The organism is Candidatus Poriferisodalis sp. (genome assembly GCF_965208925.1).
In the GTDB taxonomy this organism is placed as follows: Bacteria; Actinomycetota; Acidimicrobiia; order Acidimicrobiales; family Poriferisodalaceae; genus Poriferisodalis.
The window spans coordinates 2986503-3214897 of record NZ_OZ242364.1 but is presented as its reverse complement, the minus strand read 5'-3'; the positions used below and the strand labels follow the sequence as shown (position 1 = coordinate 3214897).

Below are 228395 nucleotides of genomic sequence, written 5' to 3'. Positions count from 1 at the left end.
GTGCTGGCTCGCTCGCTGGAGGCGTCGAGCACCGTGGGAGAGGCGCTGGACATCTACCAGAACGTGCGCTGCGAGCGCGGCAACAACGTCGCCCTGTGGTCGGTGGAGGAGGGACGCGCCCTGCAGAACCCCGACCTGCCCACCCAAGGCCCCTTCCGGCCGGGGCTGCTCGACTACAACCCCGCTACCGTGCCGCTCAACTAAGCCGAGCCCGGAACTGGTTGACCAGGTCCATGTTGAGCTCGAGGCCCAGCCCGGGTGCGGTCGGCGGCGCCACCCATCCGTCGACGATCTCAGGCATCGCCGGGTGGACCAGGTCGCGGCGCAGAATCGAGGTGACCGGCTCGATGGTGCGGAACTCGACCATCGGAATCTGCATGCTCGCGATCTGCATGTGGAGGTTGGAGTAGTCGGAGACGGCCGTGGCGTAGCTGTGGGGCATCAGCAGGGCCCCGGCGAGTTCACACATCTCCGAGATGCGGGCGATCTCGGTGAAGCCGCCGGCCCGGCTGATACCGCAGTGCAGCAACGGCACCTTGGCGTGGTCGAGCCACTCCTTGGCCTCCCAGCGGCCGGTCGAGAACTCGCCTGCGCCGATGAGCAGCGGGCAGCGGGCCGCGAGCTGGCGGTACCCCTCCATGTCGTCGTGACGCAGCGGTACCTCGGCGAAGTACACCCGGTGGTCGTCGAGGCGGTTGAGCACCCACAGCGCTTCCTGCCAGTGGGTCCAGCGATATCCGGGATCGGTGCCCAGCACCACGTCGTCGCCGATCATCGCCCGGAGCTGGCCCACCAGATCGACCACCTGGTGATCGGGCAGTTCGGTGAGCCCGACGAAGGGCAGCTTCATGGCGGTGAAGCCCGACTGCCGGGCAAGGTCGACGATCCCTTCCATCTTGTCCAGGATCACGCCGGTCGGCTCGCCCCTGGTGTCGCCCGGATACAGGGTCACATAGGGGCGCGCCCCCGGCTGGCGGGCACCTCCCAGCAGTTGCCAGACCGGCTTGCCGAGCTGCTTGCCAGCCAGGTCATAGAGGGCGATGTCGACGGCCGACAGGGCGTTGATGAGCAGCCCTCGGCGGCCGTGGTAGAAGCTCGAGTGGTAGATGCCGTCGTAGATGGCCAGCGCCTCGATCGGGTCCTTGCCGATGACGTGCTCGGTGATGCCGTTGGCCCAGAAGTGCTCGCTCGGGAACTCGATCAGCTCCTTGAGCACGCCGGGAGCGCAGGCGCATTCCCCGAAGCCCATCCGGCCGTCCTCGTCGGTGACGAGCACGAGCAATATGTCCTCGGTGTCGGTCTCGGTGAAGGCGTTCCCTTCCGCGGGCACTGACACGACGATGGCTTCGAGGTCAACGACGGCTGGCATGTGATTCCTCGCTGAGTCGATGGGTGATGCTGGTTGACTGACTGTACGACCGCACACGGCGGGCGGGCTGCCACAGGTGGCTCGCCACTGGCGACCGGTTCTGAGGGAGGAAGCCCATGATTTCTGCCGATCTCGGCCAACGGCGGACCATTGTCACCGGCGGTGCCAGTGGCCTGGGCCTGGCCACTGCTCGCAAGTTCGCCGAGATGGGATCGACCGTGGCCTTGGCCGACCTCGACGGCGACCGGCTCGGTGAAGCAGCCGCGTCGCTGGCTGGGGAGGGGCTCGAGGTGTTCGCTGCGCCCACCGATCTGCGTGACCCAGACGCGGCGCGCCAGATGGTGCGGGCAGCCGCTGCACAGATGGGGGGCCTGGATTACTTGGTGAACATCGCCGGCCACCCGGTGACGCTCACGCGCATCGGGCCCGAGGACCTCGACAGCCAGACCGAAGAGCTCTGGTCCGAAGCGCTGTCGATCAACCTGCTGTCGGCCTTCCGCACCTCGCACGCTGCGGCGCCGTTCCTGAAGGAGTCGAAGGGCGCGATCGTCAACACGGCCTCGATGGCCGGCTGGCGCGGCGGCGGGTCGAGCTCGCCGTACAGCGTGGCCAAGGGCGGCGTCATCACGCTGACCAAGGAGCTCGCCCGCGGCCTCGCTCCCGACGTTCGGGTGAACGCGATCTCGCCGAGCTATGTCCATCCCGACTCCACGAACTTCCCGCTCAAGTGGCCGTCGGTCTTCGAGGACGCGGCAGCGCTGCCCCTGGGGCGTCCCGGCACCGGCGAGGAGTACGCCGACGTGTGCCTGTTCCTGTGCGCCGGGGCCAGCTACATCACCGGCCAGACCATCCACGTCGACGGCGGCTGGAGCGCCTGATCGCGGCGGGTCAGCCTTTGATGCCTCACTCGTGGTTGACGGCACGCACTAGGTCCATGAGTCGTGCGAGCGAGTCCAGCCGGATGGTCGGGTCGTCCGTATCGACCCGAACCCGCAGGGTGCGGATCCCCGACGCGCGGTAGGCGCGGAGTCGCTCGCTCACCTCGGCGTCGCTGCCCAGCAGGTTCGTGCGGAACCCGATCTCGATGGGCACTGCTGCCGCGGCCGCCTCCCGGTCACCGGACTGCCAAAGTCGCTGCACCTCCTCGACTGCGTCGCCGAAGCCTTGCCGGGTGAACGCCTGGTTGTAGAAGTTCGTCGAGGACGACCCCATGGCACCGATGGTGAATGCGTAGCCGTCGGCATGGCGCCGTGCCGCTGCCTCGGGCTCGTCGGAGAAGTCGAGGGTCACCGCAACCGTCAGCTCGATGTCGTCGAGGGATCGCCCCGATGACTCGGCGCCTTCACGAATGTGGTCGGTGAACACGTTGGCCGACTCGGGCAGAAACGCAGTGCCGATCCATCCGTCGGCCTTGGCGCCCGTGAGTCGGAGGTTGGCTGGCCCCATGGACGCGATGTAGATCGGGATGGAAGCGCCGGCCACCGGCGAGCGGAGGGACCGGCCCTGGCTGTCAGGCAGGGGAAGCTCGTACACCTTGCCCTCGTAGGTGAGCCGTTCGCCCGAGCAGACCCTGTGGACGATGTCGATGGTCTCGCTGGTGCGGGTGACCGGCCGATCGAAGCGGACACCGTGCCAGCCCTCCATGACCTGGGGTCCGCTGGTGCCCAGACCCAGCACGAAGCGGCCCTGCGACATCTTCTGCAGCGCGAGGGCGGACATCGCCAGCATCGCCGGGGAGCGGGCGCCGAGCTGGACAACGCCGGTGGCAAGCCGGACGCGGTCGGTGATCGCGGCGAGATAGCCGAGCGGGGTCAGCGCGTCGTACATCCATGCTTCGGGCATCCACACCGAATCGATGCCGAGTTGCTCAGCGCTGCGGATGTAATCGAAGCCGGTGGCATCCAAGCCAGCCGGTAGTACGCCGATTTGAAGATCGGTCATGAGTTGCCCGCTTGGCGGGCTTCGGCGAGTTGCTTGTAGCCCTCGACGGTGCGACGCATGTTGGCGCTGTGTTCGCCCATGCGCTTGGCGACGATGTCCTCCTCGCGGTCGGGCATGCGCTCGATGGCCGGGCTGAGACCTGACGGCGCCGGCCCGATCTCGGCGGTGAACCTCAGCGTGCTTCCGTCGCCGTCTGGTTCGAGGTCGAAGCGCCAGCGAGCGGCCCGGTAGTCGACATCACCGACTATCCACTCGAATGAGCGCTCGTGGTCCATCGCCGTCACGGTGCAGGTCGATCTCCACCCGCCGACGACCTTGTGCTCGTTCCGGCCCCGGAACGTCGCCCCGAGAGACGGGCCGTCGTCGACCCAGTCGGCGCCTTGGAACTCCTGGGAGAACTCAGCGGGAGCGTTGATGTCGCAGAGCAGGGGCCACACCACTGACGGCGGTGCATCGATGCGGACCTCGACATTGGCCGTCGGGCCATCCGCGTACTTCACCATTCCCAACGCCCTTCTCTCGCCTGTCAGATGACAAGCTACGCAACGTGGCGGTTCGGGCATCGGGCTTCGGAACGCACGGCGGTGGACCGGAGGAGTGATTGGTGAAGAAGAGAGCCGGTGCGCCGGCACCGAACGACATCTTCAGCGACAACCACCGTTGGGGTGATCTTGACGACTGGAACCGGACAGCGCTCGCGCTTCATGCCGAAGGAGGGATCCATCGCATCGAGCGCGAAGGATTCCGACCGTTCTGGGCAGTGATCGATCACGCTGCGGTCCTGGAGGTGGAGCGCGATCCCGGCCTGTTCACCAACGGCCCAGAGCCCGTGCTGGCGACGAACGCTCAGATCGAAGGGCGCCAGGCGGTGATCAAGTCGCTGATCCACATGGATGCCCCCGACCACGGCAAGTACCGCAAGGTCATCGCCGACTGGTTCAAGCCCCGGACGGTGGGCCGGCTCGAGCCGCGCCTCGATGAGCTCAGCGCGAAGGCCATCGCCAAGCTCGAATCCGCACGAGGGGAGATTGACTTCGCGGTGGAGGTCGCGCTGCCGTACCCGCTCGAGGTCATCCTCGCGATCCTGGGACTGCCCGAATCGGATTACCCGAGGATGCTGATGCTGACGCAACAGCTCTTCGGCCAGGAGGATCCCGACCTCCAGCGCGGCGAGGTCAGCCCCGAGGTGCAGGCACAGGTCATCGGCGACTTCAACGCGTACTTCTCGCAGCTCACTGCGTCCCGGCGGGCTGAGAGTACCGACGACCTGGCAAGCGCCATCGCCAACGGCGAGATCGACGGCCGGACACTTCCTGATCTCGAAACGATGGGTCTCTACATCATTGCGGCGACCGCTGGACACGACACCACCTCGAGCGCCATGGCCGGCGGCATGCAGGCACTGATCGAACACCCCGATCAACTCGCGAAGCTGCAGTCGGCTCCCGACGAGCTGATGGTCAACGCAGTCGAGGAGATGCTCCGCTGGACTGCACCGGTGCGTCACTTCATGCGCACCGCCCAAGCCGACACGGAGATCCTCGGGCAGGAGATCGCCGAGGGGGAGTGGGTGTATCTGTCGTACAAGGCGGCGAACCTCGACCCGAATGTTTTTGACGATCCACTGCGCTTCGACATCGAGCGCGACAACGCCGCCCGCCAGATCTCATTCGGCTACGGCGTCCATTTCTGCCTGGGCGCGCAACTCGCTCGGCTTGAGCTGCGGAACCTGTTCGCCCACGTGCTTCCTCGACTCGCCACGGTCGAGCTGGCTGGAGATCCTGCCACCATGAAGACCACCTTCGTGGGCGGGCACAAGAGCCTGCCGATCCGCTACTCGCTGACCTGATCGCCTCTGTTGGCCGACGAGGGATTGTCCAGCCCGACGAGGTCGTAACTCAACGCGACAAGCTGCCTCGCGGTGTCCATGTTCCTGGCGTTCGGGTTCGGCGTGTCCATGGGCCAGCCACCGTTCCGGCACTCCTTGTCGCGGTAGAGAACGCTGCTCTGGCTGAAGTAGGCGCCGGAGTGCCGGGGCGCATCGTCGGACAACAGACAATGGAGTGTCGTCTGGGCCGACTCCGTGTTGCTGTCGGACACGAGCCGGCTGAGAGGCCGCATGATCGCCATTGCGATACGCATCGGCAGGGGGCCGCCTGATCCGAAGTTCGATCGGGCCCATCCGGGGTGGACAGAAAAGGTCGAGACGTCCGCGCCCTCCAGCCGCTGGGCGAGCTCTGCGGCGTAGAGCACCGTCGCCACCTTCGCCTCGCAGTAGGCGCGCATGCCGCTGAAGTCGCGCCGCTCGTAGTTGAGGTCGTCGAGTACCAGCTGCGGCCGGTTCTTGGGGCTTCCCGCGTGCACGACCGAGGACAGGATCGCCATTCGTGACGGTGCGGTCGCCTTGAGCGTGTCGAGGAGGAGTTCGGTCAGCAGGAAGTGGCCGAAGTAGCTCACGGCGATGGTCGACTCGAATCCGTCCGTCGTTCGTTCCAGGTCACGACGCATGTTCACCATGCCGGCATTGCACACGAGCCCGTCGAGACGATCGTGCTCGGCGGTGAATGCAGCCGCGAACTCGCGAACCGAATGGAGATCGGCGAGGTCGAGCCGCATGACCTCATGCGTTCCGGCAAGACCGCTAAAGCTACGAGACGCCTCCTCGCCGGCCTCGACCCGCCGGCAGGCCATGACCACATGAGCACCCTGGGTCACCAGCTGACGGGTGGTCTCGAGACCCACTCCGGAGTTGGCACCAGTGACGATGTACGTCGCGCCGGTGAGATCCTTCGAGCGGGTCGCCTCGTCGATCGCGAATCGCTTCCGGGGCATGGCAGCCTCCCTGTGGTTGATTGTCCGGTGCCGAACCCGTGAATTATGCGTTCACGTCGCCGGAGCGGGGTGCGGGGACTGAGCGTTCAGGCCCATGAGAACCTCTCGACTGGCAATCGACCTCGCAGCCGAGTGAGCTCAGTTTCCGCGTCAGTTCCCGATACGTCACACCGCAACGACGAGTTCACCCGCAGCAGCAATGGACTCAGGCAGCTCGTCGCCGTGTTCGTTGTACGACGCGATGAAGTCCGCTGCGACACCGTCGAGGTTGTGCAGCGCCTCTTCAGCGGTTTCGCCCCACGCTCGGCACCCCGGCAGCACCGGCACCTCAGCCAGATACATGTGCTCGGTTTCCTCCGAAGGCGCCTTCAGCGTGTATGGCAACGTGTACGTCTTCGGCACTGGCGATCCCCAAGTCAGCCGTTCGCGTATCGGCAAGGGTAATTCGCCCGCTGGTGCTATTCCCATCGCAGCATTTGATCGACCTAAACCATTGCATTCTAAGTTTAGATAATTGGTGATAACCTTACATTGAATGGATCGTGTTGAGGTATGGAGGCAGCCAGTGCCCCGATGGCCGGAAGCCCAGTTGCACAGCGCAACGGTGGAGAACGAGCTGTGGCGATCGTGGGATGACGAGAGCCCGCGCACCATAACGGTCACGCAGACTGTGCCTCCGCACATCGGGGAGCTCGCGATTCCCGCGCTTCAGCGGGCCACGGGCGAGGCGCTGGCTGAAGCGGCGCGGGCAATCAGTGATCTGCGCGACCGCGCCGCGGAGACGACTGGCGTACTCGGTCATCTCAGCGCCGTGCTCATCCGTGCCGACGCAGTCGCCTCCTCGCAGATCGAGCACATCACGACCTCCAGCGAATCGCTGGCCGTAGCACTCGCCGATCTCGACGACGATCCTGATCGGGGCCGTTATCCGGTCCCGACGGAGCTGGTCGCTGCGAACGTCACGGTCGCGCTGAACACTCAACGCGGTACCGATGATCTGAGCGAGGACTGGTTCCACAGTCGCCACCGCAGCCTGCTCGCGGCGGATCCGGAAATGGAGCGGCAGCATCTCGGCGCGTGGCGGGACTGTGCGGTGTGGATCGGTCAGAGTCGCCAGAGCGCAGACTTCGAAGGCCCGCCGTGGGACCAGGTTCCCGGGCTGATGGACGACTTAGTGCGCTTCGCTGCCCGACGCGATGTGCACCCGATCGTGCACGCCGCGATCGCGCACGCACAGTTCGAGACGATCCATCCCTACGTCGATGGCAACGGCCGCATCGGACGGCTGCTGATCCACCGACTGCTCGACCCCGGATCTGCGACGGCGACAACGCCGGTGCCCGTCGCGCACGGACTTCTGCATAACCCGAACGGCTACGTCGGCGGCCTCACCGCATACCGCCGGGGTGACCTCGACGACTGGATCACCGTGTTTGCCTCCGCGGTCAATGACGGTGCACACGCTGCGGTCCGCCTCGTGGCACGCATCGCTGATATCGCTGACACCTATCGCCAGCGCGTCCGCACCCGTCAGGGATCTGCTGTCTCGCAGATTCTCGACGGTCTGCTCGGAACGCCTGCCATCACCGCTGGCGAAGTCCAATCCGCGTACAAACTGACACCGGGTCGCGCCTCGCAGATCCTGCACCAGCTCGCCGACGCTGGCATCTTGCGGCTGAGCGAACACCGTGCCGGCCGATCTCGTGTCTGGGTGGCCCACGAGGTCATCGATGCGATCGATACCATCAACGCCACCATCCCCCGGCGCCATATCCAATGAGCAGCAGCTATGACTACCTCATCGTCGGAGGCGGCACTGCGGGCTGCGTGCTCGCGGCCCGGCTCAGCGAGAACCCCGACGTCTCGGTCCTGCTCATTGAGGCCGGCAAGCGGGATCGTCACCCGCTGATCCACATCCCGGCCGGCTTCGCCAAGCTGACCGCAGGACCCTACGAATGGGGGTTCTCCACCGCTCCCCAGCAGCACTGCGAAGACCGCACCATCCCTTACGCGCAGGGCAAGGTGCTCGGCGGCGGCGGTTCGATCAATGCCCAGGTCTTCACCCGCGGCGCCCCGCAGGACTACGACCGCTGGAGCCAGCAGCACGGCTGCAGCGGCTGGAGCTTCGCCGAAGTTCAGCAGTACTTCGTGCGGTCCGAGGGCAATGCCCGGCTCGGCGGGCCGTGGCATGGGACCGACGGCCCGCTGGGCGTGTCGGACTTCCCCGATCTCCACGCGCTGACCGTCGCGTTCATCGAAGCAGGCAAACAAGCCGGGATACCTGAGACTGACGACTTCAACGGCGAGTCACAGCACGGCGTCGGCGCCTACCAGATCACCAATCGCGATCGGAAGCGCTGCAGCGCCGCTACCGGCTACCTGAAGCCCGTCCAGAACCGTCCGAATCTCACCGTGGAGCTGCACAGCCACGTCCGGCGCGTCATTCTCGACGGCAGCCGCGTCGTCGGCGTCGAGACGGAGGCCGGCGGACGGACCTCGACTCGCCGGGCCGACCGCGAAGTCCTCATGACTGCCGGTGCCATCAACACGCCGAAGATCCTGCTGCTCTCGGGCATCGGCGACCCCTCCGCCCTCGGCGATCTGGGAATCGACACCGTGGTCGAGTCGCCGTACGTGGGCAGGAACCTCCAGGACCACTGCGACCTCGATGTCGTCTACTCACTCAGGGACAAGATCTCCGTTGACCGCCTGCTCCGCTTCGGGCCAGAGAGCGTCCTTGCATTCGTTCGTTATGCCGCCGGCAGGCGCGGCCCGCTGACCTCGACGGTTGTCGAGGGCGGCGCCTTCACCTACGGCGATCCCTCTGCGCCGACGCCCGATCTGCAGTTCCACTTCCTCCCCGCTGCAGGGGCCGAAGCCGGCGTCACGGCCACGAGGCCCGGCTACGGCTGCACTCTCAATACCTACTTCGTGCGGCCGCACAGCCGCGGCTCGGTTCGACTGGCGTCGGCCGACCCGGCAGCACCGCCCCTAATCGATCCGAACTATCTCGCAGAGGACTACGACGTCGACGTCAGCATCGAGGGTGTCCGCCAGATGCGCGAGATCATGACTCAGCCGGCGTTCTCGCGCTACATCGAGGGCGAGCACCATCCGGGTGCGACCTACGGCAGCACCAAGGACGAGCTGATCCGCTACGCACGCGACTTCGGTCGCACTGCCTATCACCCAGTCGGAACCTGCGCGATGGGCTCGGGTGACCTCTCGGTGTGTTCGGCGGATCTCAAGGTCCGCGGCGTGGAGGGACTCCGGGTCTGCGATGCGTCGGTGATGCCCGACCTGGTCAGCTCCAACACCCAAGCAGCAACCGTCATGATTGCTGAGAAGGCGTCAGACCTGATCCGCGCCGACGCCTAGCAGACGCTCAGCAACCCCGCATGCGCTCGCGGCCACCGTGCGCATGGGAATGGGACTCATTACCATTTCCGGCATGGTTGATGAGCGAGTTCCTGTGACGGTGCTGACGGGATTTCTCGGTGCGGGCAAGACAACGTTGCTGAATCACATCCTCACCGAGCAGCACGGCAAGCGAATTGCCGTGATCGAGAACGAGTTCGGCGAGGTCGGCATCGACGACGCCATCGTCCTCGATGCCGAAGAAGAGATCTTCGAGATGAACAACGGCTGCATCTGCTGCACCGTTCGAGGCGATCTGATCCGCATTCTCGGCAATCTGATGCGGCGCAAGGACCGGTTCGACCAGATCCTCATCGAGACGACGGGGCTGGCCGACCCGGCACCGGTGGCTCAGACGTTCTTCGTCGACGATGAGATGTCAGCCCAGTTGCGGCTCGATGCCATCGTCACGGTGGTCGACGCCAAGCATCTGGTTCCGCACCTGGACGAAGAGAAGCCCGAAGGGGTCGAGAACGAAGCCGTCGAGCAGCTGGCGTTCGCTGATCGGGTCGTGCTCAACAAGATCGACCTCGCCGACAACAACGAGTTGGACGAAGTGGAAACCCGCATCCGGCAGATCAACCCACTGCCGCCGATTATCCGGACTCAGCACGGAAAGGTCGACCTTGATGCCATCCTCGAGGTCGGCGCGTTCTCGCTCGATCGTGTGTTGGCCGACGATCCCGAGTTCCTCGACCCCGATGCCGAACACCAGCACGACCTCAGCGTGACATCGGTGGGGATCGAAGCCGATGGCGACCTCGATATCGACCGGCTGAATGAATGGCTGGGCGATCTCCTGCGCACGAAGGGAACCGACATCTTCCGCTCAAAGGGCATCCTGTCGATTGCTGGCTGGGACGAGCGGTATGTGTTCCAGGGCGTCCACATGTTGCTTGACGGCCAGCCTCAAGGAGTGTGGGCAGACGGCGAGGAACGACGCAACCGTCTCGTGTTCATCGGACGCAACCTCGACCGAGAGTCACTGGAGGCCAGCTTCAGGTCCTGCCTGGTATGACCGACGCTGCGACATCACCGATTGCACAGTGGCGGGTGGACGTCGACGACTACGTGCAGGTCCTCGAGGTTTACCGGGACCAAGGCCAGGCGGTGGTGGGATCCCTAGGCGGTGATGCTGCCCTTATCGACATCGACGACGGTGCGGCCACAGCGCTGGAACGCCACGAGATGGGAGTGCTGAGCGCTGCCTGGTCATCCGATGGCAGGCGCCTGGCGGTCGGGGGCCAGGACGGTTGCGTGCGGATCTACGACTGCACCGGAGCTACTCAGGGCGTTGTCGACACATCGGCCTGGGTGACGGCACTGGCCTGGTCGCCGAACGCGCTTGTGCTTGCGATCGGCGCGGGCCGGCACTTGCTCATCACCGACCTCGACGGCGCGCTTCTCCACGACTTCGACGACCAGCCCTCGACGGTGACAGCAGTCGCCTGGTCAGCCGACGGCAGCCGCGTCGGCGCAACCGCATACGGCGGCATCGGTTGGCACGACGTAGTCGGGCCACGGACCGGCCGCCGACGTCGCTTCGACTGGAAGGGATCGCTGCTGTCGCTGGCGATGTCTCCCGACGGGGCATGGGCCTGCGCAGGAGCCCAAGACGCGACCGTGCACCTGTGGCGGCTCTGGAGCGGCAAGGACCTCTCGATGTCGGGCTATCCGTCCAAAATCGAGCGAATCGGATTCCGCCACGACAGCCGATGGCTAGCGGTTGCGTGCCTCGGTGAGCTCACCGTTTGGGACTTCGGCGGCAAGGGACCTGCGGGTACCGCGCCGGCCGCTGCCTCCGGCCATGACAACCACATTGAGGACCTGGATTGGGATCCCTCCGGCAAGTCTGTCGCCACGGGGGGAGGAGATGGCCGCACCATTGTGTGGGCGGCCCCAACCCGCGCCGGTCAGGACCTGTCGCCGTTGACTGCGCTGGAGTCTGATGAGGCGACCAGTCGTCTCCGGTGGGTGAGCGAGGACTGCCTCCTGGTCGGTCGGGCCGACGGAGGCCTGGTCAAACTCGCTCTCTAGAAGGACAGCTCAGAGAACGCCGGCGAGCCACTCGCGGGCGTCGATCATCATCTCGATGGTCTGGCTGTGGGCCATGTCGTAGGCGTGGTGGCGCAGATCCCACCCGCCGTCGCCAAGGGCCGCGATCACCTCTTTGGGTTGCTCCTGGCCGATGAAGATGTCGCGGGTGCCCCACTGGAACAGTGCAGGCCGGCCGTCGCCGCCCGACAGATCGACGTCGAGACCCAGTGCGCTCGGAAGACCGCAGCAGATGGCCCACACGCCGGCGTAGCGCGGCGCACCAGGCCTCCCAACGAGCGCCAGCGACAGGTAACCGCCTTGGCTGAATCCGCCCACGATGCACCGCTCGAGTGGAACGCCTGCCTTGTCGGCCTCCTCGGCGATCAATGACTCGATCATCTCCAGTGACGGCATGAACTGTGAGAGATCCATTTCGAAGGTCTCAAGGTCGATCGACCACCAGCCCGCGCCATCGCCATCGGGCATGTCGATCGGGCCGCGCGGTGCGATCGCTGTGAAGCGCTCGTCTGGATCCACCAACGGCACGTACGACGCGAGGTGGTGCTGCTCGGCGGTATAGCCGTGCATGAGGAAGAGGAGACGGTCGGCGCCGTCGCGATCGATGCGGTACTGGGTCAATGGCATTGCCAGGCTCGCTCCTGTGGTGCTCGTTCGATGAACCTATGCGGCAGCCGTGAACGCGGCACGGATCTCTTCGCGAGTTTCCGCGCTGGCTAGGCAGTCGACCATGGTGAGTGCCAGGGTGAGCGCACCGTCGATAACCGCCCGGTCGCCTTCCTCGCGACCCGTGTACACCTCGAATTCCGGCGTGTGTATCGGGGTGCCCTCGGGGGCGACCTTGATCATCGGGTGGATGGACGGGACGGCGTAGCTGACGTTGCCCATGTCCGTCGATCCGACCACCATCGACCCTTCCTCTGAGGGCAACGGGTGACGCCCGACGTCCATGGCGTTGCGCACGTAGACGTCAAGCAGGGGGTGGTTGTCGATCATGTCGTAGAAGGGCGGATCGATCCACTCGGCCTGCATCTCGCACCCAGAAGCGTCGGCGCCTCCCTGCAGGCAACGCTGCACCCGCTCCTTGAGCGTCTCGAGGCTCGCCATCTTGTGGCTGCGCACGTACCACTCGGCGGCGGCGCGTGACGGCACGATGTTGGGCTTGTCGCCCGCGTCGGTGAAGATGCCGTGGATCCGCTCGTCGGGCCGAATGTGCTGGCGCAGCGCGGCGACCGCGTTGTAGCCGAGTACCGCCGCATCGAGAGCGTTGCGGCCCCGGTGCGGTGAGGCAGCAGCGTGGGCCGCCTGGCCGTCATAGGTCACGTGCAGCTGCTGGATGGCGATCGCATGGAACGTGCGGAGGTCGCGATCGGCGGGATGCACCATCATCGCCAGATCGACATCGTCGAAGGCGCCGCGGCGGACCATGAACTCCTTGCCGCCGCCGCCCTCTTCGGCGGGCGTGCCGAGGATGGCCACCCGTCCGCCGAGAGCCTTGGCAACCTTCGCCACCGCGATGCCGGCGCCGAGCCCTGCCGAGCCGATGATGTTGTGACCGCACGCATGGCCGATCCCCGGGAGTGCGTCGTACTCGCACAGCACAGCGACCGTCGGGCCGTCAGCTGTGCCGACGCGAGCATCGAACGCAGTCGGCATGTCGTACGCACCACGGGTCACGTCGATCCCGTTGTCTTCTAACACGCCGGTCAGGGCTTCGTGGGCGTGGTGCTCTTCGAAGTTGAGTTCGGGGTTGGCGTGGATCGTGTGCGAGAGATCCAGCAGCGCCGGCGTGAGGCGCTCGATCTCGGCACGAACGATGTTCTTGGCATCCGCGACGTCCATGCCGCCGAGATTACTTAGCCCCTCCGAAGCGGGCCGATCGTGCTGGCTCACCTACATCGCCTGTTCGTACAGCGCATGGACTTCTTCCCGGCTCGGGTAGCGCGGCGTGTTCAAGATGATGAGGTCGCGTAACGCATCGGTGGTGAGCCCGTCGATGTCCTGCGTCTTGGCGCCGAGATCGCTGAGACTGCGGTCCGTTCCGACGGTCGCGGACAGCGTCTCGACCGCCTCGACGGCGGCCAGCGGGTCGCGGGCGACGCCGAGCGCCTGGCCCACGTCGGCGTAGCGATCGGAGACCGATTCGAGGTTGAAGCGCATGATGTGGGGGAGCATGGTGGCGAGCGTCTGCCCGTGGGCCGCGCCGAACGTGCCCGAGACGGGGTGACCGGTTGCGTGGACGAGCCCGAGCAGCGGGCCCGACGAGAATGCACGGCCCGCGAGGTGGGACGCGATCTGCATCGACGCCCGGGCTTGCACATCGCTGCCGACGGCGACGGCCTGGGGGAGCCACTGCCCGGTGAGCCGGATGGCCTGCAGCGCGAGGCCGTCGGCATAGGGGTTCGACGCGGTGGACGTGTAGGCCTCGATGGCGTGCGTCAGCACATCCATGCCGCACACCGCGGTTGCACCCGACGGCAGCCCGACGGTCAAGAGGGGATCCAGCACGACAGTGCGCGGCCGAACGTCGGGGTGGCTGAAGGTCAGTTTGCGATGGTCCTCTGTCCGGGTGATCAGGCCGCCGCCGTTGGTTTCCGATGCCGTGCCGGAGGTGGTGGGCACTGCGATCGTGGGCACGCACGGCGCACTGGCCCGAGCCGGGGGCGCCAGGGTTGCGAAGTCGATCCGGTCTGCGTCGTCGAGTTCGGGCGAGAAGGCAAGCGACGAGTCCTCGATGCCTGACGGGGCTGCCATAGCGATGTACTTGCCGCAGTCCATGACGGACCCGCCGCCGACGAGCACTATCACGACGTCCTCGGTGCCGAATCCTCGAAGCGACTCCACCCCGGCGGCGACGTTGGCATCGGTCGGATTGGGGTCGATGTCGTCGAAGACCGTCCACTCGAGGCCATCGGTTGTGAGCGCGTCGATCACCGTGTTGACGATGCCCGCGGCGCGCACGCCCGGGTCGCTCACCACGAGGGCACGGCTGCCGTGCGCCCGTACGTGCTGGGCGAGCTCGGCGACGCTGCCCTCACCCACGTGGGTGGACGGCATGGGTTCAAGCGTGTAGGTGCTCATCTGTCGGGAAACTCCTCTGCTGCTGTGACCACGCCGGGTCATGCCCGTTCGTGGTGGGAAGTTGATGGCCCAGTCGGCGGGCCTTGGTCTCGAGGTAGCGCTGGTTGTAGGGGTTCGGCACGACAGCGAGCGGCACGCGCTTCACGGTGATCCCGTGCTCGCGAAGGCTCTCCGCCTTGTGGGGGTTGTTGGTGAGCAACTCGACGTCAGTGATGCCGAGGTCACGAAGGATCCAGGCCGCGGGCGCATAGTCACGCTGGTCGGCCTCGAAACCCAGCGTCGTGTTGGCATCCACGGTGTCGAAGCCGGTGTCCTGGCACTGGTAGGCCCTGATCTTGTTGGCGAGCCCGATCCCGCGGCCCTCCTGATCGAGATAGAGGATCGCGCCGGCGCCGGCGGTGGTCACTTGGCGGATCGCCAGCTCGAGTTGTTGCCCGCAATCGCACCGCAACGAGCCGAACACGTCGCCGGTGACGCACGAGGAGTGAAGGCGAACCGGCACCGCTCGACGCGAGTGCGGTTCGCCGAAGACCAAGGCCACGTGCTCGCCTGCGCCCGCTCCGGTGTAGGCGAAGATCGTGAACAGGCCGTGCTTCGTCGGGAGCTGGGCCTCGCCAACCCGTTCCAGGGTGTGCGGGGTTTCGTCGGGTGCCGTGCTCATGTGGGTGTGTTTCGACGATGGAAACCGGACCGGGACTCTAACCGGAATGAGAACGGTTCCTACGAGATTCAGCACGAAGGGCGCCGGTGTGCGGGGGTGCTAGAACCGCGCCCGTGCCGATGTTCGCTGGGTCAGAGGGATCGATTCACTACGAGCGATGGGTGCCCGAAGGCCCCGCGCGCCGCATCGCGGTGGTGGTGCACGGCTACGCCGAGTACGCGGCACGCTATGGCCACCTGGCCGAGCGGCTGATGGCCGATGGCGCGGTGGTTTACGGCGAGGACCATATGGGGCACGGTCGCAGCGACGGCGAGCGGGCGCTCATCACCGACTTCGAGCACGTGGTCGACGACCTGCGGACGCTCGTCGACATCGCGCAGGCCGAGCATCCTGGGCTGCCGGTGGTGATGATCGGGCACTCGATGGGCGGGCTGCTCACATCGAGGTTTGCCCAGGAGTACCCCGACGATGTCGCCGGCATCGTCCTGCTCGGCGCGGTGATCGGCGACTGGAACTGGGCCCGGGAAGTTCTGGCGCAGCCAGAGCTGCCTCCCGCCACGACCGACTTCTCGGGCATGTCCCGCGACACCGCCGCAGTCGAGGCCTACGCCAGCGATCCGCTCATCTACCGGGGCCGGTACAAGCGGCCCTTGCTTGAAGCCGAGGTCGTCGCCCTGGACCGATTCCAGGCCCAGGTCAGCACTCTCACCATGGGGGTGCTGTTCTGCCACGGCACTGATGACCCCTTCGTCGACTACCGCACGTCGCTGGAGGCGGTGCAGTCGATGCCCAGCGAGGACAAAACCATCCGCCTCTACGAAGGCGCTCGCCATGAACTGGTGAATGAGACGAACCGAGACGAGGTGATCGATGAAATCGCCGCATTCGTTGGCCGGATCACCGCATAGAGACGGCGTAGTGCCTTCAAGCCGGCGCAACCGGCCTCGGTAGAATGTGCTGATGGGCGAGCGACTCGCCGAGACTCACGAATTGGTGTCGGCCCGCCTGAATGACGCTGGGCAGCTCTACACCAAGGGTCGGCGAGAACTCGTGGAGCTTCTCGTGCGCGCCGCTCGACCGGCGACTATCCCCGAGATGCTCGAGCTCCGGCCTCGCCTTACTCAGAGCTCGCTGTACCGCAACATGGCCGACCTCGAAAGCGTGGGCATCGTCCGGCGTGTTGTCGGGATCGATGACCCGACTCGTTACGAGTTCTCCGAGGACATCATCGGCCGTCATCACCACACCATCTGCACCGTGTGCGGCATGGTTGACGACTTCTTCATGCCCGCTGCGGACGAACGCAGCCTCGAGACATCACTCGGCAAGGCGCTGGACACCAGCGGGTTCCAGCCGAGCACCCACCGGCTCGACGTCTTCGGAATCTGCCCCGACTGCACTTGACTTGCGGATGAAGACCTTCGACTGAAGGACCGGAGGCGGCGGTTGCGAGGCGCCGTCGACAAGCCACTTGCACAGTGCATCAGTGAGCAGGGCGTCGTTGATGCCACCGAGCCACACCGATGACCCGTCGCCGCGGCGGACAACCACGACGTTGGAGTAGGCGCACTCGTCCACGCAGTCCACCACGCGAGTTCGAGCGACGGCCGAGACAGCGGCGGTCTGCCGATCGTGGTCGGTCTCGGGGTGCTTCCGCTCGGTGCCGCAGCAGCAACCGCGGCAGATCTGGACACGTATGGAGGCAGGGGAAGCCCAGCCGTTCGGCGCGGTGTTCATCGCTTGCTGCCGATCACAGCATGCGGGCCGAACGCGAGGTAGGAGTGCTGCCCGTCCGCAAGTCGTCGCACCTCGATGCCGTAGACGGGTTCGAGCACCTCGCTTCGCAGGACATCCTCGGGACGGCCCTGATGCACGACCCTGCCGTGATCGAGGAGGGCGAGGTGATCGCAGTAGCGGCTGGCGAGGTTGAGGTCGTGGAGCACCACGATGGTGTCGTTCTGGAGCTGCCGTACCAGCGTGAGCACCTCGTGCTGGTAGCGGACATCGAGATGGTTGGTGGGTTCGTCGAGCAGGATCACCGGGCTCTGCTGCGCGATGCACCGGGCGATCATCACCCGCTGGCGCTCCCCGCCCGACAGCTCGTGGAGCTTTCGCTCGGCGAAGCCCGACATGTCCACCAGCTCCAGTCCTTCGAGAGCGATTTTGCGATCGTCGTCGGTGAAGCCCTGATGGTCGCCGCGATGAACGTGGCGGCCGAGCAGCACGAATTCGCCGACCGTGATGTCGATGCCGTCGGCAGCGGCGTCTTGGGTCACGACTGCGATGGCGCGTGCGACTGCGCGTTGCGGCAGCGACTCGATCGCCTTGTCGTCGATGAGAATGGCGCCTCGGTGTGGGCGGAGCATCCCGTACAGGCACCGCAGCAACGATGACTTGCCGCTGCCGTTGGGCCCGATGAGGCCGACCACCTGTCCGGGACGCGTACTGAGCTGCGCCCCGGACAGGACATCGTTCGCGCCGAGACGCAGGTCGATGCCGGTGGCCGCAATCATGGAGTCGTCACTCGGTGATCTGGTCGCTGAGCACTGACAGGCCCTCGACTACGAGCGGCGTCGGAGGTTCGGCCCAGTTGAACAGCAGCGGGTAGACCGCACCGTCCGCCACAGCGGTGATGCTGCTGGCGCCCCGCAGCTCGGTGACGAGCGCGCTGATCTCGTCGGGAGTGAGCCCGAAGTCGTCATAGAGCAGGATCAAGATCTCGGGGTCGCGGCCGATGACCTCTTCGATCGAGACCTCGGGCACTCGCTCGCTGAGCTCGGCGAAGACATTGGTCATGCCGAGCGCCTCCATCAGCGGGTGCACCATGCCGAGCGAGGAGTAGGCGTAGATGGCGCTGCCGTCGGACGTGACGTAGAGCGCGGCAGCGGTCTTCCCTTCGGCGACCGGCGCATCTGCCGCCGCGGCCACCGCAGCCTCCAACGCAGCGGCGTTCGCGTTGGCCACCTCGGTCGTGCCGAAGAGCTGCCCGTACAGGCGGACCTCGTCCAGGATGCTCTCGAACGATGGAAGCGGCGGATTGTCACAGAACGGAGGCATCACATAGAGCTGGATGCCGACATCGCCCAGCGTGTCGTGGGTGAGCGTGGCGGTGTCGTAACCGATGACGATGTCGGGGTCGTGAGCAATGATCTCCTCGACCGAAATCTCGACCCCGCCGGTCGAAGTGGCCTCGGCCACCAATGCTGGGATGGCTTCGAGGACGTCCAGCTCCTCGGCGGTGTAGTACTCCTCGGGGAAGTCCTCGATGCGGGCGATCACTCGGTCCATGGCACCTGCGGCGAACAGCAGCGACGGCGCAGCGGCCTCCATCAACATCACCCGCTCGGGCGCGGCGTCGAGGGTGAACTCCCTGTCGCAGTTGGTGAAGGTCAGCGGGAAGCTGTCGCCCTGGGCGGCTGCGGTGGGGGAGTCATCGCCTCCTCCACACGCTGATGCCACAAGGGCAACGACGAGCACCAATGCGACCGTTCGAAGCCTGAATGCCGACAGGTTCGTGTTCATGAAATTCCCTTTCTGGCGAGCACAGTTGCGCTCAGTTGTTGTGATTGAGCTTGCGGACGAGCGCGACGAGCACCGGCGCGCCGAGCACGCCGGTGACCACGCCGATGGGCAGCTCGCGGGGCTGCAACGCCAGGCGAGCAACAACGTCGGCCCAGACGAGCATGAGGGCACCGAGCGCCGCGGATGCGGGGATCAGGTGGCGGTGGATCGGGCCGATGATCCGCCGCGCGATATGCGGTGCTGCGAGGCCGACGAAGCCGATGCCGCCCGACAGCGACACCGCGAAACCGACGCACAGCGCGACCACGACCACAAGCAGCAGCCGGGTGCGCCCAGGGTCGACCCCGCTCGCCATCGCCGTCTCGTCACCGAGTGCCAGCAGATCGAGTCGCCGGCGCCACCAGAACACCAGGACCATGCCGGTGCCCATGCCGAGGTAGCCGATGGGCAGCGTCGACCAGTCGGCATTCGCCAGCGACCCGAGCAGCCAGAACATCACTGCCCGAGCACCTTCGGCACTTTCGGCGAAGAGGATCATCAGGCTGGTCATGGCGCTCAGCAGGTAGCTGACGGCGACTCCTGCCACGAGCATCCGTGACGGGGTGATCTGCCCTGTGGAGCGGGCGAGCGCCAAAACGAGCGCAAGTGCGCCGAGAGCGCCGAAGAACGCCATCAGCGACACCGATTGGGTGCCCAGCCAGGCGCCGACACCGAACAGGATCGCCGCGGCGGCACCAGTGGATGCCCCCGAGCTCACGCCGAGGATGTACGGCTCTGCGAGCGGATTGCGGACCAGGGCCTGGAGCGTCACGCCCACGACCCCGAGCGTCGAACCCACGATCGCGCCGAGCAGCACTCGGGGCAGGCGCACTTCCCAGATGATCGCGTCGTCAGTTCTCGCCCAGCTCTCTGCATCGAGCAGGCCGAGCGTGTGGTGGGCGATGATCCGCAGGACCGTCGTGGGTGCCACACCGACCGGACCGAGCCCGATGGCGATGACCACCGACGCGAGCGTTATCAGCGCAAGGCCGACAAGGGCGGACCGGCGACTCGGGTCCCACGCGGCGCGAGACGGAGTCTGGGTACGTTCGCCGGCTTCCACAAGCAGCACGGCGGCAATATAACAGGAATGAGTCTCATTCCTATCTCACTCGGAAATGGTCTCGTCCTCGGTTCGGCCGTCCTTTGGGAATGGCACTCATTCCCAACCGAGCGGTACCGTTTCGGCGTGACCAGCACCTCCGATGGAACGCAGAACCTCTCGACGCACGCGCTGATCGGCATCGTGACGGTTTCGGACAGGGCCAGTCGCGGCGACTACGAAGACCGGGGAGGACCGGCGATTCGTGCTTATCTCGAGCGGGTGCTGGCCTCGGAATGGTCTGCGCAAGCTGCGCTCGTTCCCGACGAGCGGGACCAGGTGGCCCAAGCGATCCGGGAGCTGGCCGCAGCAGGGTGCTGTCTCATCCTCACCACTGGCGGCACGGGCCCGGCACTACGCGACGTCACCCCGGAGGCGACCGAGGCAGCCTGCTCCAAGATGTTGCACGGCTTCGGGGAAGCGATGCGCACCGCATCGCTGAAGGCAGTGCCGACTGCGATCCTGTCGCGTCAGACTGCCGGCATCTGCGACGGCGCCCTCGTGATCAACCTCCCGGGACAGCCCAAGGCAATTGCGGAGTGTCTCGATGCGGTCTTCGCTGCAGTGCCGTACTGCATCGATCTCATCGAAGGCCCCTATCTCGTGACCGATGCCGAGCACGTCGACGCGTTCCGGCCCGCCTCGGCCATTCGAACAGCCGCGGAGACCACGGCGGACGTCCAGTAACGAGTTCGACGCGGAAGCAGACAAGAACAGTTCCTATTCCGATAGCGTGCGATCGCATCTTGACGAAGGAGATCGGTCGCATGGCGCATCGAGCATCACCCCGTTTCCGTCACATGAGGCTGGCCCAAGGTGTCGGTCTTGTCGCCGTACTCGTACTGGCCGCTTGCGGAGGCGACGCCGACACCGAGACCGACGGGGCGACAGCAACCACGATCGCGGCGCCTGCGGCTACTGCCGCTGCGCCCGCGACCACAGCGGCCGCTGTGGTCACCGAGGCCGAGGCGACAGCAACCACCGCGGCTGCGCCCGAAACGACCAGTACAACAGCGGCACCCACGCTGACGGTCACCGACGGCAGCGGGCGAGAGATCACGCTCGACCAGCGGGCTGAGCGGATCGTGTGCCTCGAGGACAACTGCACCGACCTGACGTCCGACCTCGGGATCGTGCCCGTCGCCCACCACCGAGGTGGCACTTGGGGCACCGCCGCCGCCTACTACGGCGCCGCTGCCGCCGACATTCCGATCATCGGAGATCGCACCTCCGTCGAGGAGATAGCCGCATTCGAGCCCGATCTCATCATCGCCCGCGTCGGCCAGGAAGAGGTGCGTGACGCCGTGGAGATAGTCGCCCCGGTGTACCTGGTCGACATCGGCAACATCCAGACGCTCAAGGAGGGATGGACGGACGTCGGTCTCCTGACTGGCAGGCAGGCCGAAGCAGAAGAGGCCATCCATCGGTTCGAGCACAACATCGAGCACTTCGCCGACGAACTCCCCGCAGGTGCCGCCGACACGCGAGTCGCCGTCGGATTCGGCGACACCAACTGGATGATCTGGGATTCCTCGTCGTTCTGCGAGTTCCTCCATGACCAGGGTGCCGGCACGTGCGTCTTCCCGGCACAGCCCGAGTCCGAGTACGGCTCCCCTGACAGCGAGTTCGCATGGGAGTTCATCGTGGAGGCCGACCCCGAGGTCTGGGTGATGATCACCTGGGAGGGCAGCGCCCGCGCCGACTCGGTCACCGAGGCGGCATGGCTCGAGACCACCGCCCACCGCGAGGGCCGGATCTGCAACGAGGACTCCGCCGGATCCTTCGGCCATGGGCTGCTCATGCTCCAGTGGGCATACCAGTGCTACTTGAACGCCGGTTGGCCGAGCATCTACGACCATCCTGGCGACTTGGACGTGTGGCTTCCGGAGGACCACTAGCGACCCGGGCCCCGCGGGTCTGCGCGGGCCCCTCATGACTTGAGAGGGCACGCCGCTGTACCGGAGCCGACGCTGGAAGAAGGTGATCACCGCGGTGATCGTCCTCACCTGCGTGTCCGCGGGCGTGGTGCTCTGTTCCCTGGCCTGGGGAACGCCCACGCTCTCGGTGGCCACGGTCGCAGACGTCCTGCTGGGCTCTGCGGGTGTCGAGGACAGCCACCGCTTCATCGTGCGCGATCTGCGCCTTCCCCGTGTGATCGGCGGGGCACTGGCCGGGGCAATGCTGGGCGTCTCCGGTGCCGTCATGCAGGGCACGCTTCGCAACCCGCTGGCCGGTCCTGAATTGATCGGGGTGTCCGCTGGCGCCTCGCTGGCCGTGGCCACGATCGTGGCATTCCGGATTCCGTTCCCCGGGATCGCGCTGCCCATGGCGGCCTTGGTCGCCGGCCTCATCACCGGCGCGCTCATCCTCACGCTCGTCAGTCTCAAGGCCAACCCGATGCACATGCTGCTGGTGGGTGCGGCACTCACCGCCCTGATCAATGCGCTGGTGATCGCGGTGATCACGCTGGCGCCCAACTTCGGCGGGGTCTCGATCATCTACCGATTCCTGGTGGGCAGCCTCTCCAATGTCCAATGGGACGAGATACGTCTTGCGGCACCGTGGTGCCTTGCCTTGCCGCCGGTGCTGCTGCTGGCCGGGCGTCCTCTGAACCTCCTGCAGCTCGGAGACGAAACTGCCGAAGGCCTCGGCCTCGGCGTCAGGCGTACCAGGGCGATGCTGTTCGCCGCATCAGTCATCCTGGTGGCGCCGGTCGTCGCCATCGCCGGCCCGATCGGCTTCATCGCCCTCGTGTCGCCGCACCTCGTGCGTCGCCTGTTGCGAACCTCCGACGCCCGCGTGGTCATGCCGGTCGCTGCGGTCACCGGAGCCGTGCTGGTGCTGGCAGCCGACACGGCCGCTCGACTCGCGCTGCATCCTCACGAGGTGGCGGTGGGACTGTGGACCGCCCTGTTCGGCGCGCCAGCGCTGCTGGTGCTCATGCAGCAGGGCATCTTCCGTCCGAGACCGTCGTCATGACCACCGCCCAGGTCCGGTGCGCCCCGACGACGGAGGCGACACCTCACGCCAGTCGTCATCGCTGGACGGTTGCTGGGCTGGCCCTCGTCCTCGCAGTGCTCATGCTGCTGTATGTGATGTTGGGGCCAGTGTCGTTTGCCCCCGGCTCGGTCGTGCGGGCTCTCGTCGGTCGACCCGACGAAACGCTGCATCGCATCGCCGTCTGGGATGTGCGCCTGCCGAGAGTCCTGATGGCGGCGCTGTCCGGGGCAATGCTGGCGTCATCGGGTGCATTCCTGCAGTCGGTGCTCCGCAACCCGCTGGCGGCGCCGGCCACGGTCGGCGTCACGCCAGGGGCTGTTCTGGGAGCTGTCGGGGTGCTGGTGCTGACCTCCGGCTCCGAGGGCACCCTCAGCCACCTCAATGTCCTCGCTCCGCTGGGGGCTGTCGCGGGGGGCCTGTGCGCCGGGGGCGTGGTGTACGGGCTCAGCTACCGGCGAGCGGGCGCCGACCCTCTGCGGCTCATTCTGACCGGGGTGATCGTGGCAGCGTTCTTGTCGGCCATCACCTCGTTTGCGGTGTTGACCTCTGGCAGCCACACCGATGCGATCATCCGGTGGCTGGTGGGCTCGCTCAGCACCAGAACCTGGGAGCACTTGGTCTTTCAATTGCCGGTGGCTGCCGTGGCCGTGCCGCTGGCGGCGGCTGTCATCCCGGCAGCCAACGCGCTGCAGTTGGGAGACGCCGCCGCAGTGAATCTGGGACTGCGTCCTGAGCTCGCCCGCGCGGGCGTCCTTGCGGTTGCGGTCGTGCTGGCTTCCGGCGCCGTCTCGGTGGTCGGGGGCATCGCCTTCCTCGGCATGATGGGGCCCCATCTGGCTCGGACACTGGTCGGCTCGGATCTGCGTCGACTGGTGATTGCTGCGGCACTGGTCGGCGCGATCATTTTGGTGGCCGCTGATCTCTTGGCTCGGACGTTCTCGCTCGACTGGCTTCCGCTGCTGGACATTGCGACTGCGGCGGGGAGTCGGGTGCCGGTTGGCGCATTCACTGCCTTGGTGGGTGCGCCGTTCTTCATCTATCTCATGAAGGCGCGCTCGTGACCGACAATGAACAGCCCATCGGGCATCCGACGCTCGCGGCGGCGCACGTATCGGCTGGATACCGCGATCACGTGGTATCGCGGGGCCTCGATCTGAGCATCGAGCAGGGAAGCCGCACGGCGCTGGTGGGCCCCAACGGATCGGGCAAGAGCACCATGCTCAAGACCTTGGCCCGGCTCATCAAGCCGCTGTCGGGCTCGGTCTGTCTCGACGGCCGCGACATTGCGAGCCTCCCCTCACGGGAAGTCGCCCGCCGCATGGCTGTCCTTCCCCAGCTTCACGAAGTGCCACCCGATCTCACGGTGCGAGCACTGGTATCGCAGGGCCGTTTTCCCCACGTCGGTCCGCTCAGGATGCTCCGTCGCCAGGATGACGAAGCCGTCCAGTGGGCCATCCGACTCACCCGCCTCGAACACCTTGCGGACCGCTCCGTGGACACCCTCTCCGGTGGGGAGCATCAGCGGGCGTGGATCGCGCTGGCCCTCGCCCAGCAAACCGACCTGCTGCTCCTCGACGAGCCGACAACGTTTCTCGACGTCGGGCATCAGCTCGAGGTGCTCGAGCTGATCTGTCATCTCAACAGAGAGCATGGGGTCACCGTCGTGATGGTGCTGCACGATCTCAACCATGCCGCCCGGTTCGCAGATCGGCTGATTGCCGTTTCGGGCGGCACGGTGATCGCCGACGGATCGCCCGTCGAGGTGGTGACGCCGGGATTGCTGCGGGAGTGCTTCGGGATCGAGGCTTCGGTACTGCCAGATCCTCGAACCGGAGCACCGATGTGCATACCGCATGCCACGATCACATCTGCGAACGACGAGCGTGGGTAAGTCGCCCCCTTCGGAGAAATAGGGTCGGGTGATGAGCGACGGGAGCGTGATGCACCTCGGCGTGAGTGCCGCCGATCTGGGCGGGGCCACGCTGGCGATCGTGCCGGGGGATCCGGCCCGGGTGGCGAGGATCGCCGAGACGATGGCTGAGCCGGCCCACTTGGCCTCGGTCCGGGAGTTCACGACGTATCGGGCGTCGATCGACGGAGAGCCGGTAGTGGTGTGCTCGACCGGTGTCGGCGGGCCGTCGACATCGGTTGCTGTGGAGGAGCTGGGCCAGCTCGGCGTGCGGACGTTCCTGCGGGTCGGCACCACCGGATCGATCCAGCCTGATCTGCTGGTCGGCCACCTGGTCATCACCCAGGCAGCGGTTCGCCTCGACGGGGCGAGCCGGCACTTCGCGCCCCTGGAGTACCCGGCCGCCTCGTCGTTCGAGTGCACGCGGGCGCTGGTAGATGCCGCGGTCGCCCTCGACGCCCCCCATCAGGTCGGCATCACGGCGTCGTGCGACACCTTCTATCCCGGCCAGGAGCGCTACGACACGGTGGCCGGCGACGTCGTGCCGTGGCTGCGGGGCAGCCTGGCCGAGTGGCGTCGCATCGGGGTGCTCAACTACGAGATGGAGTCGGCCACGCTGTTCACCATGTGCGCGGCCAACGGCTGGCGGGCCGGGTGCGTTGCCGGGGTGATCGCCCAGCGCACTACCTCAGAGGCCATCGTCGACGAGACCCGCATCGCTGCCACCGAGGAGCAGGCGGTCGCCGTGGTCGTCGAAGCTGCCCGCCGCCTGAATCAGTGACAGCTCAGGCTGACCTCGCCGAGGCCTTCGATCGTGAACACCAGCTCGTCGCCCGCTGATGGGAACTGGGTGACGATGCTGCTGCCGGTCATCACGAACTGGCCAGCGCGCAGGCTCTGGCCCCGGGAGTTGAGGTTGTTGGCCAGAAAAGCCACGGCCTCGAGCGGATGACCGAGCGCATCTCCCGTACGGCCTTCACCCGCCGGCTCGCCGTTGAGCGTCAGGCGGGTGGCTCCGTCGATCAGGTCGACCGAGCGCCATTCGGTGACAGCATCAGCGAGGACGACTGCGGCGTTCCAGGCGTTCTCAGCGACCAGATCGAACACGTTCAGACTGCTGTAGTCGGCGTTGCGGTCCTCGACCAGCTCGAACGAGGCGTGGCAGGCACCGACCGCGTCCGCAACGCTCTCGCGGGTATGGGGGCCCGCATCAGCGGTGAGATCGGCTCCCATTCGCACCGCGACCTCGAACTCGACACCTAGGTGACGGTGATCGTTGAGCCGCACAGCGGCGGGCGAGGAGAGCACCACGTGGTCGAACACCGCGCCGGCCAGCGGCTCATCGACGCCGACGAACTCCTGCATCGCCCGAGAAGTGAGGGCAACCTTGTATCCGGCGATCTTGTGGCCCCGCTCGCCCAGCAGCCGGTGCAAGGCGTCCTGGACCGCGTAGGCCGCGTCGAGCGACTGGTCGGTGGCGCGGTCGGCGAGTGAACGATGCTGTGCCCGAGCGTCGTGTTCGGCGAGGTATCGGCTTGCCAGTTCGTTCGCCTCTGTGTGTTCCAGCATCGTGACTTGCTCCTCGGTCTTGAGGTCGTCTCAGTGGCTCGGCGGTAAAGGGTGGGTCTGCGGAGGCTCGGTGCCGAGGCTTCGCCCGCCGGGCTCGGGCGTGCCGCCGGCGGGAATGTGCTGGAACTCGCGGTTCATTCTGCGGACGGCAGGTGTGATCGCCGCGGCGTAGCTGATCAGAGCGAGGAGGACTCGGCGAGCTGGCAGGAGCACAAAGCAGATGGCCCAGGCAGCGGCGAACCCGATGAGCCGTGGTTTCATCGCGGACACACGCGCAGACGGCTTGTCGTCTGGTCGGCCGAGTGGGAAACGCTTCGGCTTGATGAACCAGCCGTGGGCAAACAGCTGAGCGACGAAGTAGGGCCAGAAGGCCTCCGGGGCGTCCAGCGGGGGATCGGTATCCCATGGCGCGTCCGTGTCGCTGGCGAGTCCGTCTTGGATGCGAGACCACATATGCGAGGCGGTGACTCGGCCGGAGGCGCCACCGCGGTTCTGATGAGTGGGGCGACAGTGCCACCGGTACAGCACTCGTCGGTCTTCGGCGAGGGCAAGGATCCCGGCCTGGAAGATGCCGTTCGGGTGCGACGACCAGTGCCGCTCCGGTAGTGCGCCGTCGCCGATGTAGAGATCGAACCGGTCAGCCTCGCGGCAGTCGCCGAGTATCTCGTGGTGGGGGTCGCCGACCGCCTGAAAACTCAGTTCCCATGCATCCTGGGCTTCGCTTGCAAGACTCTGGGGCTCGCTGGAGACGGCGAAGATCTCGCCTCCTGCAGCCCGGATCTTCTCGACGACCCCCGACTTTGCCATGCCGCGTAACTCGCGACGGCAGGGAGGTCACCACAGGCCGCGGTAGAACACCAAAACGACAAACTTGTGCTTGTCGAGCTGGGCGTTGAGCCATCCGGCTCGTACGCCGATCGGCGGGTCGAGCAGCGGCGGGATCAGTGGATCGTCAACGGCGGCGGCCGACACTCGAAAGCCCTCGGCTGATCGTTCGACTACCACCTGCTCACGGGCACAGACGTCGCCGTCGCACAGCACCAAGCCCAGTTCGAAGGAACTTTCTCGCGCCTGTGCCACGGTGTCTTCGGCGTCGATGACTCCGGTGATCTCGTAATGCGACTCTTGCGTTGCGTTGATCCACTCGAGAGCGGCCTCCGAAGCGGCCTGCAGCTCCTTGGGGGGTGCTTCGCTCACCTTCATGGGTTGCAGTGCCTCACTCGTCAACGGAGGGCCCACACTGTGGCCGATCTCCCGGTGACCCTAGATCGGCGTGGCCTGCAGCGGACTAGAAGACGGGAAAGACAGCACTGTCGCCTGAGCGTTCTGCTCGGGTGAGGGCGTAGAGGACGCCCCAGTCGCCGTTGCGGTCTCGGGCGATGTTCATGCAGATCTCGATGATGATGGCCGCACCCTCGGGGTCGGTTGCTGGGCGGGGTTGGCCGATGCTGACGGCGAGGTCGTCGAGATGCAGGAGCACCTCGATCAGCCGGGTGCGGCAGAAGTCGTCAAGGGTGAGCAACCGGCCGCCCAATGCGGCGACGAGGCGGTCGGCGGGTTCGGCGGCCAGCCGTGTTTCGAGGTCGGCAGCCAGTTGTCGGCATTTGTGCACGGTGGCTTCGTGGCCGATGGCCGATTCGGCAGCCGAGACGTCCTTGATCTGGTCGTGGATGGGGGAGTCGACTGCTGCATGAAAGTAGGTGACCGAGGTGAGCAGGTCGCCGTCGGGACGCCGGTCGGGCGGGGTGCGGTCGAGGTAGGCGATGGTGGCGCCGGCCGCACGCACGAGATGGGCGGCGAGCGCGCCGACCGCCATGCCTTCGAGGGCGGAGGGCTGGTCCCATCGCTCGGCCGTGGCGGGCGTGGCGATGAGTTCGGCTGCTTGGCTGACGGCTTCGACAACCAGGGCCCGCACGCGGGCCGAATCGGTCGGCAGGTCGGTGGCAGTCGTCATGGGCCGATCTCGATTCTTCTCATGGATGGCTGGTCGGCGCCGCCGTCGCCCAGGTCAGCGGGGGCGGGGATAGGTGGGGTGCAGGTGGCGCTGGCCGGCGCCGAAGAAGTTCTCCCGGAACGTCGTGCCTTCATAACCGGTGCGGAAGCGGCCTCGCCGCTGAAGCTCGGGTACCAGCCAGTCGACAACCTGGGTGAGACCCCACGGGACCGGCGCCGTCGTCACGTTGAACCCGTCGACGCCGGTGGTCTCCATGAAGGCCTCCATCTGGTCGGCAACCGTGGCCGGCGAACCCACGAATCCCAACCCGCCGGCGGTGTCGGATAGCCGCCGGGCAACATCGCCGACGGTCCAGACCCTGTCGGGGTCTTCCAGCTTCCAGCGCTCTACCTGAGTTCGGATCGCATTCGCCTCGATGTCGTCGATCGGCGTATCGGGCGGGTGGCCGCCCAAGTCGATGCCCGTCCAGCCGCCGTACAGCGCCAGGTAACCGTCGACGGAGAACAGCCGCGACCACTCGTCGCGCATCGCCCGGGCCTCGGCATCGGTTTCCGCCACCACCACCCTCGCTACTTGCAGGGCTCTGATCTGGGTGGGATCTCGCCCAGCCGCCGCGGCGCGCTCGCGCAGTGAGGTCACCACAGCCGCACCCCGCTCGTTGCCCGGCACCTGCATGAAGACGACCTCGCCGGTGTTGGCTGCGAACTCGACACCGCGGGCCGAGTTGCCCGCCTGATACAGCACCGGCGTGCGCTGAGGGGAAGGTTCGACCATGTGCGGGCCTTCGACCGTGAACCACTCGCCGGAATGATTGATCTCGTGCACTCTCGCCGGATCGGTATGAGTGTCGGCCTCGGTATCGAGGACAATGGCGCCCTCTTCCCAGCTCTGCTCCCACAGCTTCACGCAGACATCGACGTACTCGTCGGCCCGGTCGTAGCGAGCGTCGTGCGCCAGGATCTCGCCGAGCCCTTGACGCTCGGCATCGGACAGGTACGAGGTGACGATGTTCCAGCCGACGCGGCCTCCGGTGAGGTGGTCGAGCGTCGAGAACAGCCGGGCTGTGTGGTACGGGGCGTGGTGGCTGGTCGAGAAGGTCACTGCGAAGCCGAGGTGTTCGGTGCACGCTGCCAGTGCCGGGATCAGCAGGGTGGGGTCGATGCCGGGAATCTGAACCGCGCCACGCAGCGCAGCCTCGCGGCTCGCCCCGTACACGTCATAGGTGCCCAGCACGTCGGCGAAGAAGATCCCGTCGAAGCAGCCCCGTTCGAGGGTGCGCACGAGGTCCTGCCACCAGCTCAGCGTCCGGTAGCCCCACGACGTCTCATCGGCGGGGTGCTTCCACATCCCCTTGATCTGATGATTCGGGGAAGCCTGGATGAAGGCGCTCAGGTGCATCTCATCGCCGTTCATCGGCCGAGATGCGCCGGCCGGGCGCAACGTTCTGTGCGGTGGGGGAGCGGGGTCAAAAACCGAGCACCTTGTCGGCGACAACGTAACGAAGCGGTTCGTTGGCGAGCAGGCGACGGCAGTTCTCGGCGATGAGCTCGAAGCGGCGCTGCTCAATGTCGGGGCCGACCATTGCCACGTGTGGCGTGATGAGCACGTTGGGCAGCGCCCAGACACGGTGGTCGGGCGGCAGCGGTTCTTGGTCAAACACGTCGAGACCGGCGCCGGCGAGCTCACCGGCTTCCAGAGCGTCGGCGAGATCGTCGAGCACGACGGTCCGGCCGCGGCCGATGTTGATGAACACTGCCGTGGGCTTCATGAGCTCGAAGCGGCTTCGCCCGAGCATCCGCTCGGACTCGGAGGTGTGGGGAACAGTCATGACGACTGCATCGGCCAGCGGGAGCTGAGCCTCGAGTTCTTCGGCCCCGAACACGGCGTCGATGGCCCCGCCGGAAGTGGTCTCGGGGCGCACGTCGACGGCGACGACCCTCGGGCCCCACGGCTGCAGGTAGCGGGCCGCCTGGTGGGCGACGCCGCCGGCGCCGATGAACAGCACCGTTGCGTCTGCGAGGTGCAGAACCGGGGCGACCCCGCCTCGGTATTTCCGGTCGCGCTGGTCGTGCGCGTAGTGAGGCAGCCCGCGAGCGAAGGCGAGCAGGAACGCCATCACGTGGGTGGCGATGTGGTCGTTGTACACGCCGCGCATGTTGGTGACCACGACGGGATGCGCAGCGAGTTCGGGGGTGAAGTAGCCAAGCGGCGGATTCGCCATCGGCGCCTGCAGCCAGCGCAGCCGCGGCGCATGCCAACCTCGCGGCAGCACGCCGTACGCGGCGTCGGCACTGCCGAGTTCGCCGAGCACCGCTTCGTCGGTCACTGAGATGACGACATCGAGGTCGTCATGCTCGGCACGAAGCGCGGCCGCCCACCGCTCGAGCACATCCACATTCGGCACGGCCGGCGCTCCAGGCGGGGCCATCAACACGAATTTGGCGGTCGTACTCATGTCATCTGATGCATCGGTCAGGTGGCAGCGACGGTCGGTCGTGTGGTCAGCAGGTCCCGACAGAGCAGGCCGGCCGCACGGAAGGCGTCGACGTAACGCTGGTAGGCGACGGTGCCGGGCTCATCGTTGGCGTGCTCGGGCTCGCCGGGCCCGTCGGCGGCCTTGACCCGGAACTTCAACAGATTGACCTGCGCGATGGGTCCATCGTGAGGGTCATCGCGGAAGGAGCGGAACTGGTCGGCAGTCGGCTGCATCGCAGGCATGACACCTCACTGTCACCTCAGAGCAGTCGCACGGATCGAGCGATGCGGGTCCCTTCAGTGAAGCGCAATGTGCCCGTCGCCGCTGGCCGATGCGAGTTCGGTTGACCGCGGCGGCGTCTTGCCGCTGGAAGGATGGCGTCCATGAACCACTGGGCCGAGTTCGGGGTGCGCCACATGCCCCCGATGAGCGCACGCACACGCGTCACCGACATCGCTTCGCCGCTCGTGCCATTCGTCGATGAGCGGATAGCACACAGAGACGAGCCGTTCACAGGCCTGACCGTCGACGGCGCCGTTCGCCAGGGTCTGTTCGGTCTCGCGCCGACAGGCGTGCCGACAGCGCCGCTGGTCGAGGCCGCTCAGGCATTTCTCGGCGCATTGACGGGCGAGCAGCGGCAGCGAGCCCACCAACCGCTCGACAGCGACGACTGGCGCACCTGGATCAACGTGCACATGAATTTCTTCCGCCACGGGGTGATGCTCGAAGAGCTCGACACTGCGGGCCGCCAGCTCGGCCTCGACCTGTTGCGTCAGACCCTGTCGGCCCGGGGCTACGGACAGGCTCGCGACATCATGCGGCTGAACGAGTTGATCGCCGACATCTCGGGCAGCCCCGACGAGTACGGCGAGTGGCCCTACTTCGTGACCGTCTTCGGCGAGCCCGGACCCGACGTGCCCTGGGGCTGGCAGCTCGACGGCCATCACCTGGTCGTCAACTGCGTCGTGGTCGGTGATCAGATGGTCATGACGCCCACGTTCATGGGAGCTGAGCCGTGCCATGTGCACGAAGGCCCCTACGCCGGCACGCAGGTCTTCACCGCCGAGGAACGATCAGGGCTCGACCTGATCCGCTCGCTGGACAGCATCCAGCAGGGTCGAGCGATCATCCGCCCCTCGATCCATCCCGACGACCTGCCCCCAGAACTCCAGCATCCCTTTGACGGGCGGATGCAAGGCGGCGCCTTCCTCGACAATGCGGTCATCCCCAACGAAGGCGTGGCGGCCGCGGACCTGTCGGATGCCCAGCGGCGCATCCTGCTCAATCTGATGGCGACTTACGTGGGCTGGACCCGCGACGGCCACGCACAGATCAGGATGGACGAGGTCGCCCACCACCTCGACGAGACGTGGTTCTCGTGGATGGGCTCAACCGGCGACGACGGGCCCTTCTACTACCGGGTGCAGAACCCCGTCGTGCTGATCGAATTCGACCACCACCCGGGCGTGGTGTTCGACAACCTGGTCCCCTCACGCAACCACATCCACACGTTGGTCCGCACTCCCAACGGCGGCGACTACGGAGCCGATCTGCTGCGTCAACACCACGACCGCTACGACCACTCACATGGCGACCATCGCCACCGCCACTGAGTTTCGGTGGGAGTCGATTCCCGGATACTCAGGCCCAGCCGAGCTGCTGCAGAGCGACGCCGGAGTGCCAGATCTTGGTCATGTGGGAGATCTTGTCGCCCTCGAAACGCATGTCGTACACGTAGTCCGAGCTGACTGACTTGCCGGTCGGCGGCACCGGGCCGCCCTCGCCGGTGTGGGTTGCGTTGAACACGGCATAGGCCAGGACGCTGTTGCGCTCGGTGTCGACGGCCCACGACTTCAGGTCATAGGAGCCGTCGGGCATGATCATCAGGGTGCCCTTCATCCAGTCCGCGTAGTCGCTGAGCTCGGTGATGTCGCCGATCGCCTCGGACTGCGCCGAGAATGTCGCATCTGGTGTGCAGTATTCGGCGCAGCCGTCCCAGCCCTGCCCGGTCTCGCACGCGTCGAAGAACGCTGCGGCTACGTCATTGATGTTCGACATGGAATGCCCCCTCGGTCGCCCGTGCTCCCGTCGGCGCAAGCCTGACAGACCGCTCCGCGCATGTCCATGCGTGGCCGGAGGGTCAGCAGGTGCGTCAGTTGCTTTGGGCAGCAGGCCTGCGGTTCACACCAGGAACCTGCTGGTGGGCTGGTCGAGCAGGAGGCGTCCGTAGTCGGCGTATCGGATCTCTCGATCGAAGATCAGGTGATTGGCACCGGTCGTGATGTCGCGCAGCGCTCGCTGGATGGGGTTGTCCAGCCGGGAGCCGCTGGCACCGGTGACCGAGCAGATGTCCCGCACGGCATCACGGCACATGTACACCGCGTGGGTCAGGCGCGACAACCAGATGCTGCGAGTCTCGAAGGATGCGCTGTTGCGCTGTGCCATCACATCGGCGAGCACGTCGCGGAAGATGAGTTCGGCTGCGTCGATGGACAGTGCGGCGCGTGCGGCGATCGCCGGCTTGCCCTGATCCCGTTCGGGGCCGCCGACGCCGGTCTCGTTTGCCGCGATCTTGGCTTTGGTCTGCGAGCGGTATTCGTCCAAGGCCATCTGTGCCGCGCCGAGCATGGGCAGCCCGGCAGCGAAACCGAGCACGGGAATCAGCGGCGTGCGATACAGCTCTCCTGGGTGAACCCGGGTGGACTCGCCGGCTGCGTTCATCAGCCCGACCATCGAGACGACCCGATCGGCGGGCACGAACACGTCCTCGACGCGGATGTCCCACGAGCCGGTGCCGCACAGGCCCATCACGTACCAGGTGTCGACCGGCTCGACATCGTCGGGCGGCACGGCGAAGAAGTTCGGCAGGATCCGCCCGTCGCCCTCGTCGACCATCGCTCCCACCAGCACCCAGTCGGCATGGATGATGCCTGTTCCCCATTGCCACTGACCGTCGAGTCGATAGCCGCCTTCGGTGGCCGTCGCCCTGCCTCCCCCGGCATTCAGCGTGGCCGGGGCCAGGATGAACTGGCGCTCGGCGAAGACTTCCTTCTGGAAGCTCTCCGGGTAGCCGCACATCCAGAAGTTGTGCTCGATGTAGAACGAGATCAGCCAGCCCATCGAGGCGTCAGCGCGAGACAGCGTCAGCGTCACCTCGAAGAACGTGTCGAGGTCGGCTTCATGGCCGCCGTAGGCCCTCGGAACCATGAGTGCGAACAGCCCGCTGTCTCGGACGGCGTCGATCACCCTGTCGAGAGGGCGGCGGGCCAGCTCAGCCTCGCGGGCGGTCTCTCGCAGCAGCGGAGCGAGATCGTTCGCGGCGCTGATCAGTTCCCCTGAGCTCATCGGGGAGTTGGTCATATCGCGCTCCGGCGGCTCGGCTCAACCCTGCGAGTTCGAGCGGGACGCGTCGTCGTCGCTCGCCGGGTCGACGCCGGTCACCGTAGCTGGGTTCGCTTGCCGGCAACGTGTGCGGACGCTAAGAACGAGCGATGCTTGATCACTCCGAGCGGGTCGCTGCAGCGCGGTCAGCCATCGACTACATCTGCGGCCGCAGCGACGCCGAGCAGGCAGTGCCGGTGCCGAACTGCCCGGGCTGGACGGTCTACAACGCGGCGTCGCACATCGGCCGGGTGTCCATCGCGTGGGAAGAGATGATGACCTCGGTGCCGGAGGATCCCGAGTCTCGGGCACGCGGTTACGAGCGCGCCGGCCGCAAGCCGACCGGAACCTCTACGGCAGAACTCGCAGCGTGGGCCCATTCAGCCATCGATCAGCTCATCTATGACCTCGATCGACGCTGCTACTTCTCGATGACCGGAGGCGAAGGCAATCCGCGGCTGTGGGCCTGGCACGCAGCCTCCGAGCTCGGCATGCACCGGCTCGACGTCGAGGCGGCGCTGGGTCACGAGCACTCCATGACGCCGTCGCAAGCACTCGATGCCGCCCACTACACATGCCAGTTCTTCCTGCAAGCGATGCGCCGCATCCTCGAACGAGACCCCGGCGGGCTCACTGCACGGCTCGTCGATGCCCAGAGCGATACGGGCGATGCAGCCGGCGAACTGGTCGGCAGCCTGAACATTGAGCCGTTGCCCGAGTCGACATCACCGGCAGCCGCCGTCATCGAGGGGCCGTCGGTGCAGGTGCTGCTCGCGCTGTGGGGACGACCCCACGACCGCGTTGAGGTCACCGACGGCGACCCTGCGGTGTGGCACCAGTGGCAGGCCCTGCCCAGCGAGGCCTTCCAGTTCGGCACCTGGGACTGAAGACGCCGACGGGCTCCAGCTATTCGTGGAAGATGGCGCCCGTCGGGGTGATGCGGATGACGGTGCGCTGCTGCTCATTCAGCATCGGCACAATGCCCGCAGGATCGGGCCGATCCTTGCCCATGAGCCGAGCGAACACGTCGGCCGTGAGTTCCGCCCGCACGGGATCCTCCGAGATCGTCTCGGCGGTGCCGTAGATCACGAGATGAACGCGTCCGTCAGGCACGCACAGGCTCACCGCAGGCTGGCGAACGGCGTTGTGCCACTTGGCGGTGTAGCTCTTGGCTGAGATCACGATGCGGCCGTCGTCATCCACCACGTAGCCGATCATCGACTGCTGCGGCGAGCCATCGCCCCGTCCGGTCGCCAATACGGCCCAGACGTGCTCCGCTAGGAAGCTGCTCTGCTGTTCATCAAGCACGGTCATGCAAGAATCCTCCCTGAGTCGTTTGACATGAAGCGTGCAATCTCAACGAGGCGGGAAGTTCGGCGTGGGGTGGCAGTGGTCAGACACACGCACACAGCGGTTGGTCATGGTGCCGACACCTTCCACCGTGGTGGTGATGACATCGCCGTCGGTGAGGAACAGCCCCTGAACGGCACCGATGCCTTCCGGCGTACCCGAGAAGATCACGTCGCCGGTACGCAGCGTGGTGATGCGCGACAAGTACGAGACCAGCGTTGGGATGGAGAACATCAGGCTGGCCGTTGTGTCGTTCTGACGTTCTTCGCCGTTGATGCGGGTGGTCACACGTACGGCTTCGAGGTCGGCGAATGAGTCGGTGGACACAAGCAACGGCCCGATCGGCCCGAATGTGTCGAATGACTTGCCGAGATCGAAGTGCGGCGGCTTCGACGCCATCTGCATCCCACGGTCGGAAACATCCTGGCCGGCGGTGAGCCCCAGGACATGGCTCCAGGCGTCGGCCTCGTGTATGTCCTTGCCGCCGGGGCCGATGACTACGACGATCTCTCCCTCGTAGTCGACCCGCTCGCTGCGCAGCTCGACGTCGTCGTACGGCCCGACGATGCACGACGGAAACTTGGTGAACACGAGCGGCGCTTCGGGGACGTTCATGTTGGCTTCGGCCGCGTGCGATCGGTAGTTGAGCCCGATCCCGTAGGAGTTGCGCGGTGCCGGTACGGGCGCGTGCAGCTGGGCATCGGCGAGTGAACCGGTGGGTTGATGCGCGTCGAGCCTGTCCGACAGCGCGGCGAGCTGACCGGCGGACTCGAGTGCTGCCATCGGATCACTTCCGACGGATCCCTGCGAAACGGTCTCGAGGTCGTAGTAGCTGTCGCTTGCCACCAGGGCGGCGCGACCGTCGACGTTGGCGAGTGCAAATGGCATCGTCAGTCTCTCAAGCGTGCCGGCCGACTTGCCAGCCGACCGCGGTGAGATTCTCGTTGCCGAACTCCTTGGGCTCCGATTCGAGCTGCGTCGCCATGGTGTCGTTCCAGCGGTTCAGGTAGCCGAACAGCGCGCACACGGCCACGATCGCGACGATCTGTTCCTCGCTGTAGTGCTTGCGACACTCCTCAAAATCCCCGGCGGTGGCGGCGTTCGGGCTCGAACCGGAATGGAAGGCCAGCCGCAGCGCGGCGCGCTCGGCGTCGGTGAAGAGATCCGACGTCTCGAATTCCCAGACGGCGGCGACCTTCGCCGTATCAGTCCCCTGACTCGCGGCCGTCGCGCCAGTGTGTGCTTGGCAATAGCGACAGCCATTCGCTGCACTCGCAGCGTGGGAGACGAGGTTCTTTAGCTCGCCGTCGATCACGGGGTTCTGGAGCACAGCGCCGCCGAGCGCCAAGAACCCACCGAGAACTTCGGGGACGCGTCCCATCGTGAGCAGCGATGTCGGAAGAAACCCCATGTTCGCGTCGACGTTTGAAAAGACCTCTTCGAATTGAGGTAGGTCCTCGCGAGCGAGTGGCTTGACGTTCGGCATGTTGGCTCCTTTCGGCCACAGCATGTGGCAGCAATTTCGAAAAGTCAAACAAATAGCGAGATCGGCGGCTATCCGATTATCCGTCGCTATCGTTGCGGTCATGGCGCCGAGCAGTTCGACCCGCGGCGAGGACGTGTACCAGCGCATCAAGGTTGATCTTGTGAGCGGCGAGTTCTGGCCAGGTTCCAAGCTCCCGTTCGCGATGCTGACGGAGCGATACGGGTCGAGTGCCAGCGTGATTCGCGAGGGCTTGTCCCGCCTTGTCGAGCAGGGGCTGGTTCGCTCCGAGCCACAGCTGGGCTACCGGGTTGCACCTGTGTCCATTCGCGATCTCAAGGACCTCACGATGGCGAGATGTGCTGTCGAGACCCAAGCACTCCGACTCTCGCTTCAACATGGCGATCTGGCTTGGGAATCATCGGTCGTTGCTGCGATCCATGCGTTGGAACGAACGCCGGTCGGTACGCAGCCCGCTTCGGCTGATCCATGGCCTCTTGTCCATCGCCGTTTTCATGAGGCGCTGTTGGAGGGTTGTCCCTCGCAGCGCCTGATCAACACCGCCCTCGGGCTGCGTGATGCGGCAGAGCTCTACCGACGCTGGTCAGTCCCGGCCGACGACAACGGGAACCGGGACCTCAACCATGAGCATCGGGCGATCGCGGACGCAGCGATCAATCGGGATGCCGAGGCGGCGTGCCGACTCCTGGAGGAACATCTCAACCTCACCGCACGCCTGCTGGTTGAGCGAGGCTTGCAAGAGGGCTTCCTCGACGAGTCGGAATTGGTCGAGACCGCCTGAGGGGTCCGGGCGGTAGGTCAACTCGGCGTGGCCGGCATTGCGGCCCCTGGGTCGGCGCAGGCGACGAGTGGAGCTAGCGGCGTCGCTTGAGCCGTCCAGCCAGCGCCAACATCGCGCCGCCGATTCGGCCGAGATAGGCCGTTGGCGGGGGCGTCGTGCGCGGCTTCATGATCTCGGGCCACCTGGTCAGATCCTCGTCGGGAACGCCCGCGCGGTGTCGTTCAAGCCACTCATCCGGATCGATGTCGATCCCTACGGGATTGATGGCAAAGCGGCCGTCCTGCAGGAATTCGTTGGTTTCAGCACGAGTCGGAAAGTTGTCGACTTGCAATTCGATGACATTGGAGTCGGGATCGCGGTAGTAGAGCGACGTCGTGCCGCCGTGATTGATGGGCCACACCGGCTCGATGCCGTGCTGCTTGAGTCGCTCGTACGTCGAGAGCAGGTCACCGAGCGTTGCATAGGTAAACGCGAAATGATCGACACCGGCCGCCCCTCGCAGATTGGGAAGCAGCCCCTTGCCATTGATGACCGCAAGGCGGTGGTGCTCGTCGTCGTAGTAGAGAAACGTCACCATCGGGTTCTGGTGGGCGATCTCTGCGCCCAGAACGAACCGGTACCAATCGATGAGCTCGCTGTAGCGCGTGGTCTTGATCACGACGTGCGCGAGCTTCGCCGGGCGGATGATGTCGGTCTTCGAGATGTTGGGGGCTGTGTCAGTGCTCATGGTGTGTCTCCACGTCTTCGGTGCAGTTGCAGTCAACCGGCGGCGACGATGTCGGTTCTCAATGTGCCAACGCCCTCGATCGTCATCTCGATGACGTCACCGGGCCGCAGGAATTTGCCCATGAAGACGCCGACGCCGGCCGGTGAGCCAGTGCAGATGACATCGCCTGGATCGAGGCGCATGAATTCGGTGATGCGGGCGATGCAGCGAGCGACGGAGTGGATGAGCTCGGTGGTGCGCGCGTCCTGGCGAACCTCGCCGTTCACCTTCGTCTCGAGGTGGAGGTCCAGCGGCTCGGTGAATTCGTCGATGGTGACCAGCGCGGGGCCGAGGGGCTTGAACGAGTCCATGCCCTTCGCGTGGCTGAGCTCGAAGAGCGGGGTCGACATCGCCTGACGCTGCAGGTCACGCGCCGAGACGTCATTGGAGACGGTGTAACCGGCAACGTGATCCATGGCGTCGGATTCGGCGATGTGCGACCCGCCGCGCCCGATGACCACAGCGAGCTCGATCTCGTAGTCGACGCTGTCAGGAGCGACGCGTGGCAAGACAATCGGATCTGCCGGGCCGACGACCGACGACCCGGGGGCGATGAAGAACACCGGCACGTCAGGCACCTTGGTACCCGAGCGTTCGAGCATCTCGCGGGTCTCATCGACGTGGCTGGTGTAGTTGATGCCGATGCCAATGACCTTGCCCGGCTGGAGCACCGGCGCGAGCAGGCGTACCGCGTCTGACGGCAGGGTTGCGGTCACCCTCGCCGACCGCGCTGATTCGAGGGTCGGGTCTGCGGCGAGGAGCGCGCCCAAGTCTGCAGCGTCGATACTCAGCAGCTCGAGTTGACCATCTGCGGCTTCGCGGGCAATGCCCCGGTCTGTGGTGTAGAGCTTCATCGCAGGTCGTCCTTGCCTATTGCACTTGTTGCGGCTGTTCGGCATTCATGAGGGGATTCTTCACGCGGTGCTGAGCATCGACCCCAGAGCCGTTGCGAGTGCATCGGTCGGGCGGCCGGGGAGGTTCCTGGTGCGCCAGCCGATGTGGCCGTCGGGTCGCACCAGCACAGCCCCGTCATCGACGCCATAGAGCGATGCGAAGACTTTTCCGGGGTCGGCGACGTCCACGCCGACGGCCACAGTCTGAACTGCGGCGGACTGGGCAGACGCCGCCTGCTTCCAGCTGCCGGCCGCGTCGGAACTGCACAGCAGAGTCCATTGTCCGTCGAACAGGTCGAGGCTGGAACCGGGGTTCCCGTCGGTGACGATTCCGAAGTGGGGAGCGCGCGCACCTGGGCGGGCGTTGGGGATGTACTCCCGATCGGGATCGGCGCGATGGGGTGGAGCGGTCCCGTCGGGGACGATCGCGCCGTCGTCGTAGTGGAAGCCGAGATCGCGGCCGAAGGCGCCGAAGTGCGCCCGCTCGCGGTCGGCGATTGCCTGAATGTCGGCCGCCACCTCCTCGAAGGTGGCTTCGCCGGACTCGAGCCGACGGGCCTGCGCCTGCGCGCCTGGTCCCATGATGTCGGCGACGCCGAGCAGGTTCCGGAAGCTGAAGTCGCTGTTGCCCTGGGCCACCTCGAGGCGCTCTTGCTCGTAGGTGTCGAGCAGTGCCTCGCCTGCCTGCCCGCCGATGACCGCCGCAAGCTTCCATGCCAGGTTGTGCGAATCTTGGACTCCGGTGTTCATACCGAAGCCACCTGTCGGCGGGAACCTGTGCGCTGCGTCTCCTGCAAGCAGCACACGGCCCTCCCGGTAGCGGGCGGCTACTTGGGCCGTCATCACCCACGGGCGGACTGAGCGCACTTCAGGGTTGACCTCGGCGCCGATGGCGCGTCGGAGAATCTGCTGGCAGCGGTCGTCGCTATAGACACTCGGATCGAATTCCTCGGTGTCGGTCGGGGCGTGAAACACCCACCGGTAACGGCCATCCATGGCGATGAATGTGCCGGGACTCTCGGCGTCAATCGTCCAGTACAGGACCGAGGGGCGCTCGACGAGCAGTTCGGACAGGTCTGCGTGGAAGTAGATCCCCACGATGCGAGCGAGGGCATCGGGGCCGACCATGGGAATGCCGACGAGTCGTCGCGTGGTGCTGGCGGCGCCATCGGAGCCGATGAGCCAATCGGCGCTGATCCGGCGGGTTGTCCCGCCTTCGGTGACGCTCGCAATGACACCGGCACCGTCTTGGTCAATGTCGGTGAGGGTGGTTGAGAACCGCAACCGACCTGGGCCTCGCTGAGCTATCTCTGCCAGAATCGGCTCGATCAGGTCTTGCGCGCACGAGCACGGCACGGCTGGCGTTGCCGCCATGAGCATCGGGATCATTTCTGGGGGTGGAGCAAGGCTGAGAGAGGCGAATTCGCGGCCGGCAAGCGACTTCACCCACCTCACGTGCCCGCCGGACTCTCCCGACAGGGCACCCCCGTACACCGCCTCGGCGATACCCAGCGAGCGAAAGATCTCCATCGTTCGTGTGTTGACGACGTGAGCCTGGGGATGATCCGTGGTCGCCGGGTCGCGGTCGATCAGGAGGGACTCGACGCCGAACCGCGAGAGCAGTGCCGAGAGCACGAGCCCGGTCGGGCCTGCTCCGATGATCAGCACCGGAACGTGCTCGTCAGCGTTGGCCATGTTGCTTCATCGAATCAGGCGTCGCACATGCGAACGACGTAGTCATCAACGAGATGGTGTTGCCACGACCTGCTCGCTGTGGCCGTACTCGTCGTTGACCCAGTCGACGACCCTGCGGCGGAACAGCAGTCCCGCCTTGTCGCCTTGGACGCTCAACTCGGAGTACGGGGTTTCGTCAGTCTCAAGCAGCCGCTGCATGTGGGCCACTGCCCAGCGGTCTTCCTCGAATCCCTTCTCGAGGTGGGCTTGCATGAACCTGTAGTAAGCGTCGTCGTCGAGGGCGAAGTCGTTGGAGGCCGACCACCAGTAGTGGGTGGACGACGCTGTCTCGGGTGTGAGGTAGTGCATGATGTGGGTCTTGTGCACCTCGCGGTCGTCCGACTGCGGATCGCCGACGAAGATCGGCGCGTACCCCTGGAACACGCCTGGTGACACCGCCATCCCGCCGTCCCATCGCTCTGCAGGCTTGCCTCTGGCACGTTCACGAATCTGTTGCGGCAGCGCCGCCGTCGCCCGCAGAGGATCATCGTCAACCCGATTGCAGTAAATGCCGTCTGGCCGCTGTTCGACCGTGGTCGGCAGATCAAAGAACGAGTCGTCGAATCTGAACGTCTCACGGTGGAGGTAGGCAAAGTGGGTGAGGTCATTCAGGTTTTCGTGCATGAGCAGATAGCTGCCCGCGAGATCGGTGGCTCCGAGCATGGTGCGGTATCCAGGATCTGACAGGAATGGGAGGTCCGGCAGCTTGTCCGTGTCAGGAGCGTCCTGATCGCCCATCCAGATGAATACGAACGGTCCGAGTTCGCGCACGGGATAGGTGCGAAGGGACCGGTTCGGGACACTCAGCTGGCACGGGACCCGGGCAATTGCACCGTCGGGCCGGTAGCGGACTCCGTGGTAGCCGCAGACGATGTCGTCGCCGTCAACCGTGCTCTGCGCGAGCGGAAAGGAGCGGTGCAGGCAACGATTCTGCAGCGCGACCAACGCGCCCGACTCGGTTCGGTAGAAAACGATCGACCGCTCGAGCAGGGTCTTGGCGCTCGGTTGTCGCGTGAACTCCTCGACCATTCCTGCGACGTACCAGTGGTTGTAGAGCAGGGGGAGACCGATGTACTCGCGTACGTCCTTGACTCGATCTGTGTTGTTCACCATCAGAGCTTCCTTATGTCTATGTGATGTCTACGTGGTTAGTTCAGTCGGGCAGGCATCGTCGCAAATCCTTGCAGGATGTTGTTGACGATCGGAATGGGTGGACCTTTGAGCTCGAGCCGCTGGGCGTGGCGACACAGGGCGTACAGGAGCTGTTCCATCTCCAGCCGGGCCAAATGGGCGCCGGCGCAGAAATGCGAACCGAATCCCCAGCCGAGATGATCACGGGGATTGCGTTCGACCGTGAACGTCTCGGGGTCCTCGTAGTGGCGTTCGTCGTGGTTGGCGCTTGACCACAGCACAAACAGCCGTGCGTCAACGGGCAGGATCGACCCTTCGATGTTCCAGCCGGTCTCGGCAGACCGGGTGAATCCGCGTATCGGCGATGACATGCGCACTGCTTCGTTGACAGCGCTCGGCACAAGATCCGGATCGGCTCGCAGAGCTTCGTAAGCTTCGGGATTGCGGGCCAGCTCCCAGAACATGTGGGCTGCAGCGAGGATCGTCGTATCGAGGCTGGGCGCGATGAAGTCGATCAGCATGGCGCGTCCCTCATCGGCAGAGATCCGTCCTTCGCTGACGGCGTCTTGAGTGCGTGCAGCCCAGCCACCGGGTGTCATGTGGGCATAGGCAACGGTTTGGATGTACTTCTGCATCCCCTGGATTCTCGGAATCGACTTGGCCGCCCGGGCATTCATGGGACCGATCATCTGGAAGGTGGCGGCGGCCCAGTCGAGCATCTGTTCACGGCCTTCCGGCGGCAGGCCGACGAGATCGGTGACGACCTTCACCGGCAGATGGCTCGCAAAGTCTTTCACGGCGCAGAATCCGTCGCGATTGAGCAGATCAATGACGAGGTCGTCTGCGGCTTGCTCCACGCGGTCGCGCAGTTCGTTGATTTGGGGTCGGCCCAGACTCTCCATGAGCACGGCGCGGCGCCGCTTGTGAACCTCGCCGTCGCTGACCAGCACGGTGTAAGAGGGCCGCGTATTCAAGAAGTTGTTGACGCTGATGCCGTGCCCGTTGACAAGCGTCTCATCGGCCCGCAAGGCCTCTCGAACATCGTCGTAACGAGCGACCGCGAAAACCTCCTGCTTGGACAGGTAGACGAGCGGCCCGAGATCACGTAACTGGCGGTTGACCGCATTGGTCGACAGCAGTGATTTCTTCGAGAAGTAGTTGCCGTCGTACGTCGGGATGTCCATGATCGGCAACCCCTAGGTCGAGACGGGTTCGAGTCGGACGGACGGCGTGACCTCGATGATCTCGTCGGTCAGACGCTCGAGCAACGCCGCCCGGCGTGCCGGGTCGCGGCCGTCGACGGCCAAGTTGACAAGCTCGTCGGGGTCGTTCGTCAAGTCGTAGAGCGTCTCGAAGCCGTGGGAGTCGCGGGTGTAGCGACCTTCTGCGCTGATCACAGTCCTGGTTCTGGCGGGCACCGGACCGCGGAAGATCTCGCTCGGGAAGTCTTCTTCGATCAATGCGCTCTCACGCACGCTCGCCAGCGGGTCTTCGAGGATTGGCACGAGGCTGCGGCCCTGCATTCCCTGATACTCAGAGACTCCGCAGATGTCGAGCACGGTGTGGGGGAGGTCGATGCTGGCCGCCAGCGACGAGGTACGGGCCGACGACCGGCCGGGCGCCTTGATCGTGAGCGGGGCGCGGATCATCCCCTGAAAGTGCATCGCGCCCTTCAGGATCAATCCGTGGTCGCCCATCATGTCGCCGTGGTCGCTCGTGAAGATCACAATCGTGTTGTCGTCGGCACCGAGGTCCGAGACGGTGTCGAGAACTTGACCCACGCCGTTGTCGATCGCTTCGATCATCCCGTAGGTAACCGCCAAGGCGTCAATGAGCTGCTCATGTGTCGGACCGAACGGGCGTGGGCTCTGGTTCCACAGCGGCGATGGTTCCCGTCCCCGCGTGGCGTGCAGGTGCGGTGCCCAGTCGTTGCCAGGATCGTCGAAGGTCGAAGGGACTTGCATGTCATGAGGCGAATGGCGGCTGAACCAGGGCTCGGGGATCGCCATCGGATGGTGCGGATCGGGATATGAGCACCACACCATCCATGGTGTGTCCCCGGTTTCGGCCGCCTTGATGAACTCAATGGTCCGCTCGGTGACGTACGTGGTGGAGTGAATCTCGTCCGGGTAGGGAGCGGGGTGGACTTGCCACCAATGCTCGGAGCGTCCCGGAATGGGCGACTCGGGGTCGGTGCCGGTGGCCAGGAGTTCGGGAGTTGCCCCCCGTTCAAGCGCCCACTGGTAGTGATGTCCAGCGACAAGAGCGCCATGGCCGATCGTCAGCTCGATGTGGCCGAAGCCGTAGAAGTCATCCGGTGCGATGACCTCCCCGGCTGCGTACCGCTCTTGGTGCTCGAGGGTGTCCCAGCCCTCCTCGTAGGGCGCATATCGGCCTGGCGCCGGCCCGAGCTCTTGCACCGTCTCGCGGCTCATTCCGTGCTGGAGGTGCGACTTGCCGATGAGTGCCGTGTTCCATCCGCTGGTGCGCAGTCGGCGGACAAATGTGTTGTAGGCGGGATCCAGGGACCGGTCGTTGAATATGACACCGTGGCCCGACGGCATCAATCCGGTCATGATCGTGGACCGGTTGGGCATGCAGATCGGGTTCGACACGAAGGCCTGATCGAAGATCACACTCTGCGACGCGAGCCGATCGACGTTCGGCGTGCGAACGGCCCTATTGCCGGCGTAGCCGAGATGATCGGCTCGGAGCTGGTCGCAGATGATGAACAGCACGTTCGGTCGTTTGGCCCCCGTCGTCATGTCGTGCCAGCCCCTTGTGGCATTCGGGCGCTTGATCGCAGTTCGATGCGTCGAGTCAGCTCGCCTCAACCGGTGGAGTGGTTTCGCTGAATCGGTCCCATGCCACTTCGTCGGGGATCCGCATGACGGCGTCGTGGTACTTCACCGGAAGCAGGGTGGCGTTCTGCCACTTCTCCCTTGGGGGCTGGGACACGGCGCCGCCCTCGGCCTCATACGGCTCGGGGTGCTTCAGTGCCTCGATTTCGGCGTCGGAGATGCCGCACAGATCCACAACCTCCGGGTCGATCCACTGGTCAGCAGGGATGTCCGATCCGGTAGTGACCTCGAGGCTGAGCCCTTCTGGACCGCCGAAGTAGATCGACTGCAGCATCCCGTGGTCGATGGGCCCCATGACTTGGACACCCTTGGCACGAATGCGGTCTCGCAGCGCGAGCAAGCTCGCGAACGATTCGGTGTGGAGGGCGACGTGCTGCATGGTGCCTGCGGTCACGGGCCCGGTAGCGCTGCCGGGGTGGGTGACCCCAAGCTCGACCTCTTCTGGGTTGTCGGGATGCTGCACGAATGCGACGTAGCTCTCGGGCGACAGTTCGACGAAGCCGTGGAAGGTGCCTTCCACACCGTGCATCCAATACAGCGCCTTGACAGCACAACCCATGACGTCGGACCAGAACATGAGCTGGGTCTTCATGTCGCGGGTGGACAGCGCCAGGTGATTGACGCCGGTCGGATGGAGAACAGTCATGAGCTTGCTCCGTTGATGAGATGTCGGCACCAATCGGTGACGACGTCGGTGTATTGGTGAGTGTGGAAGAGCATGAGCTGGTGCTTGCCCTGCGGCTCCATGTAGAGCTCGACGGGGCCGGCCGTAGCGTCGGTCACTCGGCGAGCGACCTCGGGCGGAAAGGTGGGGTCGTTTTCGCCGACCGTGAACAGAATGGGCTTGGTGTTCTCCGCAAGAGGGACTGCCGGGTCGTAGCGGAAGAGCGATCCCCACGAGGACATGTCGTAAAACCAGGTGTTGTACGGGTCAGCCTTCTTCTGCTCCGCTGCACCGACGTAGCCATAGTCGGTGTCGAAGTCGAAGAAGCGCTCAATGTGGAGCACGAACTTGTCGCCCATGATGGCGCTGAGCTTCTCGAACGCTTCAGTCCGGAACACGTTGGTCGGCTTCATCATCGGACTCGAGGGAATCATGAAGCCCATGAGCACCGATCCTGGGAATGTCTCCGACGCAGCCATCGCGCAATAGGCCGCGGCGGCCCCGAGCGACGATCCCTTGATGATCACTGGGAGGCCGGTCGTATCGGTGATGTGATCGCCATAGGCAACGGCAGCGTCGACCCACTGCTCAAAGGTCCACTGGCCGGGCCGCTGGGAAATGCACGACCGGCCGTGTCCTGGCGCGTCCATGCACCACACTTCCGCGCCCTGCGCGGCGTAGTGGGCGCCGAAGTTGTCGTAGATGCCCCCGTGCGAGGCGATGCCATGCATGACCAGCAGCGCGTGGTCGGGGTCGGGGCCAGCGAATCGGTAGGAGAAGACCTCTCCAAGCATGTGTTCTTCTCGCTGCATTAGACGGACGGCCTTTCTCTTGATTCCTTGAGGGAGGGTTGGGGGCTTGCGGTTCGTGGGTGCATTTCAGCGGGCTCCGAATCGTCGCGCTAGATGGTCACCGTGTCGGGTTCGAGACCGAGCAGGACCCGTCCGTAGAGGGCTCTCGCAGGCTCGAGAGCGAGGCCGCCGTGCATGCACATCGCCTGGAGGTCTGCCAAGGCCAGCCCGATCGGGTTCGAGGCGCGCAGGCCGGATCCGCCGGTCGCTTGGAAGAGGGATTTCACGGACTCCATGCACATGGCGACTGCTTCGGCGGCGTCGGCCCGCACCCGTACCCGTTCGACGATGTCCAGCAGAGCACCTGAACGAGCTGCGTCGTCCATCCGGTCCGCGGCGCGATAGAGGTGGAACTGGGCCTGATCGACCTGCGCGGTCGCTTGAGCCACCATCAGGTGCGTGGACGGGTACTCGCGCTGGATGTAGTCGGTATAGGTGATGGTCTTGCCGCCGATCACCTCGGGAAAGCTGCCGAGGGCGGAGCGGGCGAGGCCAAGTGCACCTCCGGCAAGGGCCAGTATGAGCACCGGAAACGCAGCGAGACCGGGCTGCCATCCGTCGTGGAGGCCGCGTCCAGGCGTCTGGCCTGCGATCAGTGCGGGCAGCGATAGGAAGCGGTGGGCGGGAACCGGATGGTCCTCCAGCGTCACCGAGCATGAGCCCGTGCCCGCGAGCCCGGTCACGAACCAGTCGTCCAGGTAGGTGATCTCGCCGCTGGGCACGAGAAAGTCACCGGCGTCGACCATCTCGCTGCCATCAAAGACCTCAGCACCTATGAAGAGCCACTGTGCATGCTCGCTTCCGGACGCGAATGGCCAGAATCCGCTCAACCGGAAGCTGCCGTCTGCTTGGCGCTCTGCCCTGCCTCGGGGTGCAATCACCGCGGAGATCAGCGTGTCAGGATCCACGCCGTAGGTCTCGTCCTGAGCCGCTTGAGGAAAGTGCGACATCATCCACGAATGCGCGTGGGTTACGCCAGCGACCCACGCAGTCGACCCGCACCCTTCGGCGAGCGTGGAGATCACGTCGAGGTGTGTGCGCATCGGCATCTCGAAGCCGCCGTTTCGCCTAGCTTGCAACACCTTGAGCAGACCGTGTTCCCGCAGGTCGGCGACGGTCTCGTCGAGAAGCCGCCTGTGCTGAGTAGTCGCTGCCGCTCGTTCTCGGAGCAGAGGAACCAGGGAGCGGGCTCGGTCGACGATCTCCGCGGGTGCCGATACTCCCTCAGACGCTCTCGATTCGGTCACACTCGTCATCAGCGTCTCCAGCTTGACCAGACTCACAAGGCCTGATTTCGAAAATAGATGTCTTATGCGAGTTTATGTTAGAGAATTGAAAACAAACTAGATTGAGATCGGCAACAGTGCCACGTCGCATCCGGCGTCGTCGAGGAGGGTGACAGATGAGTCTTCATGGGATGATGGCCATCACGCTGGGGGTACCCGACATAGCAGCGGTGACGCCCTTCTACCGTGAGTTCGGCCTCGGCGGCGACGGCAACGCGTTCTGCTCCACTGCCGGCGGCCAGCAGCTCACGTTGGTGCAGCGACCCTGGCGCCAGCTTGTCGACGTCACCCTCGGCGCCGACTCACCTGACGATTTCGAGCGCATCAAGGCCGCTGCAGCGAAGCAAGACATCGAGGTTGCAGAGAACCACGGCGCGATCACCGTCGTCGAACCGACGCTGCGCCTGCCTATCCACGTGGCCGTGATGCCACGCGTTGCGCCGGTACCGGTGCAACCCGCACCGATCAATGTTCCGGGCAACACCGGACGACCCAATGAGCGGCCAGCGACGCTGTTCGAAGGCGGGCCGGCCCAACCTCGCCGACTGGGACACGTGGCGGTGGGGACACCCGATATCGAGGCCACCAGCCAGTTCCTGCAGACGGTTCTCGGCTTCCGGCTCAGCGACCGGGTGGACGGGGTCGTTGAATTCGTGCGGTGTTCCACGGATCACCACAATTTCGCTCTGGCTGCGGCACCGGTGCCGTTCCTGCACCACTCGTCGTGGCAGCTCGACTCCATGGACGCCATCGGTCACGGCGCCACCCACTTGCTCAAGGGTGACCCGGATCGACATGCATGGGGTCTCGGGCGCCACTTCTTGGGTTCGAACCTCTTCTGGTACTTCCGGGATCCCGCTGGGAACTTCGCCGAGTATTTCTCCGACATCGACCAGATCGTCGATGATGCGGAGTGGATGGCACGCACGTGGGAGCCGGACAAGGCGCTGTACATCTGGGGTCATCCCACTCCCGATGCCCTCGCTCCCACAGATATCGGCGAGATCATCGAGGCCATGGCAGCAGCCCCGTAGCAGGAATCGAGACGTGGGGTCGGCGCGAGATGTGGTGAACGCAGTCGGCCGATTGTCGTAGTGTCTGGCAGATATCGAAAATTGGATCAATTACCGAATCCTGATCAGAGGGGAATTCGCATGCGTAAGTTGCTCGTATTGGTGTTGTCGCTCAGCCTGATTGCCGCGGCGTGCGGTACTGACGATGATGCCGACGACGGTCCTGCCGATGAAGTCGACGACGCGTCGCAGGTCAGCGAAGATGCGCCCGCCGATGCGGCTGACGACGGTGCCGTTGACGACGGCGCGGCAGACGACGGCGCGGCAGACAGCAGCGCCGGTGACGACGGCGCCGCTGGCGACGACGATGCGGCAATGGCAGCTCCGACCGGGGAGCTTCGCTACGGCACGCCGCTCGGTCCGCTCACGATGGACCCGCATCTGGAATCACGCGCCTTCGTGATGCTCTACTACCACGTGATCTACGACGGCCTCGTCAACGAGATGCCCGACAACTCACTCGTTCCGGGCCTCGCCACGCACTGGGAGATCAGCGACACCGAAGCCCGGTTCTTCCTGCGGGAAGGCGTGACCTTCCACGACGGAACCCCCTTTGACGCGGAGGCCGTGAAGTACAACATCGAGAAGGTCAAGGCCACCCCTGGCCGAAATGCCGGTGTGCTCCTGCAGATCACCGAGGTCGAAGTGGTCTCTCCGACCGAAGTTGTCTTCCACATGGCCGGCACCGATCGCGATCTGCTGAACGTGCTGGCGACGTTTGCTGGCCTCATGGTGAGCCCGGGCGTCGCGCCGCAAGACGTAGCTGCCGGCGTGCCGGCTGGTACCGGACCATTCATGATCACCGAGCGGACCGAGTCGTCGTTGATTCTGGACTACAACCCCGACTACTGGAATCCTGCCGACCAGGGTGTTGCACGGATCACGTGGACCCAGCTCACTGACGATGAAGCCAGATTCAACGCCCTGCTCACCGGCGAGGTCGACGTCGCTCCGCTGCGTGCATTCCAGCTCGGTGACGCCGAGGCTGCCGGTCTGGAGGTCGCCCAAGCGCACAACAGCTACTCGATGCTCATCTTCTTCGACATCGGCGGCAATCTCATACCCGAATTCGCCGACATCAGAGTGCGGCAAGCGCTCGCGCACGCGATGAGCCGCGACGGCTGGGGCGCCTCGGTCGTGCGAGGAGTAGGCGAACCTGCCAATCAGGTGTTCGACGAGGGTTCTCCGTGGTACATCGAGGGGTACGAGGGCTATCCGTACGACCCGGATAGAGCGAGGGAGCTGCTCGCTGAGGCCGGGGTGACCGATCTCACGTTCGAGACGCCGAGCTGGGGCATATTCAATGTCATGAATCAGACGACGTCTGCCATGCTGAGTGAAGTGGGCGTGAACATGACCATTCGCGACACGCAACCCGGCCAGCATGTTGCGCACATCGCCGCCCAAGAAGTCGGAACCGGGGCGTACTTCTTGGACTCGGGCCATCCAGATCAGGTGTTTCAGACCTACTTTGCGCCTCCGTCCATCTTCAATCCGTGGAACGTGCCAGTCCCGTCGGTGCTCGCCCATGTTGAGGCCGCCGCGGCGGCGCCGGATGAAGATGGAGCAAACGCCGCCTACCGGGCAATGCTCCGAGAGGCGTACGACCTGGCCTGGATCGTGCCGGTCTGGCGCAACTCAAACATCATCGGCTACAACCCCGACAGGTTCGACATCCAGGCGTGGGAGGGCGTCACGATTGGCATCGGCATACGCGGCCTCACGCCGAAGTCATAGGCCAACAGGCGGGTGGGCCGCACCTTCGCCTATCGGCTGGCGACAGCCGTCCCTCTGGTATTTCTTGTCTCACTGCTGGCGTTCGCGCTGGTGCACCTGATGCCGGGTTCGGCATCAGAGACCATCCTGGGTGAAGGGGCTTCGCCTGAGGCCGTGGCCGCGCTGGACCAACAGCTCGGCTTCGACCGCCCGCTGCACGAGCAGTACTGGAACTGGGCCACCGATGCGGTTCGTGGCGACTTCGGCAAGTCTGCTATCACATCGCGCAACGTCAGCGACACGTTGATCGAGCGATTCCCGGTGACGCTGTCGGTCGCTGCCGGCGGACTGCTCGTTGCGGTGATCATCGGAGTGCTCGGAGGCACGATCGCGGCGCTACGCCAAGGTCGGCTCACCGATCGTGTCATCTCGCTGGCAACGGCGACTGGCCTCGCGGTCCCCAATTTCTGGGTGGCGATCTTGCTCGCGTTCTACATCGGGGTTCAGCGCGGGTGGCTTCCCGCGGTCGGATATACAGGGCCAACCGAGAGCGTCATCGAGTGGGTCAAGCACTTGATCATGCCTTCGATTGCACTTGGGCTCGGCTCGGCGGCTGTCATCGCACGGCAGATGCGAGGGGGCTTGCTCGATGTGCTGGAACGACCCTACATCCGGGCCGCTCGAGCCAAGGGGCTGCGCTTCGGGCGGGTTGTCGTAATCCACGGCATGAAGAACGCCCTCATCCCGGTGGCCACTGTGATCGGTTTTCAGGCGTCGGTGATGTTGGGCGGAGCGGTGCTGGTGGAGCAGATCTTCGGCATGCCGGGCATCGGCGTGCAGGCAGTCGGCGCCGTGCTGTCCCAGGACCTTCCTGTCGTCCAGGGAATCGTCATGGTGAGCTCGCTCATCGTGATCCTCATGAACGTGATGATCGACATGTCCTATGCCTACTTCGATCCACGAGTTCGGCTGGCATGAGTTCGCCGCTCCGACGCCTTGTCACCCGTCCCGGCGGCTATGTCCCGTTGCTGTGGCTGCTGCTCGTGGCGTTCTGCGCAGTGTTCCCGACTCTCGCGGCGACGCACGAACCCAATACGGCAGAGTTCACGGCGGTATTGGACGGACCAAGCGCCGATCACTGGTTGGGAACTGACGATCTCGGCCGCGACAACTACTCCCGCCTGGTGCATTCCTCCCGGACCGCGGTCGTGGCCATGCTCCAGGCTGTCGGTACCGCGCTCATTCTCGGCGTGCCGATCGGGCTCTTCGTGGGCTATGCCGGCGGATGGTGGGACCGCATCGTCATGCGGATCGTCGACGCGATCTTCTCGCTACCCGGTCTCATCCTGGCGTTCGCCATCATCGCGATCCTCGGACCGGGGCTCACCAACGCCATGATCGCTGTCGGCGTGCTCTTTGCCCTCCGCTTCATCAGATTGACGCGAGCGATGGTGCTATCGGTACGTGAGGAGCCGTTTATCGAGGCGGCGCAATTGAGCGGGGCGCCGACACGCACGATTTTGGGGCGCTACCTGTTGCCCAACATGTACGGGCCGCTGATTGTCCAGACCACGATCAGCCTCGCCGCGGTGCTGCTGATCGAGGCGGCCCTGAGCTTCCTCGGACTCGGCGTGCAGCAGCCGGATGCCACATGGGGATCGATGCTGCGCGCCGCCCGATCGCTGCAGCGAGACAATCCCATTACGCCGTGGCCTCCGGGTCTCGCCATCACATTCACCGTCCTGGCGTTCAACGCTCTCGGCGACGCTCTTCGGGACGTGCTGGCCGAGGGGTCCGGCGGACGAATAAAGGCTGCTCGTCGGGGCGTGGCAGTCGGTCTTGCGGACGATGGCGCGCCTGCTCGCCGCGAGGAAGCCCCGGCGGAACCGACCCGACCCGATGCGGTGCTGGCCGTGCGCAATTTGTACGTCACGGTTCCCACGGACACGGGGCGTGCCCCGGCCGTTCGGGATCTGTCGTTTGACGTGGCGCCCGGTGAGATTGTCGGGCTCGTCGGCGAGAGCGGATCCGGCAAGACCGTCACGGCGCTGGCGATCGCCGGACTGCTGCCACGGGGGCTCGCCGTCGATCCGGGTTCGAGCATCAACTTCGAGGGCCAGCAGCTCGTCGGCAAGACCGAGTCGCAGATGGCCGGCGTCCGAGGCACTGGGATCGGCATGATCTTCCAAGACCCCACTGCGTCGCTGAATCCGGCCCTGACAGTCGGCTTCCAGCTCGCTGAGCCGCTTCGCATACACGGCGATCTGAGCAGGAAGGCGGCGGTCGAGCGAGCTGCCGATCTGCTTGACCGGGTGGGCGTGGCCAGCCCGCGCCAGCGGCTGCGGGATTATCCCCACCAGTTCTCGGGCGGGATGGCGCAACGGGTGATGACAGCGATGGCCTTGGCCAGCGAGCCTTCGCTCATCATCGCGGACGAACCCACGACCGCCCTCGACGTGACGACGCAACAGCAGGTCCTCGAGCTCCTCGTCGGACTGTGCGAAGACTTCTCGATGGCGATGCTGTTCATCACCCACGACCTCGGAGTCGTCGCCGAGGTGTGCGATCGGGCAGTCGTGATGTACGCGGGAGAGGCGGTCGAGACTGGCAGAGTGTACGACCTCTTCGCCCAGCCCGGCCATCCGTATTCCCAGGCGTTGCTGGCCAGCGTGCCGCTCTTGGACGGTGGCGAGGATCAGCTCGTCACCATCACAGGGCGCGTACCGGCGCCCAACGAGGAGTATCCCGGCTGCCGCTTCGCGGATCGCTGCGAGCACATGACCTCGTACTGCACCGAACGGCCCGTGAGCTTGGTGCCGCTCGAAGGCGATGGCCGGTCCAGCCGGTGTGTTCTCGCCGACGATCTCCAGAGGCAGGGTGCGGCGAAATGATCGACACTGCATCGCCGAACGGTGCCGCGCTGCTCCGCGTCGAGGAACTGACCGTCGAGTTCCGCGGCGGAGGGCTCTTCTCGCTCGGACGCTCGATGGTGCACGCCGTCCGCAACGTCTCCTTCAGCGTGGGCCGTGGCGAGGCCTATGGGCTGGTAGGGGAGTCAGGTTCAGGCAAGACGACCACCGGCCGGTGCGTGCTCGGGCTGCAATCGCCGACCAAAGGCAGCATCCGCTTGGCCGACGATGATGTCGGCGAGCTGCGGCGCCGTGACCCTGAGGTGCTTCACCGGCGCATCCAAGCGGTCTTTCAGAATCCGATCGCCTCGCTGAACCCGGCCATGACGGTGGAGATGATCCTCGCCGAGCCGCTACGTCGGCTCGCAGACGTACGGGACCGCGATGATGCTCGACGCCGGAGCATCGAGCTGCTGGACGAGGTGCGCCTGCCGAGGGAGATTCTCAATCGCAGACCCACCGAGCTGTCGGGAGGCCAGGCCCAGCGGGTGTCCATTGCCCGCGCTCTGGCGTCACATCCAATGCTCATCGTGCTGGATGAGGCCGTCAGCGCTCTCGACGTTGCCACCCAAGCCCAGGTCATCAACTTGCTCGCCGAACTGCGTGACGAGACCGGCGTGTCGTACCTGTTCATCGCTCACGACTTGGCGGTGGTGCGCCACCTTTCCGACCGCATCGGGGTGATGTCGAACGGCGAGATTGTCGAGGAAGGGCCGGCGTCAGACATCTGCCGCACGCCTTCCCACGAGTACACCCAGCGTCTGCTCGCGGCGGTGCCGGTGCCGGATCCGACGGTGAAGCGCGTGCGGCGTGATCCCAATCGTGACGAGTCCGTCGAAACCCAAGACTGAACGAACAAGGAAAGGGAACCAGATGCGAAACCACGATGGCGAGGTCGAGACACTGTGGAACGGAGACGTGATTGGGCATCGCATCTTCGAGGCCGCCGGCTTGAGCTGGCATGCCATCACCGCCGGCGATCCGGAGAACTCCGAAATCATCGTGTTCCTGCACGGGTTCCCAGAGTCCTGCTTCGCATGGCACCACCAGGTCGCCGGACTCGCGGACGACTTCTTCACTGTGGCCATCGATCTCAAGGGGCACGGCCAATCCGACACGCGCCTCGACAGCGGCTACGACTACGCAGCTCAGGCTGCCGAGCTGCCGGCCGTGTTCGACGCGCTCGGTCTCAGTCGGTTCTTTCTCACCGCACATGATCGAGGGACTGTGATCGCTGACCACCTCTGCTCAGTTCCTGGAATGGCGCAGCGCATCCGGCGATATGTCCGCATGCAGCAGTCGGGCAACCGGCCCCATTCCGAGCCGGTGCCGCCGCACGACCTGTTTCGCAGCCCATTGGGGACCCAACTGCTCTCTCAAGGCGTCATCCAGCGCGGTGCGTTCGGGCTCGAACCGCTGCCGCACGGGCTCGCCATGACCGCCAAGCCGATCGCCCGGCAGGACATCGACCGCATCATCGAAGAAACGACACAGCCAGGTGTGCCCGAGGGCATGTCCGCCAGCTTTGTGTCAGCCGGATTCGACCGGGAGCTCGAGGACCGGATGAACGGTCTGTTCGCCGGGATGACGATGCCCGTGCTCTTCCTCCAAGGTGCCAAGGATCCCGGCCAGCAGCCCGACGAGTACGAGACGGTCACTGACGAGGTAACGAATGGACACCTTCAGTTCTTGGAATTAGGCCACTTTCTCCACTTGGAGGACCCGCCGGTCGTAAACGCCGCCATCCGCGAGTTCTTCACTCGGGACGACCTTCCGAGCTGAGTTGCAGCGGCTCTGCCCGTGAGCTCAGTTCCCGGATGAGCCTGACAGACTGCCTTCCCAATGGAAGCAACGCGCTGCACCACCCAGGGGGTCGACGCACGGTGACGCTGTTCCCGAACCACGGCGATGCAGCCGCTCGTCTCCGGGAGCTGCTGCGTTCAGCATCGGAGTCGAAATCGATTGTCCAGGCACCAGGCTGCTTCGACGGGTTGTCGGCCCGGCTGCTGGAGCAAGCCGGGTTCGAGGCCGGATTCCTCGGCGGGTTCTCGGTGGCAGCGGCGAGGCTCGGCCTGCCTGATGTCGGCCTGCTCAGCTACGGCGAGATGGTCGACCAGGCCCGCAGCGTGTGCGCGGCAACCTCGCTGCCGATCATCGGCGACGGCGACACCGGCTACGGCAACCCGATCAACGCCGAGCGGACGTTGCTGGGTTATGCGCAAGCAGGCCTGGCGTGCGTGATGATCGAGGACCAGGTATGGCCGAAGCGCTGCGGCCACACAGCGGGAAAAGAAGTGGTGGACCGCAGCGAGGCGGTGCAACGGATCCGGGCGTGTGTGCGCACCCGCACCGAGCATGGTCTCGACATTCTCGTCATGGCGCGCACCGATGCGGTCGCGACCCACGGATTGGACGAAGCGCTGTGGCGTGCAGCGGCCTTCGCGGAGGCTGGTGCCGACATCACCTTCGTGGAGGCACTGGAGACCCCCGAACAGATGGAGCGCTACTGCGCTGAAGTGGCCGGCCATAAGACCGTCAACCTCGTCGAGGACGGCAGAACGCCGTGGCTGAGCCCGACCGCGCTCGCCGAGATCGGCTATTCGCTCGTGATCTACCCGGTGTCGCTGCTGCTGGCCGGCATCACGGCAATGGGTGGTGCTGCAGAGAGACTCGCATCCAGCGGCGACGCCGGCGGCATACGTGCAACGTTCGACGAAGCCCGGAATCTCATCGGCTGGGCCGACTACGAGCAACGGATGCAAACGTTGAGCATCGAGGACGACCAGTCACGTTGATCGGTCGGCGACGGCGGAACTCTCGTCGCTGATCATCAGGCGACCTGCCTCGACAGTTCTCCGCATCCATCAGACAGGTCGAGTGCGTCAATCAAGAGCCGGACATCGTCCAGCTCGGTCCAGCGTTCGAGCAGCCTCAACACCCAGCTGTCGGCGCCAGTAAGCGCTGCCGCCTTGACGACGACATCGGCCTTCGCCAGGGGACGCTGAGGGCTGCCGAGCGGGAAGGCAACGCTTGCATTGAGCCGCCGGCCGGCGCTGGTGGTGACCGTGACGGAATCAGGCTCGTCCGGGTCGTAGTTCAACTCGGGTCGCCTGGGGGTAAACGGTTCGACGCGGCAGCGCTCGATGAGCATCGACACAACGGGATCGTCCCAGCGGGCGGAGCTGAAGTCGCTCAAGGTGATCTGGCCATCGACCAGCGCCAGAGCTGCGACGAACGGGAGCGAGAAGCGGGCCTCGTCGGCTGATGCCGGATGCTGGTACGGGAGGATGCTGGCGTGCATCTCAGGCAGGGCGATCTCGATGACCTCGATGTCGTCGAAGGCGATCCCCGCGCCCCCCAACTGTGAGCGCAGCTCGATCGCCGCATCGATAACCCGGTGGGTGTAGCCGCACGTGGGGTGCGCCTTGATGCCGAGGCCGTGCTCTCCGATGGCCCAGGGCGCCGCCAGCTTCGTGAGCGGCGTCTCGAACCGATCCGGTGGTACCCCCGCAGTGACGACGCCGTAGCCGTTCGGTGATTCGAGCACGTCGAGCCGGCCTGTCAAGCCCTGGGCCGCCAACATGGCTGCGCTCACTCCGGCCTCGGCCGCGAATCCGGCCTGGAGCGCTTTGGCATCGGAGCCGAACTGCGCGGTGATGCCACCCGACCGTGAGCAGGCCAGCGAGATGGCGTGCGCAGTAGTCGTCCGATCAAGGCCCATCACCGCTGCGGCAGCTGCGGCCGATCCCATCGCGCCGAGCGTTCCGGTGGCGTGCCAGCCCCGTCGGTAGTGCTCGAAATTGATCGCCTCGCCGACACGAGCAATCACTTCGAAGCCTCGTGCATACGCCGCCGTCAAGCTCGCTCCGCAGAGGTGCCCACGGGAAGTAGCGAGAATCGCGGGCACCAGCACGATGCTGGGATGCGAGTTCCCCGCGATCTCCCAGTCGTCGAACTCCAGCGCGTGACCCGCGGTCGCATTCAGAAACCCGGCACTCGAAGGTGCGGCGTAGCGCCCGGTGCCGACCACCTTGCGGCCGACAGGAGGCGAGCAGTCCGCCACGGCGAGCCCGGCGCGTTCGGCCACCTCGCTGCGACTCCCCGCCGTGATGCAGCCGAGCGCATCGATGACACCAATGTCGATGATGGCCCTCGACCGCGGATCCAGCGGCAGCGAAGCGTCGCTCACGACGTCGGCGAGCAGCTCGGTGGCAGTGCCGCCCTGAGTCACTCACTCCATTATCCGACGTGCCGGGCCCTCACCAGCGGTTCTTCGGTCCCAGTTCTTTCCCCGGGGGGCGTTCAGCTAGTCGCTCGGAACCCATGGCCGGCGAGCTGGCCGGCGTTCAGCGGTCGTAGCCGGGGCACTCGCGGTTCAGTTTGCGGATGAGGCCGGGCCACTCGGTGGCGCCGTCGTAGTTGTAGTGCGGCGACGCGTACATCTGCTGCTGGAAGCGCTGTGCTTCGGCGTCGGGGATGAGGTGCAGCTCGCTCCCTGTGGCCATCGCCTTGAGCTGGATCTCGCAGGCCTGGCGCAGGAAGTAGGAACGGAAGAATGCTTCGCCGGGCACCCGGCCGAACGAATAGTGGCCATGGTTCCGGCTGATGAGCAGGTTGTGGTCTGCGGCGAGGCGGCTGAAGCGCTCGCCGAACTCGGAGGTCTCGTCGAACTCGTAGTCGAGATAGCCGAGCATGTGACCCAGGTACACCGCCGGCTGGTTCACCCACAGCAGACCGCACCGCAGCGAACCGACCGCGGCGATCGCCTCCTCATGGCCGTGGATGAAGAAGTTGATGTCGGATCGGCTGCCGAAGATCCAGTGGCACAGGTTGACCGCGCCATCGTTGGTCCAGCGCTTGTCGTCGTGCACGGGCTCACCGTCAGGCGTGACGGTGACGAAGCTCGACGCCGTCGCCTCCTCCCAGTACATGCCGTAGGGATGGGTGAGGTAGTGGTTGGGCTGGTCGGGCACACGTGCACCGATCGCCCCGTTCACCAAGTCGCTCATGCCGTAGAGATGGATCGCCCGGTACAGCGCTGCAAGCTCGGTGCGTGCGGTCCACTCGGCCCCGGAATAGATCGATCGATCCGGGGTGTCCATCGCATCGACGGTCTTGTCGAGATCCACAGGCGGGAGTTGCTCTGTCACCGTCACCTCGCCGTGGGTCGGGGCACTGCCGATTCCTGAGTGTCTCACCGTCGCAACCGTCGGAGTGTCCATCGAGGTCCGGGCCGAGTTCCCCATTTCGGGCGGGTGCCCCACAGTTCGGCCTCCGGCGTCGACTGACTCGTCTGCTCTGTCCAACTGTTCTCGACTCAAAATGACTGGATAGTGCTGAGACTGATCAGGTAGACCTCGTGCCGCTACGGCGCAGCGACTCGGGCGAATCCCTGGACACCTCGAACCGGCAACTCAGGGAAACGATTTGTCTAGTCAGCAGACTAGTCTGCTACTGCACAATTCGGACGGGGAGGATGTCATGGCGGATACCTGGCAGGTGCAGGAGGCCAAGTCTCGCTTCAGCGAGTTTCTCCAGCGCAGCCTGAGCGACGGGCCCCAGACGGTGACGCTGCGCGGCGTGCCGACTGCTGTGCTGGTGCCGATCGAGGAGTGGGAACGACTCCAGCGCAACGCACGCCCGGACCTCAAGGACTGGCTGCTGGCACCCGATGTCCGCACCGACCATCTGACTCCGCCTCGGCGGGGCTTCCAACGCCGGCGCCCACCGGACCTCGGCTGACTCCCGTGTACCTGCTGGACACCAACATCGTTTCCGAATTGCGCCGGACGCGTCCGCACCCGTCAGTCGTCGAATGGGTCCGGGGGACTCGCTCTGGGGACATGTTCCTCTCAGCGGTGACCATCGGCGAGATCCAGGCCGGGATCGAGTTCACCCGCGAGCAGGATCCCGCCAAGGCGGATGAACTGGAGGCGTGGCTCGCACAGCAGCTGCTCGGCGGCTTCGACATCCTGGCGATGGACGCAGCCTCCTGGCGCGAGTGGGCCCGGCTTATGCATCGCCGGTCAGACACACTGATGCTGGACGCAATGATCGCGGCCATCGCAAAGGTGCATCGGCTGATCGTCGTGACAAGAAACGTCCGAGACTTCGAGCCGTTCGACGTGCCCCTGCTCGACCCGTTCGGCTCGCACTAGCCAGCACGGCGCGCAAGAATCTGCGCGGATTCGAGCCTGCCCTGAGGTAACCGCCGCTCAGCGGCCGGTTGTCAGGGGGAGGGCGGCGAGGAGCTGGGCGGTGCAGGCGTCGAGGGGCTGGGAGGTGTCGATAGTGAACTCGGGGGAGGGCGGCGGCTCGTAGGGGGCGGAGATGCCGCTGAAATCGGGGATCTCGCCGGCGCGGGCCTTCACGTACAGGCCCTTGGGGTCGCGGGCTTCGCAGACGTCGAGCGGTGTGTCGACGTACACCTCCACAAACGCGCCGTCGGGATGGATCGCACGCACCTGGTCGCGGTCGGCGACGTAGGGTGAGATGAACGCTGTCAGCACGACGATGCCGGCGTCGGTGAACAGGCGGCACACCTCGCCGATGCGGCGGATGTTCTCGGTGCGGTCCTCCGGCGAGAAGCCCAGGTCACGGTTGAGCCCGAAGCGGATGTTGTCGCCGTCGAGCACGTAGGCGGCGACACCTCGTTCCAGCAGTGCTTCTTCCAAGGCGAACGCCAGGGTCGACTTGCCGCTGCCCGACAGGCCGGTGAACCACACCGTCATGGCGCGATGGCCGAAGTGCGCCTCGCGGTCGGCGCCGGTCACCCGCCCTTCAGCCCGCACGATGTTGCGCGACACCGGCTCGCCCCCGCCATTCGGGCTGGCGGCGTTCACGGCGTGCTCGGTCCTCGCAGAAAGCCGCGTTCGGTGAGCATGCGCAGGATCGCCTCGACACACTCGTCCACGCTCTGGGCGGACGTGTCGACGCGCAGATCGGCATCGGTCGGCCGGTCATAGCGGGCCGACACGCCGGGGAAGCGTGGAATCTCGCCCTGATCGGCCATCGCGTACAGGCCATGGGGGTCGCGCTCGCGGCAGACCTCGATGGGCGTGTCCACGAATACCTCCACGTAACGCTCCGCACCGACAAGATCGCGGGCACGTTGTCGAACCACGTGATCGGGTGCCACCAGCGCGGCGATGGCGATCAGCCCCTGGCCGTTCGCGAGCCGTGCAACCTCGGACACCCTGCGCAGGTTCTCCGAGCGTTCCTGGGTGCTGAACCCCAGGTCACGGGAGATGCCCATGCGCACGTTCTCGCCGTCGAGGCGGATCGACACCTTGCCCCGATCGAACAGCTCTCGCTCCAGCGCCGTGGCCAGGGTGGACTTGCCGGCCGCAGTGAGCCCGGTGAGCAGGATGGTGCACGGCTGCTGGCCGAAGCGGATGGCCCGCTCGGCATCGCTGATCTCCGACCGTTGGCGCACGAGCGCCGCATCGGGCGTGCGGTCCCACGCCGAGGCCGCCCCGATGATCATGCCCGCGGCCAGCGTCGCGTTGGTGAGCCGGTCGACGAGCACGAATGAACCCGTCGCCCGGTTGGCGCTGTACGGATCGAACGCGAGCTCCCGGTCAGACGTGATGACGCAGTGCCCGATGTCATTGAGCCCGAGGCCCGGTGCCTGTTCATGTGCGCCGGAATCGATGTCGATCCGATGCCGGATGCTGCGAATCGTGCAGTTCGACACAGCGTTGGCGGCCTGGAGCAGGTAGGAGCTGCCGGGTTCGGCGCCGGCGTCGGCCATCCACACCACCATGGCGTCGAGGTCGTGTGCTCGCTGCGGTTCGCCTCCCGGCGTCACCAGCAGATCGCCCCGGCTGATGTCGATGTCGTCGGCGAGCGTCACCGTCACCGCCCGCCCCGGCCCGGCGAGATCGAGGTCGCCGTCGAAGGTTGCGATCCGTTCCACGGCCGAGCTGAGTCCCGATGGCAGCGCCACCACCTCATCACCCGGCCGGAGCGTTCCCGAGGCGATGGTCCCGGCGTACCCGCGGAATTCCGCATCGGGGCGAGACACCAACTGCACCGGCATGCGGAAGTGCACGGTGTCCGTCTCGGTGTCGATGTCGACCGTTTCGAGGTGCTCCAGCAGCGGCGGCCCGTCGAACCAACCCAGGTTGTCGCTGGCGTTGACGACGTTGTCGCCCAGCAGCGCCGATATCGGCAGGAAGTGCGGCTCGCCGAACCCGAGCGCTTTGGCGAACGAGCGGTAGTTCTCGCAGATCTCGGTGAACCGATCCTGCGACCAGCCGATGAGGTCCATCTTGTTGACCGCGACCACGACCCGGCGGATGCCCAACAGGCTGGCGATGTGGCTGTGGCGTTTGGTCTGGGGCAGCACACCGTGGCGGGCGTCGATCAGGATGACCGCGAGGTCGCAGGTCGAGGCGCCCGTCGCCATGTTGCGCGTGTACTGGGGGTGCCCCGGGGTGTCGGCGATGATGAACGTGCGCTTCGCTGTGGAGAAGTAGCGGTACGCCACATCGATGGTGATGCCCTGCTCCCGCTCGGCCCGCAAGCCGTCCATCAGCAACGCCAGATCGACCTGATCGCCTGCTGAGCCGTGGGCCGCCGAGTCTGCTTCCAAGCCGGCCAGCACGTCCTCGTAGATCAGCTGGGAGTCATGCAGCAGGCGGCCGATCAGCGTCGACTTGCCGTCGTCCACGCTGCCGCACGTCAACAAGCGCAGCAGATCCATCAGAAGTAGCCCTCGCGCTTCTTCTGCTCCATGGAGCCCGACTGGTCGAAGTCGATCACCCGGCCTTCCCGCTCCGAACGGGTGGCCGCCCGCATCTCGCCGATGATCTCCGGCAGCGTCGTGGCTGTCGATTCGATCGCCCCCGACAGCGGGTAGCAGCCCAGCGTGCGGAACCGGACCAACCGCTGCTCGACCGTCTCGCCCTCCTCGAACACGAACCGATCGTCGTCCACCATGATCAGCACGCCCTCGCGCTCCACCACGGGCCGCTCGGCGGCGAAGTACAGCGGCACGATGGGGATGTCCTCGAGGTGGATGTACTGCCACACGTCGAGCTCGGTCCAGTTGCTCATGGGGAACACCCGGATGGACTCGCCCTTGTTGACCCGCCCGTTGTAGAGGTTCCACAGCTCGGGACGCTGGTTCTTCGGGTCCCAGCGGTGGTGGGCGTCACGGAAGCTGAAGACCCGCTCCTTGGCCCGTGATTTCTCCTCGTCGCGCCGGGCGCCTCCGAACGCCGCGTCGAACCCGCCGGCGTCCAGCGCCTGCCGCAAGGCTTGGGTCTTCATGATGTCGGTGTAGTTCTTCGAGCCGTGGTCGAACGGGTTGATGCCCTGGGCGACACCGTCGGCATTGGTGTGGACGATCAGCTCGAACCCGATCTCGGCGGCCATGCGCTGGCGGAACGAGATCATCTCCCGGAACTTCCAGGTCGTGTCCACATGCAGGAGCGGGAATGGGATATTTCCGGGGAAGAACGCCTTGCGGGCCAGATGCAGCAGCACCGAGGAGTCCTTGCCGATCGAGTACAGCATGACGGGCCGCTCGCACTGGGCGACCACCTCGCGCATGATGTGGACGGCCTCTGCCTCGAGTTGCTCGAGATGAGTCAGCCGCAGCTCGGCTGGCAGGGTTGCGCTCATCGGATACCTCGCGACTCCTCGACGAGGACTTGGCTCGCGTCCCACAGCTTGGTGCCATTCGCCGGGTCAGATGCGCGTTCGGACACCTGCTTGCGATGCATCAGGTGCAGGTAGAGACCGGTGGAGCCGCCGGCCTCGGGAGCACAGCAGAGGTAGATGACCGGGTCGATGGCATCCGCAGGCGAACGGAACAGCCGTCGCAGCACCGGATCGACGATCGGCTTCAGCATCGGCGGGGCCTCGCGGGCGATGTTCGTTGCGACGCCGCCCGGGCACAGCGAGTGCACGGCAACGTCGACGCCGTCGCCGGGGTTGAGGCGGCGTGACAGTTCGGTGGCATAGGTGCAGAGCGCCAGCTTGCTCAGGCCGTAGTGCCGCATGGCGTCCCTCATGCCATAGGGCGTGAAGGCGTCGAGACGCTCGATGTCGAGGTCGGCGCTGGACCGATGCGCTTCTGAGGAGACGAACACGATCCTTGGGGTGTCGCCGCCGGCCTGCGACGGGTCGATCACGCCGTCGGCCAACCAGCGGTCGATCATGACGCGGTTCGCCAGGAAATGGACGGCGAGCATGGTGTCGTAGCCCTGCGGGGACCGTCTCGCTGTAGGCGTCATGAGACCGGCGTTCATGAGTGCGATGTCGATGCGAGTGCCCCGGTCACGCAGCTCATCGCAGCAGCGATGGACCCAGCGGAGATCGGCGAGGTTCACCTCGACCAGCTCTACGCTCTCCGAGCCGGACTCCCGCTTGATCTCGTCGCAGATCGTGTCGTGGCCCGGGCGGCACGCCAGGATCATCCTGCCGCCGCGCCGGGCGAGCCCGACGGCGGCAGCTCGGCCCAGTCCGCTGTTGGCGCCGGTCACCAGGCAGGTCTTGCCGTCGATCCGCACGTCATCGGGGATCGGGTCGACATCGGGAGTTTTCGGGTTGCGGAGGTCGCGGACCGCCGTCACCAGGGCTCCGACGAAGTTGCTGTCGCCGAGCCCACGTCCCGGCTGCCCCGCATCGGCGGGCTGCTCGGCGGAGCGGCCCTGGTCGCTCTCAATGGGGATTGCGTAGGCCTTCCGGTAGGCCGCGAACGCCTCGTCGACCATGTCGTCGGTCAAGCCGAAGTCCTCGAGCCGGTAGTCGTGCCTGCCGAAGCGGTTCTTCGGGTTCGCCTCCAGGTACTGCGTGGCCGCCCCCGATGCGCGTTCGTCGAAGGGGATCCCTGCGTGCTCACAGATGCGCTGTACCTCGGCGATGGGATCGGCCATGAGGTTGTAGTACGAGACGTCGACGAACTGTTCGGCCGGTGAATCGGCCCGAACTGCCATCGCCCGCTCCACCATCCGGTGCGTCTTGGCGCTCCAGTGACGGCCGATCTCGACCGGATCGACCTGATCGCTGAACATCCCGCGGCCGTGGGCGACCATGCTGCAGAACGAGGCGAGCGCGATGCGCGGATCTCGATGGGTCTGCACGACGGTGGCGCCCTCGAACACGCGTAGGAGTACGTCGAGATGCTCTAGGTGGTGCGGAGTCTTCAGCACCCAGGTACCGCCGGGCCGCTGCCACGACAGCACCTGCAGCACCCGGCGGAGGTACTCGTACGCCGGGGTGTGGTCCTGGGATTCCAGCCAGCGGGCGTAGGTCGGCACATGCATCGTCGCCTCGGGCGACTGGCTCATGAAGCACAGGTCCAGCAGCAGGACGTCTTCCTCTGGCTCGTCGTGGCTGATCGGGTGGATGGCCATGAACTCGGGCGACAGGTAGGAGATCGACTTCTGGGCGAGCACCGCCTGCCGCTTGCGCGCCCGCTCGGCACGGTCGCGGTCTGGGGTGCCCGGCACCGGCACCAAGGCCTCGGCGCCGGAGAGGCTGCGTATGTCCGGATGGGAGCTCATTAGGCGATGCAGCAGGGTGGTGCCGGTGCGCTGCAGGCCGCTGATCACGATGACCGTGCCAAGGTCGATGTCAGCTATCTCGGGATGCCGTCGCAGCAAGTCTTCGATCCGCAGCCGCTGCACCAGCGCCGCCGTGAGGCGCGACCGCTGGATCAGTCGGCCGGTCGCGTTCAGGCGGGCTTCGGCGTTGATCGAGGTGACCAGCACCTCCAGGGCCTCGGCGTGACCGTCGTCGCCGAAGTCGCTGAGGCCGGACTTGCGCCGCGCAGCCTCTCGCAGCGCCTCAGCGTCCAAGCGGTCAGACAGACCGAGATTCGAGCCGGCCCGGCCGAGCCGATTGAGAAGCCTGACCGGGGCGGGGCGGAAGGGGTGCTCGTAGTCGGTGGAGGTCACCGTGCCCCTCCAGTGCCCGAGGGATCAGCCACGGTGCAGTTCCGCAAGGCTGGCGAACTTGACCACCCGGCAGCCCGGCTGGGGGTGTTCGGTGGCTCGAACCCAGCGAAAGCACATCGTCCCCGACGTGTGGCCCGCCGTGTCGATCCAGTTCGGCAGTTCGGGATCGGTGTGGGCCACCACGATCCGCACCGAACCGTCCGCTTGGTAGCTGGCGAGGTGATTGTTGGTGTGGATGGTGTAGTGGCGATAGTCCAGCGACTCCATCCAGTAGTTGTTGAGCTGGAAGTTCCAGAGCTCGCAGTCGGGCGGCGTGGCCTCGATCACCAGCGCTTCGTCAGGCTCGAGCGCCCAGTGGCTGTGGTAGTAGGCGATGTTGGGGTCGCCGCCGGCCGCGAGCGACACATCCGGGTCGAACCGGGGCAGCTCGTTGGTGTGTTTCTGGAAGTCCCGCGCCCACTTCGCGAACAGCAACGGAGCTCCCATCACCAGCGAGCCGGCATTGCGGAGCCCGTCATCGAGCGCCTTCGCCGTCAGATGGGACGCACGAGCCTCGGGGGGAGCGCAGTTGATGCGCTCGATGGTGAGGTCAGCGGGAGTCTCGGCGTTGCGGTCGCCGTAGGTCTGGCGCACCACGAGCACGCCTGTCTCAGCGGCCATCGGCAGCCAGTTGCCCTCGTGCGGGGTGCTGCTGAGCACCAATTCGAAGTGCCCGTCCGCGTCCATGTCGATGTCGTCGGACTCGAGGTAGCCGGTGGGGGGCAGGCCGCCGCCTTGGCCGTAGTGGCCGGCTTGGGTGCCGAAGCTCAGGTAGGCGATGTCGTTGCGGCGGCCGGTGATCCTGTACTCGTAGTTCCCGTCCAGCCTGGCCGTCAGGTAGAAGTTGTCGGGGTTGTCTGCGCCCATCTTGGTGGTCTCGCCGACTACACGGTGCAGCACCGGCGCCTTCGGGTCGGCGTGCTCGACGAAGGCCATCAGGCCTGCTCGGGCGATGCGGCTCAGGTACCGGTAACCCTCGGCTTGGTCGAACGCATTCCGCGGCGTTCCGGGAAATTGCAGTGCAGCCCCCGCCGCCTTGAGCGAATCGCAGAACTCGTCCCACGACTGCCCGCTGGTGATCCGCTGGTCAGCCACGTCGTCGGGTGACTTGTCCCGGAGCTTCCACACCCACCCAGAGATGCCCCGAATCCCCGCGAGCAGACCGATGACGAACCTTCGCATGGCGTACATCTACTGACTGGAACGGCCCCGCGGCAACGAGCAGCGCCTGGTCACGCCGCCGGCTGGAGCTTGTGGGCCGCCATGGCGTCGTAGAGCGGCAGGCTGCGTTCGTACATCTCCAGCAGGCGCGGTGTCTCGGCGAGCGGCGGGTACTCGGTGCGGGGCGGCGCGATGCCGGTGCTCTGGCGCAGGTTGTCGTGCCACGGGCCGGTGCCCTCGCCGTACCAGCTCACCTCGGTGCGTTCGCCCGATTCCCACGACAGCGCCTCGGCAATGAACTCGATACCCACTGCTGCGCAGAATGCCCGGATAGTTCCGTCGGGATCGCCGGTCAGGTCGGCGGCGTCGATGACCGGCGGGGGAGCACCGTCACGGTTTGCAATCCGGCCGAACAGCCGGTGCAGCGACTCGAACCCGACCTCTTCCCACGTGCAGTCAGGCCAGTGATGACCTAGGCCTTGGATCACCCGTCTCGGCTCGCGGATCAGGAACGTGTTGGTCATCGCTGCGAGCTTGGCCTCGTCGAGATCGTGCTCGACCGAGTAGGCGAAGTCCTTCACGAATACGTTGCGGCGCTCGGCAAGCGCAGTGATCTCGGTCCAGAACGCTGCGTAGGTGTGGCCCGGTCGCGCTTCGACATGCGCGTCGCGCTCCGAGTGGCGGTCTGCTCCGTAGTAATAGAGCTCGTTCCACGGTTCGTGGAAGCACTCGAAGTCGCCTCGCTGGCGCATCATCCACTCGAATGCGGTCGAGATCGAACGCGGCGTCGCCCAGAGCGTCAGGAACATCAGGCAGCCCTTCGGTGGCGCACGTTCGGACTCACGCCGGTCTGCCATCGCACGAAGTCTCGACTCATGAAGTGCGGCTCATGATGTCGCGGCCCGCTTGCGAGACCGGTGTGCCAGTACGGCAGCGCCTTCGGGCGTCCCGTCGTGCCAGGCGCCGAGCATCTCGTCCAGCGGTGATTCGTACCCGCCGTAGTTGCATTCGATGAACCGGTGGTGGATCTGATGGTGGAAGTCGCCCAGCTCGAACCTGGCTCGGCGACCGTTGCGTGGGCCGAGCAGGAGTGCGTCGTAGCCGGTGTGCGACAGGGGCGCCCCCAGACCGTGGTGCATCATCATGAAGTACAGGTGCAGCGGGTGCGACGGCAGCAGGAACAGCAGCACCACGTCGGAGAACAGCACGAGATGCTCGGCGGGGTGCATCGACAGCCCTGACCATGGGCCGACGTTGGTATTGCGGTGGTGCCACGAGTGGATACGGCGGTAGGCGGGGCCGACGTGCAGCAGCCGATGATGGGCCGAGAAGTACAAAATCGACCACCACGGGATGACCACCAGAAACACCACGAACCACACGGGACTGCTGTCGAGCGAGATGAGGCGTGCGTGCCCGTTGGCGTAGGCCCACAAGATCAACGACTCGAAGGCGGTCAAGATCACCACGGCGGAGGTCAGCGTGAGCACGACGTTCTCGCGCACCTGGTTTCCGAACAGGAACACCCGCTTGTTGCGACCGAACGGCCGTGCGTCGTAACGCAGTGAATCGCCCTGGCGGCCGACGACGTAGAACCAGACATGCAGCCCGCCGGCGACGAGCGTCACCAAGACCAGGTTCCGAAGCCAGATCTCGAAAATCCAGCCGAATTCGAGGCTCTTCGTGCGCTCGAGCGATGGCATGAACCATGCCCAGATCCCGAACGCCACCGCCAGCATGAAGAAGCGCGAACGCAGCGGCAGCCACGTACGCCCGAGATGTCTCGCTATGGCGACGGGCCGCGGCGGCCAATGCAGGAACGGCGCCGAGCGCAGCGGCAATTCCGGCGCATAGTTCCACATTGCCCGCCCGCCTTCGGGCGACGATGACGTCAAGGGCATCGCATCACCCCCGAGCAACCCCACGCTGCTGCCGTCAGACCTCTCAGCCTGCTACCTACACCAGTGTATGTTCGGAATCCAGGGCACGGACCGCCATGTCACAACCCGAAACGGGCAGCATGAACGAGCCGCAGTTCAACGAGCATGGCGCCGAGATGACGGGACGGCGCATCTTCAGCTGGGACGAGCTCGGCACCACCCGCTGGGACGCGGATCAGGTCGAAGCGCAGATCCTGACCGGCGAGCACATGCACATGATCCGGGCCACCTACGACCCGGGTGCAACCTACGAGATGCACAGCCACCCCCACGAGCAGTTCAGCCTGCTGCTGTCCGGCCGCATGCGACTGACGGTGGGCGAGGAGACCCGCGAGATCGGGCCGGGCGATGGGTGGTACGCGCCGGGTGGCGTGCCCCACGGCGGCGAGGTCCTCGGCGACGAGCCGGCCGTTTTCATCGACGTCTATTCGCCGGCAACCACTTGGATCCTGGACGTATTCGCGCAAGGCCGCCCAGTGGAGAGAGATTCTGCGAAGCTGGGGTGATGGGCGAGCCCACAGCGCCGCAGGCCCAGCCGGTGGAGGGACGGAGCTTCCCGACCACGGCGCGCGGTGCGAGGCCGACGTTCTTCGACGACGACGGTGCGACCGATGCCGTTCTGGCCATCGTGACGGCGCTCGCGGCTGAGGTTTGGGCGCTGCGTGAGCGGCAGTCCACGCTGGAAGCGGTGCTGGCACAGGCCGGCATCGATGCCGCTGCTGCGATCGAGTCGTACCGGCCCGATGCCGACGAGACGGCCGCCCGTGCTGCGGACGCAGCAGCATTTGCCGGGCGCGTGTACCGCGTGTTCGAGGAGATGCGCGAGGAGGCGCTGGCCGGCGACACCGAGGACCGCTATCTCGGGGTCGTCGATCGGGCCTTCGCAGAGCTCTAGAGGGGAAACAGCCAGATGAGCCAGCAAACACATCCGCTTCTGCCCGCCGAGACGCACGACGAGACCGCCCGGGAGAGCTTCGTCCAGGCGCTGAAGTCGCACATCGCAACCCGGGTGAGCCCTGGCGTGCGAGAGATCTACGACCGGCGGGTCCGCGGACAGTGGGTTGACGAGCACGGCGCAGAGCCCGCCGACCGTCACGAAGTCCGCGAAGCGCTCAGCTCCGACACCTACTACCGGCTGTGGAGCTCGGTGCGCCGATCCAGCCAGCATCTGCTGTGGAGCTCGGTCAGCGATGCCATCAGCCGCCAAGCCCCCGAGCTTGCCGAGCGTGCCCGCGCAGCCGAAGCGGGGCTCGGGTCGTTGCGCCTCGACCCCGATCTGGAGATCCCCTGGTACAACGCTGAGGTCGACATCCATGCGATGCCAGGCGGCTACCGGGGTGAGTACATGGACGACGACGTGTCGGTGGGGGCGCTGTTCGACCGGGGGGTCTACGTGTACGCCATGGGCCAGATGGGCGCCCTCAACGACGACTACGGGCAGTCCGTCTGCAAGAACTTCCTGGCGGTCTCGTACCCCGAGTTCTCGCCCCGCCGGATTCTCGACATGGGCTGCACCTCCGGCAATTCGACGCTGCCCTATGTGGACGCGTTTCCCGACGCGGAGGTCCACGCCATTGACTTGGGCGCGCCGGTGCTGCGGTACGCCCACGCGAGGGCCGAGTCGCTCGGACGGGCCGTGCACTTCTCCCAGCAGAATGCTGAGTGCACCGATTTTCCCGATGGCCATTTCGATCTGATCGTGTCGCACATTGTGATCCACGAGATGTCGCCGGCAGCGCTGCGCAGGGCCCTGGCCGAGTGCCGCCGGCTGCTGGCCCCCGGCGGGCTCATGGTGCACGCCGACTTCGCCGGGTACGCCGGGGTCGACCCCGTCACCCAGGCGATGATCGACTGGGACACCTACTACAACCACGAGCCGTTCTGGGGCCCGATGCGCGACATGGACCTCGTGGCAGAGTCGGTCAGTGCCGGCTTCGACGACGGCGCCGTCGAGCTCACATCAGTGCCGACGGGGCGGGTGCTGCAGACAGGCAAGCAGCAGAAGACTGGGCAGCTCACGCTGCTCGTCGGTCGGGCCTGATCTGCTCGTTCCGAGGCCGTGCGGTCCGTCCGCTCGGTCTGTGCAGCGTGACGTAGTTGACTGATGGAGCCGACGACAGGAGGGTGACCTGATGGAGGTCGTCAACGAAGTGATGCCCACGAGCCCCGAGCGCATCGACGAGATGATGCAGCCCGGTCCCGACGGGCCGATCTACATGGTCAACCTGCTGAAGTTCAAGGACAAGGCGGAGTACGAAGACGGCCGCGAGACCGATCTGAGCGGGTACGAGGCATACCAGCTCTATGGCCGGGCGGTGTCGCGGATCATCCAGGACTACGGCGGCGAGATCCAGTTCGCAGCGGACGTGACGTTCCTGTCGCTCGGCCAGGTCGAGGAGCTCTGGGACGAGATCGCCATCGCCAAGTACCCCAACCGGGGGGCGCTGCTGGCGATGTCGTCGTCGCAGGAGTGGCAGGAGGCGGCTGTGCACCGCACGGCAGGGCTCGCCGGTCAGCTCAACATCGAGACGGTCGCCCAGTTCGTCCGGCAGTGACGGACGGCTCAGCCGCATTGAGCATGTGGCTCAGTCGTAGGCGATGACCGTGCGGCCCTCGGTGCCGCTGAGCATGGCGTCGAGGGCCTGCTGCACGTCGTCGATGCGAACCCGCTTGGAGACGAGGCGGTCGACGGGCAACCGGCCGGCGAGGTAGGCAGCGCACAGGTCCTCGATGGCCTGTCCGGCGTCGGTTGCGGCGAAGTAGCTGCCCTTGACCGACTTGTGGCCCCGTGTCAGCTCGGCGCAGTTGAACGGCGTCGTCTCCGTGGTGCCTCCGATGCCCACCAGGACGAGGACACCGCCGGGTCTCACCCCGTCGATCCAGAATTGCTGGAGGCCGGGGTTGCCGATGGCTTCGAACACGACATCGGCGCCACGACCGCCGGTCAGCTCTCGCACCGCTTCGATGGCGCTGCCGTCGCTCACGACGAAGTCCGTCGCGCCGAGAGCGAGCGCCAAGCCGCGCTTTGCGGGCTCCCGGTCCACAGCGATGATGCGCTCGGCGCCTGCCAGTGCCGCTCCCATGATCACGCTGAGGCCGACGCCGCCTGCTCCCACTACTGCGACCCGGTCGCCGGGGCCGACGTTGCCTTGGTGAAGGGCCGCACCCACGCCGGTGGAGACCGCACAGCCGATCAGCGCAGCCACCTCGAAGGGCACAGCAGGATCGAGCACCGAGCAGCACGCCTGCGGGACGACCATGTGGTCGGCCCAGGTCGAGATGCCCGAGTAGTGATGGATCATCTGGTCGCCGCGTGACAGCCGGCTCGTGCCGTCCATCAAGAACCCGGCCCACAGCGGTCCGACGATCTCGCGGCACAGGTGGTGCTGGCCGCGTTCGCAGTAGAAGCAGGCCTTGCAGCTCGGGATCCAGTTGAGCGCCACCCTGTCGCCGACCTGCACCTGGTTGACGTCGGGACCGAGCGCTACGACCTCGCCCGCGCCTTCGTGCCCCAGCACGCACGGCAGGTCCCCGGGGTGACGGCCGGTGACGACGTGCTGGTCGCTGTGGCAGACACCTGATGCCGCCATCTTCACCAGCACCTCGCCGGCTCGGGGCTCGTCGAGGTCCAGCGTGTCGACGCTCACAGGCCCGCCGACCCGGTCGAGCACGACTGCGGTGATCTTCATTGCCGGTCCTTCGTGGGGATTCCCTCCGGCTGGAAGGTTCAATCGGGAAGGTCAGGTACGGTCGTGCAGGTGAGGATCGGAGAGCTGGGAGATCGCTGCGGGGTGAGCACGAAGACGATCCGATATTACGAGTCGATCGGATTGCTCGATGAACCCGAGCGGACTGCGAGCGGCTATCGCGCCTATGCCGCCGACGCGGTCGAGCGGCTGCGATTCATCCGGGACGCGCAGGCCACGGGCTTGACTCTGGCCGAGATCTCGTCGGTGCTCGAGCTCAAGAGCGCTGGCGAGCGGTCATGCGCGCACACCACGGCGCTGATCGAGGCCCATGTGGATGCCATCGACACCCAGATTTCCCAGCTTCGTTCAGCCCGCAAGGAGCTGGCTGCGCTGCTGAAGCGGGCGCGGGGTCTCGACCCGGCATCGTGCACCGACGCCAACCGCTGCCAGGTGATCAGCCGAGCCCGCTAAACCACTTGACTTTCCAGTTGGCTGGAATCTTTAGAGTGCGTATGTGACCACGGGCACCGCCCGAGCCGAGCTGGCGATCGACGGGATGACCTGTGCTGCCTGCGCCAGCCGGATCCAGAACCGGCTCGATGGGTTGGATGCTGTGGCGGCGGCGCAGGTGAACTTCGCCACGGGGCGGGCCACGATCACGCACGACGGATCGCTCGACGAGTCGTTGGTCGCGACCGAGATCGCAGCGCTGGGCTACTCGGTCATCGCTGCCGGCGACAGCGAGGCGGCCGAGAAGCGGCGCCGATCGGACCTGCTGGCCCGGTTGGTCATCGGTGCGGTGCTGACGGTGCCGTCGCTGCTGATCTCGATGATGCCGGCGCTGCAGTTCGACGGATGGGAATGGTTGGTCGCGGTGTTGGCGGCCGTCGTGATCGTGGGATCTGGATGGCCGTTTCATCGAGCGGCGGCGTTGAACCTGAGCCATGGCGCCACCACGATGGACACGCTCGTGTCGATGGGATCGCTGTCGGCGCTGGCGTGGTCGCTGGCGGTGTCCGTCGCCGACATCGGCGACGGCCATGTGTACTTCGAAACCGGCGCGGTGATCGTCACGCTGATCTTGCTGGGCAAATGGCTGGAGCTTCGGGCTAAGCGCCGTTCCGGTGACGCCATCCGGGCGCTCGCCGACTTGGGCGTGCGGACGGCCCGACTGGTCGATGGCCGCGAAATTGCGCTTGCCGACCTGGCGGTTGGCATGCGGTTCGTTGTCCGGCCGGGCGAGAGGATCGCCACCGACGGCGTGGTTGTGGAGGGACGGTCTGCGGTCGATGCGTCGATGGTGACCGGCGAGCCCGTGCCGGTGGAGGTGGGGCCCGGCGACGAGGTGATCGGCGCCACGATCAACGCAAATGGAGCGCTCGTCGTCGAGGCGACGAAGATCGGCGCCGAAACGGCGCTGGCTCAGATCATCCGCCTGGTGAACGAAGCGCAGGGCAGTGGTGCAGAAGTGCAACGGCTGGCCGATCGGGTGTCGGCGGTGTTCGTGCCCATCGCCATTGCCACGGCCGTCGTCACGCTGGTTGCGTGGCTGCTCCTGGGCAACGACGCCGGAGCAGCGTTCAGCGCCGCGGTGGCGGTGCTGATCATCGCTTGCCCCTGCGCCCTCGGGCTGGCGACGCCGCTGGGAATCCTCGTCGGAACTGGTCGGGGCGCTCAGCTCGGCGTCATCATCAAGGGCGGCGAGATCCTCGAGGACACGCGCTCCGTGGATGTCGTGCTGATGGACAAGACCGGCACGCTCACTGAAGGTGCGATGACCCTCACCGGCGTTCATGCAGGAGAGCTTCCGAGCGCCGAGCGTGATGAAGTGCATCGACTGGCTGCATCGGCCGAGTCGTTGTCGTCACATCCGATCGCTCAGGCGATCGCCGGATCTGTCGGGGGCGCTGTCGATGAGCCTGTCGACGGTTCGATAAGCGCGTTGGCAGATGTGGAGGCGTTCGAGATCACGCCGGGTGCGGGTGTGATGGCGACGATTCGCGGCGTCGAGATTCGGGTGGGTCGCCGCAGCCTGTTCGACGCCGTGCCGCCAGACGTGGCGGCTCTGGCCGCCGATGCCGAGGCCACAGGTGCAACGGCCGTGCTTGCTGGCCGCGGCGGTATCGCGGAGATCGTCCTGGAGGTGGCCGACCGAATCAAGCCGACCTCGGCCGAGGCAGTCGTGGCGCTCCGCCGTCAGGGTCTGGCGGTCACGCTGCTCACCGGCGACAACGAGCGCACCGCACGCACCATCGCTGCCCAGGCGGGCATCGAATCGGTGATCGCCGAGGTGTATCCCGACGACAAGGCCGCCGCCGTGCAGCGGCTCCAGGCCGGCGGCAAGCGGGTGGCCATGGTGGGGGACGGCATCAATGACGCCCCGGCGCTTGCGCAGGCCGATCTCGGCATCGCTGTCGGCACCGGCACCGACGTGGCCATTGAGGCGTCGGATCTCACCGTGGTCAGCGGTGACCTGCGAGCCGTCGCCGATGCGATAGCGCTGTCACGCCGGACACTGTCGACGATCAAGGGCAACCTGTTCTGGGCCTTCGCCTATAACGCTGCCGCCATACCGCTGGCAGCGCTTGGCGTTCTCAATCCGATGATCGCCGCCGGGGCCATGGGCGTCTCGTCGCTGTTCGTGGTGACCAACAGTCTGCGTCTCCGGCGCTTTCGGGGATACCGCCAGACTGTCTGATTGAGTGACCGTCAACAAGTGGACAGAGGAATACATCCCCGACCAGTCCGGGCGCGTGGCGATCGTGACCGGCGCCAATTCGGGGAACGGGCTGGAAACGGCCCGGGCGTTGGCCGGTCGGGGTGCTCACGTGGTGCTCGCAGTGCGGGATCTCGCCAAGGGCGAAGCAGCGGTTGCCGACATCGAGGCAAACCACCCAGCTGCTCACCTGGAGCTGGTGGAGCTCGACTTGGCATTGCTGAACTCGGTGCGCAGCGCCGCCGCCGACCTCCGGGAGCGATACGGGCGCATCGACCTGCTCGTGAACAATGCAGGGGTCTTTCACACACCCCGCCGGCAGACAACGGACGGGTTTGAGATCCGGTTCGGCACGAATCACCTTGGGCACTTTGCGCTGACGGGCTTGCTGCTGGATCGGCTTGTCGGCACTCCGGGATCACGGATCGTCACGGTCAGCAGCAACGCGCACCGCTATCGCGCCTACATCGACTTCGACCGCTTCGGGCTAGAGCAAGGTCGCAGCCAGTCGGCTGCCTACGGACGCTCGAAGCTGGCGAATCTGCTGTTCACCTACGAGCTGCAGCGTCGGCTGGAGGCTGCTGGCTCGCCGGCCGTGGCGCTGGCGGCTCATCCTGGCTGGGCCGAGACAGAAATCCTGCGCCACTTCCGGGGCATCCGATTCATTGAGCCGTTGATTGGCCCCTTGCGCAACAGTGCTGCAACGGGTGCTCTCGCCACGCTGCGGGCCGCCACCGATCCAGCCGCTGCCGGAGGAGAGTTCTACGGCTCGGACGGCTGGTTCGAGATGCGCGGGCACCCGGTGCTCGTGGGCTCCAGTGACCGTTCACGCGACGCCGAGCTGCAACGGCAGGTGTGGGCTGCCTCTGAAGACGTCACCGGAGTGACCTTCCCCATCTGACTCCAGCCGACGAATGAAGCGAGCGTGACGATTGGCTCGCTGGCAACGGCGAGCCGACATGCGTGTTTGAATCGCGTTGGAAGCTATTCGCCGCGATCGTCGTTGAAGCAGGCTTGGGCGATGTCGTCGGGGATGGTGAAGTTGTCCGCCGTGATGTCGATGCCGTGTTCGGTGAGACAGTCGATCTGCTCGTCGCTGACGTCGAATGAGCCCATGGGGGTCTCGGTGCCGAAGCCGGAGCTGTCCTCCTGCAACGCCCGTTCTGCCAGAATCGCCGCCACCGCACGCAGACGGCCCTCAGAGTCGTGCTCGGCCCAGGCGGCATCCACTTCGTCGCCGATCTCGCCTACGGGCTCGACGAGTTGTTCCAGCATCTGGGCGGGAGTCGTGCTGTCGCTCAGCCGGGAGGCGATGTCGTCGATCGGTGCGCCGAGACGGTGGGCCAGGGACAGCAGGGTGGCACCGCTGCTGTAGAAGCGACCGAACCCGAAGAACGAAGTGATGCCGTCGAGTTGTGCGGCGGCATCGGCGTCCATGTCGTCGTAGAACATGAGCTCGCCGGCATGATTCGTCGAGGTGTAGGTGCCGTCGAGCGCATCGCCGATCAGATGCTCGAGGTAGCGCGCCGAGCCTTCGATTCGTTCCTGCTGCTCGTCGAGGCCGACGCTCGGGCTGGCCGCGTGGCGGGCTGCGCGCACGGCGGTGAACTGGCGGGCGAGGCGTTCGGCTTCTGCTGCACTGGCTGCTTCGTACGCGCTGATCAGGATGCGGTCCTCCAGCAGCACAAGTTCGATACCTGCTGGGGAGAGGTCGTATCCCTCGAGGCTGTGGACGGCTGCATCTTCGGACCAATTGTCAAACTGGAAGCGATGGAATGTCTCGTGTGCGAGCAGCGCTGAGAACGCTGGCGAGTCCGGCTCAGTGCCCAGGTCGCCTTGCTGGCCGATCAGCACGAAGGTGGCGGTGCCGCCGATGTCGGCGTAGAAGTCGAATGGCGCCATTGCGAACAGCGCATCGGGATCGGTCGGTTCCGCGATGACAGCAACCTCGTGGCCACCGACGTCAAGTCTCAGGATGGGGCTGCCCAGCGGAACCGGGTTCGGGTGGTTGAACGCCACCACCGCCGAGACAGCACCTGCGCGGTCGATGGAGACCAGCACTGCTGGTATGGCTGCGAGTTCATAGCCAGGCCATACACCGGTCGATGCCGAGACAGCGGCGTGCCATCTGTCGATCAGCAACTGCGCAGATGCCGAGGGCGACTCGGGCGCTTCGGCCGCAGCTGTGTCGTTCACGGCAACCGCCGAGTCGGTTGGCGCCGCTGCTGCCGCTGCATCGCTCTGCGACGGCGGCGAAGTCACTGGGCCGGAACTTTCCTCGGGGCTGCTGCACGCGGCGACGAGTGCGAGCGTGAGCGACGCAAGCGCGGCACCCGCGCGTGCAGCATTGCCATATGCCACGTGCGCAAGTATCACAGGCGCTCATGCAGCTTCGATGCCTGAGCGGCCGATCCGCGACGCTGAGTTGCCCGCTCGTTGGCTGAGGGGCTCAGCTGGTGACGAGGTCGAAGCCTTCTTCGAGCCAGCCGGACTTGCCGCCGATCATTTTCTTGACCGGTCGGCCGAGCCGAGCGAGCCGCGCGCCGGCCTTGTCCGCAGCGTTGCAGTGGGGTCCCGCGCAGTAGACGACGAACAGCGTCTCGGGCGGGTAGGCCGCCAGGGACTCCTCGGTGATCGTTGCGTGGTACATGTGGGTTGCACCGGCGATGTGACCTGCGTCGAATCCCGATTGATCGTCGTTGACGTGGAGCAGAACGAAGTCCTGCGAACCGTTCTTCATCGACTCATGCACATCCCAGCAATCGGTTTCGAATGCGAGCAGACGCTCGAAGTGCTCCGCAGCGGCCTGCGGAGGCCCGGCAGGAATCTCAGTCACGTGGCTCAGCGTCGACATGCTCATGGGTGTGTTGGGTCCTCTCGTACGATCCGGCCGCACAGGCTATTGACTGACTTGCCCGTCGATATGAGTCATGAATGCGAACGCGAAACGCGCACCACCCCTAGCCGAGACCGTTTGCGTCAGGAGGTGATTGGCGAAGAGTTGCGAGGGCAGCTGCGATGCCAGAGTCGCGAGACACGCCGGTGACCAATGCGACGCGGCCTGAAAGTGGTTCGGATGTGCTCATGGCGGGACATCCTCTCGATGCTCTCGGGTTGAGATTGTGCGCGCCTGAGAGGCTAGAGAGCCTGGGTCGGCGGTTTTCGACACGCGCGCCTAGGGTTGCTCACCGGGCGTTGGCCGCGGAACACGAGGTAGCCCGACATTCCGACGGCCGTCGCAGCCGTCCGAATCATGAGCGACAACACCGTGATCTACGAGACCGATGTGCTCGTCGTCGGCACAGGACCCGCGGGATCCACTACGGCGCTTGCACTGGCCCGTTCCGGCGTTCGCTGCGTCGTGGTCAATCGCTACGGCTGGACCTGCCGCACACCCCGGGCGCACATCACGAATCCCCGCACGATGGAGGTGCTCACCGATCTCGGTGTGGTCGACCAGGCCAAGCTGTACGCCGTGCCCAGCGAATTCATGGGCGAGAACGTGGTCTGCCGCAGTCTCGCCAGGGCCGAGCTTGGGCGTACACGGACGTATGGCTCCCACCCGGACAGAGGGCAGAACTACGCGTGGGGCACGCCCGAAGAGAACGTCGACCTGCCTCAGAATTTCCTCGAGAACATCCTGCTGGGATCGGCCGCCCATCACGGCGCGGAGGTCTTCTTCAACACCGAGTTTCTCGGCTTCGCCCAGGACGACGAGGGCGTGACGTCGCAGCTCGTCAATCGCCTGACCGGCCAGGAGCTGACGGTGCGATCGCGGTTCCTGGTGGGTGCCGACGGCGCGAACTCCCTGGTCGCCGAGCAAGCCGGTCTCCCCTTCGAGGGCGAGAAGAACAAGGTCGGAATGTTCAACATCGTCTTCAACGCCGATCTGGAGCATTTCGTAGCCCACCGGCCGAGTTCGCTCTACTGGATGGTCCAGACCAACGGGACGACCGGCTTTCCCGAGATCGGTGCCTTGCGGATGGTGCGACCGTGGCACCGCTGGGTGTGTTCATGGCAGATCGACCTCGAAAACCGAAGCAGTCTCAGCCATGACGAGGCGCTCGCTCACGCACACCGGATGATCGGCGACGACACCGTCGAGGTGGAGATCGATTCGGTGTCGCTGTGGACCTTCAACGAGGAATACGCCACGCACCTGCAGGCCGGGAGGGTGTTCTGCGCTGGCGATGCGATCCACCGGCACCCGCCGCTGAAGGGTCTGGGGTCGAACACGTCGATCCAGGACGGGTACAACCTGGCGTGGAAGCTCGCCCTCGTAGTGCAGGGGACTGCCAGCCCGAGCCTGCTCGACAGCTACAGCGAGGAGCGGGCCCCGGTCGCCAAGGAGGTCACCGTAGGGGCGTTCCAGTCACGGCGGTATCTCTTCCCGATCTTCGGCGCACTGATCTCGGCGAGCCGCGGTGCGGACCCCACCGAGGCTGAGCGGAGCCTGGCGGCGTTGTCGGACAACAACCCTGAGACCGCTGAACTCCGCTCAGCGCTCACCAAGGCGATTGCCGGTTCATACCGCGCGTTCGACTGTCCCGGCATCGAGATGAATCACCGGTACGACTCGGTTGCGGTGGCTACGCCCGATGGCGAGTCCATGCCGCCCTATGAGCTGGACGCCGAGGACTGGTACCAGCCGACCAGTTTTCCCGGGGCGCACCTGCCGCACGGGTGGGTGTTCAAGAGGGGCCGCAAGACCTCGTTGCTCTACCTGTGCGGCGACGGCCGATTTGCGCTGCTCACGGGCAACAGCGGCATCGGCTGGATTGACGTCGCTTTGGCCGCGGAGGCGGCGTTCGGTATCGGGATCGTCGTGCACGTCATCGGCCCCGGCCAGGAGTACGAGGACCTGTACGGGGATTTTGCCCGCATCAGCGAGGTTCACGAGAGCGGGGCACTGCTTGTGCGACCCGATGTCCATGTCGGATGGCGCAGCCAGCGTTGGGATGACAGCGCGGCCGACGAGCTGATGTCGGCACTGGGGAGGATTCTCGGTTTGGGGCCCGGTGAATTCTCAAGCGCTCGCGCTGCCGCCTCCGTGTCGGACGCTACGAAGTTCGACGACATCGAGATTCACGACTACCGCTGATGGGCAGCACAGAACGAGTTGCTATCGACCAGTGCAACAGGGTCCTCCACGCCGGCGAAGAGGCTTCGCTACCATCACGCCGGCCCCAGCCGGGGTAGCCCAAGAACCCCTCAGAGGAGAGCACAGATGGTTCAGACCACTGGCAGTACCAGCATCGACATCGCCGCAAGCCCCGAATCGGTCTACGGGATCCTGACGGATCTTTCCCGCATCAGCGAGGTCAGCCCCGAGTGCTACAAGTCCGAGTGGGAGGACGGTTCGACCGGTCCTGAAGTGGGGGCGAAGTTCCGCGGCTACAACCAAGCCGGTGACATGAAGTGGGATGCCGGCTGCATTGTCGTGGCCGCCGAGCCAGGCCGGGAATGGGCGTTCGAGGTACCCGCCCAGGACGGCCGCAAGACGCTGTGGCGCTATGAGATCGAAGCCACCGACGAGGGGTGCCGAGTCACCGAGAGCTTCGATTCGCCGATCCTCGACCAGGAGTTCTTCCAGAAGATGAACCGCCACAGCCTGCTGGTCAACAACATTGCCAAGTCGCTGGAGAACCTCAAGGCAGTCGCTGAGGGTTGACACGTACGCGAGCGGTCAGCACGCGCCCTCGACGAGTGCAGCATCGGCCACCACCTCGCCAGTCCAGCAGTAGAGCAGCACCGTCGGCGTCGCGCCGAAGTCCTGCTGGTGCGGCTGCCACGGTGCGTGATGCACGGCGTCACCGGGCCCGGCCGTTCGGGGCACGCCGTCGCCGCTGGTGAATGTCGGCTCGCCGGCCAGCACGTGGTACAGCTCCTCGGCCTCATGGTGGTGGCTGGGGTAGTGCAGGTTCGGTCCCCAGACGCCGATGCCGACCCTCACCGAACGGTGCTCGACAATTGACGTCGGGCCGATGAGCTGCACGTAGCCGTAGTTGTCGTGGAAGTCCTGGCTCAGCACGCCCCGATAGCCGGCGGTCTGGATCCACGGCAGCGCCGGTGCGAGAGCGAGAAACTCTTCGAGCACCGCATCGACGGCGCCGTCGCCGCAGAGCTTGACGGCATCAAGATGCCGCAGCACCGGCAGGTGTCGAGCTTCGACCAGGGCCGGGCTGCGGGCCTCGTCGAGCGCGTCGAGCACCGTGGCAACCATCGGGTACTCGGGGACAGCCGTACGGCTGCGGTGAAACTCAGCGATCCGCCGCAGCAGCTCATCAATGACACCCGCCACATCGCAATTGTTCCAGCCGCAGCCAGTCATCAGTGCGCATACGGCTTCGCCGGTTCCGCCTTCCGTCGAGTACGCGGCGCCGGTCAGCGGACCCAAGACGCGCTCGCTGGCGGCTGGACGATTTTTGTTCTGTGCTGGTTTTGGACTGAGTCCAGAAACGGATATAGTCGACACATGCCTCAGGACACCGTGCAGATGTTGCGGGACCGTGGGATCCAGGTGACCGCGCAGCGGTTGGCGGTGCTCAATGCTGTGTCTGCCCGACCTCATGCCGCTGCTGACGATCTGGTCGGCGATGTGCGTGCCAGTATCGGGTCTGTATCCAGACAGGCAGTATTCGACGCTTTGGCCATGTTGACCGAAGAAGGTCTGATCCGGCGCATCCAGCCGGCACGGTCGGCGGCCCGATACGAGGACCGGGTCGACGACAACCACCACCACTTGGTGTGCCGGGGCTGCGGCCGGATGGTCGACGTCGACTGCGCTGTGGGGTACCAACCCTGCCTCGAGGCTGCCGAAGACCACGGATTCACGATCGACGAGGCCGAGGTCATCTATTGGGGTATCTGCCCGGTATGCCAGGCAGTGCCCGCCCTCGCCGAGAGTTCACCATGACGACGGCACTTTCGATCCACCGAACCATTCCACATTCCGCAAGGAGCAGAAATGACTGACAACAGCACCACCGACGCAGCGACATCCGCCGCCGGCGGATGCCCAGTGCTGCACGAGCAGGCGAACATGGGCTCGCTCGCCAATCAGCAGTGGTGGCCTGAGCAACTGAACCTGCGCCCGCTCAACAAGAACTCGCCGAAGATCGACCCGACCGACAAGGGTTTCGACTACGCCGCCGAATTCAAGACGCTCGATCTCGCTGCGGTGAAGGCCGACCTCGCCGAGGTCATGACCGATTCGCAGGATTGGTGGCCGGCCGACTTCGGCCACTACGGGCCGCTGATGATCCGCATGGCGTGGCACAGCGCCGGCACCTACCGCATCCACGACGGCCGGGGCGGCGGCGGTTCGGGCACCCACCGCTTCGCGCCGCTCAACAGCTGGCCTGACAATGCCAACCTCGACAAGGCACGCCGGCTGCTGTGGCCGGTCAAGCAGAAGTACGGCCGCAAGATCTCCTGGGCCGACCTGATGATCCTGGCGGGCAACGTGGCGCTGGAGTCGATGGGCTTCGAGACCTTCGGCTTCGGCGGTGGCCGAGAGGACGTGTGGGAGCCCGAGGAGGACATCTACTGGGGTCCCGAGAACGTGTGGCTCGACGACGAGCGCTACAGCGGCGACCGGGATCTGGCGAACCCGCTCGGTGCCGTTCAGATGGGCCTCATCTACGTGAACCCGGAGGGGCCGAACGGCACTCCCGACCCGCTCGCAGCAGCGCGGGACATCCGCGAGACGTTTGCCCGCATGGCCATGGGCGACGAGGAGACCGTGGCGCTGATCGCCGGCGGTCACACCTTCGGCAAGACGCATGGCGCCGCTGAAGGCGATGCCCACGTCGGCCCCGAGCCCGAAGGCGCTGCCCTCGAGGAACAGGGTCTGGGCTGGACGAGCACGTTCGGCAGCGGCAAGGCGGGCGACACGATCACCAGCGGGCTGGAAGGCATCTGGACGCCCACGCCGGTGACGTGGGACAACTCGTTCTTCGAGGTCCTGTTCGGCTACGAGTGGGAGCTGTCCCAGAGTCCAGCGGGCGCACACCAGTGGGTGCCGACCGACCCCGCTGCGGCCGACACCGTGCCCGATGCGCACGATCCGTCGAAGCGGCACGCGCCGGTGATGCTCACCACCGACCTATCGCTGCGGATGGACCCCATCTACGAGCCCATCTCGCGGCGGTTCCTCGAGCATCCCGATGAGTTCGCAGATGCATTCGCCCGGGCATGGTTCAAGCTCACTCACCGCGATATGGGTCCGGTCTCGCGTTACCTCGGGCCCGAGGTCCCCGACGAGCAGCTGATCTGGCAGGATCCGGTCCCCACAGTCGACCACGAGTTGGTCGACGACGCCGACGTCGCAGCACTCAAGACCGCGATTCTCGAATCGGGTCTGTCGGTGTCGGAGCTGGTGAAGGCCGCGTGGGCCTCGGCGTCAACGTTCCGCGACAGTGACCTGCGAGGCGGCGCCAACGGAGCACGCATTCGGCTCGCTCCGCAGAACGGTTGGGAAGCCAACGACCCGGCTGAGCTGGCAGCGGTGCTCACAGCGCTGGAAGGAGTCCAGGCGGCATTCAGCAGCGCCCCGGACGGCGGAAAGCGAGTGTCGATGGCCGACCTGATCGTCTTGGGCGGTTGTGCCGGGATCGAACAGGCCGCCCGCGCCGCTGGCCACGATGTCGTGGTTCCGTTCTCGCCGGGACGCACCGATGCCTCGGCGGATCAGACCGATGCCGAGTCGTTCGCAGTGCTCGAGCCCACTGCTGACTGGTTCCGCAACTACTGGCGAGCCGATGACAAGCGCCGTCCCGAGGTGATGCTGGTGGACCGGTCGAGCCTGCTGTCACTGACCGCACCGGAGATGACGGTGCTGGTCGGCGGGCTGCGGGTGCTCGGTGCCAACACCGGCGGCTCGTCGCTGGGAGTGCTCACCGAGCGTGCCGGAACGCTGACCAACGACTTCTTCGTGAACCTGCTGGACATGGGCACCGAATGGCAGGTGTCCGACACCGAGCACACCTACGCGGGTCGTGACCGTGACTCCGGCGATCTCAAGTGGACCGCCAGCGCGGTGGACCTTGTCTTCGGCTCCAACTCGCAGTTGCGGGCGATCGCTGAGGTGTACGGCAGTGACGACGGCGAGGCCAAGTTCGTGGCCGACTTCGTGGCGGCGTGGGCGAAGGTCATGGACCTCGACCGGTTCGATCTGAGCTGAGTCGCGCCGCCCAGAGCGGCACTACGTTGGTCAAGGGGGGATGATCCCATGACCCAACGCCCGCGTCCGCTTGTGATCGGTGCCACGGCTGCTGATCCGAAGCGGGCCGTATTCATCTGGAACGCCATCCGCAAGTACTTCAACGAGGCCGGCCTCGAGACGGAGTACGCGCTGTATTCCACCTACGACGCGCTGTGCGCGGCAGTGCTCGACGGCCACGTTGATATTGCGTGGAACGCCCCGATGGCCCACGCGCAGCTGCTGCTGCGGTCACCGGGCACCTGCCGGACGCTGGCGATGCGCGATACCGATGAGGATGTCCATTCGCTGATCGTCGCCCGAGCCGATGCCGCCATCGCCGATCTGGACGATCTGCGTGGGCGGCGTCTCGCCCTGGGTGTGGGCATTTCCAGCGAGCTCTACCTGCTGCCGGCAGCCCAGCTGGCCGAAGACGGCTTCGACATCAGGTCGGACTGCGAACTCGTCGAGCTGGAGGCCACTGAGTACTCCAACCTGCAGCGATGGGTGGACGACCGGACGATCTTCGGAGCCGTCATGGACGGCCGAGCCGACGCGGGCGTCATCTTCGAGCCGTGGCTCGGCTACCTGCTGCGCCGCCACGAACTGGGCCCCGACGACATTGTCGAGGTGTGGCGCACTCGGCCCTACTGCCACTGCGCCTACACGTCGGGCCCGAGCCTGAGCGACGCTGACAGCGAACGGTTCGTCGAGCTCCTCGTGGCCATGGATCCCGAAGATCCCGACATTGCCGAGATGATGCGCATGGAGCACCTCAGCAAGTGGGTGCGAGCAACCGACGACGGCTGGACCGACCTCATGACCGCCGTCCGTGACGCTGACCTCGTCGGCGAGATCTTCTAGTTCACTCCAGAGAGAGGTATCTGACATGTCGAAACCCGCGCTCGGGCTGCTGCTGGGCTTTGAGGACACGATGGCGGATTTCGTGGAGCTGGCCCGTGAGGGCGAAGCCGCCGGGATGGAGTCGATGTACACCGTGGAGGCCGGCCGCAGCGCCTTCGTGTCGGCGGCCGCGGTCATTGCTGCCACAGAGCGGGTCACCGTGGGCACCTACATCGCCAACGCGTATGCGCGGGAGCCGTGGCTCACGGCAATCGCTGCCCGAGACCTCGACGAGATGAGCGGCGGCCGGTTCACTCTGGGCCTCGGTACCGGCAACCGCCACTTCAACGAGTGGTACATGGGTGTCGACGACTTCCGTCCGCTCGGCAAGCTGCGCGACTACATCAACATCGTGCGCAGCGCCGTGGCCGGCCGGGCGGGGGAGCCGGTGCGCTACGAAGGCGACCACCACCGCATTCGCTGGCGGGCCTCCTGGGAGCCGACGCGGCCGTCGATTCCCGTGTACCTGTCCGCCTCGGGGCCCAAGATGGTCCGCTTGGCAGGTGAGGTGGCCGACGGTGTCGGCGTCGGCGTGATGTCGTCGGCCGAATTCATGCGCGACATCGTCCGGCCCGCGGCGCAACAGGCCGCCGGCGAGGCAGGCCGCGGTCCCGACAGCGTCGAGTTCCTGATGGGGTCGTTTCTCAGCGTCAACGAAGACGAAGAGCTGGCCCGCAACGCCGCCAAGGCCACCATCTGCGGGCTGTTCCACCCCGTGCCGCACCCGTACTACGACTCCCAGCTTCGCCAGCTCGGCTACGACGAATTCGCCGATGCTGCTTCACGGCTCATGCCGGATGGCCAGATACGCGAAGCGATCGGCTTGGTTCCCGACGAAGTCGTGGACACCATGACCATCACGGGTACTCCCGCTCGATGCGCTGCCCGCATCGCCGACTACAGCGGCCTGACCTCGGAGATCATCCTGTTTCGAGTGCCCCAGCGCACGGACCGGCCTGGTCTTGCCGGCTACGAGTCGCTCTTCGAGGTCATCGCACTCGCCAGTACCTGAGATTGCCGCCGAGAAAACGCCGCGATCGCGCCAGGGCTAGCGTCGAAGCAGCAGCAGGGGGTTGACATGGCCGAGCGCATGGTCAAAGCCAACGGCATCGACATCTGTACCGAGGACTTCGGCGACCCGGGCGACACTCCAATCCTGCTGGTGATGGGAGCCAGCGCCCAGATGATCCTGTGGGAGGAAGGGTTCATCGCCGGGCTTGTCGAAGGCGGGCGCTACGTGATCCGGTTCGACAACCGCGACACGGGCCAGACCACCAGCTTCGATCTCGAGCAGGAGACCTACGGGCTCGCCGACATGGCGAACGACGCTGTGGGCGTGCTCGATGCGTACGGGCTCGCCAGCGCACACCTCGTGGGTGCATCGATGGGCGGGATGATCAGCCAGCAGGTCGCCATCGATCACCCCGGACGCATCCGGAGCATGACGTCGATCATGTCGACGCCCTCAGGCGGGGAGATCGCGCGGGCGATTTTCATGGGCGAGACGCCCGACTTGCCGCCGCCGGACCAGAAGGTCATCGACGTCAACATGAAGTACACGCTCGAGCCACCTCTCTCGCGCAGCGACAGGGTGCGATCGCGGATCGAGATGTTCGAAGCGCTGGCCGGCAGCCGCGTCCCCTTTGACGTGGGGCGCTTCACGGCGATCTTCGAGCGCGAGTACGACCGAGCTGCGAACTGGCCGGCGATGAACAATCACGGCCTCGCACTCATGGACGAGGAGAACCGGTCCACGAAACTGCGGAATATCTCCACGCCCACCATCGTCATCCACGGCACGGAGGACCCGATCCTGCCCTATCCCCACGGCGAGGCCACGGTCGAAGCGATCGAAGGAGCCCGCATGGTGACGCTCGACCAAGTCGGTCACGAGCTGCCTGAGCCAATCTGGCCGCAGGTGTGGGAAGCGATCCTCGCCCACACCGCCGAATAGCTCAGCGAGGGGAAGCCACTGCGGCGGCCAGAGGCTTCAGTAGTCGATCGGCGTGGTCCAGCGGGGGTCGTCGTGGGCGTCCCAGTAGGCCTGACGGAGCTGCATCGTGAACGGACCGGGCGTGCCGTCACCGAGCGGCCGGCCGTCGATCATCGTGACCGGCATGACGCCGCCGGCCGTGCTGGTCATGAACGCTTCGTCGGCTCGGCCGGCATCGGCGGCCGGGATGGGGGCCACATGGGCGGTCAGGCCGTGCTCGGTGGCCAAGTCGAGGATCGTCCGGCGAGTGATGCCTTCCAGCACCCCGGCGTCGGGCGTGTACAGCTGGCCGTCGGCAACGAGGAAGATGTTGAAGCCGGGACCCTCGGTGAGGTTGCCGTCGAGGTCGGGCAGCACGACCACGCTGCCACCTCGCTCGCGGGCCTCGAAGGCGCCGCGGGTCAGGTCGCCCCAGTGGAAGTTCTTGACCGTCGGATCCACCGATGACGTCGGGATGCGCACGGTGTCCTGAGCGATGATCAGGTGCGAGCCGGTCTCCTGCTTGTCGGGCTCGACAATCCAGATGTACGGGATCGCATAGGCGTAGAACAGATTCTGGAACGACCACGGGCTGCGGCTTTCGCGGCTCGGCCGGCCCCGTGTCGAGATCATCTCGACATAGGACTCGCGTAGCGCTGACTTGCGGACGCACTCGGTGAGGATTGCGGCCATCTGCTCTCGGTCGAGCTCCAGGCTCATCTGGAGGCTCTTCATGCTGCGCTCGAAGCGGTCCAAGTGGGCGTCGAGCCGGAAGAACTTCCCGTTCCACACGGCGACGACGTCGTAGGTCACGTCCGAGCGGCTGAAACCGACATCGAGCAGCGAGATCTTGGCGTCACGGATGGGCACGTATTCGCCGTCAACCCAAGCGCAGCCCCGGCTGTAGGGGTTGTCATCGGTCATCGAGTGCTCCTGTCACTTGTCGGCAACGATGGAGTCGTCTGCGGCGCGGCGGTCGATGAGCCGCTGGAAATGCTGGGCGCCGTTCATGGCCGGCACCCGGCCCACTCCAGGGCCCATGTCGCCGAGCACCGGGAAGCCGGCCTCCATGCGGAAGCTGAACGGCATGGATTGGGGAAGGAAGCACTCCGCATCGTCGCAGGCCTGCCAGCGAACCCGACCGCTGATCGTGACGAAGCGCCCCTCGTCGTCCTTCTGCATCTTCCGTGCGTTCTGCGCCACAGGCAGCCGCAGCACCACGTCCCCCTCGTACACCTGCAGTGTCTCGCCCGAGCCGGTGAGCGTCAGAGGCGACGTCGGCGGCGCCAGCGGCTCGTAGGACAGGATCCCGTCGAGGTCGTCGAGCTCGATGGCTGCGGCGACCAGCCCCTCGGGCACAGGTTCGCCGTACAGGTGCTGGCCCTCAGGAACCCGGAACGTGGCGATGATCTGGCGGGTGACGCCCATCGGGAGCCGATCTCCGGCGATCCGAACATCCGCCGAGACCCGGCCAGCAGGCTCTCCGTCGCTCGGGGCCGGAACCTCGAACTCGTGACCGAGCGCCGCCGCCAGCAGCTGCTCGGGGCCTGGCCGAATCGCGAAATTGTGCTCGAAGAACTTCGCCACGATGATCCCGTCTGCGTCGATGACATACGACCCGGGGAATGGAAGGCCGTACCACGGGTGGTCGTCAGGCGGGATCAGCGTGTTGAGAATCCCGAACGAACTGATCACCTCGCTGTCGGGGTCCGACAGCATCGTGAACGTGGTGTCGTGGGCCTCGGAGTAGTCAGCCAGCGCGTCAGGTTCGTCGTAGCTCAGTGCATACAGCCGGACGCCGGCCGCGCGGTAGGCATCCATGCCTCGTTCCAGCTCGACCAGCTGGGTGCGGCACGGCGGTCACCACACCGCCGAGCGATAGAACACCACCACGGCAGGCTGCCCCGCCCGGTCGGCGTGCACATCGATCAGGCGGCCGGCTTGGTCGGTCGCCACGATGTCCGGCAGGCGGGACCCCACCTCGGGGCCTGTCGGGAATTCGCCCAGTGGGATCCGTCGACTCCCGCTGCCAGGTGGCTCAGGCATGTTGAAGCCCTCGGCGTCCTCGAAGTACGGACCATTCGAGGGGCCGCCCCGGGTGTCGAGTTCGATGTCCATATGCCGCTCCGATCGCCTGGTGCGCGCTGATCAGCGAGGTCGATCATTGCACGCTGGCCTCGGCCGTTCCCGGTACCGATGACACGTGACCGCGGCCCGACCGATGTGGGGGCACCGCTCTCGCTGAACGTTCGGGGAGCTACGTTGCATCCGTGGCTACTTCAGGATTCGCCGGGCGGCGGGAAGACGAGCCTCTGCTGCGCGGCCTGAGCACGTACATCGACGGGTTGGATGTCCCCGAGCTCGCGAGTGCAGCGCACGCCGTGTTCATCCGTTCGGCGGAGGCCCACGCACGCCTTGCTTCGGTCGACGTGACCGAGGCCCGTCAGGCCGACGGCGTGATCGCCGTGTACCTCGGTCCCGAGGTGGACGGCTGGCCGTTCCCGCCTCGGCTGCCGTCGATGAACCGCGACCTGTGGCGGCCGCTCATGGCCTACGACACGGTCCGCTTCGTCGGTGAGCCCATCGCCTTGGTGATCGCCGAGACCCGTGCCGCGGCAGTTGACGCTGCCGAGCTCGCGATCGTCGACTACGAGCCGCTGCCCCCGGTTGTTGACCTCGATGCCAGCCTCAACGGCGAAACGCTGCTGCACGAGCACGCAGGCACCAATATCGCCCTGGCCTGGGAGCTCGACGAGGTTCCCGATGAGGTGTGGCAAGGCTGCGACGTGACCGTCGAATTCGACCTCGTCCATCCGCGGCTCGGCCCACACCCGATCGAACCCTTGGCGGGCGCTTCTGCCTGGGGTCCCGACGGACGCTGCACCGCCTGGGTGTGCTCGCAGCGACCGGCTGGGGCAAAGCACGTCATCGAGACGCTGCTGGGCCTCGAACCGGGCACGGTGCGGGCCATCTCGCCCGACGTCGGCGGCGGCTTCGGCGCCAAGGGCGGATGGGGCTGCTATCCCGAAGATGTCGCTGTGGCGTGGGCGGCCCGCGAGCTGGGCCGACCGATCCGGTGGGCGCAGACCCGCTCGGAAGCGTCTCTCGCCATGGGCCACGGGAGGGCATCCCGTCACCGGGTCCGCATCGGCGGCAACCGTGACGGCACGATCGTGGCCTATGCCGTCGATGCCCTCCAGGACAGCGGGGCCTATCCGGCGATGGGCACCAACGTCACCACCAACCTGCGCAACAGCGGCACCGGCGTCTATGACATCGCACACGCCACGCTGCGCGGCACGTCGGTGGTCACCAACACCACGCCCACAGTGGCGTTCCGGGGCGCCGGCCGTCCCGAGGCGGCGTGTTCCATCGAACGGGCGGTCGATCGATTTGCTGCAGCGATCGGCCGCGACCCGCTGGAAGTGCGCCTCGCCAATCTGGTGCCGGCAGACCGGTTCCCGTACCGCACCGCCGTGGGGGCCACCTACGACAGCGGCAACTACCCCGACGCGCTGGCTATGGCGGCGGATCTGGCCGATTATGAGGGGCTGCGGGCCGAGCAGGCCGCTCGCCGCGCAAGCAGCGATGGCGACACCCTGCTCGGCGTCGGCGTGAGCTGCACTACCGAGATCACCGGCGGCGGCGAGGGGGAGCGGGCGACAGCGCTGCTGCTTGAAGACGGCACCGTCGACGTAGTGGTGGGCACCTCACCTCACGGTCAGGGGCACGAGACCACCTTCGCACCTGTCGTGGCCGCTCAGCTCGGACTCGACGTCGACCAGATCATCATTTCCCACGACGACTCCGACCGTTCGCCCGTCGGCGGGGGGACCATCGGGTCCCGCTCGGCGCAGCTCGGCGGTTCGGCCGCCCACGGCGCCGCGGTCGACTTGGTGGCAGCGGCCCGCGAACGTGCGGCTGAGCTGCTCGAAGCCGATCCCGACGACGTCGTGCTCGACACGGACCGCGGGCTGTTCCATGTGGTGGGCACCCCGGCACGCTCGCTCGGCTGGGTTGACCTCGCCAAGCAAGGCGAGCTCAGCGTCGACCACCACTTCCGGCCCGAGGGCGGGGCTGGGTCGTTCTCGTTCGGCGCGTGCGTGGCTGCCGTAGAGATCGACCCCGGGACGGGCGAGGTGCAGGTGCGGCGCTTGCTGAGCGTCGACGACGCTGGCGTGATCCTGCAGCCGGAGCTGGCGCATGGTCAGGTGCACGGCGGCCTCGCACTGGCGGTCGGCGCTGCGCTGTACGAGGAGATGTACTACGACGACGATGGCATCCCGATGACGGTCGGCCTGGCCGACTACGCCCTGCCGTCCGCCGCGGAGCTGCCGAACTTCGAAACCCATGAGACGGTGACGCCGTCGCCGCTCAATCCGCTGGGCGTCAAAGGTCTCGGCGAGTCCGGGACGGTGGTGGCCACGCCTGCGATCCACAGCGCCGTGCTCGATGCGCTGGCGCCGTTCGGCGTCGAGCATCTGGATCTGCCGCTGACACCCGAGAAGATCTGGCGCGCCCTGCAGGCCTAGCGGTCGTCAGGACTGCCCAGCAGCGCCTGAGCCTCTTCGACCACGCTGCTGACGACTTCGCCTGCGCTCGGCAGATCGCCCAGCAGGTTGAATCCGGCACCGGCATAGAGCGGCTGCATCTGGTCGTCATCGGCAGCCACGGAAGCCCGCTGCAGGTCGGCTCGCGCCGCGGCCTGCAAGAGACCGGGCAGCGGCTGCCCGCCGTGTTCCGCCCAATGGTCCGTGAACTCCGATCGCAGGACTCTGGCCCACTGGCCGGTGAACCCGTCGGTGAGCACGGTGGTGCCAGTCCCGGAAATGAGACGTTCCTTCCACAACGGGCTGGCTTGCGACTCGGCTGTGGCTACGAACCGGGTGCCCATCAGCACGCCGGATGCACCGAGCATGAGCGCCGCCGCCAGGCCCCGCCCGTCCACGATCCCGCCGGCAGCGACCACTGGCACGCGATCGTCGATTGTCTCGATGACTTGGGGGACCAGCGTGAACGTGCCGGTGCCGCCAGCCTCGCCAGCGGGCAGCTTGCGGCCGTGGCTGCGATGCCCGCCTGCCTCGAGACCCTGGGCGATCACCACGTCGCTGCCGCAATCCACAGCGTCGCGGGCATCGGCAGTCGTGGCCACCATCGTGACGACCTTGGCGTCGATTCCGTGGAATCGGTCGATCAGCTCAGGCTCGGGTATGCCGAGGCCCGCCGAGAACACAGGTACGCGCTCGTCGATCATCACTTCCAGGGCGGCATCGACAAGGTCTGGCATCGGCGGGGGCGCCTCCAGCGTCGCAGGCAGCTCGAAGCGAGGACGCAGTTCGTTGAGGACGCCCTGCACCGATCGGACCAGGTCCGTGTGGTCGCTGACATCAGGGGGCGAGCGCACATCGTCGTGGAGCCAGATGTTGACGCCGAAAGGCCGGTGGGTCAGTTCCCGCACCCGCCGGATTGCGTCCCGGACAGCATCGGGCCGCAGATTGAGCGCAGCCAGAATGCCGAGCCCGCCGGCGTTGCAGACGGCGGCCACCAGCTCAGGACCGGCCACCCCGCCCATTCCCGACTGCAAGACTGGGGCCGTGATTCCGATGGCGGAGCGCAGCCGCTGGGGATCGCCGGGAGTGCTAATTCCCGCACCCTAGACGTGTTGGTCCGACAGTCTGGGGTGCGATGTGCTCAGTCGGCTTCGGCCGCGGCGCCGACATTCGGCGTGAAGCCTGACTTGGGCGTCCCGACACCCTTCAGTGCTGCGGCGGCTCGCTCGTTCTCGAAGATCTTCGCCAGGATCGCCTTGCCGGCTCGATCGAAGTACTCCCGGTTCTCCATCACGAACTCGTTGGATTCCTGCATCGAAGCGAGCTGGCCGTTGACCGCAGGCATGACGTGGCGCGCCACGAGATCCCAGCTGCGGAACATGGCCTCGGGCTCGGCCCAGTCGTTGACGAAGCCCATCATCACGCCGAACCCGCCGGTGATCTCCTGCATCCGCAGGATGTTCTCGATCAGATCGTCGGGCGTGCCGATGACGCCGGCGGCTGCGTCGGGGTCGGCATAGAAGTCGATGGCGTCGGCGGTCGAGGCGAGGTGCTCGAGGCCTGGTCGCTGCAGGGTGTCGACGTTGTATTCGTTGTGCCAGCGCAGCAGGCCGTGCTCGACGTCTCGCCGGGCCTGATCGCGGGTGAGCGCTACGTGGAAGTTGAACATCACCCGCCAGTCGGCCCGGTCCACGACCCGGTCATGCTTGGCAGCGGCCTCCTCGGCAAAGCTCCACTGCAGCGGCAGTGACGCCAAGCCCTCGGTGGACATGGAGCCGATCGAGAGCACTCCCATGCCGTGCTTGCCGGCCAGGGTCATGCCCGACGGGCTGATCATCGACGCCGTCACCATCGGGATCTTGTGCTGGTAGGGCAGGATCTGCAGCTTCGCGTCGTACAGCGAGAACCAGTCGCACTCGTAGGTGAAGCGCTCGCCGCCGGCCAGCAGCCGCTGAATGACGGGGATCGCTTCGTCCTGGCGGTCGCGCAGCAGCATCGAGTCGATGCCCAAGGTGTGGGCGTCGGACGGCAGCGCACCGGGCCCGGTGCCGAGCATCGCCCGCCCGAAGCTCATCTGGTCGAGTTGCACGATGCGCTGGGCGACGTTGAAGGGGTGGTGGTAGGGGATGGATGTCACCCCGGTGCCCAGCTGGATGCGGCCGGTGCGCACAGCAGCGGCGGCCAGGAACATCTCGGGCGAGCCGATGGTCTCCCAGCCCGTCGAGTGATGCTCGCCGCACCAGAACTCGTCGTAGCCCAGCCGGTCGAGGCGGGTGACGAGGTCGAGATCTCGCTGCAACTGCAGCGCAGGACTCTCGCCGGGCAAGTGGTGGGGCGCCAGGAACGCTGCGAACTTCACCATCGGGACCCTACCGAAGCCCGACTGTCGCCCGATGAGCGACGAGTGCTAGCTGATGCTGCGGCCGCCGTCCACGTCAAGGCAGACGCCGGTGAGGAAGCCGGCCTCGTCCGATGCCAGGAACATCACGGCGTTGGCGACATCGACGGGGTCGGACATCCGGCCCATCGGGATGCCCTCGATGACTGCTTCCCGCATCTCGTCAGACATCTTGTCCAAGCCAGTCGCCCGCTCGAAGAAGCGGGTCTCCGCGGCCACCGGCGCGACGCAGTTGATGCGGATGTCGGGCGCGAACTCCTCGGCCAGGCCCCTCGTCAGCATGATCGTCGCCGCCTTCGACGTGTTGTACGGCGTCAGGCCCGGCCGGGGCCGCTTGCCGCCGATCGACGCCGTGCTCACGATCGAGCTGCCAGGCGGCATGTGCGGGGTGAAGTGCTTGGCGGCGAAGTAGACGCTGCGGGTGTTGACCGCCCACATGAGGTCGAATGCCTCGGTGGAAATGTCCAGCGTGGATCCCATCAGGTGAGCGAACCCGGCGTTGGCGGCCACGATGTCGATGCCGCCCCAAGTGCCCGCCATCAGCCGAGCCAATTCGGCGTGCGCCTCCTCGTCGGTGACGTCAAGCCGCGAGGTCCGAGCCCCGTCGAGTTCTGCAGCGACTGCTTCGGCGCCCTCGATGTCGATGTCCGTCACCATGACCCGCGCGCCGCGCTCGGCGAAGCCTTGGCTGATTGCCCTGCCGAAGCCGGATGCGCCGCCGGTCACGATCACCCGCTTGCCATCAAACCTCATCGTCGCGTCCTCCTGTGGTCAGCGGATCGTAGGCCGGGGGTCACCACCCGCCTGTTACGCTGCATCGCAGAGGCCAGCCACCCCGGAGTTGGCAGAGCAACCCGCTTGGGTAGCAACCGGGGGGCTGGCCCTCTCGCGACCGTAGTGATTGCCTGTCTCGGATCGGCCTGAATTTCGATGTAGGTCATGGCATGCTGAGGATGCCTGAGTCGATGAGGCTGTCGATCTTCTCGACGCCATAACCGATCTCAGTGAGGATCTCCCGGCCGTGTTCGCCGATCCTCGGCGCCGGCCGCCGGACGCTCGGCGGCGTCTCGGAGAACTGCTCGGGTGGCGGGATGGATCGGTACGGGCCTGCGACCGGATGCTCGTCGACCGGAAGCTGGGCCACGAGTTCGTCGAGCGTCGCCGCCTCGGTGGCGGGGATGCCGTGTTCGGAACACAGCTCGAGCCACTCCGCAGTCGTGCGCTGGTCCAGCACCGACGCCACATCGCGATAGAGGCTGTCGCTGTGGGTCACGCGCTCAATCGGCGTTGCGAAGCGTTCGTCGGTGGCGAGATCGTGCCGTCCCCCTGCTTCGAACAGTGCGACGTAGTGCTGGTGGTCGTAGGGAAGAATGTTGATCCAGCCGTCGGCGGTTGGCTGGGGCTTGCGCTCGGGCGTGAGGATCCGGGCATACCCGGCACTCGCCACGGGCGGCTCGGAGATGGCGCCCGCACCGTGCTCGGCGAGCACGAAGGCGCGCATCACATCGATCATCGGGATCTCGATGCACTGCCCCTGGCCGGTCAGAGCCCGGTGGTACAGAGCAGCGGTCACCGAGTTGGCAATCGTCAGTCCACAGAACTTGTCGGCGACGAGGCTGGGGAGCAGCATCGGCTCGGCGCCCATGCGCCGGAACAGGTCGCCGATGCCGCTGGCGGACTGGATGATGTCGTCATAGGCGGGCGCATCGGCCTGATCGCTCGAGGACGGGTAGCCATGGGCCCGGCAGAACACGATGTCGTCGCGAACCTCCCGCACCGCCTCGTAGTTCAGGCCGAGCCGTCCCAGCGGTCCGGGACGCAGGTTGGTGATCATCACGTCGCAGGTTGCGGCGATGTCCAAGAACGCCTGCCGACCACGCGGATGCTTGAGATCCATGGCGATACTGCGCTTGTTGCGCAGCAGGTTGAGTGCGACTCCGGAGAATTCCGCCGTAGGTCCAGCGCCCATGCTGCGGTTGCGATCACCTGATGCCGATTCGACGAAGATGACGTCGGCGCCCAGGTCGCCGAGCGTCCGGGTGGCAGCCGGGCCCATGAGCACCGATGACAGGTCGACAACGCGCACTCCGGCCAGCGGCCCCGCAGCGTTCTCGCTCTCGCTCATCTCGGACCCGTCCTGTCAGCCGGCAGCGTGCTCAAATGTCAGCAGGCGCACGGATGGTACAAACAGGGCGGGGTGACCGATGGATCGACTCAGTGAGCGTCCGGTGAACATCGATGTCGGGACTGGGTACGAGCTGCCCGAACCCCACTCGGCATCGGACCTCGTCGAGGTCGAGCGCGGGACGCCGGCGGGTGAGCTGCTTCGCCGCTACTGGCATCCGTTTGCGCTTGCGGCCGATGCCTCCGACGTTCCCAGGCCGGTGAAAGTGCTGGGGGAGGATCTCATCCTGTTCCGGGATGGCAGCGGCCGGCCAGGGCTGGTGCACCACCGTTGCTGCCATCGGGGGACGTCGCTGTATTACGGCAAGGTCGAAGAGCGCGGCATCCGGTGCTGCTATCACGGATGGCTGTTCGACATCGAGGGCAACACGCTCGAGATGCCGTGCGAACCGGAAGGCGGTCAGCATCTGGAGCGGTACCGGCAGCCGTGGTACCCGCTCGTGGACTACCACGGGATGCTGTTTACCTACCTGGGCCCGCCGCAGCTCAAGCCGGCATTCCCGACGTACGACGTTCTCTCCGACGTCGCCGAGGGATGGGAAGTGGTGGCCGACGACAACAACATCGGCCTGCACGGCGACCCGACGCCGTGCAACTGGTTTCAGACGCACGAGAACGTCATGGATCCCTTCCACGTGTACGTGTTGCACGCCGGCTTCTCGGGCAACCAGTTCGTCGCCGAGATGCAGTCGTTGCCCGAGGTGAGCTGGCATTTCACTCCGCATGGCGTCAAGTCGCACCAAGACCGAGAGCTCGACGACGGCCGGTTCTTCCACCGGGTCACCGAGGTGCTGATGCCCAACGTGCGGATCGTGGCGAGTCCATTCGTCGAGCACGAAGGGCAGGCCACCAGCGTCGCGTGGACGCTGCCGATCTCACGGACCGAGACCAAGATCTTCACCATCCTCAAGCGCCCCATCGGCAGCCCCTCTCGGCGCGCCTCCTACGGCGGCAAGCGATGGGAGGAGTTGACCCCCTCAGAGCACCAGCAGATGCCCGGCGACTACGAGGCCATGGTGGGCCAAGGTCCGGTCACCCTGCACTCGGAGGAACGCCTGGCCAGCTCCGACCGGGGCGTGGTGATGTTCCGGCACCGGTTCCGCGAATGCCTCAAGCAGATGGCGGCCGGCGAGGATCCGCCTGCCGTCTCCTATGACGCCCAGGTCCAGGCGGCCCGGTACGAGGTGCGAGCCGGCAACTACATCGGCGACCGGGACGAGGTGATCAGCCGCGGCTGACGGCTCGGATCTGGCGATGGCAGCACGGATATAGCTTCGACGCATGAGCGATGGCCTGGACGGGCTCCGGCGCGATGTTGCGCTCGGGTGTCGGGTGATGGCCCACCGAGGCTTGGTCGAGAACATCCTGGGACACATCAGCGTTCGCATCGACGACGGACGGGCGCTGGTGCGGTGTCGCGGACCTCGCGAGAGCGGGCTGCAGTTCACCACGCCAGACGATGTGCGCGTCGTCGACCTGGCCTCTGGTGAGATCGCCGACGATCCAGCGGGGGAATACGCGGTGCCGAGCGAGCTGCCAATCCACACGTCGGTGCTGGCGGCCCATCCCGAGGTCGACTGCGTGGTGCACGCCCATCCGCCAGATGTCGTAGTGGCCAGCTTGGCGGGATTTGCTCTGGAGCCGATCTTCGGTGCCTATGACATCCCGGCGACACGATTGGCCAGCAAAGGCATCCCGGTGTACCCGAGATCGGTCTTGATCCGGACCGGTGAACTTGCCGCGGAGATGGTCGAATCGCTCGGCAATGCCCCGGCGCTGGTGCTGAAGGGACACGGCGTGGTGACGACCGGCGCTGACGTCGCCGACGCGGTGCTCCGAGCGCTGCAGGTCGACACGCTGGCACGCATTCATCTGCGCGTCCGCGCTGCCGGTGTGATTCCCGAAGCCGTACCTGATGCTGACTTGGGCGAGCTGCCGGATTTGGGGAGTGCGTTCAACCGTGAGACCCTGTGGAGACACCACTTGGCTGCTCTCGAACAGGACGGCCGTGGGCTTCCTAGCGCAGGAGGGAGGAGTCTCGATGGAACCTGACGTCATTGACCAGGTCACGGCCTCGGTGCGACTGGGCCTCATTCCCGCCTACCTGTACAACGACGCCGAGGTGTACGAGCTGGAGCGGGCCCGGCTGTTCGGCCGCGCGTGGACGTTCCTGGCCCACGAATCCGAAATCGCTCGCCCGAACGACTACGTCGTGCGCAACATCGGGGACGATTCGTTCCTGGTGACCCGCGATGGCGACGATCAGATCCATGTGATGTTCAACATGTGCGTGCACCGGGGCATGCAGGTCTGCCGTGCCGAGCGCGGCAACGCCCGCACGTTCCGCTGCCCGTACCACGCTTGGACCTACAAGAACGACGGCCAGCTCGCCGGGTTGCCATTCCACGTCGACGCCTACGGAGGCGAAGAGGGGTTCGTCAAGGAGGGCCAGGCGTTGCTGCGGGCGCCGTCCGTGGCGACCCGCAACGGCATGATCTTCGCCAGCCTCGACCCTGACGCTCCGGACTTCGAGACATGGCTTGGCGACTTCGCCTTCTACCTCGACTTCTACACAGGTCAGAGCGAAGCCGGCATGGAGTTCCGCGGGCCGCAGCGCTGGCGCGTCGAGGCCAACTGGAAGATCGGCGCCGAGAACTTCATGGGCGACAGCTATCACACGCCCCACACCCATGCGAGCGTGGTCGACATCGAGCTGTTCGGCGAGCCGAAGCCGTACAAGCGCAAAGAGGGCGTCCTGTGGAACGCCGGGCCCGCAGGCGGCACCACCTACAAGCTGCCGCCCGGCAGCGACTTCCGGTCAGGATTGGCCTACGTCGGCTACCCCGACGAGATGATCGACCGCATGGAGCACAAGCTGAGCAGCGCCCAACGTGCGCTTGCCACGGAGCCGGGCTTCATGCCGTCCGCCTCGACGCTGTTCCCCAACCTGAGCTTCGTGCACAACTGGCCGCAGACCGATGCCGACGGGCGGATCACGCCGTTCATCTCTGTGCGCCTGTGGCAGCCCGTCGGACCGGGCGAGACCGAGGTGTACTCGTGGTTCTGTGTAGCGGCTGACGCTCCGGAGGACTACAAGGCCGCCTCCTACAAGGCGTACCTGATGTGCTTCGGGTCATCGGGCATGTTCGAGCAGGACGATGTCGAGAACTGGGTGTCGATCACGACGATGGCCAGGGGATCGATGGCGAGGAATCTGCTGCTCAACAACCGCATGGGCCTCACGCTCGACGGCGAGCCGATCGTCGACCAATTCGCGGACTTCGGCGGCCCGGGCACGGCGTACCAGGGCTTCGGCGAGCACAACCAGCGCCACTGGTTCTCCATGTGGGCCGACCTGGTGTCCCGGCCGGCGCCAGCACCCAGGCAGATCGCGTTCGGCATGGGGGAGACCCCGGCGTGAGCTCGGAGCGCTCGGGGACGCCGCTTCCCTACAGCGACCCGCGGCACCAATCCGCTGAACAATTCTTGGTGGAGGAAGCCCACCTGCTCGACACGTCGGACTTCGAGGCATGGCTGGGGCTGATGCACCCACAGATCCGCTACCGGATGCCCGTGCGGGTCACGGCAGTCAAGGCCACCGACGAGTCAGATGTGCAGACGATGGACCACTTCGACGAGGACTGGTACTCGCTGTCCAAGCGCGTGCAGCGATTCGGCACCGATTACGCCTGGACCGAGGACCCCCAAAGCCGGATCCGCCATCACGTTTCGAACGTGCGGACCTTCGAAGGCGACGACGGGGAGTTGCTCGTCGAATCGGCGGTGCTGCTGTACCGCTCGCGGGGCGATCGCATGGCGCCGAGCCTGCTGTCGGCGGGCCGGACGGACGTGTTGGTCCCAACCCGGGACGGGCTGCGCTTGCGGGCTCGGGACATCGAGATCGACGAGTCGGTGCTGCGCACCCAGAATCTGGCGATCTTCCTGTGAAGCCGCCGCGCGACGTCCCCGCGAAGGCCCAGCGATGAGCAGGTTGGCTGGCACCCGGGCCTTGATCATTGGGGCCGGCTCGGGCATCGGTAGGGGAGTGTTCGACGCCTTCGCCGCCGAGGGCGCCCGCGTCGGCGCGCTGGAGATCGATGCGGTCAAGTGCGAAGCGTTGAGTGAGGCGTCGGCGGGCCCGATTGTGCGCGGCGATGCGGCCAGCGCCGACGACAACGATGCCGCGGTGTCAGCGATGCTGGATGCCTACGGCGGCATCGACACGCTGGTGAGCTGTGTCGGGCTGTTCGACTTCCGCCTGGGACTCGAGGAGTTGCCGGCCGACGCCCTCGATGACGCCTTCGCCGAGGTCATGGACGTCAACGTCCGCTCGATGCTGCTGGCGGTGCGAGCGGGCATCGAGCCGCTGCGAGCCAGCGAGGGCTCGGTGATCCTGACTGGCTCGACCAGCAGCTTTGTGCCCGGTCGCGGGGGAATCCTGTACGTGGCGAGCAAGTTCGCGGTGCGCGGCTGCGTGGTGTCGCTGGCCCATGAGCTGGCGCCCGACATCAGGGTGAACGGCGTTGCCCCCGGCGGCACGCACAGCACTGATCTGCGCGGGTTGCGCTCACTCGGGCTGGCGGATCGATCGCTCGGATCCGAGCCGGATCGTGTCGAGTCGATCCGGCAGCGCAGCCCGCTGGGCGTCGCTCTCGGACCCGCCGACCACGCGGAGTGCTACGTGTTTCTCGCCTCTGAGGCGTCGCAGGGCATGACCGGCCGCTTCATCCACAGCGACGGCGGCGCCAACCTTCCGTAGCTCGCGCCGGCGGCAGAGGACGGCGGCCGGCGCACGACCGTCGAACCCGTTTCACAAAACTGAATAGGGTCAGTTATAGGCGGAACAATGCCGAGCTGAAGGGTGCCTGACTCCGCATTGCCGAAGCGGCACGAGGGAGCGGACATGGGGTTGAAAACCGGCGAGGAATACCTGTCGACGCTGGCAGATGGAAGGCGCGTCTACTACGACGGCCATCTCGTCGAAGATGCCTCCAAGGAACCGGGCCTGCGTACCACCGCCCTCACCGTGGCGCAGTACTACGACATGCAGCACATCGCTGAGCTCGAAGACGTCGTCACCTACGAGACGCCTGACGGCGACCGTGCCCACCTGTCGTTCATCGAGCCCCGATCCATCGACGACCTGCGACGTCGTGCTGCTGCGTTCGGCCTCTGGTCGGAGGTGACCGGCGGGCTGATGGGGCGGGCGCCGGACTACATGAACGCCTGCATGATGGCGATCGGCAACACCGGCCACATCTGGGGAATGAACGACGAACGGTTCGCCCGCAACGCCTACGAGACGTACCTGCACTGCCGCCGCAACGACATCTGCATGACCCACACGTTCGTGAATCCGATGACCGACCGGTTCACGCCATTCGCCGAGCAGGAGAAGTTCGTCAACGCTGGCATCGTCGACACCAACGACGACGGCATCATCGTCACCGGCGCTCGCATGGTCGGCACGCTCGCCCCGTTCTGCGAGGAGAACCTGAGCTTCGGCGCACCGCTGGGCCTCGAGGGCAACGGCGACGAGATCTACGCGCTCGGCTTCACCTGCAAGGTCAACCACCCGAACCTGAAATGGATGTGCCGGGACAAGCTCGATCCCGAGCGATCCCACTACGACCGTCCGCTGACCGGCCGCTTCGAGGAGATGGACGCGCTCGCCATCTGGGAAGAAGCGTTCATCCCCTGGGAGGACGTGTTCATCTGCAACGACATCGAGCCGCACAACCTGTCGATTCCCGGTATGAAGTTCTTCCAGTCGCTGGGTCATCACGTCGTGGTGAAGAACGTGGCGAAGACGCGGTTTCTCTTCGGCCTGGCGCACCTGATGGCCGAGTCGTCGCAGATCTCGCAGTTTGTCAACGTGCAGGACCGTCTCGGCGACATTCTCATGTGGCTGCACACGATGGAATCGTTGGCCATCGCAGCCGTCGAGGGCGCCCAGCTGAACCCCGCCAACGGCCTGTACTACGCCAACGAGAGCGCCATCCAGGCGGCGCTGCGGCTGTATCCCGAGGTGTACCCCCGCATCATCGATCACATCATCCAGCTCGGTGGTGGCGGGTATGTGTCGTTGCCCCAAGAGGCCACTTTGGAGATGGCCGAGCTGGCGATCGACCGCTATTACCAAGGGGTCAGCCAGCAAGGCAAGGACAAGGTGGCGCTGTTCCGGATGGCGTGGGACATCTGCGGGACCGGCTGGGGCGGCCGTCAGGAGCTCTACGAGCGATTCTTCTTCGGCGACACCCAGCGGATGAAGGGCCTGAACTACCAGTTCTACGACAAGGACGAGGCCGTGAAGATGGTGTCGCGGATTCTGCAACCGCCGCATGGGACCGAGCGGCTTCCGTGGCCCGACTGGTCTGCGAGCTGAACGGCCCGGGAGGCTTTCAAGATGAAGTTTGGCGCAGCGTTCGGCAACGTCGACATGGGCCTCGACTGGCCTGTCATACGGCGCCTTGTCCAAGAATTGGAGACCGCCGGCTTCGACGGCATCTCCACCAACGATCATGTGATCGGTGGCCATCCCGACCGGGCAGAAGGCGAGCGAGTCCACACGTCTGCTACTGGAGTTCATGAGCCGCTGGTGTTCCTGAGCTTCATCGCCGCGGTGACTGAGCGTGTCGAGTTGGCCACCGGTGTGCTGCTGCTGCCGCAGCGCCAGACCACGCTGGCCGCCAAGCAGTGCGCCGAGCTGGACCTGCTGTCGGGCGGCCGACTTCGGCTCGGCGTGGGCATCGGACGCAACTGGATGGAATACGAAGCCCTCAACGAGGAGTTCGCCAACCGGGGCCGGCGCATCGAGGAACAAGTCGAGATCCTGCGTCGCTACTGGACCGACGAGCACGTCACCTACGAGGGCCAGTGGCACCGCCTCGACCGGGTCGGGCTCAACCCCATGCCGGTGCAGCGGCCGATCCCGATCTGGATGGGCTCGTTCTTCGGGTTCGTGAGCGAGCGGGTGCTCGAGCGGATCGGTCGGATGGCCGACGGCTGGATGCCGCAGTTCCCGCCGGCCGATCTCGAACCGATCCTGGAGCGGGTCAAGGGATATGCCCGCGGTGCAGGCCGTGATCCGGCCGAACTCGGCATCGAGTGTGCGATCCGTACCCGACCTGATGATGATCCGTCCCGCTGGGTGGACCTCGCTGAGGCCTATCGCGATCTGGGCGCCACGCACCTCAAGGTGTTTGCCGCGGGCGACACACCAGCGGACATCGTGGCGCTCATGCGTCGTTGGCTGGACGCTGTCGGTCCCGCAGTGGCGACTGACTAAACCCCTCCAGCGGGGACGTCAGTTCTGCGACACAAGGCCCCAGAGCGCTGTCTGAACGCTCTCGTCGAGCTCAGTGACCATCTCTGCATAGGAGAGCCGGCCGGTGACGAGGCGCCGCATGAGCAGCTGCCATTGCGCGTACAGATTGAGAGCCAATGTGCCCTTGGGCACATCGGGGTCGAGCTTGCCACTTGCGCTTGCATCATTCAGCAGATCGGCGAGCCGTCTCAGAAACCAGGTGACCAGGTGGTTCGCATCGGCGAGCCCGGTCTCGTGCACGAAGGGCAGCTCCTTGAAGAATGATCGTGCAAGTCGGCGATCGGCTTCGTGGTGCTCAGTGACGTGCAGCAGCAGCGCCATGATCTGTTGCACGACGTCTGCATCAGGGTCGACGCGGTCGAACGCCTCAGTCCACGCTCCGCCAGCCACGTTGATGAACGCGCTGACGAGCAGATCCTCCTTGGACTCGACGTAGAGGTAGAGCGTCCCGGCGCCGATCCCTGCAGCAGACGCGATTTCGGCTGTGGTGGTGTCGTCGAAGCCCTTTTCCTGGAAGAGCTTGGTGGCTGCAGCCACGATGCGCCGCTGCTTGTCAAGCTTGTTCCGCTCGCGCTTGCCCAGTTCGTCAATATTCGGCGGCGCGTCAGCGCTCAGAATCGGGGCGTCGGCGAGGGACATCGCCGTACAACGGTAGTCCGACCGACAATCCCCCACGAGCGCTCCGGACTCCCCCAAGCCGAGCGAATCCGGACGCGATGACAGGCCGGTAGCGCAGTATGTGCGGCGCTGAGGTTTGACGGGTCGGGGCGATCTCGGTAAACCATCACACATGGGGATCGACATCGAACCGACGGGAGCGGCACTCGGGGCGTTCGTGTCAGGCCTGGAGCTGGGCAAGCTCGACACATGCATGTCCGACACGCTGACGGAGGCGCTCGGCGAGCACGGCGTGCTGTTCTTCCGCGATCAGGACGTGTCACCCGAAGCGCATATCGCATTTGCCGAATCGCTCGGGGAGATCGACGTCAATGCGTATTTCTCGCCCAACGAGGCGCACCCCCAGATTGCCGAGGTGCGCACGCGGCCAGAGAACACCTACGTGATCGGCGAGGCGTGGCACACCGACCATTCCTATGAGGAAGCGCCCGCGCTCGGTTCCATCCTCGTCGCCCGGCAACTGCCGTCGCGTGGCGGTGACACCGCTTTCAGCTCGATGTATGCCGCCTACGACGGACTGTCCGATGGCATGAAGGAGACGCTGCGAGGGCTGCGCGCAGTGCACTCGTCGTACGAGGCGTTCGGGGTCGGATTGTCGAAACTGCCTGAAGCGGAGCGGTCCGAGCGGTTCCAAGAGGGCTATCGGTTCGGCCCCGATGTCGTGCACCCGGTGGTGATCTCCCATCCGGTGAGCGGCCGGCCGGTGCTGTATGTCAATCGTTCGTTCACGACTCGCTTCGACGGATGGACCGTCGCGGAAAGCCGACCTTTGCTCGAGTTCCTGTTCGAGCACGGTTCGAGTGTGGAATTCACGTACCGGTTCGCTTGGGAGCCTGGATCAGTCGCCATGTGGGACAACCGCTGCACCTGGCACAAAGCGCTCAACGACTATCGCGGCGAGACCCGCTTGATGCATCGCATCACCGTGAAGGGCTGCCCCATCGCAGCCTGAGCCCTGCGCAACGCTCAACGCTGATTGCCGCGCGGCGCCGATTGCTGTGTCGCCCCGGGAGCGTGCCTGCTAGACGGAGGCGATGCGAGACCGCGACCGCCCCGGAACCACTGCCGCCGAGCTGAGCCCCGCATGGGAAACGCGACCGTCGGCTCCGCCGGAAGCGCCGAATGTCATCGTGATCGTGTTCGATGACACGGGCTTCGCCCACCTCGGGTGCTACGGCAGTGACATCGACACCCCCAACATCGATCGACTCGCGGCGGGCGGTCTCCGTTACACCAACTTCCACACCACGGCGCTGTGCTCGCCGACACGGGCGTGCCTGCTGAGCGGTCGCAACCACCACTCGGTCGGCATGCGATTCCTGTCGAATGTGGACACGGGCTTCTCGAACTGCCGCGGCGTCATTGCTCCTTCGGCGGCCACGTTCGCAGAGGTCTTGGGAAGCTACGGCTACGCGACCTTCGCTTTGGGCAAGTGGCATCTTGCGAACCTGGCCGACTGCGGACCTGCGGGCCCGTTCGACCACTGGCCGCTGGGGCGTGGCTTCGACCGCTTCTACGGGTTCCTCGGCGGTGCCACCGATCAGTTCTCGCCTGAACTGGTCATCGACAACCACCCCGTCGACCCACCGAGCGAGCCGGGCTACCACCTGTCAGAAGACCTCGTCGATCAGGCGATCTCGATGATCGCTGCCCAGCAGGCCACGGCGCCGTCGCGGAGGTTCTTGACCTACCTCGCCTTCGGCGCGACGCACTCGCCGCATCAAGCGCCGCAGGCGTACCTCGACAAGTACCGGGGCCGCTACGACGAGGGCTGGGATGTCACGCGGCGGCGCTGGTTCGCTCGTCAGCGGGAGCTGGGCGTGGTGCCAGACGGCGCTGAGCTGTCACCGCGCAACCCGGGCGTGCACCCGTGGGACGAGCTGGACGCCGACCAGCGGCGGCTGTACTGCCGCATGCAGGAGACCTTCGCTGCGTTCCTCGATCACACCGACGACCAGATCGGCCGGCTGGTGGACTACCTGGACCGGGCCGGCCTGCTGGACGACACGTTGATCGTGCTGCTGTCCGACAACGGCGCATCGCAGGAAGGCGGGCGCCACGGGCTGACCAACGAGAACATCTTCTTCAATCGACAGCGGCTCGGCGTCGCCGACATGGTGCCGTTCATCGATCAGCTCGGCGGGCCGAACCTCTACAACAACTATCCGTGGGGCTGGGCGCAGGCCGGCAACACGCCTCTGCGCTTCTACAAGCAGAACACCTACGAAGGCGGCATCCGCGATCCGCTGATTGTGCACTGGCCGTCGGGCATCGCCGATGCCGGAGGCATCCGCGACCAGTACCACCACGTGATCGACGTGATGCCCACCATCTTGGACGTGGTCGGTGTCGAGGCCCCCGCTGCCCACAACGGCATCGCGCAGCAGCCCGTCGAGGGAATCTCCATGCGGCCCACGTTCGACTCGGCGAACGCTGAGGCGCGGTCGGCCCGCACCACGCAGTACTACGAGATGCTGGGCCATCGGGCGATCTACAGCGACGGATGGAAGGCGGTGACTCTCCACCGCCAAGGGGTGCCGTTCTCTGAGGATGAGTGGGCGCTCTATGACACCCGCAACGACTTCGCCGAGATCCATGACCTGTCCGAGACGCGCCCGGACAAGCTGCGCGAGCTGATCGAGCTGTGGTGGGACCAAGCCGGCATCTACAACGTGCTGCCGCTGGACGATCGAGGCGTGGAGTTGTTCGTGCTGCGCCGGCCCGGCCCAGAAGCGTCTGCGACCCGGTTGCGTTACCCGGCGGGCATGCCGCATCTCGAGCGGTTCAAGTGTCCAGACGTGCGGAACCGTTCGTTCGAGATCGCCGTGGAGGCCGACACCTCAGCGGGAACCGACGGCGTGCTGGTGGCCTACGGGTCGCGGACCGGCGGGCTCGTGCTGTATGTCGACGGCGGCGTGCTGTGCTTCGAATACAACAATCTGGGACGTCCATTCAGCGTCCGAGCCAGCGAACCAGTGCCGTACGGCAACATCGAGATCGGCGTGCGCTACACGAAGACGGCTGAGCACGCGGGCACGGCAACCCTGTGGCAGCGCGCCGACGGCGGGCCGGTCCAAGAGCTCGGGTCGGTCGACATGAAGACGATGCCGTTCCGGCAGTCGCTGTACGGCATGGACGTCGGGCGCGATCTCGGCCCCACCGTCACCGCCGCGTACGCCGGCCCCAATGAGTTTCAGGGGGTGCTGCGTCACGCCGAGTTCCGGTTGGACAACGACCGCGACGACCTTCGTGCCGCAGCCGAGGTCGAAGCCCGCAACGCACTCGTCGACCAGTAGTTCCCCTCAGGGCTCGATCAGCGGTGCCGTGGTGAACACGGTCAGGCTGGCGAACAGCGACTGCAGGAGCGCTCGATCACCGACGATTTCGACGCCGTCGAGTGCGCTGGCGTCATTGAGCGCAGCGACGACGGTGGACCGGTCGGTGCGCACTGAGGCCGCTGCGCCGGGATCGACGGTGTCGTGGCGATGGTGTATGGCCGAACGGCCGACGCCGAGAACGTGATCCTCATCGAGGTCGACGAAGCGGAAATTGAACGTCACCGGCCCTGCTGTGAACGCGTCAGGATCGAAGCGAACACCGATCACGTCGAAGAGGTGCTCGACGCTCATGGCCTGCGACATGTCGCGGGTAGGGACGCGGCCCGAGTCAGGAGAGCCCTCCCGCAGTTCCTTCGCGCCCATCAGGTAGGCATTGCGCCAGGTGGCTGACTCTGACTGGTAGCCGAGTTGTTCCAGTGCTGCGGCCTGCAGGCTGCGAGCCTCGGCGTTCGCTGGGTCGGCGAACACGAGGTGGTTGACGACCTGGGCCACCCAGCGGTACTCGCCCCGCTCGAAGCACTGGCGTGCCTTCGCCAGCACTGCGCCGGCGCCGCCCATGAATTCGACGTAGTTGGCACCTGCCTCCACCGGAGGGAGAGGATCGAGGTTGGCGGGATTGCCGTCGTACCAGCCGAGATAGCGGTTGTAGACCGAGCGGCAGTTGTGCGACACCGTGCCGTAGTAGCCCTGCACGTGGGACTGATCGAACTCGGCGGGCAGTCGAAGCCGGGCAGCGATCTCGGTCGGCCGCAGGCCCTGATTGGCCAGGCGCATCGTCTGGTCGTGCATCCAGCGATAAACGTCGCGCTGCATCGTCAAGAACGCTCGAACATCGGCGTTCCCGAACCGGGGCCAATGGTGGCTCGCGAACATCACATCGGTGTCGTCCGCCCAGAGGTCCATGGCCTCACCGATGTACTTGCTCCACGCCAGGGCGTCACGGGTCTGCGCACCCCGGATCGGGTACAGGTTGTGGAGGGTATGTGTGCAGTTCTCGGCCATGCACAGCAGGTTCTTGTCGGGGAAGAAGAAGTTCATCTCCGCGGGCGCTTCGGCGTCAGGCGTGTTCTGGAACACGATCCGGATGCCGCTCAGCACACGCTCCTCGCCCGTCTTGCAGATGGTGTCAGTGGGAGCGATCAGATCGGAGCGTGCCAAGCCCATCGTGGAGCCCAGCCCGCAATCGACGTGACCGAGCGGACCCGGCGGCAACAGGGGCCCGAATTGGTAGGCCGCCCGCCGGCCCATGATCGGTCCGGCAATGACGAACTCGCTCACGACTTCTTCGAGGAATCCGTCAGGGGCCACGATCTGCACGTCGCCCGCCGCCACAGCGTCGGCATCCGTCACGCCGAGTACGCCGCCGAAGTGGTCTGCGTGGGAGTGGGTGTAGATGATCGAATTCACCGGGCGGCTGCCGAGCGTGCGGTTGGCCAGATCCAGCGCTGCGGCAGCTGCGGGTGCGTTGGTCAGGGGGTCGATGATCAGCCAGCCGTCGGTGCCGGCCAGGAACGTGATGTTGGCGATGTCGTAGCCCCGCACTTGCCAGACGCCGTCGGCTACCTCGAAGAGTCCGTGATGGACGTTGAGCCGGGCCTGCCGCCACAGGCTCGGGTGCACGGAAGGGGGCGCGCTGTCTGACGCGGAAACGAAGGCGTGGCGGGCGACATCGAAGACCACGTGGTCGCCCAAGGTGACGCGGCCGTCGTCAAGCTGTGCGACAAGGCCACGGCTGGCCCGTTCGAGGTCGCCGGGGTCGTCGAAGGAAATAGTCGCCGCGGAATTCGCCGCGACCGTGAACTCCGTCGGGGTTCTGGGTCCGAGCGGGCCTTCGTCGCCGTGCTCGCAGTCATGCCCGCCAGTTGCCATGTCGCCGTCGCGCCCGTTCAGCGTGAAGGCGGGAAGCGAATGGGCAGGTAGCGGGGGCCGCGTACCTGCCCTCCGGCCCAGGTGACCTCATCGGGTTCGCTCACCTCGAAGTCGGGAATGCGCTCGAACCAAGTGCGCAGCGCAATGTCCATTTCCATACGGGCCAAGTTCGATCCGGCGCATCGATGAATGCCGACGCCGAATGCGACATGGCGGTTGTGAGGCCGATCCAAGATCACCTCGTCGGGTCGCTCGAACATCTCCGGGTCGCGGTTTGCGCCCGGGAAGTTCATGAGCACCTTGCTGCCCTGGGGAATCGTGACGCCCCCGTAGTCGATGTCGGTCGCGGCTCGGCGCCCCATGGTCACTGGTGCGTAGAAGCGCAGCAGCTCCTCGATGGCCGACGGCCACAGATCAGGCTCGGTCGCCATGCGCTCGCGGTCAGCGGGGTGGGTGCCGAAATGCCACAGCGCTGAGCCGATCGAGCTCCAGGTGGTGTCGATGCCCGCGATGAGCTGCAGGTTGAGCATGCCCACCACCATGACCGGGTCAATGGGGTTGCCTTCGTCGTCGGTTCCCGCCAGCAGTGCCGAGACGAAGCCGTCGTCGGGATTGGCCTGCCGTTCTTCGACGACTTCGTAGAAGAACTGCCGGATGACCTTGCGGTACTTGATGCGAAGCTCGGGATTCGTCAGCCCGAGTTCCAGCAAGCAGCGGATCCAGTGCGTGAATTCCTCGACGCGGCTCTCGTCGATGCCCAGCAGGTGGGCGATGACCCGGGGCGGGATCTGCTGTGCGTACTGCCCGGCACCGTCCACCTTGCCGTCGTCGATGAACTCGGTGATCAGCCGATTGGCGAGCTCGGTGGTGTATGCCCGGTGCGACTCCACCGCCTTGGGCGCGAAATGGGGCAGCAGCAGCCGGCGGGTCCAGCCGTGAACCGGCGGATCCTCGGAAATCGGAGCGGCGTTCGTGCCGTATTTCTCGAAGGTCGGATCGGCGAGCAGATCTTCGATGACCTCCGGCGGCGGTGACGTCACCAGAGGGTCGCTGCTTGACAGCTCAGGAACCATCTTCGCCAGCGCCTGCACGTCTGCGTACCGCGTCGGCAGGTACGAGCCTCCCCAGCGTTCGGTGTGGGCGATCGGGCAGCGTTCCCGCAGTTCGTCCCAGACCGGCGCCGGATCACGCACATAACCCGGGTCGAAGATGTCGTAGTCAGTGTCCCAATCGTCCACGGGTGCTGTGTCAGTCACGCTGTCGCCTTCCTTCTTGGTCGTGCGGTCAGTTCTTCGGCAGGTCTCTGAATGGGGTGTTGCGGTCGGGTCCGGCTTCGCGGGGCAGGCCGAGTGCTCGCTCGCCGAGGGTGTTGCGCTGAATCTCGTCGGTGCCGCCGCCGAGACTCATGCCGCGCGCATTGAGGATATGGAAGCTGAAGTAGTCGTCGTGTTCGTGTCCGTCCGGCGGACTGGTGCCGATCCACGCCGGACCGGCCGGAAAGCAGAGACTCGCGGCGACCTCGGCAGCGGCGCGTCCCTGCCGGGTGCGCCAGAGCTTGCCGATGGACGGATGGATGCCGGATCGCTGACGCAGATGGTTCACGATCCGCTCGCCGGTGACGAGGCGGGCGAGATCTTGGCGAACGAGGGGATCGTCGACTCGACCGCGCTGGCGAGCCAGCTCGATCAGCTGACTCGCTGGGATCGGCACGCGTCCCGCGCGGGAGCGCTGGTTCTCGGCGTTCTGCATGGATGCCACGCCGGTCTGCTTGCGTTCGTGCGCGAGCAAAGCCACCGCAGTCGACCAGCCGCCGTTCACCTGGCCCACGACCCAGTCTCCGGGGATGCGGGCCTCGGAGATGAACACCTCGTTGAACTCTGTGTCACCGGTCATCTGCCGCAGCGGCCGGACCTCGACGCCGTCTTGGCGGACCGGCAGCACGAGCATGGTGATGCCCGCATGCTTGGGCGCGTCCGGGTCGGTGCGGGCGAGCAGAATCGCGAAGTCGCTGTGCTGGGCACCGGAGGTCCAGACCTTCTGGCCGCTGACCACCCATTCGTCGCCGTCGCGCTCGGCGCGGGTCTGCAGCGCTGCCAGGTCGGAGCCGGCCCCGGGCTCGGAGTACATCTGGCACCAGATCTCCTCACCGCGCAGCCCGGGACGCAGGAACCGGTCCTGGAGACTCGTCGAGGCGTGATCCCGGATGGTGGGCAGGGCCATGCCTACGCCGATGCCGAAGACCGAGTCCTCCCGCGGAACCCTGCGCCGGCTCTCAGCGGCGTAGATGGCGGCGTAGGCATCGGGATGATCGTGACCGCAGTGCTGGGGCAGGTAGCCGAAGCCGGCGAGACCTGCGTCGAAGAGCGCAGCGCGCCATGACTGCGCCCGCTGCACGCCGCTGCCGTCGTTGCCCAGCACCGCAGGGGTGGTCTCGGTGAAGAACTTGCGCACGTGGGCGCGGAACGCGTCGGCGTTCACGGTGCGGGATATTCCTCGAAGCTGAGCATGCGGGCGAGCAAGGTGGCCGCCTGTGGCTCGAGCTCGATCGGATTCCGGCCGAGCGCTGTGGCGAACAGGGGCTCGAACAGCGACCACGCCAACTGGGCCGCTGCGACGAGCAGGTATCGGCAGCGTTCGGAGGCAGTCGGCTCGCCGTGCCGGCTGCGATGACGGTCGAGCAGGGCGACGACAACGGGGAAGTGGTCGCCCGTCGCAGCCAGCTTGGCGTCGAGGGCGATGTGCGTGAGTGCCCGGACGTAGCCCGGGTGTGCCCGCGTCGAGAAGAAATCCGGGATCAAGCCGGGACCCGACTCGTTCGAGTAGTAGCGGTCACGAATCAGCCGGGACGCTTGGGCCAGCACTTCGCTCGCCGAGCCGAAGTAGTGATGGATCAGCCCGTAGTTCACGCCGGCGCGGGTGGCGAGCTGGCGTCCCGAGATGGACGACGGCGGCCTGCTGGCCAGCAAGCCGACGGCTGCTGCCACCAGGCGCTGTTCTGCCTGGGCTCGCCCCGTCGCACGAGACCGTCCCGGTTCTTGGGGTCCCCGAGTGTGCAGCCGCCGGAAGGCGAACTCGTCGCCGGCGAACGGCCCGCGTCCCGCGTGCAGCTGCTCGATTGCCAATACCAGCTCCCGATCGACAAGACGAGCGTCGTCGTCGAGACCGGCGGAGCGCACTAGCGGCGTACGGTGAATGCTCACGCCGAGCTGCATGGCACACGACAAGGCCACCAGCGTGTCGAGTGCGTCGGACGTCAGCTCGGGGCGCAGTGTCTTCAGGCCCGTGCTGTAGCGGTGAATGATCGGATGCTCGGGCCTCAGCGCGAGCGTCGCCTGATCGAGCTGGATCTGGGTCAGCACCCGCACGAACGCGTCGTGCCGCATCACGGTGCCCGGGGTGGGCACCGCAGCGCCGGGCGGGAAGGCATCGGCGACGAACGCATCGCTGAGACGGTCGAGCACCTGCCGGCACAATTCGCGCTTGGTGCCGAAGTGCCGGTGGATCTGGGCGTAGTTGACGCCGGCTGCTTCTGCAATGCGCCGGCCCGACACAGCCGAGGGCGGCTGTGCGCACAGCAGTTCAGTCGCAGCCTCGACCAACGCGGCCGCAGGATGGAGTCCTGAGCCCACGTCGTGGTCGGCGTCGAGTGCAGCCACACGGCTAATCTAGGTCCGAAGCGCCGTAGTGGCGTGCCGCGAGCTGCTGGCAAGGGGAACCGACATGCGCATCGACGCTGTGCAGACAAACGACTACGACCGAATCCGGGTCGAGCCGCTGACTGGCACCATCGGCGCGGAAATCTCCGGTGTCGACCTTCGTGAGCTCGACGACGAGCTGCTCGCCGAACTGCACGACGCCTGGATGGCCCACAAAGTGCTGTTCTTCCGCGATCAGCAGCTGACCCAGGCTCAGCACGTGGCCTACGGCAGGGCATTCGGCGAGCTTGAGGTCCATCCGTTCGCGCGCAATGTGCCCGAACACCCCGAGATCCTTGTGCTCGAGTCCACTGCCGACAGCTTTCAGGCCGCCGAGACGTGGCATTCGGATGTGACATTTCGCGAGTGCCCGCCCCTCGGCTCGATCCTGATGGGGCGGATCGTTCCCCCATACGGCGGGGATACGTGCTGGGCCAACATGGAGCTTGCGTACGAACAGCTGCCCGATGACATCAAGAGCCAGATCGAGGGGCGCTACGCGATCCACTCGTTTGTGAAGGCGTTCGGACGCGGCATGAGCGAGAGCGAGCGCGAAGAGTCCCGCCAGAAGTATCCCGACCAGAAACATCCCGTCGTTCGCACCCACCCCGTCACCGGCGCCAAGGGCCTGTACGTCAACCGGACATTCACGCTCACCATCGACGGCATGACGCCTGACGAGAGCCGTGCGCTGCGCCGGCGCCTGTACGCCCAAGCATCCGAGCCGGAGTTCCAGTGCCGCTTCCGCTGGCGTCCCGGTTCGATCGCCCAGTGGGACAACCGCTGCACCCAGCACTACGCGGTGCCCGATCATGGCGGCCTGCACCGGCGCATGGAGCGAGTCACCTTGCTCGGCGACCGACCCGTCTAGACCCGGCTCTGCGAATCGGAGTGCTGTGATGACGTACACGGACGACGCGGCTTCAGCCATTCCGACAGTCGAGGATTTTGCGACCGACTGGGATTTCAACGATCCGGCGTGGGTGAACGATCCGTTCCCCATTTGGGACGAGCTGCGCGGCCGCTGTCCGATGGGTCGTTCGGAACGGTTCAACGAGGGCGTGTGGCTGCCGCTGAACTACGACGACATCGTCGACATCGCGAACGACCCCGAGACCTTCTCCAACGTTCACCACGGCATCCGTCGCGGCGGCACCGTCGAACGCGGCTACTTCCCACCGATCAACTCCGATCCTCCCGATCACCTCGAGATTCGCCGCACCCTGCTGCCTTTCTTCGCGCCGAAACGGATCGAGAGCTGGCGAAGCCACATCGCTGCCGACTGCGAGGCGCGGGCCGCAGCCATTGCCGAGCGAGGCCACGGCGACGCCGCGGTCGACTACAGCCAGCACATCCCGGTGGGCGCGATCGCAGCAATCCTGGGCATCGACCCGGCTGACGGCGATCAATTCCGGTCCTGGATCTTCGACATCCTGTCGGTCGGCCCGAATGACGGTGCGGTGCTCCAGCAGGCGATCTTCGAGGTGCGCGAGTACATGGCCAAGGCCATGGCTGCGCGGCGCGTCGAACCCAGCGACGACTTCATCAGCCACCTCGTGACCACTTCGATGGGCGGCGAACCGCTGCCTGATCACCTCATCGAGCGGATGCTGGTGCTGCAGCTCATCGCCGGCATCGACACCACGTGGAGTTCCATCGGCGCGGCGCTGTGGCATCTTGCCGTGAATGACGAGGATCGCCGCCGTCTCGTCGCCGAGCCCGAGCTGCTGCCCACCGCCATGGAGGAATTCCTCCGGGCGTATGCACCGGTGAACGTGGCGCGGCGGGTGGCCGCCGACACCGAGGTCAACGGCGTCCACATGCAGGCAGGGGACCACGTGATGATGACGTTCCCTATCGCCTGCCGCGACCCCGAGCGGTTCGATCGGGCAGACGAGGTGATCATCGACCGCGCCGAGAATCGGCACATCGCTTTCGGGGCCGGCATTCACCGCTGCATCGGCTCGAATCTGGCGCGCCTCGAGATGGAGATTGCACTCGAGACTTGGTTGCGCCACATACCGGAATACTCGATTGCCCCGGGATCTGAGGTCACCTGGTCCACCGGGCAGATTCGCGGACCGCGGTCGATCCCGATCATCGTCGATTGACGCTTGGACCGTCACCGAGTTGTAGTACGGCAGCGAGCGCGACTGGGCGCGACTTCACTAACGTGCAGCCAATTGGCTAGCGCCGTGGACTTCAGGGGGCGGCGCCTGATTCCTGGGAGGGCAATCTCGTGAGAGGGCCTACACGGCGTGTGATGCGCCTACTGATGGTGCTGGCGGCGTTCGCGCTGGCAGCGAGCGCGTGCGGAGGCGGCGACTCGGACTCTGGATCTGGGACGGCGTCAGCGACAACCTCGGCGCCGGCAACCACCGCTGCGGCCACACCTGCGCCAGCGACGACTCAGGCGCAAACCCAAGTGACTATTGCCGCGGTGGAGCAAACCACCACCACGCAGGGGGCGGTGACAACGACAGCGGCGCCGATTCCGCCGCCCGAAGGCACGCTGCGCATGGTCGAGTTCTCGCCGGTGACGAGCTTCAATCCCGCCGCCAGCCAGACTGCCCAGAGCGCCTACCACTACCCGACCTATGACACGCTGACCCGCCAGCGCAACGATCTGAGCCTCGAGCCGTCACTGGCCACGTCGTGGACGCAGCCGTCGTCGAATGTCTGGCGCTTCACGGTCCGAGATGACGTGGTGTTCCACGATGGGGCCGAATTCAACGCCCAGGTGGCAGTGGACAACATGCACTACCACGCCAGCTTCCAGGGCAATCCGAACGCAGCGACGTGGGCGGCCTTCGTCGATGCCCGGGTAGTCGACGACACCACCTTCGAGGTCGAATTCTCGGTGCCGGCGCCGCAGTTCCCGCTGGAGATGTCGATGGTGATGGGCATGATGATCAGCCCGAACGCTCTTGACGGTCGTGATCTCACCCGTGATCCGCAGGGCTCGGGGCCGTGGATCTGGTCCGATGCCGACAGCCAGGCCGGTGTCACCGAGGTGTACAACCTCAACCCGAACTACTGGAATCCGGCCGATCAGGGTGTCGAGACCGTGACGGTGACCGCCGTTCCCGACAACAACGCACGTCTGAATGCGCTGCTGACCGGTGAGACCGACATCATGTCCACCACGCGTGACGCACAGATCGACGCAGGGACCGAAGCCGGGAACGTGCTGATCTCGGTTCCCAACTTCTTCGCCTATCTCATCGTCACCGACCGCGCCGGCGAGTTCGATTCCCCGCTGGGCGACGAACGGGTGCGCCGGGCGATCCTGCTGTCGCTGGACCGCGATGCCTACGCCGACGCGATGCACTTCGGCAAGGCGGACAGCCTCGGCGGCATCTACCCGCCGGCGTTCAGCCAGTTCAACGTGCCCGAGCTGGACACCAAGTACAGCTACGACCCCGACGAGGCCCGGCGCCTGCTGGCCGAAGCCGGCTACCCCGACGGCGTCACCATCCGGATGCCGATCATGCCGGCCATCAACCCGATCGTGGAGTTCGTGGTGCAGATGCTCGGTGCCTCGGGCATCACCATCGAGCTGATCCAGATCAACAACGGCGAGCTGGGCCCGGGAACCGCTACCGCTCAGTGGGGCATCTCGTGGTTCCGCGACCTGCTCGTGCACCCGGCACGTGACCTCGGCAAGTTCATGGGCGAGACCGGACGCTTCAACGCATTCCGCCTCGGCGACCTCGACGATCTCGAGGCCACGCTGGTGGATGCGCTCAATGCCCCGTCTGTCGAGGAGGGCTACGACCTGTACGCCGAGGTCATGGAAGGCTTGATCGACCGTGGCGTGGTGCTGCCGCTGGCCCACGGCGGTCAGAACGCCCTGTATGCCCCGTATGTGTCCGGCGTCACGCTGGGCCTGAACATGCAGGCGCCCATGCCGTACGGCGTCCGCCTCAACAACTAGGGGGCGGTGTTCCCCGGGGTTCGCTCAGCCTGTCGCTGGTGCAGCAGGGGCTGCGAGCCCAAGAGCAGCAGTCGTGACTCACCCGTCAGTCACGTTCCCTATCCAGTCGGCGTGCTCGCGCGGGCACCGACGCTTTGGTCACCACGACCGTGCCCGCAAGCTTGTCGTGCCAGCCGCGCCTGTGCTGATGGAGTGCAGCTGACAGCGCAAGTACGGCCCACGCCACCATTACCGGCTCATACAGCGCCAGGGCCGCGATCGCAGCCCACACGAGCACCCACGCCCATCTGGAGGGTTCATCTTGCGACGGACCGTCGAAGGGCGAGGAGTCAAGGACGGGGGCAAAGTCAAAGAAGTGGACATAGAGGAGTGCGTACAGCAGCGTCAACAGAGCCGGGCTGAGCACCGCCATGTCGATGACCCGGGCCCATAGGCGCCGCTCGATCCCTGCCGGGCGCATCAAACGCCGCACCCCAAGCGCTCATAGTTGTCGGCCGGTCCTGGCATGAACCCGCCGAGGTCCGCAGTCGCGCTGGCTCTGCCTGTACTGAGCGGCTTGCTCAAGCCACCCGGGTACTCACTCACGATCAATTGTCATCGGGATCCTCCCCTCCGACTTGGGGCACTTCCCGGCTCATGAACCGTTGCCAGCGCTCATCCATGGAACTGCGCTCTCGGCCCCGACGCCGTGCGGCTCGCGACTCAACACGACCCGCCCTAGTCCCACCCGACGACACAACCGACGCCTTGGCGACCACCACGGTCCCGGCAAGCTTGTCGTGCCAGCCGCGCTCGTCCTGATCGAACACAAGCGATAGCGCGAGAACTACCCACACCACGAACCAACCAATCCCGAACGTCAACACGCCTGCAACGTTCGGAACCAACACTCGCGCAAGGGACCGCGCCAAGCCCGGAGCGCTCGCGTCCGCGATCCGAACCACCCTGATGCCCATCGCCAGCTTGCCCACGGTCGCGCCCCACAGCGCCACCATCACCGGCTCGTAGAGCATCAGCACCACCAGCCCGGTCTGACCGAGAATGAACACCCACTCAGAAGGTTCCCGGCATACGAAGAAGCAAGACCACACTTGGGCCCAGCGGGCTGCCAGAAACAGCCACAGTGCGGGGATGAGCACCGCGATGTCCAGCACCCGGGCCCAACAGCGCCGCCCAGCATCCGCCAGCACTACCAGGCGGCCATTTGCCAGGCGCATCCGGGCACCGCTCATCGTCGCGGCCATCCCACTGGTAGCGCGTGTACCCGCCGGTCATGATTCACCGCAGAGTCACTCCAGCCCGATCTGTGTGCGTGGATGGCGCGAATACGGGCTCGGGTGGCTCAAGTGACACACTCACCCAATTGAGGCGATTACTCGCAGCCGGCCGTCGTCGCTGCGCGCCGACAGCTGTCGCCGCCGTCGCCGCCGTCGAGGTGGTCGGTGCCGCTGTTGCCGTTGAGGTCATCGTTGCCGGTACCACCCCACAGGCGATCGTCTCCTAGGCCGCCGCGCAAGGTGTCCGCGCCGGCGCCGCCGTGGAGTTCGTCGTTGTGGTTCTTGCCCCACAAGATGTCGTCACCGGGACCGCCCCACAGCACATCGTTCGCGTCGCCGCCGTCGATCCGGTCGTTGCCGGCGCCGCCGTGGAGGGTGTCGGTGCCTGCTGCGCCTTCAAGGGTGTCGTTGCCCGGGCCGCCCCACAGCACGTCGTCGCCGACGCCGCCGCGCAGCGCGTCGTGCCCTGAGCCGCCAAACAGAGTGTCGTTGCCCATGCCGCCCCAGATGCGGTCCGCGCCGGGGCCGCCCCAGATGCGGTCGTTGCCGTCGTAGCCCCACACGATGTCGTCGCCCGCACCAGCCGAGATGCGGTCGTCGCCGTCGTTGCCGCTCAGGTTGTCGCTGCCGTCACCGCCCCAGACGGTGTCGTTGCCGTCGTCGCCGTAGAGCGCGTCGTCTCCGTCGCCGCCCCAGATGGTGTCGTCTCCCCGTCCGCCCGACCCGTAGTCCTTGCCGGCGCCGCCGATCAGCACATCATTGCCCTGGCCGCCTGCGATGTTGTCGTTCCCTGGTCCGCCGATGAGCACGTCGTTGCCGCCCTGGCCGTGGATCACGTCATCGCCACCCAGGCCGCAGATCACGTCATCGCCGGGCGTGCCCCACAGAACATCGTCGCCCTCGGTGCCCGTGATCGTGCAGACCGCTCCTACTGTCACGGTCGCACGCGCTGTGGCGCAGTTGCCCAGCGAGTCGCACACCTCATAGCTGAACGAGTCCGAACCAGCAGCGGCAGGTGCCCGGTAGCTGACCACGCGGCGGTCGTCGGCTGTCTCGCTTACGACGGCGGCGCCCAGCGTCGGGGGCACTGTGATGCGAAGCGAGCCGGATACGAGGTCCTCGTTGGGGTCGCTGTCGTTGCCGAGCACGTCGATCTCGATGGTCTGGGACGCTTCGGCCCACGCCCAGTCGTCCTCGGCTGCGGGGCCCGACTGTGGCACCACGACTGACGGGGACACGACCAGTTCGTAACTGTCGTCGACGATCGTGTCGGCCGTGTCCACGCTGTAGATCGAGTCCGTTCCGGCACCGCCGTGGATCGTGTCCAGACCGGCGCCCGCCACGATCCGGTCATCGCCGCCGTTGCCCCAGATCACATCATCACCGGCCCCGCCATAGATCCATTCGGTCCCGGCGCCGCCCAGGATCACGTCAACGCCGCCTTTTGCGTCGATCACATGGAACGCCTGCCAGTCGTCGCGGTCCGGCACGCAGATCACGTCGTCTCCGTCGGTGCCCTCGATCAGCACGGTCCGTGCCGTGCCGGTGATGGTGCAGCCCGCGTCTACCGTGACCGTGAGATCGGCTGCGAGCCCCACACCCCAACTGTCGAACACGACATAGGACGTCTCGACAGAGCCCCAGAACCCCCCATCAGGCGTGAAGGTGACCACACCCGTCGAGGAATCGACCGCGAATGTGCCGCCCTCCGCGGGCCGCACTCTCACCGACGCGGCATTCAACGAGCCGCCCGTCGGTGCCGTGTCGTTGCCGAGCACCCGAACCTGCACGCTTTGGCCCAGCGTCGTGGACGCCGTGTCGGCCGTCGCGCACGGCGCCGTGCCCGGATAGGCCAGCAGCGGCGCCGTCATGAACGCATGCCGCGTCTCGTCGCCGTCCTCGCTCGATGCCTGGAACAGGTACCCCCGCGGCGCCGCGTCCACGCTCGCAGCAGGCGCCGCGGGCACGGCCCACGACACCTCCACGCGGCCGTTCGCGTCCGCAGTCGCGTCAGGAATCGTCGGGTTGGTCAGCGTCGCATCGCCCGCCGAAGCGGCACGGCCCACGAACGACACCGTCGAGTTCGCCCCGAAGCCACCCGCAGTGAGCTTCACCTTCTCAGCAGATGAGACGAACGCCGCGCCGCAGCCCGACACCGCCGCCGCGCGCTTCACCGCCAGCACACCCCACGAGAAGTCCGTGTCCTCCTCAGCGTCGCCCGTCTCGGCGCCATCGTCGGCAGCACCCTGAGACGAGTCGTCCTCAGCACTGCGCCCCGAGTGCCCAGAACCCGCCGCGGCCGCTGCATCCTCGTCGTCCTGCGGGTCGGGATTGACCGGCAGGCCTGCTTCGTTCAAACCGACCTCCGGGTCGCGGATTGCGTTGCGGATGTAGTCCCACAAGATCTCCGCATACCCCACATGACCCGCCACCGTTGGATGGAACGACTTGCCGTTCGCACCATTGTCCTCGACGTCGTCGGCCACGAAACCGTTCAGCCACGGCTCGCCGCTGCATTGGTCATGCCCGACAAACCCCGTCGGGTGCAACGACGACTCCACGCCGCCCACCACATCCACAAAATGCACCCCAGCACGCGACGCCGCATTCTGCAGAGCAGCGTTCAGATCGTCCGCCCCCCGACGCAAGAACAGCGCTTCCCCAGGATCAATCTTCACAACACCCGGAGCGAACTGTCCAGCAGCATCACTTCCAAAGTTGTCGGCCCAACCGCTGCCCAAGGCGAAAGCGACCTCACGCGCATCCAGGTCTGCGCAGTCATGGAAGGTTTCGAGATATGCCTCAAGGCGGTCTTGGCAAGGATCAGAAAGACCCAAGTCGCTCAATTCCTTCTCATAAGCGCGGCGCACCTGCTCGAATAGGGCTTGACTGGCGTGAGTCTGGAGGGCCTCGTAGCGGGAGTTCAGCGATTCGATCTGATCGCGTGTGAGTCCCCCGCACAGTTCCATCACCGGCGTCAGGTACGGATAGCCCAGCAACATCACCGACGCCTGAGGGGCGATCTCCCGGACATGCGCCAGCACGTCAACGACTCGTTCCTCGACCGTCTCGAATACGCCGTCGTAACTCAACGGCGTAGTGCATTCGGTGAGATGACCTTCATTGGCAGCGATTGCACAGTCAACGACATCGCTCTCGTCACACGTCGTGTCGTTGTTCTGGTAGAACGGCGTCACGCAGTCTCCAAGAATGGCCGCGAAGCTCACGTCATTGCCACCGATGGTCATGGTGACCAAGTCGACACTGCGGGAATCGGTACGGGCGAGCGACAACGCCTGACGGGGTTCCTGAACCGCACCCGCTGTAGGGCCTTGAGTCCTAATGCTGCGACTGTCGGTGTTAGTGCCGTGGGGATCCAAGGCGTCATAGACGTTTTGCGGTCTCGCGCTGACGCACGCGAAGGTGACGTACTCGACGCGGATGCTGAGATCGCCGCTGCGCAGCAGGCTCCTCCGCAGGACCTCAGGATAGGCCCGATCCCACCTACGACACTTGGTGTCCGCGAGACCCACTCCTTGCCGATACTCGCCGACGAAACCCGGGAAGCTCGTGCGGCCGTTCTCTCCTGCGGAGTACGAGTCGCCCATTGCCACGTAGCTGACGGTCTTGGCCACCGGCACGCCGACGGTGGTGCTGGGCTCGGGGGTAACGATGCGCTGGTTCTCGTCGACGGTCTCGAAGTCGTAACGGCCGTCCCGGTCGTCGTCGAGCCACACGCGCAGTGTGTCCTGCTGGCCTCGCAGGGCGCTCACACCGCCCGATGGCACCCGGAACCTGACGTCCACATGGCCCAACGAATCGCTCATGCAGGCGTCGGAGTAGCCGGGCGAGGGCGCGTCGGCCGTGGGCGGCGTGGAACAGGTCACCTCCGCGGTGCGGCTCGGTCCCGCCAGCATCGACACCGACACCGGGGCGCCCACTACCGGATCTTTGCGGTAGACGGGGCCACCGAGGGTATGGCCGATCACTTCGTCGGTTCGGGTCTTGAGGCTCAGCCGCAGCGTGGTGTACTGCCCTGCTCGGCTGACGCGGTCGCTGAACGGCGTCACCAGCGACGCCTCGAAGTTGTCCGGCAGATCGAAGTCGATCAGTGTGCTGCCGCCCACGGAGCGGCCCCTGAAGTCGGCCGTGATGTACTGGTACGGCTCGCCGCGGTCGTGCGTCTGGTCGCGGTCGGCGTCGACCCACACCAGCAACTGGTGAGTCTGGCCGACGCTCGCGTCAGGAATCTGCAGCAGGTGGGTTGAACGGCCACCTTCGCGGTTGCCGAGAGGCCGCGACACCGCGAAGGTCTCGCACCCAGCGGCCGATGCGGCGGCCGCAGTGACTGTTCGTGTGCCGGTCTGCACCAGGCAATATGTGCTCGCGCCGAGACTCGCCTGCGGCCCTTCGATTACTGACATGGCGATGGGGAGCCCTGCCGGCGAACCGGCGTCCGGACACGTGACGTCGACGTCCACGAACGCGTGGTGATCTCCCGCGAAGCCGGACTGGGTGATATCGAACACGTCACGGACCGAACCGACGAGTACCACATCGCTGCACACAGCCGGCGGCGGCGGCGCAGGCGTCGCGGTGCCGTCGTCGTCGGTGATCGTCGCGGTCGCCGATGCGTCCGACAGCAACACCCCCATCGGATTTGACAGCGTCAGGCTGAACGACTCGTCGCTCTCCGCGGTGGTGTCATTGGTGAGCGGCACCGAGATCGTCGCGTGGCGAGCACCTGCGGGGATCGTCAGGGTCCCCGAAACGTCACTGTAGTCCGTCCCTGCAGACGCCGAACCGGGTGCCAGCGCATAGTCGACCCGCACGCCGTCCGTCGGCGCTGCGCCAGTGGCGCGCACCGTGAACACCGCCGAGCCGTCGTCCTCCGACGCCGACGCGTCCAGGACTTCTATCGGCACCGGTGCCACACACTGCGCGCCCGACTCGCCCGGAGCGCTGGCGTCGCCGTCGTCGAGCACCGTCACCGTTGCCACGGCAGACTGGCCCAAGCCAGCCATGCTCACTTCCAGCGAGTACGGCTGGGGATCGCAACTGTCATCATCGACGGTGTCCACGAACACCCACCAGCGCTTGTTCGACTCCACCGAGAAGCCGGGGGACACGAAACGACCCGAAAGCTGCTCAGACGGCACCGACGATGAGGACGCGGTCGCTGTCACGTTCGGGACCGGCAGCCGGTAGATGTCCTCCAGCCTGATCACCGTCAGCCAGATCCTGCCGATGAGGGAGTACTCATGCACGAAGCAGCTGATCAGGTCGCCCTCCACCACTGTCTGAGGACACTCCAGACGTAGCGTTCCCAGATTCGCCGCGCGCCACAGATTGGGCCACAGCTCCGGCAGGCTCGAATGCACCGAACCCGACAGACGAGCCTGCTCGATCTCGCTCTCAGACGGCCCCGATTCCGCAGGCACCGAGTCCTGAGCGGCCGCAGAGGGGATCGGCAACACCAACAGCAGCAGCACAGCGACGACACCGGCCAATACTCGGCGTCGGCAGCCGAGCAGCGCGCTTGGCCGCTGACGCACCAACCCTCCTACACCCCGACGATCGTCCGTGTTCTTCTTTAGCGACACAAAAATGAAGAATAGGCACAACTCGTTGTTAGATCTCTGGGTTTCCTCATAACGAGGCGTGCCGTTGAGCGTGTCGCTCCGCGCCGGCCGTCAAGTCAGCGCCTGCGTATTCGGCAGGCTCGAGATCGCCTTGGGAAGCAAGTCCACGCTTGGACGCGTGGCAGGAACCGCTGCTGGCGCGAAGCCGTCACCAAGAGAACGAGCGGCCGCGGTCCGCTCAGTCCAGGGCTTCGCCCTAGCCTTGACGACCGGTTTCAAGATGCCGAACTGACGTGGCGGCAGCGCAGGGGGGTGCTAGGTGTTTCGACTGCTGGTCAGCCGGATCCTCGCCGCAATCCCGCTGATGCTGATGGTGGCCACGCTGGTCTTCTTCCTGGCCCAGCTCAATCCGGTCGACCCGGCAGCCACGATCATGGGCGACGACGCCGATCTGGAGTCGCTCGCCCAGAAGCGCGCCGAACTCGGCATCGACCGTCCGCTGATGGTGCAGTACTGGGACTGGCTCAACAGCGCTGTGGTCGGTGATCTCGGCACCAACTGGTTCAACGGCGAGAAGATCACGACGGAGCTGCGCGATCGCATCCCGGTGACGCTGTCGATGGTGTTCGGATCGCTGATCGTGGCGCTGGCCATCGGCAGCGCGTTCGGTGTGCTGGCTGCGCTCAAGGCCGGGAGATGGCCTGATCGCACGATCACCGTCGCATCGTCGCTGGGGCTTGCCGTGCCGAATTTCTGGATCGGCCTGGTGCTCGCGTACTACGTCGGGGTGAAGCTGCAGTGGCTGCCGGCCATCTGGCCCACGACCCGGCCGGAGACGTTCTTCGCATGGGTCGAAGCGTTGATCCTGCCGTGCGTGGCGTTGGGCATCTCCGCGTCTGCGGCGATTGCCCGCCAGGCCCGCTCGTCGATGATCGGCGTGCTCCAGCGTGACTACGTGCGCACAGCGCTGGCCAAGGGGCTCCCTGTGCGGCGGGTGGTGTCACGTCACGCCATTCGCAATGCGGCGATCCCGGTCGTGACGCTGGCGGGCTTCCAGACATCGGCGCTGATCGGCGGCTCGATCTTCGTGGAGTTCGTCTTCAATGTGCCGGGTCTCGGCAGATTCGGTGTCGACGCCATACTGCGCCAGAACATGCCGGCCCTGCTCGGGTTCGTGATGGTGACCGCGGCGGTGGTGGTGGTCGTCAACATCGTGCTGGATCTCAGCTATGCCTGGCTGAACCCGAAGGTGAGGCCGGAATGAGCGACACCCTGGCGGGACTGGGCGGCACTGCCGATTCGGGTGACGTCACCGGACAGTCGCCCATGGCTCAGGAGTCGGCGACACGGGCCACCCGCAGCCGGTTCTGGTCGCGCCTGCTGCGCAACAAGGTGGCAATGACGGGGGCCGCCTACCTCGTCATCGTGGTGATCGCGGCGATCTTTGCCCCGCTGCTCACGTCTCACGACGAGATCCTTGCGACCCGATTCCAAGACATCTTGTTCAGCCCCGGCGAGGCCGGATACCTGCTCGGCACCGACCACGTCGGGCGGGACATCCTGACCCGCATCTTCTTCGGCGCCCGCTATGCGCTGATCGCCGGCGTCGAAGCGGTGCTGGTGGCGCTGGTCATCGGCGTTCCGCTCGGGCTGGCCATCGGCTACTTCCGCGGCTGGGCCGACCGCATCGCCATGCGGTTCGTGGAGATCGTCGTGGCCGTGCCCGCGGTCGTGATGGCGATGGCGATCATCACCGGGCTGGGCACGGGGCTCACCAACGCCATGCTGGCGATCGGCCTCGTGTTCTCGATGATCATCACCCGGTTGGTGCGGGCGGAGGTCTTCGCTGCCCGTGAGGAGTTCTACGTCGACGGTGCGCGGGCTGCCGGCGCAGGCGACCGGAGAGTGATGTGGCGTCACATCCTCCCCAACGTCGCGCCGCCGCTCATCGTGCAGACCACCTTGCTGTTCGCTCAAGCGGTCCTGGCCGAGGCGGCCCTCAGCTTCCTGGGGATCGGTGCCGACGCCACCCAGGCGAGCTGGGGACGGATGCTGCGCGACGCGGAGATCAGCATCGATCGCACGATCTGGCCTGCCATCCCGCCGGGCATCGCCATCTTCCTCACGGTGGTGGCCTTCAACGTCTTCGGCGACGGGCTGCGCGACGCCTTTGCCCGCGAGGCCCGTGGCGGCCGAGTGGGCGTCGGCGACGTCATTCCCAAGGAGCGCAGCGCTGCCGCCCCGCCCCGGCCGCCGCGAGACACTGACGACCCCCTGCTCAGCCTGCGAGGGCTGGACATCGTCTTTCCCAAGCCGGGCGAAGGCACCGACATGACGGTCGTGCGCAACGTGAACCTCGACATCGGCCGGGGCGAAGTGATGGCGCTGGTGGGCGAATCGGGCTCAGGCAAGACCATCACCGGTCTGTCGCTGATGGGCCTGGTGCCGGACCCCGGACAGGCCAGCGCCGAGTCGATCATGCTCGACGGCCGCGAACTGGTCCGCATGGACTTCGACGACCTGCGTCACATCCGGGGCCGCGAGATCGGGATCATCTTCCAGGAGCCCTCAGCCGCGCTGAACCCTGCGTACACCGTCGGCCGGCAGGTGGCGGAGCCGCTGCGGGTGCATCTTGACATGACCCGGAAGCAGGCCCGAGAGCGAGTCATCGAGCTGTTCGCCGAGGTCGGCATTCCCGACCCGCACAAGCGCATCGACGCCTATCCGCACCAATTCTCGGGCGGCATGGCGCAGCGGGTGATGATCGCCATGGCTCTGTCGTGCGAGCCGAAGCTGCTCATCGCAGACGAGCCCACCACGGCGCTCGACGTCACCGTGCAGGGCCAGATGCTCGACTTGATCGGCGAGCTTGCACGCAGCCGTGGTGTCTCAGTGCTGCTGATCACCCATGACCTCGGCGTGGTGGCCGACCTTGCCGACCAGGTGGCCGTGATGTACGCCGGCGAGATCGTGGAGACCGGCCGGCTCGCCGACGTCTTCGCCACGCCTCGCCATCCCTACACCGAGGGGCTGATCGCAGCGATTCCTCGCAATGAGCCGCGGGTCGGGGACCTGCCGACAATCCCGGGTGTGGTGCCGCCGCCGTGGGAATGGCCGGACCGCTGCCACTTCGCCGACCGCTGTCCCTACGAGGCGATCGAGTGCCGCCGGGGGCCTGTCGAGCTGCGGCCGCTGGGGGCGTCGCTCACCCGCTGTGAACGCAGCCACGAACTCGAGCTGCAGGGCGTGCAGCGAGAGACGGTCGTGGGCATCGCCGGGTGGGAGCAACCCAGCGAGGAGGGTGAGCCGACGTGAGCGAGCCACTCCTCGACATCGACGATCTGACGATTGTGTTCGGTGGCGGGCGCGGTGCCTTGCCGTGGCAGCGCTTGCCTGACGTGCGGGCGGTCCAGCACGTGTCGCTCAAGATCGACGCCGGCGACACGCTCGGCCTGGTCGGGGAATCGGGATCGGGCAAAACCACGCTCGGCCGCGCCGTGCTTCGCTTCCTGCGGCCGCAGAGCGGCTCTATCCGGCTCGGCGACTTCGATGTCACCGGTTTCGGTCGGCGCGTGCCCACCGAGTACCGCAAGACCGTGCAGGTGGTGTTCCAGGACCCGGTCGGATCGCTGAACCCCTCGATGCTGGTGGGTGCGATCATCGCCGAGCCCCTGCGCATCCACTTCGACATGGACTCGCGTGCGGCGAGAGAGCGGGCAGGCGAACTGCTCACCCAGGTCGGTCTGCAACGCCATCACCTCGACCGCTACCCCCACGAATTCTCGGGCGGCCAGCGTCAGCGGATTGCCGTCGCCCGTGCCTTGGCAACCGAGCCGGACCTGCTGGTGCTCGACGAGCCGGTCTCGGCACTCGATGTGTCCACCCAGAGCCAGGTCATCAACCTGCTGGAACGGCTGCAGCGCGAGACCGGCGCGGCCTACCTGTTCATTGCGCACGACTTGGCGGTGGTGCGTCACACGTGCCACCGCATCGCGGTCATGTACCACAGCCGGATTGTCGAGCTGGGCGATTCCGATGACATCTGCGAGCGTCCGGCGCACCCCTACACCGAGCTGTTGCTGGCCTCGATTCCCGACCCCGACCCTGCCGTGCAGCACGTCAAGTCGCAGCGCCGGCGTGAGCTGGCCCAGGGCGTAGCCGGTGCCAGCGGCGGGGCACCGGCCGACAGCTGCCCATTCGCCGAACGGTGCCCGCACGCCATGGACGTGTGCTGGAAGTCGTTCCCCGAACCGGTGCCGACCGCCACGGGCGGGACCGTGTGGTGCCACCTGCACACAACCGGACCCAGGCTCGGCGGCCGTCCCGTGAGCGAGTTGGCAACCGATGCTCCGGTCGTTGAAGCGCCGGCGTCTGCAGCTGATGGCTGAGCGATCCGGCGCCGATTCCCGCCGCCCGAACATCCTGTTCGTGTTCGTCGACAATCTGGGATACGGCGAATTGGGCTGCTATGGCGGGGGAGCGGTGCGCGGTGTGCCGACACCCAACATCGATCGTCTGGCCGCAGAGGGAGTGCGCCTTACCAATATGAACATGGAGGCGCAGTGCACGCCCTCCCGTTCTGCGGTGATGACCGGCCGTTTCCCGATCCGCTCAGGCACGGTCCGCATTCCGCTGCCGGGTCAGCCCAGCGGCTTGACGCGCTGGGAGGTCACGCTGGCAGAGCTCGTGTCCTCGGTGGGTTACCGCTGTGCGCACTTCGGGAAATGGCATCTCGGCGACGGGCCGGGTCGCCAGCCGCACGAGCGGGGTTTCGACGAGTGGTGGGGCCTCGCCGAGACGCATGACTCATCGTTGTGGTCGACCTCTGCCGGTTACGACCCCGAGATCGTGCCTCCGGAGCAGCTCCTCGAGGGTCGGAGGGGCGAGGCTGCCGTGGCAGTGGGCGACTATGACACCACCGCGCGAGCCCTCTTCGACGCTGAGGCTTTCGAGCGAGGCGAGGGTTTCATACGGCGATGTGCTGCTCAGGGTGCGCCGTTCTTCCTGTACCTGCCCCTGGCGTTCCCGCACTTTCCGACGTTGCCGCACCCTGACTACGCCGGCGCCACCGGGCTCGGCGACTTCGCAGACGCCTTCCGGGAGACCGACGACCGCGTCGGCCACCTCGCCGGGGTGCTCGACGAGCTGGGCATTGCAGGCAACACCCTGGTGATATTCACGAGCGACAACGGTGCGGAAGACGTCCTTCCCTGGCGGGGCTGGACCGGCCCGTGGGGCGGCTCGTACTTCACGGCAATGGAGGGAAGTCTCCGTGTGCCGTTCATCGCACGGTGGCCGGGCAGGATTCCGCCCGGAGGCATGAGCAACGAGCTGGCACATGCCACCGACATCTTCACCACATTGGCCGCGGCGGCTGGGGCCGACCTTCCCGACGACCGGCCCATCGATGGCATCGACCTCATGCCGCTGCTGGACGGCTCGTCGGATCGCTCGGGACGCGAGTCGGTGCTGTGTTTCGTGGCCGATCGGCTGCATGCGGTGAAGTGGCGCAATTGGAAGCTGCACTTCGTCTGGCAGGAATTCATGGGTGATCCGCCCATCGAATTGAGCATCCCGCGGGCGTTCAACCTCTACGACGATCCGCGCGAGCGCCACGATGTGTTCCTGCCGTCGAACACCTGGGTCCAGCGGCCCGTGATGGCTGCAGTTGCTGAATTCTGGGACAGCGTTGCCGCACATCCATTGATCCCGGTGGGAACGCCTGACCCGTACGAACCCCCGGCCTCCCGGTGACGAGCGGAGTACTGAAGCCGATGAACGCGCCCGCCGAGCCCGAAGCACGCGACGCTGGTGACGGAATCCTGGCCGGGATCAAAGTGGTGGAGTTCGCCCAGAATGCTGCGATTCCGCATTGCGGCCGATTACTGGCGGGCATGGGTGCCGAGGTCGTCAAGGTTGAGCCGCCCGGCGGCGACGCCATGCGCTCGCTGGCGTCGCTCGCTCCGATGGAGGCGAAGGCGTACGCCCTCATCAATCCAGGCAAACGGGCGATAGTGCTCGACCTGCAGCATCCCGATTCAGCTGCGGTCGCCGACCGGCTCTTCGCTTGGGCGGACGTGGCGCTGGTGGCCTTCAAGCCGGGTGATCTCAAGCGGTACGGCATCGACTTCGAGCACGCTGCAGCGGTCAATCCGCGGCTCGTCTACTTGGCGCATACCGCGTTCGGGCCGGAGGGCTCCGACGCCCACCTCGGCGGGTATGACGTGCTGGTACAGGCCCGCAGCGGCGCCGGATTCATCATGAATCGGGCTGAGCACGGTGTGCCGTCGGCGACCCGACCCGCAGTGAACGACTTCGGCACCGGCATGGTCTCGGCGCTGGGCGTGGTGGCCGCGCTGCGCCACCGCGATCTGACCGGCAAGGGTCAGCGGGTCGACAGCTCGTTGCTGGGCACGGCGATGTCGCTCGCCACGCCGATGATCGGCGACTTCGAGAGCGATGCCGAGGTGCTGGCGGAGCTGAAGCAGGATCTGGCGGCAGCCCGGGCCGCCGGTGTGGACTTCGTCGACCAGCGGCGCATCTACGAGGACCGGATCATTCCCGGCGCGGGCACGTTCCGGATCTACTTCCGCACCTACATGACGGCAGACGGGATGATCACCGTGGCGGGCCTGAGCCCGGCGCTGCGGGACAAGTTTCACGAGGTGACCGGCTTGCCGAGAGTCGACCTTCGCCGGCCTGATACGGATGAATTCACAGACCTCGTTGACGCTGCCGAGACCTTGTTCCGGACTCGCACGACCGCTGAGTGGCTGGCCGCGCTGCGCGACGCCGAGTTCCCGTGCGGGCCGTACCACATGCCTTATGAGGCGCTGGAAGACGAGCAAGTCCGCGCCAACGACTACGCGGTGGACATCGAGCACCCGGCCTTCGGGCGCTACACGACGTCAGGTATGCCGCTGCGTTTCAGCGAGGCGGCCAGTCCGACGCTCGGGGCGTCACCGCAGTACGGCGAGCACACGCGCGAGGTGCTCGCCGAGATCGGCATCGACCAGTCGGAGATCGACCGCATGGTCACCGAGTCTGTGGTTGCCGACGAGCCCCCGCCGAGCGGCTGATCCCGCCCGTCGCGACGCTGCCCTTCGCGGATTCGGCGGTCGTCAATCAGACTGCCGGTCCGAGGCCGTCGATCTTCCAGAAGGTGCGCTTGGCGGCGACTCGACCGTCTCGCAGCGGGTACAGGTCCACGGCGTGCGAGCGGAATCTCTCGCCTCGTGAATCGGTGCCCGACACGACGAACGTCTGCACGATCAGATCATCGCCGGCCATGCGTTCGTCGACGTCTTCGTAGGTGACGTCGGTCCACTCGTGCTTGCGTCGGCGGAACTCTTCGGCCATCGCTTCGGGACCTCGGAGCACTCGCCCGGCGGGTTCCCCCGGCGATGCGCCGGCGTGCAGCTCCCACACGAAGTCGTCGGTCACTGTGGCGGCGAGCGCCTCGGCGTCGCAGCGGAACATTGCCCGTTTGAAGTCTGCGAAGAATGCCGGCAGCTCGTCCATGCGGTGATCCTGCCACGATGCGCCGACGCCGGCACTGGTGCGAGCTGCAGATCGCATTCAGCGCCACGGTTAATCTCCGGCCATGGTCGGCAAAGTCATTCGTTCAGAAGCGCTCATCGAGGCACACCCGGTTCCGGAGCTGATCCGGAGCGGGGCCTTCGCCCCGGCGGTCAGGGCCGGGCCGTCGATCTACGTCTCGGGCTGCATCGCCAACGACCTGACCAAAGGCATGGGCGGGCAGACCGAGGAGATCTTCGACTACATACATCTGGCGCTCGCCGAAGAGGGCTTTTCGATGGCCGATGTGGTGAAGCTGCAGGCATTCATCACCGATATCGACCAGTACGGCGAGTACAGCGCAGCTCGCAAGAAGTACTTCCCCGACGAGCCGCCGGCGAGCACCACCGTGATTGCCGGGATCATCATTCCCGGCGCCCTCATCGAGATCGAAGCCGTCGCCTACAAGGAATAGGTGGTGCCGGGTTCAGCGGCCAGCGTCGCCGTGTTTCCCGCGCGTTCAGCCGCGGGCGCGTCGCACGATGTGTTCGACGATCTCGGGACCGTGGGTGAACTGCAGGAAGTGGCCCGCGTCGGGCAGTACATCGATCGGCGCGTTCATCTGCCCGGCCCAGGTGCGACCCCACTCCTCGCTGAAGCCATCGTCCTGGGCGCCCCAGACGAAGTGCGCGGCCTTGTCCCAGCCCAGTAGCACCCGGTAGTGCAATGCCTGGCCTGCGCCGTTGCCGCTGTCGTAGTTGCCGACCGGGATGGACAGCGGGAACCAGCGGGCGCCGTTGAAGCCTGCCTCGGGCAGGCCTCGGAACGGTGCCGAGAACCCCGCGTACCTCAGCGCCGCTTCGCCGTCGAGTTCCGGTTCGACTCGCGCCTTGATCGCCGGCACCACATGTCGTGAGCGGACCATGCGTCCGGCCAGCAGCGGAACGAGCCCGATGCTGGGCTGCGGGTGGGCATACCGGCCGCCGGGCTTCCACGCGTCGATCCACTGCAGGAAGCTCTCGTCGTAGTCGAACTCGGGGTGGTGGAGCCAAGTGTTCATGATGACGAGGCGGCTGAATCGCTCGGGCATCATCGCCGCCTGGGACAGGCCGATCGGTCCGCCCCAGTCCTGGCAAACCACAGAGACGTCGGTCAGGTCGAGTGCGTTGACCAGCGAGGTCAGCACCTCGGTGTGGCGGGCGATCGAGTACCAGTTCGGATCGGTCGGCTTGTCGCTGCGGCCGAAACCGAGATGATCGGGCGCGATGCAGCGGTACCCGGCGTCCACGAGGCCCGGGATCATGGTGCGGTACAGGTACGCCCAGGTCGGCATCCCGTGCAGCAGCAGCATGACGGGCCCATCGGCGGGGCCTTCGTCGATGTAGTGGACGCGCAGGTCCTTCCACTGGTGGTAGCGGGGCTCGTAGCTCCAGTCGGTCAGCGCGTCGAAGTGCGCGTCGTCGGTGCGGACGAAGTCAGTCATTGCTGTCGGCCTGTCCCGATTCAGCGAAGGTCGAGCGACATGCGCTGTTCCATCGGCACGCCGTGGCTGTGGGGGATGGGCGCGACGGTCTGGGCCAGCACCTCGAAGCCGAACGCCTCATAGAACTTGACCGCCGGGTTGTCGGACAGCACGTCGAGGTGAACGACCCGGTAACCCTCATCTGCGGCCCGGTCGATGGCGTCCTTCATGAGTGCGGCGCCGATGCCCTGGCCGTGATGATCTGGCCGGACAGACAGGGCGTGGACGTAGTAGGCGCTGGCGGGGATAGCTGCGTTGAGGTAGCTGGCCAGATAGGAGCGCCGGGCGATCTCGGCAAGCTCGTCGTGGGTCACGGCCCCGTCTTCGATGATGCTCTCCCACAGCGGTCGCAGCGTCTTCTTCCGACGATCGAATTCGGGCCCGGCATAGCCGATCTCGATGCCCAGCAGATCGTCACCCTCTAGGGCGACCGTGGTCTCGTCGTACCCGCACAGCGTGCCCTCAGCGAGCCACGAGTCGCCGATCAGCCGATCGAACGCCGCTCGGGTAACGAATTGATAGTCGTAGGTGGGCGGCCCCGAGTTGTACACCAGCTCGACCACGTCGTCGGTGTACTGAGCTGCCCGATCCCGGTCAACGGTGGTGATGTCCATCAGCGTCCCCAAGGCTCGTGCGCGGTGAATGCAGGGGACGCTAGCCCTGCTTCGAGAATCGAGCCCGTGGGCATAGAGGACACCTATGTCGCTGTTCAGACGGAGCGGTGTCCTCTGCACAAGATACTGCAGTTCGCGATGTGGCCGCTGCTAATGTTGGCCTATTAGCACAGGTCAAGTGGTATTATCGCCCACCGGTTTGAAAGTGAAACAATTTCAGGGATCAAAACTACAATGTTGTGATCCACTGGACCTGTTGCTAGGTTGCTTCATCATCAGGGCAGCGACAGGCCAGCCCAACTCTTGCATGGGGAGAAATGACCATGGCTGAAGAATCCGCCCGACGCACCTATCCCAGGTTGCCCGCGAAGAACTGGTGGGCTCTGCGCGAGCGGTTTCGTCAAACCGTGCCGCGCTTGGTTGACGCTGACTACCTACAGTCCGTGCTCGGACTCAGCTCGACAGCCTCTGCGGGCAACCTGATCGGCCCGTTGCGCACACTGGGCTTGATCGACGACGACGGCCGGCCGACGGAGCGCGCTCAGGACTGGCGGCTGGATGATTCCTACGAGGAAGTCTGCGAAGCGATTCTCTCCGATGTCTACCCAGACAGTCTTCGCTCTGCGTTCCCAGATCCGTCTGCAGACTCGACTGGCGTCACGGCATGGTTCAGTCGCAACACGGGATCAGGACAGGGTGCGGCATCCGGTATGGCGTCCCTTTATGCGTTGATCGCAGAGGCGGACCCCGCGGGTGCGGCTGCTGTCGCCACTACGGGTACGGCTGCGAAGAAGAAGGCTGCACCACGCAAAGCTCCGCCGGGTCCAGCTTCCGGTCGACCCGCACGGGCGACGGAGGCCGTGGTCGAGAATCGGCAGCGACGAGCAGAGCTGGGGCTGAACATCAATATTCAGATCCATATTTCCTCGGACGCGAGCGCCGAACAGATCGACAAGATCTTCCAGAGCATGGCTGAGCATCTGTACGCCGATGACTGATACGCGAACGCGCAGCGTTGCCCTTCGCGGTTACCGGATTGCGGCCGCGATCGGCGCGGAGGCATATGCGCTGGGACTTGGACCACCGGCACCAAGCCTCCAAGGTGATGGATCTGATCAACTGACGTACGACCAGGTTGTGGATGATGACGAACTACGTCGAACGACCCGGAAGCTGTTTCTCGACGGCCACTACGCGATGGCAGTCGAAGAGGCCTGCAAGTGTCTCAATAACCTCGTCAAAGACCTGACAGGCCTTGATGCACTGGATGGTGCGGGCTTGATGAAGAAGGCGTTCTCGCGAGACAACCCAGTTCTGAGACTCAACGCACTCGGCTCACGATCGGAGAAGGCGCAGCAGCAGGGTTACATGGAGATTTTCTCAGGCGTTATGACTGGCGTGCGCAATCCACGAGCGCATGAACATGCGTACCCTGACGATCCAGTCACGGCGCTGGAACTCCTTACGCTGGCGAATCACCTCATTCGGACGGCACGTGTCGCTGCCTCGTATTCGACCCACTTGATCGGCCTATCCGGTTCACCCCGCATTTGACGGTGGTGCGCTTCAGCCGGCATCGAAACAGGGCCGTCGGCAAGTCGTAGCGGGCACAGGGTGTCACACCGGTTATCTAGCTTCGCAGCGTATGAGGCTACACAGATGTAGTTTGATTTCTGAAGCGAGGACCCGGCGATGAGGGGTGCCCAGTTGACGCTCACGAGCACGACGCCGCCGATTACTTGGGCGCCAGATCCCAAGGGCGAACACGGCGAGGTCTTCACGCGCCGGTGGGTGGTCGATCTCATACTGGACTTGGTCGGGTACCGCCCTGAAGAGGACCTTGGGGCCGCGACCGTCGTGGAGCCGTCGTGCGGCTGTGGCGCATTTCTGATCCCGATCATTGAGCGGTTGTCGGCGTCTTGCAGACAGCACGGTCGGACGCTTGCCGATCTCGGCGACGCGGTCAACGGCTTCGATCTGCTGTCTCACAACGCTGAACACACGCGAAAAGCCGCCGTGGCCAAGCTCCTCGAACTCGGAGAGCCGGTCAGTGTCGCCGAGGACCTCGCTGAGCAATGGGTCACGACCAGTGACTTCCTGCTCACCGATCACAGGGACCTCAGCGCAGATTTCGTCGTTGGCAATCCGCCCTATGTCCGGCTGGAGCACATCCCGGACGAAGTCAGCGGCGCGTACAGGGCAGCGTGTTCGACGATGCGAGGGCGGGCGGACCTGTTCGTCGGATTCTTCGAGAAGGGCCTCGCGCTACTGCGTCCGGGTGGCCGTCTCGGCTTCATTTGCGCTGACCGTTGGATGCGCAACCAGTACGGCGCCCGCCTACGACAGCTCGTCGGTGAGCACTACGCAGTAGAGACACTCATCGAGATGCACGACGCCGATGCGTTTGAGGCAGCTGTTTCTGCGTACCCAGCTATCGCCGTGATTCGAAATGCCCCCCAGGGACCCGTTCGACTCGTCGAGGCTGGCAAGTCCTTCGACGAGTCGGCGAGCCGCAGCCTTGCAACTTGGCTTCGGTCCGAGGCACAAGAGACGCCTGCCGGCGAGTCATTCGAGACTGCCGAGCTACGAGATTGGCCCAAGGGCAGCGCTCACTGGCCGAGTGGTGCGCCGAGCACGCTTGAGGTACTGGCCGATCTCGAGTCGCGGTTTCGTTCCCTCGAAGACCCGCACACAGGGACGCGAGTGGGCATCGGCGTCGCTACTGGGTGCGACGACGTTTACGTGTCCGACAATCCGAACGGCATCGAGGACGATCGACTGCTGCCGATTCTGACAGCGAGCGACACTGCGGATGGTGAAGCGAAGTGGTCCGGCAAGTACCTCATCAACCCTTGGCGAGAAGGGCGGCTGGTAGACCTCGCGGACTTCCCAGGTCTGGCCGCGCATCTGCGTACACACGAATCGCATGTGAGGAGTCGGCACGTTGCTCGCCGGAGACCGAGCGCTTGGTATCGGACGATTGACCGCGTGACACCTGGGCTGCTTGAGAGGCCGAAGCTGCTACTACCCGACATCAAGTCGACCGCACATCCGGTACTCGACGTCGGGCTCTACTACCCCCACCACAACCTCTATTACGTCGTCTCGGACACTTGGGACCTCGAAGTTCTCGGGGGTCTTCTGCTCTCGGACGTCGCGAACCTGTTCGTCGGGGCCTACTGCGTCAAGATGCGGGGCGGCACCTACCGCTTCCAGGCTCAATACCTCCGCAAGATTCGGGTGCCTGAGCCGACGGAGCTCGCAGCGACTGACGAAGAAGACTTGCGCACGGCCTTCCGCATCCGAGATGTCGGGGCAGCCACCAGTGCAGCTGCGAGGGTGTATGGACTCGACCAAGGCGCCCTCTCAGTTCTTTCGACGTCTCGGTCCCGGGTACGGATGTAGGCCACCGAGGCAATGAGCGAGACATCGACACCTCGGTGGATGACGAGTCCCCGATGCAGGCCATTCACTCCCGTTTTCGAGGACGCCGTCCAACAGGGGCACGGGAGCTGGGATCAAGTCGAAGAGTCGTTCCTGAGTGCAATGGAGGCGTTCGATGGGTCCGTCGCTGCGACTGCAGGCGCGGACCTGTCCGATGAGGCGAAGTCTGAACTGACTGCCGACCTTCAAAACGGCAAGGGTGACTTCTTCAACGACTTGCTCGCTGTGTTGCTTCAGAACTGCTCCGGCATCGGAGCTCTGGCAACGAGGTCTCGAGTTCCCGGACTGATCGTCCCAGTACACAACCTCGATGGTGCGTTCCCAGACGAGGGCCCAATCCGGTTTCTACTCGAAGCGAAGATGTTCGGGACGCCGAAGCACGCCAACAATCCGAAGCAGAAACCGGACGGTCGGCCTGGCTCAGCCGACATCGACAAGCGTGTCAAGGAACTCGCCTTCAAGAGCATCGATCTCAAGGGCGAATACAGCCGACGGCGCGTGGCCGAGGGTGCTGGCGAGCGCACCGGTGGAGCTGGCGGCGGTGACATCACGACTTGGCTCCGAGGCATCGAGCCGATGATCTACTTCTTCATCGGAATCCGAGTCGTCAACCAAGCTGATTTCGTCCGCGCCATGAGATGGGCCTCGACAGCGGAACAGGTGGTGGACGCCGTAGGGGTTTTCTGCTTTGAACCCGTCGCCGAAGATCAGTTCACGACGTACCGCAAGCGCACGGACGTGCCACCCAGTCTTCAGATCGAGCGCGTCCTGTACAAGGCGTGTACCGACTTGCAGGCGCTGGCCGACAGGTAGTTTCTGGGCAGACGGCCCGATGAGCGGGCCCCGAATGCCGAGACGTGCCTCCATGAGCAAGACCGCCGTTCGATCGTTGCAGAGGATTCCCGCAGCAGAGGGACTGGAGCCGATTCTTGAGGCGATGCGAGATGACGGTGGGGTGATCGTCGAGAGCATGTTCGGCGCTGAGACGATCGCCCAGATGCGGGAGGCGGCCGATGAGTTCGCCCGAGGAGTCCAGCCGGGTGGGGCGACGCAGGGGCTCGGCGACGACGGCAAGCTCTTCGTCGGGTCGAACACGATCCGCTTCTCCAGCCTGGCCAGGCTGACGCCGGCGTTCTTCGACGTTCTCGACAACGAGCTCTACGCCCAGATCGCCGACGCGGTGCTGCTGCCGATATGCGGCTCGTACTGGCTGAACACCGCCCAGGTGATGTACATCGGACCAGGCGAGCCCGCCCAGTTTCTGCACCGCGATGCCAACAACTGGTGGGCGTTCGTGAAGGCGACGTGGCCCGATTCGCCCGAGGTCACGGTCAGCGCCATGATCGGCCTGGAGGATGTGACCGAGGAGCTGGGCGCCACCCGGGTGGTGCCGGGCAGCCACCGGCTGTCGGAGCTCAACCGCTACGAAGAGCGGGAGTCGGTACCGGCGGAACTGGGGCCGGGCGATGCGCTCGTCTATTCGGGATACGTGCTGCATGGCGGCGGCGCCAACCAGACCGATGACCGGTGGCGCCGGGCATTCCACGTCAGCTTCGTAGCCGGGTGGCTGACGCCTGAAGAAGCTAGCCCGATGGACTTCAGCCTCGGAGAGCTCTCGGGCCAGAGCGAGCGCGTGCAACGGCTGCTCGGGCACGCCTCCTACGACCCGCGTCCGTTCAACGGCGGCGGGCTGTGGCTGCGCCACGTCCGCGAGATGCAGGACGTCATCGGTCCAAGCGGCAATACTGCCTGAGTTCGCCAGACAGGAGATTTCCGTGGACTTTGTGAAGATGAACGAGCCTGTGATCAAGGAGTTCCGCGAGAACGGGGGCAACTGCAGCGGCTGGCTCAAGGGGGCGCCGATGATCCTCGTGACCATGACCGGCGCCAAGACCGGACGGGAGCTGTGCTCGCCGCTCGTCTACTCCACCGACGGCGACGACATCGTGGTCATCGCCTCCAAGGGCGGCGCTCCTGAGAACCCGCAGTGGTATCACAACCTCGTCGCCAACCCGGCCGTCACGGTTGAAGTCGGCGCCGATACGTGGGAGGCCACGGCGGTGCTCACCGACGGTGACGAGCGCAAGCGGCTGTTCGATGCCCAAGCTGCTCTGATGCCGCAGTTCGCCGAGTACGAGAAGAGCGCCACCGAGCACGGCCGCGAGATTCCGGTCTTCCGACTCGTCCGCATCTAGCCCGCGATTGCGGAAGGGCCGCCGCCCCCGGCGTACACGGATAGCGCGGCGCCTTCGCTTGTCTGTTCGCGCGCTGTCGCGCATGCTGTTCCGGTGAAGCCGCCGCCGCTGAGGTTCGTGGCGAAAGCGCTGTCCGCCGAGGGCGTTCCTCCGAGCGAGCTCGGCATGTCGATGGCGCCGCACCCGCTGATGTACCAGGAGCTGGCGCACGATCCCGAGTACCAGATCTACAACGGTCGCCTGACGCCGGTGCGCTTCGCCGACGTCTCGGCGACCGAGATGTACTGGAAGGTGCGCCGGGAGGTGATTTTGCGGCACACCGGCGAGCTGCCCATCGAGCTTGTGGGCCCCGATGCCGAGCGGCTCGCGAACCGGGTGTTCCCCAGGGATGTGTCCAAGGTGCGTGTCGGGCGCTGTGCCTATCAATTCGCTTGCTTCCACGACGGCGGCATGATCAACGACGGGGTGATGCTGCGCCTGGCCGAGGACCGGTTCTGGATGGCGCAGGCCAACGGCGACCTGTATGGCTGGTACCGGGCGCACGCCGCCGACCTCGATGTGGAGGTGCGGGACCCCGATGTCTGGGTGAGCCAGGTGCAGGGGCCTCGTTCGCTTCAGGTGCTCGCTGCGGTCGTCGACGGCGAGCCGCCTGAGCCGTTCCGCTACTTCGACATAGCGGAGGTCTCGATCGCCGGTCAGCCGGTGGTAATCACCCGGTCGGGCTTCACCAATGAGCTGGGCTGGGAGTTCTACCTCGCACCCGACATCGACCGTGAAGCGGTCGGCGATCGCATTCTCGACGTCGGCCAAGCCTTCGGCATGATCATCACGTCGGCGCAGGTGTTCCGGGCGCGCCGCATTGAGGCCGGGCTCCTCAACGCAGGGTCCGACTTCGACCGAACGGTCAACCCGTTCGAGGTCGGCCTCGGCCGCTTCGTCGACCTCAACAAGTCCGACTTCGTCGGCAAGGCGGCGCTGGAGCGCGCCGACCGAGCGTGTCGTACCTGGGGTCTGCGGACACAAGGAGATATCGCACAGCTCGGCCGCACGCTGAGGCGCAACGGCGCGCCGATCGGCCGGGTGTGCTCGACCGCTTGGTCGCCGTACCTGCAATGCGGTGTCGCCATCGCTCGCATGGACGACCCGGCTGACGGCCCCGGCACCCGGCTCGATGTGGAGTCTCACGAGGGCACCATGCTGCGCGGCGAGCTGTGCACGCTGCCGATGTACGACCCCGAACGCCTCATCCCAAGAGGCCTCCTCGTCGACATCCCCAACCGCCATGACTGATCGCCAGCAGGCGTTCAACGAGCTTGCGGGTGCTTACAGCCGGGCTCGGCCTGGGTATCCCGAATCGCTGTGGGCTGGTTTGCGAGCGAGGCTCGATGGCCGCTCTGTACCCCAGCTGGCTGTCGATGTCGGCTCGGGCACGGGCATCGCCACGCGGCAACTCGCGCTGATCTTGCCTGAGTGGCGCATCGTCGGCATCGAACCCGGCGAAGCCATGCGAGCGCAGGCTATGAGCGACAGTCGAGGCGCAGCCGTCGAATTCCGTGTCGGCACCGCCGAGGACTTGCCTCTTGAGGACGCATCAGCAGGTTTGGTGATCGCCGCGCAGGCATTGCATTGGTTCGACCACCGTCGCTTCTACACCGAAGCTCGGCGAGTATTGGCTCCCGGTGGGGTGATCGGGATCATCCAGAACGACCGTGCGTTGCGGCAGCTCCCGCTCTTTGAGGACTACGAGTCGTTCCTCGAAGAGCACAGCCCGGGTTACACCCGCGATTACCGCAGTTTCGATGTCGTCAGCGAGCTGTCGGAGGCCGGATTCGACGATGTGGCCAGATCCGCCACAGAATGGGCCCGGCCGCTGACCCACGAGCAGTTCATCGAACTAGCTCGGTCCTCATCCCAGATGCACACCGTCGTCAAACTCCTGGGCGAGGAAGAGACGACCCGACGCCTGCGAACACTGCTCGGGCAACATCACCCCTCCGGCCAGTTGGAAATCCCCTACATCTCCACACTGTTCGTCGCCCAGCGCCCATAGCTGCCTGGGGATGACGAGATGTCGGGCGTGGGAGAGAATCTGGAGGTGTGGCGGGGGTTGATTCGGGACGTGCCGGACTTTCCGCGGCCGGGGATCGTGTTCAAGGACATCACGCCGTTGCTGGGGGACCCGGCCGGCTTGGCAGCGTGCGTCGACGAGTTGGTTGCACCGTTCGAGGAGCACGGCGTTGAGCTCGTTGCTGCTCCCGAAGCCCGGGGCTTTGTGATCGGCGGGACGGCAGCAGATCGGCTGGGCGCCGGGTTTGTACCGCTGCGCAAGCCGGGCAAGCTGCCTCGCTCCGCACTGGGTGCCGACTACGAGCTGGAGTACGGCGCTGAGCGTCTCGAGATGCACACCGATGCCGTCGCCGACGGGAAGCGAGTGCTGATCGTCGACGACGTGTTGGCCACCGGCGGCACAGCGGCCGCGTCTGCTCAGCTCGTCACGCTGGGCGGCGGCAAGCTCGTCGGTTTCTCGTTCATCGTCGAGCTCGCGTTCCTCCACGGCCGGCGCCAGCTTGGCGATGCACGCGTCGAGTCTGCGCTCCTCGTCGACTAGCGAGGTCCGCCCCGCAACACACGAGTCACCATGCAGGCGGTGCCCCGGCGCTTGCGTTTACGGTGAGCGCCTGCACACCGACCCGGTCACGAAGCGAGGGAACTCATGACGACGCCGACTCCGAAGGCCATGGCCGCAGAGGCGCAGGCACTGGTGCGCCGGCCAAACTTCGCGCACCTCGCAACTGTGCGTGCAGACGGCTCGCCGAAGCTCGACCCGATCTGGATCGACCTCGTCGACGCTTCGACCGTGATCATGGCCACCGGGCGGACATCGCTAAAGACCCAGAACATCCTGCGCGACCCCCGAGTCGCCATCTCGATCGTTGACATGGACAACCCCTACGAGGAAATGCAGCTGCGAGGCGTCGCCGAAGTCGAGCCCGACCCCGACATGGCCGCCATGGACGCCATCAGTCACAAGTACACGTCCAAGCCGTTCCCGATGCGGGACAACCTTGAGAACCGGGTGGTGCTGCGGGTGACGGTGACCCAGAGCCGCTACTCGAACCTGCCCTTCGAGCACACACCGGCCTAGGCGTCAGCAGCTTCAGGAGCGAGCGCCCGCCTGCCCATTGGGTTTGGGTCGTCAGATCAAGCGGCCGGCACGATCATCACGTTACGGCTGGTTCGCGGCGCCTGGAGTCGGGGTGCCGACCGTCTGGAAGCGGCCAGTGACATCGGGCACACGGGCGTAGCTCTCATCGGCACCGGATTGGCCATCGTCCCAGTCGACGCTGGCCACGAGCGTGCCGTCGAGCAGCCAGATGCCCAGTTCCTCGTCGCTGCCGAGCGCGAAACCTGGCCAAGCCGCCTTGTCGAGGCTGAACTGCAGGTACTCGCCCGGCCCGATGACCGTGCCGGCCGGGAACGGCACCCGCTTTCCGACATCGGTGAGATCGTCAGCCATCTCCAAGCCGTCGAGCGCTATGGGGACCGGCGATGCGTTGTACAGCTCGAACCAGTCGAGCGGGTCCCCCTTGGCGGCCACCTCGTTGATGACCAAACCGACATCGAGCGGCCCAGCGGAGGCATCGGCGTCTGGCGTGTCTGCACCAGCGCTATCCGCCGGCGACGGAGACCACCCGAACGCACCCGAGAACGTGCCGACGACGGCAGCGCCGGGGGTAGTGCTGCCGCTCGACAGGTCCAGCACCCCTTCGGTGAAGGGCGAAAAGCTGTCCGGCGCCGACGCTCCCGGCGGGATCGACCAGATTCCCCCTGCGATGGCACTCTCGCCGATGACCAATGTGGTGCCTGCTATCAACTGCCCGGGATCCACCACCAGTGACATCCCGCTGACCGAACCGTCACCTTCGAGTTTCACGACCACGATCGACGCCGGATCATCGACTCCCGGAAGCAAGATCCTCTCTTCCGGGCTCGCTTCGCCAGCAAACACGCCCGTTCCCCCTACTGCTTCGGGAGCACCGTTCAGCAGCATGCTGTGTACCGTTCCCTGCGCGAGCGGATTGGGATTCAGGTTGCTGCCCCAGGTGGTCTCGAAGGCGACCTCGACAGTCCCCGACCCGGCAGAGGGCGGTGCAGTTGCTTCGGCCTCGGGCCACTCCGGCGGCTCCGGCGAGAGATCATCGAGAATCTCGGCCTTGCGCTTCGAGATGAACGTCCGCACTCGCTCGGTGTCCCGCTCGGCAGTGCTGGCCTCGGCGGGAAGAGCGTGCTGCTGCACGATCGCGGCCATCTCGTCAACTGCCGCCAGCAGCTCGGTCTCGTCCCAGACGTCGTCCAGGATCTGCTTCAGCCGGGCGACGTATTTCGCCTGCCAGTCGGCGTCGTTGTACAGGCGGTTGGGAATGGCGGTCAGCGCCAACACCGATGGCGGCGGGTCGGAGATGTTGTCGAAGGGATTGGGGTCATCGGAGAGGTGGAATGTGCCGTCGGTGCCCCACGGCAGGAACACGAACCGCCCATCCGGCACCCGGTAGAACCAGTAGTTGTTCCGGTCACCGGCGTAACCGTCCCAGTGACCCACCAGCACCTCCGTCGCCCAGAACGACAGGAACCGGTCGAGGTCAACAATTTCGCCCAGCGCCTCCAAGCCGGCGTCTGAAGGATCGCGCAAGGCCGCAACAACGGCGTCGATGTCGGACCAGTCGTCGGCGTCCTCGTTGGTCTTCTTCTCGAAGGTGCCGCGGAACTCCGGCGTGAAGTCGCTGACCGTGCCCTCGTACAAGTTGCCTTCAGCGCTCCCGAAGTGGTGCGACAGGAACGGCGCCTTGAACTCCTCCACATGCACGTACAGCCCGAGATCGGCGCCATTCACCGACACCGTGGCGAAGTTGCAGCGCGGTGCGGGATTGCCAGCCGCTGCGAACACCCGGTAGGCCAGGCAGGTGTTGAGTATCGAGGGGTCCTGAACGCTGTTGTTCAGCGTCATCCGGTTCATGCCCCCAGCGAGGGACTGGCCGTCGATGTACTTGTCGAAGCGCAGCTTGAGCGAGGGCTTGGTGGAACTCTGGGAGCCCACGAATCCCTTCTTGCGCACACCCACATCGGCGTGCGTCTCGCCGTCGACGGTCACCGTGGCGCCGAACCACGTGTAGATGCTGGCGAAGGGCTGCGAGAGGCTGTATTCGGAGATCTCCGCGAACACGTCAGCGAGGGTGCGGGTCTGGTTGCGCAGGACATCCCAGTCCTCGACGTCGATTTCGATGCGGATGTCGAGCACGCGGTCGATATCGAAATATGCGGCGCGCGGGTCAGCCTCAGCGTCGTCTTGCGGTGCTGGCGGGGGAGCGGTCGTGGCGGGGATGGCATCGCTGAGCAGCGTCGTAACCGGCGGCACTGCAACCTCGTCGGCCGCGCCCGTGCAGCCGCTGGCGATCAGCGCTGCTGCCACGAGCACATTGGCCCAGCGGCGCCGACACCGAGGCTGTGATCGCCTTTGTTCAGCTCTACGAGATCGATGGGACGTGGGCGGACCATACTGGTCGGCCTCATCGGTGGGTGCAGTCATCTCACTTCGCCGGTCACAGGGGCCGTTTATGGTTGCGGCCGTGCCAGAAACGCTGTCGGCCCGGCGACAGTACGACGCGATCGTGGTCGGCGGGGGACCGGTCGGATGCATCGCGAGCCTGCACTTGGCCCGCTCCGGCATGGAGGTGGCGCTGATCGAAGAACACGAGCATCCCTACCCGTACCCGCGAGCGGTCATGTTCGATGCCTACTCGTGCGCGATCCTCGAAGAAATCCTGGGCGCCGAATTCGACCGGATCTCGCTCAAGCGAACGCCGGGCGCCGGTTACTACCTCGACCAGGACAAGCTCGACCAGCCCTTTGCCTACACGGCGCTCGAAGTCGGCGACACGCGCAACTGGTTCGTGCAGCCTCAAGTCGAGGCAGTGCTTCGAGACGCAATCGGCGCCAACGATGGCATCCAGGCGTATTTCGGCTGCAGCGCTCGCAAGCTGCACACCGACGGCGAAGCGCAGCTCACGATCGAGCAGCTTCAGAGCGGCGATACGAGCGAGCTCAGCGCTGGGTATCTGCTCGGATGCGACGGCGCGAACAGCTTCGTGCGCAAGCAAGCCGGCGGCAGCCTGACCCAACTCGGCGACAATGTGCTGTTCCTCGTCGTCGATGCCATTGCAGCACCAGAGCACCGCATAGGCGACGACGGATGCGCCTATCAGATCGTCGATCAAGAACGCCCGACTACGTACTTGCCAATGGGAGTCGAGAATCACATCCGCTGGGAATTCAGGATCAATCCCGACGATGACATCTTGGAGATCCAGTCGCCTGAGCGGATCCGTGAGCTGATCGCTCCGTTCTGCGACCCTGACCACACCGAGCTGCTGCGCCACACGATCTACAAGTTCAACTCGCTCATCGCCGATCGCTGGCGGTTCGGCAACGTCTTTCTTTGCGGCGACGCCGCCCACCAGACGTCGCCCTTCTTGGGGCAAGGCTTGAACATGGGCATCCGCAACTCCCGCAACCTGTGCCAGAAGATCGGCCTCGTTGCGGCCGGCAGGGCCCCGAGCTCGTTGCTCGACCGTTATCAGGCGGAGTGCTTCGAGGACACAAAGGGCACGATCAAAGAGGCGCTCAGGATGGGCAAGCTGCTGTTCAACACCGCGCCCACCGCGAATGCCGTGCGCGCAACCATCAGCCGACTGCGACGCGGCAAGCCAATCGACATCACCTCGCAGATCGCCCCGACGGCGCGTGTCCTCGATCTGGCAGATGAGGTTCCGGCAGGCCTGCGAAAGCTATTGCCGCGTGTACGGGTCGAGCCCGCACGTGGATCAGCGACATTCCTCCCGCTGCTGCACCCGGAGCGAGCCAAGGTCATCGCCGACGGCCCGATTGCAGCAGGGGAATTCGACAGCCTCGAGACCCTTCCTGGCCCGATTCGACCCGACCTGTATGCCTCGGTTGACGATCCGCAGACACAGACGATCGGGCAGGCGCTCGTGATTCCGGACGAACGCCAACGGGCGTCGATGTTCGGCGAGATGTCCTACGTGGCCATGCTCGAGAACAGCATCCTGCTCGGCCGCTTCGCGAAGGGTGAAGAAGGAGCCGTCTGCGACGCCTACCGTGCGGCGTTCCAGCTTGAATCCGAGTGAACCTTGGTGCGGCGCTGACGCCCACGGCACTCGCAAGGTTTTGGCAGGAATACTGGCAAAAGAATGCTAGGGTGCCGCCGGCTTGTCGAGGTCCGGCCGGGACAGCTCGGCAACCAGGGGTGCGTCATGGACATCGTGCTGACCGGGACCGGATCGCCGCTGCCCGACGCCAACCGTGCGGGACCATCCACGCTGGTCAAGGCAGGCGACACCCACATCCTCGTCGACGCCGGCCGCGGGACCGTGATGCGCATGGCCGGCGGCGGCTCGCTGCCGGTCTTCCTGAGCGCTGTGCTGATCACCCACCTGCACAGCGATCACGTGTGTGCGCTCAATGACGTGATCACGACCCACTGGGTGATGAGCCAGGGCAATGCAACGCTGAATGTCTACGGCCCGCCGGGCACGGCGCAGTTCGTCGAACGCCAGCTCGGTGCGCTGGAGGCCGACATCGGCTACCGCATCGCCCACCACGACGTGCTGGTCAACGAACCACAGGTCGAGGTGACCGAGCTGGAAGCGGGCGATGCGTTCGACGTCAACGACGTTCACATCAGCACGGCGGCGACCGATCACGCGCCGGTGCGACCGACGCTGGGGTACCGCCTCGAGCACGACGGTGCGGTGGCCGCCATTGTGGGAGACACGGTCCCATGCGACGGCGTGGACCGGTTGGCGGCAGGCGCCGATGCCTACGTCCAGACGGTTATCAGGAGCGACCTCGTCAGGCTGACCCCCAACGAGATGTTCCAGGACATCCTCGACTACCACTCCGACGTTGAGCAGGCAGCCCAGACCGCGGCTCGGGCCGGCGCCAAAGGGCTCGTGCTGACCCACATGGTGCCGGCGCCCACGCCCGAGCAGTATCCGGAGTGGATCGAGCTGGCTGCAGCCCACTTCAACGGCGAAGTGATCATCGGCGACGACCTCACGACGGTCACGCTGTGACGAGCATCGGAGCATCGATGACACATCCGATCCAACCCGCCCCCTTCGAAGGCCGCATCGGCCGCACGCTGGCCGAGTCTGAGCCGCATTTCGCCTCGTCGCCGCACCCGGGCCCCGATGCGCCGAACGTCGTGATCGTGCTGCTCGACGACACCGGCTTTGCCCAATTCGGCTGCTACGGGTCTGACATCGACACACCCCACGTTGACGCGCTCGCCGCAGGCGGTCTGCAGTTCACCAACTTCCATGTCACGCCGCTGTGCTCGCCGACCCGGGCGTCACTGCTGACGGGACGGTCCCAGCACGCAGTGGGCATGCGCTCGGTGTCGAACCACCGGACGGGCTTCCCGCACCAGCTCGGCCACATCACCAACCATGCGGCGACCGTGGCCGAGGTGCTCGGCTCACAGGGCTACGCCACCTTCTGCTGCGGGAAGTGGCACTTGGCGCCGACCGAAGACATCTCCGCGGCCGGGCCGTTCGACCAGTGGCCGCTGGGCCGCGGCTTCGACCGCTTCTACGGCTTCCTCGAAGGTGAGACCGACCAATTCCACCCCGAGCTGGTTGTCGACAACCACCACATCGACCCGCCCGGCGGGCCCGATGAGGGCTACCACCTCAGCGAAGACCTGGTGGATCAGCTCCTGCGCATGATCAACGACAGCAAGGGCGTGCGCCCCGACCGGCCGTTCTTCGCCTACCTGCCATTCGGCGCGACCCACGCACCGCACCAGGCTCCGCAGGCGTACCTCGACAAGTACCGGGGACGTTTCGACGAGGGCTGGGACGTGGTGCGCCAGCGCTGGTACGAGCGCCAGCTCGCGCAGGGCGTCATACCGGAAGGCACCCAGCTCGCGCCCCGCAACCCGGGCGTGAAGCCGTGGGCAGAGCTGCCCGACAGCCATCGCCGCTTCGCCTGCCGCCTGCAGGAAGCCTTCGCCGCGTTCCTGGACCACACCGACGACCAGATCGGCCGGCTTGTCGACGGGCTGCGCCAGATGGGCCAGCTCGACAACACGATCCTGATCGTGCTGGCCGACAACGGCGCCTCCCAGGAGGGCGGACCGTTCGGGGTCATGCACGAGATGAAGTACTTCAACGGCATCGTTGACGACCCAGACGACGTCATGGACCGCCTCGACGACATCGGCGGGCCCAACTCGCACACCAACTACCCGTGGGGATGGGCCCAGTGCGGCAACAGCCCCTTCAAGTGGTACAAGCAGAACACCCACGAGGGCGGGGTGCATGTGCCCCTGGTGGTGCACTGGCCCGCCGGCATCGCCGCCGACCAGCGGGGCAGCCGCCGCGACCAGTTCGTGAACGTGTCCGACGTGGCGCCGACGGTGTACGAACTCTTGGGCATCGCGCCGCCTGACGTGTTCCGTGGCTACGCGCAGCTGCCGGTCACCGGGAACTCGTTCGCTTCCGTGCTCGCCGACGCAGGCGCCCCGGCCACCAACACGCTCCAGTACTTCGAGCAGTCCGGCTCCCGCGCCCTCGTGGTCGAGCAGGACGGCGTGTGCTGGAAGGCGGTGACGCGGCACGTCAAGGGGGAATCCTTCGACGACGACCGCTGGGAGTTGTACGAGCTGTCATCGGACCGGTCCGAGTGCAACGACCTTGCCGAGATCCATCCCGGCAAGCTGGACGAGCTGATCGACCTGTGGTGGGCCGAGGCCGAGCGCCACGGCGTGCTGCCGCTGGATGACCGCATGATCGAGCTGTTCGTCGCCCGGCGAGATGATCACTCGCCCCATCCGACGAACCGGCGCTACCGCTACCGCCCGCCGATGTCGCCGATTCCCTCGGCGGCCTCGGCGTCGCCGTCAGGCCGTTCGTGGGAGCTCACGGCGCAGGTGAGCCGCGGTGCTGATGACGCCGGTGTCCTGTGGGCGACCGGCAATGCCAACTCGGGCATGTCGGTGTTCGTGCAGAACAGACGCCTGGTGGCGGACTACAACTCATTCGGCGAGCACACGGTGGTCGAGTCCGAGCTGGAGGTGCCAGCAGGCGACTGCGTCCTGGCGGCGCGGGTGCGGCGCACGAGCCGTACCGAAGGCGTCATCGAGCTGGAGATCGACGGCGAGCCCTGCGGGAGCGCAGAGCTTCCCTACATGATGCGCATCATCTCCTCGATCGGCTCCAGCGTCGGTCTCGATCACGGGCAGGCAGTGTCGCCTCGGTACGAGGCGCCCTTCGCCTTCAGCGGCGCCCTGCATGCCGTCGAGATCGACCGCAGCGGCGCGTCGCGAGCCGACGCCGAGACGGCAGCCCGCACCGAGATGGCCCGCCAGTAGGAGATACGGCGATGACGTTGACTGCCGACTCGATTCCCGTCGCGTACACCCCGGCGGGGGGTTGGACGCAGTGGCCGCCAGCGATCCTGGCGGGCTGCACCCAGCCCCTGTGCGACGGCGCGCCCGACATGCGGGGCTTCTGGCAGACCGCCGAGGTGTACGTGCACGGCACTGCGCAGCCCGGCCATCCTGCCATCGGGCATGTGCAGCGCATCGAGCAGGCCGCCGATCGGGTAGTGGTGACCGGCGCCGGCATCATCCACGACATGCGCTGCGACGGCACGCTGCGCAATGGCGTGCACGATGTCGCGGAGTTCGACAAGTCGACCGAGATCCACGTTGTCGCCAGCTTCGAGGACCACGTGCATGTGCTGCGCCCTCACGGTCTGGAGGGATCGTCGGGGCCGATAGAGGTACGCCGCTGGCGTGACGGCGAGCACCTCATGTGGGACTACCTGGGATTCACCGCGCGCCTGCGCCTGCTTGCACCGCCTGACGCCGACCCGGCCAGCGTTCTCTCCGAACTCGACCAGTCTCGACTCGACCAAGAGGAGCAATCACCATGAAGACCCTTCGAACGCCCGACGAGCGCTTCGCCGATCTTCCGGGGTACGACTTCGAGCCCCACTACGCAGACATTCCCGATGGCGAGGGCGGTTCGCTGCGCGTCCACTACATCGACGAGGGACCGCCCGATGCCGACCCGGTGCTGCTGCTGCACGGCGAGCCGTCGTGGGCGTACCTGTACCGGCACATGATCCGGCCGCTGGCCGACGCGGGCCATCGGGTGATCGTGCCGGATCAGGTCGGCTTCGGCCGCAGCGACAAGCCCGCAGAGCAGTCCGACTACAGCTACGCCCGCCATGTGACGTGGATGTCCAGCTTGGTCTTCGATGCCCTTGACCTGAGCGAGATCACGTTCTTCGGGCAGGACTGGGGCGGGCTCATCGGCTTGCGGCTCGTCACCGCCCAACCCGAGCGGTTCGCCCGTGTGGCCATCTCCAACACGGGCCTGCCCACGGGAGACCGCCCGCCCAGCGATGCGTTCATGGCATGGCAGAAGTTCTCCCAGACCTCACCGGTGTTCCCGATCGGCGACATCGTCAACGGAGGCTGCCTCACCGATCTCGAGCCCGAGGCGGTGGCTGCCTACGACGCTCCCTTCCCGGACGACTCGTACAAGTCCGGCGCTCGCATCTGGCCGTCGTTCGTCTGCACCTCGCCCGACGACCCCGAAGCCCAGCCCAATCGGGACGCGTGGGGAGTGCTGCAGCAGTTCGACAAGCCCTTCCTGTGCTGCTTCAGCGACCAGGATCCGGTGACTGCGGGTGCCGACAAGCCGTTCCGTCAGGTGGTGCCCGGTACGCACGACCAGGCGCACGTCACCATCGAGGGCGCAGCTCACTTCCTGCAGGAAGACAAGGGTCCCGAGTTGGCGCAAGTGCTGATCGACTTCATCGACGCCAACTGAGGGCACCTGCACCCCGCTGCCGCGGGGACGAGCCAACTACGGTCGCCGCATGATCGCGGGATACTGCTGGCCGCAGAGCGGCGCCGCCGGGGACACCGTCGACCTGATGGTCAGCGCCACCGGCGGCTCCTGCCGGGTGGAGGTGCTGCGGATCGGTGCCTCCGAGCTACTTGTCGGGACATGGGACTTGGCGGTCGTCGAGCAGCCGGTCCCTGACAACTGTGCCACTGAAGGTTGCGGCTGGAGCCCGTCGCTCTCGATGCAGATCGACCCCGCGTGGCCGCCTGGCTTCTACCTCGTCCGGCTGACGGCCAGCGACGGCGAGGTTGCCGAAGCGTTCTTCGTGGTGCGCGCCGCTGAGCCCACCGAGACGCTGCTGGTGCTGTCCACCTCGACCTGGTCTGCGTACAACGACTGGGGCGGGCCCAGCTTCTACACCGGCGGTCACGAGTCGTCCCAGCACCGGCCGCTGCCGCGCGGCTTCCTGGACAAGCCCGACCCGCACCGCTATCGCGTCGCCCGCTTCCCGCAGCTGCCTCGACCTGAGGTCAACGAGTACTTCGACACCTACTCGTACTGGTCGGGTGCAGCGGGATGGGCAAACTGGGAACGGCTCTTCGTGAGCTGGGCTGAGCGCAACGGTGTAGCGCTGGACTACGCGACCAGCCTCGACCTGCACTCCCGCCCGGACCTGCTGGACGGTCGACGCCTCTACATCAGCGTCGGCCATGACGAGTACTGGTCAGCGGCCATGCGCGACCAGGTCGAGGAGTGGATCGAGGCGGGCGGCGCGGCAGCTTTCTTCTCGGGCAACACGGCGTTCTGGCAGGTCCGTTTCGGTGCCGACGATCGGGTGATCGGCTACAAGCTGGACTTCGAACTCGATCCGGTGATGGGAACCGATGCCCAACACACCGTCTCGACCATGTGGAGCGACCCGCTCACCGGCCGTCCCGAGTCCGAGATGACCGGGGTCACCTTCACCCGTGGCGGCTACGCGCACACCCGCAGGGCACCGAAGGGCTCGGGCGGTTACAGCATTTGGCGGCCGGATCACTGGGCCTTCGACGGTCTGCGGTTGATGGCAGGCGATGTGCTGGGCGGCGAACCGGTCGTGGTGGGTTACGAGTGCGACGGCTGTGAGCTGGCCCTGGTGGACGGTCTGCCGGTGGCAGTCGGATCAGCGGGCACGCCCGCGAACTTCGAGGTGCTCGGCACTGCGCCGGCACGCTTGTGGGAGACCGCCGATGCCCCGCCCGGGATGCCCGACACCTACGTCGGCGAGCTCAACTGGGTGACCGAGCGCCTCGGCGGCGGTGACACCCCGGAGAACCGGGCACGCTTCGAGCACGGCGCAGCGGTGATGGGATGGTTCGAGCGGGGCCGCGGCGAGGTCTTCACCACCGGCTGCACCGACTGGGCCTACGGCCTCGAGCACGACGATGTGGCCACCGTGACCCGCAACGTCATCGGCCGCCACGTCGATCTGCGAAGGTAAGCCCCATGACTGAGACTGCTGAAGCAGCATCCGCCAACCCGTACCTCGAAGGCAATTTTGCACGGGTCACCAGCGAGGTCACGGCATTCGACCTCGAGGTCATCGGGCAGATCCCCGAATCGCTCGACGGCCGGTACCTGCGCAACGGCGGCAATCCGATCGTGCCCCCGGATCCCGCCAGCAGTCATTGGTTCATGGGCACCGGCATGGTGCACGGTGTGCGGCTGCGAGGCGGTCGGGCCGAGTGGTACCGCAACCGGTGGGTCCGCGGCGACGACGTCACCGAGCTGCTCGGCGAGCCCGCGGTCCCCGGCCCCACCCGACAGCTCGACTTCTCGCCGAACACCAGCGTCATCGGGTTTGCGGGCACCACGTGGGCGCTCGTGGAGGGCGGCGTGCTGCCGACCGAGCTCGGCTACGAGCTCTCGACCGTGTGCCGCAACGACTTCTCCGGGACGCTGCCGAACGGCTTTACTGCGCATCCGAAGTTCGACCCGGCCAGCGGTCAGATGCACGCAATCTGTTACGCGTGGCAGGACCTGTTCGACCACGTCGAGTACGTCGTGGTGGATACCGATGGCCGCGTGGCCAAGACGGTGAAGGTTCCGCTGCCCGGCATGACGATGATCCACGACATGGCGCTGACGGAGAACTACGCAGTCATCTACGACCTGCCCGTCACCGTCGACCTGGAGATAGCGCTCAGCGGGGAGTCGTCGTTCCCGTTCCGCTGGGATCCCGACTACGGCGCCCGGGTCGGGCTCCTGCCCCGTGAGGGAACGGCGGACGAGATCGTGTGGTGCGATGTCGGGCTCTGCTACGTGTTCCACTCGCTGAACGCCTACGAGGACGGCGACGGGCGTGTGGTGCTCGACCTGTGCCGCTACGACAAGATGTTCGAGCGCGACAAGCTGGGGCCGGCCGGCGATTCCCAGCCGACGCTGGACCGCTGGACCATCGATCCCGCCACACGCCGGGTCAGCGAGGAGCGGGTGGACGACCGGTTCCACGAGTTCCCGCACGTCAGCGCCGACCGTGTCGGCCGCGACTACCGCTACGGCTACACGGTGAGCGTCGGCGATGGCCTCATTCCGGGCGCCACTTGCAAGATCGACTATCGCTCCGGGGGGATCTCCTATCACGACCACGGGCCGGGCCGGGGCACCGGCGAGGGGATATTCATCGCCGATCCCGAAGGGTCCGCCGAGGACGACGGCTGGCTGATGTCATTCGTGTATGACGAGACGAAGCACGGCAGCGAGCTGGTCATCCTCGATGCCAGCGATCTCAGCCGCCCACCCGTGGCCCGGGTGCCGTTGCCTCAGCGCGTGCCCTACGGCTTCCACGGCAATTGGGTGCCCGACACCTCGGTCGCCCCGCCTGCAGGCAACTGACCCCGCGTCGGCGAGCGCGCGGTCTAGAAAACGCCCGCGTAGCTGCCGCCGTCGAGCTGCAGATTCTGGCCGCTGATGTAGCCCGCCTGAGCCGAGCACAGGAACGCGAACGCGTCGCCGAACTCCTCGGGACGGCCGAGCCGCTGGGCCTTGATCATCGCCGCTTGGGCTGCTCGGGCTTCGTCCCAGGTAACGCCGCGCTGCTCCATGATGAGGCGTGCCATGTACTGCTGACGTTCGGTATCGATGCGCTCGGGCAGCAGCTGGTTGATCGTGACGTTGTCCATCACGATCTCGGTGGACAGCGCTTTGAGCACTGCCGTCATGCCGAGCCGCGGGCCCGCGGAGAGCCCCAGCGCCGGGTTCGGCGCCTTCACCATCGCCGAGGTGATGGCCACGATGCGGCCGAACCGTCGCTCCCGCATCCCCGGAACGACCCGCTGCACGAACGTCAGCGGCGAGATCATCAGCCGTTGTGCAGCGTCCTGCCACTGCTCGGGCTCGATGTCTGCGAGCGCAGTCACCGGCGGGCCGCCGCCGTTGAGCAGCACAATGTCGGGTTCCCCGCACGCCTCGAGCAGTCGGTCGTGCGTGTCGGGTTCGGTCGCATCGCCCACCACGGCGAGGGCGTTCACACCGTAGGCAGCGGCGATCTCGCCGGCGGTCCGCTCCACGTCCGCCGCAGTCCGTCCGTTGATGACGACATTGACGCCCTCGCGCGCCACGCTGTGCGCACACGCACGTCCCAGCCCGCGGCTCGATGCCATCAGGATCGCCGACCGACTGGCCAGTCCGAGATCCACTGAGACCACCTCCCATTGGGCGTCCGCGCCCTGTACGGCATCGCTAGGAACCCGATTGCGCCGCTGGGTTACGGTACTTGCGACTCCGGGGAGGCTCAGCCGGCAGGCGAAGCCGTGGCCCGAGTGGCTCGTGAGCGACAGCGAACACGAGCGGGAACCACAGGGAGGCGACATGACTGATGCTGCGACACTGCCCGAAACGGCGGCGCCGATCGTGAAGGCGAAGGATGTCGCGTACATCCGCTTCTCGGCGCCCGACCTCGACGCCATGGAGACATTCGTCTCCGATTTCGGCCTCGTGGTCGCGCACCGCGATGACGACGTGCTGCTCTCGCGCGGCTTGGAACCGATGCCGTTCCTCCATGTCGTGCACCGGGGTCCGGCCAAGTTCATCGGCTTCGCATTCGAGGTCGACTCCGAGGCCGATCTGGCTGCACTCGCAGCCTCGGTGCCCGGATGCTCGCCGGTACACGACATCGCTGGTGCCGAAGGCCGGCTTGGCGGCGGCAAGCGAGTCCACTTCGTCGAGCCCATCAGCGGGTTCGTGCTCGAGGCCGTGCACGGCCAGCAGGCTGAACCGCTCGCACCGCGACGCGGCCGGCACACCTACAACCACGCTGGCGTCGATGATCGGATCGGCGTCGAGCAGGACGTGGTCGGGAACCGCTATCCGATCAAGAAGGACCCGGGTCCGTCCGAGGTGTACCGGCTCGGACACGTGGTCGCAGCTGTGCCTCCCGGCGCGCACCAGGCATTCATGACGTTCCTGGCGGACACTTTCGGCATGCTGGTCAGCGACTCAGCCCGGATGATCATCCCGCCTGGGGCAGAAGAGCACTTCCCGCCGCCGCTCGTCGAGCTCATCAAGGCGACGGGTTCCGATGTGATGTTCCAGTTCATGCGAATGGACCGGGGCGCCGCGGAGACGGATCACCACAGCATCTTGGTGCTGCCGCTCATGGACGGAACTCCCGAAGCGCAGTTCAGCCATGCGGCGTTCGAAGTGTTCAGCATGGACGACGTCTTCCGAGGCCACATGCATTTCCGGGAGCGGGAGGCCGAGGGTGCTCCGTACGCCCTGGCATGGGGCGTCGGGCGCCATGTGTACGGCTCGCAGATCTACGACTACTGGCATGACCCGTACGGACACGTTCACGAGCACATGTGCGACGGCGACCGGGTGGACGCCAGCTATGGACCGAACACGATCGACATGACCGACCCTGGGCAGATGGGCTTCAACGGTGGCAGCCAATGGGGCCCGACCGTCGAGGAATCCGGTATTGACCATCTCAACGGTCCTCAGTGCGACCCGAAGTTCGCGAACCAGCCTGACGAGGTACGTGCGTCACTGCTGTCGAGGGATCTCAGCGAGGTGCAGCACATCGTCGACGCGATCTGAGCAGGCGGTGAGTTCCTACGAGAACCAGTTTCCCGAGGATCGGGAATCCAACCGGGAGCACTTGCTTGCGGCAGTCGATTCGGCAGCCGACGCGTTGGCGGCTGGCCGCGACGAATCCGAACGGTCACGACGCCTGTCGCCGACCTCGGTTGAGGCACTGCGATCCTCAGGGCTGTTCAGGCTGAAGTCGCCGCGGATTTTCGGCGGCGCCGAAGCGCACCCGGTCACCCAGATGGATGTGATCGAGGCGGTGACGATGATCGACCCGGCGGCCGCGTGGTGCATGTTCATCACGGCTTCAGCGACCGGCGCCACGCTGTCGACACTGCCCGGTGAGACGGCCGAGACGGTGCTGGCTGACGGCTTCCCGTTCATGGCGGCCTCGCTGCGGCCAGGCGGCACCGCCCGTCGGGTCGATGGCGGCTACCAGGTGTCGGGCCGCTGGGCCTGGGGCAGCGGTGTCGAGCACGCCGATTGGGTGCTGGTGCCAGTCTTCTGCGAAGGCGACGGGCCGCCGGTCATCAGGGCATTGGTGCACGCGGGCGATGTCATCGTGCACGACAACTGGCACACCCTCGGCATGCGCGGCACGGGAAGCTGCGATTACGAACTCGACGACGTCTTCGTTCCCGAAGGCTTCGCAGTCGACGTGTTCTCGGGCGAGCCGCCGAAGGGAGGCGCGCTCATGCGCCTTGGGCTTCCCGCCTTTGTCGTCAACGAGCACGGCAGCTTTGCCTATGCCCTCGGGCGATTGGCGCTGCGAACGGCGACTGACAGCGCCATCTCCAAGAAGCGGGGCTACCTCGGCGGCATCAGCCTTGCTGACCGGCAGGTCTTCCAACGAACCATCGGCCGAGGCACAATCCGCATGAACGCCTGCGCTTTGGCGATGGCCGATGCGATGGAGCGCCTGTTCGACTCAGCAGCCGAGGGTCTGCCTGATCCGGTGCTCGTCACCGAAGCACAGGCAGCGGCGGTCTGGTGCACAGACGAAGCTCTCGAGCTGGTGAGCGAACTGTTTCGCTTCACCGGTGGAAGCGCGGTGATGAACGACAGCGGGATGCAGCGCATCCTGCGGGACATCTACACCGTGCAGTCGCACTTGATGGTGTCGGCAGTCGTCTATGAACAGTACGGTCAGATAATGCTCGGCATGACTGAAGGCGGAGCGCTCCCTTGAGGTCCAGAGCCTGAACTCGCGGTGCAAACGTGATCATCCTTGCCAACGACCAGACGACAGCAGTCGCGCAGCGCACTGATGGGCCGAACGGGCTGTGGGTACGGCTTGACGAGCTGCAGCAGGCCACTGGCTGGCAGCTGAAGCCCGAAGGTGCGTGCCTCGGCGAGTTCTGCGTGCCGCTGCCGGAGGCCAAGCGGGAAGCGTGGATCGCAGACGCCGACGACTGGGTGTGGCTTCACTACTCGGCCTTCGCCGACATGATCGGTCAGCGGTACGTGCGCGACGGCGACGTGTGGAGTGTGGGATCTGTGCCCGAGGTGCGGCGCGTCGGGCTGGAGTCCGGGATCGCCCCCGATTTCGAGATGGTCGAGCGCAACGGCGACACCCTGCGGCTGTCAGACCTTCGAGGCCGCAAGGTGGTGCTGTTCACCTGGTCATCGTGGTGAGGCTGCCGAGTCAGCCTGCCGGTCTGGCAGGAGCTGTACGAGTCGATCGGCCCGGACCGGTTCGAGCTCATCAGCGTGGCGCAGGATTCGGGCGGCGAGGACGCCGTGGGCAAGTGGTTCGACCGGGCATCGCCCACCTACCGCTGCGTCGTCGATCCGACCCACCGGATCAGCTCGCTGTTCGGCTGGGTGAACGTGCCCTCCGCTGCGTGGATCGACGAGGAGGGCCACATCGTTCGCAGCAACGAGGGCGTGTATCCGGCCGAGACAACCATCAAGTTCGGCCTCGGCAAGGTTCGGCTGGGCGACAACGCGTTCGCCCAAGCCACCCGAGACTGGATCGAGCGCGGAGCTGACAGCGAGCACGTCTGGTCAAGCGTGGACCTTGCCTCCCGGCTCAAGCCCATCGACGACGATGCGCTGCTGGCCGAAGCCACGTTCAAGCTGGCGCTCTACTTCGAGGCGGCCGGCGACAGCGAGCGGGCGCTGAAGCATTTTGCCGCAGCACAGGAACTGGCCCCCGACAACTGGAACTACCACCGGCAGGGATGGACCCACAAAGGGACGGTCTACGCCTACCTGCAGGTGCTGAAGAAGTCGAACAACCTCCGCAAGCACACCGACAAGAGCTACTACGACCCGATGGAGCTGCCCGGCGAGGACTACCGCCGCTTCACCGAGCCCGAGTGGTTCTGGACGCCGGCAGTCCGCCGGGTCAAGAGCCTGCTCAGCCGCTAGCTGAGCCGGCCGCAGCGCTCAGCAGCGGACTAGGACTTGTCGGCGGTGGGCTTGTTGACGATCATGGCGACCAGCAGGCAGATGCCTGCGGCGCCGAGTATGAGCGCCGAGTAGGCGGTGTCGTCGTGGATGCCCTGGTCGAACCAGTCGTTGAAGTAGGTGGTCGTCAGTGCGTCCAGGCACATCGCCGGCGCGAGCAGCGCGATCGCAGCCGAGCTGCGCCACTGGCGTGGCGTCTGCAGCACCCGGAAGCACACGAACATCGTGATCAACGTGACGATCGTGCCGACGATCAGCCAGACCCACCACACCGTGCGGGAAACCGACGGCTCGTAGCTGTCGGTGAAGATCAGCAGGAACAGGCCCAGGAACACGGCCCAGCCGACGACGGCGATCACCATCATCAGGACCATGTGCTGGATGTACGTGAGTCGGCTCTGTGCGGGCATTGGCTCCGTTTCTCCTTCCGTCCTAGGTGTGGGGAGCGATCAAGTATTTCTCGCCGGTCGCTTGACGGGCGTACACAGCAATCTCGGCTGGATCGAGCGCGGCGGCCAGGCTGACCTGCTTGGTGTAGCTGCTGGTGAAGGTGGTGGAGAGCTCGTCCGCAACACGCTGACGCAGCTCTTGGCCTCGTGCTGGGCCGACCTTGGCCAGGAAATTGGGAAGCAGAAAGCCGCTGATTCCCCAGGCCATGCCGTACGTGCGAGTCAGCTCCGTCACAGAGCGCTCCAGCCCGCCGTAGATGTACACCTGTTTGTGTGTTGTTGAGCCGTAGCGACTGTAGGCAGCCGTGGCGTCGGCACTGGCTGCGGCCTCCATGGCGTTGAGGATCCGATTAGCGAGCCGGCCGCCTCCAGTGGCGTCAAAGGCCACCGTTGCCTTCGTAGCAACCAGTGCCGCAACGAGGTCGTCGTGGAAGCTCTCTTGGCTGGAATCGCAAACGTGTCCCGCGCCGAGAGACCTGAGGAGCTCGACCTGTTCGGGTCGGCGCACGATGTTGACCAGATCCACCCCATCGGCCTGACAGATCTTGACCAACATCTGCCCCAGATTGGATGCCGCAGCGGTATGCACGATGCCGGAGTGGCCCTCGGACCGCATGGTGTCCACCATCGCCAACGCCGTCAGCGGGTTGACGAAACACGACGCGGCTTCAGTCGCCGTCGTCCCGTCGTGCAGCACCAAGCAGTGCTGGGCCGGCATCACCCGGTACTCGCTGTACATGGCACCGCCGAGTACCGCCACCGTCTTGCCGAGCAGTGCTTGTGCGCCGGGGTCCGAACCGGCGCTTACGACAGTGCCGGCCCCTTCGTTGCCGCACGGCAGCGACTGGCCTATGCGGCCGGCGAGTCCGGCCAGCGCCGCTGGCGGAACGGTGGCGGTGATTCCGGGCTGCCCATCAACCGTTCTCGCTTCGATGGTGGCGACATCTGCACCCCCAAACAGCAGACCGAGGTCGGAGGGGTTGATCGGCGTGGCCTCGACTCGAATCAGCACATCGCGGTCGGACAAGGTCGGCGTGTCGACCTCCGCCAGGCAGAGCGAGACCTGACCGTCTGCAGAGACCGTGGACTGCATCTGGAGCATAAACGCAGACTAGAGCCGTGCTAGCTGGGGTTCTTCGGCGCAACGATGGTGGTCGTTCCTTGGGCGACAGCCACCATGCGGCCCTCGTTCTCGATCTCGACCCGCAGGACGGCGAGCCGTTTGCTCATCGAGATGATTTCGGCGGTGGCGACGCATGTGCCTCCGGTGACCGGGGCGAGCAGGTTGATCTTGAACTCGGTGGTGGCCGCCCAGTAGCCGGGCGGCATCACGGGGTACATGACCACGCCGAGCACGTGGTCGCACATGGCTGACAGGCAGCCGCCGTGCATCGTGCCCATCATCGTCACGAGCTCGTCGGTGACAGGCATCTCGCACACCAGCCGGCCAGCCTCGAACTCGACCGCTTTGATGCCCAGGTAGCCGTCGATGCCGCTGCGCGACACCCGGCCGATGACCTTGTCGGCCCATTCCTGGTTGAAGGTCTCGAACGTGGGTCGGCTCATGTGACTGCTCCTATGGCTTGACCAGATCTGGTCGGAACACACCGTGCTGTGTCTGATGGTTCATGGCGCAAAGACGCCATGAACGGGCGGCATACCTGCGCGTTCGCCGGCGAGCGTCTGGATGAGGGGCTCGAGATCGTCGAAGCCGGCGACCTGACGGGGGAGATCCGCGAACGGGTAGCGGCCCGACACCAGCAGGTCGAGGGCCTTGCGGTACGCGGTCACGTCCACGCCCAGCGCTCCGAATATCCGAAGTTCCTTGTAGACGACGTGGTCGGGGTCGAAACCCGGCGTCTCGGGGGAGCCGCGTGTGCCCGCGAGCACGATCGTGCCGCCAGGGCGGGCGAGCTGAACCGCCTGTGCCAGTGCGGCCGGCGCCTTCGCGGTGACATCGACGACCACGTCGGCCTTAGCGCCGGCGGCGTCACGCAGCGCCCGGTTGGGATCGTCAATGGCCACATCCACCGCCAGATCGGCGCCGAATGCCGGCGCAAGAGCGAGTCGCTCGGCATCTCGTTCGCCGAGGCCGGTGACCATCACAAAGCTGGCACCGGCCTCCTTCGCCGCGGCTGCAGAGCAGAGCCCTCGCACCCCAGGGCCGAGGATCGCGACGACATCGCCGTGCTGGGTCTCAGGGATCTCGACCGCCCACCGGATTCCTGCTCCGAGCGGGTTGAACAGTGTCGCCGTGACCGGATCGAGTTCGTCCGGTACTGCCATCAGCATCGAGTCGGGCCGCAGGTACAGATGTGAGGCGTAGCCACCGCCCAAGCCCGGCGGCGTGTCGGCGTCGGTGAAGCCGACCATCGTGGCCAAGCCGTTGCGCTCGCATCGCCGGTAGAGCCCGGCCCGGCACTGGTCGCAGTTGCGGCACGACAGGAACACCTCGACGGCCACTCGCTGCCCGGCGTTCACGCCCCATCGCTCGGCGGCGGCGTCCCCTAACTCCTCGACCACGCCGATCACCTCGTGTCCGGGAATGAACGCATGCCGGTTGGTGATGTGGCCCGTGTACTGCTCGTGATCGGTCCCGCACAACCCGCAGGCCTCGACACGCAGCAGGCCGTCGTCGGCACCGACGTCGGGCAACTCGAAGCTGCGTTGCTCGAACGACCGTGGCTCGGTGAGTACGAGCCCAGTTGCGGAGGTCATGCATGTACTCCCATGACGCGGCCACGCAGACTGCCGCGAGTCCGTCATCACGCTATTGCACCAATCTGCGAGCGTCGTCGCCGGGACCGCTGCGATCGAGACATCGAGTCCGGAGTTGTTGTCCGCCACCTGCAATGGTTACGTATGCAGTACTGCATCGAACCCCGGCCATCCCTAAGTGGGACTGCGGCGGCAAAGCGAGGAGTCGCAAGATGAGCATGGAGGGATTCGGCGAGGAATTCCATGATCCGCGCGACTTCATCCTGGGCGTCACGGAGACGATCTGGGAACGACGAGGTGTGCACACCCTCAATCGCTTCTACGCCGATGACGTCGTCGTTCGTTCACCTGCGGGCGTCGTGGTGGGGAACCAGGCGGTCATTGCCGCCACGCTGGCCACGCTCGCGGAGTTTCCGGACCGTCAGCTGCTCGGTGAAGACGTCATCTGGTGCAGCGATGACGACGGCGGATTCCTGTCGTCGCACCGCATATTGTCGACGGCCACACATCTTGGTGACGGCATCTACGGTGCCGCCACCCGCACTCGGCTGAAGTACCGGATCATCGCGGATTGCGCGGCGAGGGACGGCCAGATCTACGACGAATGGCTGATCCGGGATCAGGGCGCCATCGTGCGCTTGCTGGGCGTGGATCCAAAGCGTTATTCCGCCGGTCAAATCGAGGCGGAGGGCGGCCCTGGTCAGTCTGCTCAGCCGTTCTCGCAAGCACGCGATGTGGCTGGCCGCTACCGCGGAGTGGGTAACGATGACCCCGAGGGCGTCCGATATGACGAGCTGCTCAGCCGGATCATGGCGGGTGATCTGGCTGCCATCCGCACCGAGTACGACCGCGCTGCGCATCTCGAGTTGCCGGGTGGCGTCACCGAGCACGGATGGGACGGCGCTGACAGCTTCTGGCTCGGGCTTACCTCGTCGTTCCCGTCGGCACAGTTCACTGTTCATCACCGGATCGGTTGTCGTGAGCCTGACCGTCCGCCACGTGCAGCTCTTCGCTGGTCGCTCGACGGGGTCCATGAGGGCGAGGGTCGCTTTGGCGCCCCGACCGGTGCCGACGTGCACGTCATGGGCATCAGCCACTGCGAATTCGGGCCTGACGGTGTCCTGCGCGAATGGGTGCTGATCGACGACACGGCAGTGTGGAAACAGGTACTTCTGCACACCGGTTGAGCGCCTTCCGTCTGAAGGTGCAGGTCAGGGCACTGCAACCGGTTTCGGTTGACGGAATGACTACGTATTCATAGGATTCGCCGCATGGCGGGGGGGACTGAGGCTCCTGACAGCGGGGCGCGTCCCGCGACCTCCACGGATGTCGCCATCGAGGCAGGCGTGTCGCAAGCCACAGTGGCGCGCACGTTTTCGGCTCCGCACCTGGTCTCAGAACGGACTCGAGAGCGGGTCAGCGCAGCGGCAGAACGACTCGGCTACGCACCCAATGCGTTCGCCCGCAGCCTCAAGTCCCAGCAGAGCAACGTGGTGGGTGCCGTGGTGCCGGCGTACGGCGAGTACTGGCAGAACGTCCTGTCGGCCGTCACCCGCGAGCTGGCGCTGCGCGGGCGTCAGCTCCTGCTGTTCAGCTTCACCGACCCAGGCGAGGTCGACGACGTGCTCGACATCGTTCGCCAGTACCGGGTGAGCGGGCTGCTGCTCGCCTCGGCCAGCATCCGGCCTGACCAGCTCAGCGCTATGCGTCGCCAGTCGAGCCCCACGGTGGCCTTCAACCAGCCGGCTGCATCTGGGTTGGTGTCGTCGGTGTCTGTCGACAATGAAGCCGGTTGCCGCTTGTTGGCGTCGCACCTCGTCGATCAGGGTTGCCGGACAGCCGTCTTCGTCGGCGGCGTGTCGTCGATCTCCACCGATCAGGCGCGGTATCGGGGTGCGGCCAGAGAGATGGGCGATCACGGCGTGGCACTGCCCTACATCGAAGCGGGTGCGTTCAGCTACGACGCGGGTTATGCCTGCGCCGAGCGCATCGCCCGGCTCGCTCCCGACGCCGTGATGGTCGGCAGCGACGAAGTTGCCTTCGGCGTCATCGATGGACTGGAGTCGCGGGGCGTCCGGATCCCCGATGACATGGCCGTCACGGGATTCGACGGACTGCCGCAGGCCTCATGGGCGGGCATCGATCTGACAACGCTGGTTCAGCCGACTGAGCTGCTCGCACAGCATGCCGCCGAACTGCTCGTCGACACGACGTCGACGTCGCGACCGACAGATGTCGTCGTAGACGGCCACCTCCGCATTGGCCGAACGTCGAAGCGAAGCGACCGATGACCACACCCGCGCTGACGGTTACTGAAGCCGACTTGGCCGCACGCGTCGTGCAACCCATTGATTTCGTGGCCGATACCCAGGCCTTCGTCGATGTTCGCATCGAGCGCTCGAAGGGCAAGGCCAGCTATTCGTTCGTAGGCCCCGGCGTCTCTCAGAACGCCGACCAGCACATCAGCATCGCCGAGCCGCATGGTTACAACGTGGGCGCCGCCACGATGCCCCACGGCGTTTACAACAACGCCCACCTGCACTTCACGCCCGAGGTGTTCATCTGTACCCGAGGGAGCTGGCGGATCGACGTCGGCCGGGGGCGGGAGCATGCTGTCCGATTGGCGGCCAACGATGTCTTTTCGGCGCCGACCTGGGTGTTTCGTGGTTTCGAGAACACCGGTCCCGATGACGGGTTCCTGTTCGTGGTGCTCGGCGGCGACGACACCGGCGGGATCATCTGGGAGCCGGCCGTGCTGCGCGAGGCAGCGGAAACCGGCATGTATCTCGGGCGTGACAACTCGCTCGTCGATGCGCGCAATGGTGACGTCCCCGCTGAGGTTCTCGAACCGCTCAGCGATCACCAGCTCGTGAGCATCGACAGCTACAGCCAGTCTGAGCTGAGCGATCGACTCGTGCAGCCAGGCCAGCTTCGCTGGTCGCAGACGGCTCTGCTGTCGACCGTGCTCGGCCCTGAGCACTCTGTGGAGCTTGCGCCGGTCATCGGACACGGACTCACACAGGATCGGCGCAGCAGGCCACCGATCTGCACCCCCCACGGCTTTGCACTCGAATGGCTCCGGGCAGCTCCAGGAGCGTCGACGGGCCTCCATCGTCACGATGACAGCCAGGTTGTGCTGCTCATCGAGGGTGACTGGGAAGTTGCGCTCAATGAGCCAGCGCACGAAGTCTCCACACGGCCCGTCATGGGCTCACTTGCATCTATCCCCGCATCGGCATGGCGGGATCTGCGCAACGTCGGTACGACGTCCGCACGCGCAGTGATCGTCACCGGCAGCGACAGCCCCAGCAGGGTCGAATGGCCCGCTGAGACGCTGGCACGCGCCGCCCATGCGGGCTTCGGTCTCGATGCGGCCGGCTACGTCGCGCCGCTCGAGTTGTTGGGAACCGGGAAATGAGCCTCCGGTTCTCGTTCGCACGTATCACCCGGGAGGGAACCTCATGATGACCACCACAGGGAAGGCTTGGCGGCTGATCGCCGTCCTTCTCGCGTTCGTGCTGCTGGCTGCGGCTTGCAGCAGCGACGACGGCGATGACGACGCCGACAGCGGCGGGTCGCAGACAGCCGCAACTGCGGCGGACTCTGGCGCCGACGACGACCATGACGAAGACGATGGCCACGACCACGACGAAGACGACGGTCACGACCACGACGAAGACGACATGGACGACGCTGCCGATGACGCCATGGACGACGACGCCATGGAAGACGACATGATGGATGCGGAGCTGATCTCTGACGAGTGTCCGATCCCGAATCCATCCGAGGTCATCGAGATCGATGCGATCGGCTGGGAATTCCCCATCATCACCCAGTACGCCGAAGAGCTGGAGGACTGCGAGGAGGGCAACTACCGCTTCAACCTGCAGTTCCTCGACAGCGTCGAGGCCCGCAGCGCCATGACTCAGGACGCGGCGACCGGTTCGCCCACGTTCGAGCTGTACCAAGGTTCGAATGCGTTCATCGGCGAGCTGGCCAATCAGGGCTTCCTGATGCCGCTCAACGACCTGGTGGCCAAGTACAGCGATCAGTTCGATCTCGGTGAGATCGACGAGGCGTTCTGGGCGATGGCCTCGATTGACGGTCAGATCTACGCCGTGCCGATGGTGTCGAACACCATGCACGTCTTCTACAACAAGCCGGCGATGGAGGAACTCGGCCTGTCAGTGCCGACGACCTTCGACGAGGCGTTCCAGACATGCCGAGCAATCATCGATTCGGGCTATGACATCGGCTTCCTGTACATGCTGTCGGCCGGCTGGGCCTGGCAGATCGAGTTCGACTCCGTGCTCGGCTCGATGGGCGTCACGCCGATCGATCCGCAGACGGGCGCGCCGAACTTCAACAGCCCTGAGGGCGTTGCAGCGGCCACGACCCTCAAGCGGATGGTCGACGAGTGCGCACCGGGCATCGCCAGCTCCTACAGCACCGACGATGTGCAAGCCGCCTTCCAGACCCGAGAGGCGATCCTGGGTCATACCTGGGCGTCGCGTGCAGCCGGCATGGACGATCCCGAGGCCTCCATCGTCGTGGGCGAAATTGAGTTCGCCCCGGCGCTGGGCACCGGCAGCGGCATCTTGGCTGCACCTGCCTACATCGACGGATGGGGCATTCCCGTCGGCACGCCTGCCGACAAGGTCGAGGCGATCTTCCTCGCCATGCTCGCGGCCACCGACTTGGAGAGCATGCAGGCCGCGGCCGAGTTCGGCTTGGTCACCCGCAACGGCGTGAGCCATCCCAATGGCCCGCGTGATGCCGCCGCCGCGCAGGCAAGCTTGGTGAACGGCCGCGGCGCCGACCTCACCCATCCCGCTGCGGGCATCGCCCGGGCGAAGCTGGGCGAGGCGCTCATCACGATTCTCGACGGCACGCCCGTCGCAGAAGCGCTGGCTGCTGCCGAAGCTGCCTACCTCGCCGAAGCCGGCGATCAGGGGCTGCTCAACTAGACGAGCGGCTCATCAGGTTCCCTCCCCGTGCACCTGGGGCGGCACTGCATTGCGGTGTCGCCCCGGGGCAGCGGGAGCGGGGAACATTGCGGGGAGCGTGGGATGCCGATCTCGACCCGCTTCTCGAAGGCCCAGATTGATGGAGTGAACCCGAAGGGGGACGTGAGTGGAACGCAAGACGTTCTGGTTCTTCACCGTCCCCAGCGTCGCGGTGATGGCACTGCTCATGGTGGTGCCTCTGGCGACCACCGTCTGGCTGGGCTTTCATCGCCTCCTGCTGCGTGATCTGAAGAACCCGTCGTGGATCGGGTTGCAGAACTACACCGACCTGCTGACCGATCCTGAGTTCTGGACAGCATTCCGGTGGACGATGCTGTTCGTGGCCATCGTGGTGCCGATTCAAATGGTGCTCGGGCTCGCCGTAGCGCTCATGTTGGACCGGGTGGTTCGGGGCCGCAGCTTCTACATGGCTGCGCTGCTCACCCCGTTCATCGTGACCCCGGTCGTCGGTTCGCTGGTGTACAAGGACCTGTTCGACCGGGGTGGCTTGATCGCATGGCTCTGGCAGGTGATCTTCGACGATCCGTTCCAGATCACCTCGGGCAACGTTCGTTATCTCATCGTGATCCAGGCGGTGTGGGCGGTCATGCCCTTCGCGATGATCACGTTTTTTGCCGGATTGCAGACCCTCCCCGGTGAGCGTCTCGAAGCAGCGGCTATCGACGGCGCAGGCTTCTGGCGCAACCTGTGGCACGTGATCCTGCCGCACCTGCGGACGCTGGTGCTGTTCGTCGGTCTGATCTCGGTCATGGACATGTACCGGATCTACGACCAGGTCTTCGTGTGGACCGGGAATCGCTTCACCGATGCGCACACGCTGCAGGTGTACAACGTGCGCATTGCGACGGCCTTTGACATCGGAAGACTGGGCAAAGGCAACGCCATGGCGGTGCTGACCGTCATCGGCATTCTCGTGGTGCTCATCCCGTTCCTGTACCGGTCCTACAAGGACCAGATCTCGGAGCGCACCTGAGATGCGCGGCGCCGCCACCGCTCCACGGCGCATCGCACGACGTGTGCCGCTGCACGTCACGCTCGGCGTGCTGTGCGTCTGGTCGGTACTGCCGTTCCTGTGGACCGTCCAGACATCGGTCAAGTTCACCCGAGATGTGCTCGCCCGTGAGCCGGTGCTGTGGGGATACGAGACAACCGCCAATGCGTACCGAGCGTTCTGGCTGGGCGATGACGACATCAACATGTGGGGGGTCTTCGCCTACATCGCTGCTGCGGGGCTCATCGCCGCCGTGCTCGGACTCGTCGGCAAGCGAATGCGGCGCAGCTGGCCTTGGTACTGCGGCGCCGGCGCCGTGCTGTTGGTGGCCATGTGGCGATTTCCGAAGATCTGGGAGACCAACGACGAGTACGACTTCTTGGTGAACAGCATCGTGGTCACGATCCTCACGATGCTGATCTCGCTGTCGATCGGGTTGGTGGCCGGCTACGGCCTCGCCCGCTACAGCGGGATATCAGGCGCCGTCATCCTCATCGTGGCATTGGGGTTCAGGGCATTGCCTCGTAGCGCATTCGTGCTGCCGTATTTCTTCGGTGCCACCTGGATCGACGACTGGCTGGAGTCCAGTGGCGTCGGCACCTTCGACTTCCCGCTGATCGACTTTCCCTTCATCGACCAGCTGCAGCTGCTCGACACCCGGCTCGTGCTCGTCCTCGCGCTGGTGGCGGTCAACCAGCCGTTCACTATCTGGATGTTCCGCAGCTTCTTTCTCGACGTTCCCAAAGAGCTCGAGGAGGCCGCGATGATGGACGGCGCCACCCGCCTGCAGGCGTTCCGCAAGGTGATCATCCCGGTGATGTGGCCCGCCATCATTGCCACCGGACTGTTCACCATGCTGCTCGCCTACAACGAGTTCCTGTTCGTGCGGGTGCTCGCCCCCACCGAATGGACGCTGCCGGTGGCCATCGTCTCGCTGACCGGCGGCGAGAGCAGTCGCACGATCACCGAAGCCGCAGCGGCGGCGGTCTCGATCACGCTGCCCATCGTGATCGTGATCATCCTGTTCCAGAAGCACTTGGTGAAGGGCCTTGGTGCGGGCGCGGTGAAGGGCTGAGCGATGGCTGACGACGCCTCTGGCCACCTGCAGCATGTGAAGTCGGTGGTCTTGGACTATTACCGCAAGTTCGACAGCGTGCTGGCGAGTCCCCGCCAGCAGGCAGGCAATGCCATCGACGACCTCACTGCCGCACTGGCGTCAAGCGTGACCGAGGACTTCCTGTGGCGAGGCATGCACCCCTTCTACGAGCAGCATGGCGCGGGGGCGGTGGTCGAAGTGTTCTGGGGGCCGCTGCACGCAGCGATGGCACCGCTGCAACGGCGCATGGATGTCTTTCTGGCCGGCGACAACGACGCCGACGGAGGTGCGTCGACCTGGGTGTGCTCGATGGGACACTTCCTCGGACTGTTCGATGCCCCATGGCTGGACATCCCGCCGACTCGCCGGGCGACGCCAGTCCGCTATGTCGAGTTCAGCCGGGTGGAGGGCGACCGGATTGCAGAGTCAGCGCTCTTCCTGGACTTGATTGCCGTCATGCGCCAGGCGGGCCAGTACCCGTTGCCGCCCGCCACCGGGCAGCCGGGCATCTATCTCGGTCCGCGCACCGCAGACGGCGTCCAGCTTGACGCGCAAGATCCCGACGAGACCACCCAGACGCTCGAGCTGGCCTGGCGCATGGCAGGCGATCTCGACGAAGCGAATCGGATCGCTCGTGAACAGGGCACCGATCGCATGCCTGCCGAGGTGCTCGCTCGCTGCTGGCACCCCGACATGCTGTGGATTGGTCCCGACGGCATCGGCTCGTCGTACACGATCGAGCGCTACCAGCAGCAGCACTCCTATCCGTTCCGTTTCGGATTGGGAGACAAGGAGTTTCACGGCCATATCGCCCGCATTGCGGAAGGCCGTTACGCGGCTTGGTTCGGGTGGGCGAATGTCAGCAACCGTCCACGGGGCGGCTATCTGGGCCTGCCGGCCAGCGGGCAGGCGGAGATGCGTGTGGTGGATGTGTACCGGCGCGAGGGCGACAAGCTGGCCGACAACTGGGTATTCATCGACCTGCTGCACTGGCTCTCCCAGCAAGGCCTGCGGCCCTTGGATCGGATGCGCCAGCTCTTGGGAATCGAGGAGTTCTGATGGCAACCGTGACATTGAGTGAGCTGACCAAGGTGTATTCGAACGGATTCGAAGCGGTCACTGACCTCAGCCTGACGCTCGACGACGGCGAGTTCTTGGTGCTCGTCGGGCCATCAGGCTGCGGCAAGTCCACGGCGCTGCGCATGATCGCCGGACTCGAGAAGATCACCAGCGGCGATCTGTACGTCGGCGATCGCCTGCTGAACGATGTTGCGCCGAAGGACCGCGACATCGCGATGGTTTTCCAGAATTACGCGCTGTACCCGCAGATGACGGTCGCGGAAAACATCGGTTTTCCGCTCAAGCTGCGCAAAGTGTCCAAAGCCGAGCGCAACGAGCAAGTGCGCCAAGCCGCACGCGTTCTGGAGCTGACGGACTACCTCGACCGCAAGCCGGCTCAGCTCTCGGGCGGTCAGCGCCAGAGAGTTGCCATGGGGCGCGCCATCGTGCGGCGACCCGAGCTGTTCCTGATGGACGAGCCGCTGTCGAATCTCGACGCCAAGCTGCGAGTCCAGATGCGGGCCGACATCGCCGGCATCCAGCGGGAATTCGGTGTCACCACGTTCTATGTGACCCATGACCAGGTGGAGGCCATGACGATGGGTGACCGGGTGGCGGTCATCAAGGACGGCGTGCTGCAACAGGTGGACTCACCCGAGGATCTCTACGCGCATCCCGCCAATGCCTTCGTAGCGGCGTTCATCGGTTCACCTTCGATGAACCTGTATGAGGCGACGCTTCGTCGCAGCGATGACTCCAGCGGCGATTGCCAGATCGACCTGGGCGATCAGCACCTGTCTATGCCGGCCGACGTCGTCGCTGCGCGGCCGGCGCTGGCGGGGTATCTCGATCAGCCGATCGTGCTGGGCTTCCGGCCCGAGCACCTCGAGGACGCAGCAGTGGCTGCCGAGCATCCCGACGACCAACGTCTCGATGCGGTCGTGGACGTGCGCGAAGCGCTGGGCGCGGAGACGCTTGTTCACTTCAACCTCAACGCGCAGGGCGTGGAGAGTGGTGATCCCGACGCGCTCGACGAGATGCGAGACACGGGCCGCTGCACCGCTCGCTTCGCAGCGGAGACCCGTGCCCGGGTGGGCGACCGGATACGAGTCAACGTGGACGTGCGCAATCTGCACTTCTTCGACCGCCAGAGCCACTTGGCTATCAACGCATGAACTCAGGGGCCGATCCGCACCGCGGCCACCAAGCGCTGCTGTCGCCGCTGCGAGCTGCGCTGTATGACTATGACCCCACGGGCGTGCAGGCGGCGCTGCGAACGCTGTTCGCACCCGACGCCGCTGTACATCTCACCCATCCCTTCGAAGATCTCGACGGCCCTGACGGCCTCTACGGCGAGGCACTTGCCCCGCTGGCAGCGGCCTGGCCTGACCTCGAACGGCGCGACTACATCTGTATCGCCGGCGCAGACCCCGGTGGTCACCAGTGGGTCGGCTGCGCCGGGTCCTACATGGGCACCTTCGCCCGGCCGTGGCTCGGTATTCCCGCCACGGGCCGGCCGACTGCGTTGCGCTACCACGAGTTCTTCCGGTTCGCCGAACAGCGAGTGGTGGAGATGCAGGCTGTCTGGGACGTGCCGGAGGTCATGATGGCTGCCGGTGTCTGGCCGATGACACCGAGCCTCGGGCGCGACTGGCTGGTGCCGTCCCCTGCAACCGCCGATGGTCTCACCTCGGGGTCACGTGATGAAGCGGAATCGCAGGCCAGCGTCGATCACGTGATCGGCATGCTCTCCGATATGGGGCGACATCCACGAGAGCCGGTCGAAGAGATGCGTCTCGAGCATTGGTGGCACCCCAGGTTCAGCTGGTACGGCCCCCACGGCATCGGCACCGGTCGCGGTGTGGAAGGGTTCCGCCGGTTTCACCAGATCCCGTTCCTGCGAGCGATGCCCGACCGTCGGGGCGGCTACGCCGGCGACGGTCACTTCTTCGGCGACGGCGCCTACGTCGGCGTCACAGGGTGGCCGGGCATGGCCATGACCGTGACGGGAGACGGATGGCTTGGCATCGCGGCGTCCGGCCAGGAGATCACGATGCGCAGCCTGGATTTCTGGCGCATCGAGAGCGAGATGCTTCCCGATGGCTCAGTCGACCGCAAGATCCGCGAGAACTGGGTGCTCATCGACCTGCTGCACGTCTATGACCAGCTCGGTGTCGACGTGTTGGCGCGGATGTCCGAGCTGGCTGCGACGTAGCCGAGCTGGCGAATTTGGGTCGCTGCGCGAGCCGTACGCTGCGGAAATGACGCCCACGATCACCGAGGTGACTGCGGCTCCGTTGCGGCGGCCGGAGGTGCTGGGGCGCACTGCTCCTGCCACGGTGTCGTGGGACTCGGCGGGGATGATGCATCCGCTGTCCTATGACAGCGCCTTCGCCGGCCAGGCCGGCCGCTTCGAGCCGTCGTGGGACGTAGTCCTGTGCGTCGTCACGGCTTCCGACGGCAGTTTCGGTGTGGGCATGACGTGTCACGCCGGCCCGGCGGCGCCGATCATCAACGACTTCTACGGGCCGATGATCGTGGGCGAGAGCGCACTGGCCACCGAACGGCTGTGGAACATGATGAGCCGTAGCGCCAACAGCGCATTCGGAGCAGCGGGACTCGCGGCCTACGCGCTCAGCGCAGTCGACCTGGCGCTGTGGGACCTCAAGGGCAAGATCCTCGGACGTCCCGTGTACGAGCTCATCGGCGGGCCTGCCCGCGAACGCACTCGCTGCTACGCGACCGGCAACGACCTCGACGATGCGCGCCGCCGGGGTTTCGACGCGTTCAAGCTGGCCGGCTCGGTCGGACCCGGGTCAGCAACGGCCGGCATCGCTGCGACCGAGCGCTTGGTGGCGAACGCCCGCGCAGAGCTCGGCGCCGACGCGGATCTCATGCTCGACTGCTGGTCGACGCTGGATGCCTCCTACACGGTGCGTCTCGGCGAGGCACTGGCGCCGTACCGGCTGACGTGGATCGAGGACTATGCCCCGCCCGACGACTGGCCGGGCTTCGCCGATGTGCGCCGCAGGCTGCCGAGCCAGATGCTCGCAGCGGGCGAGCGCTGGCTCTCGGATCGGGCGTTTGCCTACGCAGCGCAGCATCGCCTGGTCGATGTGCTGCAGCCTGACATCCAGTGGGTCGGCGGCGCCACCGCCGTGCTGCGGATCGCGGCGATCGCGGCTGCGTCTGGCATCGAGCTGGCGCTGCATGCCGGATGCAACGACAGCTACGGCCAGCACCTCAGCCATGCGCTGCCGCAGAACCGCTGGGCGGAGATGTACGTGGGCTGCCCGCCCGGCGAGTCGCTGATGAATGCCTGGCGCTCGACCCCTGGCATGTCGCTGCCCGATGACGGCTGGCTGGTGCCCAGCGCCGCGCCTGGGTTCGGCATCGAGCTGACGCGTGACCAGATCGGTGAAGCGACGTCCTAGCCCGACTAGCGGCAACCCTCCGGGCGACGGCTTGAAGACCGCAGTTCAGCTCCGGCGGGAGCGTGACGCGGGCGAGTCCTTGGGGTTGGCCCAGCCGACTGTCATGCCGGCAGACAGGCCGTTGTCCACCGGCAGATCGATGCCGTTCACCCAACCGCTCTCACCGGCGAGCAACCAGGCGACCACCTGTGCCTGATCGTCTGGCGTGGCGACCCTGCCGACCTGTTCGTTCAGCCATGCCATCTGCTCGGCGCCGGTGTCCTGCTCGAAGAAAGGAAACAGAGGGGTATCAACCGGTCCCGGACTGACTGAGTTCACGCGGATGCCTCGACCCACCAGGCGTCCGGCGAGGTGCTTGGTGTACGACACCACCCACTCCTTCGACAGGGTGTATGCAGCCGGGCCGCTTCGCTCGTAGGACTGGGCGACCTCGATGCCCGCAGCGAAGTCCTCTGCGGCGTCGAGCTCGGCGATGCGGTCGAGGTGGCGGTTCCACACCATCCCTGCCAGCGACGCGATGTTCACGATCGATGCCCCGTCATTGAGCCTGCCGGCCGCCAGCAGCGTCTCGGTTATGTGGCGCAGCCCGTACACATTGACGCGCAGCACCAGCTCGGCGCCCATGCCGCCGGCCACCCCGGCGATGTTGCCGAGCCCGTCGAACGAGCCGTCAAGCCCAGCAACCACCTCGTCAATGGAGGCGGGATCGGACAGGTCGCAGTGGTGATGTTCGGCGGCCCCCTCAGGGGCGTCCTTGACGTCGAGGTTCACGACCTCATGGCCATCAGCGACGAGTCGCTGCAGGGTTGCATTCCCGATTCCCGTCGACGCTCCAGTGAGCAGAATTCGCTTGGCCACGATGATCCCTCCTGCGATCGATGCGAACCGTAAGCATTCCTAGTTCGCTCAGCGGAGGGAGATTAGATCGCCGGGTTCGCCTCGGCACGTGTGACGGCAGTTCACTGCTCGAAGCCGAGGCGCTGCTGCTCAGCCCGGATGAAGCTGATCACCTTTTCGATCTCGAGATCGGTGATGCCTTCGACCGGCGGCATGTCGCCGAACCACCAGTGGTGCTCTCGGGTGCCTTCACGGATCGCTACGCGGTATGCGTAATCGCCGTGATGGTTCGGCTCGTAGATGATGGAGAGCTGCGACGGACCCTTGTCGGTGCCGCGCAGGTCGACCCCGTGGCACTCGGCGCAGTACTGCTGGTACACCGCAGCGCCGTCGGGAATTGCCAGCGCAGCGCCCGCGCTTGTAGGCACCGACGCGGCAACATCGTCTGCAGGCTCCGCTGCGGCTGTGGCTGCGGTCGTGGGCGACGGATCGGCGACTGCGCTCTCGCCGGCATCACTCGCATCGGCACCGCAGGCGACGGCAATCGCGACAGCTGCGAAAGCGGCGGCAGCGATGCGGGTCGGGACGAGGGTCTTCGTCACAGCGCGGAGGCGCCGACCAGGAACGCCGTGACGATGCCGACGCACCCGAGCGCGATGGCCTCGACGACCACAATTCGGCGCAGCCGTTCGTACGCAGTGCCGGAGGGGCTCGGCCGAAGACCTGCGTCGCCGCGGGCATGTGGACCCAGCGGTTGCGTGTCCCGAGGAGCACCGCCACGGCCACGAGTGCGATCTTCGCGATCAGCAGGCGGCCCCACGCCGTTGACCATAGGTCGGCGAATCGATCCATTACGAGCACCGCCATGATCGTTCCGCCGACCGCCGTCATCGCCAGCGACACAGATGCCAGCTGCGAGAAACGCATCAACGGCCGAATGACATCGGCTCCGTCGCGACGGCGTCGGAGCAGGTCGGCAAGCAAGGCCAGGCCCCCGCTCCACACGGCGGCTGCGTACACATGCGTCGCGTTTGCAGCAGCGTGCAGCCACCGTGGGCCCTCGGTGACGGTGTGACCGTCGAACGAGTACGAGACGATCACCAGTGCTGCGCCAATCAGACTGACGGCCGGCAATCGAGCCCGGCCTGCTCCCTTAGCTCCGGGACGAGGCGCGGTGAGCACCGCGAGGCCGCCGAGCATGCGCAAGCCCAACGCGACGCCGAAGGGCGCGGAGAGTGCGTCGGCGATCGCGTCCAGGGATATGACGGCGGCCCAGTCGTCTTCGAGAATCACCGCTTGGGTCAGCCCGGCTGCTACGGCGGCGACGACGAGCACAGCGCCGCTGATGGGGAGCACACGGTGCACTCGGGCTCGTTCTGACAACTCGTCTCGCACGACGAATGACATGAACGCGAGTCCGCCGACGATGGCCAATGTCGCCAGCAGCCCCAAGACTCGTGCAGCGTCGGCGAGTCGCCCGGCACCGGGCGCTCCTGAGCTGCGTTGCAGCGGTCTGCTGTCAGAAACAGTGTCGAATGCCGTGGAGGTTGTGGCGTCCGGGGTCACCGATCCCGAGGGCGTCGTTGTGATCACGGGCGACATCTCGCCTTCGGCGTGCAGAGCGGTCGCGGGTGCCGTCGATCCCGGCAGTGCAGCGTCCGTCCTGCTCGTCGCGTTCGGCAGTTCCTCGACGACGTCGGCGGATGCGACGGTCTGATCAGTGGACTCCGCCGCTGGAGCTGCGGTCGAATCGGGGGACTGCTCCGCCGATGACCCGGTACCGGCAACGTCGACGGTGAATCTGAATGCGCCCTCGACGATGTGTCCATCCTCGGCTGCAACTCGCCAGCGGACTTCGTACTCTCCACCCGTCAGTGGCGGCTCAAACTCCAGGAGCCAGGTCTGGCTGTCCGCTGAACCCAGCGAGTCAGGCCGGTGCTCCACACCGTGCGCATCGAACACCGTGAGACCGTTGCCGGCAGGCTCGACCGGGCGGTTGAACGTGAGCGAAACAGCCGAAATCGGCTCGCTGACGGTTTCGCCTTCGGCAGGATGCGACGACTCCAGCCCGGTGTGAGCAGCAACGGGCCTCTGCAGCGAGACCGAGAGCACGACGCTGGCGGCCAACGCCAACCCGAGCGCGACTGCCGGACGCGGTCTCATTCGTCCTCAATCGCTGAGTGCGGCCTCGTATGCAGTGTGGGCATCGTTGTTGAAGCAGATGAAGCGGATCAGCTCGACATCAGTCGTAGCGGATTGAACAGTCGCGACGGCGATCTTGGCGGCGGGTGCGGCGGGGTAGCCGTAGACGCCGGTGGATATTGCCGGAAACGCGACCGAGCGGGCGCCGACCTCATCCGCCCGGGCCAGCGATTCCCGGTAGCACGAGGCCAGCAGCTCGGGCTCGCCCTGGTGACCTCCGCGCCAGATCGGCCCCACGGTGTGGATCACCCAGCCGGCGGCCAGCCTGAAGCCGGGTGTGATCTTGGCCTGGCCGGTCGGGCAGCCGCCGAGCGTCCGGCAGTGCGCCAGCAGCGCAGGCCCGGCCGCCCGGTGGATGGCACCGTCGACGCCACCTCCGCCGAGCAGCGTCTCATTGGCGGCGTTCACAATCGCGTCGACCTGCTCGGTGGTGATGTCGCCGACAGCCAACTCCAGAAGCGGACGTCGGCGGGACACGCTCACTCGAGGGCCTCGGCGACGGCCAGCTCTGCGATGCGGTCGCCGTCGTAGCCGAGCAGGTCTTCGAGGATCTCCATCGTGTGCTCGCCGTACATCGGCCCTGCCCACTCGAACCCATTGTGTGCTGCCGAGAGGGTGTACGGCATCCCGTCGACGACGGTGCTGCGCGCAAAGCCATGCGGCATCCACTGGAAGTGCTGCCGGTGTGCGAGCTGCGGGTCGTTGAAGCACGCTCCCGAGTTCTGTACATGGTGGGCAGGAATACCGTGCGCTTGCAGGCGGTACATCAGCCCTGGGCCGTTCTGCCGCGAGGTGAACGCGGCGACGATCTCGTCCAGCTCGGCCCGACGCTCCCGGCGGGCAGCAGCGTCGAGATCGGCGACGTCGTCGTGCCGCATCTCGATTGCCAGCGAGCGCCACTGCTCGTCATCCTCTACCGCGATAGCGATCCACTCGTCGTCGCCCTTCGCTAGATACACGCCGTGGGGCGCCATCTCGTCGTCGGCGTTGCCCCGTCGTGAGCGCATCTCGCCGGTGTCTTGCAGCTCGGCGATCGCCGGTGCCAGCAGATGCACCGCAGCCTCCATTTGGGAGAAGTCCAAGTGCTGGCCTTCGCCCGTGCGACGCCGGTGGTCGAGCGCCGCCAGCAGGGCGCACACCGTGAACCTGGGGGAGCAGTAGTCGGTGTAGGCCAGGTACGGGCCGGCCGGCCCGCGGTCGGCCCAGCCCGTGATGTCGAAGAAGCCGGCGATCGATGCTGCCATATTCCCGAAGCCGGCGAATTGCCGGAACGGCCCGGTCTGGCCCATCACGCAGCTCGACACCATGACCAGGTCGGGATTGACCTCGCGCAGATCGTCGTAGCTCAGGCCCCAGGCGGCCATGGTGCCGGGTGTGAACGACTCGACGACCACATCGGCCCATGCGGCAAGGTCACGCACCACGTCGCGGGCTTCGGGCTTGCCCAGATTCAGCGAGATTGTCATCTTGTTGGCGTTGGTGGAGTGCCAGGCGATGGCGTTCTCCTGATCGGGCACGTCGTCGCGATGCCCGAGTGCGCCCCTCAGCAGGCACGGCCGGTTCTGCGTCTCAACCCGCACGACGGTTGCTCCCCAGTGCGCCAGGATCTTGGTTGCCAGCGGTGCTGCCGCCACCCACGCCAGATCCGCCACCTTCAGGCCCGCAAGCGGCTTGTCGGGGCGGGCATCGGCGGGCAACGGCTCAGTTGCCGAAGCGTGCCGGCAGTCGCCTTCGGCCATGACCTCGGCGGTGTGCTGCCCCGCGTCTGGTGCGGCGCCGAGGGCTTGCAGCGGGGTGGTGCCCGCCAGCACGAGCCTGCCGGGCATCCGAGTGCCGTCGACGTCGTCCCAGAAGTCCCGGTCTGCCAGCTGGGGGCTGTCGAGCACATCCTGCAGCGTGTTGACCGGACAGATCAGCAACGAGTCCTGCAGACCTCGCTCGATCATCTCGGCCTTGGTCTTGGTCCCGCAGAAGCGGGCAATGTCGTCCATCAGCCCCTCGATGACATCGACCGTCTCCTCACCGGTCTGCAGCTGCAGGGCGAAGTTCACCCAGTCCTTGTTCAAGGTCTCCTCGTCGCAGAAGCCTTCGGCATGCATCCACGCCAGGAATCGCTTCACCATCGGCCCGATCATCGGGCCGAAGGCAACGGTGACGATGATGTAGCCGTCCTTGCAGGGGTAGATGGTGCGCAGCATGAGGTCGCCGAAGCGCACGCCGCCGGCCTCGCGCTGCACCTCTGCGAGACCCGCAGGGGCGTAGAGGATTGCGGAGAGCGCGGTCTCGCACACGGCCTGCTGGGTTGACAGGTCGATGTGCTGGCCGTGGCCGATGCGCGCCCGGTGCTCGAGGGCAACCAGCGTCGCTACCGCGGCCTGCGCGCAGCCATGCAGCCAGGCCTGCGGGATGCTGATGCGCACCGGCGGGCGGTCGCTGTCGCCGGTGACCGCGAGCTGGCCACTGGATGCGAACAGCACGAGGTCGTTCGCTTGCCAGTCGGCCTTCGGTCCGGTTTCGCCCCACGGCGTGATGTGCACGGTGATCAGCTGGTCGTTCGACTCCCGCATCGCTGCGAGGTCAATCTCGAACGGCGTCCCGTCGTTGTGCAGCACGATGTCGGCAGTCGCTGCCAGCGTCGCGACGTCAGCGGCGCTTGCAACCGTCACCGAGCGCTTGCCCCGGTTGTAGGCATCGTGCGCATAGCCACGCGGCCAGCCGCCGGGCGGTTCGGCGAGCACTACATCGGCGCCGAGCTGTGCCAGCAGATTGCCGGCGAACCAGCAGCGTTCGTCGGTGAGATCCAGCACCCGATACGGACCGAGCATCTCGCCCTCCGGCTGTCGAATTGGCGGCAGCTGCAGCTGCCACCGCGGCTCTTGCGCCCGGACACTAGTTCTGCTCGCTGGGCACCCCGATGGCCGCGCCGGCGGTGGTTCGACCGCGCGCTACTCGGGCGTGACGTAGGCGGCGGTGAGACCGCCGTCGACCTGGAGGTTGGCGCCTGTCATGTAGGACGAGTCATCCGATGCCAGGAACAGCGCCGCGGATGCCATCTCATCGGCTTCTCCGAAACGGCCCATCGGCACGTGAACCAGCCGTCGCTGCTTCTTCTCGGGCGTGTCGAGGAACGACATCAGCATCTCGGTGCGCAGCGGCCCGGGCGAGAGGGCGTTCACGCGGATGTTCTCCCGTGCGTGCACCACCGCCAACTCACGGGTCAGCGCCAGTACGGCGCCCTTGGAAGCGGTGTAGGCGATCTGCGGCGTGGCCGCGCCCACCGATGCCACAAACGAGGCGGTGTTGATGATGGAACCGCCTCCCCGCCGTCGCATCACCTCGACGGCGTGCCTGCAGCCGTACAGCACGCCCTTGATGTTGACGCCGAAGGTGCGGTTGATCGTCTCCTCGCCGGTTGCGATGGCGTCGGTGTCGTCGTCGAGCATGATTCCGGCGTTGTTGAACGCCACATCCAGCCCGCCGAACACCTCTTCCGCCCGGCTGAACGCAGCTGCCACGTCCGCATCAACCGACACATCCGCGTGCACTGCGATCGCTTCACCGCCGGCGCCCTGCACCTCGGCCACGGTGTCCTCGTTCGAGGAGGCAATGTCGACAGCGACGATCTGAGCGCCTTCGGCCGCGAAGCGCAGCGCCGTGGCCCGTCCGATCCCGCTGCCGGTGCCGGTGATCAGCGCCACCTTGCCCTGCAGTCTCATGCCGTCTCCCTGTTCCGGATGGGCTTGCGGCGGCCCCGTCATTCCTGTTCTGGCGTGCGCGGCTGCCATGATCTGACGGCGCCGAGCCGTCCCATCGCACGACAGGACCGTAACCAATGACCGCTGCGTCCAACGCACCACGACGTGACTCCTACGACGTGGTCATCGTGGGCGGGGCGGTCATGGGGTCGTCGATCGCCTGGGCGCTGTCCGCCTGCGTTGGCTTCGACGGCTCGGTGCTGGTGATCGAACGCGACCCGAGCTATGCGAATGCATCCACCACGCATACGAACAGCTGCATGCGGCAGCAGTTCTCGAACCCGTTGAACGTGCAGATCTCTCGCTTCAGCGCGGACTTTGTGCGGAACTTCCGGGAGCGTCTCGGCGGCGATCCCGAGATCCCCGACATCTTCACCCACCACTTCGGCTACATGTATCTCGCAGGCGACGAGCAGTTCGCGGAAACACTTCGCCGCAACCAGGCCATCCAGGCTGCGCTGGGCGCCGACACCCGCATCATGAACCCGGCAGAGATCAAGGCCGCCTATCCCTTCTACGCCGTCGACGACATCATCTGCGGCAGCCACAACCTGACCGACGAGGGCTACTTCGACTCGGGCACGATGTTCGACTGGTGGCGCCGCAAGGCTCGCCAGAACGGCGTCGAGTACGTCACCGACGAGGTCGTCGGCCTCGCCCGCGACTCGGGTCGCGTCAGCGGAGCGGTTCTGGCCTCGGGCAGCACCGTTCGCTGCGGCACGCTCGTCAACGCCGCCGGGCCGCGTGCCGTTGAAGTGGCCCGGATGGTGGGTGCAACGTTGCCGGTGGAACCCCGTAAACGCTTCACATTCGTCTTCGACGCAGCCGAGGCGCTCGACGCCGCTCTGCCGCTGACCATCGACCCCACCGGCGTCCACATGCGAAGCGACGGCGATGCCTACATGTGCGGCTGCACCCCCGATGTCGACCCCGCAGTCAGCTACGACGACTTCGCCATGGACCATGACATCTTCGAAGCCAAGGTATGGCCGGTGCTGGCCCATCGGGTTCCTGCCTTCGAACGCCTCAAGGTCACCCGCCAATGGGCCGGCCACTACGCCTACAACACGCTCGACCACAACGTGGTGGTGGGCCCGCACCACGAGATCGAGAACTTCATCTTCGCCAACGGGTTCTCCGGCCATGGCATGCAGCAGTCACCGGCCATCGGCCGGGCCGTGTCGGAGTGGATCGCCTACGGCAAGTACCGCACGCTGGACCTGACGCCGCTCGGCTACCGGCGCATCGTCGATCGGACGCCGTTCGTCGAGAGCGCCATCATCTGAACAGCCGCTCGAGCGCGGCCAACCGGCGTCCCGGCTGCGCGCCCAGTCCCACTACTACGCTCGCCCCTCATGCGGTTCGGCATCTTCGACCAGCTCGAACAGCCCGGAGATGTGCCGTGGCATGAGCTGTACCGGCACCGCCTGGATTTGCTGGTTCGAGCCGAAGAGGCCGGCGTGTGGGGCTGGCACAAGTCCGAGCACCACCTGATCCCGCTCGACGCTGCGCCCAGCATCAACGTGTTCCTGGCGGCCGCCATCGAGCGCACCAGCCGCATCCGCATCTGCTCGCTGGTGCACCTGCTGCCCTTCTATCACCCGATCCGGCTGGCCGAGGAGCTGTGCATGCTCGACCAGCTCTCCGAGGGCCGGCTGGAGTTCGGCTTCGGCAAGGGCATCAGCGTGCCCGAGCACCTGCTGTGGGGCCTCGACCCCGATGATGCCATCGCGCAGACCGACGAGTCGCTGGAGCTGATCCTGGCGGCCATGCAGACCAGCGGGAACTTCAGCTTCGACGGGCAGTTCTACGAATTCCGCGACGTGCCGATCGAATTCGAGCCCTACCAGAAGCCCTACCCGCCGCTGTGGCGTCCCGGCCAGCTGGAGACCGCCGCCGAGATGGGCGTGCGCACCATGGCCGCGGGGCCGCTTGCCGCCGTGGCTGCGAGCACCGCCCGCTACCGCGAACTCCTCGGCGCGGACGGCATCGGCCGGCACCACTCGCCGATGATCGGCGGCCTGCGGCGACTGGTGGTGGCGCCTACTGACAGAGAGGCCGACGAGATCGGGCGCCGCACCTGGGCTGCGTTCACCGAGCATCTGACACGGCTGTTCAGGCGCCACGAGATGACGCCGCCGAATGACCCGACGCTCGGCGGCGACTACGACAAGGCCAAGCACTTCCAGGCCGTCGTGGTCGGTTCGCCGCAGACAGTGCGCGAGCACTGCGAGCAGTTCGCCTCCGAAGCCGGCACGGACTACTTCGTGGGCGTCTTCGCGTGGGGCGACCTGTCCGCCTACGAGGTGGACCGCTCGTTCGATCTCTTCGCGGAGCACGTGATGGCCCCGCTGGCGGCGCCCTGAGCGCCCCGCCGCTTACGCTTCGGCCTCCCCAGGCAAGAACCGAGGATGACCAGCCATGAGCCAATGGAGCCGAGACGAGATCGAAGAGGCGCTGGCCACCTACCAGGCGGCGAGCAAGAAGGCGGGTCAGACCGGCGACTGGCGCGACTGGGCTGACTGTTTCACCGAGGACGCCACGTATGTCGAGCACTTCTTCGGCACGATGATCGGGCGGGAGACCATCTACGAGTGGATCCAGTCCCAGATGAGCGAGTGGCCGGGATCTGAGATGGTCGAGTTCCCTATCGAGTGGCACATCATCGACGAGGAGCGGGGCTGGGTGGTGTGCCAGATCTGGAATCGCATGGGCGACCCCGGCGACGGATCGGACCATCGGGAGTACAACTTCTCGCTCCTCAAGTACGCGGGCGATGGCCTGTGGAGCTACGAGGAGGACATCTACAACCCGAACCGGTTCATCGAGATGCTGGAGGGGTACGAGGCCAGCAAGGCGGCGCACACGGCTGAAACATCCTGAGCGCACTCAGGTTGGTCGCCCTGAATCCTCAAGACATATAGTCAGGAGAGATCTGCAGCAGGGGGCGGCTCGAATGACTGCATTGCATCCCAATGGCGTGAACCATCTGGCTTTGTCGACGCGGGACATGAAGGGCCAGCTGGAGTTCTGGTGCGATGTGCTGGGTCTGCCGCTGAAGGCCTTGTACTGGATGCACGGTGTTGACGGCACCTACCACGGCTTCGTGGAGCTCGCCCCCGACAGCTACGTCGCCTTCGTTCAGCATCCCGACAATGCCAAGGACGTCGAGTTGGGCGTCACCCACGCCGGCGGTCCGGGGGAGCCGGTGACTGCCGGCACGATGCAGCACGTGGCCTTCAACGTGGACACGTTCGAGGACCTGATGGCGTTGCGCGACCGCATCCGCGACCGCGGTGTGCAGGTGTTCGGCCCCATCGACCACGGCTTCATCCAGTCCATCTACTTCGCCGGCCCCGAGGGGCTGGCGCTCGAGGTGGCGTGCGGCTCGGCCATTCCGGTGGAGCAGTGGGTGGATCCCGAAGTTCAAGACTTGTGCGGCATCTCTACCGCCGAACTCGAGGCGCTGAAGCAGCCGGCGGAATTCGCCCGTCCTGCCGAGCCGGTGCCCCAGCCCGCTTCGGACACCGGCATGCCGCGGCTGATGCCAGAGGACCACTACGACATGGTGATGAACCTGCCTGACCAGGTGGTGTGGGATCGCATGAGCGAGACCACGCCCCCCGTCGCCGCCGACTGAATGCGCCTGTTCTCGCATCGCAGACGCCCGGCGGCGTCTGGTCCACTGCCCACTGAGCTGCTGCCCCGGCGCGCCCCGGGGAGCGTCGACGGCGGGGGAGTGCTGCCGAAACTGCCTGAATCGGGCATGGCACCCGGCGAATGGAGTGTCTCGCGCACCTATGGCGACATCGTGGAGGTCTTCGTCGCTTGCCGAACGGCAGATGTCCTAGCCGCTCCCGCGCCGATGCCCAGCGCCCAAGCCGCAGTGGACAACATGCGCGGGTACTGCTTCTTCCTCGATGCCGACCTCGCAGGCATCTGCGAACCGTCACCGGCGTGCTGGAGTGGCGAACCGATCGAGGGGCACCGCAGCGCCATCGCCATCGTCGTCGGATTCGGGCGACCCATCCGGCCGGGCGAGCCGGGGCATGACTGGATCAGCGGATCCGAGCAGGACAATGCCGACCTGCGCGCCACGGAGATCGCCACCGTGCTCACCCGCTATCTCGGCACCCTTGGATACAGCGCCACTGCACACACCGCTGCGGCCTCCGATGTCGACCGTTGCCGCGTAGCTGTCGAGGCCGGTGTGCTCGAGGCCGGCCGACGCGGCCTCGGTCACCCATTCCTGAAGCGGGGGTTTGCCGTCGCGGTGGTGACGACGCACTTGGAGCTGACACCCGACGGCCCCCTCGCTCGACGCAATGCGCTGCAGAATCTGCGCATCGCCGCCAAGCACTGGCTGGGCTGGGGCGGCACCCGGCCGGGGTGGAGCCGCCTGGACGGGCGCCATCGCCCCTGGCATCTCGGCCGCTACCCGATGGAGAAGGTCAAGCGCGTCGACGAGCCGACCACGCTCGTCATCGCCGACGAGGTCAAGCGACCCGCAGCCCGCCACAACTTCTTCGTCCGGGCGGGCGCCGGCGACCTCGGTCCCCGGCCGCGCAAGGAGGTCGCTCGGTTCATCCGCAAGGCGCCGCACGGCATCGCCTCGCAGGAGATGCTGCGGCGCTTGGTGCCGCTGCAGCGAGGAAACGCTGCGCCCGAGATCGGTCCCGGCGTCGATGATGCCGATGCCAACGCCGATGCCGTCAAGGCGCTGGGTCACTTCATCGGCGCTGACATGACCGGCGTGTGCGAAGCGCCCGAATACGCCTGGTATTCGCACCGCCCCGACGGTTCGCCGATCGAGCATCTGCACCGCAATGCGATCGTGTTCGTGCTCGACCAGGGCTTCGAGACCATGGAGGGCGCATCGGGCGACGACTGGATCAGCGGTGCCCAATCGATGCGGGCTTACCTGCGGGCATCGATCATCGCCAACGCGATCGCCGCGCAGATCCGCCGGCTCGGCTATGCCGCGCAGGCTCACACCGCCGCCGACGACGAGATCAACCACATCCCGCTGCTGCTGTCCGCCGGCATCGGCGAACTGTCCCGCATCGGCGAGCTGGTGCTGAACCCGTTTGTGGGGCCGCGCTTCAAGTCCGGCGCAATCACGACCGACATGCCGCTGACGCCGGATCGCCCCATCGACTTCGGCTTGCAGGACTTCTGCACCAAGTGCACGAAGTGCGCCCGCGAGTGCCCGGTCGGCGCCATCCGATTCGGCGACAAGGTGATGTTCAACGGCTACGAGATGTGGAAGCCCGACGTGGACCGCTGCGCCCGCTACCGCATCACCAACATGCGCGGCTCGGCCTGCGGGCGCTGCATGAAGACGTGCCCCTACAACATTGAAGGTGTGCTGGCCGAGCGGCCGTTTCAGTGGGCGGCGATGAAGCTGCCGTTTGCCCGATCGTGGATCGCACGACTCGACGACAAGCTCGGTCGGGGGGAGATCAACGAGGCCAAGAAGTGGTGGGTGGACATAGAGGTGCTCGATGACGTGCCGGTGGAGCCGCCCAAGGGCGCCAACACGCGCGGGCTCAATCTCGATCGCAAGCCGCGGGACGAATCCGGTTTCGCGATGTTCCCGCCCGAGATGGCGCCGCCCGGTCCCGACGGCATGGCGCCCTTCCCGCTGGACCGCGAGGCCGGCATCGAGGCGTCCCAACAGGCCGAGCGGCCCGCTGCGGCTCGCGAGCGCACAGGAGAGTAGGAGGCCGGCAATGGCTCGAGTACAGGGTGCTCACTTGGTCGGCAGCGCTCCTGTCAGCGAGCCGGACGAGCTGTTCGCGCTGGTGCGGGACCATCTGGCAGGCCACTTGCGCCGCGTGCCCGACGGCGAGATCGGCGAGCGCGACACTTGGATTGCCTGGCAGTTCCCCAAGCTGTCCCAATGCCCGCAGCTCGAGACCAGGTCGGTGAACTCGGCGTACTTGGGGCGCGAGGTCCCTCAGCACGAGGTAGTCGAGGGCGCGGGACCGCTTGAACTGGTCGATCTGGGGTACGCGGATGCGGCGCTCGCCTCGTGGGAGCGGTTCGCGGCAGCCCAGGGCGCCGGCACGCTGCCGCCCAACGTGCGGTTCATGGTGGGACTGCCGTCGCCGCTCAGCGTGGTCACCCTCTATGTGGCGGAGATGTCACGCCCCGCTGTGCTCCCCGCGTGGACCACGGCCATGGAGGCTCAACTCGCACGCATTCTCGATGGCATCCCGAACGACCGTCTGGCCATCCAATGGGAAGCCTGCATCGAGTTCGGGATCCTCGAAGGCCTGTGGACTTTCCTGGACACCGGCAGCAACGGCGTCGAGGCGCGTGAGGGCATCGCAGCGCACATTGCGTATCTCGGCAATCTCGTGCCCGGCGAGGTCGAGATGGGCTACCACCTGTGCTACGGCGACGCCGGTCACCAGCACTTCGTCGAGCCCAGCGACACCAGCCATCTGGCGTGGGCAGCCCAGACGTTGCTGGAACGAGTGAATCGCCGCATCAATTGGATCCACCTGCCTGTGCCCAAGCAGCGAGATGACGATGCGTACTTCGAAGCGCTTGCAGCGGTGGAGTTTCCCGACGAGACCGAGCTGTATCTCGGATTGGTGCATGTCACGGGCGGGCAGGAGGGGACTCGCCGCCGGATCGCCACGGCCTCACGGCACGTGCCCCGCTTCGGCCTCGCCACCGAGTGCGGGTTCGGCCGCCGCCCGATTTCGCAGCTTCCGGCATTGCTCGATCAGCACGCCGCCCTCAGTGCATCTTGGGATTCCTGAGGCGTAGGAGGGTCGGTGGTGCAGTACCGCAGGGTCCGCAGCGTCGCCGAGGCAGTCGACGAGCTCTCCCGATGGGGCACTGAGGGTCGTGTCCTCGCTGGCGGAACCGACGTCATGCCCCAATACCTGCGCGGCGAGCAGGCCCATGCAGCGCTGATCGACATCGGGGGGATCGAGGGGCTGCAGGGCATCTCCGAAATCGGCGGGGTGACAAGCATCGGCGCGCTCGTCACGATGCGACGGCTCGCCACTGCGTCGCTGATCGCGCTACGACATCCGGCACTGTCCCAGGCGGCCGCCGCGGTAGGGGCTTGGCAGACCCAGACCGTCGCGACCCTGGGCGGCAACATCTGCACAGCAGCCTCGACGGCTGACACGCTGCCCGCCTTGCTTGTCGCTGACGCGCAGCTGACGCTCGTGTCCAAGTCGGGTCGACGTCGCATCGGGTTGGAGGAGTTCCTCGAAGGCCCGGGCATCACGGTGCTGCGACCCACTGAGCTGCTGCGCGCCGTCGAGCTGGAGCCGCTCGGCGAACGCAGTGCTGAGGGATACCTGAAGGTGGCACGCCGCAGCGCCATGGACCTGGCCGTCGTCGGCCTGGCGCTCCGGCTCGACGTTGCTCCGAGCGGTGTGATCAGCGGAATCCGCATCGCGATGTGCGGCGGTGACCGATCTGCACATCGAGTACCTGGCGCGGAATCGGCGTTGCTGGGCACTCAACTCAGCGGCGAACTCGGCGCATTCACCGAAGCAGGGTTGGCGTTGGCCGATGCGGTGGGACCTGGGGTTTCGGTTGAGGCGCAGTACCGCCGGCGCGTGTTGCCCGGTCTGTTCGACCGGCTCGCCCGGCGCTGCAGCGCGGATATCTCCGGGGCGGACGCCTGATGCCTGCGCCATCTCCATCGCAGGAGGTATCGATCCGGCTTGTCGTGAATGATCGAGCACGCCAGATCGACGTGCATGCCGCTGAGACGCTGCTGGGAGCGCTGCGGGACCGGTTGGGCCTCACGGGCCCCAAGGAGGCCTGCGGCGAAGGCGAGTGCGGCGCCTGCACCGTGCTGGTGGACGGAGGGCCGGTCGCGTCCTGCATCCTGGCCGCCGGCTCGACGGACGGCCGGTCCGTTCGGACGGTCGAAGGATTGGCTGGGGCGGGCGACCTGACGACGCTGCAGCAGGCATTCGTGGGCCACGCAGCGGTCCAATGCGGCTACTGCACACCTGGGGTGCTGATGGTGCTCACGGCCCTGCTCGAGGAGGTGTCTGAGCCGACCGAGGCGGACGTCAGGCAGGCGCTGGCAGGCAACATCTGCCGCTGCACCGGCTACCAGCAGATCGTCGAAGCGGCACTCGATGCCGCCCGTGCGGTGGCGTCATGAGCGCGTTGGGAACCAGCCCAGACCGCAACGATGCAGATGCCAAGCTGCGCGGCCAGGCAGTCTTCGGGGCCGATCTGTCCCGGACCGGAATGCTGTGGGCGGCGCTTGCCCGTTCGCCGGCAGCCGCAGGCCGGATCCGAGCGATCGACCCGGTTCCCGCTCTCAGGATCGACGGGGTGCTGGAGGTGGTGACTGCCGCTGACGTGCCGGACTGGCGAACCGGTGTGATCGTGTCGGACACGCCCATGCTGGCAGCGGACTACGTCGCCTATGAGGGCGAACCGGTCGCGATCGTGGTTGCCGAGAGCCGAGCCGCGGCCGAAGCCGGAGCCCGATCGGTCGCCATCGACATCGAGCCGGTCGAGCCTGTGTCCACGCCGGAACAGGCGCTGGCACCAGGTGCGCGCCTCGTGCATCCCGACTGGAACCGCTTCGCAGTCACGGGCGGTGCCGACATCGGGCGCAACGGCAACGTGGTCGCCGAAGTCGTGCACGACCCCGGCGATCTCGACGAGGCGTTCGCGGCGGCGGACTTCGTGGTGGAAGGCACCTATCGCACTCCCCGGCAGTACCAGGCGCACCTGGAACCCAAGATGGCGCTGGCCACCTACTCCTCGGGCCGGTTCACCATCGAGGTTTCCCACCAGTACCCATTCCGCCTGCGCGATCGGGTCGCGCAGATCCTGGGTGTCGCACCGTCAGCTGTGCGTGTGGTGGGACATCACATCGGCGGCGGTTTCGGGGCCAAGCTCGATGTGAGTCTCGAGGCCTTCGCGGCGCTGCTGGCGCAGCGCTACCGACGTCCGGTGCGCATGCAGCACACTGCGCTCGAAGAACGGCTGGTGGCGCCGTGCCGGGCCAATGCGATCACTGCGGTGCGTTCTGCTGTGCGACGTGACGGCACGATCCTGGCGACCGATGTGGAGATCGTGTCCGACAGCGGCGCCTACGCCAACAACGGCCCGGCGCTGTCGTCGGTTCCCATGTTCGTCTTCGGATCGATCTACCGGGTGGGAACCGCCCGGATCCGCACGCGCAACGTGTACACGAACACGGCTCCGACCGGTGCCTACCGGGGCGTCAACGGACCGTGGTTGGTGTTCGCCAACGAGCGGCACATGGATGCCATCGCCGACGCGCTGAGCCGTGACCGCCGGGAGTTCCGGCTGGCCTCGCTGGCGCGGGACGGCGACCTGATGCGCAACGGCCAGGCCCTCGAACAGGTGTCGATTTTGCGAGAGGCCTTCGAACGAGTGGATGACTTGTCTGGGTGGCGGGACGCTGGTGCAGGCGAACTGCGAGGTGTCGGGCAGGCGGCTGCCATCTGGCTGACGAACCCGATGCCGGGCCATGCAACTGTGAAGCTGAACGAGGACGGCACCGCCACCGTGATCACCTCGGCGACCGAGAACGGCTCGGGTGCCGTTGCCACCGGGCTGCGGCAGATCGCGGCTGAGGCGCTGGGCCTGGCGACCGAGCACGTCACGGTGACCATGCCCGACACTGACGCCACCGGCTATGACGCCGGGTCGCAGGGCAGCCGGACCACCCACGTGGTGGGCCGCGCTATCGCCGACGCTTCAGCAGAGGTGCGCAGTCACGTGCTCGACCGGGCCTCGCAGATGCTCGAGGCCGCGCCGGAGGATCTCGTGATCACCGACGGCGTGATCTCGGTGGCGGGCGTGCCGACCGCCAGCATCACGCTGGGCCAGATCGCGCAGGCGGCCACGTGGACCGATGGGCCGATCGCTGCAGGCGCCTCCTATGTCACGCCCACTCCACCGCATGAACCGCTGTGCGCCACCGGCATGCTCATCAAGGGGTGGCCCACGCCCACCTATCACCTGCATCAGGCAGAGGTGACCGTGGACGCTGTCACTGGCCACGTCACAGTGGACCGGTACATCGTGTGCCAGGAGGTCGGCAGGGTGATTCATCCCGACGCCGTCATCGGGCAGATCCAAGGCGGCGTCGCCCAGGGCTTGGGTTTCGCCCTGAGCGAGCGGGTCGATCTGGACCACGGCCGCTACGTTCAGCGCACCTTCAAGCAACACGGGCTCCCGCTTGCGGTGGATGTGCCCAAGGTGGAGGCCATCGTGATGGAGCACGCCGACCCAGCCGGTCCCTTCGGCGCCAAGGGCGCAGCTGAGCCTCCCGTGGTGCCGGTGGCGGCCGCGATCGCCAATGCTGTCGCCGACGCCGTCGGCGCACCGATCGACGCGCTGCCGATCACGCCCGAAACCGTGCTCGACGCACTGGAGCGCGCACAGTGAGCGAGGCGTCGCCCCCGGTGGCCGGCACCCTGCGCATCGGTGTCGATGTCGGCGGCACCAATACCGACGCTGTGGCCATGTCCGGCGACGAGGTGGCGGGCTGGGCCAAGGCCGTCACGACATCCGATGTCACCGCTGGCATCGTGACCGCCGTGCGGTCGCTGCTCACCGGCAACGACCTGTCGGCCGCTGAGATCGGTGCCGTCATGATCGGCACCACCCACTTCACGAACGCCCTGGTGGAGGGCCGCCGGCTGGTGCCGACGGCGGTCGTGCGCCTCGGGCTGCCCGCCACCAAGGGCATCCCGCCGTTCATCGACTGGCCCGACCGGCTGCGAGAGGTGCTCGGCGATCACGTCTACCTGTGTCACGGCGGGCACGAGTTCGACGGGCGCTTGATCACCCCGATCGACCACGACGAGCTGCGGGCAGCAGCCCGTGGCATTGCCGCGAAGGGAGTGCGCTCGGTCGCTGTGGCGTCGGTGTTCTCGCCGGTGGACGACAGCTACGAGCACGAGGCGCAAGAGGTGCTCCTCGACGAGGTGCCGGAACTAGACATCAGCCTCTCCAGCGAGATCGGCAGGCTCGGACTGCTCGAACGCGAGAACGCCGCCATCGTGAACGCCTGCCTGCGCCCATTGGCCGAGCGCACGGTTGCAGGGCTCGTCGAGGCCCTCGTGCAGCTGGGCTTGGACTGCCCGCTGCACGTCAGCCAGAACGACGGCACGCTCATGAGCGCCGACTTCGCCCGCCGTTATCCCGTGGCCACGTTCGCCTCGGGGCCCACCAACTCGATGCGGGGGGCAGCCTTCCTGAGCGGCATTCGCGACGGAGTCGTCATCGACGTGGGCGGCACCACGTCGGACATCGGCGTGCTGGTGCATGGTTTCCCGCGCGAGGCCTCCACCGCAGTGTCGGTGGCCGGGGTGCGGACCAACTTCCGCATGCCCGATGTGCTGTCGCTCGGGCTGGGCGGCGGGAGCCTGGTGCGTTCCGCCAACGGCGTCGCCGCCGGTGTGACGGTCGGGCCGGACAGCGTCGGCTACGAGCTCACCGAACGGGCGCTCGTCTTCGGCGGCGTCGAGCTGACCGCCACCGACGTGGCCACTGCCGCCGGCATGGCCGAGATCGGCGACGCGAACACCGTCGGCGCTCTCGATGAGACGCTGGTCGGCGATGCGGTCGATCGCGTGCAGGACATGCTTGCGACGGCCGTCGAGCAGATGAAGACCTCGGCCGATCCCGTGCCGGTTGTCATCGTCGGCGGTGGGGGAGTGCTGGTGCGAGACGGGCTGGCGGGAGCCTCGGAGACCATCCGGCCGGATCACTTCTCGGTGGCCAGCGCCATCGGCGCCGCGATCGCCCAGGTCGGCGCGGAAACCGATCGGGTGTACTCGATGGCGGCGATGACACGAGACCAGGCCATGGCCGAGGCGCGCAACGTCACCGCTCAACGTGCGATCGAAGCGGGCGCCGAGCCCTCGACGGTGGAGATCACCGACGTGGACGAGATCCCGCTGACGTATCTGCCCTCCAACGCCATCCGCGTGCGGGTGAAGGCCGTCGGCGATCTGGCGCTGGATACCACGAACGGTTCGGTCCAGAAGGGGACGAGCACGTGAATGACCAAGGCAAGATCAGCCTCATCCTCGGCAGCGCCATCGCCCCCGAGTCCATTGCCGCTGCTGCAGCGCAGGCCGAATCGAGCGGCTTCGACGAGATCTGGCTGGCAGAGGACTACTTCTTCACCGGCGGCATCTCGGGCGCCTCGGTGGTGCTGGGAGCGACCAGCGAGATCACCGTCGGCCTCGGCGTGGTGTCGGCGGTGGCACGGCATCCCTCGGTGCTGGCGATGGAGCTCGCCACGCTGAGCCGCTCGTCCCCGCAACGGTTGATCGCAGGCGTGGGGCTGGGAGTGCCGGCGTGGGTCCGTCAGATGGGCCTCCATCCGCGGTCGCCCCTGGCTGCGGTGCGCGAGTGCGTCACTTCGGTCAAGTCGCTGCTGGCCGGAGAAACCCTGGACCGCCGTGGCCAGGTGTTCGAGTTCAACAACGTCAAACTCACCTTCCCTGAGATCGGCTCGCCGATGCCCGTGCGCCTCGGTGTGTCGGGCCCGAACATGCTGCGCCTCAGCGGTGAGATCGCCGACGGCACCGTGCTGTCGGTGTGCTCCAGCCTGCGCTATGTCGAATGGGCCAAGGAGCGCATCGACGAAGGCCGCGAGCTGGTGGGACGCACTGATCCCCATCCGATCACGGTGTTCGCCCTCTACGCAGTAGACGAAGACGGCCAAGCGGCCCGCGACTCGGCTCGGGCTTCACTCGCGTTCTACCGCCAGCACGGGCCCAACGCCCTCACTGATGTCTACGGGATCTCAGACGAGCTGCGAGTCCTCATCGATCAGGGCGGGTACGCCGCCGTCCGGGACGGGATGCCGGACCAGTGGGTTGCCGACCTGACCGTGGCAGGAACGCCGGCCGAATGCGCCGCCAAGATCCGCGCGCTGTGGGACGGCGGCGCCGACTCGGTGGCGTTGGCCCCGCTCGCCACCGACCGACTCGCCGAGATCATCGACCTCACCGCCCGAGAAGTACTGCCGTTGACTTCTGCGAGTGCCGGAGCGTAGCGACGGCGCTTTTTTCGGGCGGGCGCCGGCGAAGCTTCGGCGCTCGCATTAGACAGCAGGTTGATACTCGGCGTCGATGCCGAAGGCGTGCGGGCCGACGACGGCCAGCGCCTCGGGTGTTCGCAACAGGTCGGGCGCCGGAAGCACCAGCACATCGGCGCGAACGCCGAACCGCAGCAGTTCGGTGGTGATCGGTTCACCGGTGTCGGTGGTGACCAGCGTGATGAGGTCGGGCACCATCACCTGGGGCACGTCGTCCTCGTAGATGGCGAGGTTCTCGTTCTGGAAGTCGATGCGGATGGTGCGCCCGGCGTCGTCCTCGATGCCCGCCACCGTCATCTGGCCGCGTGCGAATCCGGCTGCGTTGCGCCGGTGCACATCAGTCACCTTGCCGCGCAGGTAGCGCATGCCTCCGGCGACGCCCAGGATCGCCTCGGTCGGATCATCCTTGACCTCACGAGCCCGATGCACGGCGTGCCCGATCTCGCTCGCCAGACGCAGCGTGTTGGGAATGATTGAACGCCGGCAGTACGCCCCATCCATCACGGCGGACGCCAGACCGGTATGTGCGCCCATCTCGACTGTGGCCGCCCTTGCAATGCGCTCAAGCCACTTGGCGTCGGGCACCTCGGCGATGACCACTTGGCTGCCACGCTCATCCGCGATGGCGGCGGGGTAGGGACTGCCGCCGTAGATCAGGTAGGTGATCATCTGCAGTTCAGGGAACGCCCGCCCCATGCCGTCGCCGTTGACGATGGGAATGCCCATGTCGGCAGCCACGACCATCGGCACCATCGAATTGCTGCCGCCCATCTCGAACGGCGCGATGGCGTCGAATTTTCGGCCGAGGTGCTGCTCCAGCGCTCGGGCGGCCACGGTTTCCTCATCACCGCCGGCCAGCTTCTCGTGGCTCACCATCGGCGAGCCCATGCCGCCGACAGCCACCAGCAGGTCGTCGTCGGCGATCTCATCGGGTTCGATCACCTGCACCCGGCCGCCAGACCGCATCACCTGCAACACCCGCAGCCGACCGAGGTAGGGATTGCCGCCGCCGCCGGTACCCAGCACTGCCGCTCCCAGAGCGATCGGCGCCAGATCAGGCTCAGTGATCTCCCACACGGCACCCCTCCAGGAAGCGTCGGCAGCCGCCGAGCACACCGCTCAGCAACAGCTCGAATTGGCCGTCAGGCCATTCCACTTCGGGCCGCTGCGCCTTCCAACCGATGATGGCCATGCCCCGGATCAGCTCGAACATCGGCACCAAGCCGAGGTCGTCGTCGCTGATAGGGCGCACAGCTCGATAGCTGCGCAGGAAGGCGGATGCGGCCTCGTCGAAGTCGGGTGCCGCCCGCGAGTGATACATGGCAACTGCAATGTCGTACTGGTGCCAGCCGAACCCGGCGTCATCGAAGTCGATGACCGCAAGCTGACCGTCGTTGACCAGCAAGTTCGCCAGATGCAGGTCGGCATGGATCATGCTGAACGTGCGCTCGGGCTCGCCGTACCGGTCCAGTGCCACCCGGCAGGCGTCTCGGGTTTGCAGTAGCAGGCTGCGCTCGTCGGCAGTCAGCTTGGGATGTTCCCAGAACGGGCCCCAAAAGGGCGCATCTCCGAGCAAGCCGTCCACATCCAAGCGGTGACGCCGGAACGATGGCGGCGGGATCCACGATGCCGCTTGGTTGTGCATCGCGGCCATCAAGCCGCCGAGCTGGCCGAACGGTTCTGCGATCTTCGAGAGTGATTCGCTGGTGCCGCCGGGCTGTGTCAGCAGGATGCCAACGATCTCCCCGTCAGCCCACAGGTTGAGCCCGGCTTGGCGAATCTCGCTAGGCCCGATCTCCACCGGCACGAAGAAGCGGCCGTCTGGGGTATTGACCGGTGTGGGCACAGCGATTCCGGAATCGCGTAGCGCTGCCAGCCACACTCGCTCCGAGTCGAGCTCTTCGGCAGTGTGATAGCCGGGCCGATGCAGCCGCAGCACGTAGGCCTGCCGGGAACCGGATTCGACTGCCCGGAACGTGATGTTCTCGCTCACCCCGACCAGCTCAAGGTGGGCTGCTGCCACGCCGAAGGCATCGAGCGCATGGTGCGCCGCACTCAGCCAGCGCTTATCCATCGATGTCGGCGATCACCGCGTCGAATGCAGCGAGGAATTCCTCAGCGTGGGACTGCTCCAAGACCAGCGGAGGCCGGACCTTCAGCACATTGGCGTACGCCCCGGCATTTGAGGCCAGAATGCCCTGGTCCTTCAGACGTTCGGTGAACTCGACCGCTCGTGTGCGATCCGGAATCAGCTCGCAGCCGGATTCCACCATCTCCACGCCGAGGAAGAGACCGTGGCCCCGCACATCGGCCATCCACGATGATTGCTCGGCCCGTTCGACCAGTGCCGCCTTCAAGCCGTGCCCAAGATCGGTGACGCTGGCTGCCAGTTCTCGCTCTTCGATCTCGTCGATGACGGCGTGTCCGACGGCCGCCTGCAACGGGCTCGCCGCATACGTATTGAAGTACCGGGTTGCGCCACGGAAGCGTCCCACCAGATCCCGGCTGGCGACCGTGGCCGCCAGCGGCAGGCCGTTGCCCATGGGTTTGCCCATCACGGCGATGTCGGGCTCGAAGCCGGTGACCTCGTAGCCCCACCAGCGACCGGTCCGGCAATAGCCGGCTTGTACCTCGTCGGCGATCACCAGGCCTCCGGCATTGCGCACGTATTCTGCTGCCTGCGCCATGAAATTTCCTGGGATGTCCGGCAGACCCTCGTTGGCTTGGATCGAACAGACGATGAGCGCAGCCACGCCAGCACCCGACGACTCCAGGCGCTGGACCGCTGCCGCAAGCTCGTCGAGATAGGCGTCAGCGAGCGCCTGATCATCGAGTCCTGCCCGGATCGGACGGAATCGTTGCGGGAACGGGAATGTGGCGACGTCGGGGTACCCATCGGGTCGGCTTGCCGCTTGGCGCAGCGCGATCACCGCTTCGCTGTTGCCGTGATACGTGGCGTTCGTGGCGATGACGCCGCGGCGGCCTGTCGCAATGCGAGCCATGTTCATCGCGACTTCTACGGCTTCGGTGCCGGTGCAGCTGATGACGGCGCTCTCGATGCCGTCATGGTGCAGCCCCACGAGGCGCTCGGCGAAGCTGACGATGCCTTCGTCGAGGTAGCGGCTGTGCACGTTCAGCGTGGCCTGCTGGGCGGCCATCGCCTCGGCCACGCGGGCGTTGCCATGACCCACGCAGGGCACGTTGTTGTACATGTCGAGGTAGCGGCGGCCGTCCGCGTCGAAGAGCTCCACGCCGTCGCCTCGCACGAGGTGCAGCGGCTCGGAGTAGAAGAGCTGCGCGCCGGCACCCAGCGCCCGATCGCGCCGATTCTGAAGTGTTCGGTTCACTCGGCTGGGAGCAGGAGCCCCGAGTTGGAGTGCTTCGAACTGGGCTTGCGGCCCAGCACCATCTCAGGCGTGAGCAGGTCTACCGGACCTGGCATGTCGTGGGGGTCCGAGTAGTAGCCCAAGGCGTAGTTGCCCATCGAGTACCCCATCAGATCCGCCAGCTCGGGATCGAGGTCTTTGGCGACCTCAGGCGGGCACGACAGGAACTGGTTCTCCTCGGTGCGCAGCCAGCCCAGCGTGTAGGTGATGTTGATGCCGGTGCGGTCGGCGTCGGTGCAGTTCTCGCCGCCTCCGTGGATCACCGACCCCGAGTACAGCAGTACCGAGCCGGCGCCCATGGCGGCCTGGGTCTTCTCGTCAGCGGTGGCCCGGCGGTCTTCTTCCCACCCGGGGCTGCCCGGAACGATCCGCGTTCCGCCGTTCTCGGGCGTAAAGTCGGTCATCGCCCACATCGTGTTGAACTGCGGGTCGATCTCGTCGGGGATGTAGCCGCCCCACGCCAGGCGGTCGCGGTGCAGCGGTTGGGTTCCCTGTCCCGGCTTGATGTTGATGACCTGCGTCAGGTGCAGCTGGATCTTGTTGGTGTACGGGCTGAGGAAGCGGTTGGCCATGTCGATGACCTTGGGGTGCATCACCAGCTCCCGGCATGCCGGCGAACGCGCCACGAGGGCGCCGGTGCGTGTCGTGTTGGCGCCGCTGAAGTTGTCGAGGCCGCCCGGCGTGCGGTCGATCCAGGGTCGTAGCTCGTCCTCGAGCCGGTTCAGCAGGTCGACGTCGATGGCGTCCTCGATGATGGCGCCACCGTCGATGCGCACCACCTCGACGATCTCCTCATCTGGTGTGTCCAAGGTGAAACGCGCAAGCTCAGCCATGCCGCCAACAGTACGCGTCGCCGGGTGTCCTCGCCGCGGCCTGCGGTTGCGATCATGTGCATGTGCGGCGCTGCACCTGCATCGTCGAAGCAGGGCCTGACGCGGGGTTCGCAGCGCGGATCGGTTTGGGCCGCCACGCCGTTGCGGTTGCTTGCTGCACGATCGTGCTGCGTCGCTCGCCGATGCATGCTCGGCGCGCAGGCAGTGCTCGCGCACCGAGGAGGTGGGAGACAGCCACCAGGCCGTGGTGGAAGAAGCGGTCGTTCGCCTCGCTCCATGCACCATAGGCGTCGAGTTCGGCTCGAATCTGCATGATGTCCGCGTCGTATTCGTCGATCTTCTTCGCGTATTCATCTATTCGCTGCCCGAGGCGCCGCAGATCGGCTTCGGTTTTCCTGACGAGCCGGCGGTAGCGCCGCTGAATCCGGAGATGGCCCACGACGCAGATCGCCATGACCAATACCGACCACGCGTAGAACAGCGGCCTTGGAACGCCTGCTGCCAGCAGGGACGCCAGGTCCCCGGTCATCCCGCTGCTCCGTCCGTGTGCCCTGGGAGTGGTTCGTTGTCGTTCGATGTCATGCGGGCACTTCAACAGATCGTCCGGCTGAAATCAACTGAATTTATTGAAAATCAATGTTATTGCACCTCAAATCAGCCAGTCTCTGTACGTACACCGACCTACGATGCGCCGGGTGAGCGGGCAATCTGACACTGCGGTGGTGTTCACTGCGGCCGACGACGGCTTTCATGACCACCTGCGGGGCGACGACTGGTGGTTCACCGAGACGGCGTGGTTCTCGTTCCACCACGCCGAGAGGAAGCTCGGTGGCTGGCTCTACACAATGGCTCGCCACAACATCGGCACCATCGCCGGCGGTGCCTGGGTGTGGGACGACTCGGCGCATCTGCCATGGGAGGTGCTCTACAGCTCGAATCTCACGGCGCTGGCGTTGCCACCTGAGCTGGATTTGCGCGACGCAACGTTGCCGAACGGCGTCCGCATCGAGGTCGAAGTGCCCACTATGAGCTACCGCCTCGGCTTCGACGATCCGGGCCGCCTCAGCGCCGACCTCAGATTCGATGCCGTGCTGCCGCCGCGGCCGCTGACGGCAGGCGATTCGACGTTCGGCCATTCCGCCCATTTCGACCAGATCGGTCACGTCACCGGCAGCATCGAGGTGAACGGCGTGCACATCGGCATCGACTGCTGGTCCATGCGGGACCGCACGTGGGGTCGGCGTCCCGAGGATCGGCCCCGCCAGGCGGCCTACGTGACCGGCGCCGGCGAGGGCGGATCGGGCTTCCTGGCAGTGGCGAACACACGCGACGGCAAAGACCGAGTGGCCTACGGGTTCGTCCAACGCGGCGACACCCAGGTCACGCTGATCGGCGGTGAACGGAGTGTGCGGCGCTCCGCCGAAGGCTGGATCGCCGAGATCCGGATCGACGCGGTCGACGCCGCCGGCGATCGCTTCGAGGCGGTGGGACATCCGGTGAGCCGCATCGTCATCAATCGCCACAGCTTCATTGACATCAACAGCCTCATTCGTTGGGACGTCGCCGGAGCGGGAACTTGGTGGGGCGAGGACCAGGACATGTGGCCCACTCATCGCTTCGCCGCCGCCAAGCGCAGCGGCGATTGGTCGACACGAGGCTGAGCCGAATGGCGAAGCCGTGGCCCGAGCGGCCCGTGAGCGGAGCGAACAAGAGCGGGAGGCAACATTCAATGCAACGAGGAGGCGATTCAGTCCGCGCACGCTCGAGGCAGTCGCAGATGAGCTTCGAGAGCCATGAGCTGCTGGGGCGCCTCGCCGAGGGGCTGCGTCGCGAGATCGCACCGGCAGTCGACGGCGAGTACCTGCGCACGCAGGCCCACATGGCCGCGGTGATCTTGGAGCGACTCGCTCGCGAGGCGGCGCTCGGGGAGCGTCACCGGGATGCCGAAGCCGCCGACCTCGCCGAGCTGGCCTCAGGCCTGGGCGAGATCGTCGGCATCGATGGGGCTTCGCAGTCGCAGGCAGCTCCCGAGGAGGTTCGCTCGGCACTGGCCCGGCTGCAGGACGACCCGGAGGTGATGTCACTGGGACCCGTGGTGGAGGCGCTCTATAGCTGGGGCCCCGAACGTCCTGCAGCGGCCGCAGCGCTCGAAGCGATCCGTTCGGTGCTGCGCCGTGACATCGATCGACGCATGGACATCGCCCGGTGAGCATGGCCGATACGACACCGGCAGATCGAGCCGAGTTGGCATCGGTTCTCAGCGACTACCTAGCTGAGCGACTCGCCACGACGATGCCCGTCGAGGTCTGCGACATGGAGCGCATTGCGGTCGGGTGGTCCCACGAGACCTGGCTCCTCGATGCGGTCTGGTCGCAGGACGGCAGCGAACAGCGCATGGGTCTGTGCCTGCGGCGCGATCCCGGCAACGCCCTGCTGCGCGACAAGTCCGACCTCGGCGAGCAATTCCGTGTGCTGAAGTGCCTGGAGGGAACCGGTGTGCTCGCCCCGCGTGCTCACTGGCACGAACCCGATCCTGCCGTGCTGGGCGCGCCTGCGTTGATCATGGAACGAGTGCCGGGCGTGTGCCCGAGCCCCTGGCGGCGCGCCGGCCGGGAGTTCTACGCGGCCGCAGCGGAACGCGGCGTGCTGCCGGCCAGCTTCACCGACGCACTTGCCGCAGTGCACAACGTCGACTGGCGGTCTGCAGGGCTGGACTTCCTCGGCGTGCCCGAGGACGGCAACGACTTCGCTCATCGCGAGATCGACAAGTGGCACAGCCTCATCGATGCCTCCGGCCACGAGGTCCACCCGATCCTCATCGACGTGATCGGCTGGCTCCGGCACCACGCGCCGCCCGTCGACCGGCTGACGCTGGTGCACGGCGCGTATCGCACCGGCAACGTGCTGATCGACGGCGACCGGGTGTCAGCGATCTTGGATTGGGAGCTGCAGGTCATCGGCGACCCGATGTACGACGTGGCCTACGTGCTCACCGAGCTCAACCGGGAAGGCACCGAGCTGTTGTCGAACGTGGTGCCCCGGGAGCTGTTCTTCGAGCGGTACCAGCAGGCCACGGGCATCGAGATCGACGAGGAGCGCTGTGCCTACTACCAGCTGCTGTATGCAATGCGTTCAGCCGCGTTCTGGATGAGCGCCGCGGGGCTGTATGCCGACGGTTCGAACGACGATCTGCGGCTCGCCCGCACGCACTGGTCGGTCACCGTGGCGCTCGAGCGCGCCGCCACCGAATTGGGCTACTAGACCGTCACCCGCCGCGGACTCAGACGGCGAAGGCGTCGATCATCGCGTGCACGTCGCCGAGCGGGTACAGGATCGGGCAGGTGGCGCCGTTGGCCAGATAGCCGTCGACCGCCTCGCGGGCCTCCGCGGGCGTGCCCGATGCGGTGAGCATCTGCACGATGTCGTCGGGCACGAGGCGTGATGCCGCTTCGACCTGTTCGGCCGTGGCCGGCCACGTCAAGACCTTGCCGACGTCTTCGAGCAGCGAGTCCGGCACGCCTGAGGCTTTCATGATGTGCGGCTGCTGACCCAAGTACTGGGTGACCATGTTGCGGGCCATGTCCAGCGCCGTCGCACGGTCCTCGTGTACCGAGCACACCACGAGCTGGGGCCGGTCCAGGTCGTCCACACTGCGGCCTGCCTTCGCAGCACCCCGCTCCAGCGCCTCCATGGCACGGCTGTTGTAGTCGGGCGAGACGAGGTAGTTGAGCACGACGCCGTCGGCGATCTCGCCGGTCAGCTCCATCATCTTCATGCCGGTGGCGCCGATGTAGATGGGCACGTCCTTCGGCCGTCGCTCCTGGTACACGTAGTCCAGCTCGACATCGTCGAGGTGCACATGCTCGCCGTGGAACGTGACGTTCTCGTTGGCGAGCAATGCCCGCACGACGGCGGTGACCTCGCGCATCGCGCCGAGCGGCCGGGCCCGGCTGATGCCGACCTTCGCCGCCAGCGGATCCCACCACGCGCCCAGCCCGCAGATGATGCGGCCTGGAGCGAGATCGTCAAGCGTCGAGAACATGGACGCCAGACGAGCCGCGTTGCGCGACCAGATGTCGATGACGCCGGCACCCACCTTGATGCGAGACGTCGTGGCCGCGAACGCGGCCATGGGCACGCTGGCCTCGCGCACCAGCCGTGAATCGGCCTGCCAGACGGCCTCGAATCCGTGTTCCTCCGCGTACTGCGTGAAGCCCACCGCCTCGGTGATGGTGTGGGCATCCTGCAGGTACAGCGCATTCCGTGTCGATGTCATCGATCTGCCGCCATGGATTGCAGGCCTCCCATCTGTCCCCGATACCCGTGCCGCGGGCATCCGGAGCGCTTCGCGGAACATAGCCTCGGCTGGGTATGGCCGACCACACTGTGTCACCTGAGTCAACTGGGTCGAATGGGACCGCAGTTGCGTTTCCCGCCAGCTACGCAGCCCAGCTCGCCACCGACGTCACCGACTCTGATGGACGCGCTCACGTTGTCGAGCGGTTCCGGGAGCAGGGCATCCGCTTGCCGACCTTCGCCGAGCTGGCCGACCCCTCGTTGATCGATCCCGACATCGACAGCGCCCTCGCCGACGTCGACCCTGACTTCGCCGATCCTCTGAACCTGTTCCGGGTGCATTGGTTCAACGACGGCGCCGGGGGCCGGACTGAGGTTCCCGAGCATGTCGTGCTGCCGAGCGAGCTGACCGGCACCGACGCACAGGTGGTGGTGCTGTTCGGCAACCGCTTCCCGATGATCGGCGCGCACAAGGTGCTCGCCGCGTACTCCTGCCTGGCGCCCCGGGTGGTTTCAGGGCAATTCGACCCGACCCGGCACCGGGCCGTGTGGCCGTCCACCGGCAACTACGCCCGCGGCGGCGTGGCCATCAGCCGCATCATGGCGTGCCGCGGCGTGGCCGTGCTGCCCGAGAACATGAGCCGCGAGCGTTTCGAATGGCTGGCCCGCTGGGTTGCCGACCCCGCCGACGTCATCCGCACTCCCGGCTCGGAGAGCAATGTCAAGGAGATCTACGACGCCTGCGCCGAGCTGTCTTTGGACCCGGCGAACTTCATCCTGAACCAGTTCAGCGAGTTCTCGAACCACATCGGGCACTATGAGGTGACCGGAGCGGCGCTCCTGGCCGTGTTCGAACACCTGCGCCAGGGCGCGTCCGCGGGCTCCGAGCCGAACCTGGCCGCATTCGTGGCAGCCAGCGGCTCGGCCGGCACGCTCGGCGCCGGCGACCGGCTCAAGGACGCTCACGGCGCGCAGATCGTCGCGGTGGAGGCGCTGGAGTGCCCGACCATGCTCTACAACGGCTACGGCGAGCACAACATTCAGGGCATCGGCGACAAGCACATCCCGCTGATCCATAACGTCATGAACACCGACGTCATCGTCGGCGTCAGTGATCGTGCGACCGACGGCCTCGGGCTCGTGTTCAACACCGAGCCCGGGCGCGACGCGCTGCGCGAGCACCTCGGGGCCGCTTCATGGGTGCTGGACGAGCTTGGGCACTTCGGTTACTCGTCGATCTGCAACACCCTGGCCGCAGCCCGGGCCGCCAACGAGCTGGGCCTCGGCGCTGATGACGTGGTGATGACCGTCGCCACCGACGGGTTCGAGATGTACTACTCCGAGCGTGAGCGGCACCTTGCGGAGCGCTATCCGGACAGCTTCGATGCAGGCACCGCCAGGGGCATCATCGAACGCCATCTCGCTCCTGATGCCCGCAGCGACGATGCCCCCCATATCGAAGTGCTGTCGGACCGGGGCCGGGACCGAATCTTCAACCTCGGCTACTACACCTGGGTCGAGCAGCAGGGGGTCCCGCTGGAGGATTTCGAGGCACGCCGCGACCAGGCCTTCTGGGACTCGCTGAGAGGCCTGCCCCGGCTGTGGGATGAGATGATCAACGAGCTCAACGACGAGGTCGCTGCCACCTTCGTGTAGACGGGCCGTGATGCGGGTTCAGCCTCGTGCGATGAGAGAATGAGCCAATGAGCGGATCGGGAGGGGGAGCACCGCGCATCGACGGGGCGCGCCTGATGGGGCGCCTCGACGCGCTGGCGCAGATCGGTGCCATCGAGGGCACGCAGGGCAACTGCCGCCTCGCGCTCACCGACGAGGACCGGGACGGGCGCGATCTGGTCGGCACCTGGATGGCCGATCTCGGGCTGGAGCTCACCGTCGACGGGCTCGGGAACGTGGTCGCCTGCACAGAGCCCGGACGGGTCGCCGACTCGGTGATGATGGGCAGCCACATCGATACGGTCGCTACGGGAGGTCGCTACGACGGCAACCTCGGTGTGCTCGCCGGCTTGGAGGTCATCGAGTCGGTGCTGGCGAGCGGCCAGACACCCGCTCGGCCCCTGTCGGTGGCCTACTTCACCGACGAGGAAGGCAGCCGGTTCGCGCCCGACATGCTGGGCAGCCTCGCCTACGTCGGGGGCATGGCGCTCGAGGAAGCCTTGGAGATCACCGACCGCGACGGCATCGCCGTCGGCGACGAGCTGGACCGCATCGGCTACCGCGGCCCCGCCCCCGTGCCCGGAACCGTGCCTTACGCCTACATGGAACTGCACATTGAGCAGGGGCCGGTGCTGGAGTTCCATGAGACGCAGATCGGTGTGGTGGAAGGCGTCCAGGGCATCTCGTGGACCGAGGTCACGCTCAGCGGCCAGTCCAACCACGCCGGCACAACGCCGATGCCGCTGCGGCGCGATGCGGGGCTGGCCGCATGCCGCATCGCCGGCGAGGTGCGGGAGCTGGCGCACAACATCGGTGATTCGCAGGTCGGCACGGTGGGCTCCATCTCGCTGGTGCCCAATCTGGTCAATGTCATCGCCGGCGCGGCGGTGATGACCGTCGACTTGCGCAACACCTCCGAACCGATGCTGCAGCACGCGGAGGCCCGCCTCGACGAGATTGTCAGCCGCATCGCCGAAGGTGAGCACCTCGACGCCGCCATGCGACGCACCGCCCGTTTCGAGCCGGTCGAGTTCCATCCAGCAGTCATCGATCTGGTCGAACGCTGCGCCGCGGAAGCGGGCCTGACGCACCGCCGGATGCCGTCAGGCGCAGGCCACGATGCTCAGATGCTGGCCCGTGTGTGCCCGACAGCGATGATCTTCGTGCCCAGCTTCGACGGTGTCAGCCACAACCCGGCCGAGTACACGTCGCCCGAAGACATCGAGGCGGGGGCGAACCTGCTCGCCGATGTCGTGTGGCGTCTCGCCAACGGCGACATCGACAGCGCACTTGCCGGCGATCGAGATGCTGCCGGCAATGGGACGGCCGCGTGAGACCGCTCACGGTCGGTGCCGCGCAGCTCGGGCCCATCGCCCGCTACGAGACCCGCGCCAAGGTTGTCGAGCGGCTGATCGCATTGCTGCACCAAGGCGCAGACCGCGGATGCGAGGTTGTGGTGTTCCCGGAATTGGCGCTCACCACGTTCTTCCCCCGCTGGTACTTCCCCGACGACTCGCCTGAGCTGCTGTCGTACTTCGAGACCGAGATGCCGTCGGCACAGACGCAGCCGCTGTTCGACGAGGCCAAGCGCCTCGGCATCGGCTTCCACCTGGGATACGCCGAGCTGACACCCGACGGGCACCGCTACAACACGGCCATCCTCGTCGATCGCAGCGGCAGCCTCGTCGCCAAGTACCGCAAGGTGCACATCCCCGGCCACGAGGAGCACGAGCCGCAGCGGCCGTTCCAGCACCTCGAGCGTCGCTACTTCGAGGAATCCACGGAGGGCTTCAGCGTGTGGCGCGCCTTCGGCGGCGTCATGGGCATCGCGCTGTGCAACGACCGGCGCTGGCCCGAGACCTACCGGGTCATGGGCCTCCAGGGCGTCGAGATGATCTTTATCGGCTACAACACGCCGCTGCACTACGCGCCAGACCCCGTCCAGGATCCGCTGCAGGCGTTTCACAATCACCTCGTGATGCAGGCGGGCGCCTACCAGAACGGCACCTGGGTGATCGGTGTCGCCAAGGGCGGCACCGAGGAGGGCGTGGAATCGCTGGCGCACTCGGCGGTGATCGCGCCGTCCGGCCAGATCGTGGCCCAGGCCGTCACCGACGGCGATGAGCTCATCACCGCCCAGTGCGATCTGGACTGGTGCTCCCAGTACAAGGACACGCTGTTCGACTTCAGCCGTTACCGGCGCCCCGAGACCTACCAGTTGATTGGTCAGCAGAAGGGCGTCATCCCGCCGCCATAGCCGCTGCCACAGTCAGCACAGAGCGTTGGTGGTGTGAATGGCCGTGCAGCGGTGCGACAATGGCCTGCGGGGAGGGGACCAGGAGAACTCTGTGGTCCCAGAGACGAGGATGTCGATGACGACCGAGTTCGTGTTGAACGGCTCGCCGGTCACGGTCTCCAGCGATCACGAGCATCTGCTGGCGGCGCTGCGAGATGAGCTGGGGATCATCTCGCCCAAGGACGGCTGCGCTCCGTCGGGCCAATGCGGCTGCTGCACGGTGCTGGTGGACGGCAAGGCCCGGGTGGCCTGCCAGACCAGCCTGGAGCGCTCAGCCGGCACAGAGATCACCACCGTTGAAGGCTTCGACGAGGCCGAAGTGGACGCGATGGCGGACACGTTCGCGGCCTACGGCGCGCTGCAGTGCGGATTCTGCACCCCCGGCATCGTGGTGCGGCTGAAGGCCCTTCTGGATCGCAAAGGCTCGGCGCTGACCCGGGAGGAAGCCAGCCGGCACCTGGGCGGCCACCTGTGCCGCTGCACTGGCTACACCAAGATTCTCGACGCTGTGGAGTCGCTGGCGGCCGGGGAGGTGCCGGTGGCGTTGCCGCCCAAGGGCGTCGGCAGCTCGGGCGTGCGCTACGAGGCCCGCGAGCTCACGCTGGGCAGCCGCCCCTACATCGACGACATGTATCCCGACGGGATGCTGCACGGCGCCCTGCGCTTCGCCGATCACGCCCGTGCCGATGTACTGGCAATCGACACGAGTGCGGCCGCGACAGTGCCCGGCGTGCAGGCAGTGTTCACCGCCGCCGACATCCCCGGCGTCTTGCGAGTGGGCCTCATTCACAAGGATTGGCCGGTCATGATCCCGGTCGGCGGGCGCACGTCGTACCTCGGCGATGTGCTGGCGATCGTCGTGGCCGACAACCGTCCCGCTGCCAGACGGGCCGCCGAGCTGATCGAGGTGTCCTACGACGTCCTCGAGCCCATGACAGACCCAGTGCGGGTGAAGGACAGCGATGTCGATGCTGTGTGGGAGCTCGACGGCAACATCCTGTCTCGCTCGACGTACTCCCGTGGGGATGTCAATGCTGCGCTGGCCGGCTCTGCACATGTGGTGACCGAGACCTTCCAGACGCAGCGCATCGAGCACGCCTACCTCGAACCCGAGTCGACCCTGGCCGTGCCCACGCCTGCCAACGGGCTTCCCGCCGGGCTGCACGTCTACACCGGCGGGCAGGGCATCTGGGACGACCGCAACGACATTGCTGCGGTGCTGGCGCTCGACCCATCGGTGGTCACTACCGAGCTGGTGTCCAACGGCGGCGCATTCGGTGGCAAGGAGGACATGTCCAACCAGGCGCACACCGCGCTCGCGGCATGGCTGACCGGCCGCCCGGTGCGCATCACGCTGTCGCGTGAGGAATCGCTGCTGATGCACCCGAAGCGGCACCCGATCCGCATGACCTACGAAGTGGGCTGTGACGCCGGCGGCAAGCTCACTGCCGTGCGGGCACGCATGTTCGGCGACTCGGGCCCGTACGCCTCGGTGGGCATGAAGGTGCTGGAACGGTCGGCGGGTCACGCCACGGGCCCGTATCTGGTGCCGGCGGTCGACGTCGAGTCCGTCGCGGTGCGCACCAATAACCCCGTCTGCGGTGCGTTCCGGGGATTCGGCGCCAATCAGGCCCAGTTCGCCATGGAAGGCGTGATGGACCGGTTGGCCGAGGCGGTGGGCATCAGTGGCTTCGAGATGCGCCAGCGCAACGTGGTGGTGCCCGGGGGAGTGTGGGGACCGGGCCAGATCATGGATGACGGCTGTCTCGGCGCCCAGGCCTGCCTCGATGCGGTGCGCGAGCCCTACGAGGCTGCCCGTGCTGCCGGCAAGCCCGTCGGCATCGGGCTCGGGTTGAAAAACTCGGGTCTGGGCAACGGCTTCAAGGAGATCGCCAAGGCGATCGTGCGCTTCTGTGCTGACGGCACCGTGGAGGTCCGCCACTGCTGGACCGAGATGGGCCAGGGCGTGCACACGGTGGCGCTGCAGGTGGCAGTGGAGGAGCTGGGCGTCGATCCCGAGGCAGTGCGGGTGATCGTGGACTCCACCCGCGAACTCGGTGCAGGCCAGACCACCGGCAGCCGCGGCACGCTCATGGGCGCAGGAGCGGTCGCCGACGCGTGCCGCGCAGCGCTGGCCGACGGCTGCAAGCCGGAAGTGGACTACGAGGGCGAGTACCGGGTGGACTGGACCAACTCGCTCTCGGAAGGCCTTGAGAACCCGGTCATCCACTCCACGTTCGGTTACGCCGCCCAGGTCGTGATCCTTGACCCTGACACGGGCAACGTCGAGCGGGTCATCGCAGCCCACGACGTGGGACGGGCCGTGAATCCGATCTTGTGCGAGGGTCAGATCGAGGGCAGCGTGCACATGGGTCTGGGCTATGCGCTCAGCGAGGGCTTTCCGGCCGACGCCGACGGGCGACCCCTCAACTCCACCCTGCGCAGCCTTGCGATCATCCGGCCCAAGGACATGCCCGACGTCGACGTGATCCTGGTGGAATCGCCGCAGCCCGGTGCCCCCTACGGCATCAAGGGCGTCGGCGAGATCGGGCTGGTGCCGACAGCCGGCGCGGTGGCGGCTGCGCTGCGCGAGCACGAGGGCGTCTGGCACAACGAGCTGCCGATGCGCAACCCTTCCAACCGCGAGCGAGCTGACGCCTGGGTCTGACCGCCTGAGCCCTCCTCACCGCGCCCAGGCGACGGGAGTGGCAGAGTTCTCGCCATGACCTCACCTGGACCAGTCACCTTCGGCCTGCTCCTGCCCTCGCGTGAGCTGGCGATGTACCCGCCCCATGACGGCGATCCCCGGCGGCTGGTGGCCTGGGCCGTGCGAGCCGAAGAGCTCGGCTTCGACGTTGCGTGGATTGGCGACTCCCTGCTGGCCAAGCCGAGGGCCGAGCCGCTCTCGGTGCTGGCGGCCGTAGCGGCTGCCACCGAACGCATCGATCTCGGCACGGCGGTGCTGCTGGCCTCGATGCGCAGTGCCGAGCAGCTCGCGCAGCAGGCTGCCACGGTGGACGCGCTGTCCGGCGGCCGCCTCATCCTGGGCGTGGGGGCAGGGCCGCCCGGAGCAGAGGTCAACACCGATTTCGATCTGGTCGGGGCCGATTACGGTCGTCGGGGCACCCGGATGATGGAGATCGTCCATCGAGCCCGCGAGCTCTGGCGAGCCGAAGGCACGCCTGCCCAGCAGCGGCTGCAGCCGGTGTGCGTCAGCGAGGGCGGGCCGCGCCTGTGGCTGGGCGGCTCGGGGCCTCGCGGGCTTGAACGTGCCGGCCGGCACTTCGACGGATGGTTCCCCACCGCCCCCGCAGTGGACGCGTTCGCCGATCAGCTTGCGACCGTGCGCAGTCATGCGGCCGACGCAGGCCGTGATCCGGCGTCGATCGCGGCTGCGGCCTACCTGACCGTCAACATCGGCGAGCCCGACACCGCGGCAGCCGAAGTGGCTGAGCACGCCATGCTGTACTACGGCGTCCAGATCGAAGTGCTGCGCCGCATCATGGGCACAAAATCCGGTACGGCCGATGACATCGCGGCGTGGCTGCAGAGCTACATCGACGCAGGCTGCCAGCACATCTGCATCCGGCTGGCGTCGCCGAACGTGGACATACAGCTCGGTCGCCTCGTCGAGATCCTTCCGGCGCTCCGTCGGTAGCGGAGCCACGCCCGCGAGCCTGACTTGCCTGCTCCTGGCTCTGCCGAATCTGCCCAATCGGCACCGGGGCCGGGGTTACGCTCGCAGCCGTGAGCGAGGAGGGTGCGACGACGCCGGGACTGGTGTGCTCGCATCACCACCTCTATTCCGCGCTGGCCCGGGGCATGCCGGCCCCGCCGCGTACGCCCGGAGGCTTCGCTGAGATCCTCGAGCTGGTGTGGTGGCGCCTCGACCGGGCGCTCGACCTGGAGATGCTGGAGTGGTCGGCGAAGCTGGGCGCTCTGGAAGCGCTGGAGACCGGCTGCACGGCGATCGTCGATCATCATGAGTCTCCCAACGCCATCGAGGGCTCGCTGGATGTGATCGCGGACGCCTGCGCCGAAGTCGGGGTGCGGATCAGCTGCTGCTACGGAGTGACCGACCGTCATGGTGCGGATGGGGCCAGGCGGGGATTGGCGGAGAACGACCGCTTTCTCGCCGCCGGCGGCCGCGGCTACGTGGGCGTTCATGCAGCCTTCACGTGCACCGACGACACGCTGGCCGCGGCAGCCGACATGGCTCGCCGACACGACGTCGGCGTGCACATTCATGTCGCCGAGGGCCCGCCCGACGCTGATGCCGCAATGAGGCTGGCCGGCCTCACCGACGAGCGCTGGCTGCTGATCCATGGCGTGCACCTGCAGGACGACCACGGTCTGCGCGGCACCGTCGTGCACAACCCGCGTTCCAACATGAACAACGCGGTCGGCTACGCCGATCCGGTGCGCTTCGCGGCCACGAACCCGATTGCGCTGGGCACCGACGGCATCGGCTCAGACATGCTCGACGAGTTCCGGGTGGCCTACGCCCGGCTGCGCGAGCACGACGTCACCGCCTCGCCGGATCCGCCGTGGGAGTGGCTCGCCCAGGGCTGGGAGCTGATGCCCGGAGCCCGCAACGACACCGTGCGCTGGTCCTATCCCAGCGCCGACCCGTGGCATCTCGCCTACACGCCCGGGGTGCACCCGCTCGACATCACGATCGACGGTGAGCAGGTGCTGGCAGGCGGCACGGCGACGCGTGTCGACCCCGCCGAGGTGCGGGCCAAGGCAGCCGAGCAGGCGCAGCGGCTCTTCGCCGCACTCGACGAACTCGACTGAGTCTCTGGATTGAGGGAGGTCAGCAATGGGTGCTCTGGTCAACCGGAACCCGCTGTTCGACGGGCGCAACTGGCCGGCAGTGCCGCCGGAGGTGATGGCGTTTCACCGCCGGTTGCCTGCATACGCACCGACGCTGGTCGTGGATGCTCCCCGGCTGGCCGACAGTCTCGGCGTGGGGCGGGTGCTGGTGAAGGCCGAGACGCAGCGCATGGGCCTGCCTTCGTTCAAGATATTGGGCGCATCGTGGGCGTCGTATCGCGCCATCTGCGAGCACATCGGCGGCGAGCCGCCGCCGTGGGCGAACATCAACGAGCTGGCAGCCAGCCTGGCCCATTTGAGGCCCATGACCCTGGCCGCAGCAACTGACGGCAACCACGGCCGGGCGGTCGCGTTCATGGCGCGCCTGCTGGGATTCGATGCGCACATCCTGGTGCCCGACGGCACATCGGAGGCTCGGATCGCCGCCATCGAGGGCGAGAGCGCGACCGTGACCGTCGTGGACGGCACGTACGACGACGCCATCGAACAGAGTGCCGAGATGGCCGGCGATCGCTGTCTCGTCGTGTCCGACACCTCGTGGCCCGGCTACGAGACCATCCCCGCCAATGTCGCGGAGGGCTACACGACGATCTTCGCCGAAGTCGACGATGCGCTGGCCGCCAACGGCATCGCACCGCCCGATCTGGTCGCAGTGCCCGTCGGCGTCGGTGCCTTCATGGCCGCTGCGGTCACTCACTTCCGCAGCGGCGCTCACCGTCCGGTGCTGGTGTCGGTGGAGCCTGACGACGCCAACTGCGTACAGCTGTCCACCATCAACGGCGAGATCACCGAGACTCCCGGCCCGCACCGGTCGATCATGGTCGGCCTCAACTGCGGGGTGCCGTCGCCGCTGGCGTGGCCGATGATGGCGAGCGGTGTCGAGTGGTGCGTCTCGGTGAACAGCGACGCTGCAGGCGCAGCAATGGGGGACTTGGCCGACGCCCAAGTGGTCGCCGGCGAGACCGGAAGCGCCTCGCTGGCCGGGGTGCGGGCGCTCCTGGCCGATGAGGAGGGCTCAGCGGCGCTGGAGGACCCGGCGAGCGCCACCGTGCTGATCATGGTCACCGAGGGTGCCACCGACCCGGCGAACTACGAGCGAATCGTCGGCCGGCCCCACACCCAGGTGGGAAGAGTCCTCACCGCTACCCGATGAGGTCGATCAAGCTCAGCGAGGACAGTCGGGCACCGTCTCACCGCAGTACGTTGAGCCTCCAGCACTGACTGCGGACACGAGGAGGCTTGTCATGCCGCTGGACCAAGCGAACTACCAGGCAATGCTGATCGACAAGCGAGACAACGGCGTTGCCGTGGTCACGCTGAACCGGCCCGAGCGGCTCAATGCCGTGAACGGGCAGATGCATCACGAGATGGCCTCGTTCACCCGCGACGCCCAGACCGACGACGACGTGAAGGTGGTGGTGCTCGCTGGTACCGGCCGGGCATTCTGCGCTGGCGGCGATTTCAGCGACACCGGCGGTCCGGCGGTCAGCTTCGAAGAAGGACGCCAGATCGTCGACCACCTGCTCGAGCTGCGCAAGCCCATCATCTCCGCCGTGCAGGGCTACGCCATGGGCCTGGGCGCCAACATCGCCCTGCTGTGCGATGTGGTGGTGGCCGGCCACAGCTCGGTGTTCGCCGACACGCACGTCAACATGGGCATCGGTGCCGGCGACGGCGGCCAGGTCATCTGGCCGTTGCTGATGGGCGTCAACCGGGCCAAGTGGCACCTGATGACCGGCGAGCGGGTCACCGGCGAGATGCTCTACGACATGGGCCTCGTCAATTTCCTGGTGGACGACGACGCAATCCTCGACACGGCGCTGGAGAAAGCCGGGCAGCTCGCCGCGGGACCGCAGAAGGCCATCAGCGCGTCGAAGGTGCCCATCAACAACTGGATCAGGCAGATGTCGGCCCAGATCCTGCCGCTGTCGCTCAGCCTGGAAGGCGAGACGTTCCACAGCAGCGATGCTCGCGAGGCCCAGCGGGCCTTCGTGGAGAAGCGACCGCCCAAGTTCGACTGACAGCGAACGGGTTGCCGCGACGGGCGCTCAGATGATGAAGGGCAGGTTCGGCAGCGGCGACGTGGAGTTCACCAACTCCACCTGCTTGGCCGCCATGCGCAGGCCGTCGGGCGTGCGCCGCAAGCGGTGCGTGGTGCGTCCCGCCCACAGGCGCAGGTGGCCCGTGGCCTGCACAGCGTGCTCGTAGAGCACGAAATTGCTGCCGACCTCGAACTCGTCGTCTTCGGCCCTCAGGATCTCGATGTTCGACACAACCCGGCGCATCGATGACGGCGGGTCTTGTGCGTGATGGACGCCGGTTGCGAGCTGGCGGATACGCGTGGCCAGGCGGGTTCGGTTGTCGTTGATGTAGCTGACCCGGGTGCCGGGCTCGTAGTCGCCGGGGCCGAACGGCACCCAGTAGTGCATGTCGTCGGTGACCAGCGCTTCCCACTCGTCGTAGCGGGATTCATCGGCGAGCCGGGCTTCGAGGTACACGAATGCCTCGACATCGCGACGCGTCGGCTCGTCGACGGCTGTCATGGCGGCTGCTCAGGCGCTGTTCTGCCGGTGGCCCAGCACCTTGACCATGACGTCGCGGTAGTGATGCCAGAAGCCGCGATTGGTGGTCTCGTCGGTGATGTCGCTCCAGCGCTGGCCGTCTTCGACGTGCTCTCGTTCGAGGCCCCGGCTGAGGTCGACCCAGCCGTCGTCTCCCACGGCAGCCCCTTGGAAGGCCCGGTGCATGCGCTCGGCGATCACCGCGTCGTCGGTCAGGAAGAACGATGCGGGTCCCATCGCCGCCTCTGACTGCAGCACGAGGCGCCGGTTGACGCTCTCGTCGGTGCCCTCGACCAGCAGGGGAGTGTGGTGGTGCACCGTGACCCCGGGCGAGACCGGCTCGATCCGGGCAATGTTCATCTCGGCCAGGAACAGGTTCGGGAACACCAGCGCGTGCGGCGGGCCGTCCCACATGATCGTCTTGGCCTTCTCGGGGCCGTAGGACCTCTCAAGGGCCGAGCAGTAGTTGGCGACCTTCTCGCGAGTGGTGCCGAGCCAGGCCAGCTCCCGGGTGTAGCTGCGGCGGAAGTCGAGTTCGAGGTGGCCCCCGTCGTAGGCGCGCGTGGCCGATTCTGAGGCCTCCTCGCCGGTCATCACGATCTCGTCGTAATAGGTGTCGGGCACGGCTCGGGCCATCGACGCATGGGTGAAGTTGAGGTGGTAGCCGTCGTGATCGCTTTCGGGCCACATCTTCCAGTTCGAGTCGATTCGCTGGCCGATCCAGCCCGCGGACAGGCGGACGCTGCCCGAGGGCGACATGTTGGAGGTCCGATCGATGAGATCAGTGCCGCCCGCCCCCAGGTGATCGGCGAGCGACCCCGCCGTGCCGCTGCGGTTGGCGAACACGAAGCCCCGGTAGTCATCGACTTGGCCGGGTCGATCCAGTCCCAGATCAGCGGTGTCTTTGTGGAAGCCCTTCGGTCCCGGCACTCCCAGCAGCGTGCCATCGAGGTCGTAGGTCCACCCGTGGTAGGCACACCGGAAGTTCCGGTTGTTGCCGTCATTCTGCGGGCACAGGGTGGTGCCGCGGTGAGCGCAGCGATTGGCGACCACGCTGATGCCGCCGTGTCCGTTGCGCACCATCAGCACCGGCTCGGTGCCCAGCCGCCGCGAGACCCAGTCGCCGACCTCCGGCACTTCGGATTCGTGGCCCACGAACACCCAGCCGTCGGTGAAGATGCGCTCCATCTCATCCGCGAACACCGCAGGGTCGGTGTAGAGGCTGCCGTGGATCCGGTCGTCCTGCACGAGGTGCCGGTAGTCGTTGACTGCCGGTGAACTTTGCACTGTCAGTGCCATCGCTGCGCCTCCCCCCGCTGCTCGCTGACGCTAGGCGCTCTCATCCGGCTGCTGCTGATATCGGCGAGGTCGCTCGCGTCGGGTTGCTGCTGATGCCCGCTAAATGCCGGGCGTGCGGTAGCCGTCGTGCCGCCACAGGATCGGGAAGTGGTTCTCGTCCATCTCGTCGTCGGTGAGGCGGGCGTAGCGGGAGTAGATCGGTCCGTTGCCCTCGCCGAAGCCGTCCCGGTTGAAGCGGGCCTCGCTGCTGGCGCAGTGCAGCACGAGCGCCCGCCGGTGCCGATCGGACTCATTCGGCCCCGAACCGTGCCAGGCCCACCCGTGATGGAACGACCCGCCGCCGGCCGGTACTTCCACCGGCGCGAGGTCGAGCGCGGCACCGGCAGTTTCCGCTGCCGCACTGACCGTCGCCCGGTAGTCGTCGGGGGCATGAAACTCGCCCATCTGGTCGCCTTGTGTGGGCCAGCGGTGCGATCCCCGGGCTATCTCCATGGTGCCGCCGCCGGCGACGGTGTCGTCGAGCGCGATCCAGCACGAGAACATCTCGGTCGGCGTGTACCAGGCCAGGTAGGCGTTGTCGCGGTGGAATCCCAGCGACCGGGCGCCCGGCGGCTTCCACAGCACATTGTCTTGAACGATCCGGGCACCGGGCCAGCCGGCCAGCTTGGCCACCGTCTCGCCGAGGCGGGCATCGAGCACGGTCGAGGCGACCAGCCGGTCGGCCTTCCAGCCGTTGCAGATCTGTCTCGTCAGCGTCGGATCGTCGCGGCCCGCCAGCCAGTTGACCTCGTCGGGCGAGATGCCGGTTTCGAACTCACCCCGGAACAGCCGCTCGAACCGCTCCCTGAGCGGTCCGACCAGGTCTAGGTCGATCAGCGAGTCAACCGTCACGAAGCCATCGGCGTTGAACGACGCGACCTCATCGGCCGTGAGCATTGCCTCACGCTAGTTCTGCAGGCCCGTCACGCCGGATGGCCCGCTTCCACCGCACAACCGGACACCCTCAGTGCCCGGATCCCGCCTGGGGTCGGCCAGCAATCCTCACGAGCGATGCGGTTACCCTCGCCGCAGATGGATAAGCCGACATTCGCACCGGGCACGCCCGACTACCAAGCGATCGTCGATCACGCGTTGATGACCACCCGGGGCGTGCGTCAACGCCTCGATTTTGACCGGGAGGTCGACGATCAAATCATCCTCGATTGCATCGACGTGGCCGAGCAGGCACCCACCGGGGGCAATAACGGCAGCCGTCGCTGGATGATCATCAGAGATCAGCAGACCAAGGACCGGATGGCCGAGCTCTACCTGTCGGCCGGCGTCGACTGGGTCATCGAGACTGCCAAGCGTCTGGAGGGCACCGGCCACCAGAACGAACGGCTGATGGCGGGCGCCCGTCATCTCGGCGAGAACATCGCCAGGACGCCCGCGCTCGTCATCCCCACCATTCTCGGGCGCCATGACGGCAGTGGACGACCGGGGCTGTTCGATTCGGTGATCCAGTCGGCGTGGAGCTTCATGGTTGCGCTCCGGAGCCGAGGTTTAGGAACCGTCTGGACCACGATGTACCTCAACGAGGCGCCGGCGGTCGCCGAGCTGCTGGAGCTGCCAGACCACGTGACTCAGATCTGCCTCTTCCCGGTGGCGTACACGATCGGCACCGATTTCACGCCGACATCACGGCGCTACCCGGCTGCCGACATCGCCTACTTCGATCGCTATGGCCGGACCAAATCGCAGAGCGGTCCAGGCGTCGTCGATGAGATCGATCTCAAGGCCAAGCCCGAAGCGGTGCGGGCCGCCATCGAGTCGCTCGACGTGCCTGCGGACGCCTGGCGCTTCGATCTCGAGCAGGTACCCGGGGGAAGCCGGGTGCGCCTGCACGCGCCGGTCGGTCCCAGCGACGACTCATCGACGGTGCTGGCCGAGGTGCGACGCACGCTGGACACGCTGTCAGAACGGCTCAAGAGCTAGCCCAACCTGCTGTGTCTGATGTTCCGGACGGCTTACGCCATCCGCCGTGTCTGATGTTCAGGATGTCCTAGGACATCCTGAAATCGGGATCGTGGCGGCGGAGTTCGCGGCGGGCGATGGTCATCTTGTGGACCTCGTCGGGGCCGTCAGCGATCCGCAGCGTCCGCATCTGGGCGTACATCTCGGCCAGCGGGAAGAACTGGGTGACACCGCCGGCGCCGTGCACCTGGATGGCCCGATCGATGATCTTCAGCGCCATGTTGGGCACCACCACCTTGATGCCGGAGATCTCCTGCGCGGCGGCCTTGTTGCCGATGGTGTCCATCAGATGTGCCACATGCAGCACGTACTCGCGGGCCTGGTCGATCTCGATGCGTGCTTCGGCGATCCAGTCCTGGATGAGGCCTTGCTGGGCAACCGACTTGCCGAAGGTGTGGCGTTCGAGCGCCCGCTTGCACATGTACTCCAGCGCCCGTTCGGCCACGCCGATCGACCGCATGCAGTGGTGGATGCGTCCGGGGCCCAGCCGGGCCTGGCTGATGGCGAAGCCCTCGCCCTCGCCTCCCAGGATGTGGTCTTCGGGCACCCTCACGTTCTCGTACACCAACTCGGGGTGACCGCCCCGGTGGTGGTAGCCGAACACCAGCGGGTCGCGTTCCACCGTGATGCCCTCGGCGTCGCGAGGCACCACGATCATCGACTGCTGGCGATGGCGCGGCCCGTCCGGGTCGTTCTTGCCCATCACAATGAGCACCTTGCACTCGGGCCGCAGCGCGTTCGAGGAGAACCACTTACGACCGTTCAGCACGTACTCGTCGCCGTCCTTGTCGATCCGCAGGCGGATGTTGGAGGCATCAGAGCTGGCCACCTCAGGCTCGGTCATCGAAAAGGTCGAGCGGAACTCCCCCTCCAGCAGCGGTGCCAGATACTGCTGCTTGACCCGCTCGGAGCCGTACAGGTTCAGAATCTCCATGTTGCCGGTGTCAGGCGCCGCGCAGTTCAGCGCCTCGGAGCTGAACGACACCTTGCCGAGCTCTTCGGAGATCGGCGAGTAGTCCAGGTTGGACAGCTTCGTGCCCGGCGCCTGCGGGTCGAGGTGGGGGATGAACAGGTTCCACAGGCCGCGTTCGCGCGCAGCCGCCTTGAGCTTCTCCATGATTGCCGGGGTGGCGTGCACTTGCCCGGCGGCTACGAGCTCTTCGTACTGCTCGTTGTACTCCTCCTCGTTGGGGTAGATGTGGTCGTCCATGAACGACTTCACGGCCTCCTGCATCTCGAGGCCCTTGTCGGTGTATGCGTGTGCCATCGCTGTTTCCCCGTCCTGTGGGTGCGTGTGGTCGGCGCCCAGCATGACGGCGCCTGTGCGTCCCGAAAGCTAGCCCGCGGCTCTAACAAGTTTCAGAGCCGCGCAGACAGGTGCGCCCGCTGCGGAGGCGGCAGGACCCTCTGCTCCCGCGATCCAGCAGGTCGCAACGTCGCAGAGTCTCCTGCCGCCTCCGCAGCTATGCGTCCGGTTCCGCGGCCCAAGTCCCTAGACGTGGGTGCCGACGCCGCCGTCGATAGTGAGGCAGGTGCCGTTGATGTAGTTGGCTGCATTGCTCGCCAGGAAAACCACGCCTGATGCGACTTCGTCCGCGGTGCCGTAGCGGCCTTGCGGGACCCCGGTGGAATTGCGGGCGAAGATCGCCTCGGCGTCGGTGTTGTTGGCCTCAGCGATCTCGGCTGCCGCTCGTTCCCACATGTCGGTGCGGATGAGCCCCGGGATGACGGTGTTGGTGAGCACGTTGTCGGCGCCGTACTTGCCTGCCAGCGCCTTGGCGGTGGCCACCATGGCTGCCTTGGTAGCGGCGTAGTCGATGAGCGCGGCGTTGGGAGAGAAGGCAGCGCCGGTGGCGATCATGATCACCCGGCCCCATTTCTGCTTGCGCATATGCGGCAGGCAGAACCGGGTGCAGCGCACCGCCGACATCAAGTTGAGCTGGTGCAGATCGGTCCAGTCGTCATCGGACATGTACAGGAAGTTCCGCGACGGCGAGGCGCCCACGTTGTTGACCAGGATGTCGGCGGGCCCCACATCGGCGGTGGCGGCCTCGAGGAATGCCTGCGTGGCGTCGGCATCGGCCATGTCCGCGGTGTAGCCCCGCACCGAGCCCGATCCCGATGCCGGCGCGTATGCCGCCAAGGCGTCTACCGCTTCGGCGCCACGGGCGCAGAATGCGACGGCGGCGCCGTGGTCGGCGAGCAGCCGCACCGAGGCCTCGCCGATGCCCTTGGAGGCGCCGGTTACCAGCGCCATCCGTCCCGAAAGATCCATGTCCAGCATCAGGTTCCCCTTGTTGATCGGTGTCGCTGATTCGTGCTTCGATCGCCAGCCAGCTCAGTCCGCCGCCGCGAGCGCAGCGCCCGTTTCAGCTTCCGTCTCAGTCTCGGATTCGGTCGGAGCATTGTGCGCATCGAGCTCGTCTGCGCCGGCCTTGATGCGGGGGATCAGCTCGCGGCCGAAGTCCACGGCGTCGTTGAACGGGTCGAATCCCCGGATCAGCACGTAGCCCACGTCGCTCACCCCGCCGTCTGCCGGAATTCCGAGCCGGTAGTAACGCAGGATCGAGTCGGCCACCTGCTCAGCAGTGCCGACCAGGCACGAGGTGTTGCCCGGTGCACCGGTGGCCTCGGCGATCTTGAGCCACAGCCGCTCATCGTGGACATCGCTCGCGGCGGCATAGGACAGCATTCGTTCGCCACCGTGGTCGTAGGGCTTGCCTCGATGGCTGCCTGCGACGGTGAGCTTGTCGGTTCCCGCGGCCTCGATACCACCCAGAATGCGTTCGGCTCGATCCCAGGCCTCGCCCTCAGTGTCGCCCAGGATCGGGCGCACGCTGATCGAGAACCGAGGCGTGCAATCGTATGCGGCGGCCCGGCGGCGGAAGTCAGCGAAGCGCTCGGCAACGGCCGCCCGGGGCTCTGCATAAATGGCATACACATCGCACCGTTGAGCGCCCATCTCCAATGCCTCTTCGCTGGAGCCTCCGAAGAAGATCGGCGGCGAGGGCTGTTGAAGCGGTTGCACGTCGGCGCGCACATTGCTGAAGCGGTAGTACGGCCCTTCGTGGTCGAATGGCTCCGCTGAGGTCCAGGTGCGGCGCATCACGTCGATGTACTCGCCCGCACGGGCATAGCGGTCAACTTTCGGCAGGTAATCGCCGTCGCGCTGATTGTCCTTGTCGCTGGCTCCGGCGATGATGTGCAGCGCGAAGCGGCCGCCGCTGAGCTGATCGAAGGTGGCTGCCTTGCGGGCGGCCAGCGTGGGCGCCACGAAGCCGGGCCGGTGCGCGACGAGGTAGCCGAGCCGCTCGGTGACCGAAGCGGCGTGGGTCGCCACCGCCCAGCCGTCGGCCGAGGTCGACGTGTAGCCCACCAGCACCAAGTCGAAGCCAGCCTCGTCGTGCGCACGGCTGAAGTCCTCGAGGAACTGGCGGGACAGCCCGCCCTCGATGACGTGCACGGTCGAGTCATCCTTGGGCGGCGATACGCCGATCATCCCGATGACGTCGAGCGGCACGTCACCACGGTACGCGCCGTGCCGGATCGACGCAGCGGCCGTGCGCCCTGCCGGACCCCGCGAGAGGCGCGCGCAGCGCCTGTGACCCGGGAACTCCGGCGCAGCAATCCACTGGCGGAATACCATCGGTGCTCGTGCGGGTCGCTGGCAGCGTCCGCACAGACCGCCGCGATGCTTCGGCGGGTGTCACGAGTGGGGTGCCGACCGACATGTCAGAACGACCGCCTGTCGCCGATTGGGCAACGGACTTCGATCATCTGAGCGAGGAGTGGGCCGCCGACGGACCCGAGATCATGGCTGACCTGCGCGAGCGCTGCCCGGTCGCCCACACCGAGAGGTTCTACGGCGCATACCTCGTGACCCGTCACGACGACATCACCGAGACGGCTCGCGACACTGACACCTTCTCCAGCTGCATCACCGCGGTCAACACGAACCATCCCGACAACATCAAGCTCGATCTGTCCCCGATCACGCTGGATCCGCCCGAGCACGGACCGGTCCGCCGGCCGCTGCTGCCGTCGTTCAGCCCGAAGGCCACCGATGAGCTCGAGCCGACTGTTGTCGCCATGGCCGAGCGTTTGCTCGACGACATCGGCGACGCCAAGCTCACCGACGGCGCTCTCGATTACGCGCAGCTGCTGCCGGTGGAGGTCATGGGCTACCTGTTCGGCGTCTCGGCCGAGATGGGCCCGACCTTTCGGCGCTGGGTGGACGGGATGCTCAAAGAGGGGCAGATCGACCTGGACATCGCCAGGGTCGCCTCTCGGGAGGTCCAGGAGTTCTTCGCGAGGCAGCTCGACGAGCGCGAGCAGGAGGGCGACGAAGCGCCTGACGATCTCGTGACCATGGTGCTGAACGCGCAAGCTGAATTGTCCGACAGCAGCACCAGGCCGTTCACGCGCAAGGAACGCATCGGTGCGCTGTTCGTGCTGATGCTGGGCGGCATCGACACGACGTGGTCGACGCTGGGCTCCATGCTGTTCCACCTCGGCACGCATCCTGACGATCTCAAGCGACTGGTCGACGAGCCCGAGTTGATGCCCACAGCCATCGAGGAGTTCCTGCGCTACTACAGCCCGGTCACCATTGCCCGCTACATCACCGAAGACGCCGAGATCGCTGGCTGCCCCGTCTCGAAGGGCGAGCGAGTGCTGCTGGCGTACCCGTCGGCGAATCGCGACCCCGCGTACTTCGAGAACCCCGACGAGCTGATTCTGGATCGCGAGAACAACCGCCACATGGCGTTCGGGGTGGGCGTGCATCGCTGCTTGGGCTCGAACTTGGCGCGCATGGAGCTGCGGGTGGGCCTGACTGCCTGGCTGGAGCGCTTCCCCCGATTCGAGCTGGCCGTCGACCCCGGGGACGTCAAGTGGTCGGTCGGCCCGATCCGGGGCCCCCGCAGCGTTCCGCTGCGCATCCTCGATTGAGCGCCCGAAGCAGCGGCCCATGAAGTTCGGCGCGGTCCTTCCGACGTGCGAGATCGGCACCGATCCGATTGCGCTGCGTGATTGGGCGCAAGCCGCCGAGTCGCTGGGCTACGCGCACATCGTCACCTACGACCATGTCCTGGGTGCCGAGCACGCCGGGCGGAATCCGGCCTTCTGGGGCCCCTACACCGAGCGGGACGACTTCCACGAGCCGTTCGTCCTCTTCGGCTACCTGGCAGGGGTGACCAGCACGATCGAGTTCGAGACCGGCATCATCATCCTCCCGCAGCGCCAGGCCGCCTTGGTCGCCAAGCAGGCAGCCGAGGTGGACCTGCTGTCAAGGGGCCGCTTCCGGCTCGGCGTGGGCTCCGGCTGGAACTACGTCGAGTACGAGTCGCTGGGTGCCGACTGGGAGCAGCGCGGCGCACTGCTGGATGACCAGATCACCGTGATCCGGGCGCTCTGGGAGCATGACGTCATCGACTACACCAGCGAGTTCCACCGCATCGACCGTGCCGGCATCCGCCCCCGGCCGCAGCGGCGCATCCCGATCTGGTTCGGCGGCTACACCCCGGCGGCGCTGAGACGGGCGGCCCGTCTCGGCGACGGCTTCACCTTTGGCGACTCGGGTCCCGACACCGTCGCGCTGGCTGATCGCTTGCGGGAGCTGCTCGTCGACCAGTTGCGCGATCCGGCCGACTTCGCCTTGGAGGGCGAGGCCAACTACGGCATCGGCCCGGACAGATGGACAGTGCTCGTCGACGGCGCCCGAGATGCGGGGTTCAGCCACTTCTCGATCAACTGCCAGAGCACGACGTGCGAGTGGGGCGGCAACCCCGCTGCGAACCTGCAGAGCACCGCTGAGCACATTGCCGCACTGGAGAGCTTCATCTCGTCGGTGCGCTGAACTAGAACCGGGTGGGACGCCCACGGCACCAGCGGGGTGGCGCATGGAACAGATCACGGTGTACCCGGCGGCCCGGATCCACACCATGGACCCCGGCAGGCCGCACGCAGAAGCCGTGGCGGTGGCCGACGGCCGGATCGTGTCAGTCGGCACTATGGAGTCGATGCAGCCGTGGCTGCGGCGCAACCCCTACGAGGTCGACGACCGCTACGTCGGCAAGGTGATCATGCCGGGCCTTATCGACCCGCACACCCACCTGCGCCTCAGCGGCACCTACATGGGGCTGCATTACGTCGGACCGATCGACTCGGCGTCGCCCACGGGGCTGCGCAAGGGCCTGCCCAGCCGTGACGCCGTGGTGCACCAGCTGCGCGCGCTGGTTGCCGAGCATGGCGACCCACGGGAGCCGCTGACGGCGTGGGGCTACGACCCGGCCAGCCAAGCCGGGCACCTCGACCGCGACATGCTCGACGCCATCAGCGACACCGTGCCGCTGTGGGTGTGCGCCTACGCACCGCACATCGTGTATGCCAACACGCCGATGCTCGGCCTCATCGGCGTCGACGACGACTCGGTCGGTCACGGCTTGGGTCGCTACCCGGACGGCCGGCTGAACGGCTGGTTCGTGGAGACCGAGGCAACGGCGCGGGCCAACCGGCCTGTCGCGGCCTCGATCTTCGGTCCGGGCACAGGCCGGGCCGCCATCGACCGCATGGGGGCGGTGGCCCGCGCCGTCGGCGTCACCACCACCGCCGACTTGGTGTGGGGCATGGCCGACGGCTTCGAGCCCGAATGGGACGACCACGCGGCCGCGATCGCCGAGGGTACCTTTCCGCTGCGCATCTTCATGATCCCCTTCGAGCCGAAGCTGGTGCGCACCTACGGCGACGACATGCTCGACTTTCTGGCCGCGAAGCGAGCCGAGGGCGACGACCGGCTCAACACCCACGGCGTGAAATACGTGAACGACGGCTCGTACCCGTCGATGACGCTGGTGATGAACTCGCCCGGCTATCTCGACGAGGACACCGCGCACACCGGCGAGGTGCCCTGGGACGACATGGTGGAGCGGATGCGGCCCTTCTGGCAGTCGGGTGTGCAGATCCACTCCCACGCGAACGGCGACCGCACGGTGGACATGACGCTGGACACGCTGGCCGCCCTGCAGGCCGAGCACCCGCGCTTCGACCACCGCTTCACCATCGAGCACTACTGCATCTCGACGCCCGCTCAGGCCAAGCGCCTCGCCGCGCTGGGCGGGCTGGCCAGCGTCAACTGCTACTTCGTGCACTTCCGGGCGCAGCTGCATGCCGATCACGGCTTCGGGCCCGACCGCAGCGAGGCCACCGCCCGGCTGGGATCGCTGGAACGGGCCGGGGTCACGTTCGCCCTGCACAGCGACTTCAACCTCGTCGTCACGCCGCTGCATCCGCTGCTGGCGGTGTGGTGCGCCGTCAACCGTGTGGGTGCCGATGGCGAGACGGTGATGGCACCGGGGGAGCGCATCTCGGTGGACCGGGCACTGCGTGCCGTCACCATCGACGCCGCGCACGTGCTGGCCCGCGACGACCGGCTGGGATCGATCGAGGCCGGCAAGCTGGCCGACTTCACCGTGCTGGACGACGACCCCTACGAGGTCGATCCGATGGCGTTGCGCGATATCGGCATCGCCGGCACGGTGCTGGGCGGCGAACCCACCTCGTGAGACGCCGGCGCCGCTCGTTTCCCGACAGCTATGGGGCGTGGGCCGTCGTCGCCGGCGCTTCAGAGGGGTTCGGTGCTGCGTTCGCCGCCGAACTCGCGGCTCGCGGCATGAACTTGATGCTGTTGGCCCGTCGGGGGGACGTGCTGGCCGAAGTACGCGATCGGCTGCAGAGCACACACCCGGTCGAGGTGCGCTGCGTCGAGCTGGACCTGGCCGACGACGCGTACGCGGCCGCTCTCGCCGATGCGGCTGCCGGCCTGGACATCGGCATCGTGGTGTACAACGCCGCATCGGTGCCGATCGGCCCGTTTCTCAGCAACACCGACGAGGCAATCCAGCATGCGGTGGACGTGAATGTGCGCGGCCCGCTGCGCGCCGTGCAGACGCTGGCGCCGGCCATGTGCGAACGGGGCCGCGGCGCCGTGGTGCTGGTGTCGTCGCTTTCCGGCTTGCAGGGAACCCCGCACGTCGCCGTGTACGCAGCAACCAAGGCGTTCAACACCCATCTCGCCGAGAGCCTCTGGTACGAGCTCCGGCCGTTCGGCATCGACGTGGTGGCGTGCTGTGCCGGTGCCATGCCCACCCCGGGGTATGCCAGGACGTTCGGCCGTGACGTGCCCGGCATGCTGGCCCCCGAAGAAGCGGCACGCCAGACACTGGACCGGTTGGACCGCGGGCCGCGGGTGGTGCCAGGCCGCGTCAACCGCCTGGCTGCCCAGCTCATGGGACGTGCGGTGCCTCGCAAAGCTGCGATCCGCTTCATTGCCCGCGATACGAAGCACGTGACATGAGCGACGCGGTGGCCGGCTTCTTCGCACCCTGGGCGGTGTTCGCCGCAGTCGGCGTGCTGCACCTGGTGCTGCCGGCGCGGCGCTTGGCGGGCTATGCGCGCCACGAACGCACCGGCGACGTGCTGCAGTACCGGGTCAACGGGCTGCTGATCTTCGTGGTCACGCTGGCGGTGTGGTGCGCGCTGTGCATGACGGGCCTGATGCCGTGGGACTGGCTGTGGCAACAACGCTGGCCGAGCGCGCTGGGCGCGCTGGTGCTGGGCCTGGCGGCGAGTGCCGCAACGGTGCTGGGCGCGCCGACGAGCGGGCGGGGGTTGCTCGCCGAGCTGTACCTGGGGCGTCGCGAGAACCCGCAGCCGTTCGGCGGCCGGGCCGACGCCAAGATGTACCTCTACCTGGCCGGCGCCGTGCTGCTCGAGCTGAACGTGCTCTCGTTCGCAGCGCACCACTGGGATGCGTTCAGGGACGATCCCTCACCCGGCATCGCCCTCTACGTAGTGCTGATGAGCTGGTTCGTCTGCGACTACCTCATCTTCGAGCGCGTTCACCTCTACACCTACGACCTGTTCGCCGAGCGCGTGGGGTTCAAGCTCATCTGGGGGTGCCTGTTCTGGTACCCGTACTTCTACGCCGTCGGTCTGTGGGCGGTCGCCGATCTCGCCAATCCCGATGCCCCAGCGTGGCTGCTGGTCGTTGCCGCAGTCGTGTTCTTCGGCGGGTGGGTGCTGGCCCGCGGGGCGAACCTGCAGAAACACCGTTTCAAACGGGAACCCGATCGGGCGTTCTTGGGCATTGCCCCCAAGGCGCTTTCTGATGGCGAGCGCGAGGTGCTGGTCAGCGGCTTCTGGGGTGTGTCACGCCACGTCAACTACCTGGGCGAGATCGCCATGGGCGTGGGCTTGGCCCTCGCGCTCGGTCGGCCCTCGATGCTGGCGCCGTGGCTGTACCCGCTGTACTACGTCGCGCTGCTGGTGCCGCGTGAGCGCGCCGACGACCGGCGCTGTGCCGCCAAGTACGGCCCGCTATGGGACCGGTACCGCGCCCAGGTGCGCTGGCGCATCGTGCCCCGGATCTACTGAGCAGGACTGTCAGCGCCGCCATGAACGCCTCGAGCGAACCCGGATCTGCACCTCTGTCGCAGAGTCATCCAGACCAGCTCGACGCTGCTTGGCAGGCCGTGCTGGGCTCTCTGGCGGCCGCCCGACGCAATGCAGGAGACGCCCAAACGGGTGGCATCGGGGTCACGGTGCTCACGGGCTTTCTCGGCAGCGGGAAGACCACGGTGCTGCGACGGCTGCTGGCCGACCCTGCGGGCCTGCGCATCGCTGCAGTGGTCAACGACATCGGTGCGGTCAACATCGACGCTGTCTCGATTGATGCCACCTCGCTGGATGCCACCTCGCTGCATGATCAGGCTGCGGCCGTACGCGGGCCCGCTTCGAGGTCCGGCGAGCGGATGGAGCTCACCAACGGCTGTGCCTGCTGCGCACTGGTGGACGATCTGTCGGCGTCGCTGGAAGCCCTTGCCGCCACGGGTGTCTTCGACGCGATCGTGGTCGAGGCCAGCGGTGTGTCCGATCCGGCGACGATGGCGTCGGCTGTCGAAGGTGCATCGGGCTGTCGGCTCGACGGCGTGGTTGCCGTCGTGGATGCGCAGTGTCTGGCAGCGCAGTTGGATGATTTCCAGGTGGGGTTCGCCGTGCGCCGCCAGATCTACGTGGCGCACCTGGTGGTGCTGTCGAAGACGGACCTGGTTGACGACGCCCAGGCGGCGGCGCTGACGGCCCGGATCGGCGAGATTGCGCCCGGTCGGATGGTCGTGCCATCGACTCATGGGCGCATCGATCCGAGGGTGCTGCTCAGTGCGGCTGTGCGGGGAGCGGCGTTCGACACCGCCGAGCACAGACACCCGATCGACGTTGCGACGGCCACCGTGGCGGGAGTCGGACCCTGGGAGCCTGCCGCGGTCGGGCGCTGGTGCGACCAACAGCCGGAACCGCTGCTGCGGGTGAAGGGTTGGTTCACCAGTGCCGACGGCCGATGGCACGAACTGCAGGTCGTGGGCCGTCGCTGGAGCATCGAACCAGCGCGTTCGCCCGCAGGGGCCAGATTGGAGCCCGCTGTCGTGCTGATCGGCTGCGAGCAATCGGCCGTCGACCGGGCCGCAGCCTCGCTGTGCGATCTCGCCTGACGCGTACGCGCCTCGACGGCGCGTCGACGGTGCGTTGACAGCGCGTCGACGGTGGGACGATCAGGTGTCACGTGTGCCGGCCATGTACTCGCGCATCTCCGCGGACGGCGGGCCGGCGGTTCCCCAGCGGTCAGACAGCTCGGGGGTGCGGGGCCACGTGCGCGGCACCCAGGTGGCCTCGTCCACTTGCTGCACCTCGGCGGTGACTTCGGGCACGGTGCCTGCCGGGTCCACGAAGTAGCCGAACGCGTTGTTGCCCGGACCGTGCCGGCCGGGGCCCCAGCCGACATCGTGACCTGCACGCTTGAGGCGGCCGATCGACGACATGAACGCATCCAGCGAGGGAACCTCGTAGGCGACGTGGTTCAGCGATGCCCACTCGCCCCGGTTGAACGCGATCGAATGGTGGTCGCTATTGCAGCGCAGGAACACCATCTGACGCTCGCTCCAGTCGCTCACCCGGAAGCCCAGCACGTCGCACCACCACGCGCTCAGCGACTCGATGTCGGCGGTGTTCAGCACGATGTGGGCGATCTTGACGGGAGTGGGCTGCGCGGGGCCCGCTGGCACGGCGTCGGTGCAGGCCGACAGCTCCACGATGCGCCCCTCCGGGTCGGCAATGCCGAAGCCGTATCCGCCGCCGGGCCGGTGCAGGGCGGCCGGCTCACCCAGCAGTGTGACGCCAGCGGACCTGAGCCCCATGGCCGCCGCGTCCACAGCTCGGTCATCGGCGAGCCCGAGGCTCAGGTGGCGGATGCTGTTGCTGTCGGAGCGATGCAGTTCCAGCACGTGGTGTTCCGGACCGGTGGCCCGCAGCATCGCCGTGCGGTCATCCGAATCGCTGAGGCGCTCCAGCCCCCACGGTCCGGCGTAGTAGTCGAGGCACTCGTCGAAGGCGCCGCAGTTGAGCGCGATATGGCGCACATGGGTGATGGACCAGCCGGCGGCGGAAGCAGCGCTCATGTTCGCCCCCGGTCTGCGTCCAGGGCGGCCAGCACCGTCTCGCCGGTCAGGGGCATCGAGGTGACCCTCACCCCGGTCGCATCCGCGATGGCGTTCGCGATGGCTGACGCGACCGGCAGCATCGCACCC

The 228395-nt window shown here is 66.3% G+C and carries 209 protein-coding genes and 1 pseudogene (2 of these 210 cut by a window edge); 119 read left to right on the top strand and 91 right to left on the bottom strand.

Going from position 1 to position 228395, the window contains the following annotated elements; genetic code table 11:
* On the top strand, nucleotides 1-204 hold the final stretch of the coding sequence (locus tag ACOGI5_RS14175) for an FAD-dependent monooxygenase (RefSeq protein ID WP_419865056.1). Its footprint begins 948 nt before the window's first position; 204 of the gene's 1152 nt are visible here — the last part of the coding sequence; the start codon falls outside the window, past its left edge; the stop codon is at nucleotides 202-204.
* Here the strand turns inward: ACOGI5_RS14175 and ACOGI5_RS14170 are convergent.
* A complete protein-coding gene (locus ACOGI5_RS14170) occupies nucleotides 197-1369 on the bottom strand; it encodes a mandelate racemase/muconate lactonizing enzyme family protein (protein ID WP_419865055.1) in 1173 nt (390 codons plus the stop codon). The two genes, ACOGI5_RS14175 and ACOGI5_RS14170, sit on opposite strands and share 8 nt — an antisense overlap.
* A 116-nt stretch (nucleotides 1370-1485) precedes the next feature.
* Between ACOGI5_RS14170 and ACOGI5_RS14165 the strand changes: the two genes are divergently transcribed.
* Nucleotides 1486-2247, top strand: coding sequence for an SDR family NAD(P)-dependent oxidoreductase (locus ACOGI5_RS14165; protein WP_419865054.1), 762 nt, complete (start codon nucleotides 1486-1488; stop codon nucleotides 2245-2247).
* A gap of 25 nt (nucleotides 2248-2272) precedes the next feature.
* On the opposite strand, the gene ACOGI5_RS14160 is transcribed toward ACOGI5_RS14165, so the two are convergent.
* Together ACOGI5_RS14160 and ACOGI5_RS14155 are read right to left on the bottom strand one after the other, a co-directional pair.
* On the bottom strand, nucleotides 2273-3310 hold the full coding sequence (locus ACOGI5_RS14160) for an LLM class flavin-dependent oxidoreductase (RefSeq protein ID WP_419865053.1): 1038 nt from the start codon (nucleotides 3308-3310) through the stop codon (nucleotides 2273-2275).
* On the bottom strand, nucleotides 3307-3813 hold the full coding sequence (locus ACOGI5_RS14155) for an SRPBCC family protein (RefSeq protein ID WP_419865052.1): 507 nt from the start codon (nucleotides 3811-3813) through the stop codon (nucleotides 3307-3309). Before ACOGI5_RS14155 ends, ACOGI5_RS14160 begins: the two co-directional genes overlap by 4 nt.
* A gap of 101 nt (nucleotides 3814-3914) precedes the next feature.
* On the opposite strand from ACOGI5_RS14155, the gene ACOGI5_RS14150 reads away from it, so the two are divergent.
* Complete coding sequence (locus tag ACOGI5_RS14150; RefSeq protein WP_419865051.1) at nucleotides 3915-5159, top strand: cytochrome P450; 1245 nt, start codon at nucleotides 3915-3917, stop codon at nucleotides 5157-5159.
* Here ACOGI5_RS14150 and ACOGI5_RS14145 read toward each other — a convergent pair.
* Both ACOGI5_RS14145 and ACOGI5_RS14140 read right to left on the bottom strand, forming a co-directional pair.
* On the bottom strand, nucleotides 5144-6142 hold the full coding sequence (locus tag ACOGI5_RS14145) for an SDR family NAD(P)-dependent oxidoreductase (RefSeq protein WP_419865050.1): 999 nt from the start codon (nucleotides 6140-6142) through the stop codon (nucleotides 5144-5146). The genes ACOGI5_RS14150 and ACOGI5_RS14145 overlap by 16 nt on opposite strands.
* 165 nt (nucleotides 6143-6307) lie before the next feature.
* Complete coding sequence (locus ACOGI5_RS14140; protein WP_419865049.1) at nucleotides 6308-6544, bottom strand: type II toxin-antitoxin system HicB family antitoxin; 237 nt, start codon at nucleotides 6542-6544, stop codon at nucleotides 6308-6310.
* A 163-nt stretch (nucleotides 6545-6707) separates the two neighbouring features.
* Here ACOGI5_RS14140 and ACOGI5_RS14135 point away from each other — a divergent pair, with 163 nt between their 5' ends.
* The 4 genes from ACOGI5_RS14135 (at nucleotide 6708) to ACOGI5_RS14120 (ending at nucleotide 11596) form a co-directional block, all read left to right on the top strand.
* Nucleotides 6708-7922, top strand: coding sequence for a Fic family protein (locus ACOGI5_RS14135; protein WP_419865048.1), 1215 nt, complete (start codon nucleotides 6708-6710; stop codon nucleotides 7920-7922).
* Complete coding sequence (locus ACOGI5_RS14130; protein ID WP_419865047.1) at nucleotides 7919-9520, top strand: GMC family oxidoreductase; 1602 nt, start codon at nucleotides 7919-7921, stop codon at nucleotides 9518-9520. Before ACOGI5_RS14135 ends, ACOGI5_RS14130 begins: the two co-directional genes overlap by 4 nt.
* Before the next feature lie 73 nt (nucleotides 9521-9593).
* On the top strand, nucleotides 9594-10577 hold the full coding sequence (locus ACOGI5_RS14125) for a GTP-binding protein (protein WP_323673294.1): 984 nt from the start codon (nucleotides 9594-9596) through the stop codon (nucleotides 10575-10577).
* Nucleotides 10574-11596: a WD40 repeat domain-containing protein gene (locus tag ACOGI5_RS14120; protein ID WP_419865046.1), complete on the top strand. Its 1023-nt coding sequence runs from the start codon at nucleotides 10574-10576 to the stop codon at nucleotides 11594-11596. Before ACOGI5_RS14125 ends, ACOGI5_RS14120 begins: the two co-directional genes overlap by 4 nt.
* A 9-nt stretch (nucleotides 11597-11605) precedes the next feature.
* Here the strand turns inward: ACOGI5_RS14120 and ACOGI5_RS14115 are convergent, their stop codons facing one another.
* From ACOGI5_RS14115 to ribA, 4 genes are read right to left on the bottom strand one after another with little or no spacing between them, the layout of a single operon-like run.
* Nucleotides 11606-12241, bottom strand: a complete 636-nt coding sequence (locus tag ACOGI5_RS14115; RefSeq protein ID WP_419865045.1) for an alpha/beta hydrolase — start codon at nucleotides 12239-12241, stop codon at nucleotides 11606-11608.
* A gap of 36 nt (nucleotides 12242-12277) precedes the next feature.
* Nucleotides 12278-13507: a M20 family metallopeptidase gene (locus ACOGI5_RS14110; protein ID WP_419865044.1), complete on the bottom strand. Its 1230-nt coding sequence runs from the start codon at nucleotides 13505-13507 to the stop codon at nucleotides 12278-12280.
* The gene (locus ACOGI5_RS14105) at nucleotides 13508-14695 is read right to left on the bottom strand and encodes an iron-containing alcohol dehydrogenase family protein (protein WP_419865043.1); all 1188 of its coding nucleotides are present in this window, start codon (nucleotides 14693-14695) and stop codon (nucleotides 13508-13510) included.
* The gene (ribA, locus tag ACOGI5_RS14100) at nucleotides 14676-15356 is read right to left on the bottom strand and encodes a GTP cyclohydrolase II (RefSeq protein ID WP_419865042.1); all 681 of its coding nucleotides are present in this window, start codon (nucleotides 15354-15356) and stop codon (nucleotides 14676-14678) included. Before ribA ends, ACOGI5_RS14105 begins: the two co-directional genes overlap by 20 nt.
* Nucleotides 15357-15475: 119 nt before the next feature.
* On the opposite strand from ribA, the gene ACOGI5_RS14095 reads away from it, so the two are divergent.
* A complete protein-coding gene (locus tag ACOGI5_RS14095) occupies nucleotides 15476-16264 on the top strand; it encodes an alpha/beta hydrolase (protein ID WP_419865495.1) in 789 nt (262 codons plus the stop codon).
* A gap of 52 nt (nucleotides 16265-16316) precedes the next feature.
* Complete coding sequence (locus ACOGI5_RS14090; protein ID WP_419865041.1) at nucleotides 16317-16760, top strand: Fur family transcriptional regulator; 444 nt, start codon at nucleotides 16317-16319, stop codon at nucleotides 16758-16760.
* A gap of 329 nt (nucleotides 16761-17089) precedes the next feature.
* Here the strand turns inward: ACOGI5_RS14090 and ACOGI5_RS14085 are convergent, their stop codons facing one another.
* From ACOGI5_RS14085 to ACOGI5_RS14075, 3 genes are read right to left on the bottom strand one after another with little or no spacing between them, the layout of a single operon-like run.
* The gene (locus ACOGI5_RS14085) at nucleotides 17090-17869 is read right to left on the bottom strand and encodes an ABC transporter ATP-binding protein (RefSeq protein ID WP_419865040.1); all 780 of its coding nucleotides are present in this window, start codon (nucleotides 17867-17869) and stop codon (nucleotides 17090-17092) included.
* 7 nt (nucleotides 17870-17876) lie between these two features.
* Nucleotides 17877-18878 carry an ABC transporter substrate-binding protein gene (locus tag ACOGI5_RS14080; protein WP_419865039.1) on the bottom strand — a complete coding sequence of 334 codons (1002 nt, stop codon included), beginning with the start codon at nucleotides 18876-18878 and terminating at the stop codon, nucleotides 17877-17879.
* A 31-nt stretch (nucleotides 18879-18909) separates the two neighbouring features.
* On the bottom strand, nucleotides 18910-19881 hold the full coding sequence (locus ACOGI5_RS14075; protein WP_419865038.1) for a FecCD family ABC transporter permease: 972 nt from the start codon (nucleotides 19879-19881) through the stop codon (nucleotides 18910-18912).
* Between the two features lie 225 nt (nucleotides 19882-20106).
* On the opposite strand from ACOGI5_RS14075, the gene mog reads away from it, so the two are divergent.
* The 6 genes from mog (at nucleotide 20107) to udp (ending at nucleotide 25709) form a co-directional block, all read left to right on the top strand.
* The gene (gene mog, locus ACOGI5_RS14070; protein ID WP_419865037.1) at nucleotides 20107-20706 is read left to right on the top strand and encodes a molybdopterin adenylyltransferase; all 600 of its coding nucleotides are present in this window, start codon (nucleotides 20107-20109) and stop codon (nucleotides 20704-20706) included.
* A gap of 80 nt (nucleotides 20707-20786) precedes the next feature.
* On the top strand, nucleotides 20787-21917 hold the full coding sequence (locus ACOGI5_RS14065; protein ID WP_419865036.1) for an ABC transporter substrate-binding protein: 1131 nt from the start codon (nucleotides 20787-20789) through the stop codon (nucleotides 21915-21917).
* Between the two features lie 82 nt (nucleotides 21918-21999).
* On the top strand, nucleotides 22000-22998 hold the full coding sequence (locus ACOGI5_RS14060; RefSeq protein WP_419865035.1) for a FecCD family ABC transporter permease: 999 nt from the start codon (nucleotides 22000-22002) through the stop codon (nucleotides 22996-22998).
* Nucleotides 22995-24080: a FecCD family ABC transporter permease gene (locus tag ACOGI5_RS14055; RefSeq protein WP_419865034.1), complete on the top strand. Its 1086-nt coding sequence runs from the start codon at nucleotides 22995-22997 to the stop codon at nucleotides 24078-24080. The genes ACOGI5_RS14060 and ACOGI5_RS14055 overlap by 4 nt, the downstream gene beginning before the upstream one ends.
* The gene (locus ACOGI5_RS14050; protein WP_419865033.1) at nucleotides 24077-24910 is read left to right on the top strand and encodes an ABC transporter ATP-binding protein; all 834 of its coding nucleotides are present in this window, start codon (nucleotides 24077-24079) and stop codon (nucleotides 24908-24910) included. Before ACOGI5_RS14055 ends, ACOGI5_RS14050 begins: the two co-directional genes overlap by 4 nt.
* A 31-nt stretch (nucleotides 24911-24941) precedes the next feature.
* Nucleotides 24942-25709 (top strand): uridine phosphorylase, encoded by a 768-nt coding sequence (udp, locus tag ACOGI5_RS14045; RefSeq protein ID WP_419865032.1) that lies wholly within the window; start codon nucleotides 24942-24944, stop codon nucleotides 25707-25709.
* On the opposite strand, the gene ACOGI5_RS14040 is transcribed toward udp, so the two are convergent.
* The 7 genes from ACOGI5_RS14040 to ACOGI5_RS14010 all read right to left on the bottom strand — a co-directional run bounded on the left by ACOGI5_RS14040 (nucleotide 25703) and on the right by ACOGI5_RS14010 (nucleotide 31169).
* On the bottom strand, nucleotides 25703-26497 hold the full coding sequence (locus ACOGI5_RS14040; protein WP_419865031.1) for a 2-keto-4-pentenoate hydratase: 795 nt from the start codon (nucleotides 26495-26497) through the stop codon (nucleotides 25703-25705). The genes udp and ACOGI5_RS14040 overlap by 7 nt on opposite strands.
* Nucleotides 26498-26527: 30 nt before the next feature.
* Nucleotides 26528-27304, bottom strand: coding sequence for a hypothetical protein (locus ACOGI5_RS14035; protein WP_419865030.1), 777 nt, complete (start codon nucleotides 27302-27304; stop codon nucleotides 26528-26530).
* Nucleotides 27305-27331: 27 nt separating this feature from the next.
* The gene (locus tag ACOGI5_RS14030) at nucleotides 27332-27700 is read right to left on the bottom strand and encodes a hypothetical protein (RefSeq protein WP_419865029.1); all 369 of its coding nucleotides are present in this window, start codon (nucleotides 27698-27700) and stop codon (nucleotides 27332-27334) included.
* An 85-nt stretch (nucleotides 27701-27785) separates the two neighbouring features.
* Nucleotides 27786-28451, bottom strand: a complete 666-nt coding sequence (locus ACOGI5_RS14025) for a maleylpyruvate isomerase N-terminal domain-containing protein (RefSeq protein WP_419865028.1) — start codon at nucleotides 28449-28451, stop codon at nucleotides 27786-27788.
* A gap of 54 nt (nucleotides 28452-28505) precedes the next feature.
* Complete coding sequence (locus tag ACOGI5_RS14020; RefSeq protein WP_419865027.1) at nucleotides 28506-29864, bottom strand: LLM class flavin-dependent oxidoreductase; 1359 nt, start codon at nucleotides 29862-29864, stop codon at nucleotides 28506-28508.
* Between the two features lie 52 nt (nucleotides 29865-29916).
* Nucleotides 29917-30906, bottom strand: a complete 990-nt coding sequence (locus tag ACOGI5_RS14015; protein WP_419865026.1) for a D-2-hydroxyacid dehydrogenase — start codon at nucleotides 30904-30906, stop codon at nucleotides 29917-29919.
* 17 nt (nucleotides 30907-30923) lie between these two features.
* Nucleotides 30924-31169, bottom strand: a complete 246-nt coding sequence (locus ACOGI5_RS14010; RefSeq protein ID WP_419865025.1) for a hypothetical protein — start codon at nucleotides 31167-31169, stop codon at nucleotides 30924-30926.
* Between the two features lie 141 nt (nucleotides 31170-31310).
* Between ACOGI5_RS14010 and ACOGI5_RS14005 the strand changes: the two genes are divergently transcribed.
* Entirely contained in the window at nucleotides 31311-32540 is a 1230-nt protein-coding gene (locus tag ACOGI5_RS14005; protein WP_419865024.1) for a DUF3500 domain-containing protein, read from the top strand.
* A gap of 28 nt (nucleotides 32541-32568) precedes the next feature.
* Here the strand turns inward: ACOGI5_RS14005 and ACOGI5_RS14000 are convergent, their stop codons facing one another.
* Together ACOGI5_RS14000 and ACOGI5_RS13995 are read right to left on the bottom strand one after the other, a co-directional pair.
* Complete coding sequence (locus ACOGI5_RS14000; RefSeq protein WP_419865023.1) at nucleotides 32569-32985, bottom strand: ester cyclase; 417 nt, start codon at nucleotides 32983-32985, stop codon at nucleotides 32569-32571.
* Nucleotides 32986-33108: 123 nt separating this feature from the next.
* Entirely contained in the window at nucleotides 33109-34272 is a 1164-nt protein-coding gene (locus ACOGI5_RS13995) for an acyl-CoA dehydrogenase family protein (protein ID WP_419865022.1), read from the bottom strand.
* 146 nt (nucleotides 34273-34418) lie between these two features.
* On the opposite strand from ACOGI5_RS13995, the gene ACOGI5_RS13990 reads away from it, so the two are divergent.
* Nucleotides 34419-35195, top strand: coding sequence for a maleylpyruvate isomerase N-terminal domain-containing protein (locus tag ACOGI5_RS13990; RefSeq protein WP_419865021.1), 777 nt, complete (start codon nucleotides 34419-34421; stop codon nucleotides 35193-35195).
* A 19-nt stretch (nucleotides 35196-35214) separates the two neighbouring features.
* On the opposite strand, the gene ACOGI5_RS13985 is transcribed toward ACOGI5_RS13990, so the two are convergent.
* From ACOGI5_RS13985 to ACOGI5_RS13975, 3 genes are read right to left on the bottom strand one after another with little or no spacing between them, the layout of a single operon-like run.
* On the bottom strand, nucleotides 35215-35622 hold the full coding sequence (locus tag ACOGI5_RS13985; protein WP_419865020.1) for a TIGR03618 family F420-dependent PPOX class oxidoreductase: 408 nt from the start codon (nucleotides 35620-35622) through the stop codon (nucleotides 35215-35217).
* Between the two features lie 42 nt (nucleotides 35623-35664).
* Nucleotides 35665-36546 carry a fumarylacetoacetate hydrolase family protein gene (locus tag ACOGI5_RS13980; protein ID WP_419865019.1) on the bottom strand — a complete coding sequence of 294 codons (882 nt, stop codon included), beginning with the start codon at nucleotides 36544-36546 and terminating at the stop codon, nucleotides 35665-35667.
* A 10-nt stretch (nucleotides 36547-36556) separates the two neighbouring features.
* Nucleotides 36557-37291 (bottom strand): carboxymuconolactone decarboxylase family protein, encoded by a 735-nt coding sequence (locus ACOGI5_RS13975; RefSeq protein ID WP_419865018.1) that lies wholly within the window; start codon nucleotides 37289-37291, stop codon nucleotides 36557-36559.
* On the opposite strand from ACOGI5_RS13975, the gene ACOGI5_RS13970 reads away from it, so the two are divergent.
* Nucleotides 37245-37943 carry a GntR family transcriptional regulator gene (locus ACOGI5_RS13970; protein WP_419865017.1) on the top strand — a complete coding sequence of 233 codons (699 nt, stop codon included), beginning with the start codon at nucleotides 37245-37247 and terminating at the stop codon, nucleotides 37941-37943. The two genes, ACOGI5_RS13975 and ACOGI5_RS13970, sit on opposite strands and share 47 nt — an antisense overlap.
* A 73-nt stretch (nucleotides 37944-38016) precedes the next feature.
* On the opposite strand, the gene ACOGI5_RS13965 is transcribed toward ACOGI5_RS13970, so the two are convergent.
* The 9 genes from ACOGI5_RS13965 to ACOGI5_RS13925 all read right to left on the bottom strand — a co-directional run bounded on the left by ACOGI5_RS13965 (nucleotide 38017) and on the right by ACOGI5_RS13925 (nucleotide 47892).
* Nucleotides 38017-38670: a VOC family protein gene (locus ACOGI5_RS13965; protein ID WP_419865016.1), complete on the bottom strand. Its 654-nt coding sequence runs from the start codon at nucleotides 38668-38670 to the stop codon at nucleotides 38017-38019.
* Nucleotides 38671-38702: 32 nt separating this feature from the next.
* A complete protein-coding gene (locus ACOGI5_RS13960; RefSeq protein WP_419865015.1) occupies nucleotides 38703-39563 on the bottom strand; it encodes a fumarylacetoacetate hydrolase family protein in 861 nt (286 codons plus the stop codon).
* Between the two features lie 60 nt (nucleotides 39564-39623).
* Entirely contained in the window at nucleotides 39624-41297 is a 1674-nt protein-coding gene (locus ACOGI5_RS13955) for an FAD-dependent monooxygenase (RefSeq protein ID WP_419865014.1), read from the bottom strand.
* Nucleotides 41298-41342: 45 nt separating this feature from the next.
* Nucleotides 41343-42449: a Rieske 2Fe-2S domain-containing protein gene (locus ACOGI5_RS13950; protein ID WP_419865013.1), complete on the bottom strand. Its 1107-nt coding sequence runs from the start codon at nucleotides 42447-42449 to the stop codon at nucleotides 41343-41345.
* A gap of 35 nt (nucleotides 42450-42484) precedes the next feature.
* A complete protein-coding gene (locus ACOGI5_RS13945; protein WP_419865012.1) occupies nucleotides 42485-43651 on the bottom strand; it encodes a cytochrome P450 in 1167 nt (388 codons plus the stop codon).
* A gap of 12 nt (nucleotides 43652-43663) precedes the next feature.
* The gene (locus ACOGI5_RS13940; RefSeq protein ID WP_419865011.1) at nucleotides 43664-45232 is read right to left on the bottom strand and encodes a sulfatase; all 1569 of its coding nucleotides are present in this window, start codon (nucleotides 45230-45232) and stop codon (nucleotides 43664-43666) included.
* A 55-nt stretch (nucleotides 45233-45287) separates the two neighbouring features.
* Nucleotides 45288-45974: a VOC family protein gene (locus ACOGI5_RS13935; RefSeq protein WP_419865010.1), complete on the bottom strand. Its 687-nt coding sequence runs from the start codon at nucleotides 45972-45974 to the stop codon at nucleotides 45288-45290.
* The gene (locus tag ACOGI5_RS13930; protein WP_419865009.1) at nucleotides 45971-46786 is read right to left on the bottom strand and encodes an alpha/beta hydrolase; all 816 of its coding nucleotides are present in this window, start codon (nucleotides 46784-46786) and stop codon (nucleotides 45971-45973) included. Before ACOGI5_RS13930 ends, ACOGI5_RS13935 begins: the two co-directional genes overlap by 4 nt.
* 107 nt (nucleotides 46787-46893) lie before the next feature.
* Nucleotides 46894-47892 (bottom strand): hypothetical protein, encoded by a 999-nt coding sequence (locus ACOGI5_RS13925; protein WP_419865008.1) that lies wholly within the window; start codon nucleotides 47890-47892, stop codon nucleotides 46894-46896.
* Nucleotides 47893-48245: 353 nt separating this feature from the next.
* Here ACOGI5_RS13925 and ACOGI5_RS13920 point away from each other — a divergent pair, with 353 nt between their 5' ends.
* The 7 genes from ACOGI5_RS13920 to ACOGI5_RS13890 all read left to right on the top strand — a co-directional run bounded on the left by ACOGI5_RS13920 (nucleotide 48246) and on the right by ACOGI5_RS13890 (nucleotide 56622).
* Nucleotides 48246-49163, top strand: coding sequence for a VOC family protein (locus tag ACOGI5_RS13920; RefSeq protein ID WP_419865007.1), 918 nt, complete (start codon nucleotides 48246-48248; stop codon nucleotides 49161-49163).
* Between the two features lie 120 nt (nucleotides 49164-49283).
* Nucleotides 49284-50939 carry an ABC transporter substrate-binding protein gene (locus ACOGI5_RS13915; protein ID WP_419865006.1) on the top strand — a complete coding sequence of 552 codons (1656 nt, stop codon included), beginning with the start codon at nucleotides 49284-49286 and terminating at the stop codon, nucleotides 50937-50939.
* Nucleotides 50940-50951: 12 nt separating this feature from the next.
* The gene (locus ACOGI5_RS13910) at nucleotides 50952-51896 is read left to right on the top strand and encodes an ABC transporter permease (RefSeq protein WP_419865005.1); all 945 of its coding nucleotides are present in this window, start codon (nucleotides 50952-50954) and stop codon (nucleotides 51894-51896) included.
* Nucleotides 51893-53809 carry a dipeptide/oligopeptide/nickel ABC transporter permease/ATP-binding protein gene (locus ACOGI5_RS13905; protein WP_419865004.1) on the top strand — a complete coding sequence of 639 codons (1917 nt, stop codon included), beginning with the start codon at nucleotides 51893-51895 and terminating at the stop codon, nucleotides 53807-53809. The genes ACOGI5_RS13910 and ACOGI5_RS13905 overlap by 4 nt, the downstream gene beginning before the upstream one ends.
* The gene (locus ACOGI5_RS13900) at nucleotides 53806-54678 is read left to right on the top strand and encodes an ATP-binding cassette domain-containing protein (RefSeq protein WP_419865003.1); all 873 of its coding nucleotides are present in this window, start codon (nucleotides 53806-53808) and stop codon (nucleotides 54676-54678) included. The genes ACOGI5_RS13905 and ACOGI5_RS13900 overlap by 4 nt, the downstream gene beginning before the upstream one ends.
* Before the next feature lie 22 nt (nucleotides 54679-54700).
* Complete coding sequence (locus ACOGI5_RS13895; RefSeq protein WP_419865002.1) at nucleotides 54701-55609, top strand: alpha/beta fold hydrolase; 909 nt, start codon at nucleotides 54701-54703, stop codon at nucleotides 55607-55609.
* Between the two features lie 35 nt (nucleotides 55610-55644).
* The gene (locus ACOGI5_RS13890) at nucleotides 55645-56622 is read left to right on the top strand and encodes an isocitrate lyase/PEP mutase family protein (RefSeq protein WP_419865001.1); all 978 of its coding nucleotides are present in this window, start codon (nucleotides 55645-55647) and stop codon (nucleotides 56620-56622) included.
* 35 nt (nucleotides 56623-56657) lie between these two features.
* Here the strand turns inward: ACOGI5_RS13890 and ACOGI5_RS13885 are convergent, their stop codons facing one another.
* Together ACOGI5_RS13885 and ACOGI5_RS13880 are read right to left on the bottom strand one after the other, a co-directional pair.
* Nucleotides 56658-58058: an MmgE/PrpD family protein gene (locus tag ACOGI5_RS13885; RefSeq protein ID WP_419865000.1), complete on the bottom strand. Its 1401-nt coding sequence runs from the start codon at nucleotides 58056-58058 to the stop codon at nucleotides 56658-56660.
* A gap of 115 nt (nucleotides 58059-58173) precedes the next feature.
* The gene (locus ACOGI5_RS13880; protein ID WP_419864999.1) at nucleotides 58174-59025 is read right to left on the bottom strand and encodes a class II aldolase/adducin family protein; all 852 of its coding nucleotides are present in this window, start codon (nucleotides 59023-59025) and stop codon (nucleotides 58174-58176) included.
* Between the two features lie 283 nt (nucleotides 59026-59308).
* Here ACOGI5_RS13880 and ACOGI5_RS13875 point away from each other — a divergent pair, with 283 nt between their 5' ends.
* Nucleotides 59309-59569 carry a type II toxin-antitoxin system Phd/YefM family antitoxin gene (locus tag ACOGI5_RS13875; protein ID WP_419864998.1) on the top strand — a complete coding sequence of 87 codons (261 nt, stop codon included), beginning with the start codon at nucleotides 59309-59311 and terminating at the stop codon, nucleotides 59567-59569.
* 5 nt (nucleotides 59570-59574) lie between these two features.
* Nucleotides 59575-59985: a type II toxin-antitoxin system VapC family toxin gene (locus tag ACOGI5_RS13870; RefSeq protein WP_419864997.1), complete on the top strand. Its 411-nt coding sequence runs from the start codon at nucleotides 59575-59577 to the stop codon at nucleotides 59983-59985.
* A gap of 57 nt (nucleotides 59986-60042) precedes the next feature.
* Here ACOGI5_RS13870 and cysC read toward each other — a convergent pair whose 3' ends face one another.
* Genes cysC through ACOGI5_RS13835 form a run of 7 tightly spaced genes read right to left on the bottom strand, consistent with a single transcriptional unit; the run spans nucleotide 60043 to nucleotide 68837 of the window.
* Entirely contained in the window at nucleotides 60043-60669 is a 627-nt protein-coding gene (gene cysC / locus ACOGI5_RS13865; protein ID WP_419864996.1) for an adenylyl-sulfate kinase, read from the bottom strand.
* Nucleotides 60666-62534 (bottom strand): sulfate adenylyltransferase subunit CysN, encoded by a 1869-nt coding sequence (cysN, locus tag ACOGI5_RS13860; protein ID WP_419864995.1) that lies wholly within the window; start codon nucleotides 62532-62534, stop codon nucleotides 60666-60668. Before cysN ends, cysC begins: the two co-directional genes overlap by 4 nt.
* The gene (cysD, locus tag ACOGI5_RS13855; protein ID WP_419864994.1) at nucleotides 62534-63457 is read right to left on the bottom strand and encodes a sulfate adenylyltransferase subunit CysD; all 924 of its coding nucleotides are present in this window, start codon (nucleotides 63455-63457) and stop codon (nucleotides 62534-62536) included. Before cysD ends, cysN begins: the two co-directional genes overlap by 1 nt.
* Nucleotides 63454-65736 (bottom strand): SDR family NAD(P)-dependent oxidoreductase, encoded by a 2283-nt coding sequence (locus tag ACOGI5_RS13850; RefSeq protein WP_419864993.1) that lies wholly within the window; start codon nucleotides 65734-65736, stop codon nucleotides 63454-63456. The genes cysD and ACOGI5_RS13850 overlap by 4 nt, the downstream gene beginning before the upstream one ends.
* 24 nt (nucleotides 65737-65760) lie before the next feature.
* A complete protein-coding gene (locus tag ACOGI5_RS13845; RefSeq protein WP_419864992.1) occupies nucleotides 65761-66957 on the bottom strand; it encodes a DUF1214 domain-containing protein in 1197 nt (398 codons plus the stop codon).
* Nucleotides 66958-67007: 50 nt separating this feature from the next.
* A complete protein-coding gene (locus ACOGI5_RS13840; RefSeq protein ID WP_419864991.1) occupies nucleotides 67008-67793 on the bottom strand; it encodes a sulfotransferase family protein in 786 nt (261 codons plus the stop codon).
* 30 nt (nucleotides 67794-67823) lie between these two features.
* Nucleotides 67824-68837: a sterol desaturase family protein gene (locus ACOGI5_RS13835; RefSeq protein WP_419864990.1), complete on the bottom strand. Its 1014-nt coding sequence runs from the start codon at nucleotides 68835-68837 to the stop codon at nucleotides 67824-67826.
* 95 nt (nucleotides 68838-68932) lie between these two features.
* Here ACOGI5_RS13835 and ACOGI5_RS13830 point away from each other — a divergent pair, with 95 nt between their 5' ends.
* The 4 genes from ACOGI5_RS13830 (at nucleotide 68933) to ACOGI5_RS13815 (ending at nucleotide 71431) form a co-directional block, all read left to right on the top strand.
* On the top strand, nucleotides 68933-69382 hold the full coding sequence (locus tag ACOGI5_RS13830; RefSeq protein WP_419864989.1) for a cupin domain-containing protein: 450 nt from the start codon (nucleotides 68933-68935) through the stop codon (nucleotides 69380-69382).
* A complete protein-coding gene (locus ACOGI5_RS13825; protein ID WP_419864988.1) occupies nucleotides 69382-69771 on the top strand; it encodes a hypothetical protein in 390 nt (129 codons plus the stop codon). Before ACOGI5_RS13830 ends, ACOGI5_RS13825 begins: the two co-directional genes overlap by 1 nt.
* Before the next feature lie 15 nt (nucleotides 69772-69786).
* A complete protein-coding gene (locus tag ACOGI5_RS13820; protein ID WP_419864987.1) occupies nucleotides 69787-70917 on the top strand; it encodes a methyltransferase domain-containing protein in 1131 nt (376 codons plus the stop codon).
* 91 nt (nucleotides 70918-71008) lie between these two features.
* Entirely contained in the window at nucleotides 71009-71431 is a 423-nt protein-coding gene (locus ACOGI5_RS13815; RefSeq protein WP_419864986.1) for a DUF1330 domain-containing protein, read from the top strand.
* 30 nt (nucleotides 71432-71461) lie between these two features.
* On the opposite strand, the gene ACOGI5_RS13810 is transcribed toward ACOGI5_RS13815, so the two are convergent.
* Complete coding sequence (locus tag ACOGI5_RS13810; RefSeq protein WP_419864985.1) at nucleotides 71462-72565, bottom strand: zinc-binding dehydrogenase; 1104 nt, start codon at nucleotides 72563-72565, stop codon at nucleotides 71462-71464.
* 69 nt (nucleotides 72566-72634) lie between these two features.
* On the opposite strand from ACOGI5_RS13810, the gene ACOGI5_RS13805 reads away from it, so the two are divergent.
* The 3 genes from ACOGI5_RS13805 to ACOGI5_RS13795 are packed head-to-tail and all read left to right on the top strand — an operon-like array spanning nucleotide 72635 to nucleotide 76182.
* Nucleotides 72635-73036 (top strand): heavy metal-responsive transcriptional regulator, encoded by a 402-nt coding sequence (locus ACOGI5_RS13805; protein ID WP_419864984.1) that lies wholly within the window; start codon nucleotides 72635-72637, stop codon nucleotides 73034-73036.
* Between the two features lie 43 nt (nucleotides 73037-73079).
* Complete coding sequence (locus tag ACOGI5_RS13800; protein WP_419864983.1) at nucleotides 73080-75263, top strand: heavy metal translocating P-type ATPase; 2184 nt, start codon at nucleotides 73080-73082, stop codon at nucleotides 75261-75263.
* Nucleotides 75264-75267: 4 nt separating this feature from the next.
* Nucleotides 75268-76182, top strand: coding sequence for an oxidoreductase (locus ACOGI5_RS13795; protein WP_419864982.1), 915 nt, complete (start codon nucleotides 75268-75270; stop codon nucleotides 76180-76182).
* 83 nt (nucleotides 76183-76265) lie between these two features.
* Here ACOGI5_RS13795 and ACOGI5_RS13790 read toward each other — a convergent pair whose 3' ends face one another.
* Nucleotides 76266-77642, bottom strand: a complete 1377-nt coding sequence (locus tag ACOGI5_RS13790; RefSeq protein WP_419864981.1) for a hypothetical protein — start codon at nucleotides 77640-77642, stop codon at nucleotides 76266-76268.
* Nucleotides 77643-77730: 88 nt separating this feature from the next.
* Nucleotides 77731-78135 (bottom strand): rhodanese-like domain-containing protein, encoded by a 405-nt coding sequence (locus ACOGI5_RS13785; protein ID WP_419865494.1) that lies wholly within the window; start codon nucleotides 78133-78135, stop codon nucleotides 77731-77733.
* 399 nt (nucleotides 78136-78534) lie between these two features.
* On the opposite strand from ACOGI5_RS13785, the gene ACOGI5_RS13780 reads away from it, so the two are divergent.
* Together ACOGI5_RS13780 and ACOGI5_RS13775 are read left to right on the top strand one after the other, a co-directional pair.
* The gene (locus tag ACOGI5_RS13780) at nucleotides 78535-80382 is read left to right on the top strand and encodes an FAD-dependent oxidoreductase (protein ID WP_419864980.1); all 1848 of its coding nucleotides are present in this window, start codon (nucleotides 78535-78537) and stop codon (nucleotides 80380-80382) included.
* A 126-nt stretch (nucleotides 80383-80508) separates the two neighbouring features.
* A complete protein-coding gene (locus ACOGI5_RS13775; protein WP_419864979.1) occupies nucleotides 80509-80952 on the top strand; it encodes an SRPBCC family protein in 444 nt (147 codons plus the stop codon).
* 15 nt (nucleotides 80953-80967) lie between these two features.
* Here ACOGI5_RS13775 and ACOGI5_RS13770 read toward each other — a convergent pair whose 3' ends face one another.
* Complete coding sequence (locus ACOGI5_RS13770) at nucleotides 80968-81678, bottom strand: dimethylsulfonioproprionate lyase family protein (RefSeq protein WP_419864978.1); 711 nt, start codon at nucleotides 81676-81678, stop codon at nucleotides 80968-80970.
* 78 nt (nucleotides 81679-81756) lie between these two features.
* Here ACOGI5_RS13770 and ACOGI5_RS13765 point away from each other — a divergent pair, with 78 nt between their 5' ends.
* From ACOGI5_RS13765 to ACOGI5_RS13745, 5 genes are all read left to right on the top strand, one after another.
* Nucleotides 81757-82197, top strand: coding sequence for a Fur family transcriptional regulator (locus tag ACOGI5_RS13765; RefSeq protein WP_323672779.1), 441 nt, complete (start codon nucleotides 81757-81759; stop codon nucleotides 82195-82197).
* A gap of 51 nt (nucleotides 82198-82248) precedes the next feature.
* The gene (gene katG, locus ACOGI5_RS13760; RefSeq protein ID WP_419864977.1) at nucleotides 82249-84465 is read left to right on the top strand and encodes a catalase/peroxidase HPI; all 2217 of its coding nucleotides are present in this window, start codon (nucleotides 82249-82251) and stop codon (nucleotides 84463-84465) included.
* Between the two features lie 48 nt (nucleotides 84466-84513).
* Nucleotides 84514-85347 (top strand): phosphate/phosphite/phosphonate ABC transporter substrate-binding protein, encoded by an 834-nt coding sequence (locus ACOGI5_RS13755; RefSeq protein WP_419864976.1) that lies wholly within the window; start codon nucleotides 84514-84516, stop codon nucleotides 85345-85347.
* 25 nt (nucleotides 85348-85372) lie between these two features.
* The gene (locus tag ACOGI5_RS13750) at nucleotides 85373-86398 is read left to right on the top strand and encodes an LLM class flavin-dependent oxidoreductase (RefSeq protein ID WP_419864975.1); all 1026 of its coding nucleotides are present in this window, start codon (nucleotides 85373-85375) and stop codon (nucleotides 86396-86398) included.
* Between the two features lie 66 nt (nucleotides 86399-86464).
* Nucleotides 86465-87340: an alpha/beta fold hydrolase gene (locus ACOGI5_RS13745; protein ID WP_419864974.1), complete on the top strand. Its 876-nt coding sequence runs from the start codon at nucleotides 86465-86467 to the stop codon at nucleotides 87338-87340.
* 36 nt (nucleotides 87341-87376) lie between these two features.
* Here ACOGI5_RS13745 and ACOGI5_RS13740 read toward each other — a convergent pair whose 3' ends face one another.
* The 4 genes and pseudogenes from ACOGI5_RS13740 to ACOGI5_RS13725 form a co-directional block, all read right to left on the bottom strand.
* On the bottom strand, nucleotides 87377-88282 hold the full coding sequence (locus ACOGI5_RS13740; RefSeq protein WP_419864973.1) for an aminotransferase class IV: 906 nt from the start codon (nucleotides 88280-88282) through the stop codon (nucleotides 87377-87379).
* Between the two features lie 12 nt (nucleotides 88283-88294).
* Nucleotides 88295-88966 (bottom strand): protein-disulfide reductase DsbD domain-containing protein, encoded by a 672-nt coding sequence (locus tag ACOGI5_RS13735; protein ID WP_419865493.1) that lies wholly within the window; start codon nucleotides 88964-88966, stop codon nucleotides 88295-88297.
* Nucleotides 88952-89206, bottom strand: a pseudogene (locus ACOGI5_RS13730) (redoxin domain-containing protein); the annotation flags it as partial. The pseudogene ACOGI5_RS13730 and the gene ACOGI5_RS13735, both read right to left, overlap by 15 nt.
* A 12-nt stretch (nucleotides 89207-89218) precedes the next feature.
* Entirely contained in the window at nucleotides 89219-89476 is a 258-nt protein-coding gene (locus ACOGI5_RS13725; RefSeq protein WP_419864972.1) for a hypothetical protein, read from the bottom strand.
* 152 nt (nucleotides 89477-89628) lie between these two features.
* On the opposite strand from ACOGI5_RS13725, the gene ACOGI5_RS13720 reads away from it, so the two are divergent.
* Nucleotides 89629-91890 (top strand): xanthine dehydrogenase family protein molybdopterin-binding subunit, encoded by a 2262-nt coding sequence (locus tag ACOGI5_RS13720; RefSeq protein WP_419864971.1) that lies wholly within the window; start codon nucleotides 89629-89631, stop codon nucleotides 91888-91890.
* On the opposite strand, the gene ACOGI5_RS13715 is transcribed toward ACOGI5_RS13720, so the two are convergent.
* The 4 genes from ACOGI5_RS13715 to ACOGI5_RS13700 all read right to left on the bottom strand — a co-directional run bounded on the left by ACOGI5_RS13715 (nucleotide 91887) and on the right by ACOGI5_RS13700 (nucleotide 96431).
* Nucleotides 91887-92975 (bottom strand): NAD(P)H-dependent flavin oxidoreductase, encoded by a 1089-nt coding sequence (locus tag ACOGI5_RS13715; RefSeq protein ID WP_419865492.1) that lies wholly within the window; start codon nucleotides 92973-92975, stop codon nucleotides 91887-91889. The genes ACOGI5_RS13720 and ACOGI5_RS13715 overlap by 4 nt on opposite strands.
* Before the next feature lie 74 nt (nucleotides 92976-93049).
* A complete protein-coding gene (locus ACOGI5_RS13710) occupies nucleotides 93050-94270 on the bottom strand; it encodes an LLM class flavin-dependent oxidoreductase (RefSeq protein ID WP_419864970.1) in 1221 nt (406 codons plus the stop codon).
* 45 nt (nucleotides 94271-94315) lie between these two features.
* Nucleotides 94316-95059, bottom strand: a complete 744-nt coding sequence (locus ACOGI5_RS13705) for an SDR family oxidoreductase (protein ID WP_419864969.1) — start codon at nucleotides 95057-95059, stop codon at nucleotides 94316-94318.
* Nucleotides 95060-95243: 184 nt separating this feature from the next.
* Nucleotides 95244-96431, bottom strand: coding sequence for a CaiB/BaiF CoA transferase family protein (locus tag ACOGI5_RS13700; protein WP_419864968.1), 1188 nt, complete (start codon nucleotides 96429-96431; stop codon nucleotides 95244-95246).
* A gap of 79 nt (nucleotides 96432-96510) precedes the next feature.
* Here ACOGI5_RS13700 and ACOGI5_RS13695 point away from each other — a divergent pair, with 79 nt between their 5' ends.
* The 7 genes from ACOGI5_RS13695 (at nucleotide 96511) to ACOGI5_RS13665 (ending at nucleotide 103778) form a co-directional block, all read left to right on the top strand.
* Nucleotides 96511-97728, top strand: a complete 1218-nt coding sequence (locus ACOGI5_RS13695) for a Rieske 2Fe-2S domain-containing protein (protein WP_419864967.1) — start codon at nucleotides 96511-96513, stop codon at nucleotides 97726-97728.
* Nucleotides 97729-97771: 43 nt separating this feature from the next.
* A complete protein-coding gene (locus ACOGI5_RS13690) occupies nucleotides 97772-98542 on the top strand; it encodes a class II aldolase/adducin family protein (protein WP_419864966.1) in 771 nt (256 codons plus the stop codon).
* The gene (locus tag ACOGI5_RS13685; RefSeq protein ID WP_419864965.1) at nucleotides 98532-99911 is read left to right on the top strand and encodes an aromatic ring-hydroxylating oxygenase subunit alpha; all 1380 of its coding nucleotides are present in this window, start codon (nucleotides 98532-98534) and stop codon (nucleotides 99909-99911) included. The genes ACOGI5_RS13690 and ACOGI5_RS13685 overlap by 11 nt, the downstream gene beginning before the upstream one ends.
* Nucleotides 99908-100438, top strand: a complete 531-nt coding sequence (locus tag ACOGI5_RS13680) for a 3-phenylpropionate/cinnamic acid dioxygenase subunit beta (RefSeq protein ID WP_419864964.1) — start codon at nucleotides 99908-99910, stop codon at nucleotides 100436-100438. The genes ACOGI5_RS13685 and ACOGI5_RS13680 overlap by 4 nt, the downstream gene beginning before the upstream one ends.
* A 34-nt stretch (nucleotides 100439-100472) precedes the next feature.
* Nucleotides 100473-101249 (top strand): SDR family oxidoreductase, encoded by a 777-nt coding sequence (locus ACOGI5_RS13675; RefSeq protein WP_419864963.1) that lies wholly within the window; start codon nucleotides 100473-100475, stop codon nucleotides 101247-101249.
* A 144-nt stretch (nucleotides 101250-101393) separates the two neighbouring features.
* Complete coding sequence (locus ACOGI5_RS13670; protein WP_419864962.1) at nucleotides 101394-102875, top strand: 4-hydroxyphenylacetate 3-hydroxylase family protein; 1482 nt, start codon at nucleotides 101394-101396, stop codon at nucleotides 102873-102875.
* A 21-nt stretch (nucleotides 102876-102896) separates the two neighbouring features.
* On the top strand, nucleotides 102897-103778 hold the full coding sequence (locus ACOGI5_RS13665) for an LLM class F420-dependent oxidoreductase (protein ID WP_419864961.1): 882 nt from the start codon (nucleotides 102897-102899) through the stop codon (nucleotides 103776-103778).
* Between the two features lie 18 nt (nucleotides 103779-103796).
* Here ACOGI5_RS13665 and ACOGI5_RS13660 read toward each other — a convergent pair whose 3' ends face one another.
* Nucleotides 103797-104456 (bottom strand): TetR/AcrR family transcriptional regulator, encoded by a 660-nt coding sequence (locus tag ACOGI5_RS13660; protein ID WP_419864960.1) that lies wholly within the window; start codon nucleotides 104454-104456, stop codon nucleotides 103797-103799.
* Between the two features lie 151 nt (nucleotides 104457-104607).
* Between ACOGI5_RS13660 and ACOGI5_RS13655 the strand changes: the two genes are divergently transcribed.
* On the top strand, nucleotides 104608-105447 hold the full coding sequence (locus ACOGI5_RS13655; protein ID WP_419864959.1) for a TauD/TfdA dioxygenase family protein: 840 nt from the start codon (nucleotides 104608-104610) through the stop codon (nucleotides 105445-105447).
* Nucleotides 105448-105529: 82 nt separating this feature from the next.
* A complete protein-coding gene (locus tag ACOGI5_RS13650) occupies nucleotides 105530-107791 on the top strand; it encodes an arylsulfatase (protein ID WP_419864958.1) in 2262 nt (753 codons plus the stop codon).
* Between the two features lie 6 nt (nucleotides 107792-107797).
* Here the strand turns inward: ACOGI5_RS13650 and ACOGI5_RS13645 are convergent, their stop codons facing one another.
* From ACOGI5_RS13645 to ACOGI5_RS13630, 4 genes are read right to left on the bottom strand one after another with little or no spacing between them, the layout of a single operon-like run.
* Nucleotides 107798-109702, bottom strand: a complete 1905-nt coding sequence (locus ACOGI5_RS13645) for an alkyl/aryl-sulfatase (RefSeq protein WP_419864957.1) — start codon at nucleotides 109700-109702, stop codon at nucleotides 107798-107800.
* A 17-nt stretch (nucleotides 109703-109719) separates the two neighbouring features.
* Nucleotides 109720-110958: a cytochrome P450 gene (locus ACOGI5_RS13640; protein ID WP_419864956.1), complete on the bottom strand. Its 1239-nt coding sequence runs from the start codon at nucleotides 110956-110958 to the stop codon at nucleotides 109720-109722.
* A 28-nt stretch (nucleotides 110959-110986) separates the two neighbouring features.
* Nucleotides 110987-112180 (bottom strand): acyl-CoA dehydrogenase family protein, encoded by a 1194-nt coding sequence (locus ACOGI5_RS13635; protein ID WP_419864955.1) that lies wholly within the window; start codon nucleotides 112178-112180, stop codon nucleotides 110987-110989.
* The gene (locus ACOGI5_RS13630; protein ID WP_419864954.1) at nucleotides 112177-113358 is read right to left on the bottom strand and encodes a TetR/AcrR family transcriptional regulator; all 1182 of its coding nucleotides are present in this window, start codon (nucleotides 113356-113358) and stop codon (nucleotides 112177-112179) included. Before ACOGI5_RS13630 ends, ACOGI5_RS13635 begins: the two co-directional genes overlap by 4 nt.
* A gap of 64 nt (nucleotides 113359-113422) precedes the next feature.
* On the opposite strand from ACOGI5_RS13630, the gene ACOGI5_RS13625 reads away from it, so the two are divergent.
* The 3 genes from ACOGI5_RS13625 to ACOGI5_RS13615 all read left to right on the top strand — a co-directional run bounded on the left by ACOGI5_RS13625 (nucleotide 113423) and on the right by ACOGI5_RS13615 (nucleotide 117334).
* The gene (locus tag ACOGI5_RS13625) at nucleotides 113423-114268 is read left to right on the top strand and encodes a TauD/TfdA dioxygenase family protein (protein WP_419864953.1); all 846 of its coding nucleotides are present in this window, start codon (nucleotides 113423-113425) and stop codon (nucleotides 114266-114268) included.
* A 28-nt stretch (nucleotides 114269-114296) separates the two neighbouring features.
* A complete protein-coding gene (locus ACOGI5_RS13620; protein WP_419864952.1) occupies nucleotides 114297-115508 on the top strand; it encodes a cytochrome P450 in 1212 nt (403 codons plus the stop codon).
* A 152-nt stretch (nucleotides 115509-115660) separates the two neighbouring features.
* Nucleotides 115661-117334 carry an ABC transporter substrate-binding protein gene (locus ACOGI5_RS13615; protein WP_419864951.1) on the top strand — a complete coding sequence of 558 codons (1674 nt, stop codon included), beginning with the start codon at nucleotides 115661-115663 and terminating at the stop codon, nucleotides 117332-117334.
* 85 nt (nucleotides 117335-117419) lie between these two features.
* Here ACOGI5_RS13615 and ACOGI5_RS13610 read toward each other — a convergent pair whose 3' ends face one another.
* The 3 genes from ACOGI5_RS13610 to ACOGI5_RS13600 form a co-directional block, all read right to left on the bottom strand.
* The gene (locus ACOGI5_RS13610) at nucleotides 117420-117794 is read right to left on the bottom strand and encodes an RDD family protein (RefSeq protein WP_419864950.1); all 375 of its coding nucleotides are present in this window, start codon (nucleotides 117792-117794) and stop codon (nucleotides 117420-117422) included.
* 127 nt (nucleotides 117795-117921) lie between these two features.
* Entirely contained in the window at nucleotides 117922-118566 is a 645-nt protein-coding gene (locus tag ACOGI5_RS13605) for an RDD family protein (protein WP_419864949.1), read from the bottom strand.
* A gap of 140 nt (nucleotides 118567-118706) precedes the next feature.
* Nucleotides 118707-124166 (bottom strand): Ig-like domain-containing protein, encoded by a 5460-nt coding sequence (locus tag ACOGI5_RS13600; protein WP_419864948.1) that lies wholly within the window; start codon nucleotides 124164-124166, stop codon nucleotides 118707-118709.
* Between the two features lie 346 nt (nucleotides 124167-124512).
* Between ACOGI5_RS13600 and ACOGI5_RS13595 the strand changes: the two genes are divergently transcribed.
* From ACOGI5_RS13595 to ACOGI5_RS13575, 5 genes are read left to right on the top strand one after another with little or no spacing between them, the layout of a single operon-like run.
* A complete protein-coding gene (locus ACOGI5_RS13595; RefSeq protein WP_419864947.1) occupies nucleotides 124513-125457 on the top strand; it encodes an ABC transporter permease in 945 nt (314 codons plus the stop codon).
* Nucleotides 125454-127508: a dipeptide/oligopeptide/nickel ABC transporter permease/ATP-binding protein gene (locus tag ACOGI5_RS13590; RefSeq protein ID WP_419864946.1), complete on the top strand. Its 2055-nt coding sequence runs from the start codon at nucleotides 125454-125456 to the stop codon at nucleotides 127506-127508. Before ACOGI5_RS13595 ends, ACOGI5_RS13590 begins: the two co-directional genes overlap by 4 nt.
* Entirely contained in the window at nucleotides 127505-128581 is a 1077-nt protein-coding gene (locus tag ACOGI5_RS13585; protein ID WP_419864945.1) for an ABC transporter ATP-binding protein, read from the top strand. Before ACOGI5_RS13590 ends, ACOGI5_RS13585 begins: the two co-directional genes overlap by 4 nt.
* A complete protein-coding gene (locus ACOGI5_RS13580; protein WP_419864944.1) occupies nucleotides 128574-129947 on the top strand; it encodes an arylsulfatase in 1374 nt (457 codons plus the stop codon). The genes ACOGI5_RS13585 and ACOGI5_RS13580 overlap by 8 nt, the downstream gene beginning before the upstream one ends.
* Nucleotides 129948-129967: 20 nt before the next feature.
* On the top strand, nucleotides 129968-131272 hold the full coding sequence (locus ACOGI5_RS13575) for a CaiB/BaiF CoA transferase family protein (protein WP_419864943.1): 1305 nt from the start codon (nucleotides 129968-129970) through the stop codon (nucleotides 131270-131272).
* A 46-nt stretch (nucleotides 131273-131318) separates the two neighbouring features.
* Here ACOGI5_RS13575 and ACOGI5_RS13570 read toward each other — a convergent pair whose 3' ends face one another.
* Nucleotides 131319-131771: a nuclear transport factor 2 family protein gene (locus tag ACOGI5_RS13570; protein WP_419864942.1), complete on the bottom strand. Its 453-nt coding sequence runs from the start codon at nucleotides 131769-131771 to the stop codon at nucleotides 131319-131321.
* Nucleotides 131772-131796: 25 nt separating this feature from the next.
* Between ACOGI5_RS13570 and ACOGI5_RS13565 the strand changes: the two genes are divergently transcribed.
* On the top strand, nucleotides 131797-132186 hold the full coding sequence (locus ACOGI5_RS13565; protein ID WP_419864941.1) for a RidA family protein: 390 nt from the start codon (nucleotides 131797-131799) through the stop codon (nucleotides 132184-132186).
* Nucleotides 132187-132231: 45 nt separating this feature from the next.
* On the opposite strand, the gene ACOGI5_RS13560 is transcribed toward ACOGI5_RS13565, so the two are convergent.
* Nucleotides 132232-133194 (bottom strand): alpha/beta fold hydrolase, encoded by a 963-nt coding sequence (locus ACOGI5_RS13560; RefSeq protein WP_419864940.1) that lies wholly within the window; start codon nucleotides 133192-133194, stop codon nucleotides 132232-132234.
* Between the two features lie 20 nt (nucleotides 133195-133214).
* On the bottom strand, nucleotides 133215-133847 hold the full coding sequence (locus ACOGI5_RS13555) for a GNAT family N-acetyltransferase (protein WP_419864939.1): 633 nt from the start codon (nucleotides 133845-133847) through the stop codon (nucleotides 133215-133217).
* Nucleotides 133848-134164: 317 nt separating this feature from the next.
* On the opposite strand from ACOGI5_RS13555, the gene ACOGI5_RS13550 reads away from it, so the two are divergent.
* The 10 genes from ACOGI5_RS13550 to ACOGI5_RS13505 all read left to right on the top strand — a co-directional run bounded on the left by ACOGI5_RS13550 (nucleotide 134165) and on the right by ACOGI5_RS13505 (nucleotide 142631).
* The gene (locus tag ACOGI5_RS13550) at nucleotides 134165-134845 is read left to right on the top strand and encodes a DUF5343 domain-containing protein (protein WP_419864938.1); all 681 of its coding nucleotides are present in this window, start codon (nucleotides 134165-134167) and stop codon (nucleotides 134843-134845) included.
* The gene (locus ACOGI5_RS13545; RefSeq protein WP_419864937.1) at nucleotides 134838-135401 is read left to right on the top strand and encodes a TIGR02391 family protein; all 564 of its coding nucleotides are present in this window, start codon (nucleotides 134838-134840) and stop codon (nucleotides 135399-135401) included. Before ACOGI5_RS13550 ends, ACOGI5_RS13545 begins: the two co-directional genes overlap by 8 nt.
* Nucleotides 135402-135539: 138 nt before the next feature.
* Nucleotides 135540-137252, top strand: coding sequence for an Eco57I restriction-modification methylase domain-containing protein (locus tag ACOGI5_RS13540; protein WP_419864936.1), 1713 nt, complete (start codon nucleotides 135540-135542; stop codon nucleotides 137250-137252).
* A 141-nt stretch (nucleotides 137253-137393) separates the two neighbouring features.
* Nucleotides 137394-138104, top strand: a complete 711-nt coding sequence (locus tag ACOGI5_RS13535) for a hypothetical protein (protein WP_419864935.1) — start codon at nucleotides 137394-137396, stop codon at nucleotides 138102-138104.
* Nucleotides 138105-138156: 52 nt separating this feature from the next.
* A complete protein-coding gene (locus ACOGI5_RS13530; protein WP_419864934.1) occupies nucleotides 138157-139044 on the top strand; it encodes a phytanoyl-CoA dioxygenase family protein in 888 nt (295 codons plus the stop codon).
* A gap of 37 nt (nucleotides 139045-139081) precedes the next feature.
* Nucleotides 139082-139486 (top strand): nitroreductase family deazaflavin-dependent oxidoreductase, encoded by a 405-nt coding sequence (locus ACOGI5_RS13525; protein ID WP_419864933.1) that lies wholly within the window; start codon nucleotides 139082-139084, stop codon nucleotides 139484-139486.
* 93 nt (nucleotides 139487-139579) lie between these two features.
* On the top strand, nucleotides 139580-140776 hold the full coding sequence (locus tag ACOGI5_RS13520; protein WP_419864932.1) for an aminomethyltransferase family protein: 1197 nt from the start codon (nucleotides 139580-139582) through the stop codon (nucleotides 140774-140776).
* The gene (locus tag ACOGI5_RS13515) at nucleotides 140769-141536 is read left to right on the top strand and encodes a class I SAM-dependent methyltransferase (protein ID WP_419864931.1); all 768 of its coding nucleotides are present in this window, start codon (nucleotides 140769-140771) and stop codon (nucleotides 141534-141536) included. The genes ACOGI5_RS13520 and ACOGI5_RS13515 overlap by 8 nt, the downstream gene beginning before the upstream one ends.
* Nucleotides 141537-141554: 18 nt before the next feature.
* A complete protein-coding gene (locus ACOGI5_RS13510) occupies nucleotides 141555-142094 on the top strand; it encodes an adenine phosphoribosyltransferase (protein ID WP_419864930.1) in 540 nt (179 codons plus the stop codon).
* 105 nt (nucleotides 142095-142199) lie between these two features.
* Entirely contained in the window at nucleotides 142200-142631 is a 432-nt protein-coding gene (locus ACOGI5_RS13505) for a PPOX class F420-dependent oxidoreductase (protein WP_419864929.1), read from the top strand.
* An 81-nt stretch (nucleotides 142632-142712) separates the two neighbouring features.
* Here ACOGI5_RS13505 and ACOGI5_RS13500 read toward each other — a convergent pair whose 3' ends face one another.
* A complete protein-coding gene (locus tag ACOGI5_RS13500) occupies nucleotides 142713-144953 on the bottom strand; it encodes a CotH kinase family protein (RefSeq protein ID WP_419864928.1) in 2241 nt (746 codons plus the stop codon).
* 157 nt (nucleotides 144954-145110) lie between these two features.
* Here ACOGI5_RS13500 and ACOGI5_RS13495 point away from each other — a divergent pair, with 157 nt between their 5' ends.
* The 7 genes from ACOGI5_RS13495 (at nucleotide 145111) to ACOGI5_RS13465 (ending at nucleotide 154299) form a co-directional block, all read left to right on the top strand.
* On the top strand, nucleotides 145111-146688 hold the full coding sequence (locus ACOGI5_RS13495; RefSeq protein WP_419864927.1) for an FAD-dependent monooxygenase: 1578 nt from the start codon (nucleotides 145111-145113) through the stop codon (nucleotides 146686-146688).
* 126 nt (nucleotides 146689-146814) lie between these two features.
* Entirely contained in the window at nucleotides 146815-147636 is an 822-nt protein-coding gene (locus ACOGI5_RS13490) for an MBL fold metallo-hydrolase (protein ID WP_419864926.1), read from the top strand.
* A gap of 17 nt (nucleotides 147637-147653) precedes the next feature.
* The gene (locus tag ACOGI5_RS13485) at nucleotides 147654-149936 is read left to right on the top strand and encodes an arylsulfatase (protein WP_419864925.1); all 2283 of its coding nucleotides are present in this window, start codon (nucleotides 147654-147656) and stop codon (nucleotides 149934-149936) included.
* An 11-nt stretch (nucleotides 149937-149947) separates the two neighbouring features.
* Nucleotides 149948-150502 (top strand): hypothetical protein, encoded by a 555-nt coding sequence (locus ACOGI5_RS13480; protein WP_419864924.1) that lies wholly within the window; start codon nucleotides 149948-149950, stop codon nucleotides 150500-150502.
* Complete coding sequence (locus ACOGI5_RS13475) at nucleotides 150499-151407, top strand: haloalkane dehalogenase (protein WP_419864923.1); 909 nt, start codon at nucleotides 150499-150501, stop codon at nucleotides 151405-151407. The genes ACOGI5_RS13480 and ACOGI5_RS13475 overlap by 4 nt, the downstream gene beginning before the upstream one ends.
* Before the next feature lie 49 nt (nucleotides 151408-151456).
* Nucleotides 151457-152905 carry a N,N-dimethylformamidase beta subunit family domain-containing protein gene (locus ACOGI5_RS13470; protein ID WP_419864922.1) on the top strand — a complete coding sequence of 483 codons (1449 nt, stop codon included), beginning with the start codon at nucleotides 151457-151459 and terminating at the stop codon, nucleotides 152903-152905.
* Nucleotides 152906-152910: 5 nt separating this feature from the next.
* Nucleotides 152911-154299 carry a carotenoid oxygenase family protein gene (locus tag ACOGI5_RS13465; RefSeq protein WP_419864921.1) on the top strand — a complete coding sequence of 463 codons (1389 nt, stop codon included), beginning with the start codon at nucleotides 152911-152913 and terminating at the stop codon, nucleotides 154297-154299.
* A 23-nt stretch (nucleotides 154300-154322) separates the two neighbouring features.
* Here ACOGI5_RS13465 and ACOGI5_RS13460 read toward each other — a convergent pair whose 3' ends face one another.
* Nucleotides 154323-155102 (bottom strand): SDR family oxidoreductase, encoded by a 780-nt coding sequence (locus ACOGI5_RS13460; RefSeq protein ID WP_419864920.1) that lies wholly within the window; start codon nucleotides 155100-155102, stop codon nucleotides 154323-154325.
* A gap of 172 nt (nucleotides 155103-155274) precedes the next feature.
* Here ACOGI5_RS13460 and ACOGI5_RS13455 point away from each other — a divergent pair, with 172 nt between their 5' ends.
* The 3 genes from ACOGI5_RS13455 to ACOGI5_RS13445 are packed head-to-tail and all read left to right on the top strand — an operon-like array spanning nucleotide 155275 to nucleotide 158868.
* Nucleotides 155275-156504 carry a hypothetical protein gene (locus ACOGI5_RS13455; protein WP_419864919.1) on the top strand — a complete coding sequence of 410 codons (1230 nt, stop codon included), beginning with the start codon at nucleotides 155275-155277 and terminating at the stop codon, nucleotides 156502-156504.
* A 7-nt stretch (nucleotides 156505-156511) separates the two neighbouring features.
* Complete coding sequence (locus ACOGI5_RS13450; protein ID WP_419864918.1) at nucleotides 156512-157684, top strand: hypothetical protein; 1173 nt, start codon at nucleotides 156512-156514, stop codon at nucleotides 157682-157684.
* A gap of 29 nt (nucleotides 157685-157713) precedes the next feature.
* Nucleotides 157714-158868: a redoxin domain-containing protein gene (locus ACOGI5_RS13445; RefSeq protein ID WP_419864917.1), complete on the top strand. Its 1155-nt coding sequence runs from the start codon at nucleotides 157714-157716 to the stop codon at nucleotides 158866-158868.
* 29 nt (nucleotides 158869-158897) lie between these two features.
* Here the strand turns inward: ACOGI5_RS13445 and ACOGI5_RS13440 are convergent, their stop codons facing one another.
* The 4 genes from ACOGI5_RS13440 to ACOGI5_RS13425 are packed head-to-tail and all read right to left on the bottom strand — an operon-like array spanning nucleotide 158898 to nucleotide 162074.
* The gene (locus tag ACOGI5_RS13440) at nucleotides 158898-159317 is read right to left on the bottom strand and encodes a DUF5367 family protein (RefSeq protein ID WP_419864916.1); all 420 of its coding nucleotides are present in this window, start codon (nucleotides 159315-159317) and stop codon (nucleotides 158898-158900) included.
* A gap of 22 nt (nucleotides 159318-159339) precedes the next feature.
* On the bottom strand, nucleotides 159340-160458 hold the full coding sequence (locus ACOGI5_RS13435) for a zinc-binding dehydrogenase (RefSeq protein ID WP_419864915.1): 1119 nt from the start codon (nucleotides 160456-160458) through the stop codon (nucleotides 159340-159342).
* A 20-nt stretch (nucleotides 160459-160478) separates the two neighbouring features.
* Complete coding sequence (locus tag ACOGI5_RS13430) at nucleotides 160479-160922, bottom strand: PaaI family thioesterase (RefSeq protein WP_419864914.1); 444 nt, start codon at nucleotides 160920-160922, stop codon at nucleotides 160479-160481.
* Between the two features lie 60 nt (nucleotides 160923-160982).
* Complete coding sequence (locus ACOGI5_RS13425) at nucleotides 160983-162074, bottom strand: zinc-dependent alcohol dehydrogenase (RefSeq protein WP_419864913.1); 1092 nt, start codon at nucleotides 162072-162074, stop codon at nucleotides 160983-160985.
* A 218-nt stretch (nucleotides 162075-162292) separates the two neighbouring features.
* Between ACOGI5_RS13425 and ACOGI5_RS13420 the strand changes: the two genes are divergently transcribed.
* The 10 genes from ACOGI5_RS13420 to ACOGI5_RS13375 all read left to right on the top strand — a co-directional run bounded on the left by ACOGI5_RS13420 (nucleotide 162293) and on the right by ACOGI5_RS13375 (nucleotide 173681).
* The gene (locus ACOGI5_RS13420; RefSeq protein ID WP_419865491.1) at nucleotides 162293-163261 is read left to right on the top strand and encodes an ester cyclase; all 969 of its coding nucleotides are present in this window, start codon (nucleotides 162293-162295) and stop codon (nucleotides 163259-163261) included.
* 84 nt (nucleotides 163262-163345) lie between these two features.
* The gene (locus ACOGI5_RS13415; RefSeq protein WP_419864912.1) at nucleotides 163346-164365 is read left to right on the top strand and encodes a LacI family DNA-binding transcriptional regulator; all 1020 of its coding nucleotides are present in this window, start codon (nucleotides 163346-163348) and stop codon (nucleotides 164363-164365) included.
* Entirely contained in the window at nucleotides 164362-165492 is a 1131-nt protein-coding gene (locus ACOGI5_RS13410; protein ID WP_419864911.1) for a cupin domain-containing protein, read from the top strand. Before ACOGI5_RS13415 ends, ACOGI5_RS13410 begins: the two co-directional genes overlap by 4 nt.
* 46 nt (nucleotides 165493-165538) lie before the next feature.
* Nucleotides 165539-167041, top strand: coding sequence for an ABC transporter substrate-binding protein (locus ACOGI5_RS13405; RefSeq protein ID WP_419864910.1), 1503 nt, complete (start codon nucleotides 165539-165541; stop codon nucleotides 167039-167041).
* A 166-nt stretch (nucleotides 167042-167207) separates the two neighbouring features.
* Nucleotides 167208-168074, top strand: a complete 867-nt coding sequence (locus ACOGI5_RS13400; protein ID WP_419864909.1) for a carbohydrate ABC transporter permease — start codon at nucleotides 167208-167210, stop codon at nucleotides 168072-168074.
* A gap of 1 nt (nucleotide 168075) precedes the next feature.
* Nucleotides 168076-169167: a carbohydrate ABC transporter permease gene (locus ACOGI5_RS13395; RefSeq protein WP_419864908.1), complete on the top strand. Its 1092-nt coding sequence runs from the start codon at nucleotides 168076-168078 to the stop codon at nucleotides 169165-169167.
* Nucleotides 169168-169170: 3 nt separating this feature from the next.
* Complete coding sequence (locus tag ACOGI5_RS13390) at nucleotides 169171-170247, top strand: ester cyclase (RefSeq protein WP_419864907.1); 1077 nt, start codon at nucleotides 169171-169173, stop codon at nucleotides 170245-170247.
* A complete protein-coding gene (locus ACOGI5_RS13385; protein ID WP_419864906.1) occupies nucleotides 170247-171422 on the top strand; it encodes an ABC transporter ATP-binding protein in 1176 nt (391 codons plus the stop codon). The genes ACOGI5_RS13390 and ACOGI5_RS13385 overlap by 1 nt, the downstream gene beginning before the upstream one ends.
* Nucleotides 171419-172462, top strand: a complete 1044-nt coding sequence (locus ACOGI5_RS13380) for an ester cyclase (RefSeq protein WP_419864905.1) — start codon at nucleotides 171419-171421, stop codon at nucleotides 172460-172462. Before ACOGI5_RS13385 ends, ACOGI5_RS13380 begins: the two co-directional genes overlap by 4 nt.
* Before the next feature lie 46 nt (nucleotides 172463-172508).
* Nucleotides 172509-173681, top strand: a complete 1173-nt coding sequence (locus ACOGI5_RS13375; protein ID WP_419864904.1) for a mandelate racemase/muconate lactonizing enzyme family protein — start codon at nucleotides 172509-172511, stop codon at nucleotides 173679-173681.
* A 45-nt stretch (nucleotides 173682-173726) separates the two neighbouring features.
* On the opposite strand, the gene ACOGI5_RS13370 is transcribed toward ACOGI5_RS13375, so the two are convergent.
* The 6 genes from ACOGI5_RS13370 to ACOGI5_RS13345 all read right to left on the bottom strand — a co-directional run bounded on the left by ACOGI5_RS13370 (nucleotide 173727) and on the right by ACOGI5_RS13345 (nucleotide 180436).
* The gene (locus ACOGI5_RS13370) at nucleotides 173727-174539 is read right to left on the bottom strand and encodes an SDR family oxidoreductase (protein WP_419864903.1); all 813 of its coding nucleotides are present in this window, start codon (nucleotides 174537-174539) and stop codon (nucleotides 173727-173729) included.
* 101 nt (nucleotides 174540-174640) lie between these two features.
* Nucleotides 174641-174946 carry a c-type cytochrome gene (locus ACOGI5_RS13365; RefSeq protein ID WP_419864902.1) on the bottom strand — a complete coding sequence of 102 codons (306 nt, stop codon included), beginning with the start codon at nucleotides 174944-174946 and terminating at the stop codon, nucleotides 174641-174643.
* Nucleotides 174947-175031: 85 nt separating this feature from the next.
* On the bottom strand, nucleotides 175032-176681 hold the full coding sequence (locus ACOGI5_RS13360; protein WP_419864901.1) for a copper resistance CopC/CopD family protein: 1650 nt from the start codon (nucleotides 176679-176681) through the stop codon (nucleotides 175032-175034).
* Nucleotides 176682-176687: 6 nt separating this feature from the next.
* Nucleotides 176688-177197, bottom strand: a complete 510-nt coding sequence (locus tag ACOGI5_RS13355) for an O-acetyl-ADP-ribose deacetylase (protein WP_419864900.1) — start codon at nucleotides 177195-177197, stop codon at nucleotides 176688-176690.
* Between the two features lie 2 nt (nucleotides 177198-177199).
* Nucleotides 177200-179545 carry a CoA transferase gene (locus ACOGI5_RS13350; RefSeq protein WP_419864899.1) on the bottom strand — a complete coding sequence of 782 codons (2346 nt, stop codon included), beginning with the start codon at nucleotides 179543-179545 and terminating at the stop codon, nucleotides 177200-177202.
* A gap of 120 nt (nucleotides 179546-179665) precedes the next feature.
* Entirely contained in the window at nucleotides 179666-180436 is a 771-nt protein-coding gene (locus tag ACOGI5_RS13345) for a glucose 1-dehydrogenase (protein WP_419864898.1), read from the bottom strand.
* 116 nt (nucleotides 180437-180552) lie between these two features.
* On the opposite strand from ACOGI5_RS13345, the gene ACOGI5_RS13340 reads away from it, so the two are divergent.
* The 11 genes from ACOGI5_RS13340 (at nucleotide 180553) to ACOGI5_RS13290 (ending at nucleotide 193523) form a co-directional block, all read left to right on the top strand.
* Nucleotides 180553-181761, top strand: coding sequence for an NAD(P)/FAD-dependent oxidoreductase (locus ACOGI5_RS13340; protein ID WP_419864897.1), 1209 nt, complete (start codon nucleotides 180553-180555; stop codon nucleotides 181759-181761).
* Nucleotides 181762-181830: 69 nt separating this feature from the next.
* Nucleotides 181831-182841 carry an LLM class flavin-dependent oxidoreductase gene (locus tag ACOGI5_RS13335; protein WP_419864896.1) on the top strand — a complete coding sequence of 337 codons (1011 nt, stop codon included), beginning with the start codon at nucleotides 181831-181833 and terminating at the stop codon, nucleotides 182839-182841.
* A gap of 55 nt (nucleotides 182842-182896) precedes the next feature.
* Nucleotides 182897-183358 carry a nuclear transport factor 2 family protein gene (locus tag ACOGI5_RS13330; protein WP_419864895.1) on the top strand — a complete coding sequence of 154 codons (462 nt, stop codon included), beginning with the start codon at nucleotides 182897-182899 and terminating at the stop codon, nucleotides 183356-183358.
* A gap of 73 nt (nucleotides 183359-183431) precedes the next feature.
* Nucleotides 183432-184115: a VOC family protein gene (locus ACOGI5_RS13325; RefSeq protein WP_419864894.1), complete on the top strand. Its 684-nt coding sequence runs from the start codon at nucleotides 183432-183434 to the stop codon at nucleotides 184113-184115.
* Nucleotides 184116-184241: 126 nt separating this feature from the next.
* A complete protein-coding gene (locus ACOGI5_RS13320) occupies nucleotides 184242-186197 on the top strand; it encodes a 4Fe-4S dicluster domain-containing protein (protein WP_419864893.1) in 1956 nt (651 codons plus the stop codon).
* A gap of 10 nt (nucleotides 186198-186207) precedes the next feature.
* A complete protein-coding gene (locus tag ACOGI5_RS13315) occupies nucleotides 186208-187248 on the top strand; it encodes a hypothetical protein (protein WP_419864892.1) in 1041 nt (346 codons plus the stop codon).
* A gap of 15 nt (nucleotides 187249-187263) precedes the next feature.
* The gene (locus ACOGI5_RS13310) at nucleotides 187264-188133 is read left to right on the top strand and encodes an FAD binding domain-containing protein (protein WP_419864891.1); all 870 of its coding nucleotides are present in this window, start codon (nucleotides 187264-187266) and stop codon (nucleotides 188131-188133) included.
* The gene (locus ACOGI5_RS13305; RefSeq protein WP_419864890.1) at nucleotides 188133-188624 is read left to right on the top strand and encodes a (2Fe-2S)-binding protein; all 492 of its coding nucleotides are present in this window, start codon (nucleotides 188133-188135) and stop codon (nucleotides 188622-188624) included. Before ACOGI5_RS13310 ends, ACOGI5_RS13305 begins: the two co-directional genes overlap by 1 nt.
* Entirely contained in the window at nucleotides 188621-190897 is a 2277-nt protein-coding gene (locus ACOGI5_RS13300; RefSeq protein WP_419864889.1) for a xanthine dehydrogenase family protein molybdopterin-binding subunit, read from the top strand. The genes ACOGI5_RS13305 and ACOGI5_RS13300 overlap by 4 nt, the downstream gene beginning before the upstream one ends.
* A 29-nt stretch (nucleotides 190898-190926) precedes the next feature.
* Nucleotides 190927-192519, top strand: coding sequence for a hydantoinase/oxoprolinase N-terminal domain-containing protein (locus ACOGI5_RS13295; RefSeq protein ID WP_419865490.1), 1593 nt, complete (start codon nucleotides 190927-190929; stop codon nucleotides 192517-192519).
* Entirely contained in the window at nucleotides 192516-193523 is a 1008-nt protein-coding gene (locus ACOGI5_RS13290; protein ID WP_419864888.1) for an LLM class flavin-dependent oxidoreductase, read from the top strand. Before ACOGI5_RS13295 ends, ACOGI5_RS13290 begins: the two co-directional genes overlap by 4 nt.
* A gap of 48 nt (nucleotides 193524-193571) precedes the next feature.
* On the opposite strand, the gene ACOGI5_RS13285 is transcribed toward ACOGI5_RS13290, so the two are convergent.
* From ACOGI5_RS13285 to ACOGI5_RS13265, 5 genes are read right to left on the bottom strand one after another with little or no spacing between them, the layout of a single operon-like run.
* On the bottom strand, nucleotides 193572-194642 hold the full coding sequence (locus tag ACOGI5_RS13285) for a DUF917 domain-containing protein (RefSeq protein WP_419864887.1): 1071 nt from the start codon (nucleotides 194640-194642) through the stop codon (nucleotides 193572-193574).
* Nucleotides 194626-195639 (bottom strand): phosphotransferase enzyme family protein, encoded by a 1014-nt coding sequence (locus ACOGI5_RS13280; RefSeq protein ID WP_419864886.1) that lies wholly within the window; start codon nucleotides 195637-195639, stop codon nucleotides 194626-194628. Before ACOGI5_RS13280 ends, ACOGI5_RS13285 begins: the two co-directional genes overlap by 17 nt.
* Nucleotides 195632-196912 carry an aspartate aminotransferase family protein gene (locus tag ACOGI5_RS13275; RefSeq protein WP_419864885.1) on the bottom strand — a complete coding sequence of 427 codons (1281 nt, stop codon included), beginning with the start codon at nucleotides 196910-196912 and terminating at the stop codon, nucleotides 195632-195634. The genes ACOGI5_RS13280 and ACOGI5_RS13275 overlap by 8 nt, the downstream gene beginning before the upstream one ends.
* Nucleotides 196909-197784, bottom strand: coding sequence for a phytanoyl-CoA dioxygenase family protein (locus tag ACOGI5_RS13270; RefSeq protein WP_419864884.1), 876 nt, complete (start codon nucleotides 197782-197784; stop codon nucleotides 196909-196911). Before ACOGI5_RS13270 ends, ACOGI5_RS13275 begins: the two co-directional genes overlap by 4 nt.
* Before the next feature lie 52 nt (nucleotides 197785-197836).
* Complete coding sequence (locus tag ACOGI5_RS13265; protein WP_419864883.1) at nucleotides 197837-198313, bottom strand: hypothetical protein; 477 nt, start codon at nucleotides 198311-198313, stop codon at nucleotides 197837-197839.
* Nucleotides 198314-198479: 166 nt separating this feature from the next.
* Between ACOGI5_RS13265 and ACOGI5_RS13260 the strand changes: the two genes are divergently transcribed.
* From ACOGI5_RS13260 to ACOGI5_RS13250, 3 genes are all read left to right on the top strand, one after another.
* Nucleotides 198480-199445, top strand: a complete 966-nt coding sequence (locus tag ACOGI5_RS13260; RefSeq protein WP_419864882.1) for a DUF7065 domain-containing protein — start codon at nucleotides 198480-198482, stop codon at nucleotides 199443-199445.
* 116 nt (nucleotides 199446-199561) lie between these two features.
* A complete protein-coding gene (locus ACOGI5_RS13255) occupies nucleotides 199562-199993 on the top strand; it encodes a hypothetical protein (protein WP_419864881.1) in 432 nt (143 codons plus the stop codon).
* Between the two features lie 2 nt (nucleotides 199994-199995).
* Nucleotides 199996-201045: a phosphotransferase family protein gene (locus tag ACOGI5_RS13250; RefSeq protein ID WP_419865489.1), complete on the top strand. Its 1050-nt coding sequence runs from the start codon at nucleotides 199996-199998 to the stop codon at nucleotides 201043-201045.
* A 19-nt stretch (nucleotides 201046-201064) separates the two neighbouring features.
* Here ACOGI5_RS13250 and ACOGI5_RS13245 read toward each other — a convergent pair whose 3' ends face one another.
* Nucleotides 201065-202060, bottom strand: coding sequence for an LLM class flavin-dependent oxidoreductase (locus tag ACOGI5_RS13245; RefSeq protein WP_419864880.1), 996 nt, complete (start codon nucleotides 202058-202060; stop codon nucleotides 201065-201067).
* Nucleotides 202061-202155: 95 nt separating this feature from the next.
* On the opposite strand from ACOGI5_RS13245, the gene ACOGI5_RS13240 reads away from it, so the two are divergent.
* From ACOGI5_RS13240 to ACOGI5_RS13205, 8 genes are all read left to right on the top strand, one after another.
* Nucleotides 202156-203736 carry a pyridoxal-phosphate dependent enzyme gene (locus ACOGI5_RS13240; protein ID WP_419864879.1) on the top strand — a complete coding sequence of 527 codons (1581 nt, stop codon included), beginning with the start codon at nucleotides 202156-202158 and terminating at the stop codon, nucleotides 203734-203736.
* Between the two features lie 47 nt (nucleotides 203737-203783).
* Nucleotides 203784-205088 (top strand): Zn-dependent hydrolase, encoded by a 1305-nt coding sequence (locus ACOGI5_RS13235; RefSeq protein WP_419864878.1) that lies wholly within the window; start codon nucleotides 203784-203786, stop codon nucleotides 205086-205088.
* Nucleotides 205085-206011: an N-carbamoyl-D-amino-acid hydrolase gene (locus tag ACOGI5_RS13230; RefSeq protein WP_419864877.1), complete on the top strand. Its 927-nt coding sequence runs from the start codon at nucleotides 205085-205087 to the stop codon at nucleotides 206009-206011. The genes ACOGI5_RS13235 and ACOGI5_RS13230 overlap by 4 nt, the downstream gene beginning before the upstream one ends.
* 115 nt (nucleotides 206012-206126) lie before the next feature.
* A complete protein-coding gene (locus ACOGI5_RS13225) occupies nucleotides 206127-208718 on the top strand; it encodes a molybdopterin cofactor-binding domain-containing protein (protein ID WP_419864876.1) in 2592 nt (863 codons plus the stop codon).
* A gap of 54 nt (nucleotides 208719-208772) precedes the next feature.
* Nucleotides 208773-209708, top strand: coding sequence for an LLM class flavin-dependent oxidoreductase (locus tag ACOGI5_RS13220; RefSeq protein ID WP_419864875.1), 936 nt, complete (start codon nucleotides 208773-208775; stop codon nucleotides 209706-209708).
* A gap of 89 nt (nucleotides 209709-209797) precedes the next feature.
* Entirely contained in the window at nucleotides 209798-210847 is a 1050-nt protein-coding gene (locus ACOGI5_RS13215; protein WP_419864874.1) for an amidohydrolase family protein, read from the top strand.
* A gap of 25 nt (nucleotides 210848-210872) precedes the next feature.
* Nucleotides 210873-212039 (top strand): diaminopropionate ammonia-lyase, encoded by a 1167-nt coding sequence (locus ACOGI5_RS13210; protein WP_419864873.1) that lies wholly within the window; start codon nucleotides 210873-210875, stop codon nucleotides 212037-212039.
* Between the two features lie 91 nt (nucleotides 212040-212130).
* Entirely contained in the window at nucleotides 212131-212907 is a 777-nt protein-coding gene (locus ACOGI5_RS13205) for an enoyl-CoA hydratase-related protein (RefSeq protein WP_419864872.1), read from the top strand.
* 27 nt (nucleotides 212908-212934) lie between these two features.
* Here ACOGI5_RS13205 and ACOGI5_RS13200 read toward each other — a convergent pair whose 3' ends face one another.
* From ACOGI5_RS13200 to ACOGI5_RS13190, 3 genes are all read right to left on the bottom strand, one after another.
* Nucleotides 212935-213429 carry an aromatic-ring-hydroxylating dioxygenase subunit beta gene (locus tag ACOGI5_RS13200; protein ID WP_419864871.1) on the bottom strand — a complete coding sequence of 165 codons (495 nt, stop codon included), beginning with the start codon at nucleotides 213427-213429 and terminating at the stop codon, nucleotides 212935-212937.
* A 9-nt stretch (nucleotides 213430-213438) separates the two neighbouring features.
* Nucleotides 213439-214746, bottom strand: a complete 1308-nt coding sequence (locus tag ACOGI5_RS13195) for an aromatic ring-hydroxylating oxygenase subunit alpha (RefSeq protein WP_419864870.1) — start codon at nucleotides 214744-214746, stop codon at nucleotides 213439-213441.
* Between the two features lie 99 nt (nucleotides 214747-214845).
* A complete protein-coding gene (locus ACOGI5_RS13190; RefSeq protein WP_419864869.1) occupies nucleotides 214846-215682 on the bottom strand; it encodes a phytanoyl-CoA dioxygenase family protein in 837 nt (278 codons plus the stop codon).
* 135 nt (nucleotides 215683-215817) lie between these two features.
* On the opposite strand from ACOGI5_RS13190, the gene ACOGI5_RS13185 reads away from it, so the two are divergent.
* On the top strand, nucleotides 215818-216720 hold the full coding sequence (locus ACOGI5_RS13185) for a nitroreductase family protein (protein ID WP_419864868.1): 903 nt from the start codon (nucleotides 215818-215820) through the stop codon (nucleotides 216718-216720).
* A gap of 67 nt (nucleotides 216721-216787) precedes the next feature.
* On the opposite strand, the gene ACOGI5_RS13180 is transcribed toward ACOGI5_RS13185, so the two are convergent.
* The 3 genes from ACOGI5_RS13180 to ACOGI5_RS13170 form a co-directional block, all read right to left on the bottom strand.
* Nucleotides 216788-218026 carry an acyl-CoA dehydrogenase family protein gene (locus ACOGI5_RS13180; protein ID WP_419853607.1) on the bottom strand — a complete coding sequence of 413 codons (1239 nt, stop codon included), beginning with the start codon at nucleotides 218024-218026 and terminating at the stop codon, nucleotides 216788-216790.
* A 225-nt stretch (nucleotides 218027-218251) separates the two neighbouring features.
* Nucleotides 218252-219043 carry an SDR family NAD(P)-dependent oxidoreductase gene (locus tag ACOGI5_RS13175; RefSeq protein ID WP_419864867.1) on the bottom strand — a complete coding sequence of 264 codons (792 nt, stop codon included), beginning with the start codon at nucleotides 219041-219043 and terminating at the stop codon, nucleotides 218252-218254.
* A 54-nt stretch (nucleotides 219044-219097) separates the two neighbouring features.
* Nucleotides 219098-220279: an LLM class flavin-dependent oxidoreductase gene (locus ACOGI5_RS13170; protein ID WP_419864866.1), complete on the bottom strand. Its 1182-nt coding sequence runs from the start codon at nucleotides 220277-220279 to the stop codon at nucleotides 219098-219100.
* Between the two features lie 209 nt (nucleotides 220280-220488).
* Between ACOGI5_RS13170 and ACOGI5_RS13165 the strand changes: the two genes are divergently transcribed.
* The 6 genes from ACOGI5_RS13165 to ACOGI5_RS13140 are packed head-to-tail and all read left to right on the top strand — an operon-like array spanning nucleotide 220489 to nucleotide 227303.
* The gene (locus ACOGI5_RS13165; RefSeq protein WP_419864865.1) at nucleotides 220489-221709 is read left to right on the top strand and encodes a cytochrome P450; all 1221 of its coding nucleotides are present in this window, start codon (nucleotides 220489-220491) and stop codon (nucleotides 221707-221709) included.
* A gap of 19 nt (nucleotides 221710-221728) precedes the next feature.
* On the top strand, nucleotides 221729-222616 hold the full coding sequence (locus ACOGI5_RS13160) for an LLM class F420-dependent oxidoreductase (RefSeq protein ID WP_419864864.1): 888 nt from the start codon (nucleotides 221729-221731) through the stop codon (nucleotides 222614-222616).
* Between the two features lie 43 nt (nucleotides 222617-222659).
* Nucleotides 222660-224321 carry an amidohydrolase gene (locus ACOGI5_RS13155; RefSeq protein ID WP_419864863.1) on the top strand — a complete coding sequence of 554 codons (1662 nt, stop codon included), beginning with the start codon at nucleotides 222660-222662 and terminating at the stop codon, nucleotides 224319-224321.
* Entirely contained in the window at nucleotides 224318-225112 is a 795-nt protein-coding gene (locus ACOGI5_RS13150) for an SDR family NAD(P)-dependent oxidoreductase (protein ID WP_419864862.1), read from the top strand. The genes ACOGI5_RS13155 and ACOGI5_RS13150 overlap by 4 nt, the downstream gene beginning before the upstream one ends.
* Entirely contained in the window at nucleotides 225109-226191 is a 1083-nt protein-coding gene (locus ACOGI5_RS13145; RefSeq protein WP_419864861.1) for a DUF1295 domain-containing protein, read from the top strand. The genes ACOGI5_RS13150 and ACOGI5_RS13145 overlap by 4 nt, the downstream gene beginning before the upstream one ends.
* 20 nt (nucleotides 226192-226211) lie before the next feature.
* Nucleotides 226212-227303, top strand: a complete 1092-nt coding sequence (locus ACOGI5_RS13140; RefSeq protein WP_419864860.1) for a CobW family GTP-binding protein — start codon at nucleotides 226212-226214, stop codon at nucleotides 227301-227303.
* 60 nt (nucleotides 227304-227363) lie between these two features.
* Here the strand turns inward: ACOGI5_RS13140 and ACOGI5_RS13135 are convergent, their stop codons facing one another.
* Nucleotides 227364-228266: a VOC family protein gene (locus ACOGI5_RS13135; RefSeq protein WP_419864859.1), complete on the bottom strand. Its 903-nt coding sequence runs from the start codon at nucleotides 228264-228266 to the stop codon at nucleotides 227364-227366.
* Nucleotides 228263-228395: the 3' end of a xanthine dehydrogenase family protein molybdopterin-binding subunit gene (locus tag ACOGI5_RS13130; protein WP_419864858.1), read on the bottom strand. Its footprint extends 2258 nt past the window's final position; the window shows 133 of its 2391 coding nt (coding positions 2259-2391); the start codon falls outside the window, past its right edge — the gene reads right to left on this strand; the stop codon is at nucleotides 228263-228265. Before ACOGI5_RS13130 ends, ACOGI5_RS13135 begins: the two co-directional genes overlap by 4 nt.

Excerpts from the sequence above, each read along its gene's own strand:
- ACOGI5_RS13565 (WP_419864941.1), top strand. The coding sequence starts at position 131,797 with ATGGTCGGCAAAGTCATTCGTTCAGAAGCGCTCATCGAGGCACACCCG.
- katG (WP_419864977.1), top strand. The coding sequence starts at position 82,249 with ATGACTGACAACAGCACCACCGACGCAGCGACATCCGCCGCCGGCGGA.
- ACOGI5_RS13480 (WP_419864924.1), top strand. The coding sequence starts at position 149,948 with ATGACGTTGACTGCCGACTCGATTCCCGTCGCGTACACCCCGGCGGGG.
- ACOGI5_RS13710 (WP_419864970.1), bottom strand. The coding sequence starts at position 94,270 with ATGGTGAAGTTCGCAGCGTTCCTGGCGCCCCACCACTTGCCCGGCGAG.
- ACOGI5_RS13675 (WP_419864963.1), top strand. The coding sequence starts at position 100,473 with ATGAGCAGGTTGGCTGGCACCCGGGCCTTGATCATTGGGGCCGGCTCG.
- cysN (WP_419864995.1), bottom strand. The coding sequence starts at position 62,534 with ATGGATCTGCTGCGCTTGTTGACGTGCGGCAGCGTGGACGACGGCAAG.
- ACOGI5_RS13350 (WP_419864899.1), bottom strand. The coding sequence starts at position 179,545 with ATGCTCGGTCCGTATCGGGTGCTGGATCTCACCGACGAACGCTGCTGG.
- ACOGI5_RS13705 (WP_419864969.1), bottom strand. The coding sequence starts at position 95,059 with ATGAGGTTTGATGGCAAGCGGGTGATCGTGACCGGCGGCGCATCCGGC.
- ACOGI5_RS13755 (WP_419864976.1), top strand. The coding sequence starts at position 84,514 with ATGACCCAACGCCCGCGTCCGCTTGTGATCGGTGCCACGGCTGCTGAT.
- ACOGI5_RS13835 (WP_419864990.1), bottom strand. The coding sequence starts at position 68,837 with ATGCCCTTGACGTCATCGTCGCCCGAAGGCGGGCGGGCAATGTGGAAC.
- ACOGI5_RS13190 (WP_419864869.1), bottom strand. The coding sequence starts at position 215,682 with ATGCTCACGGCCGATGAGGTCGCGTCGTTCAACGCCGATGGCTTCGTG.
- ACOGI5_RS13665 (WP_419864961.1), top strand. The coding sequence starts at position 102,897 with ATGAAGTTTGGCGCAGCGTTCGGCAACGTCGACATGGGCCTCGACTGG.
- ACOGI5_RS13620 (WP_419864952.1), top strand. The coding sequence starts at position 114,297 with ATGACGTACACGGACGACGCGGCTTCAGCCATTCCGACAGTCGAGGAT.
- ACOGI5_RS13785 (WP_419865494.1), bottom strand. The coding sequence starts at position 78,135 with ATGTCGACGCTGAGCCACGTGACTGAGATTCCTGCCGGGCCTCCGCAG.
- ACOGI5_RS13690 (WP_419864966.1), top strand. The coding sequence starts at position 97,772 with ATGAGCGATGGCCTGGACGGGCTCCGGCGCGATGTTGCGCTCGGGTGT.
- ACOGI5_RS13985 (WP_419865020.1), bottom strand. The coding sequence starts at position 35,622 with ATGACCGTGCTTGATGAACAGCAGAGCAGCTTCCTAGCGGAGCACGTC.
- ACOGI5_RS13180 (WP_419853607.1), bottom strand. The coding sequence starts at position 218,026 with ATGGCACACGCATACACCGACAAGGGCCTCGAGATGCAGGAGGCCGTG.
- ACOGI5_RS13265 (WP_419864883.1), bottom strand. The coding sequence starts at position 198,313 with ATGACCGGGGACCTGGCGTCCCTGCTGGCAGCAGGCGTTCCAAGGCCG.
- ACOGI5_RS13970 (WP_419865017.1), top strand. The coding sequence starts at position 37,245 with ATGGCGCCGAGCAGTTCGACCCGCGGCGAGGACGTGTACCAGCGCATC.
- ACOGI5_RS13425 (WP_419864913.1), bottom strand. The coding sequence starts at position 162,074 with ATGACCTCCGCAACTGGGCTCGTACTCACCGAGCCACGGTCGTTCGAG.
- ACOGI5_RS13750 (WP_419864975.1), top strand. The coding sequence starts at position 85,373 with ATGTCGAAACCCGCGCTCGGGCTGCTGCTGGGCTTTGAGGACACGATG.
- ACOGI5_RS13145 (WP_419864861.1), top strand. The coding sequence starts at position 225,109 with ATGAGCGACGCGGTGGCCGGCTTCTTCGCACCCTGGGCGGTGTTCGCC.
- ACOGI5_RS13820 (WP_419864987.1), top strand. The coding sequence starts at position 69,787 with ATGAGCCAGCAAACACATCCGCTTCTGCCCGCCGAGACGCACGACGAG.
- ACOGI5_RS13380 (WP_419864905.1), top strand. The coding sequence starts at position 171,419 with ATGAACTCAGGGGCCGATCCGCACCGCGGCCACCAAGCGCTGCTGTCG.
- ACOGI5_RS13605 (WP_419864949.1), bottom strand. The coding sequence starts at position 118,566 with ATGAGCGGTGCCCGGATGCGCCTGGCAAATGGCCGCCTGGTAGTGCTG.
- ACOGI5_RS13200 (WP_419864871.1), bottom strand. The coding sequence starts at position 213,429 with ATGACAGCCGTCGACGAGCCGACGCGTCGCGATGTCGAGGCATTCGTG.
- ACOGI5_RS13330 (WP_419864895.1), top strand. The coding sequence starts at position 182,897 with ATGAGCCAATGGAGCCGAGACGAGATCGAAGAGGCGCTGGCCACCTAC.
- ACOGI5_RS13155 (WP_419864863.1), top strand. The coding sequence starts at position 222,660 with ATGGAACAGATCACGGTGTACCCGGCGGCCCGGATCCACACCATGGAC.
- ACOGI5_RS14170 (WP_419865055.1), bottom strand. The coding sequence starts at position 1,369 with ATGCCAGCCGTCGTTGACCTCGAAGCCATCGTCGTGTCAGTGCCCGCG.
- ACOGI5_RS13655 (WP_419864959.1), top strand. The coding sequence starts at position 104,608 with ATGGGGATCGACATCGAACCGACGGGAGCGGCACTCGGGGCGTTCGTG.
- ACOGI5_RS13530 (WP_419864934.1), top strand. The coding sequence starts at position 138,157 with ATGAGCAAGACCGCCGTTCGATCGTTGCAGAGGATTCCCGCAGCAGAG.
- ACOGI5_RS13990 (WP_419865021.1), top strand. The coding sequence starts at position 34,419 with ATGCTTGATCACTCCGAGCGGGTCGCTGCAGCGCGGTCAGCCATCGAC.
- ACOGI5_RS13255 (WP_419864881.1), top strand. The coding sequence starts at position 199,562 with ATGAGCTTCGAGAGCCATGAGCTGCTGGGGCGCCTCGCCGAGGGGCTG.
- ACOGI5_RS13440 (WP_419864916.1), bottom strand. The coding sequence starts at position 159,317 with ATGCCCGCACAGAGCCGACTCACGTACATCCAGCACATGGTCCTGATG.
- ACOGI5_RS13535 (WP_419864935.1), top strand. The coding sequence starts at position 137,394 with ATGGAGGCGTTCGATGGGTCCGTCGCTGCGACTGCAGGCGCGGACCTG.
- ACOGI5_RS13195 (WP_419864870.1), bottom strand. The coding sequence starts at position 214,746 with ATGGCACTGACAGTGCAAAGTTCACCGGCAGTCAACGACTACCGGCAC.
- ACOGI5_RS13590 (WP_419864946.1), top strand. The coding sequence starts at position 125,454 with ATGAGCGACACCCTGGCGGGACTGGGCGGCACTGCCGATTCGGGTGAC.
- ACOGI5_RS13545 (WP_419864937.1), top strand. The coding sequence starts at position 134,838 with ATGACTGATACGCGAACGCGCAGCGTTGCCCTTCGCGGTTACCGGATT.
- ACOGI5_RS13915 (WP_419865006.1), top strand. The coding sequence starts at position 49,284 with ATGCGTAAGTTGCTCGTATTGGTGTTGTCGCTCAGCCTGATTGCCGCG.
- ACOGI5_RS13900 (WP_419865003.1), top strand. The coding sequence starts at position 53,806 with ATGATCGACACTGCATCGCCGAACGGTGCCGCGCTGCTCCGCGTCGAG.
- ACOGI5_RS13455 (WP_419864919.1), top strand. The coding sequence starts at position 155,275 with ATGACTGATGCTGCGACACTGCCCGAAACGGCGGCGCCGATCGTGAAG.
- ACOGI5_RS13395 (WP_419864908.1), top strand. The coding sequence starts at position 168,076 with ATGCGCGGCGCCGCCACCGCTCCACGGCGCATCGCACGACGTGTGCCG.
- ACOGI5_RS13315 (WP_419864892.1), top strand. The coding sequence starts at position 186,208 with ATGGCTCGAGTACAGGGTGCTCACTTGGTCGGCAGCGCTCCTGTCAGC.
- ACOGI5_RS13935 (WP_419865010.1), bottom strand. The coding sequence starts at position 45,974 with ATGACTGTTCTCCATCCGACCGGCGTCAATCACCTGGCGCTGTCCACC.
- ACOGI5_RS13700 (WP_419864968.1), bottom strand. The coding sequence starts at position 96,431 with ATGAGCGAGAGCGAGAACGCTGCGGGGCCGCTGGCCGGAGTGCGCGTT.
- ACOGI5_RS14165 (WP_419865054.1), top strand. The coding sequence starts at position 1,486 with ATGATTTCTGCCGATCTCGGCCAACGGCGGACCATTGTCACCGGCGGT.
- ACOGI5_RS13540 (WP_419864936.1), top strand. The coding sequence starts at position 135,540 with ATGAGGGGTGCCCAGTTGACGCTCACGAGCACGACGCCGCCGATTACT.
- ACOGI5_RS13940 (WP_419865011.1), bottom strand. The coding sequence starts at position 45,232 with ATGACGACGGGGGCCAAACGACCGAACGTGCTGTTCATCATCTGCGAC.
- ACOGI5_RS13240 (WP_419864879.1), top strand. The coding sequence starts at position 202,156 with ATGGCCGACCACACTGTGTCACCTGAGTCAACTGGGTCGAATGGGACC.
- ACOGI5_RS14160 (WP_419865053.1), bottom strand. The coding sequence starts at position 3,310 with ATGACCGATCTTCAAATCGGCGTACTACCGGCTGGCTTGGATGCCACC.
- ACOGI5_RS13185 (WP_419864868.1), top strand. The coding sequence starts at position 215,818 with ATGGATAAGCCGACATTCGCACCGGGCACGCCCGACTACCAAGCGATC.
- ACOGI5_RS14095 (WP_419865495.1), top strand. The coding sequence starts at position 15,476 with ATGTTCGCTGGGTCAGAGGGATCGATTCACTACGAGCGATGGGTGCCC.
- ACOGI5_RS13210 (WP_419864873.1), top strand. The coding sequence starts at position 210,873 with ATGGGTGCTCTGGTCAACCGGAACCCGCTGTTCGACGGGCGCAACTGG.
- ACOGI5_RS13470 (WP_419864922.1), top strand. The coding sequence starts at position 151,457 with ATGATCGCGGGATACTGCTGGCCGCAGAGCGGCGCCGCCGGGGACACC.
- ACOGI5_RS14145 (WP_419865050.1), bottom strand. The coding sequence starts at position 6,142 with ATGCCCCGGAAGCGATTCGCGATCGACGAGGCGACCCGCTCGAAGGAT.
- ACOGI5_RS13220 (WP_419864875.1), top strand. The coding sequence starts at position 208,773 with ATGACCTCACCTGGACCAGTCACCTTCGGCCTGCTCCTGCCCTCGCGT.
- ACOGI5_RS14120 (WP_419865046.1), top strand. The coding sequence starts at position 10,574 with ATGACCGACGCTGCGACATCACCGATTGCACAGTGGCGGGTGGACGTC.
- ACOGI5_RS13930 (WP_419865009.1), bottom strand. The coding sequence starts at position 46,786 with ATGCTTGGAGAGGTCTTCTCCTACCGATTCGCTGGCCCCGACCCCGAC.
- ACOGI5_RS14115 (WP_419865045.1), bottom strand. The coding sequence starts at position 12,241 with ATGCCATTGACCCAGTACCGCATCGATCGCGACGGCGCCGACCGTCTC.
- ACOGI5_RS13920 (WP_419865007.1), top strand. The coding sequence starts at position 48,246 with ATGAGTCTTCATGGGATGATGGCCATCACGCTGGGGGTACCCGACATA.
- ACOGI5_RS14000 (WP_419865023.1), bottom strand. The coding sequence starts at position 32,985 with ATGTCGAACATCAATGACGTAGCCGCAGCGTTCTTCGACGCGTGCGAG.
- ACOGI5_RS14080 (WP_419865039.1), bottom strand. The coding sequence starts at position 18,878 with ATGAACACGAACCTGTCGGCATTCAGGCTTCGAACGGTCGCATTGGTG.
- ACOGI5_RS13810 (WP_419864985.1), bottom strand. The coding sequence starts at position 72,565 with ATGAAGATCACCGCAGTCGTGCTCGACCGGGTCGGCGGGCCTGTGAGC.
- ACOGI5_RS13490 (WP_419864926.1), top strand. The coding sequence starts at position 146,815 with ATGGACATCGTGCTGACCGGGACCGGATCGCCGCTGCCCGACGCCAAC.
- ACOGI5_RS13415 (WP_419864912.1), top strand. The coding sequence starts at position 163,346 with ATGGCGGGGGGGACTGAGGCTCCTGACAGCGGGGCGCGTCCCGCGACC.
- ACOGI5_RS13435 (WP_419864915.1), bottom strand. The coding sequence starts at position 160,458 with ATGCTCCAGATGCAGTCCACGGTCTCTGCAGACGGTCAGGTCTCGCTC.
- ACOGI5_RS14005 (WP_419865024.1), top strand. The coding sequence starts at position 31,311 with ATGAACCACTGGGCCGAGTTCGGGGTGCGCCACATGCCCCCGATGAGC.
- ACOGI5_RS13830 (WP_419864989.1), top strand. The coding sequence starts at position 68,933 with ATGTCACAACCCGAAACGGGCAGCATGAACGAGCCGCAGTTCAACGAG.
- ACOGI5_RS14105 (WP_419865043.1), bottom strand. The coding sequence starts at position 14,695 with ATGAGCACCTACACGCTTGAACCCATGCCGTCCACCCACGTGGGTGAG.
- ACOGI5_RS13515 (WP_419864931.1), top strand. The coding sequence starts at position 140,769 with ATGACTGATCGCCAGCAGGCGTTCAACGAGCTTGCGGGTGCTTACAGC.
- ACOGI5_RS13165 (WP_419864865.1), top strand. The coding sequence starts at position 220,489 with ATGTCAGAACGACCGCCTGTCGCCGATTGGGCAACGGACTTCGATCAT.
- ACOGI5_RS14085 (WP_419865040.1), bottom strand. The coding sequence starts at position 17,869 with ATGATTGCGGCCACCGGCATCGACCTGCGTCTCGGCGCGAACGATGTC.
- ACOGI5_RS13955 (WP_419865014.1), bottom strand. The coding sequence starts at position 41,297 with ATGGCCAACGCTGACGAGCACGTTCCGGTGCTGATCATCGGAGCAGGC.
- ACOGI5_RS13390 (WP_419864907.1), top strand. The coding sequence starts at position 169,171 with ATGGCTGACGACGCCTCTGGCCACCTGCAGCATGTGAAGTCGGTGGTC.
- ACOGI5_RS13660 (WP_419864960.1), bottom strand. The coding sequence starts at position 104,456 with ATGTCCCTCGCCGACGCCCCGATTCTGAGCGCTGACGCGCCGCCGAAT.
- ACOGI5_RS13325 (WP_419864894.1), top strand. The coding sequence starts at position 183,432 with ATGACTGCATTGCATCCCAATGGCGTGAACCATCTGGCTTTGTCGACG.
- ACOGI5_RS13975 (WP_419865018.1), bottom strand. The coding sequence starts at position 37,291 with ATGCGCTGGTACACGTCCTCGCCGCGGGTCGAACTGCTCGGCGCCATG.
- ACOGI5_RS13615 (WP_419864951.1), top strand. The coding sequence starts at position 115,661 with ATGCGCCTACTGATGGTGCTGGCGGCGTTCGCGCTGGCAGCGAGCGCG.
- ACOGI5_RS13345 (WP_419864898.1), bottom strand. The coding sequence starts at position 180,436 with ATGAGACTGCAGGGCAAGGTGGCGCTGATCACCGGCACCGGCAGCGGG.
- ACOGI5_RS13465 (WP_419864921.1), top strand. The coding sequence starts at position 152,911 with ATGACTGAGACTGCTGAAGCAGCATCCGCCAACCCGTACCTCGAAGGC.
- ACOGI5_RS13780 (WP_419864980.1), top strand. The coding sequence starts at position 78,535 with ATGAGCGACAACACCGTGATCTACGAGACCGATGTGCTCGTCGTCGGC.
- ACOGI5_RS13560 (WP_419864940.1), bottom strand. The coding sequence starts at position 133,194 with ATGACTGACTTCGTCCGCACCGACGACGCGCACTTCGACGCGCTGACC.
- ACOGI5_RS13525 (WP_419864933.1), top strand. The coding sequence starts at position 139,082 with ATGAACGAGCCTGTGATCAAGGAGTTCCGCGAGAACGGGGGCAACTGC.
- ACOGI5_RS14020 (WP_419865027.1), bottom strand. The coding sequence starts at position 29,864 with ATGAACGGCGATGAGATGCACCTGAGCGCCTTCATCCAGGCTTCCCCG.
- ACOGI5_RS13945 (WP_419865012.1), bottom strand. The coding sequence starts at position 43,651 with ATGGACATCCCGACGTACGACGGCAACTACTTCTCGAAGAAATCACTG.
- ACOGI5_RS14155 (WP_419865052.1), bottom strand. The coding sequence starts at position 3,813 with ATGGTGAAGTACGCGGATGGCCCGACGGCCAATGTCGAGGTCCGCATC.
- ACOGI5_RS13300 (WP_419864889.1), top strand. The coding sequence starts at position 188,621 with ATGAGCGCGTTGGGAACCAGCCCAGACCGCAACGATGCAGATGCCAAG.
- ACOGI5_RS13645 (WP_419864957.1), bottom strand. The coding sequence starts at position 109,702 with ATGGCAACTGGCGGGCATGACTGCGAGCACGGCGACGAAGGCCCGCTC.
- ACOGI5_RS13175 (WP_419864867.1), bottom strand. The coding sequence starts at position 219,043 with ATGCTGGACATGGATCTTTCGGGACGGATGGCGCTGGTAACCGGCGCC.
- ACOGI5_RS13845 (WP_419864992.1), bottom strand. The coding sequence starts at position 66,957 with ATGCGAAGGTTCGTCATCGGTCTGCTCGCGGGGATTCGGGGCATCTCT.
- ACOGI5_RS13695 (WP_419864967.1), top strand. The coding sequence starts at position 96,511 with ATGGATCGACTCAGTGAGCGTCCGGTGAACATCGATGTCGGGACTGGG.
- ACOGI5_RS13505 (WP_419864929.1), top strand. The coding sequence starts at position 142,200 with ATGACGACGCCGACTCCGAAGGCCATGGCCGCAGAGGCGCAGGCACTG.
- ACOGI5_RS13375 (WP_419864904.1), top strand. The coding sequence starts at position 172,509 with ATGACGCCCACGATCACCGAGGTGACTGCGGCTCCGTTGCGGCGGCCG.
- ACOGI5_RS13360 (WP_419864901.1), bottom strand. The coding sequence starts at position 176,681 with ATGAGACCGCGTCCGGCAGTCGCGCTCGGGTTGGCGTTGGCCGCCAGC.
- ACOGI5_RS13580 (WP_419864944.1), top strand. The coding sequence starts at position 128,574 with ATGGCTGAGCGATCCGGCGCCGATTCCCGCCGCCCGAACATCCTGTTC.
- ACOGI5_RS14035 (WP_419865030.1), bottom strand. The coding sequence starts at position 27,304 with ATGGCAAAGTCGGGGGTCGTCGAGAAGATCCGGGCTGCAGGAGGCGAG.
- ACOGI5_RS14025 (WP_419865028.1), bottom strand. The coding sequence starts at position 28,451 with ATGACGACTGCCACCGACCTGCCGACCGATTCGGCCCGCGTGCGGGCC.
- ACOGI5_RS13430 (WP_419864914.1), bottom strand. The coding sequence starts at position 160,922 with ATGAGCCGACCCACGTTCGAGACCTTCAACCAGGAATGGGCCGACAAG.
- ACOGI5_RS13485 (WP_419864925.1), top strand. The coding sequence starts at position 147,654 with ATGACACATCCGATCCAACCCGCCCCCTTCGAAGGCCGCATCGGCCGC.
- ACOGI5_RS13250 (WP_419865489.1), top strand. The coding sequence starts at position 199,996 with ATGGCCGATACGACACCGGCAGATCGAGCCGAGTTGGCATCGGTTCTC.
- ACOGI5_RS14030 (WP_419865029.1), bottom strand. The coding sequence starts at position 27,700 with ATGAAGGTGAGCGAAGCACCCCCCAAGGAGCTGCAGGCCGCTTCGGAG.
- ACOGI5_RS13685 (WP_419864965.1), top strand. The coding sequence starts at position 98,532 with ATGGAACCTGACGTCATTGACCAGGTCACGGCCTCGGTGCGACTGGGC.
- ACOGI5_RS13950 (WP_419865013.1), bottom strand. The coding sequence starts at position 42,449 with ATGGTGAACAACACAGATCGAGTCAAGGACGTACGCGAGTACATCGGT.
- ACOGI5_RS13225 (WP_419864876.1), top strand. The coding sequence starts at position 206,127 with ATGACGACCGAGTTCGTGTTGAACGGCTCGCCGGTCACGGTCTCCAGC.
- cysD (WP_419864994.1), bottom strand. The coding sequence starts at position 63,457 with ATGAGCGCAACCCTGCCAGCCGAGCTGCGGCTGACTCATCTCGAGCAA.
- ACOGI5_RS13980 (WP_419865019.1), bottom strand. The coding sequence starts at position 36,546 with ATGCCATTTGCACTCGCCAACGTCGACGGTCGCGCCGCCCTGGTGGCA.
- ACOGI5_RS13385 (WP_419864906.1), top strand. The coding sequence starts at position 170,247 with ATGGCAACCGTGACATTGAGTGAGCTGACCAAGGTGTATTCGAACGGA.
- ACOGI5_RS14090 (WP_419865041.1), top strand. The coding sequence starts at position 16,317 with ATGGGCGAGCGACTCGCCGAGACTCACGAATTGGTGTCGGCCCGCCTG.
- ACOGI5_RS13725 (WP_419864972.1), bottom strand. The coding sequence starts at position 89,476 with ATGGACATCGAACTCGACACCCGGGGCGGCCCCTCGAATGGTCCGTAC.
- ACOGI5_RS14010 (WP_419865025.1), bottom strand. The coding sequence starts at position 31,169 with ATGCCTGCGATGCAGCCGACTGCCGACCAGTTCCGCTCCTTCCGCGAT.
- ACOGI5_RS14015 (WP_419865026.1), bottom strand. The coding sequence starts at position 30,906 with ATGAGTACGACCGCCAAATTCGTGTTGATGGCCCCGCCTGGAGCGCCG.
- ACOGI5_RS13340 (WP_419864897.1), top strand. The coding sequence starts at position 180,553 with ATGACCGCTGCGTCCAACGCACCACGACGTGACTCCTACGACGTGGTC.
- ACOGI5_RS13270 (WP_419864884.1), bottom strand. The coding sequence starts at position 197,784 with ATGGCTGAGCTTGCGCGTTTCACCTTGGACACACCAGATGAGGAGATC.
- udp (WP_419865032.1), top strand. The coding sequence starts at position 24,942 with ATGAGCGACGGGAGCGTGATGCACCTCGGCGTGAGTGCCGCCGATCTG.
- ACOGI5_RS13140 (WP_419864860.1), top strand. The coding sequence starts at position 226,212 with ATGAACGCCTCGAGCGAACCCGGATCTGCACCTCTGTCGCAGAGTCAT.
- ACOGI5_RS13410 (WP_419864911.1), top strand. The coding sequence starts at position 164,362 with ATGACCACACCCGCGCTGACGGTTACTGAAGCCGACTTGGCCGCACGC.
- ACOGI5_RS13905 (WP_419865004.1), top strand. The coding sequence starts at position 51,893 with ATGAGTTCGCCGCTCCGACGCCTTGTCACCCGTCCCGGCGGCTATGTC.
- ACOGI5_RS13825 (WP_419864988.1), top strand. The coding sequence starts at position 69,382 with ATGGGCGAGCCCACAGCGCCGCAGGCCCAGCCGGTGGAGGGACGGAGC.
- ACOGI5_RS13740 (WP_419864973.1), bottom strand. The coding sequence starts at position 88,282 with ATGACCGATGACAACCCCTACAGCCGGGGCTGCGCTTGGGTTGACGGC.
- ACOGI5_RS13575 (WP_419864943.1), top strand. The coding sequence starts at position 129,968 with ATGAACGCGCCCGCCGAGCCCGAAGCACGCGACGCTGGTGACGGAATC.
- ACOGI5_RS13305 (WP_419864890.1), top strand. The coding sequence starts at position 188,133 with ATGCCTGCGCCATCTCCATCGCAGGAGGTATCGATCCGGCTTGTCGTG.
- ACOGI5_RS13890 (WP_419865001.1), top strand. The coding sequence starts at position 55,645 with ATGAGCCTGACAGACTGCCTTCCCAATGGAAGCAACGCGCTGCACCAC.
- ACOGI5_RS13205 (WP_419864872.1), top strand. The coding sequence starts at position 212,131 with ATGCCGCTGGACCAAGCGAACTACCAGGCAATGCTGATCGACAAGCGA.
- ACOGI5_RS13320 (WP_419864893.1), top strand. The coding sequence starts at position 184,242 with ATGGCACCCGGCGAATGGAGTGTCTCGCGCACCTATGGCGACATCGTG.
- ACOGI5_RS13875 (WP_419864998.1), top strand. The coding sequence starts at position 59,309 with ATGGCGGATACCTGGCAGGTGCAGGAGGCCAAGTCTCGCTTCAGCGAG.
- ACOGI5_RS13420 (WP_419865491.1), top strand. The coding sequence starts at position 162,293 with ATGGAGGGATTCGGCGAGGAATTCCATGATCCGCGCGACTTCATCCTG.
- ACOGI5_RS13965 (WP_419865016.1), bottom strand. The coding sequence starts at position 38,670 with ATGAGCACTGACACAGCCCCCAACATCTCGAAGACCGACATCATCCGC.
- ACOGI5_RS13995 (WP_419865022.1), bottom strand. The coding sequence starts at position 34,272 with ATGAGCTCAGGGGAACTGATCAGCGCCGCGAACGATCTCGCTCCGCTG.
- ACOGI5_RS14040 (WP_419865031.1), bottom strand. The coding sequence starts at position 26,497 with ATGCTGGAACACACAGAGGCGAACGAACTGGCAAGCCGATACCTCGCC.
- ACOGI5_RS13160 (WP_419864864.1), top strand. The coding sequence starts at position 221,729 with ATGAAGTTCGGCGCGGTCCTTCCGACGTGCGAGATCGGCACCGATCCG.
- ACOGI5_RS13745 (WP_419864974.1), top strand. The coding sequence starts at position 86,465 with ATGGCCGAGCGCATGGTCAAAGCCAACGGCATCGACATCTGTACCGAG.
- ACOGI5_RS14055 (WP_419865034.1), top strand. The coding sequence starts at position 22,995 with ATGACCACCGCCCAGGTCCGGTGCGCCCCGACGACGGAGGCGACACCT.
- ACOGI5_RS13960 (WP_419865015.1), bottom strand. The coding sequence starts at position 39,563 with ATGAAGCTCTACACCACAGACCGGGGCATTGCCCGCGAAGCCGCAGAT.
- ACOGI5_RS13815 (WP_419864986.1), top strand. The coding sequence starts at position 71,009 with ATGGAGGTCGTCAACGAAGTGATGCCCACGAGCCCCGAGCGCATCGAC.
- ACOGI5_RS13245 (WP_419864880.1), bottom strand. The coding sequence starts at position 202,060 with ATGACATCGACACGGAATGCGCTGTACCTGCAGGATGCCCACACCATC.
- ACOGI5_RS13925 (WP_419865008.1), bottom strand. The coding sequence starts at position 47,892 with ATGCCGATGCGCACACACCTCGACGTGATCTCCACGCTCGCCGAAGGG.
- ACOGI5_RS13650 (WP_419864958.1), top strand. The coding sequence starts at position 105,530 with ATGCGAGACCGCGACCGCCCCGGAACCACTGCCGCCGAGCTGAGCCCC.
- ACOGI5_RS13670 (WP_419864962.1), top strand. The coding sequence starts at position 101,394 with ATGGGGTTGAAAACCGGCGAGGAATACCTGTCGACGCTGGCAGATGGA.
- ACOGI5_RS13625 (WP_419864953.1), top strand. The coding sequence starts at position 113,423 with ATGCGCATCGACGCTGTGCAGACAAACGACTACGACCGAATCCGGGTC.
- ribA (WP_419865042.1), bottom strand. The coding sequence starts at position 15,356 with ATGAGCACGGCACCCGACGAAACCCCGCACACCCTGGAACGGGTTGGC.
- ACOGI5_RS13555 (WP_419864939.1), bottom strand. The coding sequence starts at position 133,847 with ATGGACATCACCACCGTTGACCGGGATCGGGCAGCTCAGTACACCGAC.
- ACOGI5_RS14130 (WP_419865047.1), top strand. The coding sequence starts at position 7,919 with ATGAGCAGCAGCTATGACTACCTCATCGTCGGAGGCGGCACTGCGGGC.
- ACOGI5_RS13610 (WP_419864950.1), bottom strand. The coding sequence starts at position 117,794 with ATGCGCCCGGCAGGGATCGAGCGGCGCCTATGGGCCCGGGTCATCGAC.
- ACOGI5_RS13550 (WP_419864938.1), top strand. The coding sequence starts at position 134,165 with ATGACCATGGCTGAAGAATCCGCCCGACGCACCTATCCCAGGTTGCCC.
- ACOGI5_RS13775 (WP_419864979.1), top strand. The coding sequence starts at position 80,509 with ATGGTTCAGACCACTGGCAGTACCAGCATCGACATCGCCGCAAGCCCC.
- ACOGI5_RS13895 (WP_419865002.1), top strand. The coding sequence starts at position 54,701 with ATGCGAAACCACGATGGCGAGGTCGAGACACTGTGGAACGGAGACGTG.
- ACOGI5_RS13405 (WP_419864910.1), top strand. The coding sequence starts at position 165,539 with ATGACCACCACAGGGAAGGCTTGGCGGCTGATCGCCGTCCTTCTCGCG.
- ACOGI5_RS13135 (WP_419864859.1), bottom strand. The coding sequence starts at position 228,266 with ATGAGCGCTGCTTCCGCCGCCGGCTGGTCCATCACCCATGTGCGCCAT.
- ACOGI5_RS14125 (WP_323673294.1), top strand. The coding sequence starts at position 9,594 with ATGGTTGATGAGCGAGTTCCTGTGACGGTGCTGACGGGATTTCTCGGT.
- ACOGI5_RS13765 (WP_323672779.1), top strand. The coding sequence starts at position 81,757 with ATGCCTCAGGACACCGTGCAGATGTTGCGGGACCGTGGGATCCAGGTG.
- ACOGI5_RS13510 (WP_419864930.1), top strand. The coding sequence starts at position 141,555 with ATGTCGGGCGTGGGAGAGAATCTGGAGGTGTGGCGGGGGTTGATTCGG.
- ACOGI5_RS13335 (WP_419864896.1), top strand. The coding sequence starts at position 181,831 with ATGCGGTTCGGCATCTTCGACCAGCTCGAACAGCCCGGAGATGTGCCG.
- ACOGI5_RS13570 (WP_419864942.1), bottom strand. The coding sequence starts at position 131,771 with ATGCGATCTGCAGCTCGCACCAGTGCCGGCGTCGGCGCATCGTGGCAG.
- ACOGI5_RS13475 (WP_419864923.1), top strand. The coding sequence starts at position 150,499 with ATGAAGACCCTTCGAACGCCCGACGAGCGCTTCGCCGATCTTCCGGGG.
- ACOGI5_RS13280 (WP_419864886.1), bottom strand. The coding sequence starts at position 195,639 with ATGGATAAGCGCTGGCTGAGTGCGGCGCACCATGCGCTCGATGCCTTC.
- ACOGI5_RS13235 (WP_419864878.1), top strand. The coding sequence starts at position 203,784 with ATGAGCGGATCGGGAGGGGGAGCACCGCGCATCGACGGGGCGCGCCTG.
- ACOGI5_RS13840 (WP_419864991.1), bottom strand. The coding sequence starts at position 67,793 with ATGGCAGACCGGCGTGAGTCCGAACGTGCGCCACCGAAGGGCTGCCTG.
- ACOGI5_RS14065 (WP_419865036.1), top strand. The coding sequence starts at position 20,787 with ATGGCGCATCGAGCATCACCCCGTTTCCGTCACATGAGGCTGGCCCAA.